Annotated in this window: 201 protein-coding genes, 5 pseudogenes and 1 CRISPR repeat array (2 of these 207 only partly in view); of the genes and pseudogenes, 127 read left to right on the top strand and 79 right to left on the bottom strand. The window is 41.4% G+C overall.

The window, feature by feature from the left end; genetic code table 11:
• The 6 genes from CDC33_RS01240 to CDC33_RS01215 all read left to right on the top strand — a co-directional run.
• Positions 1-1255, top strand: the 3' portion of a protein-coding gene (locus CDC33_RS01240; RefSeq protein WP_109006940.1) for an NAD(P)H-quinone oxidoreductase subunit 4. The gene continues 431 nt to the left of window position 1, outside the view; the window shows 1255 of its 1686 coding nt (coding positions 432-1686); its start codon lies beyond the left edge, outside the window; it ends in the stop codon at positions 1253-1255.
• A 219-nt stretch (positions 1256-1474) separates the two neighbouring features.
• Positions 1475-2581: a coiled-coil domain-containing protein gene (locus CDC33_RS40105; RefSeq protein ID WP_244919101.1), complete on the top strand. Its 1107-nt coding sequence runs from the start codon at positions 1475-1477 to the stop codon at positions 2579-2581.
• A gap of 12 nt (positions 2582-2593) precedes the next feature.
• Entirely contained in the window at positions 2594-3148 is a 555-nt protein-coding gene (locus tag CDC33_RS01230) for a hypothetical protein (RefSeq protein ID WP_109006939.1), read from the top strand.
• A 361-nt stretch (positions 3149-3509) separates the two neighbouring features.
• A complete protein-coding gene (gene thrB / locus CDC33_RS01225; protein WP_109006938.1) occupies positions 3510-4424 on the top strand; it encodes a homoserine kinase in 915 nt (304 codons plus the stop codon).
• Positions 4425-4466: 42 nt separating this feature from the next.
• Entirely contained in the window at positions 4467-4976 is a 510-nt protein-coding gene (locus CDC33_RS01220; RefSeq protein WP_109006937.1) for a hypothetical protein, read from the top strand.
• Positions 4977-5488: 512 nt separating this feature from the next.
• Positions 5489-7102, top strand: coding sequence for an NAD(P)H-quinone oxidoreductase subunit 4 (locus CDC33_RS01215; RefSeq protein WP_109006936.1), 1614 nt, complete (start codon positions 5489-5491; stop codon positions 7100-7102).
• A gap of 165 nt (positions 7103-7267) precedes the next feature.
• Here CDC33_RS01215 and CDC33_RS01210 read toward each other — a convergent pair whose 3' ends face one another.
• From CDC33_RS01210 to CDC33_RS01185, 6 genes are all read right to left on the bottom strand, one after another.
• Positions 7268-7912: an SDR family oxidoreductase gene (locus CDC33_RS01210; RefSeq protein WP_244919100.1), complete on the bottom strand. Its 645-nt coding sequence runs from the start codon at positions 7910-7912 to the stop codon at positions 7268-7270.
• Between the two features lie 270 nt (positions 7913-8182).
• The gene (locus tag CDC33_RS01205) at positions 8183-8536 is read right to left on the bottom strand and encodes a DUF7380 domain-containing protein (RefSeq protein WP_109006934.1); all 354 of its coding nucleotides are present in this window, start codon (positions 8534-8536) and stop codon (positions 8183-8185) included.
• A 289-nt stretch (positions 8537-8825) separates the two neighbouring features.
• The gene (locus CDC33_RS01200) at positions 8826-9176 is read right to left on the bottom strand and encodes a DUF1257 domain-containing protein (protein WP_012407317.1); all 351 of its coding nucleotides are present in this window, start codon (positions 9174-9176) and stop codon (positions 8826-8828) included.
• 140 nt (positions 9177-9316) lie between these two features.
• Positions 9317-10828: a stress-responsive protein Ycf46 gene (gene ycf46, locus CDC33_RS01195; protein WP_109006933.1), complete on the bottom strand. Its 1512-nt coding sequence runs from the start codon at positions 10826-10828 to the stop codon at positions 9317-9319.
• 96 nt (positions 10829-10924) lie between these two features.
• The gene (locus CDC33_RS01190; RefSeq protein ID WP_109006932.1) at positions 10925-11278 is read right to left on the bottom strand and encodes a slr0373 family blue light stress response protein; all 354 of its coding nucleotides are present in this window, start codon (positions 11276-11278) and stop codon (positions 10925-10927) included.
• Between the two features lie 226 nt (positions 11279-11504).
• Positions 11505-12314, bottom strand: coding sequence for an FHA domain-containing protein (locus CDC33_RS01185; protein WP_109006931.1), 810 nt, complete (start codon positions 12312-12314; stop codon positions 11505-11507).
• A 220-nt stretch (positions 12315-12534) separates the two neighbouring features.
• Here CDC33_RS01185 and CDC33_RS01180 point away from each other — a divergent pair, with 220 nt between their 5' ends.
• The 5 genes from CDC33_RS01180 to CDC33_RS01165 all read left to right on the top strand — a co-directional run bounded on the left by CDC33_RS01180 (position 12535) and on the right by CDC33_RS01165 (position 18616).
• A complete protein-coding gene (locus tag CDC33_RS01180) occupies positions 12535-13053 on the top strand; it encodes a hypothetical protein (RefSeq protein ID WP_109006930.1) in 519 nt (172 codons plus the stop codon).
• Between the two features lie 60 nt (positions 13054-13113).
• On the top strand, positions 13114-13272 hold the full coding sequence (locus CDC33_RS38185) for a hypothetical protein (RefSeq protein WP_181373855.1): 159 nt from the start codon (positions 13114-13116) through the stop codon (positions 13270-13272).
• Positions 13247-14401: an NAD-dependent epimerase/dehydratase family protein gene (locus CDC33_RS01175; RefSeq protein WP_109006929.1), complete on the top strand. Its 1155-nt coding sequence runs from the start codon at positions 13247-13249 to the stop codon at positions 14399-14401. The genes CDC33_RS38185 and CDC33_RS01175 overlap by 26 nt, the downstream gene beginning before the upstream one ends.
• Positions 14402-14737: 336 nt before the next feature.
• The gene (locus CDC33_RS01170; protein WP_109006928.1) at positions 14738-15883 is read left to right on the top strand and encodes a glycosyltransferase family 4 protein; all 1146 of its coding nucleotides are present in this window, start codon (positions 14738-14740) and stop codon (positions 15881-15883) included.
• Between the two features lie 138 nt (positions 15884-16021).
• Positions 16022-18616 (top strand): GAF domain-containing protein, encoded by a 2595-nt coding sequence (locus tag CDC33_RS01165; RefSeq protein ID WP_109006927.1) that lies wholly within the window; start codon positions 16022-16024, stop codon positions 18614-18616.
• Here CDC33_RS01165 and CDC33_RS37635 read toward each other — a convergent pair whose 3' ends face one another.
• Positions 18617-18745 (bottom strand): histidine kinase, encoded by a 129-nt coding sequence (locus CDC33_RS37635; RefSeq protein ID WP_146195757.1) that lies wholly within the window; start codon positions 18743-18745, stop codon positions 18617-18619.
• Positions 18735-19010 carry a DUF7219 family protein gene (locus CDC33_RS01160; protein ID WP_181374200.1) on the bottom strand — a complete coding sequence of 92 codons (276 nt, stop codon included), beginning with the start codon at positions 19008-19010 and terminating at the stop codon, positions 18735-18737. The genes CDC33_RS37635 and CDC33_RS01160 overlap by 11 nt, the downstream gene beginning before the upstream one ends.
• Positions 19011-19823: 813 nt before the next feature.
• On the opposite strand from CDC33_RS01160, the gene purC reads away from it, so the two are divergent.
• From purC to CDC33_RS01120, 8 genes are all read left to right on the top strand, one after another.
• Positions 19824-20561, top strand: coding sequence for a phosphoribosylaminoimidazolesuccinocarboxamide synthase (purC, locus tag CDC33_RS01155; protein WP_109006926.1), 738 nt, complete (start codon positions 19824-19826; stop codon positions 20559-20561).
• A gap of 184 nt (positions 20562-20745) precedes the next feature.
• Positions 20746-23241 carry a BamA/TamA family outer membrane protein gene (locus CDC33_RS01150; protein WP_109006925.1) on the top strand — a complete coding sequence of 832 codons (2496 nt, stop codon included), beginning with the start codon at positions 20746-20748 and terminating at the stop codon, positions 23239-23241.
• Positions 23195-23854: an RNA-guided endonuclease InsQ/TnpB family protein gene (locus tag CDC33_RS01145; protein WP_219929991.1), complete on the top strand. Its 660-nt coding sequence runs from the start codon at positions 23195-23197 to the stop codon at positions 23852-23854. Before CDC33_RS01150 ends, CDC33_RS01145 begins: the two co-directional genes overlap by 47 nt.
• Positions 23855-24116: 262 nt before the next feature.
• A complete protein-coding gene (gene lpxC / locus CDC33_RS01140; protein ID WP_109006923.1) occupies positions 24117-24965 on the top strand; it encodes a UDP-3-O-acyl-N-acetylglucosamine deacetylase in 849 nt (282 codons plus the stop codon).
• Positions 24966-25068: 103 nt separating this feature from the next.
• Complete coding sequence (gene fabZ, locus CDC33_RS01135; RefSeq protein ID WP_109006922.1) at positions 25069-25590, top strand: 3-hydroxyacyl-ACP dehydratase FabZ; 522 nt, start codon at positions 25069-25071, stop codon at positions 25588-25590.
• A gap of 313 nt (positions 25591-25903) precedes the next feature.
• On the top strand, positions 25904-26722 hold the full coding sequence (lpxA, locus tag CDC33_RS01130; RefSeq protein ID WP_100899429.1) for an acyl-ACP--UDP-N-acetylglucosamine O-acyltransferase: 819 nt from the start codon (positions 25904-25906) through the stop codon (positions 26720-26722).
• A gap of 169 nt (positions 26723-26891) precedes the next feature.
• Positions 26892-28061, top strand: a complete 1170-nt coding sequence (gene lpxB / locus CDC33_RS01125) for a lipid-A-disaccharide synthase (RefSeq protein ID WP_109006921.1) — start codon at positions 26892-26894, stop codon at positions 28059-28061.
• A 90-nt stretch (positions 28062-28151) separates the two neighbouring features.
• Positions 28152-29420: a DNA cytosine methyltransferase gene (locus tag CDC33_RS01120; protein ID WP_109012390.1), complete on the top strand. Its 1269-nt coding sequence runs from the start codon at positions 28152-28154 to the stop codon at positions 29418-29420.
• A 160-nt stretch (positions 29421-29580) separates the two neighbouring features.
• On the opposite strand, the gene CDC33_RS01115 is transcribed toward CDC33_RS01120, so the two are convergent.
• On the bottom strand, positions 29581-30546 hold the full coding sequence (locus tag CDC33_RS01115; RefSeq protein ID WP_109006920.1) for an aldo/keto reductase: 966 nt from the start codon (positions 30544-30546) through the stop codon (positions 29581-29583).
• Positions 30547-30804: 258 nt separating this feature from the next.
• Between CDC33_RS01115 and CDC33_RS01110 the strand changes: the two genes are divergently transcribed.
• A complete protein-coding gene (locus tag CDC33_RS01110) occupies positions 30805-34161 on the top strand; it encodes an EAL domain-containing protein (RefSeq protein WP_109006919.1) in 3357 nt (1118 codons plus the stop codon).
• A gap of 218 nt (positions 34162-34379) precedes the next feature.
• Here the strand turns inward: CDC33_RS01110 and CDC33_RS01105 are convergent, their stop codons facing one another.
• A complete protein-coding gene (locus tag CDC33_RS01105) occupies positions 34380-34901 on the bottom strand; it encodes a hypothetical protein (RefSeq protein ID WP_109006918.1) in 522 nt (173 codons plus the stop codon).
• Positions 34902-35152: 251 nt separating this feature from the next.
• On the opposite strand from CDC33_RS01105, the gene nfi reads away from it, so the two are divergent.
• From nfi to CDC33_RS01060, 9 genes and pseudogenes are all read left to right on the top strand, one after another.
• The gene (gene nfi, locus CDC33_RS01100) at positions 35153-35818 is read left to right on the top strand and encodes a deoxyribonuclease V (protein WP_109006917.1); all 666 of its coding nucleotides are present in this window, start codon (positions 35153-35155) and stop codon (positions 35816-35818) included.
• Between the two features lie 107 nt (positions 35819-35925).
• On the top strand, positions 35926-36459 hold the full coding sequence (locus CDC33_RS01095; RefSeq protein ID WP_109006916.1) for an FHA domain-containing protein: 534 nt from the start codon (positions 35926-35928) through the stop codon (positions 36457-36459).
• A 97-nt stretch (positions 36460-36556) separates the two neighbouring features.
• Positions 36557-37054: pseudogene (locus CDC33_RS01090) on the top strand (FHA domain-containing protein); the annotation flags it as partial.
• A gap of 187 nt (positions 37055-37241) precedes the next feature.
• On the top strand, positions 37242-38054 hold the full coding sequence (locus CDC33_RS01085; RefSeq protein ID WP_244919099.1) for a transposase: 813 nt from the start codon (positions 37242-37244) through the stop codon (positions 38052-38054).
• A gap of 76 nt (positions 38055-38130) precedes the next feature.
• Positions 38131-38958: an IS982 family transposase gene (locus tag CDC33_RS01080; protein WP_109006873.1), complete on the top strand. Its 828-nt coding sequence runs from the start codon at positions 38131-38133 to the stop codon at positions 38956-38958.
• Positions 38959-39101: 143 nt separating this feature from the next.
• Positions 39102-40262 (top strand): annotated as a pseudogene (locus tag CDC33_RS01075) (FHA domain-containing protein); the annotation flags it as partial.
• A 101-nt stretch (positions 40263-40363) separates the two neighbouring features.
• Positions 40364-40774 carry a hypothetical protein gene (locus CDC33_RS41545; RefSeq protein WP_369694275.1) on the top strand — a complete coding sequence of 137 codons (411 nt, stop codon included), beginning with the start codon at positions 40364-40366 and terminating at the stop codon, positions 40772-40774.
• Positions 40707-40856: a tetratricopeptide repeat protein gene (locus CDC33_RS41540; RefSeq protein WP_109006915.1), complete on the top strand. Its 150-nt coding sequence runs from the start codon at positions 40707-40709 to the stop codon at positions 40854-40856. Before CDC33_RS41545 ends, CDC33_RS41540 begins: the two co-directional genes overlap by 68 nt.
• A 345-nt stretch (positions 40857-41201) precedes the next feature.
• Positions 41202-43094 carry a tetratricopeptide repeat protein gene (locus tag CDC33_RS01060; protein ID WP_109006914.1) on the top strand — a complete coding sequence of 631 codons (1893 nt, stop codon included), beginning with the start codon at positions 41202-41204 and terminating at the stop codon, positions 43092-43094.
• Positions 43095-43285: 191 nt separating this feature from the next.
• Here CDC33_RS01060 and CDC33_RS01055 read toward each other — a convergent pair whose 3' ends face one another.
• On the bottom strand, positions 43286-43783 hold the full coding sequence (locus CDC33_RS01055; protein ID WP_109006913.1) for a pentapeptide repeat-containing protein: 498 nt from the start codon (positions 43781-43783) through the stop codon (positions 43286-43288).
• 315 nt (positions 43784-44098) lie between these two features.
• On the opposite strand from CDC33_RS01055, the gene gcvT reads away from it, so the two are divergent.
• From gcvT to gcvP, 3 genes are all read left to right on the top strand, one after another.
• Entirely contained in the window at positions 44099-45235 is a 1137-nt protein-coding gene (gene gcvT, locus CDC33_RS01050; RefSeq protein WP_109012389.1) for a glycine cleavage system aminomethyltransferase GcvT, read from the top strand.
• Positions 45236-45364: 129 nt separating this feature from the next.
• Positions 45365-45754, top strand: a complete 390-nt coding sequence (gene gcvH, locus CDC33_RS01045; RefSeq protein ID WP_100899443.1) for a glycine cleavage system protein GcvH — start codon at positions 45365-45367, stop codon at positions 45752-45754.
• Between the two features lie 197 nt (positions 45755-45951).
• Positions 45952-48945 carry an aminomethyl-transferring glycine dehydrogenase gene (gcvP, locus tag CDC33_RS01040; protein ID WP_109006912.1) on the top strand — a complete coding sequence of 998 codons (2994 nt, stop codon included), beginning with the start codon at positions 45952-45954 and terminating at the stop codon, positions 48943-48945.
• 243 nt (positions 48946-49188) lie between these two features.
• Here gcvP and CDC33_RS01035 read toward each other — a convergent pair whose 3' ends face one another.
• Entirely contained in the window at positions 49189-49752 is a 564-nt protein-coding gene (locus CDC33_RS01035) for a Uma2 family endonuclease (RefSeq protein WP_109006911.1), read from the bottom strand.
• 45 nt (positions 49753-49797) lie between these two features.
• Between CDC33_RS01035 and CDC33_RS41095 the strand changes: the two genes are divergently transcribed.
• Positions 49798-49926 carry a hypothetical protein gene (locus CDC33_RS41095; protein ID WP_280524388.1) on the top strand — a complete coding sequence of 43 codons (129 nt, stop codon included), beginning with the start codon at positions 49798-49800 and terminating at the stop codon, positions 49924-49926.
• On the opposite strand, the gene CDC33_RS01025 is transcribed toward CDC33_RS41095, so the two are convergent.
• From CDC33_RS01025 to CDC33_RS01005, 5 genes are all read right to left on the bottom strand, one after another.
• Complete coding sequence (locus CDC33_RS01025; protein ID WP_109006910.1) at positions 49919-50788, bottom strand: SDR family oxidoreductase; 870 nt, start codon at positions 50786-50788, stop codon at positions 49919-49921. The genes CDC33_RS41095 and CDC33_RS01025 overlap by 8 nt on opposite strands.
• Before the next feature lie 88 nt (positions 50789-50876).
• Complete coding sequence (locus CDC33_RS01020; RefSeq protein ID WP_109006909.1) at positions 50877-51620, bottom strand: tetratricopeptide repeat protein; 744 nt, start codon at positions 51618-51620, stop codon at positions 50877-50879.
• Between the two features lie 433 nt (positions 51621-52053).
• Positions 52054-53748 carry a beta-carotene ketolase CrtO gene (crtO, locus tag CDC33_RS01015; RefSeq protein ID WP_109006908.1) on the bottom strand — a complete coding sequence of 565 codons (1695 nt, stop codon included), beginning with the start codon at positions 53746-53748 and terminating at the stop codon, positions 52054-52056.
• 104 nt (positions 53749-53852) lie between these two features.
• Positions 53853-54608, bottom strand: a complete 756-nt coding sequence (locus CDC33_RS01010) for an LmeA family phospholipid-binding protein (RefSeq protein ID WP_109006907.1) — start codon at positions 54606-54608, stop codon at positions 53853-53855.
• Between the two features lie 102 nt (positions 54609-54710).
• Positions 54711-56087: a cytochrome P450 gene (locus CDC33_RS01005; RefSeq protein WP_109006906.1), complete on the bottom strand. Its 1377-nt coding sequence runs from the start codon at positions 56085-56087 to the stop codon at positions 54711-54713.
• Between the two features lie 560 nt (positions 56088-56647).
• Here CDC33_RS01005 and CDC33_RS01000 point away from each other — a divergent pair.
• The 8 genes from CDC33_RS01000 to CDC33_RS00965 all read left to right on the top strand — a co-directional run bounded on the left by CDC33_RS01000 (position 56648) and on the right by CDC33_RS00965 (position 63611).
• The gene (locus CDC33_RS01000) at positions 56648-58861 is read left to right on the top strand and encodes a phosphoketolase family protein (protein ID WP_109006905.1); all 2214 of its coding nucleotides are present in this window, start codon (positions 56648-56650) and stop codon (positions 58859-58861) included.
• A 226-nt stretch (positions 58862-59087) separates the two neighbouring features.
• The gene (locus tag CDC33_RS00995) at positions 59088-59360 is read left to right on the top strand and encodes a hypothetical protein (RefSeq protein WP_109006904.1); all 273 of its coding nucleotides are present in this window, start codon (positions 59088-59090) and stop codon (positions 59358-59360) included.
• Positions 59361-59448: 88 nt separating this feature from the next.
• Complete coding sequence (locus CDC33_RS00990; RefSeq protein WP_109006903.1) at positions 59449-59712, top strand: type II toxin-antitoxin system ParD family antitoxin; 264 nt, start codon at positions 59449-59451, stop codon at positions 59710-59712.
• 5 nt (positions 59713-59717) lie between these two features.
• Positions 59718-60041 carry a type II toxin-antitoxin system RelE/ParE family toxin gene (locus tag CDC33_RS00985; RefSeq protein WP_109006902.1) on the top strand — a complete coding sequence of 108 codons (324 nt, stop codon included), beginning with the start codon at positions 59718-59720 and terminating at the stop codon, positions 60039-60041.
• Between the two features lie 529 nt (positions 60042-60570).
• Complete coding sequence (locus tag CDC33_RS00980; RefSeq protein WP_109006901.1) at positions 60571-61347, top strand: nucleoside phosphorylase; 777 nt, start codon at positions 60571-60573, stop codon at positions 61345-61347.
• A 383-nt stretch (positions 61348-61730) separates the two neighbouring features.
• Positions 61731-62291, top strand: a complete 561-nt coding sequence (locus CDC33_RS00975) for a retropepsin-like aspartic protease family protein (protein ID WP_109006900.1) — start codon at positions 61731-61733, stop codon at positions 62289-62291.
• A 72-nt stretch (positions 62292-62363) separates the two neighbouring features.
• A complete protein-coding gene (locus CDC33_RS00970; protein ID WP_109006899.1) occupies positions 62364-62756 on the top strand; it encodes a carboxymuconolactone decarboxylase family protein in 393 nt (130 codons plus the stop codon).
• Positions 62757-62798: 42 nt separating this feature from the next.
• Complete coding sequence (locus CDC33_RS00965) at positions 62799-63611, top strand: alpha/beta fold hydrolase (RefSeq protein WP_109006898.1); 813 nt, start codon at positions 62799-62801, stop codon at positions 63609-63611.
• A gap of 153 nt (positions 63612-63764) precedes the next feature.
• On the opposite strand, the gene CDC33_RS00960 is transcribed toward CDC33_RS00965, so the two are convergent.
• Both CDC33_RS00960 and CDC33_RS00955 read right to left on the bottom strand, forming a co-directional pair.
• Positions 63765-64112, bottom strand: coding sequence for a hypothetical protein (locus tag CDC33_RS00960; protein ID WP_109006897.1), 348 nt, complete (start codon positions 64110-64112; stop codon positions 63765-63767).
• A 157-nt stretch (positions 64113-64269) separates the two neighbouring features.
• Positions 64270-65754, bottom strand: a complete 1485-nt coding sequence (locus tag CDC33_RS00955) for a CIA30 family protein (protein ID WP_109006896.1) — start codon at positions 65752-65754, stop codon at positions 64270-64272.
• Positions 65755-66005: 251 nt separating this feature from the next.
• Between CDC33_RS00955 and CDC33_RS00950 the strand changes: the two genes are divergently transcribed.
• The gene (locus CDC33_RS00950) at positions 66006-66515 is read left to right on the top strand and encodes a HugZ family pyridoxamine 5'-phosphate oxidase (RefSeq protein ID WP_109006895.1); all 510 of its coding nucleotides are present in this window, start codon (positions 66006-66008) and stop codon (positions 66513-66515) included.
• A 136-nt stretch (positions 66516-66651) separates the two neighbouring features.
• Positions 66652-67596, top strand: a complete 945-nt coding sequence (locus CDC33_RS00945; protein WP_109006894.1) for an alpha/beta fold hydrolase — start codon at positions 66652-66654, stop codon at positions 67594-67596.
• Between the two features lie 108 nt (positions 67597-67704).
• On the opposite strand, the gene CDC33_RS00940 is transcribed toward CDC33_RS00945, so the two are convergent.
• Together CDC33_RS00940 and CDC33_RS38175 are read right to left on the bottom strand one after the other, a co-directional pair.
• Positions 67705-70455, bottom strand: a complete 2751-nt coding sequence (locus CDC33_RS00940; RefSeq protein ID WP_109006893.1) for a zinc-dependent metalloprotease — start codon at positions 70453-70455, stop codon at positions 67705-67707.
• Between the two features lie 734 nt (positions 70456-71189).
• Positions 71190-71327 carry a hypothetical protein gene (locus CDC33_RS38175; RefSeq protein WP_181373851.1) on the bottom strand — a complete coding sequence of 46 codons (138 nt, stop codon included), beginning with the start codon at positions 71325-71327 and terminating at the stop codon, positions 71190-71192.
• A 128-nt stretch (positions 71328-71455) separates the two neighbouring features.
• Here CDC33_RS38175 and CDC33_RS00935 point away from each other — a divergent pair, with 128 nt between their 5' ends.
• Positions 71456-71857, top strand: a complete 402-nt coding sequence (locus CDC33_RS00935; RefSeq protein ID WP_109006892.1) for a hypothetical protein — start codon at positions 71456-71458, stop codon at positions 71855-71857.
• Between the two features lie 491 nt (positions 71858-72348).
• On the opposite strand, the gene CDC33_RS00930 is transcribed toward CDC33_RS00935, so the two are convergent.
• Positions 72349-73020, bottom strand: a complete 672-nt coding sequence (locus CDC33_RS00930; RefSeq protein WP_109006891.1) for a LuxR C-terminal-related transcriptional regulator — start codon at positions 73018-73020, stop codon at positions 72349-72351.
• 101 nt (positions 73021-73121) lie between these two features.
• Between CDC33_RS00930 and CDC33_RS00925 the strand changes: the two genes are divergently transcribed.
• Positions 73122-73778 (top strand): DUF3386 domain-containing protein, encoded by a 657-nt coding sequence (locus tag CDC33_RS00925; RefSeq protein ID WP_109006890.1) that lies wholly within the window; start codon positions 73122-73124, stop codon positions 73776-73778.
• A 476-nt stretch (positions 73779-74254) separates the two neighbouring features.
• Positions 74255-74914: a pentapeptide repeat-containing protein gene (locus CDC33_RS00920; protein ID WP_109006889.1), complete on the top strand. Its 660-nt coding sequence runs from the start codon at positions 74255-74257 to the stop codon at positions 74912-74914.
• Between the two features lie 80 nt (positions 74915-74994).
• Here CDC33_RS00920 and CDC33_RS00915 read toward each other — a convergent pair whose 3' ends face one another.
• From CDC33_RS00915 to fraC, 3 genes are all read right to left on the bottom strand, one after another.
• Positions 74995-75774, bottom strand: a complete 780-nt coding sequence (locus tag CDC33_RS00915; protein WP_109006888.1) for an ABC transporter permease — start codon at positions 75772-75774, stop codon at positions 74995-74997.
• A 200-nt stretch (positions 75775-75974) separates the two neighbouring features.
• On the bottom strand, positions 75975-77009 hold the full coding sequence (gene fraD / locus CDC33_RS00910; protein WP_109006887.1) for a septal junction protein FraD: 1035 nt from the start codon (positions 77007-77009) through the stop codon (positions 75975-75977).
• 60 nt (positions 77010-77069) lie between these two features.
• A complete protein-coding gene (gene fraC / locus CDC33_RS00905; RefSeq protein WP_109006886.1) occupies positions 77070-77609 on the bottom strand; it encodes a filament integrity protein FraC in 540 nt (179 codons plus the stop codon).
• A 213-nt stretch (positions 77610-77822) separates the two neighbouring features.
• On the opposite strand from fraC, the gene CDC33_RS00900 reads away from it, so the two are divergent.
• The 5 genes from CDC33_RS00900 (at position 77823) to CDC33_RS00885 (ending at position 80635) form a co-directional block, all read left to right on the top strand.
• A complete protein-coding gene (locus tag CDC33_RS00900) occupies positions 77823-78959 on the top strand; it encodes a cob(I)yrinic acid a,c-diamide adenosyltransferase (protein WP_109006885.1) in 1137 nt (378 codons plus the stop codon).
• 89 nt (positions 78960-79048) lie between these two features.
• Positions 79049-79378, top strand: coding sequence for a type II toxin-antitoxin system RelE/ParE family toxin (locus CDC33_RS00895; protein WP_109006884.1), 330 nt, complete (start codon positions 79049-79051; stop codon positions 79376-79378).
• A complete protein-coding gene (locus CDC33_RS00890; RefSeq protein ID WP_109006883.1) occupies positions 79371-79709 on the top strand; it encodes a HigA family addiction module antitoxin in 339 nt (112 codons plus the stop codon). The genes CDC33_RS00895 and CDC33_RS00890 overlap by 8 nt, the downstream gene beginning before the upstream one ends.
• Positions 79693-79836 (top strand): hypothetical protein, encoded by a 144-nt coding sequence (locus CDC33_RS38170; RefSeq protein ID WP_181373850.1) that lies wholly within the window; start codon positions 79693-79695, stop codon positions 79834-79836. Before CDC33_RS00890 ends, CDC33_RS38170 begins: the two co-directional genes overlap by 17 nt.
• On the top strand, positions 79817-80635 hold the full coding sequence (locus CDC33_RS00885) for an ImmA/IrrE family metallo-endopeptidase (protein ID WP_244919098.1): 819 nt from the start codon (positions 79817-79819) through the stop codon (positions 80633-80635). The genes CDC33_RS38170 and CDC33_RS00885 overlap by 20 nt, the downstream gene beginning before the upstream one ends.
• Positions 80636-80694: 59 nt before the next feature.
• On the opposite strand, the gene CDC33_RS00880 is transcribed toward CDC33_RS00885, so the two are convergent.
• From CDC33_RS00880 to CDC33_RS00860, 6 genes are all read right to left on the bottom strand, one after another.
• A complete protein-coding gene (locus CDC33_RS00880; protein ID WP_109006882.1) occupies positions 80695-81663 on the bottom strand; it encodes a GGDEF domain-containing protein in 969 nt (322 codons plus the stop codon).
• A complete protein-coding gene (locus CDC33_RS40085; protein ID WP_244919097.1) occupies positions 81660-82268 on the bottom strand; it encodes an Hpt domain-containing protein in 609 nt (202 codons plus the stop codon). The genes CDC33_RS00880 and CDC33_RS40085 overlap by 4 nt, the downstream gene beginning before the upstream one ends.
• 183 nt (positions 82269-82451) lie before the next feature.
• Positions 82452-82880, bottom strand: coding sequence for a PAS domain-containing protein (locus CDC33_RS40080; protein ID WP_244919096.1), 429 nt, complete (start codon positions 82878-82880; stop codon positions 82452-82454).
• A 237-nt stretch (positions 82881-83117) separates the two neighbouring features.
• Positions 83118-83336, bottom strand: coding sequence for a ssl0294 family protein (locus CDC33_RS00870; protein ID WP_109006881.1), 219 nt, complete (start codon positions 83334-83336; stop codon positions 83118-83120).
• A 173-nt stretch (positions 83337-83509) separates the two neighbouring features.
• Complete coding sequence (locus tag CDC33_RS00865; protein ID WP_109006880.1) at positions 83510-84532, bottom strand: tetratricopeptide repeat protein; 1023 nt, start codon at positions 84530-84532, stop codon at positions 83510-83512.
• A gap of 306 nt (positions 84533-84838) precedes the next feature.
• Positions 84839-85372: a GNAT family N-acetyltransferase gene (locus tag CDC33_RS00860; protein WP_109006879.1), complete on the bottom strand. Its 534-nt coding sequence runs from the start codon at positions 85370-85372 to the stop codon at positions 84839-84841.
• 75 nt (positions 85373-85447) lie between these two features.
• Between CDC33_RS00860 and CDC33_RS00855 the strand changes: the two genes are divergently transcribed.
• From CDC33_RS00855 to CDC33_RS00845, 3 genes are all read left to right on the top strand, one after another.
• On the top strand, positions 85448-87328 hold the full coding sequence (locus CDC33_RS00855; protein WP_109006878.1) for an ABC transporter ATP-binding protein: 1881 nt from the start codon (positions 85448-85450) through the stop codon (positions 87326-87328).
• A gap of 331 nt (positions 87329-87659) precedes the next feature.
• Entirely contained in the window at positions 87660-88115 is a 456-nt protein-coding gene (locus CDC33_RS00850) for a PIN domain-containing protein (protein WP_109006877.1), read from the top strand.
• Positions 88102-88311, top strand: a complete 210-nt coding sequence (locus tag CDC33_RS00845) for a hypothetical protein (protein WP_109006876.1) — start codon at positions 88102-88104, stop codon at positions 88309-88311. The genes CDC33_RS00850 and CDC33_RS00845 overlap by 14 nt, the downstream gene beginning before the upstream one ends.
• A 56-nt stretch (positions 88312-88367) precedes the next feature.
• Here CDC33_RS00845 and CDC33_RS38165 read toward each other — a convergent pair whose 3' ends face one another.
• From CDC33_RS38165 to CDC33_RS00835, 3 genes are all read right to left on the bottom strand, one after another.
• Positions 88368-88529, bottom strand: coding sequence for a hypothetical protein (locus CDC33_RS38165; RefSeq protein ID WP_181373849.1), 162 nt, complete (start codon positions 88527-88529; stop codon positions 88368-88370).
• Positions 88530-88644: 115 nt separating this feature from the next.
• A complete protein-coding gene (locus CDC33_RS41090; protein WP_280524387.1) occupies positions 88645-88779 on the bottom strand; it encodes a hypothetical protein in 135 nt (44 codons plus the stop codon).
• Between the two features lie 492 nt (positions 88780-89271).
• A complete protein-coding gene (locus CDC33_RS00835; RefSeq protein WP_109006874.1) occupies positions 89272-89757 on the bottom strand; it encodes a DUF1036 domain-containing protein in 486 nt (161 codons plus the stop codon).
• 167 nt (positions 89758-89924) lie between these two features.
• Between CDC33_RS00835 and CDC33_RS00830 the strand changes: the two genes are divergently transcribed.
• Entirely contained in the window at positions 89925-90752 is an 828-nt protein-coding gene (locus CDC33_RS00830; protein ID WP_109006873.1) for an IS982 family transposase, read from the top strand.
• 103 nt (positions 90753-90855) lie between these two features.
• Positions 90856-91554 carry a WD40 repeat domain-containing protein gene (locus CDC33_RS00825; protein WP_109006872.1) on the top strand — a complete coding sequence of 233 codons (699 nt, stop codon included), beginning with the start codon at positions 90856-90858 and terminating at the stop codon, positions 91552-91554.
• Positions 91555-91924: 370 nt separating this feature from the next.
• On the opposite strand, the gene CDC33_RS00820 is transcribed toward CDC33_RS00825, so the two are convergent.
• The 5 genes from CDC33_RS00820 to CDC33_RS38155 form a co-directional block, all read right to left on the bottom strand.
• Entirely contained in the window at positions 91925-92827 is a 903-nt protein-coding gene (locus tag CDC33_RS00820; RefSeq protein WP_109006871.1) for a hypothetical protein, read from the bottom strand.
• A gap of 324 nt (positions 92828-93151) precedes the next feature.
• Positions 93152-93787 (bottom strand): acetoacetate decarboxylase family protein, encoded by a 636-nt coding sequence (locus tag CDC33_RS00815; RefSeq protein ID WP_109006870.1) that lies wholly within the window; start codon positions 93785-93787, stop codon positions 93152-93154.
• Between the two features lie 206 nt (positions 93788-93993).
• Positions 93994-95898, bottom strand: a complete 1905-nt coding sequence (gene dnaK / locus CDC33_RS00810) for a molecular chaperone DnaK (RefSeq protein WP_109006869.1) — start codon at positions 95896-95898, stop codon at positions 93994-93996.
• A 524-nt stretch (positions 95899-96422) separates the two neighbouring features.
• Positions 96423-97241, bottom strand: a complete 819-nt coding sequence (locus tag CDC33_RS00805) for an SDR family oxidoreductase (RefSeq protein WP_109006868.1) — start codon at positions 97239-97241, stop codon at positions 96423-96425.
• Complete coding sequence (locus CDC33_RS38155; RefSeq protein ID WP_181373847.1) at positions 97238-97381, bottom strand: hypothetical protein; 144 nt, start codon at positions 97379-97381, stop codon at positions 97238-97240. Before CDC33_RS38155 ends, CDC33_RS00805 begins: the two co-directional genes overlap by 4 nt.
• 80 nt (positions 97382-97461) lie before the next feature.
• Between CDC33_RS38155 and CDC33_RS00800 the strand changes: the two genes are divergently transcribed.
• The 3 genes from CDC33_RS00800 to CDC33_RS00790 all read left to right on the top strand — a co-directional run bounded on the left by CDC33_RS00800 (position 97462) and on the right by CDC33_RS00790 (position 101936).
• The gene (locus tag CDC33_RS00800; protein WP_109006867.1) at positions 97462-99183 is read left to right on the top strand and encodes a HAMP domain-containing sensor histidine kinase; all 1722 of its coding nucleotides are present in this window, start codon (positions 97462-97464) and stop codon (positions 99181-99183) included.
• Between the two features lie 193 nt (positions 99184-99376).
• Positions 99377-100837, top strand: a complete 1461-nt coding sequence (locus CDC33_RS00795) for a sensor histidine kinase (protein ID WP_109006866.1) — start codon at positions 99377-99379, stop codon at positions 100835-100837.
• A gap of 430 nt (positions 100838-101267) precedes the next feature.
• A complete protein-coding gene (locus tag CDC33_RS00790; protein ID WP_109006865.1) occupies positions 101268-101936 on the top strand; it encodes an AIM24 family protein in 669 nt (222 codons plus the stop codon).
• Positions 101937-102136: 200 nt separating this feature from the next.
• On the opposite strand, the gene CDC33_RS00785 is transcribed toward CDC33_RS00790, so the two are convergent.
• Positions 102137-103615: a DICT sensory domain-containing protein gene (locus tag CDC33_RS00785; RefSeq protein WP_109006864.1), complete on the bottom strand. Its 1479-nt coding sequence runs from the start codon at positions 103613-103615 to the stop codon at positions 102137-102139.
• Between the two features lie 312 nt (positions 103616-103927).
• On the opposite strand from CDC33_RS00785, the gene CDC33_RS41085 reads away from it, so the two are divergent.
• Positions 103928-104056 carry a hypothetical protein gene (locus CDC33_RS41085; protein ID WP_280524386.1) on the top strand — a complete coding sequence of 43 codons (129 nt, stop codon included), beginning with the start codon at positions 103928-103930 and terminating at the stop codon, positions 104054-104056.
• Here the strand turns inward: CDC33_RS41085 and CDC33_RS00780 are convergent.
• Both CDC33_RS00780 and CDC33_RS00775 read right to left on the bottom strand, forming a co-directional pair.
• Positions 104053-105552: a UDP-N-acetylmuramoyl-L-alanyl-D-glutamate--2,6-diaminopimelate ligase gene (locus tag CDC33_RS00780; RefSeq protein WP_109006863.1), complete on the bottom strand. Its 1500-nt coding sequence runs from the start codon at positions 105550-105552 to the stop codon at positions 104053-104055. The two genes, CDC33_RS41085 and CDC33_RS00780, sit on opposite strands and share 4 nt — an antisense overlap.
• Positions 105553-105605: 53 nt before the next feature.
• On the bottom strand, positions 105606-105893 hold the full coding sequence (locus CDC33_RS00775) for a glutaredoxin family protein (protein WP_109006862.1): 288 nt from the start codon (positions 105891-105893) through the stop codon (positions 105606-105608).
• Positions 105894-105909: 16 nt separating this feature from the next.
• On the opposite strand from CDC33_RS00775, the gene CDC33_RS00770 reads away from it, so the two are divergent.
• The 4 genes from CDC33_RS00770 (at position 105910) to CDC33_RS00755 (ending at position 109159) form a co-directional block, all read left to right on the top strand.
• Positions 105910-106260: a DUF952 domain-containing protein gene (locus CDC33_RS00770; RefSeq protein WP_109006861.1), complete on the top strand. Its 351-nt coding sequence runs from the start codon at positions 105910-105912 to the stop codon at positions 106258-106260.
• A gap of 138 nt (positions 106261-106398) precedes the next feature.
• Positions 106399-106581 carry a DUF4089 domain-containing protein gene (locus tag CDC33_RS00765; RefSeq protein ID WP_109006860.1) on the top strand — a complete coding sequence of 61 codons (183 nt, stop codon included), beginning with the start codon at positions 106399-106401 and terminating at the stop codon, positions 106579-106581.
• The gene (locus tag CDC33_RS00760; protein ID WP_109006859.1) at positions 106578-107951 is read left to right on the top strand and encodes an AtzE family amidohydrolase; all 1374 of its coding nucleotides are present in this window, start codon (positions 106578-106580) and stop codon (positions 107949-107951) included. The genes CDC33_RS00765 and CDC33_RS00760 overlap by 4 nt, the downstream gene beginning before the upstream one ends.
• Positions 107952-108772: 821 nt before the next feature.
• Positions 108773-109159, top strand: coding sequence for a hypothetical protein (locus CDC33_RS00755; protein ID WP_100900943.1), 387 nt, complete (start codon positions 108773-108775; stop codon positions 109157-109159).
• 118 nt (positions 109160-109277) lie between these two features.
• Here CDC33_RS00755 and CDC33_RS00750 read toward each other — a convergent pair whose 3' ends face one another.
• Positions 109278-109787, bottom strand: coding sequence for a GNAT family N-acetyltransferase (locus tag CDC33_RS00750; RefSeq protein ID WP_109006858.1), 510 nt, complete (start codon positions 109785-109787; stop codon positions 109278-109280).
• Entirely contained in the window at positions 109784-110281 is a 498-nt protein-coding gene (locus CDC33_RS00745) for a GNAT family N-acetyltransferase (protein WP_244919095.1), read from the bottom strand. The genes CDC33_RS00750 and CDC33_RS00745 overlap by 4 nt, the downstream gene beginning before the upstream one ends.
• 262 nt (positions 110282-110543) lie before the next feature.
• Here CDC33_RS00745 and nrdJ point away from each other — a divergent pair, with 262 nt between their 5' ends.
• From nrdJ to CDC33_RS00710, 7 genes are all read left to right on the top strand, one after another.
• A complete protein-coding gene (gene nrdJ / locus CDC33_RS00740; RefSeq protein ID WP_109006856.1) occupies positions 110544-115034 on the top strand; it encodes a ribonucleoside-triphosphate reductase, adenosylcobalamin-dependent in 4491 nt (1496 codons plus the stop codon).
• A 223-nt stretch (positions 115035-115257) separates the two neighbouring features.
• Entirely contained in the window at positions 115258-116295 is a 1038-nt protein-coding gene (locus tag CDC33_RS00735; RefSeq protein WP_109006855.1) for a zinc-dependent alcohol dehydrogenase family protein, read from the top strand.
• Between the two features lie 470 nt (positions 116296-116765).
• Complete coding sequence (locus CDC33_RS00730) at positions 116766-117503, top strand: Crp/Fnr family transcriptional regulator (protein WP_109006854.1); 738 nt, start codon at positions 116766-116768, stop codon at positions 117501-117503.
• Positions 117504-117692: 189 nt separating this feature from the next.
• A complete protein-coding gene (locus tag CDC33_RS00725; RefSeq protein ID WP_109006853.1) occupies positions 117693-118439 on the top strand; it encodes a Crp/Fnr family transcriptional regulator in 747 nt (248 codons plus the stop codon).
• A gap of 133 nt (positions 118440-118572) precedes the next feature.
• Positions 118573-119235 (top strand): Crp/Fnr family transcriptional regulator, encoded by a 663-nt coding sequence (locus CDC33_RS00720; protein WP_244919094.1) that lies wholly within the window; start codon positions 118573-118575, stop codon positions 119233-119235.
• Between the two features lie 124 nt (positions 119236-119359).
• Positions 119360-119836, top strand: coding sequence for a response regulator (locus CDC33_RS00715; RefSeq protein ID WP_244919093.1), 477 nt, complete (start codon positions 119360-119362; stop codon positions 119834-119836).
• Between the two features lie 564 nt (positions 119837-120400).
• Positions 120401-121069 (top strand): peptidoglycan-binding protein, encoded by a 669-nt coding sequence (locus CDC33_RS00710; RefSeq protein ID WP_109006851.1) that lies wholly within the window; start codon positions 120401-120403, stop codon positions 121067-121069.
• A 569-nt stretch (positions 121070-121638) separates the two neighbouring features.
• On the opposite strand, the gene wecB is transcribed toward CDC33_RS00710, so the two are convergent.
• Together wecB and CDC33_RS00700 are read right to left on the bottom strand one after the other, a co-directional pair.
• Positions 121639-122769: a non-hydrolyzing UDP-N-acetylglucosamine 2-epimerase gene (wecB, locus tag CDC33_RS00705; RefSeq protein ID WP_109006850.1), complete on the bottom strand. Its 1131-nt coding sequence runs from the start codon at positions 122767-122769 to the stop codon at positions 121639-121641.
• Positions 122770-123289: 520 nt separating this feature from the next.
• Complete coding sequence (locus CDC33_RS00700; RefSeq protein WP_109006849.1) at positions 123290-123664, bottom strand: hypothetical protein; 375 nt, start codon at positions 123662-123664, stop codon at positions 123290-123292.
• 736 nt (positions 123665-124400) lie between these two features.
• On the opposite strand from CDC33_RS00700, the gene CDC33_RS00695 reads away from it, so the two are divergent.
• Both CDC33_RS00695 and CDC33_RS00685 read left to right on the top strand, forming a co-directional pair.
• On the top strand, positions 124401-125675 hold the full coding sequence (locus CDC33_RS00695) for a type IV pilus twitching motility protein PilT (RefSeq protein ID WP_109006848.1): 1275 nt from the start codon (positions 124401-124403) through the stop codon (positions 125673-125675).
• 249 nt (positions 125676-125924) lie between these two features.
• Positions 125925-126692, top strand: a complete 768-nt coding sequence (locus CDC33_RS00685; RefSeq protein ID WP_109006847.1) for a circadian clock KaiB family protein — start codon at positions 125925-125927, stop codon at positions 126690-126692.
• A gap of 589 nt (positions 126693-127281) precedes the next feature.
• On the opposite strand, the gene CDC33_RS00680 is transcribed toward CDC33_RS00685, so the two are convergent.
• The 4 genes from CDC33_RS00680 to CDC33_RS00665 form a co-directional block, all read right to left on the bottom strand.
• Positions 127282-128196, bottom strand: a complete 915-nt coding sequence (locus CDC33_RS00680) for a M23 family metallopeptidase (RefSeq protein ID WP_109006846.1) — start codon at positions 128194-128196, stop codon at positions 127282-127284.
• A gap of 428 nt (positions 128197-128624) precedes the next feature.
• A complete protein-coding gene (locus tag CDC33_RS00675; RefSeq protein WP_109006845.1) occupies positions 128625-129062 on the bottom strand; it encodes a DUF6918 family protein in 438 nt (145 codons plus the stop codon).
• Between the two features lie 190 nt (positions 129063-129252).
• Positions 129253-132585 carry an efflux RND transporter permease subunit gene (locus CDC33_RS00670; RefSeq protein ID WP_109006844.1) on the bottom strand — a complete coding sequence of 1111 codons (3333 nt, stop codon included), beginning with the start codon at positions 132583-132585 and terminating at the stop codon, positions 129253-129255.
• A 359-nt stretch (positions 132586-132944) separates the two neighbouring features.
• Entirely contained in the window at positions 132945-134615 is a 1671-nt protein-coding gene (locus CDC33_RS00665; RefSeq protein WP_439956578.1) for a mechanosensitive ion channel family protein, read from the bottom strand.
• A gap of 386 nt (positions 134616-135001) precedes the next feature.
• On the opposite strand from CDC33_RS00665, the gene ahcY reads away from it, so the two are divergent.
• From ahcY to CDC33_RS00635, 6 genes and pseudogenes are all read left to right on the top strand, one after another.
• On the top strand, positions 135002-136279 hold the full coding sequence (gene ahcY / locus CDC33_RS00660) for an adenosylhomocysteinase (RefSeq protein ID WP_109006843.1): 1278 nt from the start codon (positions 135002-135004) through the stop codon (positions 136277-136279).
• A 166-nt stretch (positions 136280-136445) separates the two neighbouring features.
• Positions 136446-136865: pseudogene (locus CDC33_RS00655) on the top strand (XisH family protein).
• Positions 136853-137185, top strand: a complete 333-nt coding sequence (locus tag CDC33_RS00650; protein WP_109006842.1) for a XisI protein — start codon at positions 136853-136855, stop codon at positions 137183-137185. The pseudogene CDC33_RS00655 and the gene CDC33_RS00650 overlap by 13 nt, the downstream one beginning before the upstream one ends.
• 25 nt (positions 137186-137210) lie before the next feature.
• Entirely contained in the window at positions 137211-137573 is a 363-nt protein-coding gene (locus CDC33_RS00645; protein WP_109006841.1) for a hypothetical protein, read from the top strand.
• Positions 137574-137800: 227 nt separating this feature from the next.
• A complete protein-coding gene (locus tag CDC33_RS00640) occupies positions 137801-138040 on the top strand; it encodes a type II toxin-antitoxin system Phd/YefM family antitoxin (RefSeq protein ID WP_109006840.1) in 240 nt (79 codons plus the stop codon).
• On the top strand, positions 138037-138423 hold the full coding sequence (locus tag CDC33_RS00635) for a type II toxin-antitoxin system VapC family toxin (RefSeq protein WP_109006839.1): 387 nt from the start codon (positions 138037-138039) through the stop codon (positions 138421-138423). Before CDC33_RS00640 ends, CDC33_RS00635 begins: the two co-directional genes overlap by 4 nt.
• A gap of 175 nt (positions 138424-138598) precedes the next feature.
• On the opposite strand, the gene CDC33_RS00630 is transcribed toward CDC33_RS00635, so the two are convergent.
• The 6 genes from CDC33_RS00630 to CDC33_RS00610 form a co-directional block, all read right to left on the bottom strand.
• On the bottom strand, positions 138599-139867 hold the full coding sequence (locus tag CDC33_RS00630) for a bifunctional sterol desaturase/short chain dehydrogenase (RefSeq protein ID WP_109006838.1): 1269 nt from the start codon (positions 139865-139867) through the stop codon (positions 138599-138601).
• A 192-nt stretch (positions 139868-140059) separates the two neighbouring features.
• Positions 140060-140194 carry a hypothetical protein gene (locus CDC33_RS41080; RefSeq protein ID WP_280524385.1) on the bottom strand — a complete coding sequence of 45 codons (135 nt, stop codon included), beginning with the start codon at positions 140192-140194 and terminating at the stop codon, positions 140060-140062.
• 78 nt (positions 140195-140272) lie between these two features.
• A complete protein-coding gene (locus CDC33_RS00625) occupies positions 140273-140713 on the bottom strand; it encodes a hypothetical protein (RefSeq protein WP_109006837.1) in 441 nt (146 codons plus the stop codon).
• A 297-nt stretch (positions 140714-141010) separates the two neighbouring features.
• The gene (locus CDC33_RS00620; protein WP_109012386.1) at positions 141011-141868 is read right to left on the bottom strand and encodes a DUF72 domain-containing protein; all 858 of its coding nucleotides are present in this window, start codon (positions 141866-141868) and stop codon (positions 141011-141013) included.
• A 158-nt stretch (positions 141869-142026) separates the two neighbouring features.
• Positions 142027-142725, bottom strand: coding sequence for a pentapeptide repeat-containing protein (locus CDC33_RS00615; RefSeq protein ID WP_109006836.1), 699 nt, complete (start codon positions 142723-142725; stop codon positions 142027-142029).
• 173 nt (positions 142726-142898) lie between these two features.
• Positions 142899-143393, bottom strand: a complete 495-nt coding sequence (locus CDC33_RS00610) for a hypothetical protein (RefSeq protein ID WP_109006835.1) — start codon at positions 143391-143393, stop codon at positions 142899-142901.
• 895 nt (positions 143394-144288) lie between these two features.
• On the opposite strand from CDC33_RS00610, the gene aroF reads away from it, so the two are divergent.
• From aroF to nifH, 6 genes are all read left to right on the top strand, one after another.
• Positions 144289-145158, top strand: a complete 870-nt coding sequence (aroF, locus tag CDC33_RS00605; protein WP_109006834.1) for a 3-deoxy-7-phosphoheptulonate synthase — start codon at positions 144289-144291, stop codon at positions 145156-145158.
• Positions 145159-145599: 441 nt separating this feature from the next.
• The gene (locus CDC33_RS00600) at positions 145600-147006 is read left to right on the top strand and encodes an efflux RND transporter periplasmic adaptor subunit (protein ID WP_109006833.1); all 1407 of its coding nucleotides are present in this window, start codon (positions 145600-145602) and stop codon (positions 147004-147006) included.
• A gap of 244 nt (positions 147007-147250) precedes the next feature.
• The gene (locus tag CDC33_RS00595) at positions 147251-150493 is read left to right on the top strand and encodes an efflux RND transporter permease subunit (RefSeq protein ID WP_109006832.1); all 3243 of its coding nucleotides are present in this window, start codon (positions 147251-147253) and stop codon (positions 150491-150493) included.
• Between the two features lie 85 nt (positions 150494-150578).
• Positions 150579-150833, top strand: coding sequence for a hypothetical protein (locus tag CDC33_RS00590; RefSeq protein WP_109006831.1), 255 nt, complete (start codon positions 150579-150581; stop codon positions 150831-150833).
• A gap of 111 nt (positions 150834-150944) precedes the next feature.
• Positions 150945-151151, top strand: a complete 207-nt coding sequence (locus tag CDC33_RS37615; RefSeq protein WP_146195752.1) for a hypothetical protein — start codon at positions 150945-150947, stop codon at positions 151149-151151.
• Between the two features lie 1170 nt (positions 151152-152321).
• Entirely contained in the window at positions 152322-153215 is an 894-nt protein-coding gene (gene nifH / locus CDC33_RS00585; protein WP_100900953.1) for a nitrogenase iron protein, read from the top strand.
• Between the two features lie 230 nt (positions 153216-153445).
• Here the strand turns inward: nifH and CDC33_RS00580 are convergent, their stop codons facing one another.
• The 5 genes from CDC33_RS00580 to CDC33_RS00560 all read right to left on the bottom strand — a co-directional run bounded on the left by CDC33_RS00580 (position 153446) and on the right by CDC33_RS00560 (position 158131).
• Complete coding sequence (locus CDC33_RS00580) at positions 153446-154528, bottom strand: T3SS effector HopA1 family protein (RefSeq protein WP_109006830.1); 1083 nt, start codon at positions 154526-154528, stop codon at positions 153446-153448.
• A gap of 223 nt (positions 154529-154751) precedes the next feature.
• On the bottom strand, positions 154752-155993 hold the full coding sequence (locus CDC33_RS00575) for a phosphotransferase family protein (protein WP_109006829.1): 1242 nt from the start codon (positions 155991-155993) through the stop codon (positions 154752-154754).
• Between the two features lie 709 nt (positions 155994-156702).
• A complete protein-coding gene (locus CDC33_RS00570; RefSeq protein WP_109006828.1) occupies positions 156703-156996 on the bottom strand; it encodes a DUF2442 domain-containing protein in 294 nt (97 codons plus the stop codon).
• 3 nt (positions 156997-156999) lie between these two features.
• Positions 157000-157260, bottom strand: coding sequence for a DUF4160 domain-containing protein (locus CDC33_RS00565; RefSeq protein WP_109006827.1), 261 nt, complete (start codon positions 157258-157260; stop codon positions 157000-157002).
• 4 nt (positions 157261-157264) lie between these two features.
• Positions 157265-158131, bottom strand: coding sequence for a WYL domain-containing protein (locus CDC33_RS00560; protein WP_109006826.1), 867 nt, complete (start codon positions 158129-158131; stop codon positions 157265-157267).
• 169 nt (positions 158132-158300) lie between these two features.
• Here CDC33_RS00560 and CDC33_RS00555 point away from each other — a divergent pair, with 169 nt between their 5' ends.
• From CDC33_RS00555 to cas5d, 8 genes are all read left to right on the top strand, one after another.
• Positions 158301-158561 (top strand): DUF433 domain-containing protein, encoded by a 261-nt coding sequence (locus tag CDC33_RS00555; RefSeq protein ID WP_109006825.1) that lies wholly within the window; start codon positions 158301-158303, stop codon positions 158559-158561.
• Complete coding sequence (locus CDC33_RS00550; protein WP_109006824.1) at positions 158558-158944, top strand: DUF5615 family PIN-like protein; 387 nt, start codon at positions 158558-158560, stop codon at positions 158942-158944. Before CDC33_RS00555 ends, CDC33_RS00550 begins: the two co-directional genes overlap by 4 nt.
• Entirely contained in the window at positions 158941-161118 is a 2178-nt protein-coding gene (gene cas3 / locus CDC33_RS00545; RefSeq protein ID WP_109006823.1) for a type I-D CRISPR-associated helicase Cas3', read from the top strand. The genes CDC33_RS00550 and cas3 overlap by 4 nt, the downstream gene beginning before the upstream one ends.
• A gap of 322 nt (positions 161119-161440) precedes the next feature.
• On the top strand, positions 161441-161638 hold the full coding sequence (locus tag CDC33_RS00540; protein ID WP_109012385.1) for a hypothetical protein: 198 nt from the start codon (positions 161441-161443) through the stop codon (positions 161636-161638).
• Positions 161639-161913: 275 nt separating this feature from the next.
• Positions 161914-162933 carry a PDDEXK nuclease domain-containing protein gene (locus CDC33_RS00535; protein WP_109006822.1) on the top strand — a complete coding sequence of 340 codons (1020 nt, stop codon included), beginning with the start codon at positions 161914-161916 and terminating at the stop codon, positions 162931-162933.
• A gap of 16 nt (positions 162934-162949) precedes the next feature.
• Positions 162950-166198, top strand: a complete 3249-nt coding sequence (gene cas10d, locus CDC33_RS00530; RefSeq protein ID WP_109006821.1) for a type I-D CRISPR-associated protein Cas10d/Csc3 — start codon at positions 162950-162952, stop codon at positions 166196-166198.
• A gap of 48 nt (positions 166199-166246) precedes the next feature.
• Entirely contained in the window at positions 166247-167263 is a 1017-nt protein-coding gene (cas7d, locus tag CDC33_RS00525) for a type I-D CRISPR-associated protein Cas7/Csc2 (RefSeq protein WP_109006820.1), read from the top strand.
• Positions 167263-167970 carry a type I-D CRISPR-associated protein Cas5/Csc1 gene (cas5d, locus tag CDC33_RS00520; RefSeq protein ID WP_109006819.1) on the top strand — a complete coding sequence of 236 codons (708 nt, stop codon included), beginning with the start codon at positions 167263-167265 and terminating at the stop codon, positions 167968-167970. Before cas7d ends, cas5d begins: the two co-directional genes overlap by 1 nt.
• 4 nt (positions 167971-167974) lie before the next feature.
• On the opposite strand, the gene CDC33_RS00515 is transcribed toward cas5d, so the two are convergent.
• Positions 167975-168382, bottom strand: a complete 408-nt coding sequence (locus CDC33_RS00515; RefSeq protein ID WP_109006818.1) for a hypothetical protein — start codon at positions 168380-168382, stop codon at positions 167975-167977.
• A gap of 109 nt (positions 168383-168491) precedes the next feature.
• On the opposite strand from CDC33_RS00515, the gene CDC33_RS00510 reads away from it, so the two are divergent.
• The 5 genes from CDC33_RS00510 (at position 168492) to cas2 (ending at position 172060) form a co-directional block, all read left to right on the top strand.
• Entirely contained in the window at positions 168492-169112 is a 621-nt protein-coding gene (locus CDC33_RS00510; protein ID WP_109006817.1) for a 2OG-Fe(II) oxygenase, read from the top strand.
• Positions 169102-169959 carry a CRISPR-associated endoribonuclease Cas6 gene (cas6, locus tag CDC33_RS00505; RefSeq protein ID WP_109006816.1) on the top strand — a complete coding sequence of 286 codons (858 nt, stop codon included), beginning with the start codon at positions 169102-169104 and terminating at the stop codon, positions 169957-169959. Before CDC33_RS00510 ends, cas6 begins: the two co-directional genes overlap by 11 nt.
• A 31-nt stretch (positions 169960-169990) precedes the next feature.
• Positions 169991-170584, top strand: a complete 594-nt coding sequence (gene cas4, locus CDC33_RS00500; RefSeq protein ID WP_109006815.1) for a CRISPR-associated protein Cas4 — start codon at positions 169991-169993, stop codon at positions 170582-170584.
• 170 nt (positions 170585-170754) lie between these two features.
• A complete protein-coding gene (gene cas1d, locus CDC33_RS00495) occupies positions 170755-171759 on the top strand; it encodes a type I-D CRISPR-associated endonuclease Cas1d (RefSeq protein WP_109006814.1) in 1005 nt (334 codons plus the stop codon).
• Between the two features lie 13 nt (positions 171760-171772).
• Positions 171773-172060: a CRISPR-associated endonuclease Cas2 gene (gene cas2, locus CDC33_RS00490; RefSeq protein ID WP_109006813.1), complete on the top strand. Its 288-nt coding sequence runs from the start codon at positions 171773-171775 to the stop codon at positions 172058-172060.
• Between the two features lie 268 nt (positions 172061-172328).
• Positions 172329-172655: a CRISPR direct-repeat array (repeat unit 37 nt; unit sequence ATTGCAATTAATCAAAATCCCTATTAGGGATTGAAAC).
• A gap of 45 nt (positions 172656-172700) precedes the next feature.
• Here cas2 and xth read toward each other — a convergent pair.
• Entirely contained in the window at positions 172701-173483 is a 783-nt protein-coding gene (gene xth, locus CDC33_RS00485) for an exodeoxyribonuclease III (protein ID WP_109006812.1), read from the bottom strand.
• Between the two features lie 455 nt (positions 173484-173938).
• Between xth and CDC33_RS00480 the strand changes: the two genes are divergently transcribed.
• The 4 genes from CDC33_RS00480 to CDC33_RS00465 all read left to right on the top strand — a co-directional run bounded on the left by CDC33_RS00480 (position 173939) and on the right by CDC33_RS00465 (position 176824).
• The gene (locus CDC33_RS00480; protein WP_109006811.1) at positions 173939-175009 is read left to right on the top strand and encodes a glycosyltransferase family 4 protein; all 1071 of its coding nucleotides are present in this window, start codon (positions 173939-173941) and stop codon (positions 175007-175009) included.
• 57 nt (positions 175010-175066) lie between these two features.
• A complete protein-coding gene (locus tag CDC33_RS00475) occupies positions 175067-175252 on the top strand; it encodes a hypothetical protein (protein WP_109006810.1) in 186 nt (61 codons plus the stop codon).
• Between the two features lie 236 nt (positions 175253-175488).
• The gene (locus CDC33_RS00470) at positions 175489-176511 is read left to right on the top strand and encodes a zinc-dependent alcohol dehydrogenase (protein ID WP_109006809.1); all 1023 of its coding nucleotides are present in this window, start codon (positions 175489-175491) and stop codon (positions 176509-176511) included.
• A gap of 43 nt (positions 176512-176554) precedes the next feature.
• A complete protein-coding gene (locus tag CDC33_RS00465) occupies positions 176555-176824 on the top strand; it encodes a DUF3303 domain-containing protein (protein WP_244919092.1) in 270 nt (89 codons plus the stop codon).
• A 249-nt stretch (positions 176825-177073) separates the two neighbouring features.
• Here the strand turns inward: CDC33_RS00465 and CDC33_RS00460 are convergent, their stop codons facing one another.
• A complete protein-coding gene (locus tag CDC33_RS00460) occupies positions 177074-178693 on the bottom strand; it encodes an ArnT family glycosyltransferase (RefSeq protein ID WP_109006807.1) in 1620 nt (539 codons plus the stop codon).
• A gap of 591 nt (positions 178694-179284) precedes the next feature.
• On the opposite strand from CDC33_RS00460, the gene CDC33_RS00455 reads away from it, so the two are divergent.
• Positions 179285-180454: a hypothetical protein gene (locus tag CDC33_RS00455; RefSeq protein ID WP_109006806.1), complete on the top strand. Its 1170-nt coding sequence runs from the start codon at positions 179285-179287 to the stop codon at positions 180452-180454.
• 42 nt (positions 180455-180496) lie between these two features.
• Here the strand turns inward: CDC33_RS00455 and CDC33_RS00450 are convergent, their stop codons facing one another.
• The 3 genes and pseudogenes from CDC33_RS00450 to CDC33_RS00440 form a co-directional block, all read right to left on the bottom strand.
• Positions 180497-181837 (bottom strand): recombinase family protein, encoded by a 1341-nt coding sequence (locus CDC33_RS00450; RefSeq protein WP_109006805.1) that lies wholly within the window; start codon positions 181835-181837, stop codon positions 180497-180499.
• 244 nt (positions 181838-182081) lie between these two features.
• On the bottom strand, positions 182082-182441 hold the full coding sequence (locus CDC33_RS00445; RefSeq protein WP_109006804.1) for a VOC family protein: 360 nt from the start codon (positions 182439-182441) through the stop codon (positions 182082-182084).
• A gap of 33 nt (positions 182442-182474) precedes the next feature.
• A pseudogene (locus tag CDC33_RS00440) lies at positions 182475-182667 on the bottom strand (Uma2 family endonuclease); the annotation flags it as partial.
• A gap of 643 nt (positions 182668-183310) precedes the next feature.
• On the opposite strand from CDC33_RS00440, the gene CDC33_RS00435 reads away from it, so the two are divergent.
• Positions 183311-185215, top strand: a complete 1905-nt coding sequence (locus CDC33_RS00435; protein ID WP_109006803.1) for an adenylate/guanylate cyclase domain-containing protein — start codon at positions 183311-183313, stop codon at positions 185213-185215.
• Positions 185216-185477: 262 nt separating this feature from the next.
• Here CDC33_RS00435 and CDC33_RS00425 read toward each other — a convergent pair whose 3' ends face one another.
• Positions 185478-186650, bottom strand: a complete 1173-nt coding sequence (locus CDC33_RS00425) for a homospermidine biosynthesis protein (protein ID WP_109006801.1) — start codon at positions 186648-186650, stop codon at positions 185478-185480.
• Positions 186651-186892: 242 nt separating this feature from the next.
• On the opposite strand from CDC33_RS00425, the gene CDC33_RS00420 reads away from it, so the two are divergent.
• Both CDC33_RS00420 and CDC33_RS00415 read left to right on the top strand, forming a co-directional pair.
• A complete protein-coding gene (locus tag CDC33_RS00420; protein WP_109012384.1) occupies positions 186893-187777 on the top strand; it encodes a ParA family protein in 885 nt (294 codons plus the stop codon).
• 223 nt (positions 187778-188000) lie between these two features.
• A complete protein-coding gene (locus CDC33_RS00415; protein WP_109006800.1) occupies positions 188001-191381 on the top strand; it encodes an EAL domain-containing protein in 3381 nt (1126 codons plus the stop codon).
• Between the two features lie 146 nt (positions 191382-191527).
• Here the strand turns inward: CDC33_RS00415 and CDC33_RS00410 are convergent, their stop codons facing one another.
• On the bottom strand, positions 191528-192679 hold the full coding sequence (locus CDC33_RS00410) for a histidine decarboxylase (RefSeq protein ID WP_109006799.1): 1152 nt from the start codon (positions 192677-192679) through the stop codon (positions 191528-191530).
• Positions 192680-193221: 542 nt separating this feature from the next.
• Positions 193222-196128 carry an isoleucine--tRNA ligase gene (gene ileS / locus CDC33_RS00405; RefSeq protein ID WP_109006798.1) on the bottom strand — a complete coding sequence of 969 codons (2907 nt, stop codon included), beginning with the start codon at positions 196126-196128 and terminating at the stop codon, positions 193222-193224.
• A gap of 52 nt (positions 196129-196180) precedes the next feature.
• Here ileS and CDC33_RS38150 point away from each other — a divergent pair, with 52 nt between their 5' ends.
• The 8 genes from CDC33_RS38150 (at position 196181) to CDC33_RS00360 (ending at position 204258) form a co-directional block, all read left to right on the top strand.
• Complete coding sequence (locus CDC33_RS38150) at positions 196181-196327, top strand: hypothetical protein (RefSeq protein ID WP_181373845.1); 147 nt, start codon at positions 196181-196183, stop codon at positions 196325-196327.
• 197 nt (positions 196328-196524) lie between these two features.
• Positions 196525-197571 carry a J domain-containing protein gene (locus tag CDC33_RS00400; protein ID WP_109006797.1) on the top strand — a complete coding sequence of 349 codons (1047 nt, stop codon included), beginning with the start codon at positions 196525-196527 and terminating at the stop codon, positions 197569-197571.
• 74 nt (positions 197572-197645) lie between these two features.
• Positions 197646-198242 carry a hypothetical protein gene (locus tag CDC33_RS40075; RefSeq protein ID WP_244919091.1) on the top strand — a complete coding sequence of 199 codons (597 nt, stop codon included), beginning with the start codon at positions 197646-197648 and terminating at the stop codon, positions 198240-198242.
• Between the two features lie 59 nt (positions 198243-198301).
• A complete protein-coding gene (locus CDC33_RS00385; protein WP_109006796.1) occupies positions 198302-198667 on the top strand; it encodes a Lin0512 family protein in 366 nt (121 codons plus the stop codon).
• Between the two features lie 664 nt (positions 198668-199331).
• Positions 199332-200753: an aromatic ring-hydroxylating dioxygenase subunit alpha gene (locus tag CDC33_RS00375; RefSeq protein WP_109006794.1), complete on the top strand. Its 1422-nt coding sequence runs from the start codon at positions 199332-199334 to the stop codon at positions 200751-200753.
• Positions 200754-201049: 296 nt separating this feature from the next.
• A complete protein-coding gene (locus tag CDC33_RS00370) occupies positions 201050-201388 on the top strand; it encodes a hypothetical protein (protein WP_109006793.1) in 339 nt (112 codons plus the stop codon).
• A 289-nt stretch (positions 201389-201677) separates the two neighbouring features.
• Positions 201678-202862, top strand: coding sequence for an AbrB family transcriptional regulator (locus tag CDC33_RS00365; RefSeq protein ID WP_109006792.1), 1185 nt, complete (start codon positions 201678-201680; stop codon positions 202860-202862).
• Positions 202863-202974: 112 nt separating this feature from the next.
• Complete coding sequence (locus CDC33_RS00360; RefSeq protein ID WP_109006791.1) at positions 202975-204258, top strand: molybdopterin molybdotransferase MoeA; 1284 nt, start codon at positions 202975-202977, stop codon at positions 204256-204258.
• Between the two features lie 224 nt (positions 204259-204482).
• Here CDC33_RS00360 and CDC33_RS00355 read toward each other — a convergent pair whose 3' ends face one another.
• Positions 204483-205715 carry a cysteine desulfurase-like protein gene (locus CDC33_RS00355; protein ID WP_109006790.1) on the bottom strand — a complete coding sequence of 411 codons (1233 nt, stop codon included), beginning with the start codon at positions 205713-205715 and terminating at the stop codon, positions 204483-204485.
• A 612-nt stretch (positions 205716-206327) separates the two neighbouring features.
• On the opposite strand from CDC33_RS00355, the gene CDC33_RS00350 reads away from it, so the two are divergent.
• On the top strand, positions 206328-206549 hold the full coding sequence (locus CDC33_RS00350; protein WP_109006789.1) for a DUF4327 family protein: 222 nt from the start codon (positions 206328-206330) through the stop codon (positions 206547-206549).
• A 409-nt stretch (positions 206550-206958) separates the two neighbouring features.
• On the opposite strand, the gene CDC33_RS00345 is transcribed toward CDC33_RS00350, so the two are convergent.
• Positions 206959-207210, bottom strand: a complete 252-nt coding sequence (locus CDC33_RS00345; RefSeq protein ID WP_109006788.1) for a hypothetical protein — start codon at positions 207208-207210, stop codon at positions 206959-206961.
• Positions 207211-208042: 832 nt separating this feature from the next.
• On the opposite strand from CDC33_RS00345, the gene CDC33_RS00340 reads away from it, so the two are divergent.
• From CDC33_RS00340 to CDC33_RS00320, 5 genes and pseudogenes are all read left to right on the top strand, one after another.
• Complete coding sequence (locus CDC33_RS00340; RefSeq protein WP_109006787.1) at positions 208043-212470, top strand: PAS domain S-box protein; 4428 nt, start codon at positions 208043-208045, stop codon at positions 212468-212470.
• A gap of 102 nt (positions 212471-212572) precedes the next feature.
• Positions 212573-212956, top strand: coding sequence for a protein tyrosine phosphatase family protein (locus CDC33_RS00335; RefSeq protein ID WP_109012382.1), 384 nt, complete (start codon positions 212573-212575; stop codon positions 212954-212956).
• A gap of 32 nt (positions 212957-212988) precedes the next feature.
• Positions 212989-213132: pseudogene (locus CDC33_RS40070) on the top strand (IS607 family transposase); the annotation flags it as partial.
• A 41-nt stretch (positions 213133-213173) separates the two neighbouring features.
• Positions 213174-214352: an RNA-guided endonuclease InsQ/TnpB family protein gene (locus CDC33_RS00325; protein ID WP_181373844.1), complete on the top strand. Its 1179-nt coding sequence runs from the start codon at positions 213174-213176 to the stop codon at positions 214350-214352.
• Between the two features lie 477 nt (positions 214353-214829).
• The gene (locus tag CDC33_RS00320) at positions 214830-217241 is read left to right on the top strand and encodes a sucrose synthase (protein ID WP_109006786.1); all 2412 of its coding nucleotides are present in this window, start codon (positions 214830-214832) and stop codon (positions 217239-217241) included.
• On the opposite strand, the gene CDC33_RS38145 is transcribed toward CDC33_RS00320, so the two are convergent.
• Positions 217179-217556, bottom strand: coding sequence for a hypothetical protein (locus tag CDC33_RS38145; RefSeq protein WP_181373843.1), 378 nt, complete (start codon positions 217554-217556; stop codon positions 217179-217181). The two genes, CDC33_RS00320 and CDC33_RS38145, sit on opposite strands and share 63 nt — an antisense overlap.
• 30 nt (positions 217557-217586) lie before the next feature.
• Between CDC33_RS38145 and pgmB the strand changes: the two genes are divergently transcribed.
• The 5 genes from pgmB to CDC33_RS00285 all read left to right on the top strand — a co-directional run bounded on the left by pgmB (position 217587) and on the right by CDC33_RS00285 (position 222687).
• Positions 217587-220628 (top strand): beta-phosphoglucomutase, encoded by a 3042-nt coding sequence (gene pgmB / locus CDC33_RS00305; protein WP_109006783.1) that lies wholly within the window; start codon positions 217587-217589, stop codon positions 220626-220628.
• A gap of 284 nt (positions 220629-220912) precedes the next feature.
• On the top strand, positions 220913-221299 hold the full coding sequence (locus CDC33_RS00300) for a sensor histidine kinase (protein ID WP_369694379.1): 387 nt from the start codon (positions 220913-220915) through the stop codon (positions 221297-221299).
• A gap of 231 nt (positions 221300-221530) precedes the next feature.
• Positions 221531-221968 carry an RrF2 family transcriptional regulator gene (locus CDC33_RS00295; protein WP_109006782.1) on the top strand — a complete coding sequence of 146 codons (438 nt, stop codon included), beginning with the start codon at positions 221531-221533 and terminating at the stop codon, positions 221966-221968.
• Positions 221969-221973: 5 nt separating this feature from the next.
• Positions 221974-222108 carry a pentapeptide repeat-containing protein gene (locus CDC33_RS00290; RefSeq protein ID WP_109006781.1) on the top strand — a complete coding sequence of 45 codons (135 nt, stop codon included), beginning with the start codon at positions 221974-221976 and terminating at the stop codon, positions 222106-222108.
• Positions 222109-222201: 93 nt separating this feature from the next.
• On the top strand, positions 222202-222687 hold the full coding sequence (locus CDC33_RS00285; RefSeq protein WP_109012381.1) for a DUF2243 domain-containing protein: 486 nt from the start codon (positions 222202-222204) through the stop codon (positions 222685-222687).
• Here the strand turns inward: CDC33_RS00285 and CDC33_RS38140 are convergent, their stop codons facing one another.
• Positions 222688-222927 carry a hypothetical protein gene (locus CDC33_RS38140; RefSeq protein WP_109006780.1) on the bottom strand — a complete coding sequence of 80 codons (240 nt, stop codon included), beginning with the start codon at positions 222925-222927 and terminating at the stop codon, positions 222688-222690. It lies immediately after the preceding gene.
• A 16-nt stretch (positions 222928-222943) separates the two neighbouring features.
• On the opposite strand from CDC33_RS38140, the gene CDC33_RS00275 reads away from it, so the two are divergent.
• On the top strand, positions 222944-223549 hold the full coding sequence (locus CDC33_RS00275; protein ID WP_109006779.1) for a DUF4129 domain-containing protein: 606 nt from the start codon (positions 222944-222946) through the stop codon (positions 223547-223549).
• A 136-nt stretch (positions 223550-223685) separates the two neighbouring features.
• On the opposite strand, the gene CDC33_RS00270 is transcribed toward CDC33_RS00275, so the two are convergent.
• The 4 genes from CDC33_RS00270 to CDC33_RS00255 form a co-directional block, all read right to left on the bottom strand.
• Complete coding sequence (locus CDC33_RS00270) at positions 223686-224996, bottom strand: aspartate aminotransferase family protein (RefSeq protein ID WP_109012380.1); 1311 nt, start codon at positions 224994-224996, stop codon at positions 223686-223688.
• 324 nt (positions 224997-225320) lie between these two features.
• Positions 225321-226874 carry a LamG domain-containing protein gene (locus CDC33_RS00265; protein ID WP_109006778.1) on the bottom strand — a complete coding sequence of 518 codons (1554 nt, stop codon included), beginning with the start codon at positions 226872-226874 and terminating at the stop codon, positions 225321-225323.
• Between the two features lie 874 nt (positions 226875-227748).
• A complete protein-coding gene (locus CDC33_RS00260; RefSeq protein ID WP_109006777.1) occupies positions 227749-228102 on the bottom strand; it encodes a DUF5615 family PIN-like protein in 354 nt (117 codons plus the stop codon).
• Positions 228099-228431 carry a DUF433 domain-containing protein gene (locus CDC33_RS00255; RefSeq protein ID WP_109006776.1) on the bottom strand — a complete coding sequence of 111 codons (333 nt, stop codon included), beginning with the start codon at positions 228429-228431 and terminating at the stop codon, positions 228099-228101. Before CDC33_RS00255 ends, CDC33_RS00260 begins: the two co-directional genes overlap by 4 nt.
• Positions 228432-228923: 492 nt before the next feature.
• On the opposite strand from CDC33_RS00255, the gene CDC33_RS00250 reads away from it, so the two are divergent.
• Entirely contained in the window at positions 228924-229940 is a 1017-nt protein-coding gene (locus CDC33_RS00250) for a potassium channel family protein (RefSeq protein ID WP_109006775.1), read from the top strand.
• Positions 229941-230173: 233 nt separating this feature from the next.
• Here the strand turns inward: CDC33_RS00250 and CDC33_RS00245 are convergent, their stop codons facing one another.
• Positions 230174-230686, bottom strand: the 3' portion of a protein-coding gene (locus CDC33_RS00245) for a heme-dependent oxidative N-demethylase family protein (RefSeq protein WP_244919089.1). Its footprint extends 504 nt past the window's final position; 513 of the gene's 1017 nt are visible here — the last part of the coding sequence; its start codon lies beyond the right edge, outside the window — the gene reads right to left on this strand; it ends in the stop codon at positions 230174-230176.

The raw sequence follows: 230686 nt of genomic DNA, 5'->3' as shown, positions 1-230686 counted from the left end.
AGTAGAGTTGATACCTGTCTACCTACTAGTCTGCATCTGGGGTGGGCAAAGGCGACGCTATGCGGCTACAAAATTTTTGTTGTATACCGCAGCAGCTTCTATATTTATTTTAGTGGCAGCCTTGGCAATGGGGCTATACGGCGGCGGTGATATGACATTTGATATAACTGCCCTGGCTAAGAAGGAATATCCTCTTGGACTACAGCTGCTACTTTATACAGGGTTATTGGTTGCATTTGGTGTCAAGCTTGCTGTTTTCCCGATGCATACCTGGTTGCCTGATGCTCACGGCGAAGCATCATCTCCTGTGTCAATGGTTCTAGCTGGTGTATTGCTGAAGATGGGTGGATACGGACTGATTCGCCTGAATCTTGAACTGCTCCCCGATGCACACATTTACTTTGCGCCGGTTCTAGCGATTCTCGGCGTTGTCAATATTATTTATGGTGCATTGAACTCCTTTGCTCAGACGAATATGAAGCGGCGTTTGGCTTATTCGTCGATATCCCACATGGGGTTTGTGCTGCTTGGGATTGCATCATTCACTGATTTGGGAATCAACGGTGCGATGTTGCAGATGATTTCGCATGGTTTGATTGCATCAGTGCTGTTCTTCTTAGCCGGCGTTACTTACGATCGCACCCACACAATGGTAATGAAAGATATGGGTGGTATTGGTCAAGCCATGCCCAAAGTCTTTGCCCTGTTTACAATCGGAGCAATGGCATCTCTAGCACTTCCCGGTATGAGTGGCTTTGCTGGCGAACTCTCAGTATTTGTTGGTATGACAAGCAGTGACGTTTACAGTTCAACTTTCTGCACCGTCACAGTTTTTCTCGCCGCAGTTGGAGTCATCCTCACACCTATCTATCTACTTTCCATGCTGCGAGAGGTATTTTATGGAAAAGATGCAGCACTCCTATGTGACATTAATAATGCAGGTTTGGAAAATCAAGAAGATGAGGGAACAGTTTGTTTTGGTACAGACTGCTTAGTACCAGAAGAAGCAGTCTACGACGATGCTAGACCGCGTGAGGTGTTTATCGCTGCCTGTTTTCTGTTGATGATTATTGGTATTGGTTTCTATCCCAAAATGGCGATGCAGATGTACGACGTGAAGACTGTTGCAGTCAATGCTAATCTTCGCCAGTCTTATGCCATAGTCTCGCAAACAAATCCCCAGATTTATGCTAAGGGATTCTTGGTTCCACAAATTTCTGAGGTTGAGGTAGCGCCCGTTTTGGGAACTTTTTAGACAGTTAGGGGAAAAAAGTGATCGCTTTTAATGTTGAAGCGATCACTTTTACACTAGGATTACGCGATCGCACGGGATGATAAAAGATCAGTTTGGTGGCATAAATCAACTTAGAAAATTGGTATTGACAAAATAAAACTTTTACAGAGTAGATTTTCAATTAAAAAAAATTGTATTAACATAGGGATTAAAGTAATATTTATAACATTTATTATAACTATGCGAGACGCAGACAAGGATCGTCGCAAAAATCGCTCTGCCAACAATCCTAACCCAGGTGTAACAGAACCACTTTCTTATCATGAGCTTAACCATTTTTTGAGGAATGCTCGTGCTGATGCGATTCGATGGGAACGACTTGCGAAAGAAAATCAAGAAGCTGCGTCTCAACTTACTCAAGTTCAGCAAGATATCCAAACTTACCAAGTTGAAGTTAACGAGTTAAAACAGATATATCTGAATGAACAAAAAAATTATCAGCAGGTTTTATGCCTCTACAACGGAGAAAAAACTAGAGCAATTGAATTAATTGCCCAACGTGATGAATGGCAACAACGTGCGAAAGAAAATCAGGAAGCTGCATCACAACTAACTCAAATTCAGCAAAATATCCACACTTATCAAGTTGAGATTAACGAATTAAAAGAACGCATAGCAAACAATTATTTAATTTATCTTGATGAACAAGAAAATTATCAGCAGGCTCTAAATCGTTACAATGAAGCAAAAACGAAAGCAGTTGAATTAATTGCCCAACGTGATGAATGGCAACAACGTGCGAAAGAAAATCAGGAAGCTGCATCCCAACTAACCCAAGTTCAGCAAGATATCCAAACTTATCAAGTTAAGGTTAACGAATTAAAAGAACGTGTAGCACACAATTACCAGATATATCTTGATGAGCAAAAAAATTATCAGCAAGCTCTACATCGTTACAATGAAGAAAAAGCAAGAGCAACTGAATTACTTGCCCAATATGAAGAAATGAAGTCTGAGCGAGACAACTATTTAACTCTATATAATGAGGCACAAACACAACTAAAATTTGAGCGACGTTCCAAGGCTGGTATTAAGGGATGGGAAACTCGCCGTAAAGCCGAGAACGAAAGGCTAAAACGGGAAATTGGGGAGATGGTCGTTCTGCTGCGTGAATCCCTCGCAAGTAAGGATGATGCTATAAATAACCTCTACGTTGTGGCAAAACGCATGGATCGTATTCAATCTCTAGTAGATTCAGTGGAAGAGGAAACAACAGGTAATCCTGTAGGTCTGGTACAAAAATTTAAACGCATCTGGCTTGCTATTAAAGAGATACTTTCGGAATAAACAAGCATCTTTATGAGCAAAAAATCAGCATCAAACACAGGAAACCAAAGTAAAGCTAACTTAGGGGAGCAAATTCGTAATATTGCCGATAGACTTAAACAAGAAAATGAGGTGCAGATCAAAGCTACCTCCCGTATTTTGGGGGCTGCGGCTCAAATTTCCGAAAATCATGATCGACTCATTAATGAAGTAGTTGATATGGTTGAGGAAGACCTTAATAAACAAATCCAGACGTATCAAAAAGATATTCATACGGTTGATATTCTAAAGCAACAGTTTAAAACATTACGTGAAGCAAAAGATTACTTTAAGCTGAAAGCGACTAGTTGGGAATCCCTCGCTAAAAAATTAAATGATTCATCTTCTCAAAAGCTTGTATCTGAAACTAAAACTCAGTCGGATCATTTTTCTAAAAGTAACGGTATGGGAAAATTTGAATATGATGGCAAAATTTATGAAGGTTTGACAGTTCATTTAGAAGAAGATGTTGCAGAAATATTTCCCAATGCTCAAGCAGTAAATGAAGCTCTACGTTTTCTAATTAGAGTTACGAAGAAAAGTTGCTAAAAAAGTAAATTTAACAGTCTAATATTTATAATTAATTTTATAGGAAAGTTGCATTCGTGCTTTCCAAAACTTACTCAGTATTAAACTCCAATAAACGTTGTGTCTCAGAAAATTAATTTAATCTTTATGTATCTTAAATTACTTTTGAGGCTGACATTTGTAGGTTAAGTAGAGCGATCGCACAATCCAACTATTTAAATTCCCCTAGTAGAATTTTGCCAGATCCATAAGCACTGAAACTCAAGGATCGGGGGATGTATTAAAAAACAGTAAATCAAAGTATCCCCAGCAAAGCTCAAAAACTCGCCCCAAACTGCTACCAATATATGGGATGCTAGTTGATGATTAGTGAGTTTTGCCAATGTCTGTTGTTTCTACCATCACTGTTACCGTTCCCGCCACAACTGCGAATTTGGGGCCTGGTTTTGATTGCATCGGTGCAGCTTTAAAGCTGTACAACGAGTTCAAGTTCACTCGCCTAGAAGAGGGTAAACTAACTATTAATGTCACTGGTGCAGAAGCTGAACGAGTCCAAACTGATGAGAGCAATCTCCTCTACCAAGCGTTTGTCAAGTTCTATCAATATATAAAGCAGACACCGCCAACTGTGAAAATAGAGATTAAGTTAGGTGTACCGTTGGCGAGGGGTTTGGGTAGTTCGGCGACAGCAATTGTTGGCGGGTTAGTTGCTGCTAATCAACTTGAGGGTGCAACTCTTTCTCAGTCACAGGTGATGGAGTTAGCGATCGCAATGGAGGGACATCCTGATAATGTAGTTCCAGCTTTGTTGGGAGGATGTCGTTTGGCTGCTACCAGTGGCGCAGCTTGGGAAATTTGTGATCTTCCCTGGCATCAAGATATTGTACCAGTTATAGCTATTCCTAATTTTGAACTTTCCACTTCCGAGGCGCGGGGAGTTCTCCCAACTGAAGTGAGTCGCGCCGATGCGATTTTCAATACAGCACATTTGGGGTTATTGTTGCGCGGCTTAGAAACTGGTAACGGACAATGGTTAAAAACAGCTTTGCAAGATAAGTTGCATCAGCCCTATCGCAAAGCCTTGATTCCTGGTTACGATGCTCTCAACATCGCAGCTGTTAGTGCTGGTGCTTATGGTATGGTAATTAGTGGTGCGGGGCCGACACTGTTAGCTTTGGCAGACAAATTACACTCAGAGGCTGTGGAGACGGCGATGTTAGCTGCTTGGCAAGAAGAAGGAATTACAGCCGAGGTGCGATCGCTTTCTCTCGATACCCAAGGCGCAAAAAGCTTTTAAAAAATCCGATGACTATTTTACTCAGCACTTAAAACTCGATTTATGGAGCAAATTCAGGCTGAAATGGCGGCGCTTAAATCTCAAATTCAGATTCTCCTAGAGGAACGCGCTGCACTCACCATTAATAATGTAATCTCTGCCGAGAATGATTCACCCCAAGCAATGGTGGAAGCGTATCGCCGTCAAGCCAGAGAAAATGCCCAATTATCAGTTGAACTCCAGGGCATAGATGCAGCGATCGCAGCCTTGGAAGGACAGATAAAACAAAAACAAGGTAAGTTAGTGCGATCGCAAGTTGCATCAAAAGAACTTATCCAACAGCAAGAGCTAGAAGAAGCCAAAGAAGTGGCACAGGTTCATGCTCAACGCATTAATCAACTAGCAAGTGAACTGGCGGCAGAAGTCCGCCTGCTTAAACGTTGTGCCAATGAATTGAGTCCAATGTATTGGCGAATTTATTACAAGCCCTTCATCACTGGGTTTAAGACAATCTCCGTCCCTCATGTCCGCTCTGATGGGGAAGTGTGGACAATTGTCAACCGGATTGTTTAACGGTCAGCCACAAGTACTTTTGACCTCTCTCCTCTTAGGGAAGGGGCTGCAATACGGTTCGGTTAAAGGGGAAAGGGAAAAGGGACTCATATTTTGAATACATCCTTTACCCAATACCTGCAAACCCATTCCCCAGACCACAAGGAAAGTGAAAAATGCTTATCCGAACCGTATTGGATGGAAGGGGCTGGGGGTTAAGTCTATGACTCAACTTAGAAGCGTAGACTAAATAGCCCTGACAATTGGGCTAGGCTAAAAAATATAACGGTTTTGTAACGGTGGCTTTAGCTACCGTTTTTTGTTGACGTTGCAAAACTTTACATTTAGAATAGAATCGACAAAATCAGATAAGTATTTATTCTTATTTATCCTGATAATTTGAAATTCAATGAGTATATATTCCTATGTATGCCAAAAATTTAATATTCTATAGTTAAAGAATATTTACAAAAGTATAGATTCCTTAATATAATCAAATTAAAAGCCATAAGCCAAACTTATTGTCAGAAGTGATGAATGCTATTGAATTTCCCTGGCTAACAGCCATAATCCTCTTACCCTTGGTGGCTGCCTTAGCCATTCCCCTAATCCCAGACAAAGAAGGTAGAACTGTCCGGTGGTATGGTCTGGGAGTTGCGATCGCTGACTTTGCACTGATGATTTATGCCTTTTGGTACAAGTACGACTTCCAAAGTTCAACACTCCAATTTGTAGAAAACTATCCTTGGATACCGCAGTTAGGTTTGCATTGGGCTGTGGGGGTTGATGGTTTATCGATGCCCTTGCTGCTTCTAACAGGTTTAATAAATACCCTCGCAATATTCGCGGCTTGGAAAGTTACCACCAAGCCGCGATTATTTTATGGTTTGATGCTAGCGATGTACAGCGCCCAGCTTGGCGTATTTGTTGCTCAAGATTTGCTGCTGTTCTTCCTGATGTGGGAAATCGAGTTAGTGCCAGTTTACCTGCTGATTTCCATCTGGGGAGGACAAAACCGCCGTTATGCGGCTACCAAGTTCATTCTCTACACCGCCGCCGCATCAATATTTATCTTGATTGCCGGTTTTGCACTTGTCTTCTCTGGAGATACCGTCACCTTCGACATGGCGACTCTGGGAATGAAAGAATACCCCAAAACCTTGGAATTGTTGGTTTATGCAGGTTTCTTAATTGCCTTCGGTGTAAAATTACCGATTTTCCCTTTACATACTTGGCTACCTGATGCCCACGGTGAAGCATCAGCACCCGGTTCAATGATTTTGGCTGGTGTGTTGTTAAAAATGGGTGGTTATGCCCTCATCCGCTTCAATGTGGAAATGTTACCCAATGCCCATGTGACTTTTGCCCCAGTGCTGGCAATTTTGGGTGTGGTTAACATTGTCTACGGTGCTTGCTGTGCCTTTGCTCAAACTAATCTCAAACGCCGCTTGGCTTACTCTTCAATAGCCCACATGGGGTTTGTGCTGATTGGGATTGCCTCTTATACAGAACTAGGTATCAGTGGTGCAGTGCTACAGATGGTTTCCCACGGACTGATTGCTGCTAGCTTGTTCTTCCTGTCTGGCGTGACTTATGATCGCACCCACACCTTGATGATGGATAAAATGGGCGGTATGGCTAAGGTAATGCCCAAAACCTTTGCTCTGTTTACCATCGGTTCAATGGCTTCTCTCGCTTTACCCGGAATGAGTGGTTTTGTGGGTGAGCTGATGGTATTTCTCGGTATCGCCACCAGTGATGTTTACAGTTCCAGCTTCAAGGTTGTAGTTGTGTTGCTGTCAGCAGTTGGCGTGATTTTGACACCAATTTATTTACTGTCGATGCTGCGTCAAGTGTTCTACGGCGAGCAAAGTCAAGAGTTGCACTTGGATGCTGTAATATCTGATGTCAAACCCCGCGAAATATTTATTACCGCTTGTTTGCTGCTACCAATCATCGGAATTGGTTTCTATCCCAAATTGGCAACGCAGACTTATGATGTAAAGGCAATGGAATTAGCAGCCCATGCTCGTGAAGTTCTACCAGTCGTTGCTCATCAACAACCATCAAGTCTCTACTCGCGGATTTTCTCTGCACCAACATTGGCTACTTCTCAAGTTGAAAGTTCGATTAATATTTCTGAGTAAATTAACTTCCCATTAAGGGGTCTGCAAGTAAATTCTAAATTATTAGGGCAATAAAGGGGTGGTTAGATAACTACCCCTAACATTTTGGCTTTTTGGAGGGGCGATCAGGTGCGTAGGCGTAGCCCGCCATCGGCATCACTTGTATTTTCCGATCTAGAAATAAAACTAAATAGCAGAAGAATAGGCTTCATCCACCTTCAAGGTTGTGCCTGTAATAAACTTGGCATCATCAGAAATCAGAAAAGCAATTATTTTACCAAATTCTGCATAGGTAGTAGGACGACCAAGCATCAAATCTGAAGGTATATTCCATCCCTCTAACTCTGCCATTGAATCTGCGACAAAAAAAGGCGCTACGGAAACCATGCGAATTTTATCTGCCTTGTAACGCTTGGCATAAAGTTTTGTAAACCCTTCCATTGCGGCGCGAAGTGTACCGCTAAAGGGTGTCCCTAATTCTGGTTCATGGGAGTCAGACGCGGAAATATTCACGATGACACCGCCTCCTGAATATCGCATTGCTTCTGTAACTAGTTTGGCGATGCGGACAACACTCAAAAACAGCATTTCAAAGTTTTCTATCCACATTTCATCAGAAATAGATAGCAAATCTGGTCGGGGTGGATCTCCAAAACTATTTACTACTGCATCAATACGACCAAATTGAGTTAAAGTTGTCTCTACTAATCGCTGTAAGTCTTGAAAATTGGTAATTGATCCTTGAGTAGCAATACCGCCCAATTCATCTGCTAAATCCAGAATCTGTGGCGATCGCGCCATCAGTGAAACCCTATTAGGACTTACGCACACTCTACGAATTCTCGGCGCTCTTGGCGTCTTGGCGGTTCGAGAAATTAAGCTTTTTAGCAATTTTTGCGTAAGTCCTAATCTTTATCAGTAAACCAAAAAGTTTTTTAGAAGCAAAACCCAAGCAAACATTTCAGCCAAAGCCAGGGATATCACAAAACAACGTTTTGTTGAGCATTTCAGACGATCACTCTAGTTATCTTTAAGCGTAGGCGTAGCCCGTCGTAGACATCGCTCTAAGATCCTTCTAAAACCAATGGTCAATACTCCTGATTAACGATGGCTGAAACCCTTATTATTACGTTGGTTTTCAAAAGTTTGTGGTTTACTGTTTATAGTTAACCCTCTTAATATAGCCAAATGATGATCAGACAAAGCTGAGGTTATCATCTCTTCTACAGCAGGGAGGCTCTGCGGCTCCATCAGAAGAGAAGTAATCTCACTTAAGAATTTGAAAATCTCCTGAGCTATTCTGTCACCAGATAATTTATATGCTTCGGATAAAATACGAAATTCCTCGCTGTAATTTTGGCATTCTTTTGAGATTCTTTTATCTAATATCTCTGTCCATTGATACTTATCAAAGTCTGATAACTCAAACTGTGGTACAGATTCAAATTGTGACATATTTAGAGTTTATGAGGCATTATTTGGGATTTCAAGTAAAAAACTATCTAAACTGTAAGGTTTTTTTTGGTGGAAGCCATAACGCACCATCGCTACAACAAGAAGTAATAAAAAACTCATTTAGTAGCAAATCACTGAAGAAAGCGAGTAGTTATAAATTGAATTCTATAAAAATTAATTAATATAATAAATCGGGACTGAGAAATACATCTCAGTCCCGATAAAAAAGCGGGCTAACCGCTATTTATATGGTTAACCCGTGCAGCTTTGGGAACGCGCAGAGAAATTGTTATTGCAATACCAACTTCACATTGGCGTTTTGCAGACCGCGCTGTTTTACTTCAGCCAAAGTTTTGTTAACAGCATACTTTTGGTTGATTGAGTTGATCAACTCGGTTTGGTTGTGCTTCTTAGCAACGCCCCACAGGTCAGCAATTAGGTCAAAAGAACCATCGCTGTTGCGAGACCAGCCGAGGTCATATTCGCCATCTAACATAGCAACGATGTCAGAACGGACGCGCTGACCGTTATAACCACGGACATCAGCTTCAGTCTTTACGCTGATACCGAGGTCGCGCAAAGAAGCTTTGAGGATTTCGGCATCGGTGATCTTGGTACGCAGGGTGCTAAAGTGAGACATTTGGGTTTCCTCCAATGAGAAGATTGAGAAAAACGACAACGGTTTGTTTTGGGCGAAGCCGCGTTAGCAGGATGCGGCTTTTTTTTAAACTGCTAGCATTGGGAGCTAGCCTTTCCCCCTGGGATGGCAGAGGAAAGCTTTTAGAACTCCATTCGCTGATATTCAGCTACGGAGGACGCTGCGGGGCGTGCGCGCTGTCTGGCCCAATCTCTCAGAGCCGTTACTTGTTCTTGCATCGTTCGAGACAGCGGCAATGTTGCCTTCAGTGCAGCAATAATATCTAGTTGGGTGAACTCCCGATCTTGGGCAAAAGCTTCATACATTGCCGCAACGATCGCTTGCTCAATTTCTGCTCCAGAAAAGCCATCAGACATCTTGGCTAGTTGCTCAAGATCGAACCGAGAGATGTCTTCACGGCGCTTGGTCAGATGAATGTTAAAAATCTGTTGCCGTTCTTCCGGTGTTGGCAAATCCACAAAGAAAATTTCATCAAAGCGTCCTTTCCTTAAGAATTCGCCAGGTAAGCGTTCTACTCTGTTGGCAGTTGCCATCACGAACACTGGTGATTTCTTGTCTTGCATCCATGTGAGGAAGGAGCCGAAGATTCTACTTGAAGTCCCCCCATCGGAATCGGAAGAACCTCCACTACCAGCAAAGGATTTATCCAATTCATCGATAAACAAAATCGCTGGGGAAATAGATTCTGCTGTTTTCAGGGCGTTTCGCAAGTTTGCTTCACTTCGTCCCACCATTGAGCCGTCGTAAACTCGCCCCATATCCAACCGCAACAGTGGTAAACCCCACAGTCGGGAAGTAGTTTTGGCAATTAATGACTTACCACAACCGGGAACTCCGAGAATTAACATCCCTTTTGGTTGAGGTAAACCATACTCTCTCGCTCTTTCTGTAAAAGCGTTAGAGCGTTGCTTGAGCCATCTTTTTAACTCTTCTAAGCCACCTACAGCATCAATGGTTTCATCTTCTTCAATGTATTCTAAGATTCCATTGCGCCGAATTAGTTGCTTTTTCTCAGATAAAACTATATCTACTTCATCTTCCGTCAAACGCCCTGTTGTTACCTGTGCCTTTCGGTAGACTTTCTCAGCTTCATCTTTAGTTAGACCTAAAGCTGCTCTAAGAAGCTTTTCTCTGGCTTCTGTTGTCAAACGCCGACCACGGTTTTGGTCTACGTGCTGAGTTAATACTTTATTTAACTCTGCCATATCTGGCAGTGTAAAATCGATAACAACAACTTCTTTTTCTAGCTCTATAGGTACTTGTTGCATCGGAGACATTAAAATAATGTTCTTTTGCGTACCTTTAAAGCTAGCGATCGCATCACGTAACGATCTGTTTGTTGCAGGCGCATCAATAAAAGGATGTAAATCTTTAAGAATAAATATACTTGGTTCTTTCTGCCGGATTATCCACTCAATGGCCGCCTCTGGAGACACCGTATTATGTTGGGTGACATTCCGAGGTTGACCATACTCCACAATGCCGTGTGTTACTGTCCAAACAAATACTCGACGTTGGGGCTTTAACAATTGGGCGATTGTGGAAACTGCTTGCTCGGCCCGCTCTTCCTCGGAGGTCACAAGGTAGATTAAAGGGTATTGAGCTTGAATTAGGATATTGAGCTCTTCTTTCATACATCGACCTACTTGAGACCTTATAGAGACAGTAGAGACATTGCTTCTGGTAAAGACAACCGAATTATGAATTATTTATTCATTATTCCTATTTATCTAGCAAGGAACTAACTCTTCCTCACCCTTGGGATTGGTTTCATCCTCATCCATTTCATCAATGGAAAGATGTGGTTGACCAACTACTCCTGGTTGATTGCCTAAAGCAACCAGTTCCCCATCACGTAATACTAGTGAGCTTTCACAAGTTGGGCATGAATAAACTCTATGAGTCCGCCCATAAGAAGAATCTTCTACCTCGTCAACCAATTCTGAATTAGATAAGTAAAAAACGAGGGCACGTTCTGCAAGCTCTGACATTGGTTCGGAATCGACTGCTGAACGAATCTTCAATTTTTTGTGCAACTCTGGCGATAAATACAAAGTGACCTTTTGCTTAGTTTGCGTTTGCATATAACTCTTTAACGGTCTTACCCGGGTATGTATATCAAGTTATCGGTTCTCCTATTGGTTGTCAAGACAGTAAAACGTTTTGACGCCAATATTGTTACATTTGTTTACATTTGAGGTTGAGATGCTGTTTATTGAATGATAAATAGCTGATTACAAACCTTTGAGAATTAATCAGGACTTAAGCACTCAAAACTTGAAACCTCAATGGAAATTAGCGATCGCTAATTTAATGATTGCCTGAGTTGGCTGATTTTTTAACTATTTGGAGCGTAAACGGATTAAAGTTGAACACCTTTCCGGTTGCAAACAACTGATATCCACAAGATATGCCAGCGAATGACACCAGCATAGAAAAAAGTGACACAGAACCGATTACAACACCACTGGCGATGAATAAAGCAATTCCTATGCCAATCAACACCCATCGCAGTTTCCGATTATCGCGCCCACTCCAATTTAGAGCTACTACACCTCCGATACACAGCAAAATTCCAGGTGTGCTGCGTAAGTAGACGCTCACATAAATACTTGTACTTAAAAATGTAACGCCTGCTAGGATTAGTCCTAAGCCAATGAGCTTGCTAGCAAGGATTACCTGTTCCTCTTCTTTGCCAATGGTAGGCGCTGTAATTTTTGTAGGCGCTGAGTTTGGCAGAGGATTTGTTGTGGCAGATGCAGAGTGCTGCTGCACCCTAAAAATGAAAGTTATTTTCTCTCCTTGCCCAAGAGAAATTCTATCTCCTGGATGCAGTGGGAAAAAAACTTGAGGTTGAAGTTTCGCACCATTAATGTATGTGCCATTAGAACTGCCCAAATCGGTGATATGGTATTCATCCCCATTTATCCAAATTTGCGCGTGGATGCGAGATGCTACATCCGAATCTGGTAAGCCAGAAATATCAATATCTGGTGGTTTTTGGTCGTTTGGCTTACCGATGCAAATTACAGAAAGATTTGCTGGAAATTGCAAAGATTTGTTGGTTTGGAAGTGAAAAAGCTCCAAAGTAAGCTCGGCTGTTTGAGATGCACTGTACATAAATTGTGTGATAAAGCACTTTTTATAAGTTTCTCTACTGAGAACTCAAATGAGAATGGTAAATATCCTGAATATTCTTGAATTTTTAATGAACGCTCTTGTGGTGCAGTTTCTTCAACAGTTTACGGATTCGAGAATAGTTAGTAAATTGGCGAAGGTATTGATCTGAGTTTCTGGTACTTCAATACAATCAGTGACTTTGGCAAAATGTGTAATGTAAATGGCTACTGCTAATAAAACCTGTAGTTTGGGGCGAAGAATTTATCGGTTTGCCGCCAGCATTAGCGGAGTTATTGCCCTGTTAATAATTTTGTGCAGTTGTACTGCAAATGATTTTAACGCCGGAACGATCGCCTGGAAAACTTATAGCAACTCCCGTTATGGCTTTGAATTTCCATATCCGAGTAACTGGACTGCTTTAGCAACCCCAGAAAATGATGATGGAATTGCGTTTCTTTCACCACAGGATAACTCAGTGGAAATTCGGGGGTGGGCAAGTCAGCAGTTATCGAATGATCGAGAGCCGATAAAAAAGATAAAATCCAACTTTCAGACAGCCCAAGGAGTCTCTGGGGTGCTGGTTGTAGAAGTTTCTCAACAAATAGGTTCGATGACACTGACACTAACTCACAGTCAAGTGAAATACTGTTTGCAGGGACGAAGCAAAAGCCAAGATTTTCAAAATTACTATCGTTTGTTTTATTACATTGCCCAGCAGTATCGGATTTTCAAGTTTTAATTGGGCATGAGGAGATGAGGGAGCAGGGGAGAAGAATTCATAACCCATGCCCAATGCCCAATGCCCAATGCCCAATGCCCAATGCCCAATTCCCAATGCCCAATGCCCAAAATCCACATCTCTCCCAGAATGATGATTGAGAGGGTACACAAACCTGATAGATTTAGCTATCAGCGAGTAAAAACTGGTGAAGATGAAAGTCCTGGTTATTGGTGGTGATGGATATTGCGGTTGGGCAACTGCTCTTTACCTTTCCAATCGAGGTTATGAAGTTGGAATTTTAGATAGTTTGGTGCGGCGGCATTGGGATAATGAACTTGGTGTCGAAACTCTCACTCCGATCGCACTAATTCAACAACGTCTCCAGCGCTGGCAAGATTTGACAGGTAAATCTATCGATTTGTTCATCGGCGATATTACAAATTACGAATTTCTCCATAAAACATTACAGCAATTTCAGCCAAATGCTCTGGTGCATTTTGGTGAACAGCGTTCGGCCCCATTTTCCATGATTGACCGAGAACATGCAGTTGTTACCCAGGTCAATAATGTAGTTGGGACGTTGAACTTGTTGTACGCCATGCGGGAAGATTTCCCCGACTGTCATTTGGTGAAACTGGGGACGATGGGCGAATATGGTACACCCAACATCGACATCGAAGAAGGGTATATCACCATTGAACACAATGGACGCAAGGATACCCTACCTTATCCCAAGCAGCCCGGTTCGATGTACCATTTAAGCAAAGTTCATGATAGTCATAACATCCACTTTGCTTGCCGGATTTGGGGATTGCGGGCAACTGATTTAAATCAGGGTGTAGTTTATGGCGTCTTAACCGAAGAAACGGGGATGGACGAACTATTGATTAATCGGCTGGATTACGATGGTGTCTTTGGTACTGCACTAAACCGCTTTTGTATTCAAGCAGCGATTGGACATCCGTTAACTGTCTACGGTAAAGGTGGACAAACTCGCGGATTTTTGGATATTCGGGATACAGTCAGATGTGTAGAATTAGCGATCGCTAATCCTGCCGAGGCTGGTGAATTCCGCGTATTTAACCAATTTACCGAACAATTCAGCGTCGGCGACTTGGCATTAATGGTGAAAAAAGCTGGTAACGCTATGGGATTGAACGTAGAAATCAATCACCTAAATAATCCCAGAGTCGAGAAAGAAGAACATTACTTCAACGCTAAAAACACTAAATTGCTCGATTTAGGTTTACAGCCTCACTTGCTTTCTGATTCTTTACTCGATTCTCTGTTAAACTTTGCCATCAAGTATCAGACGCGAGTTGATCACAAACAAATTCTGCCCAAAGTCTCTTGGCACAGAAATTAGGATAAACCCCAGTAAATCGCGGGTTTAAAACTGGTCGTCATGTCTTAGCACAATATGACGACCAATTATACCAATTCGCAATTCGCAATTCGCAATTCGCAATTAAGAAACTTAGATGCAGCAAGACTTTCTTGATTTACATCTGTTGCCTAATTTTGGAGAATTGGTATTAGTTATTATTTATCAGGCGTATTGTCCAGCTATTACTAAATTTGCGTTTACTACAGTTATTTTGACTGTGCAGAATTGATTACAACACGCGAGACAGTTTACTCTGGATTTAATAGCAAAATGCCCTCTAAGCTGAGATTATCTGCCTGGACTGAATAGTTTTATATGAGAATTGCCCTATTTACCGAAACCTTTTTACCCAAGGTTGACGGCATTGTAACGCGCCTGCGCCATACTGTTGACCATTTGCAGCGCAGTGGTAATCAAGTGCTGGTAATTGCCCCTGATGGAGGCATCACAGAACACAAAGGCGCTAAAGTTTACGGCGTTACTGGCTTTCCTCTGCCATTGTATCCAGAATTGAAAATGGCACTTCCCCGCCCAGCCATTGGGTACGCTTTGGAAGAGTTCAAGCCAGATATTATTCATGTCGTGAATCCAGCCGTTTTAGGTTTGTCTGGGATATTTTATAGCAAAATCCTCAAAATACCCTTAGTAGCGTCTTACCATACGCATTTACCCCAATATCTCCAGCATTACGGCTTGGGGATGCTAGAGGGTTTTCTTTGGGAACTGCTCAAAGGCGCTCATAATCAAGCAGCTTTAAATCTGTGTACTTCCACAGCAATGGTGGAGGAACTGACAGCACATGGTATTGAACGTGTAGATTTATGGCAGCGCGGGGTGGATACGGAATTATTTCACCCCGATTTGGCTAGTGTAGAGATGCGATCGCGCCTATCAAAAAATCATCCAGAAAGTCCATTGTTACTTTACGTGGGGCGGCTTTCTGCTGAAAAAGAAATTGAGCGCATCAAACCAATTTTAGAAGCAATTCCCGAAGCGCGGTTAGCATTGGTTGGGGATGGCCCCCACCGTGAAGCATTGCAAAAACACTTTGCTGGCACAAACACTTATTTTGTTGGATATCTCATGGGGCAAGAATTAGGTTCTGCCTTTGCGAGTGCTGATGCCTTTATCTTTCCTTCTCGTACAGAAACACTAGGTTTAGTACTACTAGAAGCGATGGCGGCTGGCTGTCCAGTAGTAGCAGCCCGTTCCGGGGGGATTCCTGATATTGTCACAGATGGAGTAAATGGATATCTTTTTGAGCCAACAGCAGATGTTCAAGGAGCCATCACTGCTACTGTTCGCCTCTTAGAACAAAAACAACAACGAGACATCATTCGTCAAAATGCTCGCCAGGAAGCAGAAATTTGGGGTTGGCCATCTGCTACCAGACAGCTAGTAGATTACTATCAAAAGGTATTATTTTCTGAAAAGTTGGCAAAATCAGGAAGTAGGGAGTAGGGAGTGGGGAGATGAGGAGGCAGGGGAAGTAGGGGGAGCAGGGGAGGCAGGGGAGGCAGGGGGAGAAATAACCAATGCCCAATGCCCAAAATTTAAAATCTAAAATCTAAAATCTAAAATCTAAAATCTAAAATTCCCATGACACTCCCTAACTCTGGCAGCGTCTTGGCTACATTAACTGAACTGACTCAAGTTAATCGTACTCACGCCCTATTGCGTCGTGTCAAAGACTTATCTGTTAATGAATTTGTTTGCTTACTCGACTTCATAACTGCTGAATTCCAACAATTTCTTAGAGCTATTGAACTGATCAATAATGAAGCTCTAGAAACTATGTTGGAGAAAGTGCTAGAAGCTATCACACTCAAAATTGGTCAAATCCTGCAAGCAGAACACACAGCTATTTTTTTAGTTGACTATGACAAAGGTCAACTCTGGTCAAAAGTTCCCCAAGACAATACCCAAAAATTCTTAGAAATTCGGACTCCCATCACAGTGGGTATTCCCGGTCATGTTGCCAGTACAGGTGAATATCTAAATATATCTGAAACTTCTACTCATCCCTTATTTAGCCCAGAACTTGAAAAACAAATGGGCTACAAAATTCACAATATTTTATGTATGCCTGTTATCAGTAGCAAAAACCAGACTGTAGCGGTAGTGCAACTGGCTAATAAAACCGGGAATGTTCCGTTTAATTCTGATGATGAAGAACGGTTTCGAGACTTTGCCGCTTCTATTGGTATTATTCTGGAAAGCTGCCAATCTTTTTATGTAGCCGCTCGTAATCAAAGAGGCGCAACGGCTTTGTTGCGGGCAACTCAGACACTAGGGCAAAGTTTGGATTTAGAAGCAACTTTGCAGATAGTCATGGAGCAAGCTCGAATTTTAATGCAAGCAGACCGCAGTACACTATTTTTATATCGTAAAGAGTTGAGCGAACTCTGGACGAAAGTTGCAGCAGTAGATGGCACAAACTTGATAGAAATCCGCATTCCCGCTAACCGTGGCATTGCTGGCTATGTGGCTTCTACTGGGGAAGCCTTAAATATTTCCGATGCTTATAAAGATCCCCGCTTTGACCCGACTACAGATAGAAAAACTGGGTATGTAACTCGCAATATCCTGTGTTTGCCAGTATTTAATTCGGCAAATGAATTAATTGGCGTTACACAATTAATTAATAAGCAACAAAGCAGTTTTACCGCTTCTGATGAAGAGTTTATGCGGGCTTTTAATATTCAGGCAGGAGTTGCTTTAGAAAATGCTCGTCTGTTTGAAAATGTGCTATTAGAAAAACAGTATCAAAAAGATATTTTACAAAGTTTATCAGATGCAGTGATTTCTACAGATATGGCAGGACGCATTGTTACGATAAATGATGCGGCGCTAGAGTTACTGGGCTGTCCTATAAAAGATGCTAATAGTAAGAACAACAAGCTTTCGTGGGAACAAAATTTGATTGGTCGCCTAGTTTGGGAAGTTGTACCAATTGAAAATCTCCAAATGCGGCTAGAAGATAGTTTAAAAACTGGAGCTAAACATTATGTGCCAGAGCAAAGTTTGATAGTAGGAATTTTTCAGGTTAAGAGTGAGGAGTTAGAAGTTAAAAGTGAGACTCAAGAATCAAAATTCAAGACTTTGGACTCAATTTTAGCAGTCCGCGATCGCACTAACCCCGATGTGTTCATTCCCTGGAATTTACCCCTGGCTTCCCAATCTGAGTTTCTCACTGCTGATGAAGTACAAAAATTAGAACGCAGCACAAATCTCACTGTTAATCCCTTAACTAACCCAGAAGGCGGTGTGCGGGGTGGTTTGGTGGTGTTGGAAGACATCAGCCAGGAAAAACGGATGAAAACCACCATGTCCCGTTACCTAACGCCCCATGTAGCTGAACAAATCATGGCTTTGGGGGAAGATGCTTTAATGGTGGGTGAGCGCAAGGAAGTAACCATATTGTTTTCTGATATCCGAGGCTATACCACACTTACAGAAAATCTCGGTGCAGCCGAAGTAGTGTTGCTGCTCAATCAGTATTTTGAAACGATGGTAGAGGCGGTTTTTAACCACGAAGGCACTCTCGATAAATTTATTGGTGATGCCTTAATGGCGGTATTTGGTGCGCCGCTACCACTTACAGAAAATCATGCATGGAGGGCTGTGCAGTCAGCGTTAGATATGCGACAACGGTTAGAGGAATTTAACCGACGGCGAATTATCCAGGCGCAGCCACAAATCCATATTGGCATTGGAATTAGTTCTGGAGATGTGGTTTCGGGTAATATTGGTTCCCGCAAACGCATGGATTACACCGTAATTGGAGATGGCGTAAATTTGAGTTCGCGTTTAGAAGCGGTAACTAAGGATTATGGTTGTGATATAATTCTAAGCGAATTTACTTATCAGCTTTGCAGCGATCGCATTTGGGTGCGCCAGTTAGATAAAATTCGAGTCAAAGGGAAACACCAGGCTGTAAACATCTACGAGTTAATTGGCGATCGCAGCACCCCTTTAAATGCCAACACTCAAGAATTTTTATTCCAATATCATACCGGACGCTCGGCTTATTTATCGCGCAACTTTTCACAAGCGATCGCCTGTTTTGAAGCCGCCAAATGTATCCAACCCCAAGACCAAGCTGTTGATATCCATCTAGAACGGGCGCGTAATTACCAACAAGCGCCGCCCCCAGAATCCTGGGATGGTGTTTGGACAATGCTTAGTAAATAGTCATTGGGCATTGGGCATTGGGCATTGGGCATTGGGCATTGGGCATTGGGCATGGGTTATTAATTCTTCTCTCCCTACCTCCCCTGCCTCCCCTGCTCCCTCTGCTCCCTCATCCCCTTCAACCTTCAACCTCCCCCTGGTCATTCTGAAACGGATCTTCGCCAATTCTTAACTCTTTTTTTGAACGTTTCAACTGTTTCCATAGATCCTTTATTTGTTCGTAAGCTTCACCTGGAGGCAGTTTTCCACCTGTTTCTAAGTTGCAAATGTAGCTTACTCGTTGGGCAAATTCTTGTAGATTTGCATTAAAAACCAAATTTTCTGGCTTTACCTGACCATAGTAGCGGCCGCGAGGATAAAGAAAATCATCTTTGTTCACTATTTTGTTCTCCAATTTATTCAACTCCCCTTGTGTTTGAATCTCTAAAGCTGAATCATTAGCTATAGCGTTTCCCAGGCTACTGAAGTACACACAAACCTTTTATATCAAAACAAGTAGCTTTTAAAACGTACCTCACTAGATTGAGAAACGCTATACCTTGATCTTTATTTACCAATTTACCGTGGTCAGACTGCGGTAACTCGAAGCATCAAACTTCTTTTCCAATTAATGATGGGGGAATTGGTTGATTTAGATTTTGAGACTAGAAAATAAAGCTTGAAATACTTTTACCGTAAAAGTTACAACAAAAGTTTCTGCTCAAGTGACTAAAGAGAATATTTGACTTACCTCCCAGTTGTCAATTTATCTCATCTTAATTTATGAATTTCTGACTGTAATTCACTTCAGTGTAAACCCTTAGTCATAGTATATCTAAAAAATACTCGTATTGTCTAGTAATTATCCATTTTTACCAAAATAATTACAGATTTTTACTGATAAAATTACTTAGGTAAATATACTATGGTTTAACGCCAATTGTCGTCTGTTAAAAGTTAGAGATTCATTATTGGATTTTTAGCAACTTTCTGCTGGGCTGTGACCAAATAACAGGTAAAGGGAAAGGAGAACAGAGCGGTAAGTTTTCTTGTGTGCCCGCCTGCCATCTTCCTGCTCTGCGGGTTTCTGCCATAAACCTCTGCCAATTAACCGTGTGCCCGCACCCTCCTAAATAATCATCAATGGTTAATAGTTAATAACTAAAGATAAAATGGTGAAGCCTCAAAGGACAACTTTTGTCCATCGCCTAGAACTTTACCTGCCACCATGTCTGTTAATTCCAAGTTATACGAAGGCAAAGCCAAAATTCTCTATACAACGGACGATCCGGAAGTCTTGTTGGCCGATTTTAAGGACGACGCCACGGCGTTTAACGCCCAAAAACGTGGCAGTATCCAACACAAAGGAAAAATTAATTGTAGCATTTCCAGCCAGCTTTTTAAACAGTTGGAGGCAATTGGTATAAAGACTCACTTTATCGACAGCCCTACCCCGAATCAGATGCGGGTGAAGGCAGTAAAGATTTTGCCCTTAGAAGTAGTTATTAGAAATATTGCTGCTGGCAGTTTGTCTCAACAAACAGGCTTACCAGTGGGTACAATTCTAAAACAGCCAATGGTAGAGTTTTATTACAAAAACGATCAGTTAGGAGATCCTTTGCTGACACGCGATCGCCTGTACCTGTTAGAACTAGCTACTGCGGAACAAGTAGATGCAATTACACATCTAGCATTGCAAATCAATGAATTTCTCAAAAACTTTTGGCAACGATGCGGCATTACCCTAGTAGACTTCAAACTAGAGTTTGGTTTGGACTCACACCAGCAGTTGCTTTTGGCAGACGAAATTAGCCCCGACACCTGCCGTTTATGGGATACCGCAGAACAGGACTTAAACCGCCGGGTAATGGACAAAGACCGCTTTCGCCGGGACTTAGGAAATGTAGAGGATGCCTACCAGGAGGTTTTACAAAGAGTGCTAAAAGCAGTAGAGAGTAATAATTAAGTGGATAAAAATCAATTAAACTCGTGTGGATTGTCCTTTGTCCTTGGTTATTCACCAATGACCATTGTACAGACGCGATTAATCGCGTCTCTACTGACCAATGACCAATGACGACTAATGACTAATGACTAATGACTAATGACTATTTGTGTGTGTGTGGTCGTGAAGAGGAATTATAAGTAAAATGCGTTTATCTCCCATGTTGCTGGCAGCAGTAGCAATTACAGTCCCTTTGGGCGGTTCATTGAGTGCAAATGCAAAAACCGCCAACAGTTCAAAACAGACAACAGAAGTTTTGACACTAGAAACAAATCAGCACCCAGAAAAGGATACTGGTCAGGTTGATAGTAAAAGTTTAGAATCTCGACCTAATTCTGCAAGGGTTATGCAGGCGGAGAAATCGCACATTGTCGCAGTTTACCCTGTCAATCTAAAAGCGATGCCTGCGGCGGGCTACGCCTACCCAACCCCAGAGGTAATCGTGCCAACCTCCACAACGCCAAAAACTGCACAAACCCCTCAAACAGATCCTAACTCTACTCAACAGCCGTCTCCCGCTCCAGACATTCCACCACCAGAAATTCAACAACCAACGCCTTCTCCAACTCCTGAGACTACTCCAGTTCCAGAAAATATCAACCCACCGACAACGGAACCTTTATCACCCACAACTCCAGAACCATCTACCGCTCCCGATGTTCCATTCCCCAATAGTCAACAAAGAACACCTGCTCCAAGCCCAGGTGCGACTCCCAGTCCGCAGAATGTTAACCCGCCGACAACTCCAGAAAATGCTCAACCCAATACTACAGCCCCAGAAGCCAATGACCCCCGCGTATTGGTATCGGAAGTAGTAGTTAGAGCACAGACTGGGCAACTACCACCAGGACTGGAAGACCAAGTTTATAGAGTAATTCGTACCCAACCAGGACGAACAACAACCCGCAGCCAACTGCAAGAAGATATTAACGCCATCTTTGGTACTGGTTTCTTCTCCAACGTGCAAGCAGCCCCAGAAGATACCCCCTTAGGAGTGCGGGTGAGCTTTGTTGTACAGCCTAACCCCGTTCTAAGCAAAGTAGAAGTGCAAGCCAATCCTGGTACTGGTGTTGCCTCAGTACTCCCAGCTAATACTGTGGATGAAGTCTTTAAGGATCAGTATGGCAAAATCCTTAACTTGCGTGACTTACAGGAAGGCATCAAGCAATTAAACAAGCGATATCAAGACCAAGGTTACGTACTAGCTAACGTGATTGGAGCGCCACAAGTCTCTGAAAACGGAGTTGTGACCTTGCAAATAGCAGAAGGTGTAGTAGAGAATATTAGAGTCCGGTTTCGCAATAAAGATGGTCAAGAGACAAACGAGAAAGGACAACCAATTCGGGGACGGACACAGGATTACATCATTACGCGAGAATTGGAGTTGAAGCCAGGACAAGTATTTAATCGCAACACAGTACAAAAAGACCTACAGCGCGTGTATGGACTAGGACTGTTTGAAGATGTGAATGTCTCCCTTGACCCTGGTACTGATCCCAGCAAGGTGGATGTAGTAGTAAATGTAGCTGAACGCAGCAGTGGTTCTATTGCTGCTGGTGCAGGCATTAGTTCTGCTAGCGGACTTTTTGGAACAGTTAGCTATCAACAGCAAAACCTGAACGGTAGGAACCAAAAACTGGGAGCAGAAGTACAGGTGGGAGAACGGGAACTGCTGTTTGACCTGCGGTTCACAGACCCCTGGATTGCCGGAGATCCCTACCGGACTTCCTACACAACCAATATTTTTCGCCGCAGTTCCATTTCGTTGATCTTTGATGGCAAAGATCAAGATATTAGGACGTTTGACCCAGGTAATCCTACTAATACAGATGCTCAGGATCGCCCCCGGATTCTCCGTCTAGGTGGTGGTGTTACCTTTACCCGTCCCCTCTCTGCCAATCCTTACAAAGCTTCTGTATGGACTGCCTCAGCAGGTTTACAGTATCAACGAGTTTCTGCACGCGATGCTGACGGCAATCTCAGAAAAACAGGAGCTGTATTTGATGAGGATAACGGCAACCGCATCAGCGAGGAAATTCCACTAACCTTATCTAGCGGCGGTCAAGACGATTTACTACTGTTGCAACTGGGAGCACAGCGCGATCGCCGTAATAACCCATTGCAACCCACTAAGGGTTCTTATCTCCGCTTCGGAGTTGATCAGTCGGTTCCCATCGGGCTAGGCAACGTCTTACTCACCAGATTTCGGGGAAGCTATAGCCAATATTTACCTATTAAGCTGATTAACCTCTCCAAAGGCGCACAAACCTTAGCATTTAATCTGCAAGCAGGAACCATCCTTGGTGACTTGCCTCCTTACGAAGCCTTTACCCTTGGAGGTAGCAACTCCGTCCGGGGTTATGAAGAAGGAGCATTAGGTAGTGGACGCTCTTATGTGCAAGCATCAGTAGAGTATCGGTTTCCAGTTTTTTCAGTAGTCAGTGGCGCACTATTTTTTGATCTCGGCAGCGATCTGGGAACTAGTACTAGGGCGGCTGAAGTTTTGAACAAAAATGGTAGTGGCTTCGGCTATGGTCTTGGCGTTCGCGTCCAGTCTCCATTGGGGCCAATTCGGATTGATTACGGTATCAACGATGATGGTGATAGCCGAATTAATTTCGGTATTGGCGAAAGGTTTTAATTTGCCATTAGTCATTAGTCATTGGTCAGTACAGACGCGATTAATCGCGTCTGTACAATGGTCATTGGTGAATCACAAAGGAGCTCCACCGCAGTTGAAAATAGCGAAAATCAAGTTAAGTAAGCAGCAGTGGCATAATCGTAATAAACAGTTTGGCAATCGAAAAAAAGCTATTAGGGCATCAAATAAGGCTAAACAGTATTTTGGTGAGATAGCCAAAACTCACGCCCACCTCGCTAATATTCGCCAAGACTTTCTACAAAAAACCACTACCGATATTAGCCGCAACTACTACCGGATTCGGATTGAGGATCTGAATATTAGCCAGATGATGGCTAATCATAAACTCTCCAATGCGATCGCCAATCTCGGATTGTATGAGTTTAGGCGAATGCTCACATACAAGCAGCCATTTTTTGGGACTAGGGTTGAGTTAGTTGACCGATGGTTTCCTAGCTCTAAGACCTGCTGCGAATGTGGTCATATTCAGTCAATGCCCTTATCAGAACGAGTATTTGTATGTGAAGCAGGATGCGGCAATATTAGAGATCGTGATGAGAACGCCTCGATCAACTTGAGGGATGCCCCTTTCGACAAGATACGGTTGGCTTAACCGAAATTTACGCCCGTTGACAAGAAGATGCCGACATCCTTGGTGGACACGGGAAGAAATCTCTATTCTTAGCTTTGGCTAAGTTTAGGTAAGTATTTTGAAGCACAACTGACAATTAACTTTTTTGGATCAGCTTGCTAAATTTGACATTTACCTCAATACTGTTCCGATAAAGGAATTAATTCATTTTTAGGGGAATATCAGGGATTTGACCAAAACAGACGATGAGCAATACTAAAGGAAATATACTGTCTTTTAGGCTATGCAACAGCACACTTTAGCTGGGGAAATCACCCAAATAGGGGTGGGATTGCATAGCGGTGTTAGTACCCAGGTGCGGATACTACCAGCTGAGGCGGGAAGTGGACGCTACTTTGTACGGGTAGATTTACTGGATTTGCCGATCATTCCAGCCCAAGTTGCGGCAGTTAGTCACACTGTTCTCTCAACTCAGTTGGGTAAGGGTGAGGTAGCCGTCCGCACGGTAGAACATTTGTTAGCTGCGCTTTCGGGTATGGGTGTGGATAATGCCCGGATTGAAATTGATGGCCCAGAAGTTCCCCTTTTAGATGGTTCAGCAAGTGTATGGACAGCCAACATTGCCCAAGTTGGCTTAGTATCACAACCCGTTAACAACCAAGTTACCAAGGTTATTACAGAACCAATATGGGTCTATCAAGGCGATGCCTTTGTATGTGCCCTCCCAGCACCAGAAACCCGCTTTAGTTACGGTATTGATTTTGACCTGCCCGCCATTGGTAATCAATGGCACAGTTGGTCAGTAACCACTGAACTAAAGAAAGCTTCTGCTAGCTTTGCTGCCCAAATTGCTCCTGCCCGGACTTTTGGGTTACTGCATCAAATTGAACACTTACAAAAAACAGGGTTAATTAAAGGTGGGAGTTTGGATAATGCACTCGTTTGTGGGCCAGAGGGCTGGCTAAATCCACCATTAAGATTTGCAAATGAGCCTGTCCGTCATAAAATCTTGGATTTAGTAGGAGATTTAAGTTTACTAGGAACTTTTCCTATTGCTCATTTCTTAGCGTATAAAGCCAGCCACAATTTACACATTCAACTAGCTCAGAGAATTTTAGATTTTGGATTTTAGATTTTAGATTTGATTTAAAGTTTACAATCCAAGATTATTAAGGCTTTCGATATACGCCTGCCTACTCAATCAACTTTCAGATAAAAAATTAACTACACGGCCAATGTCAATCCTCACTGAAGTGAATACCATTACACCTACGTCTACCGAATCAGAAGCTATAAATGAGACTACAATCATATCTGAGATTAAAACAACCTTTACATCTGAAGAAATTCAGAAATTGCTACCCCACCGCTACCCATTTTTACTTGTAGATAAAATAATTGACTACGTTCCAGGTAAAAAAGCTGTTGGAGTAAAAAATGTCACTATCAACGAACCCCATTTTCCAGGACATTTCCCAGAACGCCCACTGATGCCAGGGGTGCTAATTGTCGAAGCAATGGCACAAGTTGGGGGGATTGTTTTAACTCAAATGTCTTCGGTAGAAGGCGGACTGTTCGTCTTCGCTGGTATCGATAAAGTCCGTTTTCGCCGCCAGGTTGTACCGGGGGATCAATTAGTAATGACAGTGGAACTGTTATGGGTAAAACAACGTCGTTTCGGTAAGATGCAAGGTCGTGCCGAAGTTGACGGTCAACTTGCTTGTGAAGGGGAATTAATGTTTTCTCTAGTTAATTAAAAGTTTGCTTTCGTGGTATTGGCATAGCCGTGAAATGCCCTTGCTGAATCCTGAAAAAGGATCGCAGTTAAAAAAATCCACAACAGCATCTGAATAATTTATTGATTTTTGACGCCCTCTTTACGAGACGCACTCACGAACACACTTAACTTGCTTTGCCCGACACTTTCGTTCACTGAAATACTTAACGCTCAACAATGCCAGTCGCCTCAAATGGGATGGCAGTCAGTATAACTCTCTTAACCAGGGTAACGCACTGCTTTAAAAACCCCACCCGGCGCTGGCTTATCAAGACAGTTCTGGAGATTCACCCTTGAAAACGCTAATTCATCCAACTGCTGTAATTCATCCGAAATCGGAACTCCACCATACAGTGCAAGTCGGTGCCTATGCTGTGATTGGAGAGCATGTCAAAGTGGGCCCTGAAACAATAATCGGCGCTCATGCCGTGCTAGAGGGGCCTTGTGAAATTGGGGCGCAAAATCAGATTTTTACAGGTGCAGCCATCGGCATGGAACCACAGGATCTCAAGTTTGTGGGAGAACCAACCTGGGTCAAAATTGGTGATAACAACTTGATTCGTGAGTACGTTACTATTAACCGCGCTACTGGTGCTGGTGAAGCAACAGTGATTGGTGATGGTAACTTACTGATGGCTTATGCCCATGTGGCTCATAACTGCGTGATTGAAGACCAGGTAGTGATTGCTAACTCTGTGGCGTTGGCGGGTCATGTGCATATAGAGTCACGCGCTAGGCTGAGTGGGGTTTTAGGTGTCCATCAATTTGTGCATATTGGTAGACAGGCAATGGTGGGAGGCATGGCACGGATTGACCGGGATGTAGCCCCATATATGCTAGTGGAGGGAAATCCGGCGCGGGTACGAACCCTCAACCTTGTGGGACTTAAACGGTCTGGTATGGACTCTACAGATTTGCAAATGCTCAAAAAAGCCTTCCGCATTCTCTACCGCTCTAATTTGCCCTTTAAGGATGCTTTAGAAGAGTTGGAATTGTTAGGGAATAGCGAACAGTTGCAGCATTTGCGACGTTTTCTGCTACTTTCTCAGATGCCTGGAAGGCGTGGTTTGATTCCCGGTAGGGGAAGAAAAGGCGTGAGTGATGAGTCGTGAATTATGAGAGACGCGATGAATCGCGTCTGTACAAAAGTGGGAGTAGAGACGTGATTAATCGCGTCTCTACAGGAGTTAGGAATTGATGAATTAAATTTTTAACTCCGCATTCCTAAATATTCACTGCTAACTATTTATTTCTAAGTTTTTACTAATTACCAATTATCAAATGCGGATATTTATCAGCACTGGCGAAGTATCTGGCGATTTACAAGGGTCGCTGCTAATTACAGCGCTGAAGCGTCAAGCTGTAGCGATTGGGTTGGAATTAGAGATTGTGGCACTGGGTGGCGAAAAAATGGTGGAGGCTGGGGCAATTTTGTTGGGAAATACCAGTAGTATTGGCTCAATGGGTATTCTCGAAGGCTTGCCTTATCTTTTACCAACTCTCCGGGTGCAACGTCAGGCGATCGCTTTCTTAAAACAAAATCCACCGGATTTAGTGGTGCTGATCGATTATATGACTCCCAATCTGGAAATTGGGACTTATATGAAACAGCAATTACCAGATGTGCCTGTGGTGTATTACATTGCTCCCCAAGAGTGGGCTTGGTCAATCAGTTTGCGTAGAACTAAGCGGATTGTTGGTTTTACAGATAAGCTGTTGGCAATTTTCCCACAAGAAGCCCGTTACTTTCGTGAGAAAGGGGCAAAAGTTAGTTGGGTAGGGCATCCTTTAGTTGACCGAATGCAAGATGCTCCTAGTCGCCAAGCAGCCCGTGCAACACTGGGAATTGCACCAGAACAAATTGCGATCGCACTTCTCCCCGCCTCTCGCCGCCAAGAATTAAAATATCTTTTACCAGTAATTTTTCAAGCCGCCCAAACTATTCAAGCGAAATTACCTGAAGTTCATTTCTGGATTCCTCTATCGCTGGAAGTCTATAGACAGCCAATTGAGCAGGCTATTAAGCGTTACGGTTTACGGGCGACAATTATATCAGGTCAACAAATGGAAGTTTTTGCTGCTGCTGATTTAGCCATTAGTAAATCTGGTACTGTCAACCTCGAACTTGCTCTGTTAAATGTGCCGCAAGTTGTAGTTTACCGTTTAAGTTCCCTGACTGCTTGGATAGCTCGTAAAATCCTCAAAGGTTCTGTAACCTTTGCATCACCACCTAATTTAGTAGTGATGAAGTCGATTGTGCCAGAATTTTTACAAGAGCAAGCCACACCAGAGAATATTATCCAAGCAGCGATGGAACTGCTACTCAATCCCAGTCGCAGAGAGCAAACTTTGGCGGATTATCAAGAAATGCGGCAAAGTTTAGGAGAAGTTGGGGTGTGCGATCGCGTTGCTCAAGAAATTTTGCAAATGGTGGCGGGGAATGGGGAGTAGGGAGTGGGGACTGGGGACTGGGGACTGGGAAAATTTTGTATATTTAATATCGATACTCAATCCCCAATCCCTAATCCATTTAGAGGTGTCATGGCTTATGAGATGAAAAAACAAAGAGCGATCGCTGTTGACTTATTCGCTGGCGCGGGGGGTATGACTCTTGGCTTTGAACAAGCTGGCTTTGATGTACTAGCGTCTGTGGAGATTGACCCCATCCACTGTGCAACACATGAGTTTAACTTCCCTTTTTGCTCAGTGTTATGTAAAAGTGTTGTGGATACAACCGGGGAAGAAATTCGGAATCGGTCTGAGATTGGCGATCGCGAAATTGATGTGGTAATTTCTGGCTCACCATGTCAAGGGTTTTCTCTAATTGGTAAACGGGCTGTTGATGATCCTAGAAACTCTTTGGTGTTTCACTTTCATCGGCTGGTTTTTGAGCTAAAACCAAAGTTCTTTGTAATGGAAAATGTTCGGGGGATTACAGTTGGCGAACATAAACAAATCCTCCAATCCTTAATTAGCGAGTTTAGAATTCACGGCTACAAAGTAGAAGAAAATTACCAAGTTCTCAACGCTGCACATTACGGAGTACCACAGTCCCGTGAGAGATTATTTCTCATAGGTGCAAGGGAGGATGTAAAGTTACCGAAATATCCTCAGCCGATTACTAAACAAGCATTACCAAATAATTTAAATTCTAAAAAAATATCTAATATTCCATTAAGTCCTACAGTGTTGGATGCAATTGGAGATTTACCTGAAATAGAAAAATATTCAGAGTTATTAACAAGAGATTGGGTTGTAGCAGAATACCAAAAGCCTAGTAACTATGCTCTTATACTTCGTGGTATGCAATACCTAGATGATGATTATTCTTACAAACGAGAATATGATTTGCGAATACTTTCTTCAAGTTTAAGAACAAAACATTCTGCGGAAACTATTCAACGTTTTCAGGAGACTCAACAAGGCGAGAGAGAAAAAATTAGTCGTTTTTATAAGCTGCATCCTGCTGGTGTCTGTAATACTTTAAGAGCCGGAACAGATAAGTATAGGGGTTCTTTCACATCTCCTAGACCGATTCATCCAATTACGCCGCGCTGTATCACAGTTAGAGAAGCGGCGAGATTGCATTCTTACCCTGATTGGTTTAGATTTCATGTAACTAAATGGCACGGATTTCGGCAAGTTGGTAACTCTGTACCACCTTTACTAGCAAAGGCTGTGGCGGCAGAAATTATTCGCAATTTGAATATTTCGCCTTTTAAGCCGAGTTTGCAATACAAGTTGGGACAGGAGAAGCTATTACAATTTAATATGTCGCAAGCGGCACAATATTATCAGCGTGACTGGTAAGAATTCACTCTGTAATATGTGCAAGGTTGGGCTTAGAGCTTTACGTAAAATCAGGGCGAATTGAGGGTTGTAATTTAAACGCAGAGGGACGCAAAGTATAGCGCAGAGGAACGCAAAGTTTGTTTGAGTCCATTTTGCTAGGAACTTAGGCAAGGTTGGCCTAAGTCCAAGCACGGAAGAATGTACTATCTTCCCAGATATTAGCAGTCTGTTGTGCGATCGCTGTTAATTCTTCCTTTTTAAGAGGCACAAAAGCCTGCGCTATCTTGACATTATTCTCTAATTGTGCAATAGTCTCTGCCGCTATTACACAACAATGTACTCCAGGCTGAGACATTGTATAACCTAAAGCTTGCTCCATACCTGTCAACCCGCCTGGTTTAAACAGTCGACCATAAGCCGGGACTTTCATCGCAATCACACCAACATTTTTTTCTTGAGCAACTGGTAGAACCACGGGAATAAATGGATGTGGGTGGTGTTTGTCGGCAGCATTCACAGGAATCAGTGTAGTGTGGAAAGGATAGCGACGCAAGCCTTCGGCAATCACTTGAGGGTCGTGATGTCCGGTAATACCTGCAAAGCGCACCAGTTTTTGTTCTATGGCTTCTTCTAAAGCTTTAATTGCGCCAGATGAACTAAAGATAGTGTCGAGTTCTTCAGAAAAAGAAACGCGATGCAACTGCCACAAATCAAGATAATCTGTATTGAGACGTTTAAGCGATCGCTCTAATTCTCGCCATGCACCATCCCGATCTCTTTGATCGGTCTTACTTGCTAGAAATACCTTTGAGCGATGGGATGGTAGCACTTTACCTAAATAATCTTCACTCGGCCCATAACTAGCGGCTGTATCAAAGTAGCGAATGCCAAGTTCCAGCGCTTTTTGAATAATTGCTGTAGCATCACCCTCTTTTCCTTCCCAGGATAGTGGCGTTATTCCTGCTCCTCCTAACCCGAAGATCGGGAGTTTTACTTCTGTGCGTCCCAACACCCGTTCTGGCATAGTTGCTGGTGGTGTTGCAGTGTTGGTAGTATTTTGCCCAAAAGTATTAGTTGCCACAATACCTCCAGTTACAGCAATACTAGTAATTAGGAAATTACGCCGCGTCTTTCCTTCTGTCATGATTGGCTTTGGGGAAAAGTACTCTTCTTCTCAAATTTTAGCTAGGGATAATTAACTGGATATCCTTCTAAAGCATAGATTCATCACATTTCAGATAGGTAGGTCAAAATAAGAGCGATGCCTATAGCGGCAAGCTACGCACATCTCACAAATTAGCATTCTTTATTACTGATAAATAGCCAAATAAGTAGAGAAAAGAGAATAATTATACTTTGGGCTGTTGATAAATGCCTAGAAGTTGCTTTAGCTTATTCTGTTATGACCTCTAAAAATTCTGTTGCTTCACCCGTGAATGGATTGGTTTTATCCGAAGAAGCCTTTTTCTTTGAGCGATCGCTCGATCTGCTCTCGGTCATTGGTCTGGATGGCTACTTTAAGCGGATCAACCCTGCATTTACCCAAACCCTCGGCCACTCAGAAGCAGAATTATTAGCCAGTCCTTTTTTAGACTTCGTGCATCCAGACGACCACTTCGCCACATTAGCAGAAATGGAGAAGGTGAAAACCGGGATACCAACGCTCAATTTCGAAAATCGTTACCGGACGAAAGATGGCTGCTACCGATGGCTGAGGTGGACAGCATCACCGCAGATTGTCGGGGGATTGATATACTGCGTTGCCCGTGACATGACCCAGCAAAAAGAGGCCGAAGCCGCCCTACAACGCGCCAACCAGGAACTAGAACAGCGCGTTGCCGAACGGACTGCCCAGTTAGAACAGGCAAATGCAGTCCTGGCAGAACGGGAAGCCTTGTATCGAACGCTGACACAACATATCCTTAATGGTGCAGTTCAACTGTTTGACCATAATCTGCGCTTTTTACTCATTGAAGGTAGTGAAATCAAACAATTGGGATTAGATGGAACGGCACTAGTGGGGCAAACCATTTGGGAAGTCCTGCCTCCAGAAACCTGTGAGCAAATTGAGCCGATGTATCGTGCGGCACTGGTGGGTCAAATTTCAATCCAGGAAGTGCTTTACTCCAATCAGATTTATGAAGTACATACTTTACCTGTCCGCAATGAGCAGGGTGAGATTTTTGCAGGCATGGTACTCACCCAAAACATGACGTATCGCAAGCAGGTAGAAGCAGAGTTACAAGAAAGCAAAGCAATACTGCAACGGCAACTAGCTGAGATTGAAAGCATCTATCAGTCTGCCCCAATCGGGTTAAACGTTCTTGATACCAACCTGCGCTTTGTGCGGATTAACCAGCGATTGGCAGAGATCAATGGATTTTCCGTAGAGGAACACATTGGGCGAACAATTCGAGAGTTATTGCCTAACATCGCTGATACTGCCGAAGAGTTGCTCCGCCCTGTCTTAGAAACGGGAGAACCGTTACTAAACGTCGAAATTCGGGGGGAAACTCCGGCACAACCGGGAGTAGAGCGTGTGTGGTTGGAGAGCTTTTTACCGTTAAAGGATGGCGAGCAGATAATTGGCATCAATACCGTTTGTCAAGAAATTACTGAGCAGATTCAAATTGATGAAGCCCTGCGGCGATCTGAAGAACGCTATCGCACGCTGTTTGAAACGATGGAAGACGGGTTTTGCGTTATTGAAATGTTGTTTGATGCAAACAATACGCCGATTGATTATCGTTTCCTAGAAATTAACCCTGCATTTGAGCAACAAACCGGATTCCAACAGGCAGTAGGTAAAACGGCACGCCAACTCCTTCCTAATCTAGAAGAATTTTGGTTTCAGACTTATGGCAGAGTCGCTCTAACAGGTGAACCCATTCGCTTTGAAAATGGCTCTGAGGCAATGAATCGCTGGTTTGATGTTTATGCGTTTCGCATTGAGCATCCAGAGATGCACAAAGTGGCCATCCTGTTCAAAGATATTAGCGATGTCTACGACGAGCTTCGCTTACGCAAACAGTCTGAGATAGCCCTGCGGGAGAATGAAGACCGCTTGCGGATGGCGATCGCCTCTGCTCAATTGGGAACTTGGGATTGGAATCTACTTACAGGAGAATTGAAATGGGATACTGGCTGCAAAGCCATGTTTGGGCTACCGCCCGATGCCGAGAGTAGTATAGAGACGTTTTTTGAGGGCTTACATCCCGATGACCGCGATCGTCTTCAGGAAATTATTCAAGAGGCGCTTAACCCAGCGTCGGGTGGCTTTTATGACACTGAGTATCGAACAATCGGCATTCAGGATAAAGTTGAACGCTGGCTGAGAGCGAAAGGGCAAGCCTACTTTGAGACAAACAGAAAACCGATCCGCTTCATTGGTACGGTGTTGAATATTACGGAGCAAAAACAAACCGAAGCGCAATTAATTCATGATGTTTTTCACGATTCACTAACTGGACTGCCAAACCGTGCTTTATTTGTCGAAAGGTTGGAACAGGCGCTGGCGCTAACAAAACGTCATTCAGACTACAGATTCGCTGTCCTGTTCCTAGATGTGGATCGCTTTAAAGTTATCAACGATAGCCTTGGTCATATAATTGGGGATCAATTGCTAATGGGCCTGGCACGCAGATTAGAAAGGTGTCTCCGTGTAGGAGATACAGTTGCCCGTTTAGGTGGAGATGAGTTCACAATCCTATTAGATGATATCAAAGATTTAAATGATGTAAAAAATGTAGCCAATAGAATAAATGTAGCTTTGACAGGAGCTTTTAATCTTGGTGGAAATGAAGTAATTACTACTGTAAGTATTGGTATCGCTTTAGGCACAAGCACTTATAATCTGTCAGAAGAACTCATCCGTGACGCTGACATTGCAATGTACCGTGCTAAAGCATTAGGAAAAGCACGCTATGAAATATTTGATTTTAGTATGTACACTCAAGCTGCCCAGTTATTACAGTTAGAAATGGATCTACGACGGGCAATTGAACGCCAAGAATTTCAGGTTTACTATCAGCCAATTGTCTCGTTAGAAACTTATCAGATTATTGGCTTTGAGGCTCTTGTGCGCTGGCAACATCCTGAAGATGGATTTGTTTCTCCAGAAAGGTTTATTCCTTTAGCAGAAGAAACTGGGCTGATTGTGCCGATTGGTTATTGGGTGTTACGCGAAGCTTGTCGTCAGATGCGGACTTGGCAATTGAAATTTCCTACTAACCCACCCTTAACCATCAGTGTAAATATTTCTAGTAAACAGTTTTGCCACCCCAATTTGATTGAGGAAATTCGCCAAATTCTGCTAGATTCTGGTCTACAAGGCAGCAGTTTAAAGTTGGAGATTACTGAAACCGTACTGATGGAAAACTCTGATTCAGCTACTACTATGCTTTTGGAATTACAACAGATGGACATTCAGTTACATCTAGATGATTTTGGTACAGGTTATTCATCCTTGAGTTACCTACACCATTTTCCCTTTAGTGCATTAAAGATTGATCGTTCATTTGTGATCAACATTGGTGCTAATGGAGAAAACTTGGAAATTGTTCAGGCGATTATTTCCCTAGCACAAAGTCTTAACATAGATGTAATAGCCGAGGGTATAGAAACAAGAGAGCAATTAACACAGCTTCAAATTAAAAAATGCAAGCACGCACAAGGATATATTTTCTCTCGACCACTTGATAGCCACTCGGTAGATGCATTAATCGCATCTAGCTTGTACTTTAAGCATCTCCTTGTTTAGCAAGTTCTAAAAGACTTGGCTGTGTCATAACCAATAAATCCGAAAAACTGAGATAATATCTTCTATCTCAGGGTTCCCTATTTTCAAGTAAAAACAACATTTTCAAAAGTTTTTAAGTTTTTAAGTGCTATAGTGAAAACCTACTTGAATTTATTATACTTCTTGCAAAAAAGACAATTTTAGAATTTTTTTGCGACTCTGCGTGAGCAAATTAAATCCTAACGTTCCTTTGTAATTACAGAACTACCATTACTAATACTTACTTTTTGAATAAAAACTTCAGAACAAGATGATAAAATATCATTACTAATTTGATTAGCAATAAATTCAAAATCTTGGTTTGTTAATCCCAGTGCAGTATCGCCGCTTAAGTTAATACAAATAGTTAGGGGTTGAGGATTACTGGAAGAGTGTTCATCATCTACTAATTCTAGTTCAGCTTCTGCTATGCCTAAATTAAACTCTTTACTCCAAGCTGGAAACTCTTGACCCGTTTGTTGCCCGTAAACTTTCACTATTTCAATAGATGCAGCCCCTAAAGCGGTTAACCCTTTGCGGATAAATGGAACTAAAATTTCATGATTTAGTACTTGGGGAGATTCTAGTATTACCTCCAAGCAACTATCTTGGAAGGCAACCTGTGCAGTGATCCCTTTGGGGTGTAGGTGGCGGTTCATCAGAGATGCGATCGCCTGTACATCTCCCTGTTTTGCAAGTTCCAGAATATTTGGCTGTGTCATAACCAGTAAAAGAGAAAATCTAAAAAAATAAACTTATATTCTCAGGATTCCCTCTTGACAGCCTTAAGTAACATTATGATGCAAGATATCAGCTAACCTTGGCTAATATGTCTAGGATAAAGATAGTCATTCACAGACTTTTGCAAAAAATAGATTTTCCCTGTATCAACATCAAAAACTCTTATTTTTGTGCTTGTCATAACAGGATTAATATTAATCAGTTTAATTCTTAATTTAAGTTTTCAATCAATATGAAGTTTTATCGAGATCATGCTTGGCCCTCGACGCTAGAAGAAGCCATAGCTATCCAAGAAAAGCTGCGCGATCAAGTAATTACTGAGGATCAACTGCAAGAACCTATTCAGTACGTTGCTGGAGTGGATATGGGTTTTGAAGCTGATGGAACCATTAGCCGTGCAGCTGTGGCAGTACTGAGTTTTCCTGATTTGCAAGTAATCGAAACAAGCCTAGCACACCGTCCTACGACCTTTCCTTATGTTCCTGGGTTCCTCTCATTTCGGGAAATTCCAGCTGTTCTCGATGCTTTGGAGAAGATTAAAACAACACCAGATATTATCTTGTGTGATGGTCAAGGAATTGCCCATCCCCGTGGATTAGGTATAGCTAGCCATTTAGGATTACTCATAGATATGCCGACAATTGGTGTAGCCAAGTCCAGGTTGGTAGGCAAGTATGAGGAATTGCCAGAAACAAAAGGCAGCAAGCAACCACTTATATATAAAGGGGAAACAGTTGGGGCAGTTCTACGCACACGCACAGGAGTAAAACCTCTCTACATCTCCAGTGGCCATAGAGTTAGTTTACCGACAGCGATTGACTATGTATTACGCTGTACGCCCAAATATCGGCTGCCAGAAACTACGCGCATCGCTGATAAATTAGCATCGGCTAAATAAATCTTGTTGAAGTTTTTTCTAAATACTTGCTTGCACCAACTCAATCGTGTTAGGAATCGCACAGAAAGAAGTTGAAGTAGCTAAATAAGATTTACGAAGTTAGAACAATGAACGCACTAACTTTACAGTGGCACGATGCAGGCCAAGATAAAACTCAGAACATTTACGAACAACAGCCAAGTAAAAATCTTGGCACTGTCCGCATCGGTCGTGATCCACTGCGGTGCGATATTGTTCTGAGTCACCTTACTGTCTCTGGTTTACACGTTGAAATATTTTTTCATCACCAGCAACAACGCTTTTATATTAGGAATTTGCGATCGCAAAATCCCCCCCTTATCGATGGACGACAATTAGTCCAAGGTGAAATGCCTTTAACTCAAGGCACTAGTATCTCTTTGGGACAAATAAAACTCAACGTTACTAACGTTTCCACGGCTAGCATTCCAGCAACAATTTTGCTGCCACCCCATCCACCAGTACATATTGGACATCATCAGTATTCACCAACACCAGGAGTTTATGGCTTAGAATGCCCCAAATGTCATAAAGTTTCCCCAGGAGAAAATCTACAAATTGGCTGTCATTGGTGTGGGACATCTTTGGCTGCGGCCGTGAGTGTGTTAGTAGCAGGGAATTAGAAGAGATGCGATTAATCGCGTCTGTACAAGAGTTTTTTCCCATGCCCAATGCCCAATGCCCCATGCCCAATTACAAATGACAAATGACAAATGACTAATGACTAATGAACAAATCCAATTGAGTTGGGACGATTTAGCGACGGGTGAACGGCGACAACCAAGGTTGAGTATGCCGATCGCTTTTGGTCGAGAATTCGCTCGTTTACCTGCTGAACTCAGGGGAGTACGGGTTTCTCGGATGCTGCTTAACAGTAACGAAGTTTCTCGTTACCATGCCCTAATTGACTGGGAACAAGACCATTTAGTAGTGATTGACCAAGGCAGCGTTAACGGTGTGTATGTCAACGGTCAACCACAAACGCGCAGTGTTCTAGCTAATGGGGATACGTTGCAAATTGGCCCCTATTTAATAACAGTGACATTTGCTGCTAACGTACCCGCACCAGATACTAGCCCTCCATCAACGATTCATTTCAACGCAAATACCAATCTTCCAGACCCCACCTTGCCTATAGCCCAGCCGCTAACGCCGTTGACGAGTAATTTCCCGCCGCTAGCGTTTCAGGCACAAAATGTGGCTGTGCAAGCACTTCATCTCAAGCCTCCAGGAGACTCCCGCCAAAACTGTACTCAGTTTGGCGGTGAGAGGAATGGAGGGCTAATTGCAAAACGTCCCCTGAGTAAATTTGTGCGTCAGCACAAACAATGAGGGGGACAGTTGAGCAATTAGCAAATACTTTGCTAACCACTAGTTCGTACATTGTGTTCTCTGATATAATTGGATGAATTCTAGTGTGGATGCAATGCAAACAATATCGGTAAAATGCAAGATTCAAGTCCCTGTAGAGTTGCGTTCTGAAATAGATCGCACTTTGCAGGGATTTGCTGATGCTTGCAATCAGATATTGGAGGTTGCAAAGCGTGAAAAATGCTGGAATACTACCAAGCTTCACCACTTGGTTTATAAGCCAGTACGCGCATCTACAGGCATTAAGGCAAACCATGTCTGTCAAGCGATTCGCCGTGTGATTGGTAACGCCAAGGCAGTTAAACAAGTTCACAAGTTTAGACCAACATCTATTAATTTGGATGCTCGGACTTTTCAGTACTTGGAAGAACTGCAAACTGTGGGCGTTACTTTGATGTGTGGCCGCAAAAAGTTCAAGTTGAGTATTGGTAATTACCAGTTGGCATTGCTTAAAGGGCAGTTTCCAACGGCTGCTACTCTCAAGAAAACAAAACACGGGGATTACTACATCAATATCTGTGTTGACCTGCCCACCAACCCCACAGGTAGAACACCAAAAGTAATTGGGGTCGATCTCGGTAGGCGCGACATAGCGACCACTTCCAATGGTGATTCCTGGAGTGGTAAACAGATTCAAAACACTCGTGACCGATATAGTAAGGTCAGATCCAATGTTCAAAGCAAACGCACGCGCAGTTCCAGAAAACTGTTGCGAAGGCTCTCCGGCAGAGAACAAAGGTTCCAAAAGTGGTTGAATCACAATATCTCGAAACAGTTGGTTCGGGATGCCAAACAAAGTAACTCTGCTTTGGCTTTTGAAGATTTGACTAATAACCCAAGTTGCTAGTTACTCTTATGGGCGATCGCTTTGGGACAGTAAAGCAATAAAATGCCCTCCAAGAAGAGAAAATTAGGAGGGCTAAATGCTAAACGAAATAATTTCCATATATGCTATCATAGACGACCTGTTAAAGGCGATTGGGCATAATGAAGATTGTCGTCGAGAGATGAATGACGCAGAAATTATTACAACGGCAATAACATCGGCGATGTTCTTTAATGGTAATCATAGTAAGGCTTGTACCTATATGAAAGAACATAAGTTGATATCTAATATGTTAGAAAAGTCACGATTTAACCGGAGATTACACAGTGTCTCAATGTTAATCAACGACTTGTTTCATCAAGTGGGAATGGCACTGAAGGAAATTAGTGATTCCACTGAATATCTTTTAGACTCGTTCCCAGTGCCCATCTGCGATAACATCCGTATCTTTAATGTAAAAATAATACAGTCGGCGCAGTATAGAGGTTACATCGCATCGAAAAAACGATATTTTTACGGGGTTCGAGTTCAGTTATTAACAACCAAAAATGGTATTCCTGTCGAATTTGTGTTTATGCCTGGTAGTGCCAACGATGTACGTGCTTTAAATGCCTTACCCTTGAATCTACCACCTGGTAGTGAAATTTATGGTGATTCAGCTTACACCGACTACACGATTGAGGATGACTTGGAACAAACAAGTCACATTTCTTTAAAAGTCATGAGGAAAAAGAACTCCAAGCGTCAAGACCAGCCTTGGAATCAATATATTAAACAACATACTCGGCATTATATCGAAACTGTGTTTAGTAGTATCACTTGTGTTTTTCCAAAATCAATACATGCAGTCACTTATCAAGGGTTTTTACTTAAGCTACAAGCATTCATTTTTTCTTTTACTCTTCAACAAGCTTTTATTGAATAAGTAATTTATACAACTAATAGGCATTTAAGTAGCTGAATGCTGGCAACAATGGCATCGGCACGTTGGCGCTAGGCACCAACTTTGTTGTACGCGATCGCATGAATTGAGTGATAACAAGTGCATATCAGTCGATAACCAGCAACTTGGGTTATTTGTGGCAAGTGTTTGCTGAACCTACATTTGCAGAAACTTATACTCCTCGTGCGGGTAATGTCTTTGATTCCATAGATAGGGAGGCGAAGCGCATTGGCTGGAATCAAATTTATCGCTATGGACGAGTTAGGGGAATTCGCAAAACTGATGATGGCAGATATTGTATAGCCTATTCTCGCGCCCCAGGAAATTATGCTTTTTTAGTTAGTCGTTATTTACATTTAGCTACTGGGTATCCAGCAATTCAGTTTCTCCCAGATTTGCAAGCTTATAGGGAAAAATATCAAGACTTTAAATCTGTCGTCAATGCTTATGAAGCACACGATCATGTTTATGAGCAACTAGAGCAACAAGGTGGTACGGTATTGATTCGGGGGCGGGGAATTGTGGCTTCGCGGATTGTACAGCGCATTTATGAAGCTAGAAAAAGAAATCGGAATATTGCAGTTTTGCATTTAATGCGATCGCCAAAACCTCAAGGCAACAAATTTCAAAATACCCAGCGCCTAGTCAAAAATCATTACGAATTTCAACCCTTTAACTGGCCGAAAGCCTGTTGGGGCGGCGAACTCCGAGCAATGTTAGAAAAAGCCACCCCCGATGAACGCAAACGCTTACTAGCAGACTGGGGTGGAACTACCACCGCCGACCGCCAAGACTGGCAGCAAATTACTGCCCAAGGGTTAAGCGAAGGCTGGTATCAAATTACCTTCGGTGAAGTTTTGGATGTAGAACGAGATGCCCAAAACCGGACTATTACCCGTATTCGAGAACAAAGCTTTGGGGAAATGAAATTGCTAGCTGACTTTATTATTGATGCTACTGGACTGGATGCCAAGGTAGATTCTAATCCCCTCATAGCAGATTTGGTAAAACATTACAACCTCCCAGTAAATCACTTGGGGCGACTGACTGTAACGAACAATTTTGAATTAGTAGAAATGCGTAGTGATAGAGGTCAAATGTATGCTGCTGGGGCTATTACTTTAGGTGGGCCTTATGCAGCAGTTGATAGTTTTTTGGGCTTGCAATACGCCGCATTAGTCGCCGTTGATGGACTCGCCGCCACCCGTGCGCCTGGAGTCCATCGTTTGAATACTATAAGTTCTTTTAGGCAGTGGTTGAAGTGGGTGTTGAATCAGTCACCTTAGTTTAAGAAAGCAGAAGGCATAATAAATACAATATTTACCTGACTGTTTTGAGTACCAAATCCCAAATTTGAGGTTCAAAGGCTCAACGTTCGAGCAAAAAGGTGCAACGTTCGAGCAAAAAGGTGCAACGTTCGAGCAAAAAGGTGCAACGTCCGAGCAAAAAGGTGCAACGTCCGAGTAAAAAGGTGCAACGTCCGAGCAAAAAGGTGCAACGTCCGAGCAAAAAGGTGCAACGTCCGAGCAAAAAGGTGCAACGTCCGAGTAAAAAGGTGCAACGTCCGAGTAAAAAGGCTCGACGTTCGGGTAAAAAGGCTCGACGTTCAGGTTCAGAGGCTCAACGTTCAGGTTTAACTAAACCCGTAATCGCCACAATCACAGAGGCAATTCCCCCAATCGACAATGAAGTTAAAATTGCCGCCGCCAGAATAATTTCAGTAGGGCTGTATCCATGCTTCTACAAAACGCTACAGCGAAGCCGAACCCCTGTATCAGCAAGCTTTGGCAATTTGTGAGCAGACTTTGGGTGTAGGTCATCCCGATACGATAAGAGTTCGGAGAAATTATGCAATCTTTTTAAGAAAACCTTATCGCTAACGATCGCACCCTTTCAAAAAATCACATCAAATGGATGCCACACAACAGTTTTAGTTCAAATTTTAGCAGCGATCGCCCATCAATTCTAACTTAAAATGGCGATCGCTCTCTCTTACTTATTTCTTCTCTACGAGACGCTGAACGCGCCCTTTGCGCCCTTCTCTGCGAGACGCTGCGCGAACGCGGTTCGATTCTCAAACTTGAGGTTCACAAGCTCAAATGGCAATCCCTAACGGAAAGCCATTGCTTTTAAAGGTTTCTATACAAATGGTATTTTTACCCAAAATAGAGGGGATTTCTAAATGAAGACAAAGTAGAATTAAAAATAAATATCATAAGCTGTTTATGCAATGGGCTAATTTTCTAGCCGAAGAAGCTGCTGATCATAGCTTATCTCTAGAGCAAACAGCAGCTTTTTTAAAGTATTATAATAATGAGAATTTAGGTAAAAGTGAAGCTAAACTTCTCAGCGAATTAAACGTTGATGTTGCTGCTTTCAGAAAGCGGATGAGTGAGATATATGAAAAATTCGCTCAGAGTTATCCTGAGTTAGCTATTTCTAACAATCGGGACAAACTAGAAACGTTACAAGCTTACCTGAGGGCGAAATATAATAGCGAATTGGATGTCCTCAAACCATCGGCGGCGATTAAATTATTAAAAGCGCTGGTGGTTCGGGAACGACTGCAACAAGAACCTTGGGTTGCGAGAAGAATTTGTAAATTTTTAGAATATTTGCCTTTAGCGCTAGAGTTAGTAGGGCGATATCTGGATAAAATGCCAGATTTGTCTCTGGAAACACTGCTGAAGCGGCTAGAGAAAAAACGAGTGGAACATGAATCAGTACTCAATACTAACTCATTGATGTCTTATGAATACGGTGTCGCTGAAGCTTTTGAATTAAGTTGGGAACAGTTGGATGAAAATGCACAAAGCTTTGGCTGTTTGCTAAGTTTGTGTGCTTTAGCTGACATTCCCTTATCTCTTGAGACGAGAAAAGATAACAATAAACAAGAACTTTGGCAGAAAGCCATAGCCGATTTACTAGAATTACACTTGCTACAACAGAAAAGTAAAGGAATTTATTGTCTAAATCCCCTCATTCGACAACTTTTTAAAATGAAGTTGGATAAGTCAAATGAGGGGGATGAAGCAAAAAGTAACTTTGCAGCGATGATGTTAGAGGTAGCAAAGCTAATTCCGCAACAGCCTAACCCTGAAGATATTCTCAACCTCACTCCACATATCCCGCACATTATAGAAGTTGCAACCCACCTATCCCAGTATGTAGGTGATGAAAATCTAATTACTCTGTTTACCAAATTGTCCTGGTTTTATCAAGGTCAAGGACTTTATCAGCAAGCAGAATATTGGTTGCAACAGTGTGTAGAACTAACTCAAAATCGTCTTAGTTTAGAACATACCAATGTCGCTGCTAGTTTGAACAATTTAGCAGGATTTTACAAATCTACAGGACGCTACAGCGAAGCTGAAACTTTGTATCAGCAAGCTTTAGAACTGAGCAAACGCCTGCTGGGAGACAACCATCTTGATGTCGCTACTAGCCTAAATAATTTAGCACAACTTTACGATTCTACAGGACGTTACAGCGAAGCCGAACCTCTGTATCACCAAGCTTTAAAACTAAGAAAACGCCTGCTGGGAGAAGAACACACTGATGTCGCCACTACCCTAAGCTATTTAGCATTACTCTATGAATCGATAGGACGCTATAACCAAGCCGAACCTTTGTATCAGCAAGCTTTGAAACTGTGGAAACGCTTAGTGGGAGAAGAACATCCCCATGTCGCTACTACCTTGAACAATTTAGCAGCATTGTACTGTTACACAGGACGCTATAGCAAAGCTGAACCCTTGCTTAAAAAAGCTTTAGAAATGAGAAAACGCTTGCTGGGAGAGAACCATCTTGATGTCGCTACTAGCCTGAATAATTTAGCACAACTCTACGAATCTACACAACGCTACAGCAAAGCCGAACCCTTGTATCAAGAAGCTTTAGAAGTGAGTAAACGCTTGCTGGGAGATAATCATCCTGATGTCGCCATTAGTCTAAACAATCTCGCAGCACTCTACCGTAATACAAGACGCTACAGGAAAGCCAAACCCTTATTTGAGCAAGCTTTGAAAATTTGTGAACAAACTTTAGGTGTAAGTCATCCTACTACTATGACGATTCGGGCAAATTATGCCAGCTTTTTAAGAGAAGCATATCACTAGCGTAGACGCATTAGCGTTGGCGTTCGCGGAGCGTGTCGCAGACAAGCCTCTCGTAGAGAAGCGGTAGCGACGTTCGCGTAGCATCTCCAAGAGTTGGAGCGTCAGCGGCTTGTCGTTAGACATCGCTGCGCCTAATTCATAATTCATAAAAAAAATATCCCCCTCTCCTCCAGCGAAGAAGGGGATAAATTCTACTTACATCCTAAAGACTGGCGAGTATCTACACCAGTTTTAGAATTAACACCACTTGCCTTAACACAAAGTTTTTTCACTTGCGTCCCATCTAAAATTGCATTCGTAAAATCAGCATCTTTGACATTTACATCATCAAAAATAGAACGCAGCATCATTGCATCAGTCAATACAGCATCACTTAAATCAGCATCCTTAAACTGTGTTAGATAGGCTATGCCTTCACTAAAATCAGCACCATGCAGATTTACTCCCTCCAGCAGAGTACCGTTAAACACGACACCACGTAAGTCAGCATTGCTAAAATTAGCATTCTCTAATTTGAGATTGGTAAACTCAGTACCAACTAAACTTTGACCAGAGTAATCCTTGCCCTTGAGTTCATCATTACCCACAGAACGGGTAATACTAGAAGAACTTGCAGCTTGCGCCGATAGGGGAAACCAAAAAAGAACCATCGCTAAGACAAAGCTAGCTAACAGTCGCCAATATTTCATAATGTCTTCTTAATAAATCTCAACACTTGCACCATTAACTATTAAAGCTTATGGAAGGGGATAAGGGAGTGGGGAGTGAGGGAGATGGAGGAGCAGAGGGGACTTGGGGACAAGGTGACAAAAGTTTAGAACTTCCAACAAGTCTTTCCCCTTGTTTCCAATTCTCCTTGTCCCCAAGTCCTCTTTCCCATGCCCAATGCCCAATGCCCAAATTCAATACATAAGACTGTAAAACCAGAAAGCATCTCGTAGGATTATAGATGTTGAGGTGCGATGCCTAATGGCAAGTTGCTCCGCATCTACGCAAAATTACCTGTGGCTAATCAAGAAGACAACGCCCAATCTCTGGCGCGAACCCCTTTATATCAACTGGGTGTAGAACTTAAAGCACGCTTTACCAGCTTTGGCGGTTGGGAAATGCCTGTGCAATTCAGTGGCATTAGCCGCGAACACGAAGCTGTAAGAAATACAGCCGGAATGTTCGATATTTCTCACATGGGCAAATTTACCCTCCAAGGTAAAAACCTCATTTCCCAACTCCAGCCTCTAGTGCCTTCAGACTTGAGTCGTTTGCAACCCGGTCAAGCACAATACACCGTATTGTTAAATCCCCAAGCCGGAATTATTGACGATATCATTGTTTATTACCAAGGTGAAGACACCATTGGTATACAGAAGGCATTCATCATCGTCAATGCGGCAACCTCTGCTAAAGATAAAGCATGGCTATTGCAACACCTTGACTTAGATAAAGTGCAATTCCAAGACCTTTCACCAGATAAAGCCTTAATTGCCGTGCAAGGGCCAAAAGCGATTAAATACCTCCAACCTTTAGTGCAAGAAGACTTACAACCAATCAAAGCCTTCGGACATCTAGAAGCAACCCTACTAGGGAAACCTGCTTTCCTGGCTCGCACAGGTTACACCGGAGAAGATGGCTTTGAGGTGATGGTAGACCCAGATGTGGGCGTAGAATTGTGGTTAAGTCTTTATAATGCTGGTGTTATTCCCTGTGGACTCGGTGCGAGAGACACTCTGCGGCTAGAAGCAGCGATGGCACTTTACGGACAAGATATCGATGACACCACCACACCTTTAGAAGCAGGTTTAGGGTGGCTAGTTCACTTAGATACCAAAGGCGAATTTATTGGTCGGGAAATTTTAGCACAGCAAAAAGCTACTGGAGTGCAGCGCCGATTGGTGGGTTTGCAAACCCAAGGACGCAACATTGCCCGTCACGGCTATCAAGTGTTATCAGCAGGTAAAGTTGTGGGAGAAATTTCCAGTGGCACTCTGTCGCCTACACTGGGTTATCCCATTGCCTTAGCTTACGTTCCTACTCAATTAGCAACCATCGGTCAACAGCTAGAAGTCGAAATTCGCGGCAAAGCTTACCCAGGAGTTGTAGTTAAACGTCCCTTTTATCGGTCAAAAAATCGTGTCGCCAACTGATAAGCGTCGAGGTTTTTGAGGAATAATGTGTTGTGAGTTAGTCAATGTACATACAGTAAGGTTCATTACTAAATATGGCTTTGATGACTGTTAAGGCAATAATTTTTTTGATAAGGGAGAGGAAGTGATATGTCTTTTGAATATCCTCAAGATTTCAGATACCTGGATTCTCATGAATACGTGCGAATAGATGGTGAAATTGCCACCATTGGTATTACTGAATTTGCTGTACATGAATTGGGCGATATCGTCTTTTTAGAACTGCCAGAAATTGGTGACGCTCTTACTAGGGGAGAAAACTTTGGCACAATTGAATCAGTGAAAGCCGTTGAAGAACTGAATTCACCAGTGACAGGAACAGTTATAGAACGCAATGAAGCTTTAATTAATTCTCCTGAAGACGTATCAGAAGACCCTTACGGGGAAGGGTGGTTTTTGAAAGTGCGTGTCAATGACCCTGATGAAGTTGAGGATGCCTTGACAGCAGATGAGTATCGCGCACAAGTAGAAGGGGAGTAGGGAGTAGGGAGTAGGGAATGGGGGATAAAGGGGACAAGGAGGATAAGGTAAAATTTTCTCCCTTGTCTTTCCCATATCTCCAATCTCCTACTCCACCCGAAGATAATTCATGAAATTTAGATGAACTAAAAAGTTACACTCACTTCTCATGAGTATTTATTGCAAAATATGAAATAGTACCATCTGGAGAGTAATTTGTGGTAATAAACGCCCCTATTCTCAAGTCTAATGAGCAGCAAGTGCTGGACGAAAAAAGTCAAAAAAGTCAAAAGTTAAGTAGTTTTGTGCCAAGACATATTGGCCCTAACTCCGACGATATCCAGCAAATGCTTAAGGTTTTGGGGTTTCCCAGTCTGGATGCCCTAATCAACCAAACAGTCCCGCAGGCAATTCGGCTGAAGCAACCGTTAAAGTTACCAGAAGCCGAAAGTGAGTATGCAGCACTGACATCATTAAAAAAAGTTGCTGCCAAAAATCAGGTTTTCCGTTCATACATCGGTATGGGATATTACGACACTATTACCCCACCTGTGATTGGGCGTAATATCCTAGAAAACCCTGGTTGGTATACTGCCTACACTCCTTATCAGCCAGAAATTGCCCAAGGACGACTAGAAGCACTGCTAAATTTCCAAACCCTGATTATCGACTTAACAGGTTTGGAAATCGCCAATGCTTCCTTACTTGATGAAGCCACAGCCGCAGCTGAAGCGATGAGCCTAAGCTATGGTGTTTGTAAAAATCAGGCAAATGCCTATTTCGTCTCTGATGATTGTCATCCCCAAACTATCGACGTGTTGCAAACACGCGCTAGACCATTAGGGATTAAGGTTATTGTTGGCGATCATCAAACATTTGATTTTGATCAACCAATTTTTGGAGCTGTTCTACAATACCCCGCTAGTGATGGGACTATTTACGACTACCGCGCTTTTATAGAGAAAGCCCATGCTAAGGGTGCATTGGTGACGGTAGCAGCAGATCCTCTAAGTTTAACCTTGCTTACCCCTCCTGGGGAATTTGGCGCTGATATTGCTGTGGGTAGCACCCAACGCTTTGGTATTCCGTTGGGGTTTGGGGGGCCTCACGCGGCATACTTTGCTACGAAGGAAGAGTATAAACGGCTGGTTCCAGGGCGAATTGTGGGAGTATCAAAAGATGCTCAAGGTAAGCCTGCATTACGTCTTGCCTTGCAAACCCGCGAACAGCACATCCGCCGCGAAAAAGCTACTAGTAATATTTGTACTGCACAGGTGCTACTGGCGGTAATGGCGAGTATGTACGCCGTCTATCATGGGCCAGATGGACTTAAGACAATAGCTCAGAAGATACATTCCCGGACTTTGATTTTGGCAGAGTGGTTGCAGAGACTAGGTTACAGCATTAGTTCTAAACCTTTCTTTGATACGCTACAGGTGGAGTTAGGAACTAAACCTCTGCAAGAAATTTTACAAGCTGCTGAAGCCCGTCAAATTAATCTGCGTATTTTTGATACATCTACTGTTGGTATCTCGTTGGACGAGACTACCACATTGGATGATGTGCGAGATATATGCCGGATTTTTGCAGGGACAGATGAGTTACGGTTTGCTTTGAATATCCAAGAGATGGAATGGATAACTCAGCAATCAGGTTTAAGCGGTGAACCATTTAGCCGTCAAAGCACTTATCTCACCCATCCTGTATTTAACCGCTATCACTCAGAAACTGAGTTGTTGCGCTATCTGCACAAGCTTGAAAGCAAGGATTTATCGCTAACGACATCGATGATTCCTTTGGGTTCTTGCACAATGAAGTTGAATGCTACTGCTGAGATGATTCCGGTAAGTTGGGAGGAATTTGGCAAGATTCACCCGTTTGCACCTGCGTCGCAAACTCAGGGTTATCAAATCTTGTTTGAGCAACTTGAGGCATGGTTAGCTGAAATTACCGGGTTTGCTGGTATTTCTCTACAACCAAATGCTGGTTCTCAGGGTGAATACGCCGGACTTTTAGTAATTCGTCAATATCACGAAAGCCGGGGTGAAGCACACCGTAATGTTTGTTTGATTCCCACTTCGGCACATGGAACAAACCCAGCAAGCGCCGTGATGTGCGGGATGAAGGTGGTGGCTGTTGCCTGTGACTCACAAGGTAATATTGACGTTGATGATTTGAAGAGTAAGGCAGAAAAATACAGCAATGAACTAGCTGCTTTAATGGTGACATATCCCTCAACTCATGGTGTTTTTGAGGAACCAATTCAGGAAATCTGCGCTGTTGTCCATAGTCACGGTGGACAAGTTTACATGGATGGGGCAAATATGAACGCCCAAGTGGGGATTTGCCGTCCTGGAGATATTGGCGCGGATGTCTGTCATTTAAACTTGCATAAAACCTTCTGTATTCCTCATGGTGGCGGTGGCCCTGGTATGGGGCCCATTGGCGTAGCCTCTCATCTCGTGCCTTTTCTTCCCGGACATCCTGTGGTAGGAACTGGGGACTGGGGACTGGGGACTAGGAAAGAAGAAACTTCCAATTCCCAATCCCTAATCCCCAGTACCCAGCATATTGGTGCGGTGGCGGCTGCGCCTTGGGGTAGTGCTAGTATCTTGGTGATTTCTTGGATGTACATCGCCATGATGGGTGCAGATGGTTTAACCGAAGCAACTAAGGTGGCGATTCTCAATGCTAACTACATCGCTAAGAGACTGGAATCGTACTATCCGGTTTTGTATCAGGGGAAAAATGGTCTAGTTGCCCATGAATGTATTTTAGATTTGCGATCGCTCAAAAAATCAGCTGCGATCGAAATTGATGATGTCGCCAAGCGTCTCATGGACTACGGTTTCCATGCGCCGACTGTCTCCTGGCCTGTAGGGGGTACAATCATGGTGGAACCTACAGAAAGTGAATCTAAACAAGAGTTAGATCGTTTCTGTGATGCGTTGATTTCTATTCGCCAAGAAATCGCCGAAATAGAATCAGGTAAGGTGGATGCTCAAGATAATGTTTTGAAGAACGCACCCCACACTGCCGAAAGTCTCATCACTGGAGAATGGCATCATCCCTATTCTCGTGAACAAGCTGCTTATCCTGCGCCTTGGACTCGTGAGTATAAATTCTGGCCTGCTGTTGGTCGCATTGATGCAGCCTTTGGCGACAGGAATTTTGTTTGTTCTTGTCTGCCAATGGATGCTTATTCCTCATAAAACCATACAGTTTAGTTAAAGCTTGCTCCCCCCAACTGTCGTTTCCAGAAAGTTGGGGGGATTTTTTTAGCATAAACTCTCTTTTTGCGTCTGGGCGCTTCTGCTTGAGATAAAAATATTTATATACCACTTTTCGGTTGAGTGGAATACAGACCTAACCCCCAGCCCCTTTCCTACTAGCGTTGGGGAGTAAAAATTTTTGCGTCTTCAAGGGATGAGAGAGGAATGAAGGGAGAAGTCATTTTATCTGCCAAAGATTTCATTGACGGTAATGTTTACATTAGGGAAAGCTTTAATTGATAAACTTTGACTGCTAGCGAACTTTTGCATAAACTGATATCCTGCGGCTGTTGGTTGTTGATAGACTTCGACAATTTGCTCGTTAATATCTACTAACCAAACTTCAATTATGTTTGCTTCTGCATATAAAGGAATTTTCTCTTCCCGGTCATACATCACAGTGGAATCAGATACTTCAATTAATAAAAAAATATCCTGGGGTTGGGGATGTGCAGTGGCGTAGAAATCATCACGGGGTTTAAGTAATGCGACATCTGGCTGAGGTTCTGAGTTATTGTTCAGTTCCACAGGGTCTTGAATAGCGATGAGAACTCTATCCCGTAACTTCTGAGACAAGAGTTTGTTTAACCGTTTCACACAAGCAGCGTGTTTTGTCCCAATAGGCGACATATCAATAATCTCTCCCCCAATCAATTCCACCCGGTCATCCTCTGTGAGAATCCCCGACTCAACCATCTTATGATATTGCTCAACTGTGAATTTCCGTCTTAGCAATTGTACAGTCATGATCACCTCCACTGTTGCCTTATCTTTTAATTATTGTCCAAAATTATGAACTCACCACCTAAACCACCCAGTAAAATCAATTCCAGAGGACATCCCACAGATTTTGAGCAAATCATTCAAGCCAAAAGCCATAATTTTGTCGGTCGTAAATTTGTCTTCACGGCTATTAAATAATTAATTCCTGCAATTCTTCCTTTACAGATAAAGGCTGATACCCCAATGCAAAAGCTTTGGAACTATCCAAAGAAACATCTGCTGGTCTAGGCGCTGCCATTTTCATATCTTGTTGACGGCAGGATTTGAGCTTGGTGGCGGGAAGTTTAAATACCTCAACTAATAGCTGCCCAAAATCATAACGCGAAATCCGATCTTTTCCACCTAAGTGAATGATGCCGTTAACTTTTTCTAATGCTAATAAAAGTCCTTTGGCGGCAGTTGTTCCACTTACTGGGGTGCGAAATTCATCAATAAATAAATTTAGTTCTTTTTCTGCTTGTAAAGTTTGAATAAATGGCTGAATAAAACTTTTAGCTGTGGGTGTTTCTGCACCAAACATTAACGGCATCCGACATACTGCTGTCATGGGATATCTTTCTAGCATACCTGCTTCCGCCATGACTTTTTGCTCACCGTAAAGATTGACAGGACACACGGAATCTGTTTCTCGATAGGGAGCATTTAAACCATCAAAAACCAAATCGGTTGAGGTAAAAGCACAAGGAATAGAATTATCCGCGCAAATTCCGGCAATATTGCATGATGCTATAACATTAATTGCGTGCGATTCTTCAGGGTGGGTTTGACAAAAATTTGGTTGTGATTGTGCGGCAGTATGAATCACTGCTGTTGGTTTTATATCACTAAATATACGCTGCAATTCCTTAAATTCTGTTAAGTTCACTTTTAGCATTTTGATGCCAGGAATCTCTAGAGAATGGGAAAAATAAGTGCCATAAATCTCCCATTCTTGTTTTGCAAGCTGGCAAATATGCCATCCTAAAAAACCACTTGCCCCGGTAATTAACAATTTTTTCATGTCTAATTGTAAACCGCTCAAGAGAAACCTTTATTGCTACAGTAAGCTTACATTTTATACTGTTATACTGACTGCTGGTTCCAGAATTCTATTGCAGTAATTCCTGAAATTGCTTTGCGCTACGCACTTTGCTAAAGTCTGGGTCAGTTTTTGCTAACTTCTTGTATTTATCAGGAACAAACTGGATTGCTTTATCTAGGTTCTCAATTGCTAATTCGAGATTACTTTGTAAAGCATAAGAGCAAGCTTTGTTGTAATATGCTTGGTGCAAATCCGGCTTTATGGCGATCGCTTTATTATAAGACGCGATCGCATCTTGATAACGGTGTAGTTTTGTCAGAGCAATGCCTCGGTTAATTAAGGCTTCAGACTTGTCGGGTTGAATAGCGATCGCTTTGTCGTATGATGCAATAGCGTCTTGGTAGCGTTGCAACGATGTTAAAGCGATGCCACGATTATACCAGGCTTCATATTTGTCGGGTTGGATAGCGATCGCTTTGTCGTAGGATGCGATCGCGTCTTGGTAACGTTGTAAGGATGTTAAAGCTATGCCACGGTTAATCCAAGCTTCAGGACTCTCAACTTTGATAGCGATCGCTTTATCATAAGCTTTTATTGCATCTTCGTAACGGTGTCTATCTAATAAATTATTCCCTTGATGAAAGAAATCTTCTACTTTTTGAGTAGCCTTAGCTTCTATGAAAAGCTGGGTTACGTTACTTTCCTGCACAACTTTTGTAGTATTTTCTGTTGATGAGTTTGCCCCACCACTACAGCCAAATGCGAAGAAAACTATCAAGCTAGATGCAACCAAGCAGCGCCGAAAAACCATGCTGTACCTACAAAACTTATAAAATGATGTTAAAAACTGTTTGTTTTCTGAGTATTATCAAAATACACTACTTTTTACCCATTAATTTCCTTATGTTCTAAGAAATAACTTTGTTGATAATGCATATAAGCTGGTCAAACTCAAGTGTATGTTACATTATCATATTAAATACACATAAAGCAATTGTTTAGAGCCTGTTTCACTCAAAAAACAATCATTTGTGTTGCTATCGCAATCTGTGCAGGAGTTACAAACAAAAAGATCCCCAACTTTTTTAAGAAGTCGGGGATATGAGCCTCTAGGTGGAGAGGCAATTAAATAGAATTGCTATATATACTAGACATCATGAAATTAAATATGCGTTATCTAGAACCCTTGTAGAGACGTAGCACTGCTACGTCTCTACATTCATTTTCACTCCTATGTCTAAGGCTTAACTAATCCCAAACACTGACTCGACAGTTGACTTAATCGAATCGCGTGCATCTTTCAAAGTTTGGCTAATGGGATGCTTTGCCTGCAAAAATACACGGGCACAATTGCGTCCCGGCATTCCCGAAATCGAACCACCGGGATGAGTCCCTGCACCAGTCAAAAATAGATTCTCAATTGGCGTTTTATAGTTCGCTATTTCTGGCAAGGGACGGAAAAATACCATCTGATCTAAAGTCATGTCAACATGGTAATAATTCCCTTTATACGCACCTAATCTTTCTCCTAATTCTGCTGGACTTTCTACACGACGGGCGATCGTTGCATTCTTGACATTTGGTGCATAATCTGCCAACTTATCAACCACTCTATCTGCAACTTTGTTTTTCAATTCATCTGTCCAACCAGTACCTTTTAAACCAGTACCTTCTGCACCAGCAATTTGGTAAGGAGCAAAATACTCAATCCATACGGTGTGCTTACCTGGTGGTGCTAATGTGGGATCTAAGTAGCTAGGCATGACCACATACATTGATGGGTCAGCATCAGGGATCTCTCCCAAGGTGCATTTACTATGAGCCTGTTCTACATGAGCCACTGAATCAGCAATCAAGATCGAACCAACGAGATATTCGTCTTTGTGGGCGTGGTATGGAAAGCGCAGTGGTTCGTCTAAAGCTAAGTCTATCTTGAGGATAGTTTCGTTATTGTTAACGATGCGGCGTTCTAATCTTTCCCATAAGTCAGGATCGGCTCCATCGATATCGCTTTTATCAGTCATTTGCAAAAATAACCGCTTGGCATCAATATTAGAAATAACCCCGTATTTAGCGCGATATTCGGTGTTACCAGCCACTCGTACACCAACAGCTTTTCCATCATCAATTAGAACTTTTTCAACATGCTGATCTGTGAGAATAACGCCACCTTTACTTGTGACTAAATTCACTAAAGCTTTCACTAGTGCGCCAGTTCCGCCGCGTGGTCTGGCCATTCCAGGGTTGTGACGCATTGCCATCATAATTGCACCAATGGCAAGGGTTTTTTGCGATGGCGGCGCACCAAGTTCTGCTGCAAGTCTTGCTAATGGCGCTTTTAGAAATTCCTCATCAAACCACTCATTAAGTAAATCCTCAGCGCTGGTTAACATAGTGCGAATAAAGTCCAGCGTTTTATTCGGGGAACCAATCATCGAAAACAAATCTTTTAATTTTTTGATATCGTAGTTACCAACGATATCTATAATTGACTTGGGCGGTGCATTAAACATCGGAACCATTGCACCGATCGCTCGTTGCCAATAGTCTACAAATTCTGCGTATTTTTTGGCATCACGTTCATTATAACGAGCGATTTCTGCACAAGTTTTTTCCAGCGACTTATGTGCTAAGAAATACTTACCATCAGGATGAGGACAGAAAACAACTGGATCACACTCCAAATAATGCAAGCCGTATTTTTCTAGTTCTAATTCTTCAACAACTGGCCCCAAGTGAATAAATTCATGGTCAATAGCGCACAAGTTAAATTTAAATCCAGGAGCCTCTTGTGGTAAACACTCTTCAGTTGTTGCTGCACCGCCTGGAACAGAACGCTTTTCTAGTAACAGGACGCTATAACCAGCTTTCAGCAAATAAGCTGCACAAACTAGTCCATTATGTCCAGCACCGATAAGTACAACATCATACTCTTGCATAGTTGGAATTTAGAAATAAGTAGCTTTCTAAATATTAGAAACATTTTACTACTTTTACATCATCCTTCAGTAGCAAAAATTATCTTTAACTATTGCCAATACTACTAAGGAGATAATATTTCTGATGATGGTATTTGCCTCATTTGAGTTTCTACGAGAAGCACTAAACTACCAGTTTCTACTTTTATATCTTTAATATGAAATACCATATCTTCCCATTTAAAAAATGGTATATTCATCCATTCTTTGGCTTTCTGCATTAAAGCTGTAACTACTTCTAAGGAAATTCCGCCTCCCTCAGTGCAGTTAAAACTCTCCAGCATCGCAGGTTGTGAATGAGTCCGTGGGCGGGCGATCGCAGTGTAAGCCAAAGGGCGAGTATTTCCCTTTTCCTTTAACAGTACTCTTCCCCTACATTCTATTTTGCCATCACCAGGTAAAAATATTTCGATTTTTTGTGCCTCAAAACTCACAATTCTGCCATCTACATCCAAATCAAAATCTTGCAACTTGCTGCGAACAAAGTCTGATGCCAAGGTGCGGTTCATATCTACTTCTGTGAGTATAATCCGAGCAATGGCATTTACTGGCTCATTGAGTTCTATTTGTCCAAAAAGAGCGCTTAAGGGATTGATGTTGATACTTTCTGTTTGCAGTTTTATTTCCTGTACGCGAACGTCTTTTTCGATTACTAATCCTTGGCCTGCAATCGAAACTCCATCCGCCTGTCCCTGAACTATTTTAAACAGATCGGTTTGTACATCTATTTCTATTTCTTCTACTTTATCTAGCTTTTCGGATATTCTTCTTTCAGCTTCCTGGGATAGAAATGTTTCCTCCAACCGATGCTCATCAGGCATGAATTAATAATCTCCTAAATGTCCTCTTACTATTTACTGTAAAGGCTAGATGCTAACGAGCGGATCTATATTGCGGTATATGCAAATAGGAGGATTAAGTAATTAAGTAGAAAGTATTGTTTGTTTTTTAAGTTTTGCTTTTTTGGTAACAACCATTTTTACACCGCCGCTAGGGACAATGGTAATACCACGACGGACTGGATGCACTGGACGTTTATCAGTAAGGCTTAGTTCAAAATGGGATAAGATTATCGCTGTTACTAATTTTAGTTCATACATCGAAAATGCCGCACCGATGCAACCGCGATAACCTCCACCGAAGGGTAAATATTCATAAGGTGAAAATTTTTGGTTGAGAAATCTTTCTGGACTAAACTGTTCTGGTTCTGGGTAAGTATTGGCTCGGCGATGTGCTAGATAAATACAAGGAACTAAAACTGTTTCTGATGTAAATTTATGCCCCATAATTTCCACACTATCTTTTACCATTCGCGGTGTGCAAATTAAAGCAATAGGATGAATTCGCAGTGTTTCTTGACAGACGGCGGTGAGATAAGGTAACTCTGTAATTGCTTCAGGATTTGTGAGATCAGCCAAGGTGTTTAGTTCTTGCATTAACCGATGTCTCACTTTTGGATGAGAGTGAATTAAATAAAATATCCAGGCTAATACACCAGATGTAGTTTCGTAACCCAACAGCAATAATGAAACTAGTTGATCGCGTAATTCCTCATCTGTCATTTGTTGTCCATTTACGTCACGCGCTGACATCAGCATACTGAGAATATCTGTACGCGCAGCATTATTTTGCGAACGTCTTTCATAAATTTCTGCATAGATGAGTTTGTCAATCTGCTCTCGTCTTTTTAAGAAAATTCCCCAAGGACTCCATGCACCTAAATCTTTTTGCAGCAAAGGAAAGAAAAATAGGCTAGAATACCAAGGTTTAGTTACATCTTCTAATAAAGAACTCAATTTTTCTTTTAATTCTTGGTAACGCGCACCATGAGTAATACCAAATACCACTTTTAGGATAATTTCTAAAGTGATATCTGACATTAAGCTGTGTACACAAATATCTGTACCTGATGTCCAATTTTGTGTAACTTCTTCAGTTATTTGACAAATTACTTGTCCATAAGATTTTAAATTATCCCCATGAAATGCTGGTAATAATAACTGCCGTTGTTGTTGGTGCGATCGCGCTTCTTGAAATACAATAGAATTCTCTCCAAATAAGGGTTTAAATACATGGGTTGCTTTCTTAAAATCTAACTTTTGTGCAGGTATAGCGAAACAATCACTAATTGCTTGAGGATCGCTAAAAAATACTATTGGTGGTGACTTTAAACCCATTACCCGCATTGTGAAAATATCGCCATAGTTGGCGGCACAATTTTCTAAGGTTTTTGTGGGTTTAGCAATTAATTGCAGAGTTTGTAGTAATGCTGGTGTGCGTAGTTTATCAAGTACTTTCATTGTTGGTTCGATTTTTTAGGATTTAGTAAGCTAACAATATTTAACAAGCTTTATCTAATGCTTATTTATCCATAAATTTTCTTTAAAAAAATTAAAGCAAGTTTTTAAGGGAGTTTTATAGATGATACTTTTATTACTTAAAACAGATTGGCAAATAAATACTATTAATTTTTCTAAGGATAATAATAGTATTTTTTCTGAATCTTTAAAAGCATTTACGAAAAAAACTTACTAAATATATTTTGGATAGATGCCCCGTTAAATTACATCTTTTGATTATATTCAAATATTCTGTATTGGTGTATAATAGCAATCTTAAAATCCATTATTTTACACTTGCAATATATTCAAATCATCCATAGCCCTTTTTTAATGAGTACTATGGGGGATTATGTAGAAGCATTGAAAATCAATCTACATAATTTTCGTGCGTAACCATTTAAAGTACTTATTCTAACGTCGCAAAAAAGCAATAAACTGTTACAACCTCCAAGATGTAAAATTTTTGTTAAATTCAACAAGCATCTACAGTTTTATCTAATCGTCAAAAGGTACTCAGCATGACTGCAATCTCCCCAAAGGCATCTTCAGCGCTTCCTAATTTTTCTGAAGGAATTCAATATTTTGGTGAAGCACTACCAGATTTTGAAACTTATGGCGCAACACCTGCTATAGAATCGGGCAAAGTAGCGATCGCATCTCCCACTGACAAAGCAGCTGTATATCAAACTTTACTTGCTGCTGATGCCTTACGCTACCTAACTTTGCAAGTTACTGCTAGTAAAGCTTCTGGGCATCCCGGCGGATTCGCCAGCCAAGCAGAAGCTTACGCATCTCTTGTCATGCTGGGATACAAAAACATTATTACCGAAGTGGGACACCACGCCCCTGGATTTTATAGTGCCATGTTCTTGGATCGTTCGCTAGAGGACATGGGAATTTTTACAGTCCAAGAATTGCGCGATCGCTTCCGAGAAAAGCACGGACTTTTAGGACACCTTTCTGGTTTCATCCCCGGTATTCTCGCACCTGCGGGGCCTTTGGGACAAGGGCAACACTTTGCAATGGCGGCTGCACTATTGCACAAAGATAAGTTGTTCCCCTTTACAGTTGGTGATGGTGGATTGGGTGAGCCTTATATTGTAAGTGCGATCGCTCACTTCCATACAGCTTATCCTGCTGTCACCAACTTCTTACCGGTGTTGGTGTGGAACGGTTACAGCCAAGAACATCACAGCATGGTTTCCCTGAAAACTAACGAACAGATGCAAGCATATTGGCAAGGTAACGGTTTTGATGAAGTGGTGTTAGTGGATGCCAAGGATTTTGACGATCAAAATCAACCAGGGGATTACGTTGATAGTACCGCCTTTTCCTTTGAGAAACGCCTAGAATTTACTCAAGCAGTACTTTCAGGTGTAGATAAAGCAGCGCGATCGGCATTGGGTGGTAAACTTACCGTCTTCATTATTAAACAACTCAAAGGTGCAGGAGTCCATGCGCGGGGTGCAAAATCTCACAACCTGTATCCTAAAGATACGCTGGATGCAACCCATATTGTTAGTGCATTGCAAACCCGTGCTTTATCTGCGGAAGCTTGGCAATTAGTCAGAACAAATGCAGAACGCGCCGGTGGTGGCCCAGCAGCGAAAACTGTGGTGACAGAATTTGAATTTCCATTACCAGATTTAGGCGAATTACCTTTAGAAGAATATGCAGTTGGTGGCGAACCCAAAGTTTCCACAACCGCAATGGGACGATTGGTAGGAATAGTAGGAAATAAAGATCAGAATTTCCTCGTCACCAACGCCGATGGTAACGAAGCATCAGGAATTGCCAACATTAACCAAGCATTAAAAATTATCCACCCCACAACCGACGACTTATATAATCAAGCACCAAATGGGCAAGTTTATGAACCATTGAGTGAAGATGCTTGTGCTGGTTTAGCTGCCGGTTTGGCGTTAATGGGTGCAAGAACTTTGTGGTGTTCTTACGAATCTTTTGCCATCAACGGATTACCAATTTGGCAAACTGTGACTCAAGCAATGGCAGAATTGCGCCGTCAAACTCCTTCAACTATTACTTTATTCACAGCAGGCGCATTAGAGCAAGGGCGCAACGGTTGGACTCACCAACGTCCCGAAATTGAAGCTTACTTTGCTTCGTTGATGCGAAATGGAAATGTTTTCCCATTATTTCCGCCTGATGCTAATAGTATTCAAGCTTGTTATGACTGGGCGTTGAAAACTAAGAATAAGGGAATTGTGATTACAGCGAGTAAATCGCCATTGCCAATTCGCACAACTTTAGAACAAACTCGTCAAGGGTTGCGCGATGGTGCAGTGCTATTACATGAAGTTGCTGGTGATAGACAAGTTGTATTTGCTGTAATTGGCGATATGACATTAATGCCAGTATTTGAAGCTGCTGCTTTCTTAGAAACTGAAGGTATTGGTGCGAAGATAGTTTCTGTCATCAATCCTCGACAATTGTACCGTAGCCATGATACTGCTTGGGATACTTGTTCTGAACCCGAAGGCGGTTTCTTGGATGATGCGAAATTTGCCGAATTATTTGATGGTGATGCGTTAATTGCTGTTACTGGTGGTGCGGCGGGGATGCTAGAACCGATTTTGTTACGGAGTACAGCCAAGCGCGACACCTTTGCTTGGAAACGTGGGGAAACTACAGCCAGTGCTGGCGAGTTGATGGCGTTTAATGGATTGACTGCTGAAGCGTTGACGAAACGTGCGATCGCGTTAGTGCATTAAATGATATTGCATAAATGGGGGATGATTTTATTGAATTTTCTTTTGCGTGAGACATTCATCCCTAGATTTAGCAACGCCCATTAAATAAAGCTGGAATTCTTTCTACTTTTATCGCATTTATACGTATAGAAACGCTGAAAATTGCGTCGGAATGCGTATATTTGCGTTTTTTTATTGAAGAGAACTTAGCAGGCAGGAAAAATGGGAGTAGATTTGCTGAAATTCTTTGACAAAAGCTGGTTTTGATGTCGCAAAAGCTAGTTTTGATGTCGCAAAAGCTGGTTTTGATGTCGCAAAAGCTGGTTTTGATGTCGCAAAAGCTGGTTTTGATGTCGCAAAAGCTGGTTTTGATGTCGCAAAAGCTGGTTTTGAAGCCAGAAACTTAGTTTACAAGTCGCAAAACTTGATTTTTGTAGCTAGAACGAAGGGTGATATTTTTATCTGGAAGCGTGGGGAATGTGGAGACTTGAGGAAAAGTGCGATCCGTTTAGTAGATTAAAGTTTCATTTTTAGCCGCAGATACACTGATGGCATAAAATGGCAAAAACTGCCATAATGTAGAAAAACAGATTCAAAAACTAACCCTTGTGAAAAGTATAAATATTTCCTTACCTGACGCCATGCGAACTTATATAGAAGAACAGGTAGCTCAAGGTAGTTATAGCAGTGTCAGCGAATATTTTCGTGAATTAGTGCGGCAAGACCAAAAACAGAGAGCTAAAGAACGTCTAGAAACAATGCTTCTGGAAGGATTAAACTCTGGGAATGCAACAGAAATGACTGTTGAAGATTGGGAAGATATCCGTCAAACAATCCGAGAAAGAATGAACAAACATCAAGATGCAATTTAGCCGTGATGTTTGAAATAAAAAAAAGACCTCAAGTTATCCGGGACTTAATAGACTTAGCAACGTACATAGCACAAGATAACTTAGATGTTTCAGACAGGTTTTTAACAGCAGCCGAAGCAACATTTAAACAATTAGCAAAAACCCCAGCTATTGGCAAACTATGTCAATTTACTCATCCCAATCTAGCAGAAATTCGACAAATATCTATTAAAGGATTTCAACGATATCTTATCTTTTACCGCATCACAGAATCAGCAATTGATATTCTACGAGTCATTCATGGTGCAAGAGACATTGAATTAATATTTGATGAAGACTTAGAAGTATAGCCTATTCTGCAATTCGCAATTCGCAATTACGTTTTGTGACGGGGATTTAGACCCCGACACAAAACGTGCTGCCTATCTTGCTGGGGACTTAAACCCCCAAAGTTCGTTAAAGGCAGAACTCTGTAGAATCGGGCAAACAATTGCTGAATTTGATTTACTGATTGCTAGTGTTGCACTTGGAGGAAACTACACTATAGTAACAAACAATACTCGTCACTACGAACGCATTAACGGATTAAAACTGGACTCTGCTTTAAAAACTCAACATTAGTTAGTCTCGATTATTTGACTGTATGCCATTATAAATTATATTATCAGGTGCGATCGCGCAATTGATCTCTTACCATAAACCATATTTTTACCCCTGTTGAGATATTGCAATTAAATGATATTGATTAACTACTTTTGAAGTCCATATCACTAACTAGGACACTCTGACATATCTCATATACATTAATGTTTATTCGTGATCAGGATTTAGCTGGTAATAGTTAGGACAAGCATATAATTTGAGATAAAGTGTCACTCTATGCTAAATCAACGCTTTTATCACATTGGCTTTGGACAAGACGATTTAGGTTCATCGCCTCCCACCATTGCCCTATTATCTGGTGATCCAGAGCGATCGCGTCTAATTGCCCAAACTTATTTACAAGATGTGCGCGTGTTGTCAGAAAATCGCGGACTCAATAGCTATGTAGGATATTTGCCTAATGGTCGCACCATTCTATCAGCTACTAGTGGTATGGGTGCGCCTTCATTAAGTATTGTTGTCAATGAGTTAATCCAAGTAGGAATCCGGCAAATTATTCGCATTGGAACTTGTGGTAGCATTCAACCTTATATACCAGTTGGTAGCATTATTATTAGCAGTGCAGCATTGTGTCGCCAAGGTGCAGCAAATGATATTGCACCTGTGGAGTATCCAGCCGCAGCCGATCCTTTTCTGACAGTCGCTTTAGTTAAAGCTGCGCGACAATTAAAGGTTGAACATTACATAGGAATTACGGCATCAGTTGATACTTTTTACGAAGGACAAGAACGCACTGATTCTGCGAATCCAAATTTAATGCGATCGCTGCATGGTATTACAGAAGAATATCGGCGATTAAATATCTTGAATTATGAGATGGAATGCGGCACATTATTTAAAATGGCAGGAGTGTATAATTTTACTGCTGCTGCTGTTTGTGCTGTTGTTGCTGGGCGTACTGTTAGTGAAAATATCATCTTAGAACAAAAGGATATTGCTGTTACAAATGCGATCGCAACTGCTGTACATGCAGCAGAAACCCTTGAAGAATAACAAATTTATCTTATCTAACTTCTTAGTTTGCCATATTTAATATACTCTAACTAGTTTTATCGGGTCTTTACTTAATCTTTAATTTATCAATCAGTAATTATAGATAAAATGTATTGAGTTAAATGTAATTTCCTCTTCTGGAGACATTTCAATAAACAGTGAAGTAAAAAATCAATAAATCACTTAAAAATACAAAAACTGTGTGATTAATATAGACAATAATTCTAACAAAAACAACGCCAATTATTTTATATTCTGTTGTATAAAGGTTTATAAGTATTAGCTTGTTATCTTAAAAAGATGGATTTACACTACCAATTATTACAGCGATTATGATAAGTTAAGCTATTAAAAAAACTCAGTGAAATTGGAGAAAATATAACATGAAGAATGCTTGGAGGCGTTGGATTACAACCGTTAACTTAGCTGCAATCGGACTAATGCCGACGCTGATATTTTTAGCATTCTCTCATCGAGCAACAGCAGACGATCCAGGAGCATGTTACATGATAACCTCCTCTGGTAAAACCGTTGCATTGGGAAGGCTTTGTGGCAATATACCTGTAGCTTCAGACAAAAGAGTTTTTCGAGTCCCAATCAAACGCCGCTTTGGTGGAACTCCTGTGATTGATGTCACCTTTAACGACAAAAAAACCTTTGAAATGATTGTAGATACAGGTTCCAGTGAAACTATTATCACTCAAGGGATGGCGAATACACTTGAACTTCAGCCTACTGGGACAATGCAAGCCCAAATTGCCGACGGTAGCCAAGTAGAATTTCTAACCAGTAAGCTAAAATCTATTGCAGTAGGTGGAGTTACAACCAATAATCTTCAAGTAGCGATCGCACCAAAAGCAAGCATCGGCTTACTGGGTCACGATTTCTTTGGCAGCTATGATATCAAGATTCTGGAAAAAGAGGTCGAATTTCATCACCGCTAATGTCCGTAGCTAAAAACGTAGTATCCTACATTTTGGTATCTATAAAAGGACGGGGAATAACCCAAATTTTTGATGACTAAGCTGATTGAATACGAAGAAGCCAGCGACGAAATACGTGCAGTATATGACGACATCCGCACTACACGCCAGAATGACTATATCAATAACTTTTGGAAAGCTATAGCCAATCATCCCCCTACCTTACAACGAACTTGGCAAGCGGTAAAGGAAGTTATGAGTGGCCCCGGTGAGATTGATCCACTGATGCGCGAACTAATTTACATCGCCGTGAGTGCGACGAATGGCTGTGAGTATTGCATCGCCTCGCACACAGCAGGGGCGCGGGCCAAGGGCATGAATGATACCATGTTCGCGGAACTAATGGCGATCGCAGCCACTGCCAACATGACCAATCGCCTCGCTAACGGCTATCAAATTCCAGTGGACGAGAAGTTTAAGACGTAGGAATTTAGCTTTGTCCATCCCTGCTTAAGAGAATTATTGACTATGCCCAAAGTTCAGATTAACGGGATTGATTTGTTCTACGACATTAAGGGGAAAGGTGAGCCTTTGCTATTAATAGCTGGCTTCCTTTGCGATCATGCCTATTGGTCGTTGATTATGCCATCGCTGGTTTCGCATTATCAAGTCATTCGCTTAGACAACCGAGGTATGGGGCGAAGTTCTGCTCCCGAAAACCCTTATAGCCTCAAGCAGATGGCTAGTGATGTTGCAGCATTGCTCGATTATATTGCGATCGATAAGGTGCATTTAGTAGGTCATTCAATGGGTGGTCAGATAGCCCAAGAGTTAGTGTTAGCACATCCTGAAAAGGTAGAAAGTCTAATACTACTTTCATCTTTGGCAAAGGGTGATGGATTATTTAACAGCATTATCGAGACTTGGGGCGACCTCTGCAAAAACGTAGACTTGAAACTTTATGAAAAAGTCGTATTACCTTGGATATTTACAGATACGTTCTACTCGATTCCTGGGATGATTGAAGGACTAATTGAATTTGCAATCAGATATCCTTTTCCACCTGCGGCTCATTCACTCTATCATCACAGCCGAGCCATGCTTGACTTTGACACAATAGATCGCATTCAACAAATTCATTGTCCTACCCTAGTTCTAGTTGGTAAACAAGACATTCTCACTCCGTTAAAGTTTTCCCAGCAACTTGCTCAAGGCATTCCCAACGCTGAACTTTTAGTCCTCAACGCTGGGGGTCATGGCTTCTTAATTGAGTCCCCGGATGCTGTGGTTTCAGCTATGCTTAACTTCCTGCGGAAGTTGAAGCCAGCTTATACAATGTAAGTAAACGTGAATAATTAAAGATTTTGTAGTAAGGACTTTAGTTCTGAGAAAATAAGGACTAAAGTCCTTACTACGAACTTGCTTATCCATCACTTTCAACTTGCCAGACTACTAGTAAGAAGTTTTGAAAAATACACAGACTAATTCAAATACTCAGCGACTTTCTAATTTAGAAACTCGCGCCTCTAATTTGTTGACTTGTTGCTTCAATTCAACCACCAAAGTTGCCAGCCGATCAAACATCGGATCTTGCTGTGATAAGTTCCTTCTGGAACCAGTTGACTGGCGTGGGGTAAGTGTTGTTCTTGGGGATGGAGACTGGCCACTTCGACCGAGTTGAGACTCTATCTGGCTTAATCGTGACTCGACACGATTTAAGTCTGCTTCCAGGTTGTAGATGCGAGACTCTACTTGCTGGGATGAAGCAGTGTTTCCAAATAATCCACCCCAGAGAATTGCTGCTAAAATCCCGGCAAATATTAGCACTTGGATTTTTTTCATAACAGTCTATTTAGACAAGATGTGTTGGGATCGCTACAGAGTATAAGTCTGTAGTACAACATGGCGGAAATCAAGCTACCGTTTTAAAACTTGCAAAAGCTTTGATATACAAAACTTTTGATTTTTGACTTCCGCCTTGCGGTAGTAGTCACTTCACTTATTTATCCTTTACTAAATCAGAAAATAACTTCTGCCAATTGATAGAGTTAACAGTACTATCTCCCTGTTTTACTTCAAACGTGACATTAGAAGCTTTTGCTATCTTTAAAGCTTGCACACAAAGTTCTGCCACATCCTCACGGCTGATTTTGCCCTTAATATTATCGCCTTGCTCGAATATTAATTCCTTCCCTCCTGCTTCTTCAGTTAAAGCACAAGGTCTAATAATCGTATAAGGAATTCCGCTTTCTCTTAAACTATCTTCTCCCTTCAACTTCCAAGTTAAAATTCCTCCCAATTGGTCATTTAATTTCACTGCTGGCGGTTCTTCATCTAAATTAATGCCGGGGCGACCGGGACGAGTCACGCCTGCTGAACTGACGAGGATGAATTGTGGTAAAGTAGCACCGCCGTAAGCTTTAATTGATTCCAACTGTAAAGCAAAACCACCGGGAGAAAATTTTGGATTCAAAGCGCCATCATATTCAAATTTGCTCAACATCAGTTGGAATGAACAAACTCTATTCTGCTCAATTGGCGGCGCATCTTTAACAACTTTTGCCCGAAAGACGGGAATCAAATCTGCAAAGGGAACGTGAACATCTATCCAGGTATTAGCTACGGTGTCAAAAGAATAGCTATAGCCAATACCATCCCATTTTGTATCTGTCCGCAGGAATATTTTATAACGTTGCCCGTCACCTTTGACGCGCAGTTTTACACCTTCCCAATCAGATAAATTGAAAGGTGGATCAAAATTCTTGGTTCTAATAGAAGCAAATCCGCCAGAGTTAGCCGTAGAGACATTACCAGCAAACAAAGCTGTATTTTCTACTAATTGAATATTACTGGCACTTACGCCACCCATAACGACATCATCCAGCGCCCCCCAGTAATCTTTTAATTCTACTGATGGCTTGGTGAAATCAAATATCGGTTTTTCGTTTGCTTGGGGTAAATATTTTACTGCCGCTTGGACTAAATTTTTAACACCTTGATATTCTACATTTTCTGGGGTGTCGCCAACAATTTCTGGTTGGTAAAATTTAACCCCTTGATAATATTTGGCTCTATCTGCTGTGTCTCCCTCAACTGGTTGCACGCGCACTGCTGTACAACAAACTACAGCTTGGATATCAGCCATAACTAAAGAAGTTAAAGTTTCTGGTTGAGTGATATCCGCAACTACTAAGTCTATATCATTACCAAGAATTGACCTGGCTCTGTCAATGTCTCGAACTAGAGCGCGAACTTTATAACCTTGTTGGAGCGATCGCTGCACTACTCGTTTACCTACACCACCTGTTGCACCTGCCACTAATATTACACCCACATTTCTTCCTCCATTGGGTCTATATTGATTATCCTTAGGATGGCCTTGGATTAACTGCTGTACCCAGTTAAGGAAAGGAATTACCTCAAAGTAAGTCAGGGTTTCGATAAACCTGCCTAAATCCCATTGAGAACGATTTTTTTCAGTCATATTTGCGTCCTCATAACTTTCTTCAGTTTAGCCCAATGTTTGTTTCTCCAAATCCTCCGGTACTCAGAGCTTGGATAATGCTGAATTGCTTTAATTAGGGGAAAGGGTACAGGAGAAAACTATAACCTGTAACCTATTCCCTTAAGCCAAATCTTTGGCATTCCATGCAACGCCAAATAGCCCGTCGTAGACATCGCTCAATCACGTTACGATACTTAATGAGGTGTTCCTAATCAAACGGTAATTTACTTATGAGCCAACTTGAAGACATTCAAGCTGAGTACGAAAAGTTTCCAGAAGAATTGGAGAGTGTAATTATTAGCACCGTGAACGCACAGGCAATACCCAATGCTAGTTATGCTCCCTTTGTAATAGATGATTCTAAAAACATCTACATTTACGTCAGTGGTCTTTCAACTCATACCAAAAATCTCTATGACAATCCTCATGTTAGTGTCTTGTTTATCGAGGATGAAGCCAAGAGTAATCTAATTTTTGCCCGTCGTCGTTTGAGTTTTGATTGTACGGCAAATTTGATAGAGCGTGAAACTGACAAGTGGAATCAAATTGTTGAGCAATTTCAAGGGCGGTTTGGTGAAATTATCGAGGTTTTGCGCGGCTTGTCCGACTTTCGGATTTTTCAGCTAACTCCGAGTGAAGGTCGTTTTGTAGTTGGTTTTGGGGCAGCCTATCACATCAGTGGTGATAACCTAAATCAACTTGTTCAGATCACAGGAGATAGTAATCAAAAACAAGGATGAATTGTATGCAAATTAAATATGAAATAGCTTAGGAAACAAAAAGTTTACTTACTCCGATATTTATCGGTAAGCTTAACTTTATACCTCGTAATTTTGCCTTCGGGTAAAGTGCCATTAAACTATACTTTTTAATTTTATGCTTCAGTTTCAACCTCCTGGCTTTGGACATAAGCTTATCCATACATCCTTGGGGGCAATGGTTTACTATACCCAAACGAATGCACCTTGGGCGTTTTCTGATACTGAAGATTTACCTCCACTATTGTTTCTCCATAACTTTGGTGGTGGGGCGTCTGCGTATGAATGGTCTAAAGTTTACCCGGCTTTTGCCTCTAATTACCACATTTTAGCTGCCGATCTAATCGGCTGGGGAGAATCGGCTCATCCAGTCCGGGATTATAAAATTAGGGATTATCTCAGCACGATCGCAGAGTTTATCATTGAAACTTGTCGTCAGCCTGTGACGGTGGTAGCCTCATCTCTAACAGCCGCTTTTGCTATTCGTTTAGCTATTGTTCAACCCAATTTATTCAAAGCACTGTATTTGGTGTCCCCCTCTGGATTTGATGATTTTGGGCAGGGTGCTGGACGCAGACTTCCGCTTTCGGTGATCAATGCGCCTCTGTTGGACAATTTTATTTATATGCTTGGTGCTGAAAATGAAATTGCAGTCCGAAATTTTCTGCAAAGTTTTTTGTTTGCCAAATCACAACGAGTTTCTCAAGAAATGGTGGAGGCTTATTTAACCTCTGCACAACAGACTAATGCCAAGTTTGCCGCTTTGTCATTTTTGCGGGGCGATCTTTACTTTGATCTAAGTTTATATATTAAACAACTGACAATTCCCACAGTCATTTTTTGGGGAGAAAAGGCACAATTTACCAGCATCAAACTAGGACGACGCTTGGCAAATTTAAATCCAAGTGCAATTCGAGATTTTTATGCGATCGCAGATGCAGGAATATTACCTCATTTGGAAATACCCGAAGTTGTAATTGGTTTATTGCAAAAGTATCTTGGGGGAGTGGGGAGTAGGGAGTGGGGGATGAGGAAGCAGGGGGAGCAGGGGGAGAATAACTAATGCCCAATGCCCAATGCCCAATTCCCAATTCCCAATTCCCAATTCCCAATTCCCAATTCCCAATTCCCAATTCCCAATTCCCTATTCCCTACTCCCCACTCCCTATGTCTACTTAGAAATTAACTGTGCATTTAATGCTTTAGCGATGCGATCGCCAGAAGCCTCTAAGTGGGCTAGGGTATAAATATCAAGGCTTTCACTAAGTTGTTTGAGCCTGACATCAATGGCTTTTTGCAGTTGGCGCAATTCATACCAAGCCAGTGTTCGACCATCTTCAGGTGTATCATTAGTATCCAACATCATCTCTAGTAAAATATTCAGATGTTCCCGTTGCAATGAACGGCGGATGCTAGAAATTGGCTTTGATTCTCCTGGGGTTAAAACTTCTGTCCAAATGCCTGTTTGCAAGGTGTCGAACAGTTCCGGGATGGAAAGTGCTTCTCCAGGGAGAGTTTTTAATTCTATGTCTTGTAAACGATTCAGGCGATCGCTGTCTAATAGCGATCGCAGTACAGCACTTTGGAAACCCAGAATGCGATCGTGAATTGGATAATCAAGGCGGTTGTTAGGTACAGAACTACCCCAGTGTTCCCAGCGCGATGGTGCTAGTTGATTCAACAATTGTGGTGAAAAACTGAAAGCATTCTCAGCAAATACATATTCTTGCAGCTTTGTCAATGCTTGACGTTGTTTTAAAAGTGAAACTGGTACAAATGTCCAAGAAGTATCATCACTAGCATGGAGACGCCGAAATGATTGTCCACCAATGTATTTAGAAAGTAAGGTGGCGTTGCGAAAATAGTATTTAAGAACTCTATTGAATGAGACGCGCAGGTTACTATAACTTTCGCCTTTCGATAGATAACCCTTGTCAAGGCGCTGCCACATAAAACGGGCATTATCCATTTGCCACTGCGAATAAAGTAGCACATCACTACTCATGTCCCAGACATTTGCCAAAGGATTAATATCCCAGATATCTTCATCAGTTGCATAAGATAATTCTGGTTGAGGCGACACCAGGGCAATCTGTTCCAAAAAAGTTTTTTCTGATTCTGGAATGATTCCCTCAAGTGCTACTGATGGGCTTCTTTTATAACCATACTCAATTGCCCATTCGTCGTAAGGGCCAACAACTCCTGGGAAATAGTCACCTTGTTGTATTCCCTGTGGTGCAATATTCACGGGTAGATAGTCCATCACCGAACCCACTAAACCTTTAGTGCGAGTGATTTCAGTATTATTTAATTCTTCGGGCGCTAACATGGTGCTGCCGTGAAAGTTGTGGCGCAAACCGAGAGTATGCCCGACTTCGTGAGCAATTAGAGAACGCAAATATTGATGCACATACTTTTTCATGGTTTCACTACTGGGTGTAGTGTTTGGCAAAATTGATAATGCCAATGCCCCCATTGCGGCTTGATCTGAAGACTCCATGCTATAGCAGAAGTCATTGTCTACTAAATGTTGTTCAGGAAAAGCTTTAAAACCTTTCGAGAACATTGCAGATAAATTACCTGGGCATGGATTTTTGTCCAGTTGAGAAAAATGTCCATTCGTAAAAGATGAATTTGCTTCCATCAGTGCATGATATTCTTGCTGAATTGAACGCACCATATTGGCATCCACAATAATATCTGCATCCAATATTTCTCCGGTGAGTGGGTTAACGCGTACTGGGCCTCTGGCAAAACCTGCATCTAAAGAATTAAACCAGCGAATAGTATTGTAATGTACATCTGCGGGTTGCCAATCAGCATCATCTGGCATTTGCTGCACTTCAATAGCATTTTGAAATCCAGCTTTTTCAAACGCTTTGTTCCACATCAAAACACCTTCACGAATCGCATCGCGGTACTCTAGCGGCACAGCATTTTCAATCCAAAACACAATTGGCTTTTTGGGTGGAGATAAGGGGGCGTTAGGATCTGATGGCTCTAGATGCCAACGATTGATGTAACGGACAAATGATTCGTGAGCATTATTATTAGATAAATTTTGGAAAGCAGTAATAAAATATCCTACTCTGTCATCTGCAAGTCTAGGAATATAACCAGTGTTTTCTCTAAGCTGAGAAAAACTGTAGTGTACCTTCAGAGTGAGTGCCCTGCTATCGGGTACGGTGACTAAATTTGCTCCTTCTAATGATGAAAAACCATAAATAGAATCAATTTCTACATTTTCTGCGAAGCTGTTAACATCACCTAAATAAGACTTTCTTGTATCCAAGTGATAATCAGCCTGCAAAGAGTATTTTAATAAGGTAGTTAAGCCGGGGAAATCCTGCATTAGCAGTTCATCTAGGCTGATTAGAATATTTTTACCGTCTGGTTTAATAGTGTGTATTTCGAGCGAATAAAGAACTGAGTCGCTAAATGAACGAGCAAGCGATCGCTGTTCTGGTCTACTTTCTGCGCGGAATTTCACATTACGAACAACAAAATGCAATCTATTCTTGACTCGTTGGAAGTAGAAGATAAAATCAGATAGAGGTAATCCACTATAAATTCCCTTTTCCCCAACGCCTGATTCCAATGTAACTATAGCTAAATAATCTTTATTTAGCTGCTCTGGTTTAATTTCTAAGTAAATTTTGCCCGAATCGCCACTGCAATAAAGGGTAAAGAGTCCCTCTAGTTTATCTATTCTTTTGACAATCTCATTAAATTGGCAAAAATCTTCTTTTTTATTTTTAGCAAGATTATTGTCAGCACTTGCTAGGTTTTCAACCGTCGGGAGTGCATTTAATTGTTGCACATCAATATTTGAAAGTTGGTTTGCTCCTGCGTAATCACTTGATATGAGCAAGTTATACAGTAATACTATACAGATTGCGAATTTCCTTATCCAGTATTTCATCCTTTGGCTTTCCACTTGAACCAGTTCTCGTGTTGAGGAAAAAATGTGGATTATGCCGTCTGCAAGCCCTTTAATATCTAAGGATTACGGTATCAATCCACTCATTTAGACAAAATGTCTCTAGCTTAAAAGTCGTCTTACTATTGATTGTTATTAGTAGCTATTTATTTTTATTCATCAAGTATCTGTTTCTTAAGATAGATAATTTTTCTACCCAAAGATACATGTTTTCTTAATTTATATCTGTATTAAAGACCAAATGTAGCATTAAAAATGTATTTAGTGCTACATTTGTCAGCCGAAGTAATCTCAAGCATCATTTATAAATAGAAAGAGAGACTCCTAAAAAAGCTGTTATTGAGCATTAAAAAGCTTTTTTCGGATTAATTGGGGAAATTTATGCTAATCCCAACCGTTTTCTCACATTTTCAATTGGTTCTTTCCAATGGTCTTCAAAGCGGTAGCCCAACAGAAAATCAGGTTTCTTGCCTAAGTAGATAGGCATTTAAGTTGCATATCAACTGGTGAGGTTGTCCTAAGTCATTTGTCCAAAGTCCAATTGGTAAACACAAATGACTAATGACTAATGACTCAATATCACCCAAGTTTTCTGAGTTCTTGTAAATGATAATCGCTTGGAGTTGTTGTAGCTTTTTGAAGATAATGATTTTCTTTAGTAGAGTGAAAAAATGGGAGCATTCCAATGCAAGCGAATTTACCAAAATCGTTCCAAGTCAATTGCGAATGAAGCGTATAGCTTCGCTTAACAAGCTAGCTTTTCTAAGAGTTGTAAAATAAAGCGATCGCAACATCTGTACTTTGCGATCGCTTTGTTTCACTGTGTTACGCTTGCAATGACCAATTAGCGTCAAAAAAATCACCTCTTCCCAAAGATTTAAAATATATTTCTTTTTTATAACTAAAATATGCCTTTTGCTAGAAGGATAATTACCTTTCTATAGTTAATCTTTATTTGTAGTCAAAAAAAAAGCTAATTGGCATGATAAATTTGATTTCTAGGACGATTGCTAACATCAGTTCCCTACTTAAAGGACTTCAGGTAAAATCTTTTTTGGCTGTTGTCGTAGTTGGTTTTCTAGTGCTGACAACGAATGTCAATTATGGCCAGGGGCAGAATAATGAAGGGTTAAAGGAAAGAGTTCGCCAACAGGTAGAGCAAAATGATGCCCAAAGACCGAAAACAGTAGGGCAGTGGTTTAAAGATGCTCGTGAAACCGAAGATTCTCCTGGTGAAAGACTTCAGAAGATTGGGCAACAGTCAGGAGAAGCCTTTAAAGAGTTTGGAGGTGGATACGTAAAGGGTGCTAAAGAAACTGCTAGTGATGTAGGCGACAGTGCAGCAGAGGCAGCCAGAGATGTCTCAAATAAAGTTGGACGCTAAATGCGTTACGATAGCCTATTGGCAGCAAGTACTAATAACTTTTCGCCAATAAAACAGTAATAATAGGGGCGCTGGTGTCTAACCACCGAATTCTAATACTTGGGTAACGCGCTTACCCTCGCTGATCATAGATTGTAGTCTTTCTCAGTTGCATAAAATATAGTCCTTTAGTAGGGGCGTACAGTTAGCTGTGCGCCCCTACTGCAATATTCAGATTAATACAAGATAAGAATAGGACTTACGCAAAAATTGCTAAAAAGCTTAATTTCTCGAACCGCCAAGACGCCAAGAGCGCCGAGAATTCGTAGAGTGTGCGTAAGTCCTAAAGAAATAACTTTAAGCAATATCCTTGTAAGTTAGCATAAATAAAGAGAACTATTAAAGCTTGTTATTTGCAAGCAGTAAAAGACATTTGATTTCTGAAAAAAGTCCGTACAACATTCCCCACTTCCCACTTACATGCTCATGTGAATTAACGAAACTGCATCTTTTTATGAAACTTGTATCTCTTGTAGCTTTGCCACCATTTCTGCACGCGCCGAAACCTTCAACTTACGAAACATCCTCTTCAAAGCTTGTTTAACGGAATTTTGGGTAATCCAAAGTTTTTCTCCAATTTCCGCGTTCGTTAACCCCTGCGCCACTAATTCGGCAATTTCTAACTCACGCGCTGTTAGAGGATTTACTAAAAGAGAATGGGATATTTTTGGTTTTGTCCGTAGATTTGCCATTTTTGCTGATAAATGAATGCATAAGGCACTCAAATCAGCTAAATCGTTGCCATTAAAAGCCGGATTTCCCTTATCACGAGCTAAGTTAAGCGTTCCCACAAGACGACCATCGCAAACAATTGGCCCAGTCATTACGTGTTCGTGATCAGAACGTGAGCAAAAATGCTTCCAGTCTCCTGGCGATAATAATAACTGTTCATGGGCGGGAGCGTGACGCTCAACCACGTAGCGCCCGACTGGATTACTTTCTAAGCATACTGCCGGAATGCCCTGAACATCGATTTGGGCCGTTGGTTGCTCATCTAGGAAATAAATGCCCCAATTTTGCACACCAAAATGCTCACCAATTTTATCCGTGAGAGCTAGCCTTAATTCTTGCTCATTTTGGACATTGGCGATCGCATCAAATACGGCGTGAAGAGAATTAACCATAAGTGTACCCAGTTGGGGACTATCCAAGCCTCAACAATTACTTCTATGCTAATACCAAGGAAACTAAAACGCTAATTTACAGTAGCGACTAGGAGAAGCACATGACAGTTACACAACTCTCTGCTCAGGAACTTTTCCGGGCTGCTTATGAGAACCGCTACACCTGGGACAAGAATTTCCCTGGTTATACCGCAAATATTACCTTTAAGCATGATGATAAAGTGTTTACAGGCAAAGTAATCATCAACGCCAATCTCAAAGCGGAAGTTTTGGATGTAGATGACGAGTCGGCCCAGAAAGCAATTCATGGTCAAGCATGGGAGATAGCAATTCACCGCATCCGCCGCAGCTTTGAAGATACCCACAGCGCCAATACCTTTAGCTATGGTAAAACTGACGAAACTGGTGCGGTTGAGCTTTTAATTGGTGGTAAGGCTGAGGGCGATAAATACAAAGTCCGCAATAATGAAGTATGCCATGTTCACCGTTTAATTCACGGTACTTATGTGACAATTGACACCTTCAGCAGTCACGACACTGGGGAAGGCTACTTATCGCACCGCTATGACTCTGTGTACCATGACCCCAAGACTGGCGAACAAAAGGGCGGTAGAAGCGAATTTACCGATGAGTATGAAAAAGTTGGTGACTATTTTATTCTAAATCGTCGGGAGATTCGCACCGAGACAGCAGGACAAGTTTCTATTCAAGAATTTATCTTCTCTGATATTAAGTTGTTGGAACCTGTTGCTGCTTAAGATGTATTTTGTAATCTAAAAATCAGCGTGGGTACAGCCTACGCTTTTTTTGTAATAACAATCAACAGTCCTCAAAGCAAAGAAGAAAGTCGCTAACCCAATTAATAAGAAGACTAAGCTACTCATAAAGATATTTATTAATTGCCCATTGTGCATTGGTAATGACTAATCCCTGATGAAAAAACCAAAATTGGCAGACTAAAGAGTGTAGGTGGGGTGCTGACAGAAGTAATGGTGATTTTGAGTTATTCTCATCGACCTAATTGATTCTACTTGACTTATCAATGTTTCCTGACCTATGTCAGCATTTTTTGTTTTAAAAACCAGTTAAAAAACGCATTTTCAAGCTCCTAGCGATTTTTTGGGAATTTATCTCTGATTATTTACTCAGATGATCTCCATTTGCGGTGTACTCTCAATATACGGTAACTATCACACTCGACCTTTGAGATAAATTACACCCAGAGGTGAATACCATGAAAAATTATGCTGCTCAACAGGAATTTATATTAAGTCAAATCACAAATAAATATTTTCAGCGCCGAGATTTCAGTGGATGTGATTTGCGTGGAATCGACTTGAAAGGAATTGATTTAAGTGGTGTTAACTTCATCGGAGCGGATTTGCGTGATGCAAATTTATCTGGCTGTATCCTCACTCGTGCTAATTTAAGTGGCGCGAATCTGATGCAAGCTAGCCTACGCGAAACTAATTTGTATGAAGCATCTTTGTGCGAAGCTAATTTGATTAATACTGATTTAACACGAGCAAATTTGTGCGGAACTTTCTTATGGCGGGCAAAATTTACAGGTAGTAATCTTTGGGGTGCTTCTTTATGTGATGTAGATTTGAGAGAAGCAGACTTAAGCGAATCCAAATTAATTGAAGCATCACTGATTGAAGCTAATTTAGTCAGAGCAAATCTCACAGGAGCAAAGCTATGTGGAGCAAAATTACTAGAAGCTAATTTAACTGAGGCCAACTTAACTGGTGCAGACTTGACATGGGCAAATTTAACCAAGGCAAACTTGAATAAGGCAAATCTTTGGGAGACAAACCTGATTTATGCCAAGCTCCGAGATACTATTATGCCTGATGGCACAATTGAGCAACCTCAGATAGTTATTAGTTATTAGTTATTAGTTATTAGTCATTAGTCATTGGTCATTTGTCATTAGTTAGGAAAGAAGTTTCTGTTCGCCCTAATGCCCCATGACTAAAATTCACGTTGTGAAAAGATAAAAATAGCGATCGCTAACAACATAGCACTATAAAGTAAGCCATAGCCAGCATTTGTAATCAATGCAGTTGTGTCAGGTAGTGCTTGCAGACCATAAACGGCATCGTTTTTTAAATTTAATCGAGATAAATCTGGTAAGATGAGAAACAAACCTTGAGTTAGACGTTCCATACCAGGGTTGCGGCTCAGGCGACCAAGTTGTAGTAAATCTTGAGTAATGTTTCCGATTAAATATACTGCAAAGGTTAAAACAGTCGCCAGTAAAGAAGCAGTGAAAACACCGAAGGTAATAGCCGCAGCCGTGATTAATGACAACTGTAAAAATAAGAAAATTGCAGCAATTAAAATGCTGGTCGTTGAATGAGAAATGTTACCAAATTGCACAAATAATAGATAAATTATTGTCATCGTGGCGACAAGCACAGCTAAGACTGCGGATAAACCCAAGTATTTGCCGACGATAATTTCGCTGCGACTGACAGGTTTAGCAATTAACACCAAAATAGTACGTTTTTCAATTTCTTTATTAACCAGTCCCGTACCAATAAATATCGTCACAATTAACCCGATGGCATTCATGGCCGCCATCCCAAAGTCTAAAAACATTTTGTCTTCAGTCGTTGCTGCAAATTCAGGAAGGACACGGAAAGCAATGGCGATTATCAGCGCATAAAAACCAATAATAAATAGGATGCGATCGCGTACCACTTCCTGAAACACATTCTTTGCCAATACAAAAATTCTGTTAATAGCCATTTGTTATTAGTCATTAGTCATTGGTCATTAGTCATTAGTCATTAGTCATTGGGAATTAGGCATGGGAAAGAGGACTTGGGGACAAGGAGAATTGGGGCCAAGGGGAAACACTTCTTGCAAGTTCTGATTTAAGTCGCCTTGTCCCCTTGTCTCCCCTGCCCCTCTGCCCCTCTGCCTCTTCCCCTGCTCCCCCTGCTCCCTCATCTCCCCTGCTCCTCCCCCGCTTGCGGAGGTGGCGATCCAGCAAAAAGTTTACTACCGCGATCGCATTCAATTTCTGCAACTGTAATTTTATTGTCTGAATTGCTAGTTGCAGCCACTGGTTCAATGCGACAAGATTTTTTCAAATAATAGCCCCGTGGGTTAGAACTCGGGCCCATCCAAATACTTAATAAATTTAATATATATCCAGACTTAGTATTAGCTACGCGCGGTTCAACACGCCATAGTTCTTTCTCTTCATATTTACCCAAGTTCTTTTGAATTACTTCCCTACCCAGAGTTACTACCCGAGGTTCGACATCTTTTTTCGGTATCAGCCATTTCTCCACTTCCGACCAAGGTCTTTTAGCTATTTCTTGTATTACTAGTGGTTGAAGTTTTTCTAAAATTATAGCGCCGTTTCGTGGGATTTTTAGGCGTTTTTCTGTAGTGACAAGAACGGTACTACCTTTAAAAGTATCTGCCTGCAAACTAGGATATTGTTCAAACCAATTATTCATCACAAAGTGAAACTGAATCCAGCAACTTAGTAGCATACTACTAGCAACTAAAATTATGATTCTTTGGCGGTCTTGTGGTTTAGGAATTCGAGCTTTTGCATCGGTATCATTTCCTTCAATAAATTCTGGTATTGCCGTAATTAGCGCTGAGATTGTCGGCCAAAAAACGATTGTTCTTGGTGTAACGACATCTTGTTGATTTCCAAATGCAAAAACACTCACTAAGAATCCAGTGATCACTGCCCCAACTGGCATAAAAGTCCCAGGAACCCTCAAAGGATCTTCAGTTGTATACCAAGCTGTGCCAGCAATTAAAAATAACCAACCGAAAAAGGCAATTATATCTTTTATATAACCTATAGCAAAAAATGAAACTACCCAAGAAAAAACACTTAAATAAATAAATGTTTGCCAAGAATAAGCTTTAGGCGGGACTAATACTTTTCTAATTCCAGCATAAAGCCCTTCAGCAAATTTAAAAACTCCAAATACATCTTTAAGTAACGTATTCATATTCTTCTTCCCACCTGATTAATCAATCACTAGTGTTCCTTTAAATGAAGTAAATTCTTGCTACTTGGAGCGAAATAATAAAATAACGGTTATAGCACTAAAACTTAGAGAGTTAGCAATTAATGTAGTAATCACTAAATTAGTACTTTGTAATTTAGCACTGCTAAAATTACGCCATCGCCGCCTTTGAAATACTTGAATTTCCTCTTCTTTTTTAGCAACTGGTTCACTCAATGATAGTAGTAATACTCTTAAAATGAAAAACTTCATTATAAAAGTAGCAAAGAAAATTATACAAGCAGTTAAAATTAATAAGCTTTGTGTATTTGCTGATTTAAAATTATTAAAAAACATATAGCTAATTAATTCTGATTTCAAATGTATTGGCAACATTGGTTCTGCTATAAAAAATATGACCCAACCAATTACACTAGAAAACAGATTCATAGAAATAGCATAAAAAATGCTAGTTTTTTTGTCAAATTTTAGTCGATTGTGCAAAACATAGGCTTCGATAGGGATGGCAATCAATACAAATAAAAAGTCAAATAGAATTCCACCAATAGGAAAAATCCTCGGAAGCATCCAATTTTCAGGCATAAATGGTCAAGGGTAAGGGTTAACTGTAGAGAGTATAACTGGGATAGTGAGGGTGATGGTGGAAATTATCTGATTGTTTTTGTTTGGTGTGCCAATATGATATTGTCGATATTATTTATACATTATACGGATGCATGAGAGGAGCAGTTTCTCTACCTAAGATTACAAGACGTTAGGTAAGATTAAAGACTGCCACTTATAGCTTTTCGAGAAATGACAAGGAACGGTATTGGTATTCGCACGGCGCAAGTGCGTCAAGAACGGCTCGTCGGTCAAATTCACGTCTACGATGGTCTGGGTAAAGGTAAGTCTCAAGCAGCTTTAGGGGTGGTTTTGCGCTCTATTGGCTTAGGGATCAATACGCCTAGCAATTCTAACCGCGTTTTATTACTGCGGTTTTTAAAAGGGCCTGAACGTGATTATGACGAAGATGGGGCGATCGCAGCTTTGCAACGTGGGTTTCCTCATTTAATTGACCAAGTTCGCACCGGGAGAGCCGAATTTTTTGGTCATGAGGAAATTACCACTTTTGACCGAGATGAAGCGATGCGGGGTTGGGATGTAGCTAAAGGCGCGATCGCTAGTGGTTTATATTCAGTTGTTGTCTTGGATGAGATTAACCCGGTTCTGGATTTGGGTTTGCTACCAGTAGATGAAGTGGTACGGACATTAAAATCTAAACCCCAAGAGTTGGAAATCATCGCCACCGGACGCGCCGCACCGCAAAAGTTGCTTGATATTGCAGATTTGCACTCAGAAATGAAACCTCATCACCACCCAACAGCTAAAGCTCTCTTTCTTGAAGGCATTGAAATTTATACTGGTGCTGGTAAAGGCAAGTCTACTAGTGCTTTGGGCAAAGCTTTACAGGCTATTGGTAGGGGAATCAATCATCCAGGGTCTACCCGTGTGCTGATTATGCAATGGCTTAAAGGTGGTAGTGGCTACACAGAAGACGCTGCGATCGCTGCCTTACAACAGTCATATCCAGAAGTGGTGGATCATCAGCGCTGCGGTGGAGATGCGATCGTCTGGCGAAATTCTAGGCAAGAATTAGATTATGTAGAAGCCGAAAGGGGTTGGGAAATCGCTAAAGTTGCGATCGCCTCTGGATTGTATAAAACTATTATTCTCGATGAACTAAATCCCACTGTTGATTTAGAATTACTCCCCGTTGAACCGATTGTGCAAGCTTTACTCCGCAAACCCCGCGATACCGAAATTATAATCACTGGTCGCTGCCAAAATCCACCTGCGTACTTCGACTTGGCTAGCGTCCACTCAGAGGTTTATTGCCACAAACACTATGCCAATCAAGGTGTAGAGCTTAAACGAGGGGTAGATTTTTAAGCGTTGCTGATTAGTTGATCTGCTAAATTATCTAGAAACATAACAAATTTATTTACCAAAATGGTAAACTTATATTAGTCTAGTAACGCATGGAAATCACCTTCGCTGACCGCCAACTGCAAAAGCTATGCGAACAACAAAACTTAGCGCAAAGAAAATTGGGTGCAAACTGTGCTAAGAAATTGACAGCCCGATTGGCTGACCTTGCAGCTGTTAGCTGTGTCAAGGAATTATTTGCAGGTCGTCCCCATCCCTTAAAAGGAGATCGAGCGGGTGAATTTGCAGTAGACCTAGAAGGTGGTAAACGACTTGTATTTAAGCCAGACAACGACCCCATAACCCTTACCGAGGATGGGAGCATTGATTGGTCAAAAGTTACTGCTATTTGTATTGTTTTTATTGGAGATTACCATGATTGAGACAACCCGTACCTTTACTCCAGATTGGGTATCTCCTCCCGGTGATACCATTGCTGATATATTAGAAGAGCGTGATTGGACACAAGTACAGTTAGCAGAGCGATTAGGCTACACCACAAAACATATTAGCCAGTTGATCAACGGCAAAGCACCCATCAATGAAGAAACAGCCCTGAAACTAGAACGAGTTTTAGGGAGTACAACAGCATTTTGGCTCAATCGTGAAGCCCAATATCGCGCCGCTTTAGCACGAATAGAAGAAGAAAACCGCTTAAAGGGATGGACATGTTGGTTAGAGGGAGCAACGCGAAAAAGTGAGATCGGGGTTTAGTTCTCAATTACACCCCTATATTCTCAACAAAATCTGGTTTTTTAGTTGCGATCGCATCCTGAAACAAGCTATATACGTCCCAGATTTTAGCACCTCACAAAATCGCGTTGCTCCCTTGGTTAGATGAGTTACCAGTCAAAGACTTGATGAACCAAGGTGTAATTCCTAAGTGCCGTTTAATTGCCAAGAATAAGCCTGATTTGGTAAAAAAGTTACTACAATTTTTCGGTGTTGCCTCGCCGGAAGATTGGCAGAATTATTATGCAGGTATGGAAGTTGCTTTTCGCCGTACACGCGAAGAGCAAAGTGATGTTGGTGCTATTTCCACTTGGTTACGGTTGGGGGAAATAAGAGCAGAACAACTAGATTGTCCCAAGTACAGTAAGCCAAAATTTGAAAAGGCGGTGCGGCAAATTCGGACTTTGACGGTGTTACTACCAGAGGAGTTTAAACCACAGATGCAAAAGTTGTGCTGGGAAGCAGGGGTTGTCCTTGTTTTAATACCATCAATAAAGAAAGCGCACGTTAGTGGTGTTGCACGGTGGTTAAATCCGCATAAGGCACTGATTCAACTTTCGCTTTATGGTAAAACTAATGACCGCTTTTGGTTTGATTTTTTCCATGAAGCAGCACATATTTTCCTACATGATAAAGAAAATATTTTCCTTGATGAATGGAATAGTGGGGACAGTTTGAAATCGGAGCAGGAACGCCAAGCAGATCAATGGTCGCGGGAATTTTTGATTCCACCTGAGTATGAGGGAGAATTAGTGAAGCTTAAATCTGAAACTGATGTAATTGATTTTGCGGAACGTATCGGTATTCATCCTGGTATAGTTGTAGGTCGGCTGCAACACGATCATCTAATTGATCGGTCTTGGATAAATAATTTAAAGCTGAGTTTGGATTTTCAAAGCATAGAATAAACAGACAATAATCCCAGCCGATGCGTTGAAAATAGTGGAAATGTGTGAAGTTTGGCTCACTAGCAGGAATTTTTACTTTTGGGTAGTTGAATATTTTGCACAAAGCGATCGCGTCCTGCTGCTTTTGCTTGATACAACGCCCGATCGGCGACGGAAATCATTTCTTCTATATTAGAATCTGGCTGAGGAATTTCTGTTGTAAACCCGGCACTCAGGGTAACATAAGGACTAACTTGGGAATTTTTATGAGGAATTGCTAGTGTTCGGACAGCATGACAAATTTTTTCGGCAACATGAGTCGCCCCCTCGGTGTCTGTGTTAGGTAAAATAACAGCAAATTCTTCCCCGCCATAACGGGCAACTAAATCTCCGGGACGTTTAATAATATCTTTGAGCGCTTTAGCAATTTCTTGAAGACAGCGATCGCCTACCCGATGACCATAAGTATCGTTATATAATTTGAAGAAATCAACATCGCAAAGAATCAGCGAAAGGGGGCATTTATCCCGTTTCATGCGCTGCCACTCTTGGTTAAAATACTCTTCAAACCGTCGGCGGTTAGCTACTTGAGTTAATCCGTCGATAGTAGCTAATCGCTGCAATTCCACATTAACAGCTTCCAGTTTTTGCTGTAACTGAGATTGCTCAATTAAACGTTTTACCCGTTGTCGCAAAACTGCCCAATGGATAGGTTTGGTAACATAATCCATTGCCCCCACTTCAAATGCCCGGTCAACTGACACTTGATCTTCAAGCCCTGTAACCATTAAAACCGGAGTGTACTTGCTACATTCAAAATTCTGTAACTGGGTGCAACACTCGAACCCATCCATATCTGGCATCATGGCATCAAGAAGTACTATATTAGGATGCAATTGCTTAAAAACTTCTATTGCCTCTATACCATTTTGAGCCTCCGCTATTTGATAGCCTTCCCGTTCCAAGAAATGCCGCAATATCAGGCGGATAAAAGGTTCATCATCAACAATTAGAACTAAAGATTGGCTTTCTTGAGCATCAGCTTTCATGGTACATCCTTCGCAAGTTCTTGTTCTAAGGCAGCTTTAACTTGTTCATATTCCTGATGTAGTTGTGAGATTAATTCTAGGCTGTTTTCTAATTTACTGCTGTATCCCTGTATTTCTAACACCTTGCAAAGCTGTGACAGGGCGATCGCTCCAACAGAAGCACTGCTAGACTTAAGTTGATGGGCTGTGTTCAATAGAGTCTGGGCATCCTGAGTTGTGATAGCTGTGCTAATATCTTGCACCAATCTCGGTGTCTCTGTAAGATAACACTCAATCAGTTCAACAAATGCCACACGATCTCCTCGCAGCATATTCTGCAAAGATTGGAGAATTTTGGCATCGATTTTGGCGGTTTTTGATGTCTGCTTTTGCTCTGATTGTAGGATATTTGGCGAAGGTTGCAATTCTAAGCACATCACCTTACCTTGTTTTCCCCTGGAAGCTAATTCAGAACTTCTTTGGGGTGGGCATTTGCTAAGTGCCTCAGCTAACTCTTGAAGCTGATGATTCAAATCCCGATTACTTTTTATCCTCAATCCCCGATCCCAAGTCCCCAAATCAACAGAGAGTAGCACTTCTCCATTTTCAGTAAATTTATTGCTCATGGGAATTTCCAATTTCAACATGGAGCAATCACCAGGGAGTGTACTATACTCTGCTACGAGGGGAATTTGGGGTGTGGGGTCGCTAATGGAAGAATGGATCAGACAGCGCTCAACTCCAAATGCTTTGCCAATTTGGGTAGCAGCCGTCTCAAATATTTTTTTGCTATCAAGACTTTGACGAATTTATTGAGTAATTTGTTCAAGTAGTAGAGTTCGATGCAATTGCCGTTGCAGTGCAACTTTTGCTCGTTTGTTTTCGGTAATATCGTGATTAATGCTCACAGTAGCAATTTGCCCCTGTTCATCCTGTAAAGAGATTATGGTTGTTTCACAAATCCCCTCAGTACCATCTTTGCGATAGTTGCGGAGAACAACTTTGCAACTTGTTCCAGATTGAATAGATAAGCGCAGTTCATTGAGTGCTGGTTGCTGATTATCTGTGCGTTGCAAAAATCGACAGTTTTGCCCAATCACATCATTAGTACTGTAGCCTGTTATTTGCTCAAAAGCTGGGTTAACGTAAATAACTGGATGATGGGCGAGTCTAGCATCGGCAATAATAATTCCATTACTGGTAGCACTACACAATTTCTTTATTACGATCGCTCGCAAACTTGGTTTCCGAACTATTCCTCAAGCACAACGCGCCCTCTCCAACCAACTCGATAAAGTTTTTTCTTTCTTTGTATGAAACCACCCTGCCCCAACCCCCTTGAAAAAGGGGGACTTTTTCTGATATTTACCCCCTTTTTAAGGGGGTCGCCGCAGGCGGGGGGATCTTATCTAAACTGCAACAATGGGGGGCTATCCGAGTAAAATGATTAGCCTGATTTACGATTACCCAAAAATTTAGTCAATCGAAATCTGTTGAGGCCCACTTGCTTTGCCATTATTTGCATCTGTTGTGGTGCTGATGTAACTATTGGAGCGGGTCTGTTGCTCCAGCCAGCTTTTTACAGGATCTTCTGCAAGATTGAGCCGAAGCACACCAGAGAATAACCCACCGACAAATGAAACTGGATGCTGGATAAATTCTTTGAATATAGGTGATAATTCACTAATGAACATTTAAAGACTCCTGGCGATGCCATAAAAAATTATTACTTCTTAATTGATCGTAACCTGTTGAGCAATATATGGTTGACGGTAAAGAAGTTGCTAATTTTTTGAGCTTCAACTCGAACGACAAAATTCCCGACTTCTTTAAGGAGAAGTCAGGAATCTGAGTCTGCTGCATCAACCTACAGAGAATCTATAAACTGCTGTACTTTTTCCAGGAGTGGCTGATGTTCGATTTGCTCTGCTAACTCTTGGGCGTTTTGGTAGCACGATCGCGCCATTTTTTTGCGTTTCGTTGCGGCGTACAGGCTTCCCATATTCAGCAAGGTTGAAATTTCTCCCAGGCCATCGCCGAGTTGTTGATAAATCGCAATGCCTTGCTTATAAAACTTCATTGCTTGGCGATGCTCTGCCAGAGTGCTATAGGTATAACCAATGTTATGAAGTGTTGTTGCCTCACCAGAGCGATCGCTGATTTCTCGACGTGTCAAAAGAACTTGATAGTAGAGCAATAGCGCTTGTTTCGGTTTTCCTAAATCACTATAGATTGAGGCAATATTATTCAAGGTGGTTGCTTCACCAACCAAATTCTTGACTGCTCGTTGAATTGGAAGCGCTGCTTGAAAAAATTCTAGAGCTTCCTCAAACTTGCCTAAGACGTTGTAAGCAAACCCAATACCATTTAGGGTTGTTGCCTCACCAGAAAAGTCACCCAACAATCGGCGCATCCTCAAGATTTGGTGTTGTAGCAACAGTGCCCGTTTCGGTTCTCCTAACCGGGTATAAATTAGTGCTACATCATTAAGAGTAGAAATTTCGCTTTGAGTATCTTGCGATCGCCTAAAGATTGGTAGTGCTTGCTCAAAATATTCTAACGCTTGCGAAAAGCGTCCAAGACGGCTGTAAGTAGAACCCAGATTGCTAAGTGCAGTTGCTTGTGCTGACGCGTTGCCAATTTCAACAGCAACCGAAAGCGCCTGATTAAAGCGTTCTAATGCTTTTTGAGGTTGCCAGCAACTGAGGTGAGCTAAACCAAGATCGTTTAATGTATGACCTTCTCTGGCTCTGTCTGGAATTGATCTAGCCAAGTGTAAATTCTTGGTTACCAGATCGAGAGACTCTTGGAATCTCCCCCGTTGGTAGTAGCGGCTTGCTTCGTCACGACGTTGTTCCCACTCTTTGACTTGATTTAAAGGTTGCGTCATCTGGCCTCAGTTGCATTCTGCGATAAATGGCAGGACATCTTTTAGGAATGAACCTCTCTTAGGTTTCCCAAATTTTAACCTTAATCATCTATCTTTAGATATAAGACTTTAAGATAAAAATATGGTATAGTTTCATACTTAGAGAATATGTGTGAAGTAATTAATACAAATAACTTAGTAGTAACGCACAGCTACACGCCTCTACTAAAGACCTAAAGCATATATTCTCTATAGCTTTATTGAGTTCGCAGCACTAGTTTTTGTATGTAGCAGTTTGTTCGCCGATCATTCTGTGATCTGATAGTTTTAAGATTGCGAAATGTAAAGGGAATCATCCGTTTGCCATTCTGAGTTTGAGGCGGCGTAGTATACTACACTATGACCGTAATAGCTAGCATTCTTTTCGTACTTCATTCCTACCTTTTGAATCACCCGCACTGAAGCGATGTTTTCTGGATGTGCAATCGCTACTATCCGATCTAGCTTCACTTCCCAAAATCCAAACTTTAAAGTTGCAAGAGATGCTTCAGTTGCCAGTCCCATGTTCCAATAGGACTTGTCAAACACATAGCCAAGCTCAACTTCTGGCGTATTTTCTAGAAATCCAAGTCCGCAACGGCCAATCATTGCACCAGTTTCTTTGTATATTACTGCCCACATCCCAAAGTTGTGTTGTTGCCACTGTTGGATATGCTTGTTTAAACTTGCTTGGGTTTGTTCCCTTGTTCTTGGCAACAGATACCTCATGACTTCTGCATCGCTGTAGAGGCGAAATAGGTAATCAAAGTCATTTAGATTGAAGTGCCTTAGTCGCAATCGTGCAGTTTCTATCTCAGGCATAGTACTAGAGGTACAGGACAAACGCTACTTTAAACATGCGTATTTTTTTATAAACATTAATATAATGCTCTTACTATGAGCATCTATCAATCTCTCAAAAAATCTTATACGCAAGATCGTCGGAGTGAAAATGACTGGCGGTTGTTTTTGCGTTTAGTGCCTTACGCCCGTCGTAGTGGACGGCTGTTGGCGCTATCAATGGGCTTACTTGTGCCGCTAGCCTTAGCTAATGCCGTACAACCACTGTTGATTGGCCAAGCTATCTCGTTAATTCGCCATGAACCAAGCACTTACGAATTTCTCAGGAATCGCCCCATGTCCGAAGGGCTAAATATCCTGGAGGGATTATTGTTAGTTGCGATCGCAAGCCGACTGATTTTAACAGGCTATCAGGGTTATTTAGTACAAAAGCTAGGGCAAAAAATCACCGCAGCAATTCGCCAAGACTTATTCCAACATGTGACATCGTTAGCAGTACGCTTTTTTGACCGTACACCCGTAGGTAAATTAATCACCAGAATCACCAGCGATGTGGAAATGTTAGGCGATGTCTTTTCGACTGGAGCGATTGGCATTGTGTCCAATTTGTTTTCCATGCTGGTGATTTTGGGTTTAATGCTTTCCCTTGAATGGCAACTTACTTGCTTGCTGCTAGTGATGTTGTTACCAATTAGCTGGTTAATAGTTTACATTCAGCAACAGTACCGCAAAGCCAATTACAAAGGGCGGGAAGAACTTTCTATATTGAACTCACAGTTACAAGAAAATGTGGTTGGCATTAACGTAGTGCAGTTGTTCCGTAGGGAAAAATTTAATGCCGAATTGTTTCGCGCCACAAACAGCCGCTACACTCAGCAAATGGATAAAACCATCTTTTATGATTCATTTATTTCAGCCACCTTGGAATGGATTGGTCTGATTGCGATCGCAGCTGTTTTGTGCTTGGGTGGTTCGTTACTATTAGGAAAAAGTTTAGCTTTTGGGACATTATCTGCATTTATCTTGTATGCCCAGCGATTATTTGATCCTTTAAGGGATTTTGCGGAAAAATTTACAGTAATTCAAGCAGGTTTTACTGCCATTGAACGCGTAGGCGATATATTAGATGAACCGATAGAAATCCGCGATCGCGCCAATGTCCGCTTCTCAATATTTGATGCGAAATTTGGCTACATAGACGAGATCGTTGCCAATCTAGAATCTCCAGACGTCACTTCCCCCCCTGAACTGGGAGAAATCCGTTTTGATCACGTCTGGTTTGCTTACAAAAATGATGATTACGTAATTAAAGATTTAGACTTCACCATTCATCCAGGTGAAAAAATTGCATTAGTCGGCCCCACAGGTGCGGGTAAAAGTTCAATCATCCGTCTTTTGTGCCGCCTCTACGAACCCACTCAAGGACGCATTCTCATAGATGGCGTAGATATTCGGGAAGTACCACAGGCAGAACTGCGGCGCTACATGTCAGTAATTTTCCAAGAAGGCTTTTTGTTTGCTGGTGATGTTAAAAGCAACATTTCTTTAGGAGATGGTTATACCATTGAACAGATTCAACAAGCAGCAGAGCAAACCAACATTGCCCAGTTTATAGAACAACTACCCCAAGGGTATGATACTCAACTGCGAGAACGGGGTACAAATATTTCTAGTGGTGAAAAGCAACTTTTAGCCTTTGCGCGGGCTGCCATTCGCAATCCCCAAATATTGGTACTAGATGAAGCTACCGCTAGTTTAGATGTTGGCACAGAAGCTTTAGTTCAAGAAGCATTAAACCAGCTTTTGCTCAGACGTACTGCGATTATTATTGCTCACCGCCTGTCTACAATTCGCAATGTAGACCGGATTTTTGTTCTCAAACGTGGCGAATTAATCGAACAGGGAAGTCACGAGCAACTAATCCAAGAAGGAGGGCTTTATGCCACTTTACATAACTTGCAGATGTTGGGAACTTAAGATATTTTCAGAATAATCTGAAAGTAGGAAACAGCGATCGCTATCACTTTTGAGGTTATGAGAAATGCGTAGTTTACCGCCGTAGGCATCGCACAAAATCCTAGAAAATTTAACAGAAAACTCTCAGTTTATTGACGTGACTGAAGAGGTTAAACCCTGCATCCGACAAACACGACGCACAAAAATCTTGTGTTATGAGAAAGCGCGTAGTTTACCGCCGTAGGCATCGCACAAAATTATCGTGTAATAAAAAGTGCGTAGTCTACCGCCGTGGGCATCGCCATAACCAATTAATATAAAAAAGCAGTAGTGCAGTTGCTAAAAATGAAACATGACTCTGATTTATCTAGACTATAACTGCTTTCAACGTGGCTTTGATGATCCAAGACAAGTTAGAATTCAAATGGAGGCTGTAGCCTGCCAAGAAATATTTACTCAAGCTCAAACAGAACAAGTAAGTCTGGTGTGGTCTTTTATGCACCAAGATGAAACTGAATTATGCCCCTTTGTTGATCGTAAATATTCAGTCTTGGGCATGGTGAGTTTGTGCAAAATAAAGGTAGTTCCAAAAACTGAAATAGCAGAACAAGCCCGTTTGTTCCAGCAGTTAGCTAATCTATCGAGCAAAGATGCCCTACACTTAGCCTGTGCTGTTTATATTCAAGCTGATTTTTTCTTAACTTGTGATGACAGTCTCAGAAAACAAGCTCAGAAGTTGGAATTAGAAATAGCAATCATGAACCCAATTGACTATATTAGGAATAACGAAAATTATGGAAATAAATAATATTATGGATGATACAGAAATTAGAGTAAAAGGCATAAATGCCCTATATAAATCTCTTGGTTCCGCAGCAGCAATGAGGTTCTTGACATTGCTACACAAAACCCCTACTGATTATGTAGAAATTTCTAGAACAATATATCAAGATCAGACCATAGATGAAATTTTTACTAGATCAAAACAAAATTGGCAAGATTAATTATATTCATTGATGGCTTCACTCGCCATAGGCATCGCTCTGGGTTTTTAGCTTATTCAGAAAGAGCGATCGCCCAAAATCATCGTGTAATGGAAAGCGCGTAGTTTACCGCCGTAGGCATCGCCCAAAACTATCGGATCATAGAAAGTAAAAACACGCCTGTCCTGGCGAATGGAATTCGCGGCTATACAAACAAAACCCACCTCCGTGGGTTTCAAATTCTTTGAGTCCGCGTAGGCGGACTTCGTTTGTGTAGATGCGATTTCTAATCGCCTGGAATATAAAATTGCAGTTGCCCTGATTCTGCAATCACAGCTTTCATCTCAGGATCTCCTAACTCTTGTGGGCGTTTAGCCGCTTCGCTTGCCAAGCCACTTTAAAAGAACCTTGGACAGTTTGTAACAAGTCGTAAGTATCCCGAACATCAGAACCAGTACCAAGTAAACTCCGTAATCCTGTCTTTTCCAACCAGTTGTTTTTGAGCAGAGGAATAGTTTTATCAGTTAACAGGCTGACGCGATCGCTATAACTGATTTGTTCTTTGGGAATGTCATCACCCTGGACTAACCAAACCTGACCATAACTGCCTGGTTGACCATCTGTTCCTTTGCGTCCCTGTTTGCCACTCTCCCCATTTTCGCAAGTAAAAGTTTTTTGCTCTGACAGACCAATATATTTCCAGCCATAACGGTAATTGGCATCTGAGGGCTGGGACTGGGGTCGGTTTTCTTTTTCATCGTAGAAAGAGTAGCACAGGCAGCATCACGCCGATTTTTCATGCAGCTGACAACATCGCTATCAACTAAAAAATTACCCAAGCAATCGCTCAAACTTTGTTAGCAATAAACAGTAGACTATGCAATGCCGGAAATTATCATGTAGCCAAAAGTGCGAACGCTCTTACCTATTTCACCACAACTCGAAATAATCGGGATCACACAAAATCATTGTGTCAATTTACTAAATATCTCTAACTAAATCGGGATCTCCAAATGTGAAATTAAATCCACCCCCATCAGACGGAACAGCGATTTCAATACCTTGATAAAATTTTTCATTTCTTCTACACTTTGTTTTCTGATAACCATAAAAACCATCAGAAACTGGGCCGCAGAAACCTGTATTTCCTGAGCTACTATAAACTGTACTTGAAGTTTTTCCATAAACAAACATAGCGCCACGATAATTTAGTACATAAGCACATTTACCAGGTGCAATGTTGTACCACCCCTGTGCAATCCAACCATTTTTTTCAAAGCTGTAATACATAATTGCAGCAGTCACAGTATCTTCTCTTACATCACCGTTACAGAGCTTTACGGGACCATTTCTTTCAGCTGCGTGAGCAATAGGTTCTGTAGGTATGAGAAAACCTGTTATCTGTAGAGCAGAGGTTAAAGTTAAAACACTTGCTAATTTAAATAAACAAGACTTGTTTAAGTTCATGAGATGCGCTCCTTTGCTATTTCATGTAAGCGTTTAATTATTGTGCAGACTTCTTGCTAAAACTGCTTATCTAAATAACCCAAGTTGCTAGTTACTCTTATGGGCGATCGCTTTGGGACAGTAAAGCAATAAAATGCCCTCCAAGAAGAGAAAATTAGGAGGGCTAAATGCTAAACGAAATAATTTCCATATATGCTATCATAGACGACCTGTTAAAGGCGATTGGGCATAATGAAGATTGTCGTCGAGAGATGAATGACGCAGAAATTATTACAACGGCAATAACATCGGCGATGTTCTTTAATGGTAATCATAGTAAGGCTTGTACCTATATGAAAGAACATAAGTTGATATCTAATATGTTAGAAAAGTCACGATTTAACCGGAGATTACACAGTGTCTCAATGTTAATCAACGACTTGTTTCATCAAGTGGGAATGGCACTGAAGGAAATTAGTGATTCCACTGAATATCTTTTAGACTCGTTCCCAGTGCCCATCTGCGATAACATCCGTATCTTTAATGTAAAAATAATACAGTCGGCGCAGTATAGAGGTTACATCGCATCGAAAAAACGATATTTTTACGGGGTTCGAGTTCAGTTATTAACAACCAAAAATGGTATTCCTGTCGAATTTGTGTTTATGCCTGGTAGTGCCAACGATGTACGTGCTTTAAATGCCTTACCCTTGAATCTACCACCTGGTAGTGAAATTTATGGTGATTCAGCTTACACCGACTACACGATTGAGGATGACTTGGAACAAACAAGTCACATTTCTTTAAAAGTCATGAGGAAAAAGAACTCCAAGCGTCAAGACCAGCCTTGGAATCAATATATTAAACAACATACTCGGCATTATATCGAAACTGTGTTTAGTAGTATCACTTGTGTTTTTCCAAAATCAATACATGCAGTCACTTATCAAGGGTTTTTACTTAAGCTACAAGCATTCATTTTTTCTTTTACTCTTCAACAAGCTTTTATTGAATAAGTAATTTATACAACTAATAGGCATTTAAGTAGCTGAATGCTGGCAACAATGGCATCGGCACGTTGGCGCTAGGCACCAACTTTGTTGTACGCGATCGCATGAATTGAGTGATAACAAGTGCATATCAGTCGATAACCAGCAACTTGGGTTAAATACTCTACAGCCTGGTATAAAGTTTGACGGTCGGAAAAGGCAGGGGCATCCTGGCTCTGTGTTAGCGATCGCATGGAGTCCTGACGGAAAGACTCTCTTCAGCAGTGGCTATGAAAAGATAGCTAAACGCTGGGATATTGAAACAGGAACCTGTCTTTATAGTTGGGAGGCAGACTCAAACCGTGTTTGGGCAGTTGCGGTGAGTCCAGATACTCAATACGTTGCTACTGGTGGTGATGACTCCTTGGTGCGCTTGTGGGACATCCACACAGGGGTTTGTCTGCGTACATTCTCTGGACATACCAGCCAGGTACTCAGTATTCTGTTCACCGCCAATGGCGATCGCATGATTAGCAGTAGTAGCGATCGTAATATCAAAATTTGGAATGTAGTTACTGGAGACTGCCTTGCTACACTACAGAATCATCTCAATTGGGTATGGTCACTTAATCTGAGCCACGACGCTCAAACTCTTCTCAGTGGTAGCTGGGATGAAACAATCAACTGTTGGGATATTACTACCGGGCAATGTCGGCAAACTTTCAGACCAGTCCGCCCGTATGAAGGCATGATTATTACTGAAGTGATGGGGTTGACTGAAGCAGAGGTAGGAACTTTAAAAGCTTTGGGGGCGTTAAAAGTGAATTGATGCACAACTGAGCGCACTCTTCTTGCGCTGTCGTAACTATTCCAAACCTGACTTTTCACGGGATGTGGAAAAAAGGAATTGGTTCGCGAATGACATTCGCGAACCAATTCCTACTTTTTGTTGTATTTGGGGTATGAGTAGCATTCGCGCAGAAAACCGGGTTAAGAGATATTACATGGGTAATACAAGTATTTTTAGAAGCTAAAATCCTTGTTTTATGGTTGAGTAGTGACTCCATGATCAGCATTAGTCAACGACCTTCGTTATCAGTAGAATACTTATTTAATAAAGCTTTTAAGCTTAACTCAGTTTTATATTCCGATGATAATTATACCCCTATTTTACTACAATTAAATACATTTTTTACAATTTATTTATTCCAATCAGATGTTAGTTCAATAGTGCGATCGCGTATTTTTAAATCAAAACCTTCTCGACAACAAATAATGTCATAGTAAACTACAGATTTAATAGATTGCCAAAAGGGCATCAATATAGTGCCATTGATTAAAATTGAAATCATCAGTGGTAATATACTGATAAACATTTTATTTTCATTAGCCCAAGTTCCAGATAAAAATAGGGAGATTAGTCGTATTAAAATATTGAATCCTATACTATAAATCAACCATCCTAAAATTTGTATAGGTAAAGTAATTACAAATGATACGAGTATAATGGCAATAATCCGCCATGTTAAACCCTTGCTTAGTTGTCTACTTCTCTTAATTGCGCCAATGGAGTTAGTATCATCTTCTATTGCTAGAGGTAAATCAGTAATGAAGAAACGTGAGTAAAACCACAGAGGGCTGGAATAAATAGCTATAGCTATCGGAATAATGATGATTCTAAATATAGTATTTTCAAAGGGATTTGCTTTATTGATTGGTTGAGATATGGCACCAAAAACTGTTGCTAATATTCCATAGATTATTCCGGCAATTATTGAAATTGCAATGTAAAAAAGAAAAAATTGTAGTAAACATATTAATATAACTAGAATTGCAGTTATGAGAAACTGCCAAAATCTTTTTTTAATCTGAATTTTTGCAACTTTTGAGCTTTCAGGCTCACCATTAATTTCACTAAACGCTAAACGGGAAATTAAACCAGCGAACGCATAAAATTTTGCCCATCCATAAATAGGGACTATTAGCCATAAATGGGCAAATAATGATAAGCGAGAAAATCTTTTGAAATTTGAACGATATAAATAGCTAGCAAGGCTAACAATATTACCAATATTAAACTGCTGCGTAAGATTTGGAAGCATAGGAGCTAGGGACTAGAGACTAAGGAAAGGGGCTTGAGTAACAGGCGAACCGAAAACTGGGATAAGCTTGAAGGCTTTATCAGATAAAGATTTTATCCATAACTAAGGTCATTGACGCTCTGCTTATCATCAAGTCACTACTACAACGAGAAAATAAGGGTTTCAGCTTTTAAACATACTTGTATTAACCATGTAATATTTCTTAACCCGGTTTTCTGCGCGAATGCTACTCATACCCCGGTTTGGGTAGAAAGATTTTTCTGACTTTTTTCTTATTTAGGAACTTCCAAATAACAAAAGTAGGCAAACTTCCGCCACAGTGGACTAGATAGCCATCTGTCCTACAACCTTTGGCGCATCAATCCGCAAACTCATCTGCTCACAACGCACAGTTAACCAAGGCTGACCTAAACCTATTCCAAAAAAAGGACTTTCGGGAGGGATTTCTAACTTAGAACTAATCAAACCCAACACAGACTCAAATTCAGCAGGGAATATCAGCAAATCACCACCCTTGGCGCTGAAAGCAGAAGCAGTTAACCACTGTCTCCATGCCAAGCTTTGTTGATTATAGTTAAGACTACACAGCTTCCGGTTTTCCTGATGCACAGTAACAAACTTTTCTTGTTCCCAGGTAAACTCAGCTAGTTCCTTTGGTAGTCCCCAAATTTCTCGGCCACCAGCCACTGAATCAACATTATCTACATAAATGTGGGAAACCCAACCACCAATTTTTCTTTGGTAATTAACTACAGATGGGGCAACAATTAACTCACTGTACTCCAGTACCGAGCCTGACCCATAATGAGATAAATACACGCTAGCGAGAGTTTTACCAGGCCAGACAGAAATAATTTCTAACTCTAAGGGAATCAAAGGGCGCACTTGGTCAACATTTACCAAATGTAGAGTTTGGATAGCATAGCCCTGAAGTGTCCAAGGTGCTTGTGGATATGGCATAAGGGAGTTAGAAGTTGAGAGTGAGGAGTTAGGAATAAAGTTAAGAATTAAGATTAAGAGTTACCAATATTAGTTCTACTCTAACTCCTAACTCCTGTACAGACGCGATTAATCGCGTCTCCTAAAAAAAAATCCCCACTCAGGGATTTGCCTGAGTGGGTAATATGAGGTGGGACTAAATAATCTTCCCAAAAGAAGTAGGGGAATTATTTGCTCTCTGTAAAATCAGCGTCAATTACATCGTCGCCGCTACCAGAACTAGATGTGGAACCACCATCTTGGGGTTCAGCACCAGGTGTAGCACCGCCACCAGCTTGTTGATAAATATTGCTACCAACAGCAAATAACGCTTGTTGCAATTCTGGGGTGAGCTTTTTGATTTGCTCATCGTCTTCTTTAGCAACTGCTTCTCGCAGTTCTTTCACCAAACCTTCGACTTTGGTCTTGTCAGCATCGGGAACTTTATCGCCCAATTCTTGTAACTGCTTCTCAGCTTGGTATGCCAAAGAGTCGGCTTGGTTCTTGCGTTCAATCTTCTCACGCCGTTCTTTGTCAGATGAAGCGTTTTGTTCAGCTTCTCTAACCATCCGGTCAACGTCAGATTTATCCAGGGTGGAAGCGCCGGTTATGCTGATGGACTGTTCTTTACCAGTACCTTTATCCTTAGCGGTAACGTTTAGGATACCGTTGGCGTCAATGTCGAACACCACTTCAATTTGAGGAACGCCACGTGGTGCAGGAGGAATACCATCCAGACGGAAGGTTCCTAAGCTCTTGTTATCGTTAGAGAATTCGCGTTCACCTTGAAGGACATGAATTTCTACGTTGGTCTGTCCATCCACAGCAGTGGAGAAGACTTCCGATTTTTTGGTAGGAATTGTAGTGTTGCGGGGGATAATTTTGGTCATCACGCCGCCCAATGTTTCAACACCCAAAGATAGCGGTGTCACGTCTAACAGCAAGATGCCAGTTACATCACCAGCTAGTACCCCAGCTTGAATAGCTGCACCAACTGCTACGACTTCATCAGGGTTGACGGTTTGGTTGGGGTCTTTACCCAATACCTGCTTCACAATCTGTTGGACTGCGGGAATGCGCGTAGAACCACCAACTAACACCACTTCATCAATATCGCCTTTGTTTAACTTGGCATCCCGAAGGGCGTTTTCCACAGGAATACGGCAACGGTCGATTAAGTCAGAGCAAAGTTCTTCAAACTGAGCGCGAGTCAGGGTTGTATCCAGGTGCTTGGGCCCATCCTGGGTAGCAGTGATGAATGGTAGGTTGATTTCTGCTTGGCTAACGCTAGAAAGCTCAATTTTGGCTTTTTCTGCCGCTTCAGTCAGACGTTGTAAAGCTTGCTTATCTTTCCGCAGGTCAATACCTTCGGCTTTTCTGAACTTTTCAGCTAAGAAGTCAACTATTTTTTTATCGAAGTCGTCACCACCAAGGTGGGTATCACCAGATGTGGCTAGTACTTCAAAAACTCCATCTCCTACTTCCAGCACGGATACGTCGAAGGTACCACCACCAAGGTCAAACACGAGGATGGTTTCGTTACTCTTCTTGTCAAATCCATAAGCCAGAGAAGCAGCTGTAGGCTCGTTGATAATCCGTAGAACTTCAATCCCGGCAATTTTACCAGCGTCTTTTGTTGCTTGGCGTTGCGAGTCGTTGAAGTATGCGGGAACAGTGATTACAGCTTGGGTTACAGTTTCACCCAGGTATTTGCTGGCGTCTTCAACTAGTTTGCGAAGAACTTTTGCAGAAATTTCTTCAGGAGCAAACGGTTTACCAGCTATCGGACAATCTAATTTGACATTGCCGTTGCTGCTGAGGACTTTGTAAGAAACTTCCGTAGCTTCGTTACTCACTTCCTCGAAGCGGCGTCCGATAAAGCGTTTGACTGAGTAAAACGTATTTTCGGGGTTCATCACCGCTTGGCGCTTGGCGATTTGACCAACCAAGTTGTCGCCATTTTTCGCAAATGCGACTACTGATGGCGTTGTCCGAAAACCTTCAGCATTAGCAATTACTGTGGGTTTACCACCTTCCATTACTGCTACGCAGGAGTTCGTTGTTCCTAAGTCAATTCCAACTACTTTTGCCATTTTAGGTGCTGGCTCCGTATAACTACAAATGAATGAATGAGAATATAAAGGACTAAATTTTGAACCAATAAGGTCAATAAATCAGCCAGTTCAGCATGAATACCTTTGTTTTGGCTTTTCTGGGGTTAAAACTCCAGATATGCTGATATATATACTGAAGCTTAGTGTTAGCCAGTCCATGAAGGGTGGTTTCCCGAACCTTGCTTAGGACGGTTAAACTAACTAAATAGTTTTTTTAGTTATTTCATGGATTTATTGCCTTCACTCTGTCTAATGTATGGGAATTAATACTTTCAGTAATTAGGGTGAACCGTAACGGTAGAGTCGTGTTTGCCGCCTTTAGAGGTAATAAGTTACAAAAGTACCGAAAATAGAACAAAACTAAAGGGTGCGACGCCGATAGCGAAGCGTTAGCGAGTCATCGAGCGTCATAGCCCACCGCAAGCATTGCCTCAGGAATTCTGTATTAATCGTCAATATTTTGGTATTGGGCATTGGGCATTGGAGAAAATACGACTCAGCACTTACTCAATCTTAGAAAAAAGAGTTTCCCAGTTAATTACAGGCGGCCTTTGTCCCTGGTTGACTATTTCAAAAATTTTCCTGGAACTACTTGGGTGTAAAAGGCATTCTACACAAGCGTTTGCTACATCAATTCGGCTGGTATCACCTGAAAGCGTATCCCCAGTGCCTACGACAACACCGTATTTACCTCCAGTTTTTGCTTTCAGTAGGGTGTTGAGGTCGTATGAGGTATATGGCCCGTCAATCAGGCGTCCTGGGCGGATAATGGTGTAGGGTAATCCTGAGTTAATAATGGACTCTTCGCCTTTTTGTTTGGCATCCAACACGCCAAAAGCATTAAGAACACTAAAAGGAAACTGATTTTTACGCTCAATTCCGCAAGAAGAGACGAAAACGAACCGCTTTAAATTGCGGGGTGCTGCTGCCACTAGGTTGCTCACACCTTCGGCATCGACCTTTGCCGGACTATTCTTTGCTTTTGCTTCACTAGATTTGGGGTTAAGGAAAGTAATTCCCCATTCAATCAAGTTTGGGGATTGCTCAAACTCCCATCGCGCAGAGGGAAAGGCAGTGGTTCCAGTACAGCTGATGATGTGGCTGACATTTTGTGTTGCGGCTGGTAGTGTAGCTGGCTGGCGGATGTCACCAACGGCAATTTCTACTCTCCGATTAAACATTTCTTCGGCTTTTGCGGCATTGCGTGTTAGGACACGAACTTTCAAACCCTTTTCTAGTAACTTGCCTACTACGAGTTGCCCCACTCCACCAGTCGCACCAGCAACTAGTACCAAATCTTCAACTGAATCAAAAGAATTCATAAACTGCCTTTGAGATGGTCTATTGTTAATCTACTCAAAAAAATGCGTAGGCGTAGCCAGCCGTAGGCATCGCCGACGGCGGATAGCTCTAGATTAAAGATTTGACTAATGGCTGTTGACTCTGTAGCTTTCAGGCACATATCTGGGAATTTTAAAATCAGGGCAAACTCCCCAAAACTGAATTAGCGCAGTAGTCAGCACTTGAGGTTTCGAGCAAAGAATGAAAATTAGTCAGAAATTAATTTCGGGAATTCTAGGAATAGCTGCTCTCTCAGTAATTACTGGTGCGATTAATGCTCATCAACAATTGAAGATAGCTAAGTATATTGCTCAACAAGAGGCTGAAGAAGTTGCTGGACTAGTGGGATATTTCGTAAGTCATGAACTTGATGAATACCACGAAATTGGATCGCGAGATAAAATGCTAGCCGAATTGCAAGAGCATGTTATCTCGCTACACAAGAAACGTCAGCGCGATCTGGAGATTGTAGACCGCAATAAAATCATTTTGGCAGATGTAGTTCCAGAAGACATTGGTACGCGATTAGATCACGATCGTAATAATGAAGTTGGTAAAACTATTCAAGATGATATACCAAGATCATATATTGAGTTCAGCCCTGAGTACCCAAAGGGGATTCGATTGATTGCTGTTCCTTTTAAAACTGGCAAGGGTGAAACAATTGGTGCAGTCATTCTAGAATATACACCGCTTTATAAAGCAGCCCTAGCAACAGCCTATAAAAATATTGTTGCCACGTCGATTATCAGTTTGGTATGTGGCATACTGGCACTATTAGTAGGCTATTTGATCTCTAGAAGCATTTCAAAACCGATTAAACAACTCCAGCAAGCTGTGGTAAATCTGACTGAAGGTAAGCTGGATACCAGAGTTTATATTCACTCCCAGGATGAGATTGGCGAGTTAGCGACTTCCTTCAACAAAATGGCAGATGATCTGCAACATTCCAGAGATGAGTTGGTCAATGCCAACGAACAATTGCGAGACGAGATTGTTGAGCGTCAGCAAGCAGAAGCAGAACTTCAGCAAGCTCTGAAAGACCTGCAAAAAACCCAAATTCAATTAATTCAATCTGAAAAAATGTCGAGTCTGGGTCAATTAGTGGCGGGAGTTGCCCATGAAATCAACAATCCGGTTAATTTTATCTACGGTAACATTCAGTACACTGATGATTATATTCAACAGTTGCTATTGTTAATTAAGCTTTATCAAAATTATTATCCCAACCCAGAGCCAGAAATTAAAAATGCTCACGAAGAAGCAGATATTGAGTACTTAATAGAAGATTTACCTAAGATGTTGTCCTCTATGAAGATGGGGGCTAAACGCATCCGGGAAATTGTTCTCGGTTTACGAATTTTCTCTCGCTTGGATGAAGCTGAGTTTAAAACGGCTGATTTGCATGAAGGAATCGACAGTACCCTGTTAATTTTGCAACACCGTCTTAAGGCACAAAATAATCGCCCTCAAATTCAAGTGGTCAAAGAGTATGGTGAAATACCTAAGATTCAGTGTTTTGCAGGGCAAATGAATCAGGTATTTATGAACCTCTTGGCAAATGCAATCGATGCTTTAGAAGAGTGTTTCCAAAAAGAACTTTGTCCATATCCCTTGATTCGCATTTATTCTGAACAGGTAAATGAAAATGCCGTCATTCGGATTGCTGATAATGGAGCAGGAATTCCAGAAGAAATCCAGTCGCGTTTATTTGATCCTTTTTTCACTACAAAACCAGTTGGTAGGGGAACTGGTATGGGATTATCGATCAGCTACCAGATAATTACTGAAAAGCATGGTGGATCTTTGCAATGCATTTCATCACTGGGACAGGGTGCAGAGTTTGTAATTGCAATCCCGATTCGAGAAGCGAAATCAGCAGAATCATTAACCTGCGATCGCCATAATTCGGTAACAAAATAAGTACAACTGTTTTTCAACCTATAACTGCGTAGGCGTAGCCCGTAGTAGACATCGCACTTAGAGGGGAAATTGCGCCCGAATTGTTCGGTTCTACCACTGTCGCCACTACGCAAATAGCTATAACCTCTTAGGTAGTAGTGAAATGTCTACCCTAGACGCTGTTAGTCGCTCTTGAATTAAGGGGTGAAAGCCTGTGTATAAATGGATGTTGCCAAGTCTGAGCGAAATCTTGGCTGAAAATCAATCAAGTGTAGCTGAATGTTCACCTGCTAAAGCAGAGCGGCAGTGGCGTGTCAGCCTAGCAGCGACAGAACATTTGCTATTAAATACTTTAGCATCTGCTTGGGTTGATACAAGCCAAGGATTAGTTTTAGCTGCACCAGCACCTTTGTTTAGTCAGCCAAAACTGACTCAAAGATTACAAACAGTAACTTTTACCGCAAAACCATTTAACCCTTTGGCGCTGATGCCATTTCAGATGCCAGATGCAATCGCGTCTGTAAATGAAGAAATCGCTCCCCATGAATCGGTACTTTCTTTATTACCTGCCGATCCACTAGGTGCAGAGCAGTTTTGCTTGGTTTTTACAGATAAATTTAGTTTAGTACTGGTTTTAGCAACCCACAAAAACGGTAAAAAAACTTTTTCATTCTCTTTTGAACCAGAGGTAGTGCAGCAAGCTTGGCGATCGCTAGGAGCAAGGGTAATGCTGGCTAATCCAGACTTTTTTGCCCGTCTAGATACTTTAGTACAAAAGTATTCTATGGTTGCGCCAGATTGCGGCATCATGATTCAGTTTAGCCAGTTGTTGCTTCAAGAATTAACAGAAGCAGAAGAAACTAAGGAATCTTTAGTAGGAACTGGAGACAAGGAAGACAAAGAAAATAACCCATGCCCAATGCCCAATGCCCAATGCCCAAATCCTGATGTAGAATTACTCCAAGCTTTCGCTCACGAAGTCCGCACACCTTTAACAACTATTCGCACCATGACTCGTCTGCTGCTGAAGCGGCGAGACTTAGATGCTAGCGTGATCAATCGTTTAAAAATTATCGATCACGAGTGTACCGAACAAATTGACCGCATGGAGTTGCTGTTTAAGGCAGCAGAATTGGAAACTACTACTTCAGCAAAATCGCCAAAAACTCAACTTACGCCGATGTCTTTGGATCAAGTGTTGCAACAGAGCATTCCCCGTTGGGAACAAGCCGCGCATCGGCGGAGCTTAACTTTAAATGTCGTTTTACCCCAGCAACTACCAACTGTGGTGAGTAATCCCATGATACTAGATCAGGTACTCACTGGTTTGATAGAGAATTTCACTCGCAGCTTACCTGCTGGTAGCCATATTCAAGTACAAGTCATTCCGGCGGGAGATCAACTAAAGTTACAATTATCACCCCAATTTGGATGCAAAGATTCAAGTAAAGCCGCTATACCTGCAACCCCACCAATTCGCAAAGCTCTAGGTCAATTGCTGATGTTCCAACCAGAAACGGGTACGATTAGTTTGAATATCGCCGCAACCAAGCATTTGTTTCAAGCGATCGGCGGTAAATTGATTGTGCGCCAGCGTCCACACTATGGGGAAGTTTTGACGATTTTCCTCCCTCTAGAAGTTAGCAATAAACATCAATTTGGAGCTAAAGCTTAAGAGTGAAGATTCATCAACTATTTTTCAAAATTATAAATATTCACTCTAAATTAACCTGAGTTCGACAAACCTCTCCCTGGTTTTACGTAGTAAAGCTAGGGAGATATCTTTTTATTCGACTAATTTATGCGGACACAATATAACCCGTAGAACTCACGCTAAATTAAACAGTAGATGAGTAGATATAAAACACAACAATAGATCCCCAACTTTTCAGAGAATTCGGGGATCTATTTACTAAGGATTTTATGTTTAATTAGGTTGACCTATTTTTTTTGAACACAGATAATTCATTTTCATCAAATAGACTTTGTTTAACAATCTGATTAAATTTTTCTGACTTGCCATCTGTAAAAATAGATGGCAACAATGTATATAAATTCTAGTTAAGAGCCAAGAACACCTTTCTGCAAACATTAAAAGGAAAATTATGGCAGGTTTTGAAGTAATAGAGAAAGAAAGCTTACGTTTAGTCAAGGTAACTTTACAAAACGAAACAGTCCGAACTGAATCTGGTGCTATGTACTATATACGTGGCAACATTCAGATGCAATCTAAAGCTCCTTCAGCAGGCGGGTTTTTAAAATCCCTAGCCACGGGAGAAAATATTTTCCGTCCTACATATACAGGCACTGGTGAATTATATTTAGAGCCTTCGTTATCGGGATATCACATTTTAGAATTAGACGGTAGTGAATGGATTTTAGATAGTGGCGCTTATTGGGCTAGTGATGGCACTGTAGAAGTAGGAGTTGAACGCAACAAATTTGTATCAGGCTTAATTGGTGGCGAGGGATTGTTTCAAACAAAAGTTAAAGGCAGGGGTACAGTAGTGATGGCAGCACAAGGCCCTGTAGAAGTAATAAATTTGCGAAATGACCGATTAGTTGTGGATGGAAATTTTGCCATAGCTCGCACAAGTACCTTAAATTATCGCGTTGAAAAAGCTACCAAATCTCTTTTAGGTTCGATGACTTCTGGTGAGTTTATCGTCAATACTTTTGAGGGAACTGGTACTGTATTGCTGGCTCCTGTACCTTATTGGCAAGTTATGATGCTCCGCCAAATTAGCGCCGCGCTACCAAAAACTTCTAGCTAAGAATCATCGTAAGTCTTTGTGACACGCTTGTGCGATGCCTGCGGCGGGCTACGCCTACGCTCGTTTTATTGAATTGCCGTGGGTAAATCTAGTTATTAGTCATTAGCCATTGGTACTAATGACTAATAACTAAAATTTTCATAACTCAAATAGGATTGCTATAGCATCACAAAGTTAACTCAGGGGATAATTGTAAATGATCACTCATTTTCTATTGCGATCGCTTTTGGGGTATCGCCAACGCTTGGCAGTTGCACTGTAAATGTGGAACCTTCATATAATTTACTTTTCACAGAAATAGAACCGCCAGAGCGCACCAGCAATTGCTGTACAATTGTTAACCCCAACCCAGCACCACCATAATCTTCATTTGCTGTTGTACGCACACGATAAAATCGGTCAAATATTCTAGGAATCTCGCTTTCGGCAATACCAATACCTGTGTCGCGGAATTCTAATTGGACATAATCGCCTTGAATTCGGGCACGCACCCATACTTCACCCCCATTAGGAGTAAACTTAATGCTGTTATGCAGCAGATTAATCACAATCTGCCTCAGCCCACCAGTCACACACCAAATAGATGGAAGTTCAGTGGGTACGGTGTAGGCTAGCATAATCCCTTTTTCTTGGGCTAGAGGTTGGTAAGTACTAACTACTCCCGGTACAATATCTGAGAGTCGCACCGACTCTAAAGCTGTTCCTTCTAAATTACGTTCCATCTGCACCAGTTCCAACAAACCAGTAATCAGGGAATTTTGCTGATCGCACTGGGTATTTAACATTTGTAAATAACGTTGTCGCTGGGGGGGTTTAAGATTAGGGGAATTCAATAATGAAAGTGCTGTCTTCATGTGCGTCAAGGGTGTACGCAATTCCTGACACACATTTTTTAAGTATTCATCTTTAAGTTGCTCTTTATTTTGTAGTTCTTGATTTTGCTGTTGCAACTTGGTGGTGCGTACTGCGATGATTTGACGATTAATTTCATCTTGTCGCAAAAGTTGTTTTGCAAACAGTTGATTCATCAGTGCGCCTTGGGGCGCAGTTGGACAAGTAAAATCAACAGGAATTGGAGATGATTCTGGGGTAATTGCTTGTTCGATACCATCTAATACTTGTTGAATTATTCTCCCTTCAAGACTATTTATAATTAGTAACGGTTGGTTTTTATTAGTATTTACCTTCCCCGATGTCTTATTTTTGTGTTTTTTAAGTGGTCGATTAGCCAAAATTAAACTGCAAAACTGGGGCGATAACACCATCAGAAAGTTTTCCCGTCGCATTTGGCTATCTGGTGATAGGTGAACGCGGACATGATGAGGGAATAAGGGGGATAAAGAAGATGAGGGAGATGAGGAAGATAAGGGGGTATTTTCTTCCCCTACTTCCCCTGCTCCCTCATCTTCTCTTTTTTCACTCTCGTCAATTTGGCAAGTATAAATGAGACTAGACGCACCTACCGAGGATTGATAACGCGCTAGTTCTGATTGCCAAATTTTTTCTGGTGGTAGCTTCAGCCATAAAGTAGCTGCAATTTGCTGCTCAATTAGTAAGTCAATTTGCGCTCTCACCAGTGATAGCAGAGTAGCAGGACTGAGGGACAATGGTTTAGGAGGCGCTTGCACTCCCATAACTAGTTGATAAACAGACAGATCCTTAGCCAGAGAAACATTCATGAGTTAAGCACAACTTGAATGAAGCAAGAAATAACTCTGTCTTCGATTTTCACCTTTATGTGTGCATTTTTTACAAAAATCCCACCGAAATAAACATTAACTATAAAAAACTACATCTACGAGGGAGTGGGGAGTGGGGAGTGGGGAATGAGGGAGTAGGGGAAGAGGCAGAGAGGGGCAGGGGAGACAAGGGGACAAGGGGACAAGGGGACTTAAATTAGAACTTGCAACAAGTTAGGACTTACGCAAAAATTGCTAAAAAGCTTAATTTCTCGAACCGCCAAGACGCCAAGAGCGCCGAGAATTCGTAGAGTGTGCGTAAGTCCTAAAGTGTTTCCCCTTGTCCCCAATTCTCAAGAGTCCCCAAGTCCTCTTTCCCATGCCCAATTCCCAATGCCCAATGCCCAATGCCCAATGCCCAATGCCCAATGCCCAAATTAGGCTTGTATGTTCAGTCTTTGATGCAAAGCGTCGCGTGCGTGTTCTCGGTCATCAAAATGGATTTTTTCGGTGCCGAGAATTTGGTAGTCTTCGTGACCTTTACCAGCAAGTAACACTCCATCACCGGGTTGTGCTTGTAAAATTGCGGTACGAATTGCAGTAGCCCGATCGCAAATTACAGTTGGTTGTATTGTGTCAGCAATTCCCGCTAAAATATCTTGCAAAATCCGTTCTGGGTCTTCAGTCCGGGGGTTGTCCGATGTCACCACTGCAACATCAGCTAACTCAGCCGCAATTTTACCCATTTTTGGGCGCTTAGTGCGATCGCGATCGCCTCCACAACCAAACACACAAATCACTTTACCAGGTATAAACGGGCGTGCCGCTTTCAGTAAATTCTCCAAGCTATCCGGTGTGTGGGCATAATCCACAATCACGCTTATATCTTGGTTAGCATCAATTTGTACCCTTTCCATCCGTCCGGGAACTCCGGGAAACTCAGGTATCACAGACGCTACTAACTGCAAATCTAGTCCTAAGTGTAAAACTGCTCCTACGGCTGCAAGAAGATTTTCTAAATTATATTGACCGACTAGTGGCGATCGAAAAGCTACATCACCTTTTGGTGTATGTAATGTACCACTGACACCATTTGGCTGGTAACTTAAATCACTCATCCATAAATCAGCGCTGTTATCGTTGACACTGTAACTCCAAACGCGCTGAGAATCTAACGAGGCAATTAACCGCTTACCGTAAGAATCATCAGCATTAATTATTGCTCGTCCCTTGAGATACTTAGGGCTAAATAACAACGCTTTAGCGGCAAAGTAATCTTCCATATCGGTGTGATAATCGAGATGGTCTTGGGTAAGATTACTGAATACCGCCACCTCAAATTCACAACCCAACACTCTACCTTGGGCTAAAGCGTGAGAACTTACTTCCATCACTCCGAATTCACTACCAGCCTTTACAGCCTCTGCTAACTGCTGTTGCAGTTCCACCGCAAAGGGCGTAGTATGGGCAGCAGTTTGCTCAAAACCTGCCCAACGAGTGTAGAGAGTTCCCATTAAAGCTGTAGCTAGATTAGCTTTAATGAGCAGAAATTCAATCAGATGAGTAGTTGTAGTTTTGCCATTTGTACCAGTCACACCCACCAGCTTGAGTTTTCGCCCCGGATAACCGTAAAAAGCACTAGCTATCTGGGCACAAGCTTGAGTTATGTTACTTGCACTAATGACCACAGCCTCATTTGTGGGAGGATTTTTTTGTGCAGCTTCGGGAGAAACGATCGCAGCTACAGCCCCGGATGCGATCGCACTTTGCCAAAATTCCCCACCATCAACCCGCGTTCCTGGCATCCCAATAAACAAATCTCCCGCACTACAAGCATGGGAATTCGTCTTCAAACCCCTAACTTCCACATCTTCCATCGGATGGCTAGGCAATTGTTCAACACTGTCCACCGCCGTTAGTAATTCCCGCAATTTCATTTTGTGAACCTCGTCACCTTCTTAATCTTGCGCTTATTCTGCATTATTTTTTTCTAATTGGCTAAATACTTACGCAACATTTGCTCCAACTGCTGCACACTAGCACGAGGAGAAGGACGAGGCAATGGTGCTTCTATAATTTCTCCCTCCGCGCCCTTGGCGTCTTGGCGGTTCGATAAATAAAGTACCGGCACCTCATACTGATATGCACTAAACCAATCTTCACGAGTCGTAATATCCCTAACTTCCAACTCGAAACTAAGATTTTGGATTTGTTCTAGCTTTTCTTGCAAGCCTTCACATAAATGACAGCCAGGTTTACTGTATAAAATTAATCGCATTAGTTAATTAATTACCATGAACACTATTTTACATATCACCAAAAGCAAACAATGGGAACAAGCAAAAATTCTTGGAACCTATCGGGGTGATACGTTAGACTCGGAAGGATTTATCCACTGTTCGACAGCAGCACAAGTTATCTGGGTGGCGAATCGCTTTTTTGTTAATCAAAAGGGTTTGGTAATTCTTTGCATTGATTCTGAACAAGTTAAAGCTGAAATTCGTTATGAAGCTGCGGAGGTAGGTAATTTATTTCCTCATATTTATGGTGAGTTGAATATTGATGCTGTGTTTCAGGTTGTTGATTTTGAGGCGGGGGAGAATGGATTTTTTGTGTTGCCGAAAGAGGTTATAAGTTTAGAATAATACCAATTTGAAAAAAGAATGCGACAAATAGACCCTTTGTAGAGACGCGATTCATCGCGTCTTTACCCAAGGATGTGTTGCAATCATTAATTGAATTGGTATAACGAACCGCGAAGACGCCAAGGACGCAAAGAAGAGATGGAAAGATTTAATGTAGATGAATATGTTGATCTTATGGCGTTGTTGTTGGATTTGCAGCTAAGGGATGAGTATCGTGATGGTGTGGTGGCAAATTTTGAGAGAATTAGTGCGATCGCTAATCTAGTAAATTCTTTTCCGCTACCAGAGGATATTGAAGTTGCACCAGTTTTTGAACCATGAATGATGCTGTATCGATAGCTGCTGCTGTACGTGAAGGCAAAGTTAGCGCGGTGGAAGTTACCAAGGCTGCGATCGCACGAATAGCAGCGCAAGATAATCAACTTAACTGTTTTACGGCTGTGATTGCTGAAACGGCTTTAACAGATGCAGCCCGCATTGACAGGGAAATCGCCCAAGGTAATCATCCTGGAATACTTGCTGGTGTACCTTTTGCGGTGAAAAATCTCTTTGATATCGCAGGGCGAACGACTCTGGCGGGGTCGAAAATCAATGCAGAGAACCCAGCAGCAAGCCAAGATGCAACCGCATTAGCAAAGCTGAAACAAGCGGGTGCTGTGCTGGTTGGCGCTTTAAATATGGATGAGTACGCTTATGGGTTTGTTACAGAAAACTCCCATTACGGTGCTACTCACAACCCCCATGATTTACAGCGAGTTGCTGGTGGTTCATCGGGTGGTTCGGCGGCTGCTGTTGCTGCTGGGTTAGTACCGTTAACATTGGGTTCTGATACCAATGGTTCAATTCGCGTTCCGGCGGCGTTGTGTGGCGTTTTTGGTTTAAAGCCGACTTACGGAAGGTTATCTCGTGCTGGCGTAGCTTTATTTTCTAGCAGTTTTGACCATATTGGCCCTTTTGCGCGTTCGGTGCAGGATATCGCCACGGTGTTTGATGTGCTTCAAGGAGAAGACGATCGCGATCCAGTTTGCACAAAGCGTCCGCCTGAATTGGTTTTACCACAACTTAAACAAGATATTTCTGATATCAGAATTGCCATTGCAGCTGATTATTTCACCAAAGGCGCAGAACCGGAAGCTTTAGCAGCAGTGCAAAAGATAGCTGATTCTTTGGATGTCACTGAATACGTAACCATACCAGAAGCACACCGCGCCCGTGCAGCAGCTTTTGTGATTACAGCTAGTGAGGGCGCAAATCTGCATTTGGATAAATTGCGATGTCGTCCTCAAGATTTTGATTCAGCAACACGCGATCGCTTTTTAGCTGGGGCGTTAATTCCTAGTAGCTGGTATCTGCAAGCACAACGCTTTAGAAAATGGTACCGCGATCGCGTTCGGGAAGTCTTTCAAAATGTAGATATAATTCTTGCCCCAACTACACCAATTTCCACACCGCTAATTGGTCAACAAACCATGATTTTGGATGGGGAAGAAATTCTTGTCCGTCCTCATTTAGGATTATTTACTCAACCATTATCTTTTATTGGTTTACCAGTTTTATCAGTACCAATTCAGCACCAAAATACTTTACCTTTAGGTGTGCAATTGATAGCAGCACCATATAACGAAGCTTTAATTTTACGGGTTGCGGCTGCATTAGAGGTAAAGGGTGTAGTTTCAGCACCAATAGTTTAATAATCTTTTTCTCAATCCTAATATATCAAGCATGACGACGAATTCCTGTCTGAATATACAGAAAACTTCTTTATCACTCGTTTAACCTCTTTGCACAAGGCCAATAATTTTCTCCTGAGAATCGTAGCCAGCCTCAACAAATACCTCTTTTAATTATTTTTCTAGTTTTAAGAGAATCAGTTACAAAAACTCATCCTTTGATAGCTAAACTAACATCTGTAGTTAATATAAGAATCCGGTTTGATTTGGAGAAAATATACGTAGGATGTGTTAGCACGGAGAGTACGGCATCAAACTCGTGTTCATAGTGCGTTACGAACTCCGTTCTAACACACTCTACAATACTTAATTTCGTTCAAAAATCAAATAGTAATCCTATACAACTTAAGCTGTACTAATAAATGTAGATACTTTAGTTACAAATAGTTGTCGTTATATAAATAAAACTTTAGTTTTATTTAAAAAAATCATTTATTAATTATACAAAGTCCTTAAGTGATAAGTAAAGTAGAAGTTTTAGTTACTACAGATTGTTCTGAACTTATCACTTAACAAGTTTTAGTAACTACAGCTTGTTCTAGAGTTACAAACGAACAAGTTTTAGTAACTACAGCTTGTTCTGGAGTTGACACAGCTTATTCTGTAGTAGGGTGCGTTGCACTGCACGATAACGCATTACTTTATAAGTATAAAATTATACTTAATTTAGTATACTGAGAAATTCTGCTACAAAACACAATAATTATTGTGGATTTTGCTGAACCAAAATTTAGCTTCAGTAGGGCATAGTAATTTTAGAAACCTCACAAGGAAATAAATCTATGTCTCAAAGAAAACGCACATCTCGCGTTTTAGAAAATGCTGAGTTAAGATTCGCTGGACTCAAAGCAATAAATCCCAATCTGGATCTTGGGGATGCTTATAACTTAACAAACCTGACACAATTACTTGAACAGGTACGTACCAAGTTAGAGGGGCATAACACTATTCTCAGCATGATTGACTCTTCCAAATTAGAACTTGAAGAGTTAGAACAAACTTTGGGCGCTTTCTCAGAGAAAATGCTCACAGGGATTGCTTTTAAATACGGCAAAGACAGCCGCGAATATGAGATGGCTGGTGGAGTTCGCAGAAGTGAGAGTCTCCGTAAAAGCAGAGCAACTCGCTTAAAAACTATTGCCAAGAAAGCATCAAGCCAGAGTGTTTAACTAATTCGTAATGACGCTTTCTACAAGACGCTGCGCGTACCTCTATACCGAAGCAAGCTACGCGCAGCATTCGGCTAATTTCCTATTCATCTGCCTCATCCCTGAATTTGTGCGCGAGTTACACTCCATCAAAAGTAGATGGATAAAAAACTTTTCCTTTATACCTTTTTTGATAACTTTGCAGTGGTTTAACCATGAAGACATCCTCTGGTACTGGAAAAGGAGACTCGATTTCATAAACAACAGAAGGCTGAAAACCAAAGCGAGTATAGAAATGGGGATGACCAAGGACAATCACTATGGCTTCTTTCTTTGCCTCTGCTATTTCTAACCCTGCTTTTATTAGTGCGCTACCAATACCTTGTCGTTGAAACTTTGGATGAACTGCCAAAGGTGCTAAACCGAGTACCTGTAGTGTTTCTTCACTCACCAGGTCAATGTAGCTGAATAAAATATGACCGACTACAACATTATCAATCTCTGCAACCAGAGAAAGTTCTGGAATATAGCGGTCAGAACAGCGAATTTTCTCTACAAATTTAGCCTCATTTTCTTGCCCAAAGGCTAATGTATTCACCTCAGCTATTACTGTGTAGTCTGACAGAGTTTCACAACGGATATTGATCATTTTAAAACTAATTCCATAAAAACCCAGTTGGCTCGATATTCTATAGGAATCTCTGTCTTTTCTAAATACGGCTCTATATCCTGAAAGCCATATACACGATAAAGTGTATGTGCTTCCTTTGCAAAAGGGGCGCTGTCTAAACGAATCTTTGAGTAACCAATATTAGAAGCTTCATTGATGATAGTTTCTAATAATGCTCTACCGATTCCTTTTTTGCGAAATTCTGGTCTTACATACATCCTTTTAATTTCGCCAATATCTTCACCAATTTTTCGCAAGCAAGCGCAGCCTGCTATTTTTGCCTCGTATTGTCCCAAAAGCAAGCGTCCTGAAGGGGGTATAAATTCGTGCAGTTGAGTCATATATTGCTCAAAGAATTTATTCACATCTAAATTGATACCAAACTGATGGCTGAATATCAACTTAGTCTCGTTAAAATATTCCCAAAAGAGTTGGTGTATATGAGATTTATGTTCGTCAATTTCTACCTGCATAATTTTCAGCAAAGTTTATGCCTCCGCTAAGTTAAGAATCGGTATAAAGAGATTTTACTTATAAATTTATATGTGCTAATTAAAACTTGAGTTTGAGATGCTACCCAAGGGTGAAGAATATTATACATCATAAATTTTTGTTGCAAATACTACGGCTTATAACTAGCGTAAAGTGGACAATTTGACAATCTTTAATACTCAAACTACTTGGCGTATAGTCATAGTCTGTCCGCACGCAACAAGAACGCAAGACACTTAGTATATGGTTCGAGAACTCGAAAGAAAACGCCAGAGTGCAAAGTTTCCCGAAACAGCACCGGCTGCTAATCCCGTATTTTTTAGAACCTATAGCCGCCGCACAAAGGCAGGACTAAGGGAAACATGGGATGAGGTATGCGATCGCACTTTACTCGGCTTAGTCGAGTTAGGAAAGCTCACTCAAGAAGAAGCTGTCATCCTCGATAAAATGCAGCGCAACTTGAAAGCTATGCCCAGTGGACGCTGGCTGTGGGTTGGTGGTACAGACTGGATAACCAAGCCAAAGAATTTTTCTGGGGCTTATAATTGCACCTCCACCAATCTCGAAGACTGGAGTGCCTTCGGATTAATGATGGATTTGGCAATGATGGGCTGTGGTACTGGAGCCGTCATAGAACCACAATTTATTAACCAGTTGCCCCCCATCCGTAATCAATTGAATGTTACTGTACAAGGCGAAATTGGCAGCACTCCTGTTCAACAACGGCGTGAATATACTGAAACTCATATAGAAGGCAATAACGTCACTATTCACGTTGGAGATAGCCGTGAAGGTTGGGTTGAATCATATCAAGCCCTATTAGAACTCTCCACTAATGAACGATTTTCAGGAGAAGTTGAAGTATTAGTTGACATCAGTGATGTCCGAAAAGCAGGAGAAACTCTCAACGGCTTTGGAGGAGTTGCTAATCCTATAAAATTGCCCGGACTTTATCAGCGTTGTGCTTCCATCCTAAATAAAGCTGTAGGACGGCAATTAAATTCAGTTGAATGCTGTCTGTTAATCGATCAAGCTGCTGTAACAATTGTTGCAGGTAATATTCGGCGCTGTCTACCTGAAGATGCTTTAGTTCATACTTCCAAAGGTCTTGTTCCCATTTGCGATGTCCAAGTGGGCGATCTAGTACAAACTCCTTTAGGATTTCGGCGAGTTGTTGATAAATTCGACCAAGGATTTCAGGATGTCTATGAAATTGAAACTAATGCGACTTACCCAAGAGCAACTTTAAACCACAGACAAGCAGTTCTTGCAGATGCTCAAGGGGGAATTACTTGGAAATCGGTTGCAAGTTTAGTTGAGGGCGATCGCCTACTGCACAACACACAAGTTCTACCTGGTACAGTTACCCATCTCCCCCCTGATTTTACTGAATCTCGACCCTCAAACAGTCGCACAGCTAAGTCGTTTGTAATTCCCGAATTAACATCTGAGGTTGCTTGGCTAATTGGGTTAACCCACGGTGACGGCTATATTGCTCTCGGTCGCAATAAGTATGATAAGCCTTATGGCCGGGTTGAATGGACAATGAACAGCTTAGATGCAGAACTCACAGCTAGAGTTCAAGCCAAGATAGATGCTGTTTTAGCTTTATTTGGATTGACTGCTACTCATGGAGTAATCAAGGGCGAAAACACTGCCAAATCAATCTGCTCATCTATTCGACTAGCTGAGTATTTCTATCGCTACATTAAGCAACCTAATATTCCCCTAGCAATTCCTAGTTTTATTTTGCAAGGTTCAGTAGATATCAGGGCGGCTTACCTAGCTGGATTAATGGACAGTGGTGGTGCTGTCAATAACCGACCCCCTCACTTAGTTACCTCAGTCTATCGGTCATTTATTAGACAAGTTAGTGCAGTTTTATCCAGTTTAGCGATCGCTGGCAGAATTAGCATTACCCATCCACAACAGCAAACATGGCAAGTAAAGTACAACCTAACAATTCCAGCCCTTAAAGAGCGTTATAACGCACTCATTGCACCACACTCAGCTAAAGGGTGTGTGAAAAAAGGATTGAAAATGTATGGTTTTACCGTCCCTGGTGCAATCATGCAAGAAGCTTACACTTATAGCGAGATGCGAGATATGGGATTCCAAGGTTCTCGCACTGTTGATGCCAATTATGAGCGCTATATCGTTGAAGCTGATATCTCGCTAGATATTCCAGTCACTGTGAAAGGACTAGGCAGTTACGATCATGTCCACACTTACGATATTGAAGTCGAAGAAGCTCATTGTTTCTATTGCGATGGCTATCTGACACATAATAGTGCTGGCATGAGGCAAGGTTCTAGTGAAGATAGTTTGTTTGCTGATGCCAAAGATAACTTATGGCAGCAAGATGAAAGTGGCAACTGGCGAATTGATCCAGAGCGTGATGCACTCAGGATGGCGAACCATACGAGAGTTTTTCACCGCAAGCCAACCTTAGAAGAATGTCTTAATGCCGTTCGCAAACAATATTATAGTGGCGAGGGAGCGATTCAATGGGCTGGTGAAGCCGTAGCGCGATCAAACATTGATTTGCTGCCAACACAATCTGACAAAGTTAATTTTTTGCAAGCTTATGAACAAGGAACAGCAAAACAGTGGTTACAGGAACGCTATCCAAATATTGATGCTAATGAGCTAGAACATCGTTTAGCTCGCTACGGTTTAAATCCGTGTGGTGAGATAATTGGCGCTAACTTCCATTGTGTGAGTGGTGATACTTTGCTCATCACTAAAGATGGAATGCATAAAATCAAAGATGTTGTTGGAGATGAAATTGAGATTTGGAATGGTCAAAAATGGAGTCAAATAACGCCATTTAAAACTGGTAGCGAACGCAAGCTGTATCGAGTCAAATTTGCAGATGGTACTTACTTAGATGCAACCGAATATCATCGCTTCTTTGTGAAAGATAGATTTGATAAAGAATACAAAGAAGTGCAAACCAAGGATTTGATGGATGTTAGTAGATATGCCATTCATACTGAGCCTTTTATGATTCAGTATGAAAGTGGGTTAAATATCGATCCAAGTTATGCCTATACTTTGGGGATAGCTGTAGGAGATGGAACTACAGACCAAAATGGTAATGCCAAAGTTAGACTCTATGAACAAAAAGCAGCTTTATCTGTAATCGGAAGTAAGTCTCCTGAAAGAAACTATGACTACTTACCAACTTTTATAGATGTAACAGACTTAGGTTTTTCTGGAGAATTTTTAAAGAGTTTAAAAACAAATCCAGAGTCACTGAATGTAATTGCTAGTTGGAATCGCCAAGCAATTTTGCACTTTATTGCTGGTTTAGCCGATACAGATGGCACAAATACACATAGCAATGGCATTAGGATTTACATTTCTGATTACGAACGTGCGTATCGAGTGCAGTTATTACTAACTAAATGCGGTATCCGTTCTTCTTTAAATCTCTGCGCTCATAAAGGGTCAGTAACTAACTCTGGTGTTCGCAGTCAAGATTTATACTACTTGCAAATTACTGACTGTGGACAAATTCCTTGCCAGCGTTTGGATGTGAGCAAAGGGTGTGACGCAAAACACAAAGGTAAATGGCAAATAGTCAGAGGTGTAGAAGAATTACCAAGTTTGCACGATACTTATTGCTTCAATGAACCAGAACATCACAAAGGAGTATTTGGTAATACCCTAACTGGTAACTGCAATTTGTCAGAGGTTCACCTCAATCAAATCGATCCACATAACTATAAAGAACAAGAGGAAGCTTTCACTGCTGGGGCGCTATCTGTAGCAGCACTTTTAAATCACAAATTCCTGGAACCACGTTATCAATACAGCCGTGAATTAGATCCGATTGTGGGAGTTTCTTTTACAGGTTTATTTGATTTCTTTGTCCATGCTTTTGGTGTTGATTGGCTGCGCTGGTGGGAAGCCGGAAGACCTGCAACTCCACAAGGATTAGCTTTCAAGCGTGAGGAAGAAAAATATCTAAGTTCTTGGAAAGATATTGTACATAGGGTAGTTTGGGATTACTGCGATCGCCATAATTTCAAGCGTCCAAATCGTTGCACTACAGTCCAGCCCAGTGGCACGAAGGCATTATTAACTAATGCTAGTTCAGGATGGCATCCCCCAAAAGCGCAAAGATTTATTCGCCGCATCACCTTCGGCAAAAATGACCCAGTAGCCTTAGCTTGTATTGACTATGGTTACAACGTCATTCCCTCTCAATCAGATAAAGATGAACAGGGCAATTTGCTCAACGATCCCTTTGATCCACGGGTGAGTGAGTGGTTAGTAGAAATCCCTGTTTCTGTATCTTGGGCTGATTTACCAGGGGCTGATGAAATTGATGTTTCTAAGTTTTCAGTCTTAGCCCAATTTGATTTTGTCCTCCAGGTTCAACGTTGGTACGTGACTCACAACACATCAGCAACTTTAGAACTTCGTTCTGATGAGATCGAACCTTTAGGACAGCGCATTTACGAAACTATCCAGAATGATGAAGGATATATTTCAGCCGCTCTTTTAGCTCGTTTTGATGATTTACAATCATTCCCACGTTTGCCATTTGAACCGATAGATAAACCAACTTACAATCGCTTAAATCAAGAAGTGAAAGCACGGCGCAAAACAGATGATTTCTGTGCAGTCTTAAGCCGCTACGATTTAGGCGAAATGGCAGAGGCTGGCCCTAGTGGTTGCGATTCTGATAAATGTATGTTTCCCGATCAGCAACCAAGCTCATAAGGTGAAATGACTATCAATTTAGAGTAGGGCTATTTCGTTCTAAACATAAACCGCCCAGAACTAAAGTTCCGAGCTAATAGCTTAAGTCCACTTTAGTGGACTAAAAGCCTTTCCTTAGTCGTCTTTAGACGACTTTTGCTATTAGCCTCAGAATTTATTCTGAGGCGGGCTAGATGAGAATGAAATAGCCCTGTATATAATCTTTGGCAAAAGGAATCCGCCAATGAAAGCTTACGAAATTCAAAGCAACGCCGGGATTGATGCCCTCGCATTAGTCGATCGCCCTGAACTAAAACCGACTGCGGGACAAGTTCTCATTCAAGTCAAAGCAACATCCCTAAATTACCGCGATCTGCTAGTCATTGAAGGAGCTTACGGTTCTGGACAAAAATATCCCTTAATTCCCCTGTCTGACGGTGCGGGGGAAGTCGTGGCGGTAGGCGAAGGTGTGACACGGGTTAAAATAGGCGATCGCGTCGCTGGTATTTTCTTCCAAGACTGGATTTATGGCTCTTTAACCAAAGAGAAAATGAAATCCGATTTAGGAGGCGGTATCAATGGAATGCTAGCTGAGTATGTCGTATTACACCAAAATGGTTTGGTAATATTACCTGACCATCTATCCTACATTGAAGGCGCAACCTTACCCTGTGCAGCAGTCACAGCTTGGCATGGACTGGTGACAAAAGGCAATATTCGCGCAGGTGATAGTATTTTATTACTCGGTACGGGGGGAGTTTCGATTTTTGCTCTCCAGTTTGCCAAGATACATGGTGCTAGAGCAATTATTACTTCTAGCAGTGATGAGAAATTGGCACTAGCTCAACAGCTTGGTGCTGACGAAACAATCAATTACAAAACAACACCAGATTGGGAAAAGCAAGTTTACCAATTAACCAATCGCACAGGTGTAGATCATGTAGTAGAAGTAGGCGGTGCAGGTACTCTGCCAAAATCACTGCAAGCAGTCCGTATTGGAGGAGGTATTAGCTTGATTGGCGTATTATCAGGTAGAGGAAATGAAATTGACCCCATGCCAATACTTTTTAAAAGTTTAACAGTTCAAGGCATTTATGTTGGCAGCCGGGAAATGTTTGAAGCAATGAATCAGGCGATGCAACAGCATCAAATTAAACCAATTATTGATCGAGTTTTCCCTTTCATTGAAGCACGAGAAGCTTATCATTACCTCAAAAGTGCGGCTCACTTTGGTAAAGTTGTAATTCGTAATGACGCTCGTTCCTCGCTACCGCTTCGCTAACGTAATTCGTTCCAATGCTCCCAACAGGAATATCTTTCAGGAGGCTCCTTAAAACAGGCCATAACATTTTCTCAGTCGTCTTTAGACGACTTTCGCTATTAGACTCAGAATTTATTCTGAGGCGGGCTACTTTGCTATGCAATTTCTATTATTTTGCTCTCAACCTTTAGATAGATGATAAATGCTTTAGTGAGCTATATGGCGGTTTTCATTCATGTGAGGTAGATCGGTAGGGGCAATTCATGAATTGCCCCTACCTTTTTTGAGTGTATCAGGATTTATTTGCTAGAGTAAATTTCTAATTTAATTATATTTATTATAAATATGTTTATAATAAATATAAAAATCTAATCTTTTATTAAAACATTTTTAGGGAATACACCTTTTGACATATAGGATCAAATTCTTGATTTTTCTCCTTATGCCGTAAGTTGCCTTTTCTAGAGACGGCTACATTTAGGAGAATTCCAATGTCATTAGACAAAAATGCCTTTGAGCAACCAGCAAATAAGTTGCTTGCAGCTCTGCCAGCCAGTGATTATCAGCGTCTTATTCCCCACATGAAGCTGGTTCCACTTTCAGATCGGCAAGTCCTTTACCAAACAGGCGAACCGATTACACAGGTCTATTTTCCTCATAACGCAGTGGTTTCTATTGTCACCACTATGGAAGATGGCTCGACAATGGAAGTTGGTTTAGTGAGTAATGAAGGCATGGTGGGTATGCCTGTGATTTTAGGAGACAACATCACAACCACAACTGCATTGGTGCAAATTCCAGACAGTGCCATGCAAATCGATGCAAATATACTCAGAAGCGAGTTCAATCGGAGTGCAGCGCTTCAAACGGTGCTGCTGTGCTATGTGCAAGGTGTATACACTCAAATAGTACAAGAATCTGTGTGCAACCGTCTTCATCAGTTAGAGGAGCGGCTGGCTCGTTGGCTGCTGACAATCTCTGACCGTCTGGAATCAAAGGAATTTCCGCTTACCCAAGAATTTATCTCAGAGATGCTGGGTGTAAATAGCGCTGGTGTCACCGAAGTAGCTAGCACCCTGAGCCAAGCTGGAATGATCGCCTACCACCGTGGTCAGATTAAGATTCTGAATCGAGAGGCTTTAGAAAAAACTTCCTGTGAATGTTATCAGATACTAGAAGAGGAAATTATTCGTTTATTGGACAATAAGCCCAATAAACGACGAAAATAAGTTTTTTTAAGTTTCTATGTACGGAAGTGCACAGACTTAAACAAGTGTATTAATTTAAGCTTTTTTAGATTGCTCCTATGTTTCTTTAGTGAATACACCTTTTGACATTAGGATCTGACCCTTAAATCCTTTCCTTATGCCCTGAGTTGGTTTTTCTAAAGTCACCTAATTTAAGAAGAGTGGCTTCTAATGTCATTAGATGAAAATATCTTTCAGCAACCATTAAATAAGCTGCTTGCAGCTTTGCCAGCCAGTGATTATCAGCGTCTTCTCCCCCATCTAAAACTAGTTTCGCTCGAAGTTCCGCAAATTCTTTCTCAAGCAGGCGAACCGATCGCACAGGTCTATTTTCCTCACAACTCAATGGTTTCTATAGTTGCCACTATGGAAGATGGCTCAACGGCGGAAGTTGGGATAGTGAGCAGTGAAGGCATGATTGGTATCCCGGTAATTTTAGGAAACAAGATCACAACCACAACATCATTTGTGCAGATTTCGGGCGCTGCTATGCAGATGAATGCAGATGTACTTAAAGCCGAGTTCAATCGGGGCGGAGCTATTCAAACCCTGCTGCTGTCTTACATACAAGCTATATATTCTGAACTGGCGCAAGGAGCTGCCTGTAACCGTCTGCATACACTGGACGAACGGCTGGCTCGTTGGTTACTGACAGTCTCTGACCGTGTGGGATCAGAAGATTTTTTCCTCACGCAAGAATTTATCTCTCAGATGCTAGGTGTGCGTCGTTCCGGCGTTACAGTTGCGGCTAGCACTCTCAGCCGAGCCGGAATGATCAGCTATCACCGTGGTCATATTAACATCTTGAACCGAGAGAATTTGTCAGCAACTTCCTGCGAGTGTTATCGAGTCATACAAAACGAATTTGCTCGGTTACTGGGCTTTTTGCCCAGTAACCGAGCCGAAAAATTTTTTTGAGTTATGTGTGCGAAACCGAACAGACTCGCAAAAGTAACTTGATTTAAAGTATTTTGAGCAAATTTATCTATTTTTTTAATGTTCAGTGAGGGAAAACACTTTTAAGCCGCAAGTAAATAAGTTACTCGCGGCTTTGTCAACTAATGATTATCAGCGTCTTGTTCCACACCTGAAGTTGGTTTCGCTTTCGACTCGGCAAGTAATTTACGAACCAAAAGAACCGATCGCACACGTCTATTTTCCTCAACACGCAGTAGTTTCTATTGTCAGTAGTATGGAAGATGGCTCAATGGTGGAAGTTGGGATAGTGAGCAATGAAGGCATGGTCGGTATCCCAGTAATTTTAGGAGGCAATACAACAACCACAAAAGCGTTTGTGCAGGTTTCAGGTGCTGCTATGCAGATGGATGCAGATATACTTAAAACCGAGTTCAATCAGGGCGGAGCTATTCAAAACCTGCTGCTGCGCTATGTACAAGCTGTATACACTGAACTGGCGCAAGGATGTGCCTGCAACCGTTTTCATACCCTAGAGGAGCGGCTGGCTCGTTGGCTACTGACAGTCTCTGACCGCCTGCAATTAGAGGATTTTCCGCTCACACAAGAATTTATTGCCCAGATGCTGGGTGTACGGCGCTCCGGTGTGACAGTAGCGGCTAATACCCTGAGCCGAACCGGAATAATTCGCTATCAGCGTGGTCATATTAGCATCCTGAATCGGGAAGATTTGGAAGCAACTTCCTGTGAGTGTTATCGAGTTATCCAAAACGAATTTGCTCGGTTGCTGGACAATTAGCCAAGGCGCGTAGGCGTAGCCCGTCGTAGACATCGCTAGTGAATAACTAGTGAATAATTTTAACCTACTATGTCCGACACCGGACAGACGTTTGCCAGTTAGTTCCATTAAGATTTAGTAAAGTATGCATCAAATCGCATTTATAAATACATGCGATTTGATGGTGTTTCAGCTACACGGCGGTGAAATAATGTCTAATCAGTCGATGTCTTTTAAAGGTCTGCGATTGCTCATTGTGGATGACGACCCTGATACGAGAACCTTACTTACCTTTCTATTTGAAATAGACGGAGCAGAGATTATTACAGCTGCTTCGGCAGGTGATGCTCTAGAAATAATGTCATTTTTTAAACCAGACATCCTGATTAGTGACATTTATTTACCAGATGAGAGCGGCTGCTCACTGCTCACAAAGATCAGAAATATAGAAGCAAGGCGAGGGAGAAAGATTCCAGCTATTGCTCTGACGGCATCTGCTTTCGACGAAGACCGTAATCGTGCATTATTAGCAGGTTATGATATATACCGTTGTAAGCCGATAGATTTAGACGAATTAGCATCTACGGTTGTTAATTTAGCTAGACTCGAACAATACGCTTGACATATTTGGACGCATAAAGAAGGAGCCAGTAAGCAAAAAAGCTTTTACTAAATTTTATTTATTTTTGTAGAAATCTTTTAACTGATTTCAACGTGAATTCGACGGATTATATATAGTGAAAAGTTAGATCCCCGACTTCTTTAAGAAGTCGGGGATCTGGACACTGCGAAGTATCCGCTTAATTAGCTCAATCAAAAAGACCTCTCCCTGATTTTTCTACATAAAATGGCCCCTCTTCGACGGGCGAGAGGCAATACTTCTCGGGTTTTGCATTTTTAATCCGGAATCAGGTTTTGGGAAAAGGTTAAAGGGGAAGGGTTAAAGCTTTTTTTCCCTTTTCCCCTTCCCCTTTAACCGAGAAGTATTGGGGCGAGAGGGACACCTTTGAACTAAAGTTCAAGGTAGTGAGAGGTTTATCGAACTCACGTTGATTTTATTTTTTCTTAATTCCGCTACCAGCAAAAACCTTTTGACAATACAGAGATATAAAATATACTAAGAATAAATACAGAGAAATTCAGTTTTTTCTGTATTTACTCATTTTTTCATATAAAGGGGTGCATTATGGAATATCTTGCTTATTCTCAAATGTTTATTGCTCAAGAAGAAGCATCTCGAAACACCAAATATAATTCCTCTAAATCTCAATTAGATAACAAAAAACCTCTTACATCTTTTGACATAGTTATTAATAAAGAAGAGACATTTGGAATTACCAAAGCTAAATTTAATTGGAAAAAACTTCTTAAATCTTCAGCTTGGTTAGCTTTAGCTGGTGTTGGTGTATTACTTATTGCTGCTGCCCAAATTCAAATTAGTACGGCTGCATTTGTCAGGACTAACGGCAGTTGTTTGCGTATCCGTACAGGCCCAAGCACTAACTACTCATACGTGGATTGCCTACCAAATGGCACAACACTTCCAGCCATTGAAAGGTATGAAAACGGTTTTGCTAGGCTTTCTACGGGTAGATATGTTTTTGCTCGGTGGGTTGGTAATAGACCTAACTATGCTCCTATAACTAGACCTGGTGGTGTTGGCGGTTCGGTGATTCTTACCCCTGGTTCTAGAGGTCAGCTTGTAAGAGATGTTCAAACAGCTTTAGGTAATCTCAGAGTTGATGGAATTTACGGTCGAGAAACTGTTAACCGAGTCCGAAGCTTTCAGGCAAGTAAAGGTCTACTTGTAGATGGTACGGTGGGACCCGAAACACGAGGAGCTTTAGGTATTTAGCCAAAAGTCACCCTTTGATAAAGAGGCAAGGGAGCAGAGAGCAAGGGGGATAGAACAGTTCTGGATAAGGTCATTTCCCCAAACTTTTAGCCCCCTTTTAGAACTGCCTCTTCGTTAAAAATCTGTTGATTCTACTATTTTTTTGTGGGATGGAGATAAATCATTCATCCCACGCTCGGCTATCGTCTGATATCATGTCCGCTTGATTGCTTATTAAACCCGAAGAACCCCATCCCGCCAAAGCTACGCTTTGTCTTTCCTGCCGAAGAGCAGGGAGCGGTTGAGGGTGGGGTGTAATGGTTGTGGTTAGCATCAATACTTGTCGGGTTTTGGGGAAAAGGGGAAGGGGAAAGGGCAAAGAAAAAACCTTTAACCTAAACCCAGTAACCTTTTCCCTAAACCCAATGCCGAGTTAAAAATGCACAAAGCGAGCAGTATTGTGGTTAGCATAACTATTTATGCGGACATGATATGAGACATGGAGCTTTTTGAAGTAAAAAAATCGGCAGAAAAGCGGATTTTATGCACCCTGAAAAACAGAAATTTTGCATTTTGTTCACTTTAAGTTCCTAAGTTGAAGTTTCTGATGAAAGACCCAGGTAATTTTGTACAATCTGCAAAATGCGCTCTGCTGCATGACCATCCCCAAAGGGATTAATTGCATTTGCCATTGCTGCATAAGCATCTGGATCACTAAGTAACTCAGCAGCATTTGCAAAAATGTTCTCACTTGTAGTGCCTACAAGTTTCGCTGTACCGGCTGCAATAGCTTCTGGTCTTTCGGTGGTATCTCTTAAAACTAATACTGGTTTTCCCAAACTGGGGGCTTCTTCTTGCAAGCCACCAGAGTCAGTGAGCAAAAGATGCGATCGCCCAATTGCACCCACCAACTCACCATAATCGAGAGGATCTGTCAAGAAAATTCGGGGATGATTCCCTAAAAGTTCTTGTAATGGAACTCGCACTGTGGGATTGCGATGTAATGGTAGTAGCAAAGCTGTATCAGGAAACTTGTCTAAGATTTGTAAAAAGCCTTGAGCGATCGCTAACAGAGGTTCTCCCCAATTTTCTCGACGATGAACTGTTGCTAACAGAACGCGGTATGAATCCCAGTCTAAGCCTGGTACATTACAAACTGCTTGGGTTGCAGCTACATTCAACAGCGCATCAATTACCGTGTTACCCGTCATGTGAATTTCACCCAAAACACCAGAACGGTGCAAATTTTCCACAGCCCAAGGAGTAGGCGCAAAGTGCAACTGAGTAATTTGAGAAATCAACCGTCGATTAGCTTCTTCTGGGTAAGGATTCAAGATATCATCAGTTCTTAAACCTGCTTCTACATGACCGATAGGGATTTTTTGATAAAAAGCTGCCAAAGCTGCGGCAAAAGCCGTAGTAGTGTCTCCCTGCACCACCACTAAATCTGGTTTTTTATCCTTAAATAATGCTTCTAACCCTTGTAAACTACGGCAGGTAATATCATTTAGAGATTGCTGAACCTGCATAATTTCCAAGTCATAATCTGCTTTGATGTTGAACAGTTGCATAACTTGCTCAACCATCTCTCGATGCTGTCCAGTTAGAATTACTTGCGACTCAAAACTTGAAGACTTTTGGAAAACCTGAATCACAGGAGCTAGTTTAATTGCTTCTGGACGAGTACCCAAAATAATGCAAACACGTTTTTGATTAGTCATTAGTCATTAGCCATCTGTCATTTGCCAATGGTTATAGTCAATGGTCTATGGTCAATAGTCAATAGGTAGCGATCAATCATCACACAAACTATAAATATAAGTAAGTCAGCGTAAACAATTATCGTTGGCATAAAGCAGGACGCAAAAGGGTTTGAGACTTATTTACTTTTCTTCACACAGTTTGGTTTTATTGTGCCGACTTCCTTAAAAGGATAATCACACAATAGACTTCTTGGCATTTGTCAGGAAAATGAAGAGGGGAAAAGGGTAAGGGGGAAGAGGGAAAAGGTTTAAATACTACCCTTTAACCTAAAACCATTACCCTTTTCCCCAAGAGTGCAAAAAGCACTTTTGCAAGAGGTCTAATAAGCATAAAAAAACCCGGCTTAATCGGGTAGATGCACTGTTTATCGAATTTATCTATAATGACCAGGCCTTGTCACAAGTAAAATCACAAACAGCATGAAAAAACCCGGCTAAACCGGGCAGACGCACTGTTTGTCGTATTCACCTGTAATGACTACATTTTAATCTCACAAGTTAAAGGGCAAGCAGCGTAAACAGTAGCCTGCATTTGGTCTGCCTCTCCATGCAACCAGCTTAACCATTTAATTTCACTGGGATGAACTCCTTTAACAGTTAGTACACCCGCAGCCAATACAACTGCCATGACATTAAACATTATTAAAGCGCCTGCTACAAGCAAAACAGCACTAACAGGCATTACAGATTGTAAGATGATCGACAACAGACATCCGACCGTAGCCATCAAGACAACTAGCGGAAAACCGACAACTAACAAACATACTGCTAATGTAAAAGTCCATATTAAAAAGCTTTTAATCATCAACAAGGAGTAGGTCTTTCCTAGATTAGAGCTTTGAGCAGAAACCATGACTTTTCCTCCCAAAAATACACAACGAATTTTAATTTTCAGTCATCTCTCGCTTTTGGCGAGTAAACTGATTTTGTTTCTCAGTGAAATTCAGTATATAAAAACTAATAGAGAAAATGAGCATTTATTTACTAAAGTTTACAGTTAATTTTTTGTAATTATGAATAAAAAGTCAGCGCTTATATCTATGTCAAACAACTTGTTTTGTGCATCTGCCTTCAGATATATAAGCTAAAAGGTATGAGCTTTTAACCTTGATCCCCAATATATTAATCCTATTCTACTTAACATTTCTTATAAAAATTAGTATTGGTTCTCATAATTCATAGATGGGCTGAATAAATGATCTGCTAGTGTTTGTGCTGTTAATTGCTGGCAATTCGTGTCCATGCGTGGGATAAATTTCTCATCTAAAAAGCTCAGAATATTTATATTTTGCTATAAGTATTATTAATTACTAAAATATCTATGTATTTTTTCTGAAGAAGTTTGAGTCCTTCCGTGTGTTAAACCAGGGTGGATAGGTTAAATAATTTATTTAAGTAATCTGACTAGTGGAATTTCAATAAAAAAAAGATACAAATTGAGGTGGATGAAATGGATTGAACATAGTTCTAAAATTTCAATCCATTTCATCACCACTAGAGCTTGCACGCAAGCACTCTCCAAAAGTCATCGAAGTAAGTGACTTGACTTCTCGTTAATTCAACTTTTTAACTGCCAAATGTGAAGATATATGACACAATCACAGTCTCCATCAAATTCTAACTCTGCTGTTGGACGTAACCTGCCACCAATGCCGCCGCCCCCACCGCCAACCTCTAGTACCCAGAGGCAGATGACACAAACATTGGATATGTCAGATAGGAGTAGCAACGCGCCTGTTGCAGGTCATCGTCCGGTTAGTCCACCGCCAATACCTAGTTCAGTTGCCCCTAAAAACAGCAGTTCACAACTGACTTTAGCGAAGTTAATCAGAGAAGCTTTCGATCAGGGATATTCTGACATTCACTTGGGTGTAGGTGAAGTACCGCGCTTCCGCAGCCGAGGAGAAATTCAACCAACGGATTATCCAGAAACAGATAAAGAAGCTTTTATGAGTTGGTTACGGGAGGTGATGAGTGAAGGGGAAATTCAGCGCTTTGAAGAACACTTAGAATTTGACGGAGCAACTCAATATGACTTTGCTCGCGTGCGGATTAATGTTTTTGGCTCCCTTAAAGGGCCTGCAATGGTGTTGCGGTTGATTCCGCTAAAAATCTTGACTATGGAACAGTTGAGATTACCTCCAGTTTTTCGGGATATTTGCCATCATCACAAAGGTTTAATTTTAGTGACTGGGCCCACTGGTTCTGGTAAGTCCACCACAATGGCGGCGATGGTTGACTACATCAATAAGGAGATGTCCAAGCATATCATCACCATTGAAGACCCAATAGAATTTATCCATCAAAGCCGCAAGTCTTTAGTCAAACAACGGGAAGTGGGAATGCATACCCGGAAATTTGACAACGCTTTGAAAGCAGCTTTGCGGGAAGATCCAGATTTGATTCTGGTGGGGGAAATGCGGGATAAGGAAACAGTCAACACCGCTCTAAAAGCCGCTCAGACTGGTCACTTAGTTATGGGAACCCTACACACCAATAGCGCTGTCAAAACCATTGAACGGATTCTCAATCTCTACTCTGGTGATGAACAAGATGCAATGCGGGTGGCAATATCTGAGTCTTTAGTGGCAGTAATTGCCCAAGGTTTGTGCCGTACAACTGACGGGAAGCGGGCTGCTTTCCACGATGTGCTGATCAATACTGAGGCTATCAAAGAATGGATCAAAGATGGTAAGTATGATGAAATTGGCGAGTTGATGAAACAAGCTGGCTTTGACGGCATGATTACGATGAATCAATCATTGCTCAATCTCTACCAAGACGGTCGCATCACTGAAGAGACTGCTTTAGAAATGTCACCAACTCCTAACGAAATGGCACAGTTTCTCAGAGGTCGAGTTTAAGATTGGGGATTGGGCATTGGGCATTGGGCATTGGGCATTGGGCATGGAGAAGAGACTTCTTCAATATTCCCCCTTATCCCCCTTGTCCCCCTCATCCCCCTCATCCCCCTCATCCCCCTCATCCCCCTCATCTCCCTCATCTCCCTAATCCCCACTCCCCACTCCCAAATATCTTTGTCATCCTGGTTGCGGTTATAGCTAAGGTAAAAGGTAAAAGAGAGAATTTTTACTTTTAGCTTCCTAACCTCTGTGAATAATTTAACGACAAACAAACTATCTACACCCCAGTTGTTTAAAGGTATTGCCCTATTCACACCTGGAGGAGATTTAATTTACTGCATCGACCCTAGCAAACAAGGTAGATGGCATTTGCATTTGTGTTCGGCTTTGCAAGAAATCCTAGATTTACCAGAGCCACCGCACTTTTTAGTGCCTTGTTATACTGCAACTATTGACCACTGGTTAGATCCACGTACTCAACAAGTGCGTACTTTTGCTGAAGCTTATCCGGCTGTCATTAGACATCAAGCTTTGCTTAATGCCATTTTTGCGACAGGGGAGTTAGTATGGCAAGCAGCTCCTTGGCAGGAGGGATTGTGCGATCGCATGGTATTAACAACTTATCGTTCCTCATTCCCGCAGCTTTGGGAGGATCACGACTTAATTGTTCGTTTAGACCTTTCTGAACCTGTGCCAAAATACCATCAACCTGTAATAGTACAAAAAAAGGAAGCCATTACACAAGGCTATGTTCTGCGATTGTTTGTTGCCGGACATAGCAGTACAACCGAACGTATTCTGCAAAATTTACACGAATTGTTGGAGCGATCGCTGGGACATCCTTATACTTTGAAAGTGATTGATGTTTTAACTCATCCAGAACAAGCAGAACTCAATCAGGTTTCTGCAACTCCTACCCTTGTCAAAGTTTGGCCGCACCCAATTCGGCGAATCGTTGGAGAGTTGGATCATGTAGAAAAGATTTTACAGATGTTAGCTGCTAAGGAAAAATTTTAAGTTTTATAACGCATTGAGATTAAAAGTGAAACGCAGAGGTTTGATAAGTGGCAATTGTTTTCGCTAGAAATGAAAGAAAGTCTGTACTAGGCTCATGGACAATGAACTGCTTTGCAATCAGACTAGTTTTTTTGTCCAGTGCGCGAATGGGTAGGTGTTGGTGAAGAGGTGACTACAAAAATGGCTGAATTGTCGTGTATGCAAGGACTTAACGGCTATAGTATCTTTAACCCATCCGCGCACCTTATGTGGACTGGTTTTCAGCTATTTTCGTTTAGCAGAATTGTCACTCCTCATGTTATGATTTTGCTATTCGCGCTATTGAACCTTGAAAACTAAATAAGACAGGCCTTTCAAACGCCAGCTATTGCAATCAACTAAAATCCCTATTAGGGATTGAAACAATTTTTACTTCGCCTGATAAGTCTTTCTCAATTCCCAATTCAGATTGCAATCAACTAAAATCCCTATTAGGGATTGAAACAATTTTTACTTGCTGGTGACGGCGAATTCTCCCATAGATTGCAATCAACTAAAATCCCTATTAGCGATTGAAACGCACTGCCTACCATATCCTCTATTAATTACATTATGGCGATTTTGTTAAATTATAAAACCTATCAGAACGCATCTGAGTACCATTTCGCCAAACTTCCACTTTTTCAGGGCTGACTAAATAATAAAAACTACCATTATCCGCTCGATATTTGCCTTTGCCAATATTTAAAGCTGCGATTTTTATAGGCTTGTTTGGGTCTTGTTTCAACTGCCCAATATAAAATAACTGACCATTTTCTTCACAGACTTTTACACGAATACTTGCAGTCTCACCCTCAATGATGGTAACTCCATTGCATTTAGTATCAGTGCTAACAGGTGCAAAACCTATTGAAATTGGCTGTGAAGGTGAAACTTGTTTTGCTAGTGGGGGTGTTGAGACTGGGTGGTTTTGGTTATCCACTTGCTGAACTTTAGAAGCAGAACCAACAGTTGCAGTTAAAGATGTTAACAAACGAAGGGGGTCAACAGCTATTCGACCATTGGGATGAACTTCAAAGTGCAGATGAGGCGCTGTACTGTTGCCTGTAGATCCCATCTCAGCAATAATTTGACCTTGAATGACCTGTTGATCCTTGCTCACCAACAAACGGCGATTGTGACCATAAACAGTGATACTGCCGTCAAGATGTTTAATAGTTATAGCATTGCCTAATCCCCAATTATCCCAACCTGCTTTGATGACTGTACCAGATGCAGCAGCAACAATAGGAGTTCCAGATACCCCTGCAATATCAATTCCTTCATGTTGATATTTGCGGAAGCCTTGAGAAATAAACCCTTGAGTCGGCCAGATTAAGTTAGAAGCAGGGATGGAAGTTTGCCCAATTGGGGAATCATCCGCCAACTGTGTTAGGGCAGATGTAGGTGTACTTAATACGGCAGTTAAAGATATTAACCCAATTAGTCCATAAGTGCGGTATCGATAAACGGTAACTTTTTTCATAAATTGAAAGTTTATTCAAACAATAATTCAGATAGTTTCTGATTATTTGCTCTTTCAAGCTGACTCGGTAAGTATCAGGAAATTTAGTAGATATATATATAACTCAAGACCCTGGACAAAAACCTTAGTCCTACAAGTGTAATCTTTTCCCCGTATGCCAGCCACCGACGCATCGAACGGTGGCATACGTTTATCGAAATAGAATTCACGAGTCAGGAGTCAAAATGGGCTAAACGCCCCGCTATCGCTAACAGCAGGAATTTTGACCAAAAAACCGGATAGCGCAACGCGAAGGAGTCTACGAGCGTCTGAATAAGTGGGTTTAAGCTCCCCACTAAATCTACGGTTTAGTGGTCTTTAATTAGTCGCAGGTCTGAATCCCCCATTAATTGATTCTGAATTTTTCAATGTGATTCTTCCCTTCTGGCTCAGGACTTAGTGTAGTTATCGATTACTTTGGCTAAGTCTGGCACTGCTTCTTCTACGTGCTTTTTGGCTGAACCGCGAAATTTTTCATAGGTTCCTCGCACGATTTGGCGCTTGGCATTCTTAACTCTAGCATCGGTGACACCGAGTAGTGCGTCTGCCGTCTGAGAGCGATTCGCATTCAGGTATTCAATTGGATTGCCTTTTTGTACGCCTTCACTCCAGATGGGATCAAGTGCTGTGAAGCACTGCGGCAGGATCTGCTCAACGACGTAGGGGATATACCCTGGTTTGATTCCCTTCAGGGCGGCGAAGGCGGTTTTTAAAGCGATGCCGCTCATGCCTGACTTGGATGCAAGCTGTCCTTCTATCATGTTGCAACAGTCATTTATAACCATAGCCTTTTTGGTTGGGTTCAAAAGTCCCTCACTAAGTCCCATTTCACTTTTCCTTATCTAAGTACTTAATTTCTATTCGACTAATTTTTTTAGCAAGCAGGAAATTACAGAAAATGGTATCAGAGTTAAAGGATGTTATGGACATCACATTTTCACTTCTTAAGTCTTTGCTGATAATGGGTGCTTCTCATTCTTGGGTTCGCGCTCTTGTAGAGAGAAGAAACGGCAAAAGTTAGGTTATCCCATCCTGCTGAGACCTGAGCTGTGTCTCTGGCTGACTTGAGCCAGCAGGCAAAACTCTATGTTCAGATCCTGAAGTTCCATTTGGAGAATCTGGAGGTTTTGAGCCACCCGATCGCTTCTGAGAAAATACAGCCTGAGCCAAGCTCTTAACTAAGATATAAAGAATTGGTACTAAGAACAAACTCAAGAATGTTGAAAGCATCAGCCCCCCAAAGAGCGCTGTTCCTAAAGACCAACGGCTACTGGCTCCAGCCCCTTGAGAGATCACCAAGGGCAAAAATCCTAACAGCGCGGCAAAGGAAGTCATTAAGATCGGTCGCAGACGTTCTTGCCCGGCTTTCACCGCCGCCCGTGTGTAGCTCATGCCTTGCTCATGCAGCTGATTGGCAAATTCCACAACCAAAATCGCGTTTTTGGCAGCTAGACCAATCAAAGTCACCAAACCCACCTGGCAATAGATATCATCTACCACTTTCGGGAAAAGGCTAGTTGCCATGAAAATATTAGAACGTAGCCAAATTGCCGTCATTGCTCCCAAGACTGCTAAGGGAACTGTCAGCAAAATAATGATTGGGTCAATATAGCTTTCATACTGAGCCGATAGCACCAGAAAGACAATAACGATCGCTAAGGCAAAAATCAAGCCTGTAGCTCCCCCAGATGTCTTTTCTTGGAGATAAGTCCCTGTCCACTCGTAACCAAATCCTTGAGGTAACATTTCTGCTGCTAGCTGTTCCATCGCTTTAATCGCCTGTCCAGAACTAGCACCAGGAGCCGGAGCGCCCTGGACTTTGATTGACCTGTACAAGTTATAGTGGGCGATGGTTTTTGGCCCCACAAAGGGAGTAACTTTCACCAGATTGCTCAACGGAATCATTGCCCCGCTTGCAGATCGAACATACAGCTTGCCAATATCATCTGGATTAGAACGGAAAACCCCATCTGCTTGGACATATACTCGATACTGTCGCTGTCCTTGGACAAAGTTATTCACATATTGCGACCCCAAGTAAGTTTGCAATGCCCCAAAGATGTCGTTAATCTCGACATTGAGAGCTTTGGCTTGGTTGCGGTTTACCTGAATGTCAAATTGGGGAGTGTCTGCGGTGAACTGAGTGAAGACTCGTTGGAGAGCAGGGTTTTTATTTGCGGCTGCAATGAATTTGTGAGCAGTATCAACCAAGGTTTCAATCGGCGCACTTCCGGTTTTGTCTTGAATGATAAACTCAAAACCACCTGTAGTACTTAATCCTCTAACCGGAGGAGCATTCACAGCGATCGCTCTGGCTTCTGTAATTGTAGAGAGCTTTTTGTTTAGCCTCTGAAGTATGCCGTAAACAGATTGAGATTCATTAGCTCTCTCTTTCCAGGGTTTCAGGTTAGCAAAGGCAATGCCTAAATTAGAAGCATTACCATCGAAACCAAAGCCACTGATCATAAAACTAGCTCTAACTTCGGGGGCCGATGTTACTTCTTTAACCACCTTGTTCATCACAGATTCAGTGTACTGCAAAGAAACCCCGTCAGGCCCCTGGACAATTACAAAGAAGTAACCCTGGTCTTCCTCTGGGATAAATCCGGTAGGCACTGCTCTGTACATCAAAACCGTTGCTAATAAACCAGTAATGAAAACCCCAATTACAATTGGCTTGACATGGGTAAGGTAGCTAACAAACCCAACATATCGGCGCGTGAACCAGGAAAATCCCCGATTAAATTGTGTAAAGAACCAACCTAAAGGCCCCCGTGGAGTCTGAGCCGGGCGCATGAGGATGGCTGCCATACTCGGAGAGAAGGTTAAGGCGTTGAAGGTCGAAATGGCAATGGAGCAAGCAACGGTTAAGGCAAATTGTTTGTAGACAATCCCAGTAGTACCCGGAATGAATGCTACGGGAATGAATACCGCCATGAGTACAAGTGAAGTGGCAATGATTGCCCCAGTTAACTCTTTCATGGCTTCGACAGCGGCCTCAAAGGGTCTCATGCCCTGCTCTAGTTTGACTGCAACTGCCTCGACCACAATAATGGCATCATCCACGACGATACCGATCGCTAGAACAAAACCAAATAAGGTCAGTGTATTAATCTGAAATCCTAAAACCAACAGAGCCGCACATGTCCCAATCAGGGAAACCGGGATTGCCACAGTGGGAATAATCGTGGTACGCCAATCTTGCAAAAAGACAAAAATTACCAAGACCACCAGGATAATCGCCTCAACCAGAGTGTGCAGAACTTCTTCTAAAGAAATTTCTACAAACGGAGTGGTATCAAATGCCAACTGTGCTTTTAATCCAGGAGGAAAACTCTTCTCTAGTATTTTGATCTGCTCTTCAACGGCATGGGCAACATCCAAAGCATTACTACCTGGAAGTTGATATATCCCCAAACCCACGGCTGCTTTGGGAGCATTTCCTGGGATAGTGAATTTGGCATCAGCGAGATAGTTCTCTGCTCCCAGTTCAACTCGACCAACATCTCTAACCTTAACTAGGGTGCTATTAATGGTGTTATTAGTGATGCTGCTATCAGTGGTGCTATTAATGCCACCTTGATTAACCTTCAGCACCATATCCTCAAATTCAGCCGCATCTTTAAATCGGCTAGTTGCTCGTAAAGCAAATTCAAAACTTTGATTATCTGGCGCTGGTTCCTTACCAATCGCCCCTGCACCTACCTGAATATTTTGTTGTTGCAGGGCAGTTGTCACATCTTGAGGAGTTAGTTGATGTTGGGCAAGCTTGTTGGGATCAAGCCAAAGACGCATGGCATATTTGCGTTCCCCAAAAACCCTAGCACTTCCTACACCAGGAAGCCGTTTAATCTGATCGAAAATATATAGATCAACATAGTTGCTGATAAAAATGTTGTCATACTCATTATTTTCTGAGTAAAATCCATAGACGAGCAGCAGACTGCTCGATGCTGTTTCAACGGTGACACCTGTTCGTTGAACAGTATCTGGCAATTGCGGTGAAGCGAGTGCTTGTTTATTTTGAACGTTTACTTGAGCAATATCGCTATTGACATTAGTTGGGAAGGAGACAGTTATATTGCTGGAACCATCATTACCCGTATTAGAAGATATATAAGATACATCTTTAACACCATTAATTTGTCGCTCAATAATGTTGGTGACAGTATTTTCTGTAGTTTGAGCATCCGCACCAATATTGTTGGAGTTAACGGTGATTTGCACTGGGGCGAGGTCTGGTAGCTGAGAAATGGGAAGGATCGGAATACAGATGCTTCCCAGCAGCAAAATAATGAACGTGCAGACCGTCGTCAGGACTGGACGTCTGATGAAGGTATTGACAAACATAAATTAGGGAATTCAAGACTCGTTAGTGAGGTAGTAGCTTTTTATTAATATAAGGATTATTAAGGCTTAGTATAGGCGATCGCACAAAATTGGGGATTGGGAATTTTTAAGAAGCCAAGGAGAGCAAGGGAGTGGAGTTCAAAGACTCATTAATGGAGCCAAAAGACTCATTAATGGAGCTAAAAGACTCATTCACGGAGTTCAAAGGCTCATTCTATTCTCTCGTTCCCATGCACAGCATGGGAATGGCTGATTAGAGGCTCTTTTTCTAGTCAGACATTTGTAATCTTGTAGGGTGGATCACGGCAAGCCAGAACCCACCCTACATTTATAAGTGCCAGATTAACAAATCCAAATTTCTAATTAGCTTTGCCATTGCCATTACTCTGAAAATTTAACAATTGCTCATCATTGACCCAAATTGCTTGCTGAGGAACAGAAATGGAAATTCCAGCTTCGTCTAGGGCAACTTTCAGGCGGCGGCGAAACTCCCGTGCTACATCCCATTGTTTTAGGGGCTGTGTTTTAATCCATACACGAATAATTAAACCGCGATCGCCAAATTGATCTATCCCCAAAACTTGCGGTGTTTCCAGAATTTGACGCTCCCATTGCGGTTCTTTATCCATGTCAAAACCAATACTTTCAATTAATTTCAAAGCCTTTTCAATATCGGCTTGGTAGGCGATGGGGATCGTTAAATCGGCTCGTGACCAACGGCTAGAAAGATTGGCAACAACTTTAATTTCACTATTGGGAATTGTGATCAAACGCCCTTCGGAATCACGCACTTGGGTCATCCGCAGATTTAGATTTTCTACTAGACCTCCCACGTCTCCCACAGTAATCACATCGCCTAAAGCGTACTGGTCTTCTAAAATAATCAGGAAGCCATTAATCGCGTCTTTAATTAAGTTCTGCGAAGCTAGAGACACTGCAACACCAACTAAACTCGCACCAGCTAGCAAGGGAACGATATCTATCCCCAATGATACTAGGGCTAGCAAAAAGCCTACTCCTACGCAGATACCAGTAGCGATGCTTTTAGTCACGCCGGAAAATGTAGAAACTCGCAGTTGCAGCCGTTCAGAACTTTCTGGAGTCAATAAAGCACCACTGCTGATCAGAGTGGTGGTGAAACGGTCAATGAGGGCATAGATGAGACGGATTGCTACGTAAGTTCCCAAGAACACAACACCTAATCGCAAAGGAAATTGGGCAGCTGTGAGAATGCCTACCTGAAATGGTCGTGTGTAGGGAAATAGACCCAAGATAAAGAAACTTCCACCTCCCCAAATTCCGGCTTGAGTTAGCTGAAACAATCGTCTTTTGACTTCTTGGATATGTCGATGTTCCTGTTGATTCAGTTGGGTTGCAATTGGTTGGGCTGCTGCTGTTGGTAGGGGCCCTCTGGGGGGTTGGGAGGCAAGGGGGTGTACTGCATCGTTTTTGGAACGCCTTTGCCAGCTATATACCCCCCAACTCATCACAATCATTGTCAGTCCAATGCCCGCAGCAATTTTGCCTTGGTCGATTAAAAATTGAGTTTGTCTTTCTTGCTTTGCTTGTTGCAAGTCTTCTTGCAACGATTCTTTGATTTGATTTGCCGATGTCCATATATCTACCTCTCGGAGTCCAGCATCCTCAGAAGTAATGGTCATCAGGTATTGACCGTTGACATAAATTACTGGTAATCCGTTGGCTTCACGAACTTCTACCTTGACTGCTGTTTTTGCTGGTGACTGGAAGTAATTTTGGGCAATTTTCTCCAACTTCTTTTGGATATCTTCTGAACGCTCAGGAAAGTTGCTTCTTGATGCCGCTATCTGAAATAACCGACGACCATCTAAATAAATCCAGCCTGTAACAAGTCTATTATTTGCATCATTACTCACACTGCTGGGAGATGGTAGCAGCTGAGGTAACGAAGGAATTTGGGCTGTGGCTTTTGGCACAGATACAACAGCTATAGCCATTGAACTAGCGATGCCTACGGCGGGCAAAGCCAACGCCAAAAATTGAAAGCGCACTCAAACACCTCCTTGAGTAAAATCTATTTATCATTACTTTAACTATCCTGCGTAATTACTTTGGGTAGATGTACCTATCTAAAGTTGAGGTTTTGCTTTGAGACGATGAAATTTTGATGTTTTTTTTGTGTGTATTATATCTATAGACAGATGACGATATACTTAAAATCGGCATTTACAGAGTTAGAAGGTCTTACTTTTTCCAAAGATAAAACAAAAAGGAAGAACCTGGGGATAAAGTTGACATTCCGCCGATCAAACGTCAAGCTAGTTTTGAGGACTATTGACTAATGATTTGCATATAAGCAAAAATCAGCAGTCGTAGAATAACCTAGTAGAGTGCGTAAAATTTACGTAGCTTTTTTTATTTTTTGAGGTAACTTTTGATGACCGCAACTTCTCCCCGATTAAAGCACGAGGTTAAAGACCTCGGCCTAGCTGCCTTGGGTAGACAGCGTATTGAATGGGCTGGACGCGAAATGCCAGTTTTGCGGCAAATCCGCGATCGCTTTGCTATCGAGAAACCTTTCGCTGGTTTACGCCTTGTAGCTTGCGCCCACATTACAACAGAAACAGCACATTTGGCGATCGCTCTGAAAGCCGGTGGTGCAGATGCGCTTTTAATTGCTAGCAATCCTTTATCAACGCAAGATGACGTAGCCGCTAGCCTCGTCGTCGATCATGAAATTCCCGTCTTTGCTCAAAAAGGCGAAGATAACGCAACTTATAACCGCCACGTTCAAATAGCTTTAGATCATCGCCCCAACATTATTGTTGATGACGGTAGCGATGTGGTTGCAACTTTGGTACAAGAACGCCAACACCAAATTGCTGATTTGATTGGTAGCACCGAAGAAACCACCACCGGGATCGTGCGCTTACGCGCCATGTTTAGAGAAGGCGTTCTCACCTTCCCCGCAGTCAACGTCAACGACGCTGACACCAAGCACTTCTTTGATAATCGCTATGGTACTGGGCAATCAACCCTAGATGGCATTATCCGCGCCACAAATATTTTGTTGGCTGGTAAAAACATTGTCGTCGTCGGTTATGGCTGGTGTGGTAAAGGTACAGCCCTCCGCGCCCGTGGGATGGGTGCTAACGTCATCGTCACCGAAATCGACCCCATCAAGGCAATTGAAGCCGTAATGGATGGCTTCCGCGTCCTCCCAATGGCAGAAGCTGCACCCCAAGGTGATATATTTATCACTGTGACAGGTAACAAGCACGTCGTTCGTGGTGAACACTTCGATGTCATGAAAGACGGTGCGATCGTTTGTAACTCCGGTCACTTTGACTTGGAACTTGATTTGAAATACTTGGCTGCACAAGCTAAGGAAATCAAAGAAGTTCGTCCTTTCACCGAAGAGTACAAATTGAAAAATGGTAAATCAGTTGTCGTTCTCGGACAAGGACGCTTGATTAACCTAGCTGCGGCTGAAGGACACCCCAGCGCAGTAATGGATATGAGTTTTGCGAACCAAGCTTTGGCTTGTGAATTTCTGGTGAAGAATAAAGGTAAATTGCAACCTGGTTTGCACTCAATTCCTGTTGAAGTTGATCAAGAAATTGCTCGGTTGAAGTTGCAGGCTATTGGTATCACAATTGATAGCTTAACTGCCGATCAAATTGAGTACATCAACTCTTGGACAAGTGGAACTTGATACATTGATTAGTTGATTTTTTTGGGGATAGGCTTTTGGGCTTATCCCTTTTTTTGTGTTTCGCGCATACTGCAAACAGAACCCGCAGGGTAGATACAGAGAGCGCAAAGTGCAACAGCTTACTTAAAAAATCAGGTAAGATATGACTTAGATTATTATTTTCTATATGTCAGCAAAAGATATTTTTCATAATACTGTGAAAGTAGCCTTAGAAAAAGATGGCTGGAAAATTACACATGATCCCTTGTTTTTTAAACTCTCGGAACAAATTAGAATTAAAATAGACTTAGGAGCGCAAAAGTTAATTTCGGCTGAAAAAGATGAGCAAAAAATAGCAGTAGAGGTAAAAAGTTTTATTGGGGTGTCAGCAATCTCAGAGTTCCATACAGCTATAGGTCAATTTTTGAACTAGAGGGTAGCATTAGAACAAAAGGAATCTGAGCGAGTATTATATTTAGCAATATCTAAAGACATCTATCAAGAGTTTTTTATAGATTCTTTTATTCAAAGTGTATTAGAACGGTATGAAATCAAATTATTCGTTTTTCATGTTCAGAAACAGGAAATAGTATTATGGAAAAATTAGATTATCGGGAATTAGTGAAAAAAATCATCTATAAATATGCAAATGAGCAACCCCAGGAAGATTTAGAAAATACCGAAATTGTCTTTGATACAGAACGCGATCGCTATTTATTAGTATATGTGGGATGGCATGATGAAGAAAGAGTGTATGGATGCCCAATTCATATTAGTATCAAGGATGATAAAATTTGGATTCAACGCGATTTTACTGAAGAAGGAATAGCTGATCAATTAGTAGAATTAGGTGTGCCGACAACAGATATTGTTTTAGGTTTTAGATCACCTTATGTTCGCCAGTTTACTGGTTTTGCATCTGTTTAGATTAATTAACTTAACAAAAAACTTTATGTCTGATTTTAACGATTACATACGTATAACTTTAGAAAGAACAAACTTGCCTGATGGGTTAATTGGTGATTTTGGACAGTTGATAGCTTGTGGAGAATCTTATGAGTATATTTTACAATCATTTAACAGAACATACTATCCTGTTTCAGAGGAAGACCTTGCTGTAGTAAAACGATTAGCCTGGCATTTTAATTATCCTCTATTTAAGCTTTTTGAGGCAGTAGGAATTGATTGTGATACTGCTTATAAGATTTGTGAGCTAAAATGTCAGGGCGGCAGCTTAAAGCTACTATGGCAATACTTTGATAAAACAGTTTTTACAGAATATGCTATAAAGGTATTAAATTATATGTTTAAATAATTGATAAGAAGATTGCGTGTTTATTTTGATAAAAATTAATAGATGTTTTTAGTAGATTTCCAATAATTTCTTAATCTTTAGTATAGCGGATCATTTATGATTTATCCTTCGTTAACGGTATTTTATGAGTCTAATCATTAAAAGCTGCTGCTAAATTTGGAATAGTCATTGTCATAACTTCAAACTGTTAACTTGATATACTATAAATATTCCTACAGACACATATCATGTTAACCGTAACACTTGATGAAATCCAACGAAATCTAACTAGCTATCTTCGCCAAGTAGCAGCAGGAGAAAGTATTATTATCACGCAATCAGGTAAACCTATTGCAGAAATTAAACCAGTTTCACCCACTTCTCAACAAATTAGACCTTATGGGTTATGTGCTGGGGAGTTCATTGTTCCTGATGATTTTGATAGTCCATTACCTGAAGAGATTTTGAATAGTTTTGAGGGTAAATGAAACTATTATTAGATACCCATATTTTTTTATGGTTTATTAGTGGCGATCAGAAATTACCAATTCATTTACAAAATAGCATTCGTGATTTAAATAACGACGTATATTTAAGTTGCGTTTCAGTTTGGGAAGCAACTATTAAATATCAATTACGTAAATTACCATTACCAGAATCACCTGAAATCTACCTTATCAAACAGCGTCAGCAGCATTTAATCAGTAGTCTTAACCTAGATGAAGGAAGTGTTGCTCAACTCTTGAATTTACCATTATTACATCGCGATCCTTTTGATAGAATGCTGATTTGTCAAGCTTTACAACATAATTTAACAATTGTAACTGTAGACCAAGCAATTCGTTCTTACTTGATCAGTATTTTATGTTAGGGCAATAATTGCTCAAAATCTAGTACAAAATAGCTTTACCAGTTTAAAAGTGCATAATCATAGGCTTTTTTCAATATTAAATAATCAGCACTCACTCGGAGCGATCGCCTGTGACAAACTACGCCTACGCAAGGGCAATTCATAAACTGCCCCTACGTGAAAATGAGGGTTTCGGCTATTGTTTGCGTAACTCCTGTTCACTTTTCGCTGTGCGGCTGAAGACTCGATAGTATAGCGACGCACTGGTTTCTTTTAAGGGAAATAGCAGATAGGTGAGAGGATTTATTGCCACAATAATATTTCGGAAGTCTCGTCGAGCGAAAAACAAGATAGCACGAGCAACTTGCTGTGCAGACATCACTCCATAAGGATTCAGTTGACTCTTAAATGGGCCAAGAATTAGCTTGCGAATTACACAATCCCCGTCCAAACGCTTCAGGGTAACAATATCTCCTAACGCTCTTTTGCTGAGTTCATAAAGCGGACTCAGTGCTGGAGAAACCTCAGCCTCAGAAGTATTCACCCAGATTTCCTTGGTTGCTTTTGCTTGTGGGCCTGTTACAGTTGTCAAAAATATATCCATCAACCGCAATGCTGAAAAGGTATTCACCTCGTATGAGGTATTGATAGCCTCCGATGTGCGGCTGGCGTAGACATTGATTCCGTGGTTGATAATTAAAATATCTACTTTCTCTAAACTATCTCTTAAATTGGCTTCATTACCCAACTGCCAAGGAACCACCTTCACCCCAACTTGCTCTACTAGTTTTTCTGGATTAGTGGTTAATGCCACGACTTTAGCATTATTCTTTACAAGTTCAGCCGCTAATGCTTGTCCCAACGCTCCTGATGCTCCGGTTAAAGCGATGGTTTTACCTTTAAGAGACAGTCCTGTACCAAGAATTTTATCCACTAGGGGAAAAACACCACTGTAGTAAGCGTTGACATCATCAAAATGATGCCGCCAATGGTAAGTCCGATTCACCCACCAAATGGATGGTATTGTCTCTAAAGGGCCGGGTAGGTGGTTGTAGTCTGTATCAATTTTTCCCTGGAAATATCGTACAGACGCGCCATACAAGAAGGTGCAACCATAAGCTACTCCCAGCCATAACCCCTTATGCTGGACAATTAAGGCAATGACTACCAATACCACTAGCAGTAGACTCGACTCTAAAATGTCGTGATAGAGTTGGGATTCTTGGTAAACTTTCAGGGAAACTATTGATAAATCACGGCGATAAGCCATGTGGTGCTTGTTGTGCCATTTAGCAAGCCAATTGACTTGGTGACACAAAGCATGGTAACTGTCTCTCAAGACCTCAGCGAGTAAAAGTGAAAAAAGTCCCCAACTAACAAACTGCAAGCTGGCATTTAGCCAAACCCAATTAATTTGTAATCTTGTGTCAATTCCAATCAAGTTTTCAGCTAGCATTTTTATCATATTTGTCTATACTCGTTTTTCTTAATCATTCTTCATGATCGGATAAAGGTGCGTTAAGGTCGAGTCTAGAGCAAATAAAAATTAAAGGGAATAGGGAATGGGGAGTACGGGAATGGGAGAAAGCAATATTTAATGCCCCCCGATCGCTCATACATACTACCAACCGTATGAATTTAGCTACAATATCCCAGTTTAATAGAGCGAAAACCAAGGCTGAACAACTGCAATTGAGATAGCGATCGCAGCAGCATAAAACTTAATTGCCAACGTGTGGGCGAATAACTTCGGCTCGTGCTGCTTCTGGCACAAATGGACAATCCATAGCATATTTTAACTTAGTTAGGTACAGAAGTTAATTCTTAAAACCAGAATAAAGCTTGTTTTAAGGGCTAACTCCTACCTTATTCAAATAGCTCTTTGCCGCACATGTTCCCCATTCAGCCCTTGCTTAATCCAACTCAAACATTCATATTCGGATTGGAATAATTTTGGAGCTGCAATATTATTCAATAACTCTGGTGGATAATGGTCATAAAAATATTTGTCACCTTCTTGGGAAATAATTATCAAATTGTTTCGGGAAATGTAGCGAGATTTAAAATTATCTTTCCGGCTAACAAACTCTGAATTTTTATCAATATGTTCTTTAGCAATATCAATGATATTACTAACGTTACTTCCATAGATTCCTGCTGGATTTTCTGCTTTATGAAATTGGCTTGTGTGCCCAACCTCTGATAGCAATTTATACGAATAAATTTCGTAATTATCAAGTTTCCCAAACACAAATGGAATGATGAGATATCCTTTGTAAGAGACTGAATTTTCATAAAGAAGACGACTCATTTCAACCTCCTTTGGTGTAACTGTCTCAAAAAATTCGCTTAAATCACATTTACATCAAAATTCAATGCTTTTCTGTTAAATATACTTATGTATCACCTAAAGCCTCATTGCCATTTAACCAAGAGGGCTATTACACCTTTTGTCAAGCAAAAAGGAATATCAAGCTTTAACAAGAAAGTATCGTAACACTAATTATCGCTCTTTTTTTATTACTAAACATGAAATATTTTGTAAAAGTTAAAAAATTAGAAATCTCATTCTGTGGGCTTAGTTACCCTACTCCTTACGTCCTGCTTTTCAAGACCATAAACTGAGTTGATTAGGGGGATGCTCAAGGTTATTCCAAGGTAGGGGTGGAACTGGTGTGTGACTCTGTTCCAATAGCTGTTGGAAGTGACGGGCTGTGCTAGGCGATCGCGCTTCTATTGGACAATGAACAAAGAAATAAATTCGCACTCCCATTTGCAACCATTGCTGAATCTGCCTCACCCACTCTTCCATAAACGGCTGATTCACTGATAAATTTGGATGAGAAATAAATCGAATTAGAGTAAAAGGTGCTGTCACACTCAATTGCAACGGTAATTTAGGTTTACGCCGTTCCGATTGCAACTGAGGGTCATCATCTCCAGTGTAAATGGGGCGCGAGTCTAACAATACCCGTCCCACACCGAGCCTTTTTAAAAGTGTCGTCAAATTACTTGCATGGGGTTCTCTGAACCAGTCGGGATGCCGAACTTCTAACGCTAGGGGTGTTTCTGTACGTGGCCAAGCTTCCAGAAAGTTGGTCAAATCGTCAAGCAATGTAGGTGCATAACTGGGTGGTAACTGGGCAAATATCGGGCCAAGACGCTTACCTAAAGGACGCATCCCTTCCAGAAATTTTAATGCAGCCGGAATATAAGGTTTCAGCAATCCTTGATGGGTAATATCTCGCGGTAGTTTCAGACAGAATTCAAAACCTGCTGGTGTTTCGGCAGCCCAACGGGTTACAGTTTCTTGGTTAGGCACGGCATAAAAGGTGGTGTTACCTTCTACAGTGGTGAAGCGACGACTGTAGAGATGCAGAAAATCGGCAGTACGAGTGCCTTGGGGATAGAGTTCGTCCGCCCAACCTTTATATGCCCAAACAGCACAACCAATAAAAAAGTTCACAGTGCCTAAAAGCCTTGAGGTATCATATTCAATTTTACAGGCAGGTTGTAGGGATCTGGAATACAGATCACTTGTAAGGGCACAGCAACGCTGTGCCACTATCATCTGTTGCATCCAAACAATAACTGCTTGATTGCTTTTTCGTAGCGCAGCCTCAGCTATTGATAAATTGAACCATCAGGCATAATTGCCCCTGCTAAGTTAGTACCAACTAGTTTAACTAAAAGGCGCTCACCAGAACGAATCCGCGCTCCTGTTAAGTCGGCCCCTCGCAAGTCAGCCCCACTGAGATCCGCTCCAATCAGATTAGCGGCGCGTAAATTCGCCTCTCTAAGATCCGCTAAAAGTAGGTTTGCCCGAAATAAATTTGCTTCAGATAAATTCGCCCCTCTGAGGTTGACTTTGTGCATAAAAGTATCGCTGAGATTAGCACCGCTCAAATTGGCATAACTCAGATTTCTGCCAGATAAGTCTTTATTGCTCAAATTTGCCCGACTGTAGTCTTTACCACTCAAGTCTGAGTTTTGCTTTGGTGGTTTGTGGGTTGTTTGAGATGGTTTTTCTTGTTGAGGTGGCGGTGAGTATGGTTTCTGGGTTGTTTGAGATCGTTTTTCCTGTTGAGGTGGTGGTGAGTGATGTGTGGTTTGATGTTTGGTTTTTAGAGAGCGCAACTTTTCACGAGCTTCATTTATGGCTTTCAGCTTGTCTTGTGCTTTCTGCTGTAAACGGAGATTGTCTTTAGGAATGCGATCGGGATGCCAAACAAAGACTAAATCTTTGTAAGCCTGGTTCACTTCTTCAAGTGTTGCCCCAGGCTCTAATTCCAAAACTCTATAGTAGTGCTCCAGATCGCTCATACGATATTTTGGTGGACAATCAACTTAATTATGAGTGATGGAGCCATTTATTCGCTGCATCATTATGTCATTAGTCATTAGTCATTAGTCATTAGGCATAGGGCATTAGTTTCTCCCGCTCCCTCATCTTCCCCTGCCTCCCCTGCTCCCCCTGCTCCTCTTTTGCCACTTCCTCATCTCCCCATCTCCCCATTTCTCCATCGAGCGATCGCTCTCAAATATGCTGCAACTGGAATTTGATAAATTTCAATCACAATCCAAACAATAATTGATAAATGTGATAAGAAAGTTAATATCGTCCAAATATATGGTGTCCAAGTAATGGGTTCCTTAAGATTAGCAGGGAAATAGTAAGCTACTATGCCAATTAAAGAAGTGGGAAGAATTACAAAAATTGCTGCTGCTAGTCCATAACCCCAACCTAATTCCACGCCTTCCAACTGGCCTTCTGTCCAACTAAACCCATTCCAACGCCAAATTAAGGGTGGTTGTCTAGAAGGCATCTTGATTTGCTCTAGTTCTAAGTTGACTGTAAAAATCTCTTGGCAAAAGTCACAAGCCATAGCTTCCATCATTGGCATGTGAGAAATCTTACCTATCCGACAGACTGGGCAGGGGTAAACTCCATAATAGTCGAAAGATTGGGCTAAGATTTTGGAACTGGGCATAATCAAACTGAATGATCCTAAAAAGTTGATCTGGTCAATGAGGACTTAGGTAAGAAAAATGTATGGCGATCGTCAATTGTCTGTAATAAGCTTTCGCAAGTTGAGGTGACAAGTCAGGAGAATTATATATTTTAACTTCTCAATCCTGGCTTTTTAAACTTCTCAGAGACGGAAGTCACCCTTTAGAGTTCTCTCTGATGACCTTGATTTTGCTGTATTCTCTTCTTTTAGAGAATCGCCAGATTCTGAATTTTTAGATTTTTTACCATTGATTTTTGATCATCTACACTACCCATTAGTCATGACACAACAATAATTTGTAAACTTATTAACTAGAGTGATATCTAATAACAAGCAGCTTTCTTTATCTACGCAAACAAGCAACTAGCACTTCACTTCACTACACAATCAGAACAGGGCGTGATTTTGAATTTTGCCAAGCGTTACTAGTCTTTACTCCCACATTTGTACTGAGTCTATCGCTTTTTTTATAGTTTGTGGGGGGTCTTGACACCGCCTAGTGTTCCTGTTAATGTTACTTTAAATAGGCATATTTATTAAGTTTTCTAGCAAAAGCCCCACAAATGCTTCACACAAATTCCTACTTTTATTTTTGGTTTAGGGTGGTTCACAGGGAGTGAATTGAGTTTCCTAACGGAAACCCCCCGGTGAACCGCAGAGCGAACTCTGCGGTTTTTGTTGTTTTAAGGAGAATTTCATCGTCATGACTTATTTAAATAGCTGGTTTTATGGCTTTTACTTTTGGCCCAGACTAAATTCCGGGTAAATAGCGTCATGTCGATGATTCAGAACGCGCCCGGAACTCTTCAAAGGTTTCGGGCTTTTTTTTATCGCAAAATAGTGCCCAATACTCAATTTTTAGGAGAACGAAACCATGATTAACGCCAAACTTGCCGCACAATCTCATTTGAACCACCAAACAATCGTTAAAATCTCAAAAAAAGTCGCTTTCGGGAGCGAAGAACTGGTAATTATCGGCGGCCCCTGCACTGTTGAAAGTCTAGAACAAATGGAGATAGTCGCCCAAATGCTATCTACTGCATCTGTCCAAGGGTTGCGTGGCGGTGTCTACAAACCCCGCACATCTCCCTATGCTTTCCAAGGTATGGGAGAAGAAGGATTAGAAATTTTGGCAAGGATACGATCGCATTACCTTATGCCAGTTGTCACCGAAGTTATGTCAATTTCTCAAATTGAAGTAGTCGCCGCCCATGCTGATATGCTTCAAGTTGGTAGCCGCAATATGCAAAACTTCGACTTGCTCAAAGCTTTGGGACAAGCTGGTAAACCAATACTACTTAAACGTGGTTTAGCAGCGACAATTGAAGAATTCGTTATGGCTGCTGAATATATCCTCAGCCACGGGAATGCTGATGTGGTGTTGTGCGAAAGAGGTATCCGCAGTTTCGATGATTACACCCGTAACGTTCTAGATTTAGGGGCAGTGGCAGCACTCAAACAAATAACTCACCTGCCTGTGATTGTAGATCCTTCCCATGCCGTTGGAAAACGAGAGTTGGTTGCACCTGTCGCTAGGGCTGCGATCGCTTGCGGTGCTGATGGATTAATTATTGAATGTCACCCAGAACCAGAAAAATCTGTTTCTGATGCTCGTCAAGCACTTTCTTTAGAAGATATGGTGCATTTAGTTGATAGTTTAAAGCCTGTAGCAACAGCCGTTGGGCGCAGTATATCAGATGTCGGGGCGGGTTCCAAACCTGCCCCGATTTTTTGTGCTGCTTAAATTTAGTTATTAGTCATCAGTCATTGGTCATTAGTCATTGGTACTAATGACTTTGATTTTTGCACGGCTTTTTATGAAAACGATAGCGGAGCGTTAACGAGTCTACGAGTGTCGCGATCGCAATATGTCGGAAAGACAAGCGATGTTTTTGTAGCCGTGAGATGAGTCAAAATATTTATTTGGGCTGAAAGATAAACTGCGATGCCTACGGCGGTAAACTACGCCTTCGTAAAATAAACTTACATAAAATTTAACAACAATTTCTCTCCTAAAGGGGTAGGCGAAAAAACATAATATTAGTACACTAATGTTTAGCTTAACTAATATTACGCTTCTCTAATTAGATTAATCGCAACCAACCATCCATTTTGCGGAAAATGCGATGTCTAATGACAAGCTAGTACGTGTCTGTCTTTTCCCCTTTCCTCCAGAATTGTTGATATGCGCTGTTTAGCCCCTGTTCAGACGATAAACTCTTCGTCCTTGGCCGCTCAAACTGTTCCTCGTTTTCAGAGCGTTATTCAAAGAGGGCGGTTCTCGCTACTTATTTTAAGTCTGGCCTATTTGTGTAGTGCCTGTAATGCTTCCGAAGCCCAATCAACTGGAAAAGAAACAGGAAAAAAACGAGCTGTACCAGTGGTGGTTGCTACTGCGGCTCAAAAAACGATTCCAATACAGCTATCGGCTACGGGAACAGTAGAAGCATATTCTACAGTATCTGTCAAGTCTCAAGTGGGTGGACAACTTACGGGAGTCTATTTTCAGCAAGGACAGAACGTTAAGAAAGGAGACTTGTTATTTAAAATTGATTCCCGCCCTCTACAAGCCGCACTGATGCAAGCTAATGCTGCCAAAGCCAAAGATTTAGCGCAGGTGAAACAGGCACAGGCAAATGTGCTACAAGCGATCGCCCAGGTGAACCAGGCAAAAGCGAATGTAATGAAGGATAAGTCCCAGGCAACAAATGCAAATGTGCAGGCTCGACGTTATGCTAGCTTGCTCAAGCAAGGGGCAATCAGTAAAGAACAGGCGGAACAGTATCAGACTACTGCTAATGCTCAACAGGCAACGGTAAACGCAGATCGAGGTGGTGTGGCAAATGCTCAAGCAGCAGTGGCGGCAGCCCAAGCAGATGTCCAAAATGCCCAGGCAGCAGTAGCTTCAGATGAAGCTGCGATCGCTAATGCCAAAGTTCAGCTTTCTTACAGTTCTATTTACTCACCAATTGCTGGACGTACAGGAAGCCTCAAACTAAATCAAGGCAATTTGGTACAAGCGAATGCCGATGATCCACTGATTACAATCAGCCAAATTCGCCCGATTTATGTCAACTTTTCCATTCCACAGCGACTGCTGCCAGACATCAAAAAATACAGTGCTAATAACGGCAAATTAGCAGTTGATGCTTTACCTCCTAAAGATGCAGGGCATCCGGTACGAGGCGAACTCACCTTTGTTGATAGTGGAGTCAATACCCAAACAGGCACAATTCAACTTAAGGGTACTTTTGCCAACGCTGACGAGCGCCTGTTTCCGGGGCAGTTTGTCAATGTAGTACTCAAACTGAGCGAAGAACCAAATGCCATTACTGTGCCTTCCCAAGCAGTACAAAGTGGACAACAGGGACAGTTTGTGTATGTAGTCAAACCTGACAAAACAGCAGAAATGCGTCCAATTACGGTAGGTGACACCGTTGGGAACGAAACAGTGATTAAGCAAGGGTTGAAACCAGACGAACAAGTAGTCACTGATGGACAATTCAACCTAGTGCCTGGTGCCACAGTCCAAGTGAAACCGGAAGTAGGAAGCAGAGGGGCAGGGGAGCAGGGAGCAGGGAGACAAAGATAAACTTCCTTACTCAACACAGGTAAACGCCCCGTTACCGCTAACAGAACTCCTTACTCCTCACTTAGTACAGCATTTCATTAATTCGTAGCGAATTCTCCGTGTGCCTCTGCGCTTACCTCTGCGCCCCTCTGCGTTTAAACTTTAACCCTCAAATCGCCACGAATTTACCTAAAGCTGTACTTAGCACTCCTCAGCACGGCTACGCCCCGCTACCGCTAACAGTACTCCTTACTCCTCACTTAGCATGAACATTTCCGAGCTATTTATCCGGCGTCCAATCATGACAACTCTAGTTATGGTTGGCATTTTGATATTTGGGCTGATCAGTTACCAACAGCTACCCGTTAGCGACTTGCCTAATGTGGATTATCCAACACTCCAGGTAACAGCTAACTTACCCGGAGCTAGCCCAGAAACGATGGCTTCCTCGGTAGCAACTCCTTTAGAGCAGCAGTTTTCTAGCATCGCGGGAGTGAGTTCGATGAACTCTACCAGTTCTTTGGGTAGTGCCCAGATTACGCTGCAATTTGACCTAAATCGGGATATCGACGGGGCAGCCCAAGATGTGCAATCTGCTATTTCTAAGGCAGCGAGGCAGCTGCCTACAAATATGCCTAATCCGCCATCTTTCCGAAAGGTAAATCCGGCGGATCAGCCAGTCCTTTACATCTCCCTCAATTCGTCTATTCTGCCTTTGTCAACTGTAGACAAGTACGCTGAGACATTGCTAGCACAACGTCTCTCAATGGTGGATGGAGTGGCGCAAGTGCAAGTGTACGGCTCCCAAAAGTATGCGGTACGAATTCAGGTTGACCCGGAATCGCTGAGTGTCAAAGGAATAGGAATTGATGAAGTAGCAGATGCGATCGCTAACGGAAATGTCAATCTACCTACTGGGACACTTTACGGTCAAGAGCAGAATTCTACCATCCAAGCAAACGGTCAACTCAACGATGCCGCCAGCTATCGCTCCTTGAATGTAGCTTATCAAAACGGCGCACCAGTCCAGCTAGGGGAACTAGGTCAAGTTCTCGACAGCGTGGAAAACGATAAGATTGCGAGTTGGTATTTTCCTGTCAAGAAAGAGAGTAAAGGCGCAGGGGAGAAATCCTCAATCCAAAATTCTGGTGTGCGGGCGATCGTTTTAGCAATTCAGCGCCAACCCGGAACTAATACCGTTCAAGTAGTGGATGCAATCAAGAAACTGCTACCCACCTTTAGGACACAGATTCCGGCGGCTGTGAACATGGATATTCTCTACGATCGCTCCCAGTCAATTCGGGAGTCAGTGGATGATGTACAATTCACACTGTTACTCACCATCGCCCTGGTGGTGCTAGTAATCTTTCTATTCCTTCGCAATATCTCTGCTACAGTCATCCCCAGTTTGGCAGTACCGCTTTCGATAGTAGCGACCTTTGGAGTCATGGTGCTACTGGGTTTTTCCCTCGATAACCTATCACTGATGGCGTTAACTCTTTCAGTAGGTTTCGTGGTAGATGATGCCGTAGTCATGCTGGAGAATATTGTTCGCCACATGGAAATGGGCGAAAGCCGCATGGAAGCAGCCCTAAATGGTTCTAAAGAGATTGGTTTCACAATTTTATCAATGACCATCTCCTTAGTAGCAGTATTTATCCCGATACTTTTTATGGAAGGCATTCTGGGGCGATTATTCCGCGAGTTTGCCGTTACTATCAGCGTTGCCATCTTGGTTTCTGGCGTAATTTCCCTCAGCTTAACGCCAATGCTGTGTTCGAGATTCTTGAGTCCACCTCATCATGAGCAAGCAGGGGAAGCAGGGGAAGCAGGGGGAGATGAGGGAGATGAGGGAGAAATTCTTAATTCCCAATCCAAAATTCAAAATCCAAAATCTAAAATCCAAAGCTTTAACCGTCGTCTCTACAACTTTTCCGAAAACATTTTTAATGTGATATTGGGCGGATATGATTGGAGTTTGAAAAAATCACTCAAGTATCACCGCACAACAATGGTGATTTCGGGGGCGATTCTTGTAGCGACAGTATATCTATTTATAGTTGTGCCGAAAGGGTTTGTTCCCAACGCAGATGTTGGACAAATTACTGCAACTACTCAGGCATCAGAAGATATATCCTTTGATGAAATGGTAAAACATCAACAGGCTGTAGCTGCGATCGCTTACCGCGATCCGAATGTTGATTCGATGAACTCCAGCGTCGGGGCTGGTGGGCCAAATGCTTCCGCCAACGCTGGCAGAATTTTAATCGAACTCAAGCCTCGTTCTCAACGCCATCTGAGTGCCGATGAAGTTGTGCAGGAACTCCGACCGAAGTTGTCAGTTGTACCTGGAATCAAGGTATTCTTACAAAATCCCCCAGCGATTAATGTAGGTGGACAACAAACAAAAGCGCAATATCAATTTACTCTGCAAAGTCCCAATATTCAGGAACTTTACCAATACGCTCCAGCTTTAGAAGAGAAATTGCGATCGCTCTCAGATTTACAAGATGTCAACAGCGATTTGCAAATTAAAAATCCGCAAGTCAAAGTAGATATTAACCGCGACCAAGCTTCAGCTTTAGGTTTGACTGCTAATCAAATCGAAACTGCTCTGAGTAATGCTTATGGTACTCGCCAAGTTTCCACCATCTACGCTCCCGATAGCCAGTATCAAGTAATTATGGGCGTAGAACCAAAATATCAGCAAAATGCCAACGCTCTAGATTTACTCTCAGTTCGCGCTCCCAGTGGACAACTTGTACCTCTCAGCGCTGTAGCAACCTTGAGCAAAGATGTGGGGCCCTTGACTATCAACCACAAAGGGCAACTTGCATCAGTCACCTTCTCCTTTAACCTAAAGCCAGGAGTGTCACTCGGTAATGTCACAGGGAAAATTGAGCAACTCGCCCGTCAAACACTGCCACCTACTATTAGTACAGGCTTCCAAGGTTCAGCCCAGGCATTCCAGTCATCAATTCAGGGCTTAGGACTGCTACTACTGGTTGCCATCTTCGTGATTTATATTGTATTGGGGATTCTCTACGAAAACTTCATTCACCCGTTGACAATCCTTTCTAGCTTACCCTCTGCTGGATTTGGGGCACTGCTGACGCTGTTGCTGTTTCAAGTTGACTTGAATATTTACGCTTTCGTGGGTATTATCCTGCTGGTTGGCATTGTGAAGAAAAACGGGATCATGATGGTTGACTTTGCAATTATTGCTCGTCAAAATGGCAAAACCCCTTATGAGGCTATCTATGAAGCCTGCTTAGTGAGATTCCGTCCAATTATGATGACGACAATGGCAGCACTTATGGGTACGCTACCCATCGCCCTCGGTTTAGGAGCCGGAGCAGATACACGCCGCCCCCTTGGTTTAGCAGTAGTTGGGGGGTTAGTGTTCTCGCAGTTTCTCACACTTTATTTAACGCCAGTTTTCTACACTTACATGGAGTCTTGGCAAACAAAGCTTAAAAAACGCAATTGGCGCAAACAGCCAATTTGAAACTCCCCCGGCTGAACATTGGAACCTGTGTTTTCGATGCGCTTTTACAAATACCTCCAGCCATCTGATACTCGTAGCTATCTTCATGGCGGAAGTTGCTACAGACTGCGCGAAACACCGAAACGGGAAAGCGGAAGCTGCTACAGAGTGCGCGAAACACCGAAACGTTAAAGCAGAAGTTCCTACAGGGAAAGCGGAAGCTGCTACAGGCTGCGCGAAACACCGAAACGTTAAAGCAGAAGTTCCTACAGGGAAAGCGGAAGCTGCTACAGGCTGCGCGAAACACCGAAACGTTAAAGCAGAAGTTCCTACAGGGAAAGCGGAAGCTGCTACAGACTGAGCGAAACACCGAAACGTGATGGTAGAAGTTAATTTTTAATCAGTAACTCTTGACTCCCTTTATTTGAAAAGGGAGTTTTTTGTGTATTATGATTATTTTTGATAATTCACTTTGTTTAACTTAACTATAATTGCGATCGCTTGGGTTGGGTGTTTGGTGCTTGGTGCTTGGTGCGATCGCAAAATTTATTCCAATACGGTTCGGATAAGGTTTTTTGATGACACGCCGCTTATCGCAAAGCGAAGACGCGATAAATTGCCGTCTCTACAAAGGACTGATTATTGTAAAGACGGCGATTTATCGCGTCTCTTGCCTTAACTTGTCAAACATTAGCTTTAAATACTTTTAGAAAATACCCAAAAGTATCTAACTGCACAAATTAGCTATGATAAATAATTTCACTAATTTACAACCTATTAACGCGTAACCTATAGCTACTAAAGATTAGAAAGATAGTGCTTTGACGAATAGATAAATAATTTGAGATTCGATAAATAAATTAGTGAGATGTATGTTATGGTTTTTATAGGAATCAAAAAAGGAAAAGCACAAAAGACTTCAAGAAACTTTGAGGCAAGCTCAAGAAAGTTTTTTTGCTCTGGTAAGTCCGCTTCACTTCGCTACATCTTTTTGTCACTAAAATCTAAAACTAGATTGAGTAGGATAGTAGCCTTTGTAACAACTTGAAGTCAATCGAAATTTATCTGGGTATGAGCCAATAAGAGTTGGCCAACCTAGCTAGAGCATTACCCACAAAAGGCGATTACTCTTGGAGTCTGGGAAGAAAGACTCTTAGTACAGCCTGACAAATCCATAGAAATACAGAATATTTACGAACTTATTCTTGCGGAAGCAAACAATTTCAACCGCGAACTAAGTTGAAGCAGTTGCTGACTTTTGGAAGGAAAACTTCAAGCAATATGGTGTTGTTCCACTTTTAGGAATTTAACCATACTGTCAAAACTCACCAAGATATTATCTCAGCCAGAGTGTTAGAGGTTGCCTGTGCAAGCATTATAGTATTGCACCTGTAGCTGTCGCTTTTGGGCTGAAATTCATCCTGCTGCATCAATCACAAAACGAGAAGCGCTATAGAAGTTCTTAGCGACTTGACATCAGCAAAATCAGAGAAGTTGCAGTGACCATTTAGAGTGGATTGCAATTTGGTTGGTTGTGTGGTTCAGGGAACAAATCTGCGTTCATTTGAATTCCTGCTGCAACCACTCTTCAGGCTTGAGCAACCATTTGGGATTCTGTTACAACAACTGACAATGCTGAAGTCAAAGTTTTAAAGGCTTCGTTATTAGGAAATAGAGATTTCTCTATCCCTTAAGCTATCGCTTCGTGGGTAAATATATTCTGATTTTAACTGCTTTTGTCAGGATGCGATGTCTAGCGACAACAGACTCTACTTCCCTACGACGCCAAGGGTGAACAACTACATCAAGCTTACGATCCATCAATTAAATCATTGTAGGAAACACAACCATGACTGACGAAAAAATTAGACAAATAGCTTTCTATGGTAAAGGCGGTATTGGTAAATCTACCACCTCTCAAAATACCCTAGCAGCTATGGCTGAAATGGGTCAACGCATTTTAATTGTTGGTTGCGATCCTAAAGCTGACTCTACCCGTTTGATGCTACACAGTAAAGCTCAAACAAGCGTTCTGCAATTAGCTGCTGAACGCGGCGCTGTAGAAGATATTGAACTCGAAGAAGTAATGCTGACCGGTTTCCGCGATGTACGTTGTGTGGAATCTGGTGGGCCTGAGCCTGGTGTAGGTTGCGCTGGTCGGGGTATTATCACCGCCATCAACTTCTTAGAAGAAAATGGTGCTTACAAAGATGTTGATTTTGTAAGTTACGACGTTTTGGGAGACGTTGTGTGCGGTGGTTTCGCAATGCCTATCCGTGAAGGCAAGGCACAAGAAATCTACATCGTTACCTCTGGTGAAATGATGGCGATGTATGCAGCTAACAACATCGCTCGTGGTGTTCTCAAATATGCTCACACTGGCGGTGTGCGTTTGGGTGGTTTGATTTGTAACAGCCGTAACGTTGACCGGGAAATCGACTTAATCGAAACCTTGGCAAAACGTTTGAACACCCAAATGATTCACTACGTACCTCGTGACAACATTGTACAACACGCAGAATTGCGCCGGATGACTGTTAACGAGTATGCACCTGATAGCAATCAAAGTAACGAATATCGCATACTAGCTAAAAAGATCATCGACAACGACAAACTCGCCGTTCCTACCCCAATTGAAATGGAAGAGTTAGAAGAATTGTTGATTGAATTCGGTATTCTCGAAAGTGACGAAAATACCGCAATGTTAGTTGGCAAGACTGCTACTCAAGCACCTGTAAAGTAGTACCAATTAAATAATGGTTTAGGGTGGGCAAGCTTGCCCACCCTTTTCCCAATTTTTGTATTTCTTTGTTTCTTATCTAAGATATTCCATATTTAAATGTTGACTTACGCAACATACATCTCAAACTCTTATTACTCCGTCTTCTCTGTGTCTCTGTGGTTCAATTTTCCATTATCTGTGCGTAAGTTTCATACGTTAAAAAAAATTGACTTTGACAAAGAGTTTTACCCTTAACCCAAATGTATTGGTTTATATATATCCTCAGAACTTGGATTAAGATAAGGACGCTGTAAATCTATTAGGTGTCGTGCAAAATGTTCATCAATCGTCCTCATCCGTTCTTCCATCGCATTCTTACCCTTTTGCCAAGCTTCAAACAAAGCATTAGCGACAATTTGGCAACGGTTCATCCCAAAACTTTCTTGTGCTGCAAATTTTTGAATTGGTTCTTCGGCTAAACCTAACCCCGGCGCTAAAAATTTTGTAAACAAAGGAATTTTGGGCTGGAAATAGGATTGATTTTCTAAATAAACAGCCTCAAGGATTGTGCGAATCGCTGGATAGTCGGGGAGTTCAAAGTAGAGCAATCCCGAATCATAGCGTCCGTATGCACTGGGATTGTGGAGAACCTGAAAGCTAAAGGGAATTGAGGCTGCATTCAATTGCAGTGTCAGACTTTCCATGAGAGCGATCGCACCAGATGGCGTAAAGTTAAAGTAAATTCGCCCTGCTCCCAAATCAGCATCAGGGTTACTTAGTTGTTCTTGTCCGACATTGCTAACTGCCAAGTAACAGCCATTTTGCATTCTATTTTTGGGCATCCAGATTGCTACCATGTCACCCACTTTGGTAGATTTCTTGCTGGATTTTAAATGGCAGTCTGGCTCAACATAAAGTGTTAAACCGCCTTTAGTCACCGCCATAGTACCATCAGGTTCTTTACGCAACACCTGCCATCGAGGGTCAAAGTAACCTATACCGTGATTACTGGCGTGCAATTGCTCGTAAAAGTTCCAATCAATTTCCAAAATGGAATTATCTGCTAAATTCTGCTTTGGCGTGTCAGTATTGACTGCTAAAGTACTTTGTAGAGAGCCATTGTAATAGATCCCATAGAGAAAGTTCCGCAGTAGTAAAGTGAGATACTTCTGTTGTAAATCTACAGAATTGTGCTGAAATCTCTCAGCTATTTTAGTCGGCAGACCAAAGGGTTGATAATTGGGATGATAAATACAAAAATTAGACTCAATCTGGATATTTTTAGCAATGTCGAATAGAGAAGTTAGCGGTTGATTGATAGAGTAATTTAGCATTAATCCATTTAGAACTTAAACTTTAAAAAACAGAATTCAGCAGTCAGGAGCCAGAATGGGCTAAACCTTAGCTATAGCAATCCGATTTGATTTCTGAATCAGTCCTAAAGGTAAGGGATTGGGAACTGGGGACTGGGAAGAAGGAATAAAGGTGTACTGAGTTTTGTTCAAAAATCAAATATGAGTCCTATATCCGCTAACAGAATTGTTCTACTCCTTGCCATTAACAACCACGCAGCCGAGTTTTATCGTAATAAAGACGAAGTAGCTGTGGCTCTTTTACAGGTTGAGTAAGTTTATGGATTTTTGCTACAGGATTCAGAATCTCTAACTCTGATATCCCAAAAATAGTTAGTACACCTTGCTGCGGCATCGTCAGTAAACTTTTAGCTACTTGGAGCATACAAATGTCAGCATTATTAAAGGATTTTTGGCAGGTAATCATATCCTGAATTTGATGAATCAGTGCTAGCCCCGCAAACTGAATAACTCGCACAATGAAGTCACTGCGGTATTCCAAAATCATTGGGAAAGCATTTAGATAAGCCCTAATTAGAGCAATGATTGAAGGTTGTAAACTCTCCAACGGTGTCAATGCTAGATGTAGAGATTCTTCTAACTCAATGGTGGGGTCTACTACGAGACTCTTGAGCCAAATTCCTAAATAGCTTGCTAGTAAAGTACCTAAATCAAAAGCGGGATCTCCCCAAGAACAAGCTTCCCAATCAATTAGTCGTACTAGACAATTATCTAGTTTCTCCCACCTAGAATGAACCAAAATGTTGTTCAATTTCAGGTCGTTGTGAGTCAAGCAGCAAGGATTCCAATCATAAGCCAAATCAGCGATCGCAGATTCCAAACTCTCAGACTGCTGGTATAGTAAATAAAATTTCAGCGCCTCCGTGGGAACCGTCCCAAAAATCTCCCGCCCAATTGACTCTATCCCTTGCGCCGGATTGTAAAAGCCATAGCGAAACTCTCCTTGAGGAGCAGTTGCCATAAAATCTTTATATTCTCGGCGGTTATAGGTTGCGCGATGGAGTCCCGCTAAAGTAGTGCCGATCGCAGTAGCAATTTCTTGTGGAAAAATATCATTGTTGTGGTAGAATGTCGCAAGCTCTAGATAATCACCTAAGTAGTTGCGGACAAGAATAGAATTTTCTTCGTCAAAATGGACTACCAATGGTGCAATGGCGGAAATATTGCCGAGAACTGGAAACTGCTGGAGCAACTGATGAAATAGCCACTCCTGGAACAATTCATGAGGAGCGCCGTCATTGTTTTTAAGGTTACGTTCTTGTTTAATGAGCAGTTGACGATTATCTGCTAGAGTCACTAGTAAACCGAAATTGTTCTTACTAATTCCTGGCAACTCAGATTTATCTGATGCGCCATCTTCTGAGCTACACAGCCCCGCTTCTAGCAGATACTGGATAACGTTATGAGAAGACAGTGATAATACCATGTATTATTTCCTACTTCATTAAATTACTTAAACTTGTACTCAGCAGTTGTCGGTAGATAGTGAATAACAATAGAGATTTGTACAATCTACTAATATCCCATATTTGGGATAAAAACCTGCCAAAATGGCACCAAGTCTTTTACAATTGCTTTAGAATTCGCTCCTAGATACTGTGGCATCTTTAGACTTTATCAGCGTTACTTAGATACATCTAGAGCAATTTTTGTGGTAGAAGCCTATTGATGTAGCTGCATCAAAAGGCTTGGTAGCGCAGAACTATCGCCAGCAAAAAACTGATTGGCGGCAGATGTTGTTTGATGTACTCTGGTCATCCTGAAAGCAACGAAGAATTTCAGTAATCCTTCGTGTTAAGAAGCATGACATTCAACGCTATTATTTTTATTTATCACCCCAAAGCCAAATAAACCGGAATTTTTAAGCAATTAGTAATTATTTTTTTCTTTAATTTTTAGAATTGATGTCTGGAAGCCTTGTTATTACGTGATTTGTCTTACTTACGTATTGTAGATGACTATAGGCGATCGCAGATAACGGCTACATGAGTGCATCTTATGGAAGTGTACTTTTGTCAAGTATGTTAGGGGTTGCAAATAAAAACCTCTCCCTGGTTTTACTATGTAAAACCGTCCCTCTCCGAGTCGGAGAGGGAAAGAGTTGAAGGAAAGTTCAAGGTTGGGTTTTTGTAATTTCAATCAGCAGAATTAGCTGAAACAGAACTTAGTTGATATTGTGGAATGGGCTGTTTTGTAATCAAAGCATAAATAACATCTGGGTCTAAGTCGGCTCCCGATTCCCATTGAATTGTTCCGTATTCAGGGTTGACGCACACTTTAGCAAAGTATTCTTTATCTTGCAGAGGCGCAAATACACCTGTAAATTTAACGATTTTACTAATATCAATTACTCCTTCAACGTCATCTTCAAAGCGGATGTGAAGCTGATAGTTTTCTTTTGGTTCAACTGCAATTATATCTTTGAGCATGATTTACTCTAATGGGGAAATTTTCTGTAAGGTTTGATTGTCTCTAGCTAGTTCCCAGTTTTCCATCAATTCGACTTGATGCAAAATTGCCCATTCTGTTACCAGTTTAAAGAGTCTGGCAGTCAGTTCTCCTTCTAAAATTTCTAGGGTTTGAATGCTGACTATGGCTTTCTGGTTATTGTAGCGAACGTGAAAGTGTGGCGGTGGATGGTCGTTATAGTACATCGTGATGATAATTCCGAAAAAACGGCTAATTTCTGGCATTCTTTCATTCCCTGGTTTCGATATCGTACAACTGACATAGGGTGCGGAGTTTTTCTTTCAGGCGATCGCGCACATTCTCTGGTAATATCACTACACAATCAGGTGCGTACTGCATGACTTCTCGTATAAACCAAAATGTACTAGATACTCGCCTAACAACTCGCCGGACTCGCGCTTTATCTGGTAACCATTCATTAATTTCATCTTCTGGTTTAGCTTGATAGGCAAAAGCCAAGCCAGCAAATAGATGCATTTCCACTTCTATCTCAGCCAAATTAGTACGCCACTCACCAGAAATTGGCATGACAGCAGCTTCTGTAATCCTGTCTAATCGCAAACTCCAGTTGTGAACCAGTTCTGGTATATCAAAGTTTCCTTCTGTTTCTTCACACCAACAATCAAGATATTGCCGCTTTTCGTGGGGTGTAACTTTGGCATGGCGAACGGTAAAATTAAACACACGCTCTGCTGCATCTTGATAGGAAAGCTGAAAAGGCTCTTCGCGCAAGATGTAGCGATCTATTTCTAAGCGCCAAGGTGGGGGCAAATTCTCTAAGAAACGTTCGATTTCGCCCCGCAACGGTAATGATAGTTCGCTGCGTTCGAGAAGTAAGTTTGCAATAATTTGGGCTTGTTCAATTTGCCCGATGTCTGTCAACGCATTGATACATCTATGTAATGCCCTGATGCGTGGTTCTTTCCAATCGTTATTGTTACCGATGAGTAACTTACGTTGAGCGATCGCTTTAATTAACTTCGAGATGTTAGGCTCTTCTCCCCACATCATACCGAATTCACGAGCGATCGCTTCTAGCTCGGCTTTATCACGTTCTGATATCGACAGTGTAATGGATTGACCTTTTCGACTCATTAAAAATGTCCGTGTGCTTTATACGTAAACTCTCTTGTCAACTTCTATTTTGCGTGTCAATATAGTTTTTAACAACCAGTTACGGACACTATTTAAGTGTAAGTCCGAATATAGAATTAGGAGAAGAGGATTCATTGAGAAGAATTACGACAAATTTGGAGAAGTTTCAATGACTAAGAACGATTTACTATCCCGAATTTCCATCGATCCAAATATTTGTTTTGGTAAACCTTGTATTAAAGGTCATCGTATATGGGTTAGTTTAATTCTCGACCTTCTTGCAAGTGGAGAAAAAATAGAAACAATATTGGAAGAATATCCCGGTTTGGAAAGAGAAGATATCCTAGCCTGTATTACATACGCTGCGGAGATGACAAGAGATAGTTATGTAGAAATTCCTTTAGGATTGCAAAAGGAATCAAAAAAGTGAATATTAAACTTGATGAAAATCTTGGTAGTTTGCGAGTAGCTACATTATTGCGTCTTGCAGGACATGATGTTGCCACTGTCCGAGAACAAGGTTTAATTTCAACTCATGATGAGGAATTAATTGATATTTGTCGTAGCGAGAATAGATGTTTAGTAACGATAGATAGAGGATTTGGAAATCGTCTTAAATATAATCCTTCTTACTATACAGTAATTCTAGTCATTCGTTTACCATCTCGTCCTAGTTTTGAAGATTATCGTACAGTTACAGAAACTCTAATTGCTGGACTTGAAGCAGCAGATGTGGCTGGTAAATTATGGATAATTCGACAAGGAAGTATTCAAGAATATCAGGATATTGAGGTGGAGGGAAAAGACAAATGACGGAAGCATACAAAATTACTCTCAAGCCTGTTTATTCTCAAACCGTCCCAACACCTGACGGTGTGAAATTACCTAAAGATTGGTTGCTTTCTTGGCATCAAGCCGCAACTTTAGAAGCATTGCGCGATCCAAATATTGATGTTGTGTTCAACACTGCAATGACTGGCGATGGTAAAAGTCTAGCGGCTTATCTAGAAGTGCTTCAGGGTGAATTTTCTGCAATCGGACTTTACCCAACCAATGAACTCGCCCGCGATCAAGAAACGCAGATTAGAGGATATGTAGAAAAATTCCAGCCAGCAAATCAGCCGCGTGTAGTGCGACTCAGTGGGGCTGATTTAGAGATTTATGCTGAAAATGAGGGATTGAAAAAAGGAGCTGCGATCGCAACTCTGACTAACCAGAGAGAAGCATTATTAACTAACCCTGATATTTTTCACTACTTACATCGAGGTGCTTATATAATTCACGGCGATAGTCCAGATAAGTTATGGGGCAGAATTGATAAAGATTTTGACTTATTTATTTTTGATGAATTTCACGTTTTTGCTGCTCCCCAAATTGCTAGCGTGATTAACACAATGTTGTTAATTCGCTGTACAAATCGCCGCAAGAAATTTCTGTTTCTCTCAGCCACACCAGATACAAACTTAATTGGGCGATTAGAAAAAGCAGGATTTCGTTGTAAAGAAATTGATCCTCTCAAACAAAATAAATATCAATTCCCCGATACACCAGAAGAAGGTCAGCAACTGCAAACACAGGGCTGGCGACAGGTAGCACGGACAATTTCGTTGAATTTTATTCCTTTGGAACCATCGTTCAAAGCTTCGGAAACCTGGCTAAAAGAGAATAGTGATTTGATTTTGGCTCAGTTTCAGCAGTATCCAGGAAGTAAAGGCGCAATCATTCTTAACTCAATTGCAGCAGTCAAACGCCTAACTAAATTTTTTCGGGAAATTTTACAGCCTTACGGATTGAAAGTTGGAGAGAATACAGGGCTATCGGGAAAAGGAGAAAAGGAGCGAAGTCTTTCGGCTGACTTGGTTATTGGCACTAGCACAATTGATGTTGGGGTTGATTTCAAAATCAATTTTCTAATTTTTGAATCATTCGATGCAGGTAACTTTATTCAACGTTTAGGACGCTTAGGAAGACATGATGGATATGAAAAAGATGGTCATGAAATAAAGTTTGATAATTTTACAGCTTTTGCTCTTGTTCCTAATTTCTTAGTAGAGCGTTTATTTAAGGTAGATGTTCCATCTTTAGAGGTAAATAGTATTTGCGATCGCCCCTTTTTTCACAATACAATCACTGAGAATTATCGACAAATCAACGATTTTCGTGGTTATTATCGTCGATGGGGGGCTGTGCAATCATTTTGGCTGTTTTATCAGTTGAGCGATCGCACAATTAAACAACAGTATGCACAAAGCCGAGACAAGTTTCAAGAAGCTTGTGAGGAAGTATTTGAAACAAGTCTGAAGTCACAAGCCGGACGTATTCAAGGATGGGCGAAAGATTGGCAAGCACTTTCTGGTAAATCAGGAAATCCCATTGCTGAGGATGCTGCTAGTTTTCGAGGTTCAAGTCCTTTGCAATGTGGTTTATACGACTTAACGGAAGAAAACGAGGCTGATAGGTTTAAAACCTATGATTTACCGGGTATTTTGGGCAATTTAGAAATTGAAATGTGGACGGAAGCGGCATTTATACGGACACTCAAAGGAACCGTAGAACGCACCGGACAATCCATTGCCAAAGGTAGATTTGCTCATTGTCTAGCATTTATGAAGTTGCGTTCCTACCGAGAGGAACGGTTGAACTGGAAATTTACCTATTCTGGAAACTTGCAGCCAATTGCTGACGCTTGGAAAGTTCAGGTTTTGACAGGTGTGGAAATTTGGCAACCTGACAACTATTGGGTTGGGGAAATTAACAAACGCCTAAAAAAGGAAGGTTTGGTTTGTTACGTGATTCGCCGTCCTCTTGCTGAAGTGCGGATGCGGCTAAGGCTACCGATGAATTTTCAGATTTATGGCATCAGCGATCAGTATAGCTTTCATGATGCTACTGCGCCCTATGCGATCGCTTTTGGTCACTCTGCACTGCTGCTGGATACCCTTGCATACACGTTTAAAAGCAAAGGAGATGAGATATGGGTTGTTTGAAGTTTCAATCCCTAATAGGGATTTTAGTTGATTTATGACAAGAGCTTACGGTTTTAAGCACAGACTTATTCGTTTCAATCCCTAATAGGGATTTCAAAGGATTATTTTTTGTGCGCGTAAAGCTCCATGTATACAAGGATTTCATACAAGGTTGAATAAGTCAACGCTTATCATTTGTTGAATAAGTCTGATCTTATTAAAATGCTTGACAAGAGCTATCGCATTATGTAGCGTCAGATTATACAAATTGCTGAAGTCCCCATACAACAAGCATTTGGGCTGAAGTATTTGTATGAGAGAGTTTTTAAAGGAGGTGATAATCATGCTTGTCAAATTGACAAACCTTGAGCGACTAATTTCAGTTCTCAAAGATGGTAAGTGGCATTTAGGCGACGAACTAGCCGCTAAGGTTAGTTGGCGATTTGGACACACGGTGTTTGAAGCTCGCAAGAAAGGCTACTTAATTGAAAAGCGAAAAGTTGCTCATAACCAATTTCAATATCGGTTATTGGCAGCATAACTGATGCGATAGCTTATCTAGGGATTTCTCTAGACTAAATTAGAGAATCCCCATCTCAGAGGGAAACTCATTAGCAGCTTGCGGTATTAAGGTCAGGCGTAGGTAGTCTCTATCCCCAACAGATTGAAAGCTGATGGTTGAGCGAGTCACTGGTAACACCAAATCTTAAAGCAATGAGTTTTAGCAAAGCTTCCCTCTTTCCTAAAAATCACAGGAAATTTTCAGTTCAATTTTACTGAACTGAGTTTAGGGACTTCTAGAAATTAGAGTTGAGTATGATTAACCCCATTTCAGACGATTACAGACATCTACTAATGGAACTAAAACAGCGTATTCGTTCAGCTCAGTACGAAGCACTAAAAGCAGTTAATCGGGAAATGATTAACCTTTACTGGGACATTGGACAGATAATTGTTACTCAACAGCAGGGCGCTAGTTGGGGAAAATCCGTAGTAGAACAGTTAGCAAAAGACTTACAAGCAGAGTTTCCAGGAATTAGCGGATTTTCTGCTGCTAACCTCTGGCGGATGAGGCTTTTTTATGAATCTTATGTCAACAATGAAAAACTCGCACCAATGGTGCGAGAAATTGGATGGACTCACAATCTGGTCATTGTAGAGAAGTGCAAAGATGACCTAGAACGGGAATTCTATATCAGAATGACTCGTAAATTTGGCTGGACAAAGAATGTTTTGATTCACCAAATTGAAAATCAAACCTATGAAAAGACTCTGTTGAATCAGACTAACTTTGATAAAACTGTTCCAGCAGAAATCCGTAACCAATTAAAACTAGCTGTCAAAGATGAATATACTTTTGATTTCTTAGAACTAGCAGATGAACACAGTGAACGACAGCTAGAACAGACGATTTTGGCAAGAGTTGAACCATTCTTGCAAAAAATGGGTGGGCGGTTTACTTTTGTTGGTAGTCAGTATCGCTTAGAAGTTGGCGATAAAGAATTTTTTATTGACCTGTTGCTGTATCACCGCCAATTAAAATGTCTAGTTGCGATTGAGTTAAAAACTGGAGAGTTCCTACCTGAGTATGTGGGAAAAATGCAATTTTATCTGGCGGCTTTAGATGATTTATCTCGATTTCCAGACGAAAATCTTTCAATTGGAATTATTCTTTGCAAATCCAAAGATAAAACTATTGTTGAGTATGCACTCAGAGAATCGAATAAACCAATTGGTATAGCAACTTATAAACTGTTTTCTACGTTGCCTCAAGAATTAAAAAATCAGCTTCCGGCTCCAGAGCAAGTTGCCAAGTTGCTAGAAGGCGTGGAGTAAAAAATGGAGTTTGAAAATGTCTAATGATGATTGGTTATCAGGTGATTTTGGTTTTGATGGTGATTCTTCAAACCGCACTATTGAAAGCGAAGGCGAATTATTAACACTCAAGCTATTACGAGAAGCAATTGAGGCTCAAAATCCAGATGATAAGGTAATGGCAGACTTTGGTGAGTATGTTTTACCAAATCTGTTGCGGATAGCAATTGGTGTAACGGCGAAAGGCGGTAAGTTTTTTGATGAAATTGACCAACAGCGAGAAGCAGAAGGGAAAACTAAAGTTAGACGAGATAACGCTGCTGACCAATCGCTGAATACTCACTTACTAAATGGATTATTCCCAGCAAATTTAATTGAGAAACGTTTAGAAAAACTCAATACCACAGTGCAGCGAGTGGTGAAAGAGCGAGAACGTAGATTAGTAATTGCTGGATTTATTTTACATGATTTTGAAAAGTTTCCTGATGTACCTGAAAACTGCCGCAAGTTGCCGTTAGCAGAACATCGTGAAATTATTGATAAAAAAGTTCACCAGTTAGGACTAGATAACTTTATAAATCCAGAAAATCCTGAAGCTTACCCTGAGTATCTAGATGATTTGTTGTGTATGGCTTATAATGCTCAACGTCGTTGGGATACTAACTGGAATTTTTCTGAATTTGGGTTGAATCCTCTTCTCAAAGACCGTACCCTTCGCAGTCTGTCTGATTTAACTTGTTTGGCTGATTCTCTCGCCTCAATTGTTAAACATCCCCAGGACGCAGAGAACTCTAGGCTCCAAGAAGTTATACATAATTTGAGTGATGGACAACTAAAATTTACATATCACAGCATTGCTGAAAACCGGGGTGTATTAACTAATGTAGTTAATAATGCCTTAATGGAAGCACATACTAGCCTCAATACTGAGGATCAAACCTACTATGAAATACTGCTTTACCTACCCACAGGAGTAATTTATTTAGCTAGAAAAGATGCTCCAAAAATTAGTCGAGAAGGATTAGGTGATCGCGTTATTGATACGATAAAACAACTCTGCGCTAATCAACTTCAACTCCGAAAAGTTGGATTTAGTCGGGGAAATATTGGGATGAAATATGCTGACTACTACAATCTCTTCCTCGACATCAAAGGCTTAATGCAGTTTACTGTTGATGCAGTACCGAGTAAAGTAAAAACCAGCAAGGCAGCAGATAAAGCTACTAATTTGGCTCAATTCCAGCGTAAAGGTATTTTAGCTAAGAATATCGAAATCGATTTTGCAGAAGATATTCGTATAGATCATTTGGCAGAGTTAGGAGCTTTAATAACTGGAAAATTTTGGAAAGAGTATCTTGATAGAGTTAAAGCCCTAATTAAAAACAACAAAGAACTCCCTTCAATTCCAACTATTAATCTAACAGAGATAGCTATTGATTTTCTTAATTTATCTGAGTATAAATCTGAAATTATTGCACTTCAGCAACTTAAAGATACTGGAGGCATAGCGTATGACTGGTATTATATTGCAACGCAATACCTTAAATGTAATCCAGGACAAGAAGACGTTCGTGAAATTTGTCAAAGTCTGGTTAATCGATGGATAGAAGTTATTGAACCAATCATTAATCAGTACAAACTACCTGATGAATGGAAAGATTTAAGGGATTGGTGCGATCGCGTGATTATGCTTCCAAATGAAACGCGACAAAAATCACCTACCGACCAAGCCGAAATCTTTTTTAAGGAGTTGGCAAACTACAACGCTGCGAAAAAAGCAGGGCGAGGGAAACAATTAATCTGCTCAATTTCTCATTCTGCTTACACGGTTACTGAGCAAATGGAATCAGCAGTTTTATTTACGCCACAAGTTTATACAAACAAGCAAATGTTAGGAGGTTCTAACGCTAAACGTAATATCTCCAGTATTGCAGGTGTGGAGATGATGCTGAGGCAAATCTTGATGAATCAAACTCAAGCTGTAGGTAAGCGATTTGAAGATGGTAAATATCGCTATCTCTACTTTTATCCTACTTATTACTTTACTCCAGAGACTAATAAGTTTTTGCAGAAAGCATACAATGGTATTGCTCAAACTCGCTTTGATACCAGCGTTCGCAATCATTTTATCAGTAAAGATTTACAGGCAGACTTGGGACGCGATCGCTACCAAAGTGTAGATAGTTTCTTAATTGATGAAAACCTCCAACGTGACAAGGATCGCACCTTTAAGCTTTCCTATCCTGAAGACCAGCCTTTAACATTTTACTTCATGGCACTCCCGCCTGGAAGAGACAGCACCGATACAGAATCATGGGTAATGCCAACTTGGTTAGCGTTTGCTTTCCCGATGATTTTAGATGTTAAAACTGTGGTTTCAGAGTCGCCAATTCCACCTTTTAATGATGGCGCTGAATTTGAGGAAAGCGTTTTCCTCGATAGTGCGCCTCATGCTTTCCGGGCTTTAGTAAGGCGCGATCGCTTCCGTCTTGACTACATCCTCGAAGGCTGGAACGAAAACGGCATCCAATACCCAGCACCTTTAAATGTGCTTACCGCCGCTTATACCATTCATTTAGATGTGAATGCTAGGCAAGGTAAGTCTGGTTACGATGCCAACTGGGGAAGATTTACAGAACTGGCTAAAGATTTTGAAACCAGTCCGTTGTACGTCTTTTCTTATCTCAATCGCTGGGTGCGTAACCAAGGATCAGAAACAGCACGAATTGAAAAAATCCGGCTTTATGCCTATCATTTTTATCCTTGTTTTGACCCTTATGTGAAATATGACACTAATATGGAGCAATTAATTGTGGGAGAAGCATCAAGTCTGAATCATCCTAAGAAATTAACAGATTTATACCGCAGATTTTACCGAGCGAATAAGCGTTATAATCCTAAGTCTAATGCTGTGTTGAAACCAGTTGATATTGCGGCTGAAACTATACTCAAAGCTGAGTCAAGTGTGTTTCAGGGAGAAACATTAGTTGCGGCTGTTGCAGCAGAAGTTTTTAAACTCATGGATCGTGTTCATGCTTCTACTGCTGAAGGACATTGGATCATGAGCAAACGAGAAGAAGAACGACAAGCTGTTTTAGATTTTGCGAGGTATTTTGTAACCGAGGTATTTGAGAAATCATTTGCAGGTGATCGCGCTCGTTTAACTGGTCGTCAAGTCAACTTAATTCGTCATACTTGTGAATTTCTTTACCGTTTAGAAGATGACAAAGAAAACTCAGCTAGAAATGAACAATCTACTGAATCTAATGATGATGGTAATCAATAAGTTCCATTTTGCCTAAACAACTAGTAAATAATTCTGTGGAGATAAATTATGTCACTTTTAAAAACTGTTGAACCGAAATTCTTCCAAGCTGAAATTCCCTACAAACCAATGGGTAAATATGCTCACTTTCTCACTGTTCGGATTACTGAATCTTATCCTTTATTCCAGACAGATGCAGAACTGAATAAAGCACGGGTAAGAGCAGGAGTTAAAGATAAAACCACAATTAGCCGTTTGTCAATGTTCAAGCGTAAACAATCTACACCAGAGCGTTTAGTTGGTCGGGAATTACTGCGTAACTATGGTTTAATGACGGCTGAAGAATGCGAATACAACGTGAGTTTTGCAATGGATAATCCTGATTGCATTATTTACGGATTTGCTATTGGTGATTCTGGTTCTGAAAAATCTAAGGTTGTAGTAGATACGGCATTTTCAATTACAGCTTTCGATGATTCTCATGAAACTTTCACCCTTAATGCTCCTTTTGAAAATGGCACAATGGCTTCTAAGGGAGAAAATGGTTCTAAACCAGGTGAAGTTGCTAGCCGATATAATGAACAAGACCACATCAGACCACAAGTTTTCTTTCCTAGTATTGTCACACTTAAAGACCCCACTGAAGCTAGCTTCCTTTACGTTTTTAATAACATTCTGCGAACTCGTCATTATGGAGCGCAAACTACCCGTACAGGTCGCGTCAGAAATGAGTTAATTGGCGTTGTATTTGCTGATGGAGAAATTACTAGTAATCTGCGTTGGACTCAAGCAATATATGACCAAATGAAGGCTAATAATACTTTAAATGCTCCCGATCCACTAGATGAAGATGATGTAATTACTGCTGCTAAAAATGCTATTGAGGCGTTAATGGCTGACGAGTTTATTGTTCACACAGATTTTATTGGTGATGCTTTTGTATCCCTAATAAATGAAGTCAAAACTTTAACAGGAAATGAGAAAGGAATTCAGGCAATTTTGCAGAAGGCTGATGCAGAAGCTAAAGATTATGCCAAGAAGCATATTAGCAAGAAGAAAACTACTGCTAAAGCGGGGAAAGAGTAATGGTGTTTATTTCCCGTTGTCAAATAGAACTTCATGACAGCCTTTATTACGCAACTCGTGAAATCGGGCGATTGTATGAAACAGAAGCCCTAATTCACAATTACGCTCTCTGTTATGCACTCTTATTAGTTGATAGCCAAATCTACTCTACTACCGTTGCTGAAGAACATTCTTATCGCTATTTTTGCCCCGAACAAGTGCCAAAATATGAGGAGCATTTAACGCCACTCAATCAACAGGGAATTTACGTAACTCCGGCGCGATCGCTCAATCATTCGTCCATCCTCAACACCTGGAAGTATGCTAATAACAACTACCACGTTGAAATGGAGAAAACCCAGAAAAATATCCCCAGTTTTGGGAGAGCGAAAGAAATAGCAGCAGAAAGTAAATTTGAGTTTTTTGTCATCTCCCAAAAAGAACTCAAACTAACAAAGTGGATTCGCTTGGGTAAATGGATGAGCAAGGCTGAAGTCACGGTTGAACCATTACCGAAGCCTAAAATTGCTGAAGGTATATTCACTTGTACCCATCCATTAAATCCTTTAGATGTCATGTTCACCAATCAAGTGATGAGCTATGACGTTGTGAATATGCCTCCAGTTAGCTTAATTCAGAATGTCCAAATGCGAGGTCAATACTATCAATTTGATGGCATTCAAAACTTAAAAATCCCAGTTCGGATGGAATATCGCTTTCGGAATTAATTATTTACCCAAAACCTTTACTACGGCTTTTATTTTTTCGAGGCTCTATCGTCATTAACTCGGCTTTAAAACCTCTGGAATCTTGCAACATTAATTTACGTATTCGCTGGCGTTGGTAAGTCTGCACTTCAGCAGATAGAGGATGATTAGGATCAATCTTTAGGTGAGTAATAGAAGAAACATATTTTTCTTTACTTTCGGGATTATTTGGATCTTTTAGTCCGCACATAATCCCGCCTTCATCTCCTGAATAACCAACGAAATCAATTTCAAACTCCCTGTCTGGATCGGCGTTTACTCCTTTTTGCTTTAATGTCTTCAAAAACTCCTTCCCGGCTCGTGCTTTAATGGGTAAGTTCTCTTTCAGTTTTTCAGTTAGTGCCTTTGCTGTATTGTAATCATCAATTCTCATTGGTCTTTCTCGCTATGTAGTTTTTCTCACTTAAAAGAATACTACTATCATCACTCGACAGTCTTCAAAATTTTAGAAACCACATTTAGCGATCGCTCCTCTATCCCCAGTGAAACACTATCAACAACAAACCAACGCGTTTCCCAGCGATTACCTAAACAACTTGTGGGGAGAGATCCAAGCTTGTCCTTACTTTGCTATCAACAATCTCAACCGCGATTTTGTCGCCACCAAAGGATTTTCTGTAGTATTTCAGCGTTCTGGATTAGCAAAAGTAGAACAGCAGTTTCCCTACTTCAAACCTTACCTAGATTTGGCTCTCCAACCAAGTTGTAATGCTTTTTACCTCAATCCTTTACAGCTAAAAGAAGGCTCCCGTGTCGATCCGCATATCGATCGCTCCCTGCGTTCCTACTCCAAAACCATTGAACCGCCTGCGGTTGTGAGTGTGCTTTATGTGCGCGTACCTGCGGATATGGAAGGGGGAGAACTGGTATTGCGATCGCACAAACGCCAACTTGGGCAAATTAAGCCCCAATTCAATACTTTAGTTTATTTTCAAGGTGATTTAACCCATTCGGTTAACGCAGTCAAAACCCCAGGAAATCGCTTAAGTTTAGTTTGTGAACAGTATAGTTTGAGTGATACTGAACTCCAGGAAATCCCTGAGTTCACTGTAGAGTCAAGAATCACTCAGTCTACAACCAAAAAGAGAAAGTATGCCTCATAGTTTAGTGTTGAATTTGCTACCTCAATCGCCTATTCCACCACAGTATCTTACAGGTAGACATCTCCACGCCTTATTTTTAACCCTCGTTAGTTCTGTAGATAGCACATTGGGCGATCGCTTGCACGATTCCACCGCAGATAAAGCTTTCACCCTTTCTCCTTTACAAATTAATTCCCCCCTTTTGAAGGGTGGTAAAGGGGGATCTAAATTGCAATATTCACATCAACAACCCATTCCCGCCGGAACACCTTGTTGGTGGCGCATCTCTTTATTAGATGACACTCTATTTGGCAAACTTACCCAACTTTGGCTAAATCTTAATCCCAATCGCCCTTGGCATCTTGGCCCGGCTGACTTGTATATTACCAGCATTCAAGGCACACCCCAATCTATTCAACCTTGGGCAAATGCCAGTACTTACGCTCAATTATACGAAGAAGCTAGCGATGTCTGCGACGGGCTACGCCTACGCAATTCTTCCATTAACCTTAGCTTCTGCACACCTACCGCCTTCCGTCAAGGACAGTATGATACTACCCTTCCTACTAGAGAATCTGTTTTCAATTCCCTACTTTCGCGGTGGAATAAGTACAGTGGCATAGAATTTACTCAGATTGCGATCGAGTCAATATTTCCCTCATTTGTCAATATTCACACAGAAATATTAGCTGATTCTCGCAGCAAATTTATCGGCATTCTTGGCGAAGTTACTTATAAAATTTTAGGGACAGTTGAACCAATACAAATTAAGCAAATTAACGCTTTAGCTGATTTTGCTTTGTATTGCGGTGTTGGGAGAAAAACAACTATGGGGATGGGTATGGCAAGGCGGCTATATTCTCCCTAATTTCAAACATCATTTAAAAACCACCTAAGTTATGAACCAAACTGAATATATTTCTATTGCAGCATTGAATCAATATGCCTATTGTCCGCATCGCTGTTGGCGGATGTTTTGTGCAGGAGAATTTAACGATAATCAATATACAATTGAAGGCACAACTTTACACGATCGCGTCCACACCACAAGCGATATACAGCGAGGAGAAACTTGGCAAATTAGAGCAATTTGGCTAAAGTCTGAGCAATATAAACTCATCGGCAAATCTGATTTAATTGAAGCCGAATCAGGTGAAGTTTATCCAGTGGAATATAAACGGGGGCGAAAAGGCGAATGGGATAACGATGAGTTACAAGTTTGTGCCCAAGCCTTATGTTTAGAAGAGATGACAGGACAACCTGTTACTACTGGATATATCTATTATGCCCACTCCCATCAACGGCAATTAGTAGAGATTAATGCAGAGTTACGGCAAAGTGCGATCGCTACTATTCAATCTGTGACAAATCTCCTAGAAACAGGAGCAATGCCAAAACCAGTCTACAGCAAACGCTGCCAAGGATGCAGTCTTTATTCGCAATGTTTGCCCAAAGCAACCGATAAAGTCAAAAGTTATCAAGAAGTCAATTAAATCATACCCTAATACAGTTCAGAATGAGCAACAAAACCATCATGTAGAGACGCGATTTATCACGTCTTGAAAGACCAATCATCTACACCAACAACCCTTGTTAACCGTATTTAATTATACCCAATAAATCTATTTACCCAATCTCTAATTATTACTAGGAATCATCAAAAATGGGAACACTTTACGTAACACAAGCCGATGCTTTTATCGGTAAAGTTGACGAACGTCTCACCGTCAAAGCTGAACAAAAAACAATCTTAGAGATCCCTTTAATTAAAATAGAGGGAATTGTAGTACTAGGACGGGCTACTATTTCTCCCGCCGTCGTCAGTGAACTTTTAGAACGTCACATTTGTTTAACATTTCTCACACAAAACGGAAGATATTTAGGACGTTTAGAACCAGAAGTTACCAAAAATATCTTTGTTCGGAAAGCCCAATGGCAAGCTGTGGGAGAATCAGAACCAGCAATACATTTAGTCAGAGGATTTGTGCGAGGTAAATTGAAAAATTACCGCCATAGCTTACTTCGCACTCAGCGAGAACATCCTGATATTGACTTGAATAATAACATCACTCGATTGGAAAACGCGATCGCACCAATCGAAAAAACTAGCAGTATTGATTCCCTCAGAGGCTTAGAAGGTGCTGGTAGTGCAGCCTATTTTGGTTGCTTTCAACAACTAATCAAAACCTCAGAATTTCGCTTTGAAGCCAGACGCCGCCGCCCACCAACCGATCCAGTTAACGCCCTACTGAGTTTTGGGTATTCATTGCTACGCCATGATGTGCAAAGTGCTTTAAATATTGTCGGCTTCGATCCCTATCTAGGATACTTACACGTTGAGCGTTATGGTAGACCTTCCCTAGCCTTAGACTTAATGGAAGAATTTCGTCCTTTAATAGTCGATGCTGTAGTGTTGTCGCTGATTAACAAGCGATCGCTAACCCTAGCTGACTTTACCACCGAACCGCTCAGTGGTGCCGTGTCTTTAACTAAAGAAGGATTGCATACATTTCTTCGCGCCTACCAACAGAAGAAACTATCGAATTTCAAACATCCAGTCATGGGAAACAAATGCACCTACCAAGAATCTTTTGAAATTCAAGCGAGGTTATTAAGTAAATACCTCATGAACGAAATCGATAAATATCCCCCTTTAATTCTCAAATAACTTCCTCACTTCCATGTATATTGTTGTCAGCTACGACATTCCAGAAGATAAACGTCGGACTAAAATTCATTCGGTTCTCAAGTCTTACGGACAATGGATGCAACTGAGTGTGTTTGAATGTGATATCACTCCCACTCAGTATGCTAAACTGCGATCGCGTTTAGCTAAATTAATAAAACCCGACACTGACAGTGTGCGTTTTTATTTCCTCTGTGGCTGTTGTCAGAGAAAAGTCGAACGCATTGGTGGAGAACAGCCACGAGACGAAACAATTTTCTTTGCTGAGTCCCCTTCTGGCTAGGTTTTTGTATATCAAATGCGCAAAAGGGTAGGTGTACAAATTCCACAGCCCGAAAAAAATGCTTTTATCCCAACTCCAGCAAGGCTTTCAACCCATTAGTTCCCTAATCCTCATCCGCGCAATCTCTGAAATGCTTACTAAAATGCGATTTCAGCCTTTAAATTTTCCTGGCGCTCTTTCCAAACAAATTTTCTAATGCTATGATTGCCCTTGAATCGCGCAACCGCACCTTGAAAACTAAATATAGCTTGGGTTTCAGGCTTCCGCTATTGCAATTAATCAAAATCCCTATTAGGGATTGAAACTTCGTAAACGCTCGTAATTGGAAAAATACAGGTGAATTGCAATTAATCAAAATCCCTATTAGGGATTGAAACCAATTTCTTTGACTTGTAATAGCAGCTTTTTGTTATATTGCAATTAATCAAAATCCCTATTAGGGATTGAAACTAGTTGCTAGTGGTGCGATCGCAATTGCTGGATAATTGCAATTAATCAAAATCCCTATTAGGGATTGAAACTAAATCAGAGACTCCATCCTTAAAAGACAAAGCTGATATTGCAATTAATCAAAATCCCTATTAGGGATTGAAACTATATTTTTAAAAATCCCAGGATTGTCCAATACCCAATACCCGATTCAAAATTCCACAATTACCGGCGTATGGTCGCTAGGTTGGGCTAATTTTCTAGGCGCGACATCTATAATGCAACTTGTAGCACGCTCATACAGAATTGGTGTGAGATAGTGATGGTCAATCCGCCAGCCTAAGTTACGACGGAAGGCGGCGGCGCGATAATCCCACCAGCTATAATTTCCGCCTTCTGTGGTGAATTTGCGAAAAGCATCAGCAAATCCCAATTTCAGGATATCCCGTAAGGCTTGGCGCTCTGCTTCTGTTGCCATAATGTGATTTTCTGTACTCACTTGCTCGTGAATATCCTTATCTTCTAGGGCGATGTTGAAATCACCGCACACACAAATTGCAGGTTCTGATAACACCAATAATCGCAAATACTCGTGTAGCGCTGTCAACCAGCGTAATTTGTATTCATATTTTTCAGTTCCTACTGCTGCACCATTGGGAACATATAAGTTAACAATCCGAACACCATCAATAACACCTGTAATCACCCGCTTTTGCTCATCCCATTCGTGGTGTAAATCTGGCAAAATCGCCCTAAACCCTCTACTTACGTCTACCAGTGGCTGGCGGCTAATTATGGCTACGCCGTTATAAGATTTTTGTCCTGATACATAAAGGTTATAGCCTAACTGCTCAAAAGGCGATCGCGGAAACTCGGCATCCACAACTTTGGTTTCTTGCAAGCACAGAACATCAACAGGATTGGTAGTTAACCAATCGATAACCTGTTCTAGACGAGTGCGAATTGAGTTGACATTCCAAGTAGCGATTTTCATTAGTTATCAGAATTTTTTGTAAATTAATAATTACAAATTATGTAATTATTGTACAGTTACTTAATATTTATAATTTCTGTTCCGTTTCCGAATTACATTTAAACCAAGCTTTAATGGCTTGATCCCATTCGATATTTTAGTAGTTTTAACTACAAAATATTCCTTTTTGTAAGTTCTACTACAAAATATTCTACCTCGTTATGATCCCCAAGGCAGATGCAACAAGTGATTGATTTACTCTAAGTTAGAAAGATAGCTCAGAGTTGAGTTTAACCGATAGTCCATTAGATTTGTCGGTAAAAAATTTCCAGTACGGTTAACCATTACTGCGCTTTTCGTAGCTTGTTAGGTTAATTTAAATGTCAAAAGAGTAAGTACAAATACTCTCTCTTCATCCAATAATGATGCAACTCATTATATTGAGGAGAATTTGATAGACTGAACCAAAAAAACTTATGAAAATCGCTCAAGTTGCCCCCTTATGGGAAAGGGTTCCACCTCCTAATTATGGAGGAATAGAACTGGTAGTGAGTCGCTTGACTGATGAACTTGTTCGTCGCGGTCATGAGGTAACCTTATTTGCCTCTGGCGATTCTCAAACTTTGGCTTATTTAGAAGCAGTTTATCCACAGGCATTGCGCTTAGATCCAAATATCAAAGAGTATGCAGTGTACGAAATGCTAGAACTAAGCCAAGTTTACCAGAGTGCTGCCCAATTCGATATTATCCATTCCCATGTAGGGATTTCGGCATTAGCTTTAGCGAGTTTGATAACAACAACTTCTACAGTGCATACCCTGCACAATGATTTTACAAGGGATAACCGCCACGTATTTAATTACCACAAAAAGCAACCTTATGTCAGCATTAGTAACTCGCAGCGTCAAATCGATCTCAATTATATTGACACGATTTATAACGGAATTGAGCTAGCAGATTATCCATTCGTAGTCCAACCTTCAGAACCGCCGTATTTGGCATTTTTAGGTCGTTTTTCGCCAGAGAAAGGGCCACAAAATGCGATCGCTATTGCTAAACAGGGTGGTTTGCCCTTGAAGATGGCAGGAAAGGTTGATGTTCAAGACTCTAAGTTTTTTGAACAAGAGATTACCCCGCTCATAGATGGTCAGCAAATCGAATATCTAGGTGAAATCAACCACGCCGAAAAGACTGAACTTCTGGGCAATGCTGCCATAACTCTTTTTCCTATTAGCTGGCAAGAACCTTTTGGGTTAGTAATGATTGAATCAATGGCAACTGGTACACCAGTAATTGCTATGAATTTCGGTTCTGTACCTGAAGTGATTGCCCACGGTAAAACAGGTTTTATCTGCAAAAGCTATGCAGAAATGGCGGCAATGATTCCATTAGCTTTGGAACTCAATCGTCAAACCTGTAGAAAACACGTAGAAAACAACTTTAGTGTTAGCCAAATGGTTGACGGATATGAAGCTGTTTACAGACAAATTATAAAAGACCGCATAGAATCGAATGGCTGCGTTTGTGCAGCTAACATTCAGTTTTAATCAACTGCTTTTTTTTATCCAACTTAAACAATAACTTTTTTTAGGAGGACATTGGTTATGAGTACGAGAGCCAACACCTGCCCATGCTGCGGTGGTTCCCTCCTACGCCATGTACGACATAGTGAACTATATTGGTTTTGCCTGTCGTGCCGACAAGAAGTACCGCTATTAACTGCTACTCGCTTGCCTAATGTGGAAACCCGGAATACCGGAATAGTTCCTCAGCCTGCGGTAAATTCTTAGTTTTACGGTATTTTGGATTAATAAAAGCCTACTAGAAATCAAAACTAATTTACTTTAAACTTATCAACTAGTGGTTTTTCTCATTAGTTACGAGGAGTAAACAAGTTCGTAGTAAGGACTTTAGTCCTAGATTTTTAAGCACTTCAGTGATTACTACGAACTCATCAAAATTAATGAGACAGACCATTAGCTTCAACTGATAAAATCGGATGGAGTTAATTGATAGGTTTTAAGCTTTGTTAGCAGCGTTACTTTATGGACAAGAAAATTTACGCCTAGAGCAAGTTCCTGACCCCACTCCGGCGGCTGGCGAAGTTGTAATTCAAGTAGGCGCAGCAACAACTTGTGGTACAGATTTAAAAGTCTGGCGGCGTGGTGGTCATGCCAAAATGCTGATACCGCCAACCCTGTTTGGTCACGAAGGTGCTGGGCGAATTGTTGCCTTGGGAGCAGGGGTTACAAATTGGCAAGTGGGCGATCGCATCGTCGCAAATAATTCCGCACCTTGCATGAAATGCTTTTTTTGTCAACGCCAAGAGTATTCATTATGTCCAAATTTGACATGGAATAACGGGACTTTTGCGGAATACTTGAAAATTCCCGCACCGATAGTACAGCATAACTTGTTGCAGATTCCCGATGAGTTGTCGTGGGAATTAGCAGCCATGACGGAACCCTTAGCTTGTGTATTGCATGGTATAGCCCGTTCTAACGTCAAAGCCAAAGATACAGTAGTTGTCTTAGGGGATGGAGCGATCGGGTTGATGTTTGTGGCGGCGTTGAGTGACAAAGCTGAGGTGTTGCTGTGGGGAGGTAATCACCACAGGCTAGAAATTGGTCAAAAATTGGGTGCAACCCAAACCTTTAATTATCATCAAATCCCGGATATTCCCAGTGTAGTGAAAGAACTTACCCAAGGATGGGGCGCAGATGTAGTGATTGAAGCAACTGGTGTACCAAGTGTTTGGGAAAGTGCGATCGCCTCTGCCCGTCCCGGTGCAACAGTAAACTTATTCGGTGGATGTCCACGGGATACCAGCATTACTGTCAACACAGAACAGCTACACTATAGTGAACTTACCCTCAAAGGCGTATTTCATAATACACCAGAGTATGTGCGGCAGGCGCTGGCACTGATCGCTAGTCGCAAAATTCCCTTTGAGTTACTTATTAGTGGACAGCGGCCATTAAAAGATTTAGAACAGGTGTTTTGTGAGATGAAGGCGCGGCAAGTTATTAAGGTAGCGATGATTCCTTAGATCGTGTTAGTTACAGTGTGAGAAAGAAGACAAAATGTTATTTATGGTGGTTGAGCGATTTAAGGATGGCAAGGCTAAAGAGATATACCGCCGATTTCAAGAGAAAGGGCGCATGATGCCTGAAGGTTTGAAGTACTTAGATAGCTGGGTTGAGGTCAATTTTGATCGTTGCTTTCAACTGATGGAATGTGACGATCTACGTTTATTTCAGGAGTGGATATTCCACTGGCAGGATCTTGTTGAATTCGAGATAATTCCTATCGTTCCGTCGAAAGAGACAGCAGAGGTAGTTACTAACACCATTTCTTTGTGAGGCTGCGCCAAACCCTTTTAACTTCTTTCTTTCTTTGTGTCCTACCCTGCGGGAAGCCACTTCTCTACGAGACGCTTTGCGAACGTGTCTATGCGTCCTTCTCCCAAGGGGAGACGCTAACGCGAATGCGGTTCGTTTTGTCCACGAAAGAGCAAAGGGATAGGGTGCAAAGGATAATATTTAATACCCAATGCCCAATGCCCAATGCCCAATGCCCAATGCCCAATGCCCAATGCCCAATGCCCCCACTTACAATCGATTAGTATCTTTTGTAACTAACTTCCAGCCTTCAGCTTCGTCAACTAGCTTCATCGACTCTAGTTCGAGATTGTTGAAAGCAGATGCATGAAGGAGAAAGTAGGGTTGGCCGTTGTAGTGCCAATAATATTCGAGTTCGCCAACAGAAGCGGGAATGATGGTGCGATCGCTATAAAAATCCAATGAGGGACGATGATAGGGAAAAGATGTGTAAATCTTCCTCGTAGCTGGATTTGCCCGCACGATCATCGCAGCGACTGGTTTAACTGGATAAGCTTCAGATAATTCCCAAACCCAGTAGTTAGATTTCATTAACAGTAGCAGCGAAATATAACTTCCCCAAAACAAAATCTTCAGAAATTGCCCATCACCTCGTTCTGCCAAAATAGCTGCTAAGGTCATAGTTAAAGCTACTGCTACAAAAATTAGTTGTAAGTCTGTTTTTGGTGTTGTACCCCAACTAAAATAAATGCTACCAGCAGAAGCAGCTACAGCAAGTATCGCCAAACCAGCAACCCAAGCACGGGGATAGGATGAGAGTAAAGGCGAATTTTCTGTATCAGATAATTGAATACCAAAAGCTAAAGCTAAACTAGGGTAAATCGGGAATAAATACCAGGGAACTTTGGTAATCATGAAAGAAATTACCAGCAGATAAACACCACTCCACGCCATTACTAGTTTTGCCCAACTAAGGTTGCGATTTTCCCAAGTTAAGCGGATAGTTTGCGGTAAGAATAATAGCCACGGCCATGTGTATTTGAAAAGTTCAATAACATAGTACCAAGGTGGTTCAGGGTTCCCCTCTACAAATGAGCCAATTCGACCTAGTGATGGGTTTACAAGCCCAACTTGGGCGAAGGTGTAACCATAGTGAATTAGTTGGGCACTATACCAAGTAGCTACAGGTAGAATACCAATGAAGATTGCTATCCACAGATAGTAACAAGTGAGCAGTCTTGGCGTATCCCAAAACAGAAATACGATCGCGATCGCACCCAGTAATACACCTAGCAATCCTTGAGTCAGGCAAATCAGCCCAAAACTAATACCAACACCAAGGCAATAACGTAAATCTCGGCGCGATCGCAACACACACAACATCATTACCATCAAGAAACTTACCATCGCCCCATCCAACATTGCCAGCCGCCCATGACGCACCACAGGTAGCATTGTTAGATAAATTAAGGCGCTATAAATAGCAGCCCAACGTTGGCGAAATATCTCTCTAGCAATGCAATACAGTAAAGGTACAGATGTGGCTGTTAAAATTGCTCCAGGCAGGCGTGTTGTCAACTCATTTTCGCCTCCTAGAGAATAAGCCCAAGCAATTAGCAAATGCATCAAAGGCGGCTTGTTATGATATGGTTCGCCTCCTAGTGTTGGATAAAGCCAATGCATTGAACCTGCTGGAGCGTGCCAAATTTCACGAGCAACCTGGGCCACAGTCCCTTCATCCCAATCTCGCAACGGCAATCCTCCCAGATTGATGCTAAATAGTAACACTGCTGCCAATAGCAATATCATTAGCCATACCCAATCAATCCATCTGCCAACCGTGCGATGTTGTTTTTCTAGATGACTCCAAATAAAGCTTCCTTCTTGCATATTCTATGTTAATCATTTTACTTTCTGGTTTGATTACATAGAGACATCTAGCGAATCTCCAATGTTGTCACCCAGTAACAACGTATTTATTAACAATTGCTAGTTTCCAAGATTAACTCAAGTTTCTCTAATTAGCCCTATTTTTTGAAAAATTTATATTGGTTACTTAAATCACATTTTAGCTAATAAATGATAAAAATAATGCAGTCAATAAATTATTTGTTACCTGTTGCTTAGTCTGTATATGAACTTACATTTTTAGTCTGATGCTTAGTTTAATTTTTATCTACTTAGTTATAATCTAGCTAAATCAATAAATAAGTAATTAATTGCTACAGTGTTTCAATACTGTGCTAAACACTTAAAAAAATTAGTTTTAATTTTTTGGATAGTTTCTTTCTGTTCTCAATTATTCGTTAAAAATTAGCTTGCCGACTTATTAAAGAAGTCGGCAAGCTAGAAAGAAACGCAACAAGTTTTGGTATTTTAAATTTAATTAAGCGATTATTTAATTAAAATATCTGTGTTATACAATTTTGTAAAAATAGCTTTTACAAAAATAAACAGCTAAAAAACGATTGGAGCCTGTCAATGAATTTACCTGTTGTTGTGGATATTGCACTTGGCTTAGTTTTTATTTACTTGATTTTGAGCTTGCTAGCTTCTGAAATACAGGAACTGCTCGCTACATTATTACAATGGAGAGCTAAACATTTAAGAACTTCAATTGAATTACTTGTATCAGGTGGTAGTGAAAGTGAAAAATCAGATATTGTCAATGCAATCCAGTTAGTACAGAAACTTTATAACGATCCTTTGATTAATACATTGAATCAGCAAGCCAAGGGTAAAATAGAAAAGCATTTCCAGGAAATTACTAAAAACCCTGATAAACGAGTAATAGAAAAACAAAGCGGCCCTTCCTATCTTCCTTCGGAAACATTTGCAATTACTTTATTAGATACCTTAAAAATACCCCAGCTAATTAATCATGTTAAACATCCTAGTGAAGAAGCAAAAACAAACTTGCACTTGATATTAGCCTCTTATAAAGAGCTTAAAAAAGGGATAAACGATCCAACGAGTCCAAGTTACACAAAGATTCAAGAAATTTATGGAGATATTGACCAGAAATTTATAGATTTTGTTAATAATGAGTTACCTGATGAAGTTCCTAATAGTTTAATCAAGAGCCTTAGTGTAATTGCTCAACGTAGCAGGATAAAAATTGGCGATCTCACAGAGGAAGTGAATCAATTGAAAAATGAAGTAGAAACATGGTTTGATCGCTCGATGGATCGAGCAAGCGGTGTTTATAAGCGTAATGCCAAAGGAGTTGCTATTTTAATTGGAATATCAGTTGCATTTTTAACCAATACTGATACATTTCACTTGGTTAAAAGACTATCGGAGGATTCAGTTATCCGTTCTACCATTACTCAAAGTGCAAGTCAGCGAATCGATTATATCAATGATGAAGCAGCTAGAAGGGATATTGAGAAGCTATTAGGAAATGCTTCTATACCGATTGGATGGCAAAATATTAATCAACAGTTTGAGTTATTAGATACGACAAAATCCAATAGAGTTTACATCAGAATTTCACAGGTTTTTAAGTTAATTTGTGGTTGGATAGTGAGTGGTTTTGCTATTGCTATGGGTGCGCCTTTTTGGTTTGATATCCTCAATAAAATTATCAATGTGCGGAATGCAGGGCCAAAGCCTGTTTCGTATACGAAGGATCAACCGTCTCAGAAATAGTGTTTATTTGAATCACACGATTTAACTGTGTGGTTTATTTATTTAAAAAATAAAAATAACTTGGAGTTTTAATTCTTTATTCTCAACAGTAATGTCAATTTGCCTGATAAACTCTCGAAAGTAAAATCGTCGCTCTGTTTCCGACAAATCTAACCAAAATTGTGGTATTGAAACAGCTTGAGCAACAGAACGCAAGTTAACTGGAGGAAGAGTCGCCAACTTTGCTTCGAGTGCAGAAATTTCTGTGCGGAGTTTGTAAGCCCTTAACTTTGCTGTTTCAACATCTAAAATTCCAGTTTCAATTAACGCGGGTAACTGAGCAAGTATTTCTTGCTGACGAGCGATCGCTTGTCCTAAACTATTCTTAACTGCATCCAACTGGGGAAAATTCATCCCCGCAACAGCTAAGGGTAAGTCACGGCAAACGGTTTCAATTGTATGTTCTAAAACCTCTTGGTAGGGAATAGCCTTACACTTGGGGCGTTGCGGACAGCTAGTAGAACGTAAATAAAGATACTCTTTATCTTGGTTGCGTTGGGTAACACGAGTAACTGTTAGATGTGACTGACACTGAGCACAGACAACCAACCCAGCTAAAGAGCGCCTAGCACTAGCAGTTCGGGGTGGTAAACGGCTGTTACGGCGCAAAAGTCGGTCAACTTGGGCAGCTTCTTCCTTAGAAATTATCGGAATATGGGTATTAGAGATAATTTCACCATTTTGGTAAGCTGTATTGCCGCGATAAACTGGATTAGTTAGCCAGCGTCTTCCTGTGGTGACAGAGATTTTTTTGCCGTATTTTTTCGCCAAGTAACGAACTGAACCTCGCAGGGAACCATAGAGTAAAAAGTGTTCAAAAAAATCTTTGACTACTGGTGAAGTACTGCGATCAACAGTATATTTCCCCTTACCTCTGCGATAACCGTAAGGAACTTTGCCTGGTGGCGGCGCAACCTCAAGACGATTACGGGCGTGTCCTTGACGGATGCGACGGCTACGTTGCTGACGTTGGATTGCGTGTAGCAAATTTAGCAAGTCAGCGCCCAGAGGATAATTTTCGGAAGTATAGGGTTGTTCTGTGGCAATTATTGCTACTCCCATTACTTCAAGTTGATGTAAGCGATCGCTAATTTCCTCTACAGTATCTCCTAATTCTTCCAACCGACGAATCAACAGATAATCTGCTGGTTCAGTTTCGCAATCGGTAAATAATTGTTGTAATTGCGTTCGCGTAGCGTGTCCGTAGGACTCTCGCGTAGCGTGTCCAGAAGACTCTGGCTTACCCAAATCTTCATAAACCCGATCCACCTCCCATCCCCAGTCACCTTGATCGGGAGAAGATTCTAGTAGAGGATTGGTGTAAGAGTAGGCAATTATTTTCATTAGTCATTGGTCATTGGGCATGGGGCATTGGAAAGAGGACTTGGGGACAAGGGTAGGACTTACGCAAAAATTGCTAAAAAGCTTAATTTCTCGAACCGCCAAGACGCCAAGAGCGCCGAGAATTCGTAGAGTGTGCGTAAGTCCTAAAGGGGAAACACTTGTTGCAAGTTCTGATTTAAGTCTCCTTGTCTCCTTGTCTCCCCTGCTCCTGCTCCCCCTGCCTCCCCTACCTCCCCACTCCTCCTCACTGTTGACTCAACTCGATAATATTTCCATCAGGATCTTGGGTGAATAGGGCAGGGCGACCAGAAGCGCTGGGTTGAATAGGATAATTATGATTGAGCAAGTCTTGTTTGGCAGCGTCCAAATTAACGACTGAGAAAGCTACGTGAGGGTTGCGTCCCCATTTTTCGTTTGGGTTTTCGGTGGGAACAGTAGGTGCAACTATCAGGTGAATTTGATAGTTGCCGACTTGATACCATGCACCAGCGTATTTTAGGGAACGATCTATTTTGGATAATCCCAATACTTTGCCATAAAAATGTTCAGAGCGTTCTAAGTCAGTCACGAGAATTGCTGTATGGAGACTTTGGGTAATCTGCATTGTTGGTAAGTGCGATCGCGTTTATTTAAATAACTATGCAGGGTATGCACCAGCTTGAAAAATCTCTTCGGCGGTTAAATCTAACTCTGGGAAAGTAGGCGAGACGATGCGCCCATTGCCTCTAAATTGAGTAACTTTGGTATTCACCGTCAACTAATTGGTAAACAGAGATAGTGGGTTGTTTAGGATTACCAATAAACTTTTTACCACCGATAGCCAAATAATCTTTTGACTAACTTTATGGAGCCGACTTTCTCAAGATTAAATTTTAGGCGATCGCAGTACAATTTTTCATTTAATAAAAGTTTACTTTTTGATATAGCAAAACTTTGTAATATATTATACTTTATTAAAATGGATAACAATATAACTTTCAGCTTTATTCAGCGCTGGATTGCACAAGAGTGGTTTTGTTAAAATAGCGATCGTTTATAAACTGCGTTATTAAGTATAATCTCCTAATACCACCCAGAACTACATTTAATTGTCAATCCTCCAAAAGGTAGAATACATGTTATTTCTGCTTACCTAGTTAATTTTGATCAACCAAATCAAAAGGTTGCTCATAGTCATTTTCGCTCAACTACACTGGGTTGATGTGAAAAAATAGCACAATTAATCAATTAATATCAATTTCAGTAATAAAACTGAGTATTAGTAAGTTCTAAAAAATTTACCCAAACAAGCTTGTATATTGCTCAAAATTTGAAAGAATAACTAAAATAATCATCAGTGGTACTAAATTATTAATTGTCATTTCTAATTACTAAGTTGTTAATTTAATGATGATTGTCTAATCAACGAAAAATTTAACTTTACTATTACTATATATTGAAAACTTATCTTCTTGAATTTAATACAAAAATTACATGGAACAAGTAATTACTGCAATGGCAGATGCTTTGTTTATAACTAATAATATAGGAAGAATAAAAAAAGTAAATCGTGCAGCTCAAGAATTATTTGGTTTTAGTGAAGAAGAATTAATCAATAAACCAATATCATTAATAATTGATGATGAGCAAGTTTTAATAAAAGCCATTCACCAGCATTCTTTCTATCAGAAAAATCTTCAAAATTTAGAGGTAGTTTGCCGAACTAAGACTAGAGAAAAGCGGTTGATTGCTTTTTCTTGTTCAGTAATTCCGAAAAAAATAAAAGGATTAGAAGAGATTGTCTACATTGGTCGGGATATTACTGCTCGGCAGCAACGGGAACAACGGACAAGTGCCCAGTATGCTATCACTCGTCTATTATCAGAATCACAAACTGTAAAACAGGTAATTCCGAAAATTTTACAGTCGATTTGTCAAAACTTAGGATGGGATTTAGGCGAACTTTGGGCACCAAGTCAATATATTGGCACTTCGGTACAAGGAGATAGCCTTAATGCAGTATTAAGGTGTGTGGAAATTTGGTCAAGTCGAGTAATTTCTGTGCGAGAGTTTAAAGCAATCACCTGGCAAACTACATATATACCCGGTGTTGGCTTACCTGGTCGAATTTGGATCAGACGTTTGCCTTTGTGGATTCAAGATATCACAGAAGATGGAGACCAAAGGCGATCGCAACCTGCTGCTGAGGCTGGATTACACGCAGCTTTTGGCTTCCCCATCTTAGACGATAGTGAAATCTTAGGAGTGATGGTTTTCTTTAGCCGGGATATACAACCAAAAGATAAAGAGTTATTGCAAATGGTGGGTTCTATTGGTAGTCAAATCGCCCAGTTTATCAAACGTAAACAAGCAGAAGATGCTCTTGTAGAAAGTGAAGAACGATATCGAGATTTATTTGAAAATGCTAATGATTTGATTCAATGTGTTAATGCTTATGGTCGTTTTTTATATGTCAATCGTGCATGGCAAGAAGCTTTGGGATATAGCGAATCTGAAATTGTGAATATGAATGTTTTCGATATTATACATCCAGAGTTTAAACAAGACTGTTTGCAAAGGTTTTATCGGGTGCTGTCAGGAGAAAAGATCGGGCAAGTAAAAGCTGCATTCGTTACTAAAGGCGGTCAAACAATTTTTCTAGAAGGTAATATTAACTGTAAATTTGTCGAAGGTTATCCAGTTGCGACTCGTGGCATTTTTCGCAATATTACCCAGCGACTAGCAGCAGAAGAAGCGCTGCGCCATCAGCAGGAAGAAACCGAACGTTTATTGTTAAATATTTCGCCAGGAGCAATCCCTAAACCTTTAAATGAAGTAGCTAACATTGTCGAAGACGTTGCTGATGTCACAGTTTTATTTGCAGATATTGTCAGCTTTACCGAAATTGCTGCTTCTATGAGTGCAATTCAACTGCTAAACTTACTTAACTCGATTTTCTCAACTTTTGATCGCCTCACCGAACAACATGGTTTAGAGAGGATTAAAACCATTGGCGATGCTTATATGGTAGTTGGTGGTTTGCCCACACGCCGCCGGGATCATGCTCAAGCGATCGCTCAAATGGCACTCCAGATGCAAACTGCGATCGCTCTATTTAATACTGAGAATAACCAAAACTTTAGCATCCGTATCGGCATCCATACTGGTTCCGTAGCTACGAGAGTAATTGAATTCAAAGAAATTACGTATAATCTCTGGGGAGACACAGTAAACATCGCCTACTGCATGGAATCCCAAGGTATTGTTGGTAAAATCCAAGTTACAGAAGATACTTATAAATCTTTGTGTAATGAATTTTTATTTGAAAAGCGCGGCGAAATCGAAGTTCAAGGCAAAGGGAAAATGACCACTTATTTGTTGATTGGACGCAAGGAATGAGGGGCATGGGGTATTGGGCATTGGGCATGGGGCATTGGGCATGGGGCATGGGGCATGGGGCATGGGGCATTGGGCATTGGGCATGGGTAAGAGGACTTGGGGACAAGGAGAATTGGGGACAAGGGGAAAGACTTGTTTCAAGTTCTCACCTCTTGTCCCCTTGTCCCCTTGTCTCCCCTGCCTCCCCTGCCTCCCCTGCTTCCCCTGCTCCCCCTGCCCCCCTACTCCCCTGCCTCCCCTGCCTCCCCTGCCTCCCCACTCCCTAAGTATTCGGAATCAACCGCCCACAAGGATAAGTCGCTGTTTGCTTTTGGGCACTTTCAGCCACTGCTGTTGGAATTTGATCCGATGATTGGGTTTTGGCTGCTAGATAGTCTTTTTGCAGTTTATCCAAAATGGCTTCTCGCTTGTCGTATACACGCTTTAGTGGACGAGGCTCGCATTTGTTCAAGACGTATGCTGTCACCAATGGTAGAGCGATCGTACTATCGGTATAACAAACAATAGTGTTAGGTAACTCTTCCGGGTCAATCTTACCCCAACTGACAGCTTCCGATGGGGTTGCTCCAGACAAACCGCCTGTATCAGGACGCGCATCGGTAAACTGCACAAAGTAATCGTGTCCTCGTTCTTCTAGCCCCAATACTTCGTGAAGTTGCGGTTGGGTTTGGAGCAAAAAGTTTTTGGGACTACCGCCACCAAGAATTACAGCCGCACTTTTACCTCCAGATTCACGGGCATTATATGCGATCGCAGCCGTTTCATTTACGTCAATTGATGGATCTAACACCAATTGCGAACCTTCCAGAGCCAAAGCCGCCACATTCATTCCAATTGAACTATCTCCTGGAGAAGACGTATATATAGGCACGCCATACTCATAAGCTGTAGCAAGCAAACACGAATGTTGTACACCCAACTGCTTTTCTACTTCCCGAACATATTTACCTAATAAATGGTGAAACTCAGCAGTTCCCATCCGCTTCTGAAACGCTTCCCCTTGCAAAATCTTGCGGATGAACGCATCAGTTTCCAGCAGCACATCGTAACCAAAGATAATGTCATAAATGCGAATAGTGCCTTCCTGGCGCAGTTTCACATCATCCAAAAACGGATTACCAGCAAAAAGTTCAAAACCTAAACCGTAGTGCATATCGTGGTAAAGATTTGCACCAGTGCTAATCATCCAGTCAATAAAGCCGTTGCGAATTAAGGGTGCAAGTGCTGAAACCCCGAATCCTGCTGGCGTCATCGCACCGGAAAGGCTAACTCCCACTGTCACACCTTCCGTTAGCACATCACGACTCAATAGTTGGCAGATTTCCCGCAACCGCGCTGAGTTGTAAGCGGTAAAGTATTGATCAATCAAATCCACCACATTGATATCATTTGATATAGGTGTAGGTGCGATTTTTTGACCCAGCTGTTTAGACATTTTGGCACTCCCGAACAGTAAACACGCCGAATCTAATAGTATCTAGCTTTCAACCAAAGTGACAGCAATTTTACTAGTACAGCACCGCGTAAATCCACTCATGGTACGAACAAAAGGTCATTTCTCCCTGCCCTCTGCCTCTTCATTGAGATTCTGAAAATATTAAATTTAATGAAAGATTTAATAGATCGAGACAGGTATACGCTACCTACATGGGAATGCGTCAACAGAGGACTCAACAAATGGGATATATAATTGCTACTGCAAATATGAAAGGTGGCGTTGGTAAAACCACCCTCACTGTCAACTTAGCTACCTGTTTAGCTAAAAATCATGGTAAACGGGTGCTTGTCCTTGATTTAGACAGCCAAATTAGCGCCACACTCAGTTTGATGTCACCTTTAGATTTTGCCAAGCGTCGTAAACAAAGTAAGACATTTAGGTATCTGATCGATCAAGTTATCAATCCAGAACCAGAAGCAAAATTGACAATTAAAGATATCATTCAATCCCAGGTTTGTAATCTTCCCGGATTGGATTTATTACCAGGAGATATTGACTTATATGATGAATTTGTTGTCTCAGAAATGCTGCATCAGCAAGCAACTGCTTTGGGTGAACAAGACTTTGAAACAATTTGGAATCGCTTTGAGAGAGTCTTAATCAATAATATTTTAAAAACTGTACGTCAAGAATATGATTTTATTCTCTTGGATTGTGCGCCTGGATATAATTTATTGACTCGTAGCGCTTTAGCTGCAAGTGATTTTTACATACTTCCTGCTAAACCAGAACCTTTATCTGTAGTGGGTATTCAACTACTAGAAAGACGCATTGCCCAATTAAAAGACAGTCACGGAAATGAAACCAAAATAGATATCAAAATGCTGGGAATTGTATTTAGCATGTCTAGCGCTAACCTTCTCACTGGCAGATACTATAAACAAGTGATGCACCGCGTTGTTGAAGATTTCGGTGTAGAAAAAATTTGTAAGGTACAAATACCAGTTGATGTCAATGTTGCTAAGGCTGTTGATAGTTTTATGCCAGCTGTTTTAAATGCTCCTCAATCAGGTGGCTCAAAAGCGTTCTTTCAGTTAACTCAGGAGTTGTTGCAAAAGCTATAGCTATAGCTTCAGAACTGGTGATTTCAACGAAGAGGCAGGGGGAAGGGAGCAGGGCTGACCCCATAATAACCCTATCAAAGGCTGCACTCTGCCTTCTGCCTTCCTCGATAAATAGTGGTAATAATTAAGTAGTTTTTCCGATAAGTCCAGCGTTTATACTGAAGCTATCTACAGCAATATTCGGCTATTGACTGAAAAGGCCAGTAAATCTCCCTAAGAAACAATGCTTACTAAAAATTCTCTACAGGCAGAGAAGAACCAACGCTTGGTAATGCCTTTACCACGAACTCTGAGTTATCTCGAAACCTGGGGCTTTGGCTTAACGGGTCATGTGGGATGGATTGGTACTGCCCCCATTATTCATGCAGTCTTAGGGCCTAAAGCTATCTTAGTTTGGTTGTTTGGCACGATCATTTCCTTTTTACTCAACTTGCAAGTACAAAGTCTAGGTAGACATTGGCCAGATGTCGCTGGGGGAACACCAAACTATACTACCAGGCTACTAAAGAACTTTCCTAGCTTAGGTCGTTACGTAGCATTAGGATACTTTTTTAGCTGGGCAGCAGCACCAGCACTGTATGCGATTATTCTCACAGACCTAATTAAAGTCAATTTTGAAACATTAGGTATTTCTTGTCCAGAGACTTTTTTAAAAGTTCTTTTTACAGCAATTCCTTTTATTTTGGCTTTCAGTGGCACTCGTGCTTTAGCACTGCTGCATTTATTTTTTGTATTGCCAGCCATTTTATTACTACTTTTGTTTTGTTTTCAAGGCGTAGTATGGTCAGCCTTCTCAACTACTAGTTTTAAAGTTATCCTAACTAGCACAGATAGCCTGAGTTTTGAAGAATGGGCAAAGTGTTTTTTTCTGGCCAGCTATTCAATTTATGCTTGTGAAACCACTTCTTCTTTTGTTGCTGATAGCCGCCACCCATATAAAACTTTGCAGTTTTTAACCATAGCTGCTTGGCTAATTCCTGCGGTGTTTTTAGGTGCTTCTTGGGTATTAATGTGTTCGGCTCCAAATCCAACAATAGACAATGCGTTCTTAACTCTGGTAACAGCTTCTAAGCCTTTTTGGGGTGAATCTGCCTCTTTTATAGTCACACTTCTCATTACTATATCCTGTCTTTTAAGTGCTGCTACGGCAGTTTCCAACTCTCCTCGGATATTATATCAACTTGCTTTAGACGATCAGCTTTCTCCTATATTTACATTCGTTTCTCCCCAAGGTGTCCTTGGGCCTGCTATCTTAGTTACCTTTCTACTCAGTCTGCTTTGTCTAAATTTGGGAAATGTACCTCAACTTGTCACCGTAGCAGGCACATGTTATCTCGTGTCGATTATGGGTCTACATCTGGGATTATGGCTGTGTCGGGGCAAACCGCAGGTGTTATGGCCTTGGTGGTCACTTAGTTTTTTCTGTGTAGAAGCAGTAGTTCTAATAGTAGGAGGTTTAGCTTGGAATTGGAGATATTTTTTAGTGGGTTTATTATTACCCATTATTCTGATGATAGGAGATGTAGCGCTACGTCGCTTAAATTTAGAACCATTAGACCTGAAATGGTGGACACAGCATTACAACATTAGGTCTAGTAGAAACAACCAAGATTTTGTGGTACTACAGGTAATTGTCCTAGTATCATTAATTTGTATTACTGCTACTAGCAGTTGGCTTATCCGCGATTTATTAGACAAAAATTATCATAACATTCATAATTCTTTGCTAGCTATCCTGTTAGTAACACTTTCTGTTGCAGGGGTTGCGATCGCTTGCTGGACAACCTTACCACAAATTGTTGCTATTGATGATGCACGCAAACAAGCAAAGAGCCTATTTATTACTACTCTCGATACCATCCCTGATACTGTTTTAGTCTTAGATGAAAACGGTAAAATTTGTCAGACAAATGCTGCTGCTGAAGAATTATTTCAAACAACTATTCAGCAGCTAATTGGCAAAAAATTGAATCAACTCTTAGTTAGCTATTGCGGCAAACCAGAGCAATGGTCAATAAGAAGTGAGCAAACCTTAAAAATCAACCAAGGTCTACTAATTGTTGAATCGACTATTTCACAGCCATTTAATTCCCAGCTACGAGAGTATGTTGTTATTATCCGTGATATCACTAAGCGTAAGTTAGTAGAAAAAGAATTAGTTCAGTATCGTCATCAGCTTGAGCAGATGGTTCTAGAACGCACCGTTGAACTTATTAGAGTGAATCAACAACTTGAGCAAGACATTATCAAACGTCAACAAGCACAAGATCAATTACTGCACAATAGTCTTCATGACGGGCTAACAGGATTACCTAATCAACGGTTATTTTTGGAGCGAGTGCAGCAAGCAATAGAACGTAATCAAGAGCAAAATAAATATTTATTTGCCGTACTCTTCTTAGACTTAGACCGTTTTAAAGTTGTTAATGACAGCCTTGGACATCTATTAGGAAATAAACTTTTAATTGAAATTTCTCACCGATTAAAATCAGTTCTGCGAGTTGGAGACATAGTTGCCCGTTTCGGTGGGGATGAATTCACAATTTTAATTGAAGAAATTGAGGATATCAGCACTGCCATACAGGTAGCCGAGCGAATTAAAAAAGTGCTAGCTTTACCATTTCAATTAAATGAGCATAGAGTGTTTACTAATGCTAGTATTGGCATCGCTTTAAGTAGAGCAGATTATGAGCAAGCAGCGCAGATTCTCCGCGATGCCGATGTAGCAATGTACTGCGCCAAATCACTTGGTAAAGCACGCTATGAAGTCTTTGACGGAAAAATGCATGAGGGTGCATCTTTACTCTTGGAGTTAGAAACTGCTCTGCGAAATGCACTGCTCAAACCAGAAGAATTTTGCCTTGATTACCAGCCAATTATTTCACTGACAACTGGTAAAATTATTGGATTTGAGGCACTGATACGTTGGCATCATCCAGAACGAGGGCTTGTTTCTCCTCAAGATTTTATTCCCCTGGCAGAAGAAACTGGAATGATTGTTAGTATCGGGCAATGGGTGCTTTATGAAGCCTGTCATCAAATGCACAAATGGCATATACAATTTCCTAGCTCATTACCTTTGACAATGAGCGTTAATTTTTCTGGTAAACAAATCACCCAACCTGATGTGTTTAAACAAGTTAAACATATTTTAGACCAAACTGGACTGAACCCATGCACTTTGAAACTGGAGATTACTGAAACCTTGTTGATGGATAATTTTGAATTAGCTACCACCGTACTTTCCCAGTTAACAGCGATGAATGTCGAGTTGCACATGGATGATTTTGGTACTGGCTATTCATCTTTGAATTATCTGCACCGCCTACCAATCAAAACCCTTAAGATTGACCGTTCTTTTGTCAGTAATATAGGCAGTCGAGGAGAAAATTTAGAAATTATTCGAGCTATTGTGACATTAGCTCATAATTTAAATATGTCTGTAACAGCAGAAGGCATAGAAACTGTAGAGCAATTAGCACAACTGAAGGCTTTACAATGTGATTATGGACAAGGGTACTTTTTCTTACCAGCTATGGAAAGTGCAGAAGTAGAAACATTACTTGCTGCTAACTTGTGTAATAAAAACTTTTTAAAGAGATAAAACAGGAGTCAGAATTCAGAATACTATATCCATAAAAGGATAAAGTTTTAAGGCGAAAAATTTTAATGCTAGTTGCGCCTATTAGGGGCAAAAGTGCGTAGCGTCTCGTAGAGAAGTATGGTTTTAAAATCACTTCATAATCTACATTAGTGTAGTACTGGCTGTAGCTGGAAATCCTCGACGTTATCAAGTAATCCTTCTTCTTGCAAAAGTTCATTAATAAAAATATCGATTTTCTTCTGATTAATATTCTGCATAATTATAATATGTGCCCAATCTTCAAAAACTGCTAACTGCCACTTTTTAATTAACATTTGAGAAGGTTTTTGAAACACTAAGGTATTGGAAAAACTATTTAATATGCATGGATATTCTCTTATTTGAAGTTGTTGGAAAAGGTATTGAGCATTGTCAATACAAATATTTGCTTCTCTAGCTAATCCATCATAACCTCTTGTTTGCACTGCATACCAGAGAATTAGAGGAGTGTGACCATTTCTAGATCCCAGAATCGTTGTATCTGTTGAACCAATATATTCAATTGCTGTTTCAACTTTTTTTACCCATTTTTTCTTAGTTAAAACTACACCACAAGGTAACGGAGAACCAATAAATTTAGCAGAAATTGCTATACTATCTATGGGTTTTTGAAAATTAACTTGCGGTGCGCCATCTAAAAACGGTAATATTAATCCTGAAAGTGCAGCATCACAATGAATGTAATAATCTTTAATCTGATTGCGCTCTAAAATTTCTAGAACTTTGTCTAAGTTATCAATTGCACCTTTGACAGTAGTTCCAATATTTAAATTTATGATGACTGGATTACTACGATTGTCGCTAAGTAGTTGTTCAAAATGGTTATAATCCATTTCTCCATTAATTTGCGAATTAACAATATTATGTTGGATACGGAATAATTTAGCTGCTTTGGGAATTGAGTAATGAGAGTCTTGTGATGAGTAAAGAATGCCATTCGGGTAGATTTCTCTTGCTAAGAACATTCCATATAAATTACCTTCAGTTCCACCAGCAGTAACATAACCCCAAAACTGATCTTCTGGAATTTTATAGAGGTTAGCAAAAAAAGATAACACTTCTTGCTCAAACTTACGAGAATGAAGGCCAAAATCTGGTTCTATATAAGGATCTCCAGCATTATTTAATAGATATTTAAAAAAATGTGCGATCGCACTATAATCACAACTTAGATTATATGGATAACCTGCATGAAACTGCGATCGCTGTTCTATTTGCACCAAAAAATCTGCCAAGTCTTTAGTAACTTTATTTGACATATCTTTGTGTCTCTTAAATTTTGATTGGCTTAATAGATGTTTTAATCTAAGTTATACGTATTAATCCATACCTTTATGTTTTCTTAATAATCCATCTATTAGCCTCTTTTGTTGAGAAAAATCTAGTGAAAATACTGAGTCCTTTTCAGTAAGAATACCCAAATTTTTTGCTAAAAGGTCTATTACACGTAGAAATTACGTACCATAGCAAATAACCATAATGTGTATTACGCGTATCTATTTCAGGCGGTGACTGGAACCTGATTTAACCTGAATTTGACAGATTAGTGTCTATCTAATTAGCTGAATGAAAAGACTACTAAAGACCTCTTGCAAAAGTGTTTTTTGCACTCTTGGGGAAAAGGGTAATGGTTTTAGGGGAAGGGGACAATACAGAACTTTTCCCCTTCCCCTTTTCCCGACTTATGCAAGAAGTCTTAAGAGGTTTTACTAGCCAAAAAATTCCCTCTCCGAGTCAGAGAGGGAAAAATTTAAACCTTAGTTGAAGGTAGAAAGAGGTTTGTTGAACTTACGTATATTTACTAGAACTTTCCGGCTAAGGCTGCAACGCATCGTTCGCAAATTAAGGGATGTTCTACTGATTCTCCAACGTAGGTAGAGTAGTTCCAACAGCGAATACACTTCGTGTAGGCTTTGCCAACGCACTTTTCCCCGTCTGCTTTCACCACACCAATTCCCCAATCTTCCGTCTGCGCTGTATATTCTAATCCTTGCAAACCTTCAGCAGAATCTAATAATTCCACTTGAGAAGTCAGCAATAGATATCGCAGTTCGTCAATCCCGTTACCCTGAACCGGGTTAAAGGCTTTGATAGCATCGCCTAACTGTTTGTGAGGTATATGAATCAAAGCTTTCGCTTCCAGAGAGGAACCAATCATTTTTTCTATCCTGGCTTGTTCCAACACCTTGTTAACATCAGTGCGGAGTTGTCGCAGTGCTGACCAAAATTCTGCTAACTCTGGATTACGCCATTTTTCCTCTACTAGTACCCAACCAGCTTCAAATACCGATTTGTAAGGTGTTTTGTAGGGGAGATATTGCCAGATATCTTCGGCGGTGTGGGATAGTACTGGTGCGATCGCTCGTGCTAAATTATCTAAAGCTATCTTCAGCACCGTTTGACAACTGCGGCGGCGGAAAGCATCTTTTGCACTGATGTACAGCCTATCTTTGGCAACATCTAAATAAAAGTTGGATAAATCTACCACGCAGAAATTCTGCACTGTTTGGAAAAAGCGGAAGAATTGGAAATTTTCAAAGGCTTGAGTGACTTCCTCAAATACTTCGGTGATGCGGTGCAGCATATAACGGTCAAGTTCTGGCAATTCCTCAAAGGGAACTGTATCTTTTTCCGGGTCAAAATCATCTAAGCTACCCAACAAAAACCGCGCCGTATTGCGGATTTTGCCTCTGACATCATTCATCTGTTTGATGATGTTTTTACCAATGCGGACATCGCCGGAGTAGTCTACCGATGACACCCATAATCGCAATACATCTGCACCGTAAGCCGGTTCTACTTTTTGATTTTTTCCGCCTTCAATGATTGTATTTGGATCGATCGTATTTCCTTCTGACTTACTCATCTTTCGCCCTTGTTCGTCCAAAGCGAAGCCGTGAGTTAGCACAGTTTTGTAAGGTGCAATGTCATTTACCGCTACACTGGTGAGCAAACTTGACTGGAACCAGCCGCGATGTTGGTCAGAACCTTCCAAATATATATCAGCAGGGTAGCGTAACTCTGGACGCTGTTGGACGACAGCCGCCCAAGATGAACCAGAATCAAACCATACATCCATTGTGTCTGTACCTCTGCGGTAAGACTTGCCATTTTGACGATAAGATTCGGGTAATAACTCCTCCACTGAAAGTTCCCACCAAGCATCAGAACCTTTTTCTGCAATAATTCCTTGAACGTGGTTGATAATTTCCTCATTCAGCAGTACTTCCCCCGTAGCTTCATCGTAGAAAACGGGAATGGGTACACCCCAACTCCGTTGACGAGAGATACACCAATCGGAACGTTCCGCTACCATTGGCGTGATGCGATTTTCACCTTGGGCTGGAATCCATTTTACCGTGGCGATCGCCTTTAATGCTTCTTCTCTAAATCCTTCCACGGAAGCAAACCATTGTTCAGTGGCGCGGAAAATCGTCGGCTTCTTCGTCCGCCAATCATAAGGATACTTATGGGGATATGGTTCTTCCTTCAATAAAGAACCAGCCGCAGCCAGTGCATCAATCACCGCCTGATTCCCATCACCCAGCACATTCAACCCAGCAAATTCTCCCGCTTCTTCGGTAAAATTGCCATTGTCATCCACTGGTGCAAGGATGGGTAAACCGTAGCGTTGACCAACAATGTAGTCTTCTTGACCATGACCAGGGGCAGTATGTACCAGCCCAGTACCCGACTCAGTAGTAATGTAATCACCGCCCACAACAATCGGACTTTCCCGGTCATATAAAGGATGACGGTAAGTAGTATGTTCTAAATCATTCCCTTTGAAGGTGGCTTTTACAGTTAACTCAACTCCCAAGGTTGAAGATAAACGTTCTACTAAATCAGCAGCAACGATTAAGTATTTGAAATTATTTTGCGCCTCCCCTGCTGGGCGGGAAACTTCCACCACTGCATAATTCAAATCTGCATTCACCGCTACAGCCAAATTCCCCGGAATCGTCCAAGGTGTAGTTGTCCAAATAGCCACACCCAAATCTGACTGATATTCTGCCAACAGTGGTTTTATAGTTTCCGCCAAACTTGTGATTGCAAAAGCTGCATAGATACTGCGGGAAACGTGACCTTCTGGATATTCCAACTCAGCTTCAGCCAAAGCAGTTTTAGAACTGGGACTCCAGTGAACAGGCTTCAAACCGCGATAGATGTAGCCTTTTAAGAACATCTGACCAAACACGCCAATTTGAGCCGCTTCATATTCCGGCTTCAGAGTTAAATAAGGGTGGTTCCAATCACCCCAAATACCGTAGCGTTGAAAATTTTGGCGCTGGTCATTTACCGTAGTTAGAGCAAATTCTTCCGCTTTTTGGCGCAGTTGTAAAGATGTTAAGTTTTGCCGTTCTGCTGACTTCATGTTCTGCAAAACTTTTAACTCAATTGGCAAACCGTGACAATCCCAACCAGGGACGTAGCGAACTTTACGCCCTTTTAGCAGTTGGTAGCGATTAATAATATCTTTGAGAATTTTATTTAAGGCATGACCAATATGGAGTGAGCCATTAGCGTAGGGAGGCCCATCGTGCAGTATAAATAATTCGCCAGGGTTATTTTCGGAAAGGCGATCGTAAATTTTATTTTCTTCCCAAAATTTTTGGATTTCAGGCTCACGCTTGATGGCGTTTGCCCGCATATCAAAGTTAGTCTTGGGTAGGTTTACAGTATCTTTGTAACTTCCTGATTCGGTCACAGTCTCATGCCTAGAATTAGGTGTGCAGGTTTTATTAATTATAGAAGATGACATGGAAACCAAAATTTGGTATCTGAACGTGAGTTCGATAAACCTCTCCCTACCTTGGACGAAAGTTCAAGTCCGTCCCTCTCGGTTTTGCGTTTCTCCCACTGCTCCCTGTCCCCAGCAACAACTGCCTTATACCAATTCTCTATGAAGATGCATAGAATATTAAACGAACCGCCAAGTACGCCAAGAACGCCAAGAATAGAGAGTTACTTATTTAGTGCAGCTTCACATTAAATTGGTATTAAGCTGTCTCAAGAAAATTAAGCTCAGTAGATATTCATGTATCATTATTGAGGTGTCAATAGTCCTTAGAGTGTTTTACCTAGAATAAAGTATAAATCTTCTATGCCTCGAAAAAACCCTCCATCCCACTTAACGAAAGAAACTCCACTGGCTCTTTCCCAATTACATATCCGCTTACAATTTTTAGAAAAAGAACACCAATCGTTACTCAAACAGATTAAGAGAAAACGGACAGAACTGAATAACTTTGTTGAACAGACGCGAACTTTCGCAACAGAAATCTTTCATAAAGCCAGTCCCAGCTTCCAAAAAATGGCTGAGTTAGACCAAGATATTCATGCTCTATTTGATGAAATTTTCACTACCAGAAAGTTTGGTAAACAAACCCTCAAAAATATAGAGGCAGTTTACCTTAACCTCCAGTTGACGGGAATCATTAGTCTCAAACCGAATCGCAAACAATTCAATAAAGAGCTAGAGGAATTGTTTGACAATCCCGATACCGAATCAGATTTTTCCAGCGAAACTGCTGAAGGTCGCCATGAACATTGGCAAACAAAAGAATCTGTAGAATCTCAGTCTGTAGCTAGAACAGAAGATAAGAGAAAAATTCGGGAAATATTTCTGAGATTAGCTGAAATCTTTCACCCTGACAAGGTAAAAGACAGCGAGACACAGACATATTATACAGAAATCATGAAATCAATCAATCAAGCCTACCAAGAAGGTGATTTGGCAAGACTTTTAGAAATTGAGAGACTTCAGCAAGTTGGGGAAGTTATTGACAATAATAGCGAGGATGATTTAACTCGGAAATGTCGAACTCTTTCTGAACAAAACCAAATTCTCCTGACTCAATATGAAAACTTGAAACGGGAACTGCGTTTAGCAAAAAATACTCCAGAAGGAACGATGGTTTCTGATTCTCGTAAAGCTGCTAAGAAAGGTATTGACTCTATGGCTATTATGGTAGAAACTATAGACAATCAAATAAACGTTATTTCTCAGATTCGGGATTTTGTCAAGGACTTTAAAGAACAGAATATCACTATCAAAGAATTTCTTGCTGGCCCTCCAGATATGCACTCCGCAGACGAGGAAATTATGGAAGATATTTTGGAGCAGATGTTGTTAGAATTAATAAGATAGTAATTGATTATTCTTAACAAGTTTTGGCTAGATTTATAGCTTCTTTGATCAAATAAAAAGGATTTTACAGAACTATGCCAATTAAAAAACACATTGATCTGAATCTTGGAAGTTTCCTTAATCTCGCAGATAAAAAGATAGTTGTCAATTTGGCAAGTGAAGATATTTTAAATATAATCACGCAAGAATTAAAAACTCGTTACTCCCCAGAAACTCAAAAACTCTTACTTGAGGAGAGTTCCCAGTTATTACCCGATTTCGTCCTTCAAGAATTATTAAAGCGCCAAGAGCAGGTAGTAAACGTTAATCCAGATACCTTAATAGTGGTTAACTTAAGAATAGCAGGGGTAGAGGTTGATGATCTGGGATTTGATTTAAATGTTGAAGCATATTTTGTAATTGCAGATACATCAGGTCAAAATCATTTCCGAGCTAATAAGATAGTCCTTTGGTCGAATATATGGGGTGATGAAGAACTGCTTTTTGATTTAGAAGATGAACTAGGTGAGCAATTCTGGACAAATTATCAAATCCAGTTGCTTTTTGATGAAAAAGAGCAGCAAATAATTGAACTTGAAGTGTCACTTACAGATGATTATGCAGCAAGGTTAGAATTTGACCCATCACTGAAAAGATTTTCACCATCCATAGTTCCACCAGAATTTGCTTAGTAGAGTTTCTTTTTCTTTTGTAGCACTTTATTCCTGTCGGAAGTTTCTTAGAGGTAGTTATGGCACGTAAACGGTTGATTATTGAGATGGGGATGGGAATAGATCAGCATGGACAAGAACCAACAGTAGCAGCATCTAGGGCAGTAAGAAATGCGATCGCTCACAATGCTTTACCTGGTGTTTGGGAGGTTGCAGGTTTAAGTCACCCCAATGAAATGATTATAGAGGTTCAGGTAGCAGTTCCATACCCCGAACAAGTTAGGGAAGAAGAAGTACTAGCTGTACTACCATTTGGTCAAAAAACCCTTACCGTAGAATCTGGGGGGATGATAGTTCAAGGGCGGGCGATTCCCGAACTCAATGATAAAAATGATGAAATGTTAATTGCGATCGCTGCTGTTACAGTTCTAATCGAAGATGAGTAACTGAGGTAATTCCTCTATTATAAACAAATCACTATATTGAAGGTTATAGAGCAATACAGTTCAGATAAGACCAAAAAACTTGTAGAGACGGCGATTTATCGCGTCTTCAAAGACCAATTACCTACATGAATAATCCTTAACTGAACCGTATTGGGTTATAGAGAAATCGCACAATCGTTGAAAATTAAGTGACATACAGCAGTTTTTTAGTAGAACTCCATTTGTACAGGCGCGATTTTTAATCGTTAAGTATATTTGCCGATTACTTTATCAAAAAGCCTTATTGCTTTATAAAAATACCTGTTTAATTTATCAAAATACTTAAATTGCTTTCTCAAAATGAGGTTTGACTTACTCAAAAGCTGTGTTTGCTTTCTCATTTTGCTGTTTTCCGCAAGTAAAATGAACTTTGACTTACTCAAAAGCTGTGTTTGCTTTCTCATTTCAGTATTTTCCGCACTTCAAAGCAGCTTTTACTTAGTCAAACTCCAGTTTGCTTTCTCATTTTAGTTTTTTCCGTAAGCAAAAGCAGCTTTGACTTACTCAAACCCCAGTTTGCTTTCTTATTGTTAATTTTTGAAGTTTCACCCTAGAAATGTTCTATCTCTAGGACTAAATATTTGCTTATCCAAAGGTCTAAAATTATAGAAACCTGGAGAAAAATATGTCATTAGAAACAGAGACACTACAGGCAACATCACCAACTTCTACCTTTGAGACGCTTGAGGAAAAGCAAGAATTTAACTGGAGGCAATACTGGTATCCCGTCGCCTTTGTACAAGACTTACCAGATAACCGCCCTTATAGCTTTTCCTTGTACGATGAACCTTTGGTTTTATTCAAAAATAAAGATGGACAGTTTATCTGTTTAACAGATCGTTGTCCTCACCGTACAGCCAAACTTTCTGATGGACAAATTATTGACGGCAAAATTGAGTGTTTATATCACGGTTGGCAGTTTGGCAGTGATGGTCAATGTCTGCACATTCCCCAATTACCAGCAGATGCAAAAATTCCAGCCAATGCTTGCGTGCAATCCTTTAAGGTTGTGGAACGTCAAGGCATGATTTGGGTGTGGGCTGGTGAAAAAGAAACTGCTGTTGATGAAAATATCCCAATTTTGCCAGATTTAGATAAGCCAGGATTTGTGTGTGCAGACTTTATATTGGATCTGCCTTATGACCAAACATATCTAATAGAGAACGTTACCGATCCGGCTCATGTTGCTATTAGTCATCATGGCACTAGGGGAGGTAGTAATCGCAAAAATGCCCAACCGCTAGAAATAGAAGTCCTAGAGAGTTCGGCTCAAGGTATTCGAGGTAGGTGGCGAGGAATTAATAAATCAAATGAAGCTTGGAAATATATTGATTTTGTTGCTCCAAGTCTTGTGCTGAACAATGCTTATATTGAAGACCGAGGCTGGACATTTGGACTAGCTTTATATTCGATTCCTTTAGGTAAAGGGCGATGCCGTCTTTTAGCTAGAGGTTATCGTAATTTCATGACTTGGGGAGTCAAGCTAAGACCACGCTGGCTAGATCACTTAAATACCAACAAAATATTAGAGCAGGATTTACCTCTCATTGCGGGACAACAGTCAGAAATTGAGCGCTTAAAAACAAGTCTTAAAGAACTATACTTGCCTTTAAAAACATCTGACACATTAGTAGTTGAGTACCGCAAGTGGCTAGATAAATTTGGGTCATCTTTACCTTTTTATCAAGGCTATTCTACATCGAAAAATGTTGAAAATGGGGAGTTGAATCCAAAGCCAATTTTGTTAGACAGATTCTCGCGCCATACACTTATTTGTCATTCCTGCAATCGAGCTTATCAAGTTACAAATAGGGTTAAGCAAAGTTGTATAGGGGTAGCGATCGCTCTAGCTGCTGTAGCGATACTTGCAGATGATTCTACAATTAGAATTGCAGCAATATCGCTTTCTATTGCAGCAGTTGTAATATCCGCTATGACTCAAACACTCAAAACTCACTTTGAGCGTTCCTACACTCGTCAGCCCCTTTCCTACGGGACGCTGCGCGAACAGGGAAGTCAAAAGTCAAAAGTCAAAAGTCAAAAATAAGAATCCCATAAATAAATTTAGTTGCTCTGTACTTTTTTCTTTTTGGTCACTAAAATCGGGACTGGTCAAAGTTCGTAAGCTGATGCGCGAAAAGAATTGTACATTGCAATCGTTAATATTGTCGTTTGAAATACAAATGACTAATGACTAATGACTAATGACAACCCTCACGAGTAAATATCCAATCTTATTTGCGTTATGCTCAAGTTCGTGGCTTTGCGCTAAAGTAAAAATATTGGGATCAAAATCTCTGGCAGTAAGTTCAAACACCACTAATCTTTACCACTGCGGCGATAATGTCTCAAGAGCATAACGAATCACTCCAAATTCAGGAGATCACCAAACTAAAACCGAAACACTTTGCTGATTTAATCAGATCAGCACAATTGATTTTCGACCCCACAGCCGGAGTTTCGGGAAGAAACATCACAGTTGACTGGGAACAATTCGGAATTCCCCGTGATGTGGCTGACAATCTCAAATCACTTGGTCAGCAGTACCAATATGCATCTCCTCACATCCCTGTTGAAGCCATTTGGAGTAAATTAACTCCAGAAACTCGTATCTGGTTTGTTGAAAATAAAGATAGGTTGTGGCAGCTTGAAGAAGCTTTCCCAGCCCTTGACGAAGATTAAACGGCTGAATCATAGAAAGGAATATAAATTATTTGTAGGGGTACAACGATCGTTGTGCCCCTATCCTCTCTCTATAGGCATTTTTGTTTGCAGGCAACACGCGGTAAATTTAGACCTAGTACTGCAAGACAGAACGCAAAAGTCAAAAGTCAAAAGTCAAAATGAATACAGCGTAAGAGTTTTATTGATTTGGAATGGGTGGTTTATTTACGCCGCGCTGTACTAGTTGTTTTATGCGATCGCCCTAGCTTAAGTACATAAGTTAAATTAATAAAAAAGCCCATCATAGATGAATCAAAGCCTAAGTGTTGCTCCCAACCTGGAAGAACACACTCATGAAAATCCCGTTGCTAGCAAACAACAGCTATTTACAAAGCAATTAATTGTCCTTGTCTTGGAAATGCTTCTGGCATTACCTCTGGGTTTACTCCTGGCAAAGTTCCAAATTGGTAGAATTGCCTGGATATTTGGCGGGATTGCTGCTGGTACATTGGTTCTTCAAGGGTGTCGAATTTTTTATCAATATTCTCCCCAACCTAACCGTACTGCAAGAAAGGTGGGAATGGCACTTGTAGGCTTAACTGTTGGTGCTTCCAATGCTCACGGGAATCTAGCTAGTGTTGCTTCTGGTATTCCCATATTTCTTTTGCTTACCTTGTTTTTGCTGCTGAGTGGAAGCTGTATTGGTTATATTTACTCCCGCCTTAGCAAAACCAACTTATTAACAGCAATGCTGGCTACAGTTCCTGGTGGTGTTGGAATTATGGCAGCGATCGCCGCCGATTACAATAAAAATGTGAGCTTGGTTGCCTTAGTTCAGGCGATTCGCGTCACCTCAGTAGTTATTCTAATTCCTTTCATCGCTAAGACATCAACTGGTAATTACTATGCGCAAACACTCCCAATCAATGCTGCTTGGCTCAATTTCGATCCATCGCAACTAGAATTACTCTTGTTAGTACTGGTAATTACTGGATTAGTAGTTTATCCAGCTATATTATTTAAAATTCCGGCTGGCGATTTCTTTGGTGCATTATTAATTGGTATCGGGTTTAATCCTTTGCTACATTGGCTACCTTTTGTAGGTGATATTAGCTTTAATCCGCCGCCAATAATTAACTTATTGGGTCAAATGCTCCTGGGAATTACTATTGGTGAGTATTGGGGAGACAAACCCAACTTTAGAAAGCGGACTGTCGTTTATGCCTTAATGTCTGTGGGAATGACCCTAATAGCGGGAGCGATCGCTGCTATACTTGCGATGCAATTAACCTCTTGGGACTGGTTAACCTGTCTTTTAGTCACAGCACCAGGAGGATCAGCAGAAATGATCTTAGTTTCCCTGGCATTGAATCATAATGTTGAGATTGTCACAACTGGTCATTTAATACGCCTAATTGCGATTAATAGTTCTCTACCGCTTTGGCTGTATTTGTTTCGCCGTCTAGATGAGCGATTTTCTGAACCAGTTTAATTGATGAAGGCAGTGCAGAGAGGCATTGGGATTTAACCTCAAGCAGAAATTCAATTCCATTATTTAAAATCTAAAATTGGTCAAAGGGATAAAAAAGTCGGAGGCGATCGCTATGGTATCAGTCAGCGATGCACAAGCAATTATTTTAAATTTAGTACAACCGTTGGATCATCAGCGTGATACAGAAGTTGTCGATTTATTAGTAGCAGATAGTCGGATTTTGGCAGTGCCTGTCACCAGTCCGCTAGATTTTCCCCATTGGGATAATTCGGCAATGGATGGCTACGCAGTTCGCTACGAAGATGTACAGCATAGCAGCGTAAACCCAGCCGTTTTAGAAATTGTTGAAGATATTCCGGCTGGGTATCAACCGAAGTCTACAATTCAACCAGGACAAGCCGCGCGGATTTTCACAGGCGCGGTGATCCCAGCAGGTGCGGATACTGTAGTCATGCAAGAAAAGACACGCCGCGAGGAAAATCGTGTATTTATTCTGGATGCGCCAAAACCGCAAGAATTTGTCAGACACAAAGCATCTTTTTATCAATCTGGAACACAATTACTACCAGCAGGAATTAAGCTAAATGCTCCAGAAATTGCCGTATTGGCAGCAGCACAATGTTCACAATTAAGTGTTTACCGCCGTCCGTGTGTGGCAATTTTTTCTACTGGTGATGAGTTGATGACAGTTGATCAACCGTTGCAACCAGGGCAAATTGTGGATTCTAATCAGTATGCGCTAGCAGCTTTGGTGAAACAAAGTGGCGCAGAACCAATACTTTTAGGCATAGTCAAAGATGATCCAATTGCTTTGGAGAAAGTTATTGCCCACGCCGTTGCGATCGCTGATATAGTTCTCTCTTCTGGTGGCGTCTCAGTAGGAGATTATGACTATATTGATAAAATTCTAGAGTCACTAAAAGCAAAAATCTACATTCGCTCTGTGGAAATGAGGCCAGGAAAACCCCTCACCGTCGCCACTTTCCCCACTCCCCACTCCCCACTCCCCACTCCCTCATCTCCCCCACTCCCCACTCCCCACTCCCCACTCTACTTTGGTTTACCAGGAAACCCTGCTGCTGCGTTGGTGACATTTTGGCGGTTTGTGCTACCAGCAATCAAGAAACTTTCAGGAATTACTGAAGGTTGGGAACCAGTGTTTTTAAAAGTGCGATCGCATCATGAGTTGCGCTCAAATGGCAAACGCGAAACTTACCTTTGGGGTAAATTGCATTTAATTGATGGAGTTTACGAATTTCATCAAGCTGATGGTAGTCAAAGTTCTGGCAATTTAATTAATTTAGCTCAAACCAATGCTTTAGCTGTTATCCCAGTGGGTAAAACATTAATTTACCCACAAGAAGAGGTGCAAGTTTTGCAGCTGAGTAATGGGTAAGCGGGAGTAGGGAGATGGGGAAGATGGGGGAGATCGGGGAGCAGGGGAGACAAGGGGACAAGGGGACTTAAATCAGAACTTGCAACAAGTGTTTCCCCTTGTCCCCAATTCTCAAGAGTCCCCAAGTCCTCTTTCCAATGCCCAATGCCCAATGCCCAATCCCCAATCCCCAATCCCCAATCCCCAATCCCCAATCCCCAATCCCCAATCCCCAATCCCCAATTTTAAAATACCTGCTCAAAAGCCTCAATCAAACTGTTAACTTCATCAAGAGTGTTGTAATGCACCATACTCACCCGCACTATTCCACCTTGGGACGCTAACCCCAGGTAATCAATCAGCCGTTTAGCATAAAAGTCTCCGTAGCGAATCCCAATATAATGTTGGTCAATTTTTACCGGAATGGTTGAGCTATTCATTCCATCTACCACAAAAGATATAGTTGGCACACGGAATTTACGGTCAGCTTTTGATTGACCAATCACTCGCACATTAGACTTGCTGTTGAGGTAATTTAAGAGGCGATCGCTAATATGTTCTTCATGTATGCTAATTAAATCAAACGCCTGCACCATTTGATTTCTCAAATCAGGTGCAGTTTGATCGCCGTAGTGGAGTTGTGCTAATTCACTTAGATAATCGCATAAACCCAACATTCCATAACTTAATTCAAAGTTGACATTCCCTAACTGAAATTTATAAGGTATATCTGTCTGGTCAATAAAATAATGGTTAAGACCAGGTAATCTTAATAAATGTTCTTCTTTGCCATAAAGTAAAGCATGATGTGGCCCATAGACTTTATAAAAACTCAAAGTATAGAAATCAACATCCAAATCTTGGACATCAACTAACCTGTGGGGTGCATAAGCTACACCATCCACACAAATCATCGCGTTGCGATCGTGAACAAATGCAGCAATTTCTTTGATAGGATTGATGGTTCCCAGAACATTAGAAGCATGAGTCAAAGCTACTAGTTTTGTACGCTGACTCATCAATGGTTCTAAATCTGCTAAATGAAGTTCCAAGCTATCTGGGCGAATTTGCCACACTTTAACCTTCATTCCTTGTTTTTCCAGAGCCACCCAAGCACCAATATTGGCCTCATGGTCACAATTAGTAACAATAATTTCATCACCAGGTGTAAAGGTTTGACCAAGACAAATAGAAAGGACTTTCAACATCATTGTGGTAGATGGCCCCATAACCACTTCTTTATAAGAATTGGTATTAATCAAAGTAGCCATTCCCCTAGTTGCTAAAGCCAATCGTTCTCCTGCAAGTTGAGAAACTGCATAAGAAGCTCCCAACTGGACATCAGAACTCAGAAGGAATTCGCTAATTCTATCTACTACTTTTTTCAGGGTTTGTGACCCGCCAGCATTATCAAAAAAAGTCCATTCACCAGCTAGGGCGGGAAAATATTGCCGAACTTTATCAAGATTCAAATGCATAGTATAAGTTTTTTAGAGAATGTTCTTTACCCTAGCCTACCTTTTAGCGAGTCGCCTAGATAGAGAGCATCTATAGGATTACTATTTGATTTTTGAACGAAATTAAGTATTGTAGAGTGTGTTAGAACGGAGTTCGTAACGCACTATGAACACGAGTTTGATGCCGTACTCTCCGTGCTAACACATCCTACGTATATTTTCAGAAATCAAACCGGATTCCTATACATCCTATCGTGGTGTTTACAGCTTGTTATGCCAGCCTTATTATTCTGCAAGAATCTCTCTAGAGAGGGGGTATACTTAGTAACTTAAAGAGTATCTTAATGATATATCTTACTTACAGCAAAGGTTAACGTCTTGATTCTTCATAACTCTCGTCGGTTTTATTTGATAAGTTTAAGGTAGAGTCAAAGCAACTATACGACTATTATTTGATTTTTCAAAAGATAGGTAGGATATGTAGCTGCGAGAGTACGGCATCAAATCCTTACGAATGGTGCATTACGAATTCCATCTTAACGCACCCTACAATACCTAACTTTTTCCAAATCAAATAGTAATCCTATATTGTTGTTATTTTTAATTCCTTGATTGAAAACAAAGGAACGAGCTATGAATACTACGGTAAAATATGACATCGAGCTTATCAAGCAAGAAGCACTGCAACTTGTTAAAAAGAGACTTATTAACCGTCAGCAGTCAATTTATACCCTTTGTAAATATATTCCTCCTTGTGACTGGGTTAATTTTGAACTTGAGTTAGAAAAAAACGAATTTTTACTCAGAGATAGAATTATCGATCTCCTGAACCAGGAATCTTGGGAAGACGATTGAGGCTGCATTTAGAAGCTGAACCTTATTAGCAGCATTTCAATAAAATTAAAATTAGAAATTCATTTTTCATTAAAAACCCTCGAATTAACTTAGGGGTTATAAACAAGAGATTATTAGAGGTTATTTATAAATTAATACGCTTGGGTTAGCGCCAAAAACCTTAAACTGCGTAGGCTGGGGAGCAACTGCGCCCTTGCGGTTTTCTGACTTGTAACCCCTACTTTTAAGCAAGCTACGGTGGCATACACAAGTCTTCTAGAGTTGCCCTACTGGCTTTTGATTCCCCCAACCCCCCGATAAATTGTTGTGTCAGGTAATACCTCATCGAAGAGCCACAGCCTGCATTTTATAACGATTGATTGGTGGAATCAAGAAAAAATTATACTAAACCAATCTCAGTTACTTAGGATTAGGCAGACAATTCTTGTACCCCTATCCATTCCGTGATAGATTGCCATTGGCTTGCGTAAACAGTAGTATTTCTACGTTTTTCTGGTTGAGGCTTTCTAGGTATTTTTGCCGTGACAGCCTCGGTGAATGAACTGGATTGGTTCAGATTATAAACAGGCATTTCTTGCCAGCAGTGGCGACAAAACCAGTAACTTTCTGCACCGCGTACATGTTCTAAAAGTAGACTTGAGCAGCAAGGGCAGTAATTCATATTTTCTTAAATCCTGTTAATAAAAGTGTTATCGCAAATCGGGGTAGCCACTTGACAAGCCCGTAGGTATTTAAAACCACGTGTTTATATTTTGACTATAGTCTTTAAATATGAGGAACTTGTGAGGAAATTTGAAATATTTAATAATCTCGTATAATTTATACATATTTCTTAAGTAATAGCATCAAAGCTATAGGACTCGTCTTTGATTCTTGAAAAAACTCGCCCTCAACTCGAAAGAGCTGATTCCCTACTCCCGTTCGGGTACGCTCACGACATGGCAAGTCTACTACCTGCCTATCGCGCTTGCGCTGCGCTTCTGTGCGAGACGCTTCTCCTAACAAAGAGGTGCAAGGGGCGGGTGATACTTTTACAGAACATCGTTTTGACGCTTTGATGATTTGCTGCTTTGGTAAGAACTGCGTTCTTCAACAAAACAGCCGAAATCACAACCTTTCTGGTAACGTTCGGAACTTGGATTTAATATTTACACTCATCAATTAATTTCAAGGATTTCCCACTAACAAAACTACCAATACCATCAATTAAGGCAATCTCTTCATATAGATGATATCCTATCTCTAATTTGATAATAGAATGAGTCTGACAACGCTAAAATTATATCTACTTCCTGCTTTCGTTAGTAACTTGCATTTGTTCCCTATATTAAATTTTCTAATTTTTACAAAGCGTATCTATCAATGTAATTGCTTGATAGTTGATTGCAGCAATAATAATTCTTGATTTTCAATAATTTGCTTATTCTGCCTGGCGCTAGCTTTTGCTAATTCGTTTTCGTATCAGAAAGATCATTAAGATTGACAAATTAACCATGCGATTCAACGATCAACTGATTAACATACCTAGCTTAAATAATGTTATTAATCGTTATCCCTTAACGATTAAGCCAGATAGTTTTGTAGTCGAAGCTATCTTCTTGATGAACCAGGAAAGATGTAGTAATTATGCACCTACAAACTTAAATTCTTTATTAGATTTCAGCCCCGTAAATCAACCTTTAACTGGTTGTGTCTTGGTTCTGGAGGGATTAAATTTATTAGGCATTTTTACTGAAAAAGATGTAGTTAGACTTATAGCTTCTGGAATGGATTTATCTACGGTGACGATCGCACAAGTGATGACGCAGCCAGTAGTTACCCTTAGACAATCAGATTCTCAGGATATTTTCATTGCCTTATCGTTATTGCGTCAGCATCAAACTCATTATTTGCCCGTATTGGACGATCGCGGACAATTACAAGGAATCATTACTGAGACTAGCTTATTACAAGCCTTTGACCTGGTAAAAATGGTTGGGGTCATTGAAGGGTTGCAGCAATATCTACAAAAACCTAAAGATGAATTCAGGCAGGTTAATCAGTACACAGAGATAGAGCAAGTCCGTTGCCAAACTCAAAATAATTTAAAACTATGGGTTGAGGCACAATCGGCTGAAATTATGCAAATTAATCAGGAACTTCAGCTAGCCCTCGAAGAACTCCAGGTTGCACAAGAAGAATTGCGCGAACAAAATCAAGAGTTGTCCATTGCCCGTGAGCTAGTAGAATTAGAGCGCCAGCGTTACCAGGATTTATTTGAGTTTGCTCCAGATGGTTACTTGGTAACTGATACAGCAGGTATTATCCAAGAGGCTAACCGAGCAGCAGCAATCTTGCTGGCTGTCCGCCAAAAATATTTAGTAAATAAACCATTAATTTTATTTATTCCTCACCAAGACCGCCAGACTTTTACCACTCGACTGAATAATTCGCAGCAAGAACAAGAGTGGGAAGCTTATCTAAAACCACGGAGGGGTAAAGCTTTTCCGGCTAGCATTAGAGCGGCTGCTATGTACGATTTTGAGGGTAAGCAAGTTGGTTGGCGATGGTTACTCTGCGATATTAGCGAACGCCAACAGGCAAAAGAATCACTGCGCCAAGCAAACGAAGAGTTAGAACAACGAGTGGCAGAACGGACAGCAGAACTTGTGATGTCCAACTTCCTGTTGCAACAAGAAATTATTGACCGCCAACGCGCAGAAGTTGCATTACAACAGAACGAAAACCTCTATCGCCAACTCGTGGAAAGCCAAATTGACATAATTATCCGCATTGATTTGCACTTTCAGATTACCTTTGCCAATGCGGTTGCTTGTCAAACCTTCGGTTGGAAAGAAGATGAGTTTCGTGGTCAGTCATTTTTCCAGTTTCTTCATCCAGATGACTTACCTGAAGCGATGGAAGATATAGCGGCTTTAGGATCTTCAGCCCATCCCTTGACTAATCGTGAGCGACGTGCATTTACAGTTAATGGTATTCGCTGGTTTCAATGGAATGCGATCGCAATTCGTAATGACAAAGGAGAGGTTGTTGAAATCCAAGGGGTAGGCAGAGATATTACCGAACAGCAAGCGGCGCTACATGAACGCCAACTTGCAGAAGCAGCACTGCGCCAAAGCGAAGAAAAATTTCGCAATTTTGTCGAACACACCCACGCCATCATTAGTATTGCTAGCCCAAATTCATTCCACCCTTTGTACATTAGTCCTGCTTATGAGAGAATTTGGGGCCGCTCTTGCCAAAGTCTTTACGACCAGCCAGACTCTTGGCTAGAGGCAATTCATCCAGACGATCGCGATCGTGCTACCAAATCAGTAGAGCAACTACTTAGTGCTAAATCTAGTTCAGTAGAATATCGAATTTTACGGCCTGATAACTCGGTGCGCTGGATTTGGAATCGCGGTTTTGCTGTCTATGATGACCAAGGAGAAGTTGAGTACTATGGTTGCATTGCCGAAGATATCACCGAGCGCAAACTGTCCGAAGATTCATTGCGCCAGAGTGAGGAGAAATTTCGCACTATTGCCGAAAATATCCAGGCAGTCATTTGGATTGCTAGTACAGATTCATTCCGAACCTTGTATGTTAGTCCGGCTTATGAAAAAATTTGGGGTCGCTCTTGCCAATATCTATTGGAGCATCCTGAGTCCTGGATAGACACCATTCATCCAGACGATCGCGAGCGAACAACCAAAGCAGCAAAACAACAGCTTAATGGTGAATCCGCTTCAATAGAATATCGAATTTTGCGACCTGATGGATCAATGCGCTGGATCTGGGATCGGAGCTTTACTGTCTATGATGACCAAGGAAAAGTTCAGTATTATGGCGGTATTGCCGAAGATATTACCGAACGAAAACTAGCCGAAGAGTCACTGCAAGAAAGTGAAGCGCGATTGAGTTTAGCTACCGAAGCAGCGCAAATGGGAATATGGGATCGCAACATGATTACCAATACTACTATTTGGTCTGCCAATATGGGGCCACTTTATGGTCTGCCGAGCAACACCTTGTGTCCAATCTTTGAAGACTATCTCAATTTAATCCATCCAGAAGACCGCGAATCTGTGGTTGCGAGTATAGCCCGGATGATTGAGGAAGGAAAAGGATTTATAGAATATCGAATTGTCTGGCCCGACGGCAGCCTACACTGGTTAAACTGCAAAGGTCAGGTCTACTATAACGAAATCGGTCAGCCGATCAGAATAATCGGCACAAATAGGGATGTCACTGAGCGCAAACTGGCAGAACAAAAAATCTCCCAACAAGCGGCTCTACTTGATATAGCCACCGATGCCATATTAGTTAGAGATTTCCAGTTTCAAATTTTATTCTGGAATAAAGGTGCAGAGCGGATGTATGGTTGGCTTTCTCCAGAGGTTATGGGAAAAGACCTCCGGGAGATTTTTTACTCAGCAAGAACTCAGCAGCAACTAGAAGTATCGCTAAAAAGCGTAATTGAGAGTGGCTCGTGGCAAGGTGAGTTACATAAAGTTACGAAATCCGGTAAGGAAATTATTGTGGAAAGCCGTTGGACATTGATGCGTGATTCTGAGGGAGAACTCAAATCTATCCTTACTGTTGACACTGACATCACCGAAAAGAAACAACTCGAAGAGCAGTTTTTTCGCACCCAGCGATTGGAAAGCCTTGGTACTCTTGCAGGTGGTATTGCCCACGACTTGAACAATATATTGACACCAATTTTGGCTGCGGCTCAATTACTACAGGGAACATTTTTACAAGACGAGGAGCAGTCTGGACAAATGCTGGCACTTGTAGAAATCAACGCCAAACGCGGAGCAGCTTTAGTGAAGCAAATTTTGTCCTTTGCGCGAGGATATAAAGGAGAGCGGACAATTATTCAAGTCGAGTCTCTGATTTCAGAAATTATCCAAATTGCTAAACAGACATTTCCCAAATCTATTGAATTTTCCACGGTTATCTCAGAAGACATTTGGGCTGTCACAGGGGAAGCAACACAACTGCATCAAGTACTGATGAATTTGGTAGTAAATGCCCGCGATGCTTTACCAAATGGCGGCAATATCAAAATTTCTGCGGAAAATAAGTTTATTGATGAAGCTTACACCAGAATGAATCTCGATGCTAAAGTTGGGCATTATATTCTGATTAGCGTTGCCGATAACGGAATTGGGATACCCCCAGACATATTAGATAGAATTTTTGAGCCGTTTTTCACCACAAAAGATGTCAATGCAGGTACGGGACTTGGGCTTTCAACAGTGCTTGGCATTATTAGAAACCATGATGGTTTTATCAAAGTGTCTAGCAGTATTGGTAGAGGCAGCAAATTTGACCTGTTTTTACCAGCAATGGAAGCAACTCAAGCGTTCAGCATAGAAGAGATAGATTTCCTCTCAGGAGAGGGAGAACTGATTTTAGTTGTAGATGATGAAGCCCAAATTCGGGAGATTACCACAATCATCTTAGAAAAGCACAAATATAAGATATTAGCTGCCAATAATGGCATAGAGGCGATCGCACTCTATGCCGAGTACAAGTATCAAATCAATGCCGTATTGATGGATATAGTGATGCCGGAGATGGACGGAATCACCGCTATTCGCACCTTACAAAAAATGAACAAGCAGGTTCAAATTATTGTCTGTAGCGGTTTGAATTCAATGGAAGTCTTTGCTCAAGCGGCTAATGTTAGCGTGCAAGCAGTTTTATCAAAACCCTATACAGCCAAAGAATTATTGCAAACTTTACACCACCTATTTAGAGGCAGTGCAGAGTTAGGAGTAGGGGGTAGGGGAAGCAGGGGAGACAAGGGGACAAGGGGACAAGGGGACTTAAATGAGAACTTGCAACAAGTGTTTCCCCTTGTCCCCAATTCTCCAGAGTCCCCAAGTCCTCTTTCCCATGCCCAATGCCCAATGCCCAATGACCAATGACAAATGACTAATGACTAATGACTACTCCCTCACAAGTTCCTCAAATTGCTTTGCTAAATTTAGGGTTGGGGCAATGTCGGCAATATGGGGTTAATCCGGCTGATGAATATTGTTAGAAAAATTAATGGTGAGTTAGCGATCGCTGGACAAATTACACTAGATCAGCTAAAACAAATTGCTGAAGAGGGTTATAAGTCTGTAATAAACCTACGTTTGTCCGACGAAACAGACTTGCTGGCTAATGAACAGGAGAAGACAGAGCTTTTAGGATTGTACTACCTTAACTTCCCAACTAAACCTGAAGACCTGAATCATCAAAGTACGCTCCAGATATATCAGACTATTACTGAATTACCCAAACCGATTCTGATCCATTGCGATAACTCAATTCGTTCAGCCGCGATCGCATTGTTATATATCTGCATCAAGCAGGGCGTAACATTTGAAAAAGCACTGCAAAAAATTATTACATTAGGCTTAATATAGCTATCAACGAAGAGGCAGGGCGGCAGGGAGAGAGTGAAGCATTATCGCCCCATGAAGAACTGGTTCAAGATTTGTTGTCAATCGTGCATTGCTTTTCCAGTCGTTTATACGGATTACGCAAATATAAGCAAAAAGTAAAGTTAATTGCTCAAGGTGTCGATCCTTGTTCAAAGTAGGATATACTTATTTAAGTAAATAAGTTTGCAAAAGTTTAGCTATGTTTGCTATCAAGCGAGAATTAAAACTAAATAAGGTTGAAACCTCCTTGATGCGTGGCAATGCTGGCTTTAAGCGGTTTGTTTACAACTATGGATTAGAACTGCTAACTGCATCTTGGAGTTTTGAAGACGTAAAAGCTTCTGACTCCAAACGCATTGATGCTATCAAGAAAGTTCTAACTCAAGTTACAATGCAAAAGCCTGAATATGCGTGGATGAGAGAGTATCCGTCCACAGTGTATCAGTCAGCATTTATTGACTTGAAGGATGCTTTTTCGAAGTGGCGTAAAGGGTTAGGAGATTTCCCAAAGAAGAAGTCCAAGAAAAAAGGTGACTCCTTTAGTGTTTACAAAACTGCTGGCATATATCTCGAAAAAGGTAAACCAGCACTGCCATTTACTAACCGAGTTGTAATAAATGCTGGAAAGATTATAAAGTTACCCGGACTAAAGGAACTTAGATTAAAAGAACGAATTGATTTTATCTGTAGTTCCCAGACATTTACTGTTTCTAGAACCGCAGATAGATGGTTCGTTGCGTTTGTGTTGGATGCCGAGAAGATTCCACCAATAATTCACCCAATTAAAAAGATTGGTGTTGACTTAGGAGTGAAAGTCTTAGCAACTTGTTCTGACGGTACTTTTTACGATATGCCTGTCACTACCAAAAAGGCGAAAATCAAGCTTGGGAAATTGCAGTGGCGAAATCGTAATAAAGTCCTTGGCAATAAGAAGCTGAAAATCAAAGCATCAAATAAAGCGAAACGATATTATGTCCGACTGGCAACACAACACGCTCATGTTGCCAACATTCGGCAAGATGCCACTCAAAAAATGACCACTGACATAAGTCGTAAAGCTGCTGTCATTAGGATCGAGGATCTGAATGTATCAGGCATGATTGCTAACCATAAACTAGCCAGCGCTGTGAGTAATAACTGTTTTTACGAAATTCGTAGACAGTTGACTTACAAGCAACCTTTTTACGCGACTAGGGTTGAGTTGGTTGATAGATGGTATCCGTCCTCGAAGATGTGTTCCAAGTGCCACCACATTCAACCGATGGGACTGAGTGAGCGTGTTTATAGATGTGGTGGATGCGGCAATATTCAAGATCGTGATGAGAACGCCTCAATTAATTTGAGGGATGCACCTTTAAGCAAAGTAGGGTTGGCTTGACCCAAACTTAACGCCTGTGGACAAGAAGTAGCCGACTACCTTGGTTGAAGCAGGAAGAAAACATTAAGTCTATTTAATTAAGGTTAAGTAGGTTTGAGTAAGTTTTTTAAAGCAGATGCTGTAATTTCCTAGCAATGAAGGGTTTCAAAGTAAATCAATTTATTTATGTTTAATATTAAATATTTATTTCGATAGCGTAGCGCTATCAAGCGTCGTGAAAAGTGACTCAAGAAATAATGCATCTAAACTTTCAACGAGTTTATTTATCCGGTTCCCCCCCTGCTCCCTGCCCCCTTTCCTCTTTTATGACTCCCTCATCCCACAGATTTGAAGTCCTCGCAGCGTTTCATCCCAGAGCTAGACGCGGGTGATTTCCATGTATATGTACCATTAAGCGGGGAATGTACCTCAGAAAACCGATAGACTGGAGATAAAAATTGAGGTCGTGACCTAGCTAAAGTTCTGGGATTCGTCATCATGTATGAACTAGTTCAAGCTGTCTTCAACGGTGATGAAAAAACTGCTCTGCATCAGTTGATTTATACGTTGAGTGCTTCAGGTAAGCATTACTTCCTGAGAAATGAAATTTTACAAGCTTTTGCCGATTACTGTGATCAATCCCAAAAGCCAGCCTATTTTTACCACTCTTCTTCTGTTGGCAAACTGATACAGTACACCCACGAAATAATTCTTGAAGAAGAAAGTACCTGGTTCGTGGTTCGTCCCAGAATTGCTAGTCAGGAAGTTTGGAAACTGACAGCCGATTTGAATAGTTTCGAGCAGATGACGCCTCAAACGCTGCTAGATGTAAGAGATCGCCTAGTCAACCGCTACCAACCTCACATCCTAGAAATCGACCTCCACCCGTTTTACGAAAGTTCCCCAAGAATTGACGACCCCAGAAATATTGGTCAAGGTTTAGCCTTCCTCAACCGTTACCTGTGCAATCAATTGTTGACTGACCCCCAATATTGGGTGGAAATGTTATTTCAAGCATTGCAGGGGTTACAACATGATGGAATTCGGCTGTTGTTGAGCGATCGCATTCCTTCAGGTATTCATTTAGCCAAACAAATTAAACTAGCACTGAAATTACTGAATGAGCTTGAGCCTGATGAACCTTATGAAAAATTCCGCTTCGATCTCCAACAACTCGGCTTTGAGCCGGGTTGGGGTAACACTGCGGCGCGAGTCTCCGAAACACTTGAACTCTTAGACCGACTCATTTACTCCCCAGAACCTGGCATCTTAGAAACATTTGTAGCCCGCGTTCCCGCCATTTTTCGCGTCGTCCTCATTTCCATCCACGGCTGGGTGGGACAGGAAGATGTCTTAGGAAGAGATGAAACACTCAGTCAAGTTATCTACGTCCTTGAACAAGCTCGCAGCTTAGAAAACGAACTGCGTGAACAAATTAAACTCGCTGGTCTGGATGTGCTAGGTATGAAACCCCATGTAATTATTCTCACCCGGCTAATCCCTAACTGCGAAGGGACATTTTGCAACCTGCCCTTAGAAAAAGTCCAAGATACTGAAAATGCTTGGATATTGCGCGTTCCTTTTGGTGAATTCAATCCGGAAATTACTAACAATTGGATTTCTAAATTTGAGATTTGGCCTTATTTAGAAAACTTTGCTCTAGATGCAGAAAAAGAATTACTAACTCAATTCCAAGGTAAACCTCATCTTCTTATTGGTAACTACAGCGACGGTAACTTAGTAGCTTTTCTTTTATCACGCCGGATGAAAGTTACCCAGTGCAACATTGCCCATTCATTGGAAAAACCTAAACATCTATTTAGTAATTTATATTGGCAAGATTTAGAAGACCAATATCACTTCTCGGTACAATTTACCGCCGATTTGATTAGTATGAATGCAGCTGAGTTTATCATCACATCATCATATCAAGAAATTGTCGGCACACCTGACACCATAGGTCAATACGAATCGTACAAATACTTTACGATGCCGCAGCTTTATCATGTGGTTGATGGCATTGATTTATTTAGTCCTAAATTCAATTTAGTGCCGCCGGGAGTAGATGAAAAGATTTTCTTTCCTTATAGCCAAAAAGAAAATCGAGATATTAAACTTGGCAGACAAATTCACGACCTCCTCTTCACCCGCGAAGGTCCCCAAATCTTTGGTCATTTAGATAATATTAACAAGCGACCAATATTTGCCGTTGCTCCCATCACTTCAATCAGAAATCTCACTGGTTTAGCTGAATGTTTTGGTCAAAGTCAGGCGTTGCAAGAGCGCTGTAACCTAATCCTTTTAAGTAGTAAACTGCATCCAGATGAAGCTACAAACCCAGAAGAAGCAGAAGAAATTCAAAAACTCCACGACATTATTGAGCAATATCATCTCAATGGCAAAATTCGCTGGATGGGGATGCGTATCCCTAGCAGCAACATCGGCGAAGCCTACCGAGTAGTTGCAGATTCTCAGGGAATTTATGTCCACTTTGCCCGCTTTGAATCTTTCGGTAGGTCTATTTTGGAAGCGATGATTTCCGGCTTGCCAACTTTTGCTACTCAATTTGGCGGTTCTTTAGAAATTATCGAAAACCAACAGAATGAATTTAATCTTAATCCTACAGACTTAGAAGGTACAGCAAATAAAATTTTAGGCTTTATTGAACAATGCAATAGTCAAGATGATTATTGGCAGGAAGTCTCAGAATGGATGAGTCAGCGAATTCATAATAGATACAATTGGCATTTACATAGTAATAAATTACTACAGCTTGCTAAAATATTTAGTTTTTGGAATTTTGTTGCTCCAGAAAATAATGAAGCCAGAGATCGCTATATGGAAGCCTTATTTCATCTGATTTATAAACCTAGAGCGGAAAAGATTTTGGAGAGACATAAGGGGGGATGAGGGAGTGGGGAGTGGGGAGTGGGGGATGAGGGAGTGGGGAGTGGGGAGTGGGGGATGAGGGGACAAGGGGACAAGGAGAATTAGAGACTGATTTATCACCTCAGAACTCCGTTCATCCACCTCTGAACTCCGTTCATCCACCTTTGAACTCCGTTCATCCACCTCAGAACTCCGTTCATCCACCTCTGAACTCCGTTCATCCACCTTTGAACTCCGTTCATCCACCTTTGAACTCCGTTCATCCACCTCTGAACTCCGTTCATCCACCTCTGAACTCCGTTCATCCACCAAATTTCCCAATTCCCCATTCCCCATTCCCTACTCCCTACTCCCCACTCCCCATTTATGGACAAAAAAGGTCATTCTCGCAATTTTATCTACACAGACTGGATCTTAATCGAAACCCAGTTTGACCCCGATCAATTGCACTCCAAAGAAACTGTCTTTACAATCGGCAATGGATACCTGGGAACAAAAGGCAGTTTTGAGGAAGGTTATCCTCATGCATTGCCAGCTACTTTTATCAACGGTGTCTACGATGATGTGCCGGTGGTGTACACTGAACTGGCAAATTGTCCTGACTGGCTGCCTTTGGTAGTAATTGTAAATGGCGAATCTCCTACGGAGACGCTACGCGAACGCTTCCGTCTCGATCAAGGTAAAATATTGCGCTACGATCGCCAGCTTGATTTACGCTACGGACTTCTCACCCGTTACTTACGTTGGCGCTCTCCCAGTGGAAAGACTATAGATATTAACTTTGAACGCTTTGCTAGTTTTGCAGATCGGCATGTGTTGGTGCAACGCTGCCATTTAACGCCAGTAGATTTTGATGGGGTAATCGAAGTTCAGGGAAGTATCAACGGCTATCCAGAAAATCAGGGTTTTAATCACTGGGAAGGACTAGACCAAGGCAAGACTGACCAAGGAATCTGGTTGCAACGCCGCACCCGCCACTCCCGAATTGAACTCGGTATGGGCGCAACTATGAGAATCTCAGGCACTGAAGCATCTTTGCAAGTCAGTACCGCACCTGGTTATCCAACCTTGAGCATGAACTACCAGGCTAAATCAAAACAGACCGTAACGGTAGAAAAAATTGTGACAGTTTTTACCTCGCGGGAGACTGAGACACCAGTTTCAGCAGCTACAGAAAAACTCGCGCACCTGCCAGACTACGCAACACTACTAAAAGCCAATGAGCAGGCATGGGATGAGGTGTGGCAGCAAAGCGATATCCTCATTGAAGGGGATAGTACAGCTGCTTTTGCTGTTCGCTACAATCTATTCCAGCTACTGATTGCTGGGTCACGCCATGATGATAAGGTGAGCATTCCAGCTAAAACTCTTTCTGGGTTTGGCTATCGCGGTCATATCTTTTGGGATACAGAAATTTTTATGCTGCCCTTTTTTCTGTTTACCCAACCAGCGATCGCCCGAAATTTACTCAGTTACCGTTGGCACACTTTACCAGGAGCTAGACGCAAGGCTATCCATTACGGCTATAAAGGGGCAATGTATGCTTGGGAAAGTGCTGATACCGGAGATGAAGTAACACCACGTTGGGCACTCGGAAATGATTTTTATGGTGAAGACGTGCGGATTTGGTGCCGCGATCGGGAAATTCATATTAATGCAGATATTCCCTACGCTGCTTGGAACTACTGGCAAGCTACTGGTGATGATGAGTGGATGCAACAGCGCGGCGCAGAGATTATTTTGGATGCTGCTATCTTCTGGGGTAGCCGAGTCGAATTCAATCCTGAGCTACAACAATATGAAATTCGGGGAGTAATTGGAGTAGATGAATATCATGAATTCGTCCACAATAACGCCTTTACAAATCGCATGGCGCAATGGCATTTAGAGAAAGCGATCGCAGTTTATGATTGGTTGGCTCACAAGTTCCCCGAACGAGCTACTGAACTAGAAGAGAAACTAAAACTCACCCCACAAGAGCGATTCTCCTGCGGAGATGCTATGCGAACGCACTGGCAAGATATCATCGCCAAAATCTTGTTTCTCCATGACCCATCAACAGAACTAATCGAGCAGTTCGAGGGATTTTTCCAATTAGAAGATATCAACTTAGCAGATTATCAAGGGCGCGATCGCTCCATGCAAACCATCTTGAGTATTGAGAAAACCAATAAATGTCAAGTAATCAAGCAGCCAGATATCTTGATGCTGCTTTATTTAATGCGGGAATCAGCAGATTTTCCCTACAACGAAAAAGCATTGCAGACCAACTGGGACTACTACGCACCTCGCACAGACATTACTTATGGTTCGTCCCTTGGCCCAGCAGTTCACGCCATTTTAGCTTCCGATTTGGGCAAATCAGCAGAAGCTTACGAAGTGTTTATGCAAGCATTAATGGTGGATCTTGAAGATAACCGAGGTAACACCAGCGATGGAATTCACGGCGCTACTGCTGGTGGCGTTTGGCAAGCCGTAATTTTTGGCTTCGGCGGCATTCAACTAACCGAAAATGGCCCCGTAGCCAACTCCCATCTCCCTGATGGCTGGACACGCCTAAAATTTAAACTGCATTGGCAAGGATTATGGCACGACTTTGATCTGCATCGGGGACTGGGGGCTGGGGGCTGGGGACACAACAACTTGCTCAGTGCATCGCTGGGGACTGAGAAGAAGGGGACAAGAGGAATAACTAATACCCAATACCCAATCCCCAATCCCCAATCCCGGAGCGAAGCGACTCACAACCCCAACATCCAAGGATTCATCTTCGACCTAGATGGAGTGCTAACCGATACAGCAGAACTTCATTATTTAGCTTGGCAAAAGCTAGCGGATGAAGAGGGTATACCCTTTAATCGACAAGCTAACGAAGCGCTGCGGGGTGTATCCCGTCGTGCTTCCCTGCTGCATATTATTGGAGATAGACCATATTCGGAAGCACAAATTGAGGAGATGATGGAGCGTAAGAATCGCTACTATGTAGAATCGATCCAACACATGACACCCAAGGATTTGTTACCAGGTGCGATCGCTCTCTTGGATGAACTGCGGCAAGCTGGAATTAAAATCGGTATTGGTTCAGCTAGCAAAAATGCCCGCACCGTGATCGAGCGATTGGGCATTGTTGATAAAGTAGATGCGATCGCTGACGGTTATAGTGTACAACAACCCAAGCCAGCACCCGACCTATTTCTGTACGCAGCCAAGCAGCTAGGACTCGAACCAGCGCAATCTGTAGTTGTAGAAGATGCCGCAGCAGGCATTGAGGCGGCTCTAGCAGGTGGTATGTGGGCAGTAGGACTCGGCCCTGCTGAACGAGTTGGAGCCGCTCATGTTGTTTTGCCCAGCTTAGAAGGGGTCACATGGGCAGACTTAAAAGCTAAATTAAGCAATATTGCCAGATAAAAGGCTTGCTCTTTCTGATCTTTACCCCTTTTTTAAGGGGGTCACCGTAGGCGGGGGGATCTTATCCAAACCTATTGCGTGCTGACGCTATCTGCTTTTTAGGTCAGAATATCTAACAGAATTCTAAGGACTGACACCTTTATTCTGTTTTAATTAGGACTTACGCAAAAATTGCTAAAAAGCTTAATTTCTCGAACCGCCAAGACGCCAAGAGCGCCGAGAATTCGTAGAGTGTGCGTAAGTCCTAAGAAGAATTAGAACAGAGCGATCGCTCACAACATGCGATCGCTTTTAGTAGTGAGTGCCAATCTACAAGAGCTAACTTAGACCCGAAACTACTGCGGCAAATCTTGACTAATTTATTCTCAAATTGTCTAAAATACTCTCCCATTGGTAGCACAGTTAAGTTTTCTGTCATCACTGCCAACGAGCAAGCTATATTCCAGACTCAAGACTCTGGTATTGGCATTCCCCCAAATGACATTGATTACATCTTTGAACCCTTCCATCGCGCTAGTAATGCAAGCGATATCCCAGGAATGGGATTGGGAATGTCCATCGTCAAGCAGGCTGTAGATTTACATGGTGGCGAAATTCGTGTCGAAAGTGCGATCGGTGTAGGAACTACCTTTACCGTAACTCTGCCATTTTCGAGAATTTTAAATATATAGCGGCTTGCATAGCTTTTAAATTAATTTACACTTTGGAAGACTTTATAAATAATCAATCACTTTTATTTATCGAATTAAAAATCAAATATAATTGCTTCTATGCTAAAAGGTCTTTAAAGTGGGGTTAGCCGGTCAACAATAAGTTGATTGTAAAGTTTTTCCTAAGAGTAACTTAGGGAAAGCAATTCAAATACTTTGTATATTTAAGTGTGAGTTTAAAATATTACGCCTGTGGTAATCTCTAACAAATCAGAATACGCACTTCTAGCCCTGTTAGAGTTAGCAACCTGCTACCCTAACGGAGAAGCCCTGCAAATTCGAGAGATAGCGGCATTACAAGACATTCCGAACCGCTATTTAGAACAACTCCTAGCCACATTAAGGCGTGGAGGTTTAATTAAGAGTATACGCGGAGCCAAAGGTGGCTACGTTCTGGCACGAGATCCCGGAAAGATTACAGTGTTAGATGCTTTTACCTGCATGGAAGGGTCAGATATCGTGGCCTCTAATCCTGAACCAACTCCCAACACCATAGAAGGCGAGCTAATTCAGGAAGTCTGGCAGGAAGCACGTCAGGCTGCTAACTCAGTTTTGGAAAAATATACACTCCAAGACCTTTGCGAACGAAGATCAATGCGAAAGCAAAAGGAACTCATGTATTACATTTAGCAAGGATGATGTCAACGAATCTTCGCCAAGCCAATCTCAAAGGAGCGAACCTGGAAAAAGCAGACTATGATCCCAACACCAATTTTCCTCAAGATTTTGACCCAGTGAAAGCGGGTATGCAGATTAAATCTGAAAATTGATTGAAGTTCAATGATGGTACTTGCCTCAAGATAGAAGATATTTCTCCTAAAAAAGTTGTACTTTGGTGAAAAAGCCTATCGATGAGGTTGACAATGGAGGCGAAAAGTGAAACCCCCAACCAACGCGCACCACTAATCACTGCTGGAATTTTTCTTGGTGTAGGTATTGGAGGGTTTATTGATGGAATTTTACTGCATCAGATCCTCCAGTGGCATCACATGCTTAGTAATATTCGACCTCTGACAAACATAGCGAATATAGATTTGAACACGCTATGGGATGGGTTATTTCATACCTTTAATTGGGTATTCACCGTGGTAGGAGTTGTTTTACTATGGCGTGCGGGAGGGCGTGATGATGTTCCTTGGTCATCACAGACCTTTATTGGGTCAATATTGATTGGTACTGGGTTGTTTGATTTCGTTGAAGGTTTAATTGACCATCAAATTCTCGGTATCCATCATGTCAAACCAGGGCCAAATGAGTTAGCTTGGGATTTAGGATTTCTTGCATTCGGTGCGCTACTGATTGTCATCGGCTGGATAATGATAAAAAAGACAAGAGTCATTAGTCATTAGTCATTGGGCATTGGGCATTGGGCATTGGGCATTGGGTATGGGGCATGGGGCATTGGAAAGAGGACTTGGGGACTCTTGAGAATTAGGGACAAGGGGAAACACTTGTTGCAAGTTCTGATTTAAGTCCCCTTGTCCCCTTGTCTCCCCTGCCTCCCCTGCTCCCCCTGCTCCCCCCACTCCCCACTCCCCACTCCCCACTCCCCACTCCCCCCTCCCCACTCCCCACTCCCCACTCCCCACTCCCCACTCCCCCCTTATGACAGATACTTTTGAAAAAACTAGCTGGAGTTGGCAGCTTTCTCAATTTCAACAACAAGCGGGAGAATGGTGGGAATACCAGTTTTACCGCTTTGAGAGCGCTTTACCTGAATTACCTACTGGATGGTCAATTAGCCCTTGGCTAAGTGAGTTGTTGAAATTCCTGTTTTGGCTGGTGCTAGGTTTATTTATAGCTTGGGTGGGTTGGCGATTATGGCAAGAATTCAGCCCTTATGTATATTCTTGGCTAAATAGAAGTGGCAATCTCACTGATTTTCGTTTAAAAACTAGCTCTAGTGAGTCATCCATAACCTTTTTGTTGAAGCGATCGCAACAATTTTACCGTCAAGGTAACTACCGTGAGGCTTGCCGTTGTATTTATTTAGCAATGTTGCAGCAGTTGGATAAAAATGCGATCGCACCCCACAAACTCAGCCGCACAGATGGAGAATATCTGCAATTGTTGCGATCGTCTGTGACTCCCATACAGCCTTATGAAACTTTAATTACCACTCACGAGCAATTATGTTTTGGTAATGCCGAGATTTTGCCAGACAATTATGAACAGTGTCGCCAAGCTTATCGGGAAATTTCCCCAGAATGAAGGAAGAAAACGCGGGGATAGAAATAATACATACATAGCTAATAGCTAAGAAATCAATACTTTTAGTGAAAATTAATCTAAAAGTCAGAAAAAGCGAGAGATACGGACAAAGACTTATCCTCGCTTTTTGTATTACCTAAGCTGTGAGAGTTGCGTAGCCGCCCTGCGGCTTGTCGTTAGACATCGCTCGATCCACAGCTTCTAAAGCAGTGTTTACTTCCGCCTCTGTGACAATTAGCGGTGGCACAAATCGGACTACTTTTGGCCCGGCTGGTACGAGTAACACACCCTCGTTGATGGCAGCATTAACGACATCTGCTGCGGTTAGTTGAATATTGGTTCGCAACTCCAAACCGTTGATTAAACCCCAACCTCGAACTTCGCCAATGTGCTGAGGATATTTCGCTGCGATCGCTTTCAATCCAGATCGCAATTGTTCACCCCTGTCTTGCACATTCTGTAAAATATTTTCCCGTTCCAACGTCTGGCAAACACTGAGTGCTACACCACACACAAAAGGATTTCCGCCAAAGGTGCTAGCGTGTTCCCCTGGTTGAAAAACATCACAGAATTTCTTGCTCATCATTGCGCCGATGGGAATACCGCCACCTAAGCCTTTAGCACTGGTGAAAATATCCGGTTCAACGCCGAGATGTTCGTAAGCCCATAATTTGCCACTGCGTCCCATACCAACTTGCACTTCATCGAAAATCAATAAAATGCCAGTTTCATCGCAAATCTGCCGAAGCTTTTTAAAATAGGCAACATCTCCTGGACGCACACCGCCTTCTCCCTGCAATGGCTCAATCAAAATCGCCGCTACCCGATAATCGCCTTCATCCAACTCGCTAATCGCCACTTCCACAGCGTTGATATCGTTGTAATTTACGTAGTGGAAACCAGGAACCAAGGGATCAAAATATTTTTGATACTTCGGTTGTGCTGTAGCGGTAATTGTTGCCAAAGTCCGTCCGTGGAAACTGGCATTGGCGGTTAAAATAATCGGTTTTTCAATGTCTAATACTGTGTGGGCATATTTCCGCGCCAGTTTAATTGCAGCTTCATTAGCTTCAGCTCCAGAGTTGCAGAAAAACACGCGATCGGCACAAGAATGTTCAACAAGCCATTTTGCCAATTCACCTTGCTCAGGAATGTAGTACAAATTAGAGACATGGTGCAGCTTCTGGATTTGGCGTGTCACCGCTTCTACCATAACTGGGTGGGCGTGTCCTAAAGTACAAGTGGCAATTCCAGCCACAAAGTCCAGATATTCGCGTCCCTGTGTATCCCAAACCCGGCATCCAGCACCCCGTTCTAAGGCTAACGGAAACCGACCGTAGGTAGACATGACAGCTTCATTAAAGCTATCTGTATCAAAGGGACTAGATGCTACAGACCCTGAATTTGGGGGGATGGTGACTTGTTCAATGAGAGTTTGTAGGCTCACTACCGCTCCTCCTCTTGAGTTTTTCATCATATAGTTATTTACTAGTTTCCTAGAAATCCCTAAAAATTACTTTTTATTTAGCACAACTCGTACTTCTTCTTAGGCTAACGCTTATATAACCTCGAACGCTTGGCGGTGGTGAAAAAAATTTTGTACTCAACGCTTGAGAAATTGAAAGCCACAGATCCCTGTTGGCGATCTATGGCTTTCACAATTGACTTAGGGGCATAAAAATACCCCCTTAAAAAGGGTGTCGCCGGAAGCGGGGGCAATACGGTTCGGTTAAGCCCAAATGCATATTAGCAACTTGGGTTATTTACCTATTTACGGTCTATTAGCAGCAATTGCTTGAATTTCTTGAGATGACAGTACCCTTTTGTCAAGTCGGACACGGCCTATTTCACCCTTAAAAAAGCCTGGTGAAGGACTATCAGAGCGTCTGCCAATGACTAAGGGCTTGGAGTTAGAAAGAGAACCTCTTCTTGTTGGATTAAATCGCTCGCCAACGACTTCTACTCCATCAAGATACCAACGACCGCCATCTGGTTGGTCGCGGTCTACAGTCACAGCTACATGATGCCAATTGCCATCGGAGATTGAGATATTGCTTACATAGTTTGTAAATTGATTTCCCACTCCATCTGCTAATTGAAGCAACAAATTACCATTGAAGTTAGACAGCGAATACCCTTGTACTGGCCCTGTCGTCTCAACTCGTTTGTCTAAAATGACTTCAATTCCGCTAGTACTAGTCGTTTTGACCCAGGCAGAAATGCTCAAGTCTCCCGTGCCAAAGTTTAGGTTCTCGTTGTTGGGGATTTCAATAAAGTCGCTTGTACCATTAAAGGATGCGATGCGATCTAAAATAGGTGTTCCTGTAACCGGAATATCTGTAAGCGTGACTGCGTCTCTGGTTTGGCCTGGAAGTACGATGCCATTAGCTTCTGAAAATTCTACGAACCCTACTTCTGGTGTTGGTGGTAAATCTGCGGCGGTTAGCTGTTCTAATGGTATCTTAGTAGCACTCCGCAGAACTCTAGTGTTAGATACGGTTATTGGATCAAAGTTTGACTCACTATTGGTAAAGCGTAATCTCGGAGTTTGACCGCGCTTGATGGGGAATTCAGTCCAGTTAGTTATAGCCACATTAGGCTGTCTAGGATTTGTCTGTTGGCTGAAAACCACCAAAAATTCATCTGGAGTATCTTCTGGAGGTATAAAATTAGCCCCTGGAGGATTTGGTTCTATTTCAGGAGACACCATTGAATTGCGTTGAGACAAAGAAGTAGTGCCGTTTGAATCTCCTATGGTAAAAGTTGATTTGTAGAAGGAAGGATTTAGTGTTCCTCTGAACTGAACTTTCACTGCATACCCATAGTGAAACAACACACAATTAGCAAAAAAACAACGTCCATAATTAGTGCTTTCATTTAACTTGAGCGCGGGAGGATTCGGAAGAACACCTGGAATAATACCAAAGATTAATTCTCTTCGTGGATTTCTGAATATACCAAATATTTCAGTACCATTTGTGAAGGGAGAAGTACCAGCCTCAAACGTAGATCCTCCCACATCGTAACCGTTACCGTAGTTGTTCTTAAATGTGTCGTATATGACCCTTCCTTCAGTCTCATCGATATTAGCATCATTAAGTGGTGATCGATGGATTCCACCAATACTGAGTAATTTAAGACTACTCTGGCCTGAAAATCGACTTTGTAAGTAAGCCGAATTGATAATCAAATCCGTATTTATAAAAATGGTTTCTTCTTTGGGGAGTTCGCTTACCTGTGCGCTAGCTGAAGATGCGGAAAAGACCGCAGAACCGATTAAGATCACAAAACCTAGCTGCTTCCCTAACCGTTTGATAAATTGCATCGCTTAATCTCCGTTAAAAACAAAGATGAACTGTAGAGTTTCGCTATTGAGGATGTTGATTTTTCCCAACTACTTAAGAGGATGTTTGAAAAGTCGCAAAGTATACTAAAAACCCCGCGTCCATTCCTCTCCCACAACGAGAGAGGCTTTCAAACCTGCTTTTCCTACGAAGCAAGGAGGCTAGAAGGTTAGGTTTGGGAAGTTTTGATGTGACTAAAAATACTTATCAAACATCCTCTAAGACTTACGCACAAGGCAAATACACTACACTATCACCTAGTGCAGTCATACTTTATACCTTTAACTATTTTAATTAATGGTTTGTAGCACAAGGTTACAAACGCATTTCAGCTTGATATTAGCAGGGTTAATTGATTTAAGATAGTAGTTAAAGTAAAGAAATATAACTTTTCCAACAAATATTTGCTCTGTCCTTACTCAGCCAATACGGTTCGGTTAAGGCAAGAGACGCGATAAATCGCCGTCTCTACAAAGGACTGATTATTGTAAAGACGGCGATTTATCGCGTCTTTGGATCTAGAGCGTGTCATCAAAAAACCTTATCCGAACCGTATTGCTTACTCAGCCTTAATTCCAAGATTGTTTAAATATACTAAAAAGGAGGAATGTTAAAAAATTAGCAGAAAACTAAAAAAAGTAGGTTAAAAGTACTATTGTTACGTCATTCTCAACACTTGAGCAAAAATATCAACGTATCCAAAAGGAGTTAATGGCTGGGGCGATCGCTCTTGACGGTGTTTTCTTCATTGTCAACAGATTTATACAAGCCAAAGTTTGCAAAAAGCGAGATTGCGATCGCAATCTAGAGCATTAGTTCTGGGATTCTTCAATGTATCTCATATTTTCTTTCAGCTTAAAATGGGATAGACATGATCTGATTGACCCATTCCTCAGCAGTAGAAGCTTCCCAAACGAGGATGAGTGCTTCAATTGCATCACTGACTGACAAATTCTGGGAAAGAATCAAAACTCCAGAACTGGTTTTTGACATTATGAACTCACCAAACTCAGCAGGCATGGTTTTACGGTCATGAGTCACGAGGACTCTATCATTCTGTGCAGCGATCGCCAATACCTCTGAATCTTTCTTACCTTCAAGCTCTGCTGTATAGGCTGATTGAAAATCAAGATTTGGTTGCCTACGTATCGTCCCAGTTACAATCGCTTGGCGTAGATCAGCATCTGCTTGAAATCGAACTGTCGTCATGCCTTGCTGTGCTTCTGTATTTGAGCAGCTTTTAACTTTTGATAGAGAGGGGGATTTTTCTCTCTAAGAGACTGTTGCAATTTTTCAAACTCTTTTTCACCTTCTTCTAAATACGCATCAATTAGCTCTCGGTTGGCAAGATAAAAGGTAATAGCACCATAAACCTGCTCCAGCGAGAGTAATGGAAAGTTTTGGGCAATGCTTTCAGGAGACTCACCATTCAAAAAGGCATACACAACTGAATCAAGAGAGATGCGAGTCTCTTCGATCCAATATCCTCCATCTCGTTGTTCGATATATGGCTTTGCTCTCTTCAGTGCTGCTGTCATAAAACTGCTGGCTACTCTTTACTCCGATATTAAGCGATCGCCCATCTATGTAACGCTATCGTATCTATTGAAGAAGAATTCAGAAGTCAGAATTGCTGGAGCAAAGCCGGAGACGCTCCGCCTTTGGTCAGAATCAAGACGCTCGTGCCTCGCTACCGCTACGCTATCAGTCGAGGATTCAGACCCGCGACTTTCTTGTTGACCTCCAAATCGTAGATTTGGAGGGGGTTTTAAACCCGTATAGATTCTTCATAGGCGAATTGAGGGTTGGAATTTAAACGTATAGGCGCTTTGCCTTCCCGCAGGGTAGGGGCGCAGAGGAAAGCGCAAAGGCATGCAGAGAATTCGCTACGAATTAATGAAACGTTGTACTTAGTTTCAATATACTAAAAAGGACGAATGCTAAAAAATTAGCAAAAGTAGATTATAAGTAATATTTTTACCTCATTTTCAACACTTGAGCAAAAATATCAACGTATCCAAAAGGAGTTAATGGCTGGGGCGATCGCTCTTGGCGGTGTTTTCTTCATTGGCACTTTGTGGTACTCGCTAGTGGAGGGCTGGTCATGGGAAGATGCAGCTTACATGACAGTAATCACTTTAGCGACTGTGGGATACGGAGAGACGCACCCACTGGGTAGCCGAGGACGATTGTTTACAATCGCTCTGATTTTGTTGGGTGTAGTCAATATCGGTTACATTGTCAACAGATTTACAGAAGCGATCATTCAAGGCTACTTTCAAGAAGGAATTCGGCTACAGCAGCAGAGGCGGTTAATGGAATCTCTGTCAGAACATTACATAATCTGTGGATTTAGTCGAACTGGCCGTCAAATTGCCAAGGAATTTCGCGCAGAAGGCGTACTTTTTGTGGTGATTGATTCGGACATGGAATCTGTGCAAAGAGCGCAGGCAGAAGGTTACACAGCATTCCAAGGTGATGCTACATTAGATGACACGCTCCTAAAAGTTGGTGTTGAACGAGCGATGTGTATTGTTGCAGCGCTACCTTCAGATGCCGAAAATTTATATATTGTTTTATCAGCAAAAACACTGAATTCGGGAATTCGGGTGATCGCACGGGCAAGTACAGAAGAGGCTTTGCAGAAGTTACGACGCGGTGGTGCAGATGAAGTAATATCTCCCTATATTACTGGTGGGAAGCGCATGGCTGCTGCGGCTCTCAGACCCCAAGTATTGGACTTTGTAGACGGGATTTTGACAGGTGCAGACCGCCAATTATATATGGAAGAATTTTTACTCGACCCGTCTTTTTGTCCTTTTGTCGGTCAAACTTTGCAAAAAGCGAGATTGCGATCGCAAACTGGGGCATTAGTTCTGGCAATTCGCCGCCTTGATGGGACTTTAATCGGTGGGCCCACTGGTGATACAGTCTTAATGCCAGGCGATCGGTTAATTGGTATGGGTACAGCAGAACAGTTGCGTAGCCTGAACCAAATTCTCGGCCCAATTGGTTCACAGAAATTGCGACGACCGAAAAATAGTTGAGGGTAGAGTTCAGATAATTTGTATAGACAAAAAGTAATCAGATTTCAATACTTGTCGGGTTTTGGGGAAAAGGGGAAGGGGAAGGGGAAAGAAAAAACCTTTAACCTTTACCCTTTACCCTTTTCCCAAACCTGATTCTGAGTTAAAAATCCAAAACCCGAGCAGTATTGAGATGGTAACTGGATTTACGTCATGCTGTACTAGGTTTTAACACATTTTTTGATACATTACGTTTAACTCAGCCACTGTAAAATATTGGCTTTGCTCTCTGCCAAGCCTTTATAAACTAAAGATTCCGGTGTCATAGATTCGATTGCCTCACGCAGCTTAGACCGTAATACTAGGTCTTTTCTCACTACATCACAATCTCTAAAGTAAGTACGAATAGTAAACAGCGCTGCTTCATACTCTGGTAGCCCCCAAATTACTTGGCGCTCAATTCGCAGATAAAGTCTGGGATGCTGCGGATCAAAGTTTCTACCTTGCCATTGTTCAACTGACACACCAGGCGGTGGTTCGGGATGGTGGTTAAGGCGGGTGTCGGTACTCAAACCCCAAGCAAAGCGCACCATCGGTTTGTGGGTAATCATTGTATGAGCGATCGCATCCCCTCGCCGATTAATTTTTTCCATACCAGCCACAGGTGCATGTATCGTAGCAAAGTCCTTGCCAATTTTTTCTTCAGCTGACCAGTGATTGGGATAGCAGAGATGAACTGCACTCAGCCAATTGATACCATTAGCAGA

Source organism: Nostoc commune NIES-4072, assembly GCF_003113895.1.
Taxonomy (GTDB): Bacteria; Cyanobacteriota; Cyanobacteriia; order Cyanobacteriales; family Nostocaceae; genus Nostoc; species Nostoc commune.
Note: the sequence above shows the minus strand (reverse complement) of the source record. Positions and strands in the feature narration are given on the sequence as shown.

Coding starts and splice junctions, on each gene's coding strand:
- CDC33_RS00290 (WP_109006781.1), top strand. CDS start 221,974: ATGATGTCAACGAATCTTCGCCAAGCCAATCTCAAAGGAGCGAACCTG.
- CDC33_RS01215 (WP_109006936.1), top strand. CDS start 5,489: ATGAATGCTATTGAATTTCCCTGGCTAACAGCCATAATCCTCTTACCC.
- CDC33_RS00640 (WP_109006840.1), top strand. CDS start 137,801: ATGTTAACCGTAACACTTGATGAAATCCAACGAAATCTAACTAGCTAT.
- nifH (WP_100900953.1), top strand. CDS start 152,322: ATGACTGACGAAAAAATTAGACAAATAGCTTTCTATGGTAAAGGCGGT.
- CDC33_RS00595 (WP_109006832.1), top strand. CDS start 147,251: ATGAACATTTCCGAGCTATTTATCCGGCGTCCAATCATGACAACTCTA.
- cas5d (WP_109006819.1), top strand. CDS start 167,263: ATGGTGTTTATTTCCCGTTGTCAAATAGAACTTCATGACAGCCTTTAT.
- nfi (WP_109006917.1), top strand. CDS start 35,153: ATGAAGTTTTATCGAGATCATGCTTGGCCCTCGACGCTAGAAGAAGCC.
- CDC33_RS00865 (WP_109006880.1), bottom strand. CDS start 84,532: ATGACGCAACCTTTAAATCAAGTCAAAGAGTGGGAACAACGTCGTGAC.
- CDC33_RS01055 (WP_109006913.1), bottom strand. CDS start 43,783: ATGAAATATTGGCGACTGTTAGCTAGCTTTGTCTTAGCGATGGTTCTT.
- CDC33_RS00750 (WP_109006858.1), bottom strand. CDS start 109,787: ATGATCAATATCCGTTGTGAAACTCTGTCAGACTACACAGTAATAGCT.
- CDC33_RS01220 (WP_109006937.1), top strand. CDS start 4,467: ATGGAGCAAATTCAGGCTGAAATGGCGGCGCTTAAATCTCAAATTCAG.
- CDC33_RS00710 (WP_109006851.1), top strand. CDS start 120,401: ATGGAATATCTTGCTTATTCTCAAATGTTTATTGCTCAAGAAGAAGCA.
- xth (WP_109006812.1), bottom strand. CDS start 173,483: ATGAAAATCGCTACTTGGAATGTCAACTCAATTCGCACTCGTCTAGAA.
- CDC33_RS00625 (WP_109006837.1), bottom strand. CDS start 140,713: ATGAGTCGTCTTCTTTATGAAAATTCAGTCTCTTACAAAGGATATCTC.
- CDC33_RS00855 (WP_109006878.1), top strand. CDS start 85,448: ATGAGCATCTATCAATCTCTCAAAAAATCTTATACGCAAGATCGTCGG.
- CDC33_RS00410 (WP_109006799.1), bottom strand. CDS start 192,679: ATGTCAAATAAAGTTACTAAAGACTTGGCAGATTTTTTGGTGCAAATA.
- CDC33_RS00345 (WP_109006788.1), bottom strand. CDS start 207,210: ATGAATTACTGCCCTTGCTGCTCAAGTCTACTTTTAGAACATGTACGC.
- CDC33_RS01180 (WP_109006930.1), top strand. CDS start 12,535: ATGGCTACTGCTAATAAAACCTGTAGTTTGGGGCGAAGAATTTATCGG.
- CDC33_RS00350 (WP_109006789.1), top strand. CDS start 206,328: ATGAATACTACGGTAAAATATGACATCGAGCTTATCAAGCAAGAAGCA.
- CDC33_RS00250 (WP_109006775.1), top strand. CDS start 228,924: ATGGCTGGGGCGATCGCTCTTGGCGGTGTTTTCTTCATTGGCACTTTG.
- pgmB (WP_109006783.1), top strand. CDS start 217,587: ATGGACAAAAAAGGTCATTCTCGCAATTTTATCTACACAGACTGGATC.
- CDC33_RS00540 (WP_109012385.1), top strand. CDS start 161,441: ATGCTTGTCAAATTGACAAACCTTGAGCGACTAATTTCAGTTCTCAAA.
- CDC33_RS00915 (WP_109006888.1), bottom strand. CDS start 75,774: ATGGCTATTAACAGAATTTTTGTATTGGCAAAGAATGTGTTTCAGGAA.
- CDC33_RS01035 (WP_109006911.1), bottom strand. CDS start 49,752: ATGACTGTACAATTGCTAAGACGGAAATTCACAGTTGAGCAATATCAT.
- cas3 (WP_109006823.1), top strand. CDS start 158,941: ATGACGGAAGCATACAAAATTACTCTCAAGCCTGTTTATTCTCAAACC.
- CDC33_RS01170 (WP_109006928.1), top strand. CDS start 14,738: ATGAGAATTGCCCTATTTACCGAAACCTTTTTACCCAAGGTTGACGGC.
- CDC33_RS00445 (WP_109006804.1), bottom strand. CDS start 182,441: ATGCAGATTACCCAAAGTCTCCATACAGCAATTCTCGTGACTGACTTA.
- CDC33_RS01000 (WP_109006905.1), top strand. CDS start 56,648: ATGACTGCAATCTCCCCAAAGGCATCTTCAGCGCTTCCTAATTTTTCT.
- CDC33_RS00600 (WP_109006833.1), top strand. CDS start 145,600: ATGCGCTGTTTAGCCCCTGTTCAGACGATAAACTCTTCGTCCTTGGCC.
- CDC33_RS00455 (WP_109006806.1), top strand. CDS start 179,285: ATGAATTTACCTGTTGTTGTGGATATTGCACTTGGCTTAGTTTTTATT.
- CDC33_RS00365 (WP_109006792.1), top strand. CDS start 201,678: ATGAATCAAAGCCTAAGTGTTGCTCCCAACCTGGAAGAACACACTCAT.
- CDC33_RS00385 (WP_109006796.1), top strand. CDS start 198,302: ATGGCACGTAAACGGTTGATTATTGAGATGGGGATGGGAATAGATCAG.
- CDC33_RS00730 (WP_109006854.1), top strand. CDS start 116,766: ATGTCATTAGACAAAAATGCCTTTGAGCAACCAGCAAATAAGTTGCTT.
- CDC33_RS01185 (WP_109006931.1), bottom strand. CDS start 12,314: ATGTACAGTGCATCTCAAACAGCCGAGCTTACTTTGGAGCTTTTTCAC.
- CDC33_RS00615 (WP_109006836.1), bottom strand. CDS start 142,725: ATGAGCGATCTGGAGCACTACTATAGAGTTTTGGAATTAGAGCCTGGG.
- fraD (WP_109006887.1), bottom strand. CDS start 77,009: ATGAATACGTTACTTAAAGATGTATTTGGAGTTTTTAAATTTGCTGAA.
- CDC33_RS00435 (WP_109006803.1), top strand. CDS start 183,311: ATGGAACAAGTAATTACTGCAATGGCAGATGCTTTGTTTATAACTAAT.
- CDC33_RS00775 (WP_109006862.1), bottom strand. CDS start 105,893: ATGCGATTAATTTTATACAGTAAACCTGGCTGTCATTTATGTGAAGGC.
- CDC33_RS00630 (WP_109006838.1), bottom strand. CDS start 139,867: ATGATAAAAATGCTAGCTGAAAACTTGATTGGAATTGACACAAGATTA.
- CDC33_RS01085 (WP_244919099.1), top strand. CDS start 37,242: ATGAATTCTAGTGTGGATGCAATGCAAACAATATCGGTAAAATGCAAG.
- CDC33_RS41095 (WP_280524388.1), top strand. CDS start 49,798: ATGAACTCACCACCTAAACCACCCAGTAAAATCAATTCCAGAGGACAT.
- CDC33_RS00770 (WP_109006861.1), top strand. CDS start 105,910: ATGAACACTATTTTACATATCACCAAAAGCAAACAATGGGAACAAGCA.
- CDC33_RS01010 (WP_109006907.1), bottom strand. CDS start 54,608: ATGCCTGATGAGCATCGGTTGGAGGAAACATTTCTATCCCAGGAAGCT.
- CDC33_RS00735 (WP_109006855.1), top strand. CDS start 115,258: ATGAAAGCTTACGAAATTCAAAGCAACGCCGGGATTGATGCCCTCGCA.
- cas4 (WP_109006815.1), top strand. CDS start 169,991: ATGAACCAAACTGAATATATTTCTATTGCAGCATTGAATCAATATGCC.
- CDC33_RS00260 (WP_109006777.1), bottom strand. CDS start 228,102: ATGACGACAGTTCGATTTCAAGCAGATGCTGATCTACGCCAAGCGATT.
- CDC33_RS00830 (WP_109006873.1), top strand. CDS start 89,925: ATGCTAAACGAAATAATTTCCATATATGCTATCATAGACGACCTGTTA.
- CDC33_RS00955 (WP_109006896.1), bottom strand. CDS start 65,754: ATGACTGAAAAAAATCGTTCTCAATGGGATTTAGGCAGGTTTATCGAA.
- CDC33_RS00975 (WP_109006900.1), top strand. CDS start 61,731: ATGAAGAATGCTTGGAGGCGTTGGATTACAACCGTTAACTTAGCTGCA.
- purC (WP_109006926.1), top strand. CDS start 19,824: ATGTCTGTTAATTCCAAGTTATACGAAGGCAAAGCCAAAATTCTCTAT.
- CDC33_RS00420 (WP_109012384.1), top strand. CDS start 186,893: ATGGGATATATAATTGCTACTGCAAATATGAAAGGTGGCGTTGGTAAA.
- wecB (WP_109006850.1), bottom strand. CDS start 122,769: ATGACTAATCAAAAACGTGTTTGCATTATTTTGGGTACTCGTCCAGAA.
- CDC33_RS00580 (WP_109006830.1), bottom strand. CDS start 154,528: ATGCTAAATTACTCTATCAATCAACCGCTAACTTCTCTATTCGACATT.
- CDC33_RS00790 (WP_109006865.1), top strand. CDS start 101,268: ATGGCAGGTTTTGAAGTAATAGAGAAAGAAAGCTTACGTTTAGTCAAG.
- CDC33_RS38145 (WP_181373843.1), bottom strand. CDS start 217,556: ATGGGGAATGGGGAATTGGGAAATTTGGTGGATGAACGGAGTTCAGAG.
- CDC33_RS00965 (WP_109006898.1), top strand. CDS start 62,799: ATGCCCAAAGTTCAGATTAACGGGATTGATTTGTTCTACGACATTAAG.
- CDC33_RS01205 (WP_109006934.1), bottom strand. CDS start 8,536: ATGTCACAATTTGAATCTGTACCACAGTTTGAGTTATCAGACTTTGAT.
- CDC33_RS00950 (WP_109006895.1), top strand. CDS start 66,006: ATGAGCCAACTTGAAGACATTCAAGCTGAGTACGAAAAGTTTCCAGAA.
- CDC33_RS00860 (WP_109006879.1), bottom strand. CDS start 85,372: ATGCCTGAGATAGAAACTGCACGATTGCGACTAAGGCACTTCAATCTA.
- CDC33_RS00555 (WP_109006825.1), top strand. CDS start 158,301: ATGACTAAGAACGATTTACTATCCCGAATTTCCATCGATCCAAATATT.
- CDC33_RS00265 (WP_109006778.1), bottom strand. CDS start 226,874: ATGCAATTTATCAAACGGTTAGGGAAGCAGCTAGGTTTTGTGATCTTA.
- cas7d (WP_109006820.1), top strand. CDS start 166,247: ATGTCACTTTTAAAAACTGTTGAACCGAAATTCTTCCAAGCTGAAATT.
- cas10d (WP_109006821.1), top strand. CDS start 162,950: ATGTCTAATGATGATTGGTTATCAGGTGATTTTGGTTTTGATGGTGAT.
- CDC33_RS01145 (WP_219929991.1), top strand. CDS start 23,195: ATGATGGTGATAGCCGAATTAATTTCGGTATTGGCGAAAGGTTTTAAT.
- CDC33_RS00370 (WP_109006793.1), top strand. CDS start 201,050: ATGTCTCAAGAGCATAACGAATCACTCCAAATTCAGGAGATCACCAAA.
- dnaK (WP_109006869.1), bottom strand. CDS start 95,898: ATGGCAAAAGTAGTTGGAATTGACTTAGGAACAACGAACTCCTGCGTA.
- CDC33_RS00985 (WP_109006902.1), top strand. CDS start 59,718: ATGTTTGAAATAAAAAAAAGACCTCAAGTTATCCGGGACTTAATAGAC.
- CDC33_RS00460 (WP_109006807.1), bottom strand. CDS start 178,693: ATGCAAGAAGGAAGCTTTATTTGGAGTCATCTAGAAAAACAACATCGC.
- CDC33_RS00320 (WP_109006786.1), top strand. CDS start 214,830: ATGTATGAACTAGTTCAAGCTGTCTTCAACGGTGATGAAAAAACTGCT.
- CDC33_RS00980 (WP_109006901.1), top strand. CDS start 60,571: ATGCTAAATCAACGCTTTTATCACATTGGCTTTGGACAAGACGATTTA.
- CDC33_RS01080 (WP_109006873.1), top strand. CDS start 38,131: ATGCTAAACGAAATAATTTCCATATATGCTATCATAGACGACCTGTTA.
- CDC33_RS01095 (WP_109006916.1), top strand. CDS start 35,926: ATGAACGCACTAACTTTACAGTGGCACGATGCAGGCCAAGATAAAACT.
- CDC33_RS00695 (WP_109006848.1), top strand. CDS start 124,401: ATGACACAATCACAGTCTCCATCAAATTCTAACTCTGCTGTTGGACGT.
- CDC33_RS00805 (WP_109006868.1), bottom strand. CDS start 97,241: ATGAATTCTTTTGATTCAGTTGAAGATTTGGTACTAGTTGCTGGTGCG.
- CDC33_RS00935 (WP_109006892.1), top strand. CDS start 71,456: ATGATAAATTTGATTTCTAGGACGATTGCTAACATCAGTTCCCTACTT.
- CDC33_RS00670 (WP_109006844.1), bottom strand. CDS start 132,585: ATGTTTGTCAATACCTTCATCAGACGTCCAGTCCTGACGACGGTCTGC.
- CDC33_RS01060 (WP_109006914.1), top strand. CDS start 41,202: ATGCAATGGGCTAATTTTCTAGCCGAAGAAGCTGCTGATCATAGCTTA.
- CDC33_RS00565 (WP_109006827.1), bottom strand. CDS start 157,260: ATGCCAGAAATTAGCCGTTTTTTCGGAATTATCATCACGATGTACTAT.
- CDC33_RS00375 (WP_109006794.1), top strand. CDS start 199,332: ATGTCATTAGAAACAGAGACACTACAGGCAACATCACCAACTTCTACC.
- CDC33_RS38185 (WP_181373855.1), top strand. CDS start 13,114: ATGCCCAATGCCCAATGCCCAATGCCCAATTCCCAATGCCCAATGCCC.
- CDC33_RS01190 (WP_109006932.1), bottom strand. CDS start 11,278: ATGCAAACGCAAACTAAGCAAAAGGTCACTTTGTATTTATCGCCAGAG.
- CDC33_RS00415 (WP_109006800.1), top strand. CDS start 188,001: ATGCTTACTAAAAATTCTCTACAGGCAGAGAAGAACCAACGCTTGGTA.
- thrB (WP_109006938.1), top strand. CDS start 3,510: ATGTCTGTTGTTTCTACCATCACTGTTACCGTTCCCGCCACAACTGCG.
- CDC33_RS00325 (WP_181373844.1), top strand. CDS start 213,174: ATGTTTGCTATCAAGCGAGAATTAAAACTAAATAAGGTTGAAACCTCC.
- CDC33_RS40075 (WP_244919091.1), top strand. CDS start 197,646: ATGCCAATTAAAAAACACATTGATCTGAATCTTGGAAGTTTCCTTAAT.
- CDC33_RS00945 (WP_109006894.1), top strand. CDS start 66,652: ATGCTTCAGTTTCAACCTCCTGGCTTTGGACATAAGCTTATCCATACA.
- CDC33_RS00675 (WP_109006845.1), bottom strand. CDS start 129,062: ATGGGACTTAGTGAGGGACTTTTGAACCCAACCAAAAAGGCTATGGTT.
- CDC33_RS01005 (WP_109006906.1), bottom strand. CDS start 56,087: ATGAAAGTACTTGATAAACTACGCACACCAGCATTACTACAAACTCTG.
- CDC33_RS00450 (WP_109006805.1), bottom strand. CDS start 181,837: ATGAAAATAATTGCCTACTCTTACACCAATCCTCTACTAGAATCTTCT.
- CDC33_RS01120 (WP_109012390.1), top strand. CDS start 28,152: ATGGCTTATGAGATGAAAAAACAAAGAGCGATCGCTGTTGACTTATTC.
- lpxC (WP_109006923.1), top strand. CDS start 24,117: ATGCAACAGCACACTTTAGCTGGGGAAATCACCCAAATAGGGGTGGGA.
- CDC33_RS40085 (WP_244919097.1), bottom strand. CDS start 82,268: ATGAGCAATAAATTTACTGAAAATGGAGAAGTGCTACTCTCTGTTGAT.
- CDC33_RS00870 (WP_109006881.1), bottom strand. CDS start 83,336: ATGTTCATTAGTGAATTATCACCTATATTCAAAGAATTTATCCAGCAT.
- CDC33_RS00930 (WP_109006891.1), bottom strand. CDS start 73,020: ATGGTTAATTCTCTTCACGCCGTATTTGATGCGATCGCCAATGTCCAA.
- CDC33_RS00725 (WP_109006853.1), top strand. CDS start 117,693: ATGTCATTAGATGAAAATATCTTTCAGCAACCATTAAATAAGCTGCTT.
- CDC33_RS00610 (WP_109006835.1), bottom strand. CDS start 143,393: ATGCCCAGTTCCAAAATCTTAGCCCAATCTTTCGACTATTATGGAGTT.
- CDC33_RS00850 (WP_109006877.1), top strand. CDS start 87,660: ATGACTCTGATTTATCTAGACTATAACTGCTTTCAACGTGGCTTTGAT.
- CDC33_RS00475 (WP_109006810.1), top strand. CDS start 175,067: ATGAGTACGAGAGCCAACACCTGCCCATGCTGCGGTGGTTCCCTCCTA.
- ycf46 (WP_109006933.1), bottom strand. CDS start 10,828: ATGAAAGAAGAGCTCAATATCCTAATTCAAGCTCAATACCCTTTAATC.
- CDC33_RS00845 (WP_109006876.1), top strand. CDS start 88,102: ATGGAAATAAATAATATTATGGATGATACAGAAATTAGAGTAAAAGGC.
- CDC33_RS00590 (WP_109006831.1), top strand. CDS start 150,579: ATGGCGGAAGTTGCTACAGACTGCGCGAAACACCGAAACGGGAAAGCG.
- cas6 (WP_109006816.1), top strand. CDS start 169,102: ATGCCTCATAGTTTAGTGTTGAATTTGCTACCTCAATCGCCTATTCCA.
- CDC33_RS01165 (WP_109006927.1), top strand. CDS start 16,022: ATGACACTCCCTAACTCTGGCAGCGTCTTGGCTACATTAACTGAACTG.
- CDC33_RS00815 (WP_109006870.1), bottom strand. CDS start 93,787: ATGCCATATCCACAAGCACCTTGGACACTTCAGGGCTATGCTATCCAA.
- CDC33_RS00425 (WP_109006801.1), bottom strand. CDS start 186,650: ATGTCTAAACAGCTGGGTCAAAAAATCGCACCTACACCTATATCAAAT.
- CDC33_RS00970 (WP_109006899.1), top strand. CDS start 62,364: ATGACTAAGCTGATTGAATACGAAGAAGCCAGCGACGAAATACGTGCA.
- CDC33_RS00340 (WP_109006787.1), top strand. CDS start 208,043: ATGCGATTCAACGATCAACTGATTAACATACCTAGCTTAAATAATGTT.
- CDC33_RS00820 (WP_109006871.1), bottom strand. CDS start 92,827: ATGCTTCCAAATCTTACGCAGCAGTTTAATATTGGTAATATTGTTAGC.
- CDC33_RS01110 (WP_109006919.1), top strand. CDS start 30,805: ATGACCTCTAAAAATTCTGTTGCTTCACCCGTGAATGGATTGGTTTTA.
- CDC33_RS00780 (WP_109006863.1), bottom strand. CDS start 105,552: ATGAAATTGCGGGAATTACTAACGGCGGTGGACAGTGTTGAACAATTG.
- CDC33_RS00940 (WP_109006893.1), bottom strand. CDS start 70,455: ATGAAATACTGGATAAGGAAATTCGCAATCTGTATAGTATTACTGTAT.
- CDC33_RS40105 (WP_244919101.1), top strand. CDS start 1,475: ATGCGAGACGCAGACAAGGATCGTCGCAAAAATCGCTCTGCCAACAAT.
- cas1d (WP_109006814.1), top strand. CDS start 170,755: ATGGGAACACTTTACGTAACACAAGCCGATGCTTTTATCGGTAAAGTT.
- CDC33_RS00835 (WP_109006874.1), bottom strand. CDS start 89,757: ATGAACTTAAACAAGTCTTGTTTATTTAAATTAGCAAGTGTTTTAACT.
- CDC33_RS00635 (WP_109006839.1), top strand. CDS start 138,037: ATGAAACTATTATTAGATACCCATATTTTTTTATGGTTTATTAGTGGC.
- CDC33_RS00680 (WP_109006846.1), bottom strand. CDS start 128,196: ATGAAAAAAGTTACCGTTTATCGATACCGCACTTATGGACTAATTGGG.
- CDC33_RS00900 (WP_109006885.1), top strand. CDS start 77,823: ATGACAAGGAACGGTATTGGTATTCGCACGGCGCAAGTGCGTCAAGAA.
- CDC33_RS00785 (WP_109006864.1), bottom strand. CDS start 103,615: ATGAATGTTTCTCTGGCTAAGGATCTGTCTGTTTATCAACTAGTTATG.
- CDC33_RS00275 (WP_109006779.1), top strand. CDS start 222,944: ATGACAGATACTTTTGAAAAAACTAGCTGGAGTTGGCAGCTTTCTCAA.
- CDC33_RS00920 (WP_109006889.1), top strand. CDS start 74,255: ATGAAAAATTATGCTGCTCAACAGGAATTTATATTAAGTCAAATCACA.
- CDC33_RS00765 (WP_109006860.1), top strand. CDS start 106,399: ATGGAAAGATTTAATGTAGATGAATATGTTGATCTTATGGCGTTGTTG.
- CDC33_RS01020 (WP_109006909.1), bottom strand. CDS start 51,620: ATGGTTTTTCGGCGCTGCTTGGTTGCATCTAGCTTGATAGTTTTCTTC.
- CDC33_RS00800 (WP_109006867.1), top strand. CDS start 97,462: ATGAAAATTAGTCAGAAATTAATTTCGGGAATTCTAGGAATAGCTGCT.
- CDC33_RS00360 (WP_109006791.1), top strand. CDS start 202,975: ATGGTATCAGTCAGCGATGCACAAGCAATTATTTTAAATTTAGTACAA.
- CDC33_RS00515 (WP_109006818.1), bottom strand. CDS start 168,382: ATGAGAATTGATGATTACAATACAGCAAAGGCACTAACTGAAAAACTG.
- CDC33_RS00715 (WP_244919093.1), top strand. CDS start 119,360: ATGCATCAAATCGCATTTATAAATACATGCGATTTGATGGTGTTTCAG.
- CDC33_RS01200 (WP_012407317.1), bottom strand. CDS start 9,176: ATGTCTCACTTTAGCACCCTGCGTACCAAGATCACCGATGCCGAAATC.
- CDC33_RS00700 (WP_109006849.1), bottom strand. CDS start 123,664: ATGGTTTCTGCTCAAAGCTCTAATCTAGGAAAGACCTACTCCTTGTTG.
- CDC33_RS01105 (WP_109006918.1), bottom strand. CDS start 34,901: ATGACACAGCCAAATATTCTGGAACTTGCAAAACAGGGAGATGTACAG.
- CDC33_RS00560 (WP_109006826.1), bottom strand. CDS start 158,131: ATGAGTCGAAAAGGTCAATCCATTACACTGTCGATATCAGAACGTGAT.
- CDC33_RS00535 (WP_109006822.1), top strand. CDS start 161,914: ATGATTAACCCCATTTCAGACGATTACAGACATCTACTAATGGAACTA.
- CDC33_RS01115 (WP_109006920.1), bottom strand. CDS start 30,546: ATGACAGAAGGAAAGACGCGGCGTAATTTCCTAATTACTAGTATTGCT.
- CDC33_RS00760 (WP_109006859.1), top strand. CDS start 106,578: ATGAATGATGCTGTATCGATAGCTGCTGCTGTACGTGAAGGCAAAGTT.
- cas2 (WP_109006813.1), top strand. CDS start 171,773: ATGTATATTGTTGTCAGCTACGACATTCCAGAAGATAAACGTCGGACT.
- CDC33_RS01025 (WP_109006910.1), bottom strand. CDS start 50,788: ATGAAAAAATTGTTAATTACCGGGGCAAGTGGTTTTTTAGGATGGCAT.
- aroF (WP_109006834.1), top strand. CDS start 144,289: ATGATTAACGCCAAACTTGCCGCACAATCTCATTTGAACCACCAAACA.
- crtO (WP_109006908.1), bottom strand. CDS start 53,748: ATGCAAGAGTATGATGTTGTACTTATCGGTGCTGGACATAATGGACTA.
- fraC (WP_109006886.1), bottom strand. CDS start 77,609: ATGCCTGAAAATTGGATGCTTCCGAGGATTTTTCCTATTGGTGGAATT.
- CDC33_RS01230 (WP_109006939.1), top strand. CDS start 2,594: ATGAGCAAAAAATCAGCATCAAACACAGGAAACCAAAGTAAAGCTAAC.
- CDC33_RS00650 (WP_109006842.1), top strand. CDS start 136,853: ATGGAAAAATTAGATTATCGGGAATTAGTGAAAAAAATCATCTATAAA.
- CDC33_RS01175 (WP_109006929.1), top strand. CDS start 13,247: ATGAAAGTCCTGGTTATTGGTGGTGATGGATATTGCGGTTGGGCAACT.
- CDC33_RS00285 (WP_109012381.1), top strand. CDS start 222,202: ATGGAGGCGAAAAGTGAAACCCCCAACCAACGCGCACCACTAATCACT.
- CDC33_RS38155 (WP_181373847.1), bottom strand. CDS start 97,381: ATGTGCCTGAAAGCTACAGAGTCAACAGCCATTAGTCAAATCTTTAAT.
- CDC33_RS00255 (WP_109006776.1), bottom strand. CDS start 228,431: ATGACAGCAGCACTGAAGAGAGCAAAGCCATATATCGAACAACGAGAT.
- CDC33_RS00890 (WP_109006883.1), top strand. CDS start 79,371: ATGATTGAGACAACCCGTACCTTTACTCCAGATTGGGTATCTCCTCCC.
- nrdJ (WP_109006856.1), top strand. CDS start 110,544: ATGGTTCGAGAACTCGAAAGAAAACGCCAGAGTGCAAAGTTTCCCGAA.
- CDC33_RS00755 (WP_100900943.1), top strand. CDS start 108,773: ATGTCTCAAAGAAAACGCACATCTCGCGTTTTAGAAAATGCTGAGTTA.
- fabZ (WP_109006922.1), top strand. CDS start 25,069: ATGTCAATCCTCACTGAAGTGAATACCATTACACCTACGTCTACCGAA.
- CDC33_RS00465 (WP_244919092.1), top strand. CDS start 176,555: ATGGTGGTTGAGCGATTTAAGGATGGCAAGGCTAAAGAGATATACCGC.
- CDC33_RS38150 (WP_181373845.1), top strand. CDS start 196,181: ATGGAAACCAAAATTTGGTATCTGAACGTGAGTTCGATAAACCTCTCC.
- CDC33_RS00570 (WP_109006828.1), bottom strand. CDS start 156,996: ATGCTCAAAGATATAATTGCAGTTGAACCAAAAGAAAACTATCAGCTT.
- CDC33_RS00880 (WP_109006882.1), bottom strand. CDS start 81,663: ATGAAAGCTGATGCTCAAGAAAGCCAATCTTTAGTTCTAATTGTTGAT.
- ahcY (WP_109006843.1), top strand. CDS start 135,002: ATGACCGCAACTTCTCCCCGATTAAAGCACGAGGTTAAAGACCTCGGC.
- CDC33_RS00745 (WP_244919095.1), bottom strand. CDS start 110,281: ATGCAGGTAGAAATTGACGAACATAAATCTCATATACACCAACTCTTT.
- lpxB (WP_109006921.1), top strand. CDS start 26,892: ATGCGGATATTTATCAGCACTGGCGAAGTATCTGGCGATTTACAAGGG.
- gcvH (WP_100899443.1), top strand. CDS start 45,365: ATGTCTTTTGAATATCCTCAAGATTTCAGATACCTGGATTCTCATGAA.
- CDC33_RS00480 (WP_109006811.1), top strand. CDS start 173,939: ATGAAAATCGCTCAAGTTGCCCCCTTATGGGAAAGGGTTCCACCTCCT.
- CDC33_RS00895 (WP_109006884.1), top strand. CDS start 79,049: ATGGAAATCACCTTCGCTGACCGCCAACTGCAAAAGCTATGCGAACAA.
- CDC33_RS41080 (WP_280524385.1), bottom strand. CDS start 140,194: ATGCTATGGATTGTCCATTTGTGCCAGAAGCAGCACGAGCCGAAGTTA.
- CDC33_RS00355 (WP_109006790.1), bottom strand. CDS start 205,715: ATGCATTTGAATCTTGATAAAGTTCGGCAATATTTTCCCGCCCTAGCT.
- CDC33_RS00575 (WP_109006829.1), bottom strand. CDS start 155,993: ATGGTATTATCACTGTCTTCTCATAACGTTATCCAGTATCTGCTAGAA.
- CDC33_RS00925 (WP_109006890.1), top strand. CDS start 73,122: ATGACAGTTACACAACTCTCTGCTCAGGAACTTTTCCGGGCTGCTTAT.
- CDC33_RS00645 (WP_109006841.1), top strand. CDS start 137,211: ATGTCTGATTTTAACGATTACATACGTATAACTTTAGAAAGAACAAAC.
- CDC33_RS00960 (WP_109006897.1), bottom strand. CDS start 64,112: ATGAAAAAAATCCAAGTGCTAATATTTGCCGGGATTTTAGCAGCAATT.
- CDC33_RS00400 (WP_109006797.1), top strand. CDS start 196,525: ATGCCTCGAAAAAACCCTCCATCCCACTTAACGAAAGAAACTCCACTG.
- CDC33_RS01150 (WP_109006925.1), top strand. CDS start 20,746: ATGCGTTTATCTCCCATGTTGCTGGCAGCAGTAGCAATTACAGTCCCT.
- CDC33_RS00335 (WP_109012382.1), top strand. CDS start 212,573: ATGAATATTGTTAGAAAAATTAATGGTGAGTTAGCGATCGCTGGACAA.